Raw genomic sequence first — 225,483 nt, 5'->3', positions numbered from 1 at the left:
CCTCCAGGCAGACCTCCTCGATGGCGCGCTCGGTGTCGGCCGAGGAGGTGTAGGCGCCGACCGTCATGGCGCCCTTCTCCCGCACCGTGCGCCGCAGCAGCTCCAGCGCGGCGGCGGTCGAGTCGACGGCCACCGCGAAGGAGACCGGCCCGAAGCACTCCGACAGGTACGCAGCCTCCGGGTCGTCCTTGGCCGCGTCCAGCTTGACCATCACCGGCGTACGGACGACCGCGTCCGGGAACTCCGGGTTGGCGACCTCGCGCGAGGCCAGCGCGACCTCGCCGAGCCCGGCCGCCGCCTCCAGCCGCGCCTTCACGTCCGGGTTGACCAGCGCGCCCAGCAGCGCGTTGGCCCGGGCGTCGTCGCCCAGCAGTCCCTCGACCTGGCGGGCCAGGTCGGCCACGACCTCGTCGTACGACTTGTGGCCCGCGTCCGTCGCGATGCCGTCGCGCGGGATCAGCAGGTTCTGCGGGGTGGTGCACATCTGGCCGCTGTAGAGGGAGAGCGAGAAGGCCAGGTTGCCCAGCATCCCCTTGTAGTTGTCGGTGGAGTCGAGGACGACCGTGTTGACCCCGGCCTTCTCCGTGTACACCTGCGCCTGGCGGGCGTTGGTCTCCAGCCAGTCGCCGAAGGCGGTGGAGCCGGTGTAGTCGATCACCTTGATCTCGGGGCGGACCGCGAGCGTCTTGGCGATGCCCTCACCGGGGTTCTCGGTGGCCAGCGCCACGAGGTTGGGGTCGAAGCCCGCCTCGGCGAGGACCTCGCGCGCCACGCGCACGGTGAGCGCGAGCGGCAGTACGGCCCGCGGGTGCGGCTTGACCAGCACCGGGTTGCCGGTGGCCAGGGAGGCGAACAGGCCCGGGTAGCCGTTCCAGGTGGGGAAGGTGTTGCAGCCGATGACCAGCGCGATGCCGCGCGGCACGGCGGTGAAGGTCTTGCCCAGCTCCAGCGGGTCCTTCTTGCCCTGCGGCTTGGACCAGTCGGCCTGGCCCGGGACCCGGGTCTGCTCCTCGTACGCATAGGTCACGGCCTCCAGGCCGCGGTCCTGGGCGTGCGGGCCGCCCGCCTGGAACGCCATCATGAAGGCCTGGCCGCTGGTGTGCATGACCGCGTGCGCGAACTCGTGCGTCCGGGCGCCGATCCGGGCCAGGATCTCGATGCAGACGAGCGCGCGCGCCTCGGGCCCCGCGTCGCGCCACGCGCCCATGCCCGCCTTCATGGCCGGCAGCAGCACGTCCGGGTCGACGTGGGGGTACTCGACGCCCAGTTCCGGCCCGAACGGCGACACCTCGCCGCCCGCCCAGCCGTCGGTGCCGGGCTGGCCCAGGTCGAAGCGGGTGCCGCGGACGGCCTCGAAGGCGGCGAGGCCCTCGGCCGCCGCGTTCTCGCCGTAGGCCTTGGGGTGTTCGGGGTGCGGGGACCAGTAGGCACGGCTACGGATGGCCGCCAGCGCCTGGTCGAGGGTGGTCCGGTGCTTCTCGGACAGCTGGGGGACGGTGAGCGCGGCGGCCATCTGGGACCAACTCCTCGTTGAGCCGGGCGGGATCGAACAAGCGGATCGGTTGAGCGGATCGGCAAGCGGATCGGGCAAGGAAGGGCGGGGAAGAGCAGACTGGAGTTAGAGTAACCGAACGATCGGTCGGGACAAGAGGGCCCGGCAGACCTGTGGATAAGTCGGTGCGGGAGGATCGGGTCATGACAGCAATCGAGCGCTCCCGCACTGTGGCGGTCGTCGGTGCCGGCACCATGGGCCAGGGCATCGCACAGGTCGCCCTTCTCGCAGGTCACCGGGTGCTGATCTACGACATCGACGAGGCGGCCGCCCGCGCGGGCCGCACCGCGGTGCGGGACCGGATCGAGCGGATGACCGCCAAGGGGCGGCTGGATCGAGCCGAGGCGGACGCCGCGATCGGCCGGATCGAGTCGGCCCACGCCCTCGCCGACCTCGCCGGGGCCGCCCTGGTGATCGAGGCCGTCGTCGAGGACGCGGGCGTCAAGCGCGCGCTGTTCGCTTCCCTCGAAAAGGTGGTCGCGCCGGACGCGCTGCTGGCGACGAACACCTCCTCCCTCTCCGTCACCGAGATCGCGGCGGGCCTCGCGCACCCCGGCCGATTCCTCGGCCTGCACTTCTTCAACCCGGCCCCGCTGCTCCCGCTGGTGGAGGTGGTCAGCGGCTTCGCGACCGACCCGGCGGCCGCGGAGCGCGCGTACGAGACGGTCCTGGGCTGGGGCAAGACCCCGGTCCGCTGCGCGGACACCCCCGGCTTCATCGTCAACCGGATCGCCCGCCCCTTCTACGCCGAGGCCTTCGCGGTGTACGAGGAGCGCGGCGCCGACCCCGCCACCATCGACGCCGTGCTGCGCGAGAGCGGCGGCTTCAAGATGGGCCCCTTCGAACTGACCGACCTGATCGGCCAGGACGTCAACGAGGCGGTCACCCGCTCCGTCTGGGAGTCCTTCTTCCGCAGCCCGAAGTTCACGCCCTCGCTCGCCCAGCGCCGCCTGGTCCAGTCGGGCCGCCTCGGCCGCAAGTCGGGGCACGGCTGGTTCCCGTACGGCGAGGAGCAGGGACCGCAGGCCGCGAAGCCGCACACCGCCGGGCCCGAGGCGTGCCCCGACACGGTGAGCGTCGTCGGCGACCTCGGTCCCGCGGCCGTGCTGGTCGACCTGATGGAGGAGGCCGGGATCACGGTCACCGTCGCCGCGACCGGGGGCCCGTACATCCAGCTGCCCGGTGAGGGCCAGCTGGTCCTGGCCGACGGCAAGACCTCGGTCGAATTTGCCGACGTCGTCTACTTCGACCTCGCGCTCGACTACCGCGGGGCCACCCGGATCGCGCTCTCCGCCAGCGAGGACACCTCCGAGGAGACCCTCGCCGAGGCCATCGGCCTGTTCCAGAAGCTGGGCAAGGAGGTCTCCGTCATCGGCGACGTCCCGGGCATGATCGTCGCCCGTACCGTCGCGATGCTGATCGACCTCACGGCCGACGCGGTCGCGCGCGGCGTGGCCACGGCCGAGGACATCGACACCGCGATGCGGCTCGGCGTCAACTACCCGCTCGGGCCCTCGCAATGGCACGCGGAGCTGGGCCAGGACTGGGCCTACGACCTCCTGCACCACCTCGACGAGCGCTGCCCCGGCGGCCGCTACGCGCCCTCGCTCGCCCTCTACCGGCTGGGTTACGCGACCGACGCCGAGGGTGTCGGGGCGGAGTCCGCCGACGCGGAGGACGGGGCATGACCACCGCCAGGCGGGACACGTACACCCCGGAGACCCTGCTGACCGTCGCCGTGCAGGTCTTCAACGAGCGCGGTTACGACGGCACCTCGATGGAGCACCTCTCCAAGGCCGCCGGAATCTCCAAGTCCTCGATCTACCACCACGTCGCGGGCAAGGAAGAGCTGCTGCGCCGGGCCGTCAGCCGGGCCCTGGACGGGCTGTTCGCCGTCCTGGAGGAGCCGGGCGCGGTGCGCGGCCGGGCCGTGGAGCGGGTCGAGTACGTCACGCGGCGCACGGTGGAGGTGCTGGTCGCGGAACTCCCGTACGTCACCCTGCTGCTGCGGGTCCGCGGCAACACCCGTACCGAGCGCTGGGCGCTGGAGCGGCGCCGCGAGTTCGACCACCAGGTCGCCGACCTGCTGAAGGCCGCCGCCGCCGACGGCGACCTGCGCTCCGACGTCGACACGCGGCTCGCCACGCGGCTGCTCTTCGGCATGGTGAACTCGCTGGTCGAGTGGTACCGCCCGCACTCCGGCGGCGACCGCGACCAGCTGGCGGACGCGGTCGTCCGGATGGCCTTCGGCGGCCTGCGCACGCTCTCCTGAGCGGTACGGCCTCCGGCCCGGCCCTCACTCCTCCGGGGTGAGGGCCGGGCCGTCGTGGTCCGTGCCCGGGGCCAGCAGATCCGTTTCCTCGAACACCAGCAGGGTGCGGGTCGAGAGCACCTCGGGGATGGACTGGAGCCGGGTCAGGACCAACTCGCGCAGGGTGCGGTTGTCGGGCGTGTGGACCAGCAGGAGCACATCGAAGTCCCCGCTGACCAGCGCGATGTGGACGGCCCCCGGCAGCTCGCGCAGCTGCTCGCGGACGGTCCGCCAGGAATTCTGGACGATCTTGAGCGTGATATAGGCGGAGGCGCCCTGACCTGCGCGTTCGTGGTTCACGCGGGCCGTGAACCCCCGGATGACCCCGTCGTCGATCAGCCGGTTGATCCGCGCGTAGGCGTTCGCGCGCGAGACGTGGACCTGCTCGGCCACCGACCGTATCGAGGCGCGGCCGTCCGATTGGAGCAGTCGCAGGATCGACCGGTCGATCGGGTCCAGGGGGCGTGGCGCCGCCGCGGGCTGCGCGGTGGCGGGCGTGGCGGGCTGCGCCGTCGGGGGCACGGGGCCCCCCGGGGCGGCCGGTGCGCAGCCCGGTCCGGCCATTTGTTCATCCGGCATTGCCCGATGCCTCCCTCTTCTGGACGTCCTGCATCCATCCCAGGGCCCCGGCGCCACTTTGTCCACAGCCTGGAGCTGCCTGTAGCCAAATTGCGCGGCAAACCGAACAATCGGTAGGTGAGGCGCCTCACACCCGGGGTCCTCCCTGCCCGCTTCCCACGAGGAGGTGTACGCCGCCATGACGGTCCAAGAGCTGCCCGGTGCCGGTGCGTCCCACCGTCCCACCCCGCCGCCCGCCTGGAGGCCCCGTACGGATGCCGCCCCGCTGCTCCCGGACCCCGAGCCGTACCGGGTGCTGGGCACCCCGGCGGCGGAGAAGCTCGACCCGGAGCTGATGCGCCGGTGCTACGCCGAGCTGGTGCGCGGACGCCGCTACAACGCCCAGGCCACCGCGCTGACCCGGCAGGGCCGGCTCGCGGTGTACCCGTCCACCGTGGGCCAGGAGGCCTGCGAGATCGCGGCCGCGCTGGTCCTGGAGGAGCGGGACTGGCTCTTCCCCAGCTACCGCGACACCCTCGCGGCCGTGGCCCGCGGGCTGGACCCGGTCCAGGCGCTGACGCTGCTGCGCGGCGACTGGCACACCGGGTATGACCCGCGCGAGCACCGGATAGCCCCGCTGTGCACCCCGCTCGCCACCCAGCTGCCGCACGCGGTCGGCCTGGCGCACGCGGCGCGGCTGCGCGGTGACGACGTCGTGGCGCTGGCCATGGTCGGCGACGGCGGCACCAGCGAGGGCGACTTCCACGAGGCGCTGAACTTCGCGGCCGTCTGGAAGGCCCCGGTCGTCTTCCTCGTCCAGAACAACGGCTTCGCGATCTCCGTCCCGCTCGCCAAGCAGACGGCCGCCCCGACCCTGGCCCACAAGGCCGTCGGGTACGGGATGCCGGGCCGGCTGGTCGACGGCAACGACATCGCCGCCGTTCACGAGGTGCTGTCCGAGGCGGTCCGCAGGGCCCGCGCGGGCGGCGGTCCGACCCTGGTCGAGGCCGTCACGTACCGGATGGAAGCGCACACCAACGCCGACGACGCCACCCGCTACCGGGAGGACTCCGAGGTGGCGGCCTGGAAGGCGCACGACCCGGTGGAGCTGCTGGAGCGCGAGCTGACCGCCCGCGGTCTGCTGGACGCCGAGGGCATCCAGCAGGCCAAGGACGCGGCCGAGGTGATGGCGGCGGCGCTGCGCGAGGGAATGAACGCCGATCCGGTCCTCGACCCGATGGACCTCTTCGCGCACGTCTACGCGGAGCAGACCGACCGGCTGCGGGAGCAGGCCGCGCTGCTGCGCGCCGAACTGGAAGCGGGGGCCGAAGGATGACCACGGTGGCGGCGAAGCCGGTGAGCAAGGCGGCGGCGAAGCCCGCGACCATGGCGCAGGCCCTGAACCGGGCGCTGCGCGACGCGATGGCCGAGGATCCGACCGTGCACGTCATGGGCGAGGACGTCGGCGCGCTGGGCGGGGTCTTCCGGATCACGGACGGCCTCGTGAAGGAGTTCGGCGAGGACCGCTGTACGGACACCCCGCTCGCGGAGGCAGGGATCCTGGGCGCCGCGGTGGGCATGGCGATGTACGGGCTGCGGCCGGTGGTCGAGATGCAGTTCGACGCCTTCGCCTACCCGGCGTTCGAGCAGCTGATCTCGCACGTGTCGCGGATGCGCAACCGCACGCGCGGTGCGATGCCGATGCCGATCACCATCCGGGTGCCCTACGGCGGCGGCATCGGCGGGGTCGAGCACCACAGCGACTCCTCCGAGGCGTACTACCTGGCCACCCCGGGGCTGCACGTGGTGACCCCGGCGACCGTGGAGGACGCGTACGGGCTGATGCGGGCGGCGATCGCCAGCGACGACCCGGTGATCTTCCTGGAGCCCAAGCGGCTGTACTGGTCGAAGGCCGACTGGTCGCCCGAGGCGCCCACGGCGGTCCCCGGCATCGGCAAGGCGCTGGTCCGCCGGGCGGGCACGAGCGCCACCCTGATCACCTACGGGCCCTCGCTGCCGGTCTGCCTGGAGGCGGCCGAGGCGGCCCGCGAGGAGGGCTGGGACCTGGAAGTGCTGGACCTGCGCTCGCTGGTGCCCTTCGACGAGGAGACGGTGGTCGCGGCGGTGCGCCGGACCGGACGCGCGGTGGTGGTCCACGAGGCGAACGGCTTCGGCGGCCCCGGTGCGGAGATCGCGGCGCGGATCATGGAGCGCTGCTTCCACCACCTGGAGGCGCCGGTGCTGCGGGTGACGGGATTCGACATCCCGTATCCGCCGCCGATGCTGGAGAAGCACCACCTGCCCGGCGTGGACCGGATCCTGGACACCGTGGCTCGCCTGCAGTGGGAGAACTGATGGCCCAGGTGATGGAGTTCAAGCTGCCCGACCTCGGTGAGGGACTGACCGAGGCCGAGATCGTGCGCTGGCTGGTCGCCGTGGGCGACGTGGTCGCCGTGGACCAGGTGGTCGTCGAGGTCGAGACGGCCAAGGCGATGGTCGAGGTGCCCTGCCCGTACGGGGGCGTGGTCACCGCCCGGTTCGGTGAGGAGGGCAGCGAACTGCCCGTGGGCGCACCGCTGATCACCGTGGCGGTCGGCACGGGCACCGCGCCGGCCCCTGCCGAGGCGGAGCCGGAAACGGAGTCCGCGTCGGGATCGGGGAACGTGCTGGTCGGATACGGGACGGACCACTCGCGCCCGGCGCGTCGGCGCCGGATCCGCCCGGCGGCGACGCCCGTAACCCGGGCCGCCCCGGCGGCCCCGGTGGCCGTCGCTCCGGTGCCCGTCGCCGTCGCTCCCGTGCCCGTCGGGCCGGTCGCGGTGATCTCGCCCCTGGTGCGCAAGCTGGCCCGGGACAACGGGGTCGACCTGCGCGCCCTGAACGGATCGGGGCCCGAGGGGCTGATCCTGCGCGCGGACGTGGAGGCGGCGCTGCGGGCGCCGGAGCCGGTCGCGGCCCCGGCGGCGGGCGTGACGTCCGTACGTCCCTCCGCGGGCTCCGTCGGCTCTCCCGCGGGGGAGCGGATTCCGCTCAAGGGTCTGCGCGGGGCCGTCGCCGAGAAGCTCTCGCGCAGCCGCCGGGAGATTCCCGACGCCACCTGCTGGGTGGACGCGGACGCCACCGAGCTGATGGCGGCCCGGGCCGCGATGAACGCCGTGGGCGGGCCGAAGATCTCGGTACTGGCCCTGCTGGCCCGGATCTGCACGGCCGCGCTCGCCCGCCATCCGGAGCTGAACTCCCGGGTGGACCTGGAGGCGAACGAGATCGTCCGGCTCACCTCGGTGAACCTGGGCTTCGCGGCCCAGACCGAGCGGGGACTGATGGTCCCGGTGGTCAGGGACGCGCAGGCGATGAACGCGGAGGCGCTGTCCGCCGAGTTCGGGCGGCTGACCGAGCTGGCCCGGGCCGGGAAGCTGGCCCCCTCCGACCTGACCGGCGGCACCTTCACGCTGAACAACTACGGCGTGTTCGGGGTGGACGGCTCCACGCCGATCATCAACCACCCGGAGGCGGCGATGCTCGGCGTGGGCCGGATCATCCCGAAGCCGTGGGTGCACGAGGGCGAGCTGGCGGTGCGCAAGGTCGTACAGCTCTCCCTCACCTTCGACCACCGGGTGTGCGACGGCGGTGCGGCGGGCGGCTTCCTGCGGTACGTCGCCGACTGCGTGGAGTCTCCGGCGGTCCTGCTGCGGGGTCTGTAGCGACACCGCCAACGCCACCGCCGCCGGGGCTCAGCGGGTCAGCAGGAGTTTGCCCACGTGGGCGCTGGACTCCATGACCCGGTGGGCCTCGGCGGCCTCGCGCATCGGATAGGCGGCGTGCACCACCGGGCGCACCCGGGAGTCCCCGATCAGGGGCCAGACGTGCTCGCGGACGGCCGCGACGATGGCCGCCTTCTCGTCCAGCGGGCGGGCCCGCAGCGAGGTCGCACTGATGCTCGCCCGCTTCGAGAGCAGCGCGCCGAGGTTCAGTTCGGCCTTCGCCCCGCCCTGGAGGCCGATGACGGCGAGGCGGCCGCCCCGCGCGAGCGCGTCCACGTTCCGGGCCAGGTACTTCGCCCCGATGATGTCCAGGATCACCTCGGCCCCGGCGCCGCCGGTCGCCTCGCGGACCTCGGTCACGAAGTCCTGCTCGCGGTAGTCGATCAGGATGTCCGCGCCCAGTTCCGCGCAGCGCGCCAGCTTCTCCGGGCCGCCGGCCGTCACCGCGACCCGGGCGCCGATCGCCTTCGCCAGCTGGATCGCCATCGTGCCGATGCCGCTGGAACCGCCGTGCACGAGCAGGGTTTCCCCCGCGCGCAGGGTCTTGCCCGGGCCCATGAAGACGTTCGACCACACCGTGCACACGACCTCGGGCAGCGCGGCGGCCGCCACCAGGTCCACGCCCGCCGGGACGGGCAGCAACTGGCCCGCCGGGACGGCGACGCGCTCCGCGTAGCCGCCGCCCGAGAGCAGCGCGCACACCTCGTCGCCCACCGACCAGCCGGACACCCCCGGCCCGAGCGCGATGATCCGGCCGGAGCATTCGAGGCCGGGATAGCGGGAGGCGCCCGGCGGCGGATCGTAGAAGCCCTGCCGTTGGAGCACATCGGCCCGGTTCACGGCGCCGGCCGTGACCTCGACGAGGACCTCGCCCTCGGCCGCCACCGGATCGGGTACATCGGCCCAGACCAGGGCCTCGGGGCCGCCAGGCTGCGGGATGGTGATCGCATGCATGCGCCGGAGCCTACTCGGCGGGCCAGGGGGTGTCTGGTGGATCTCCGTGGGGAAGGAGCGGCGTCCGGTGCGTGCTCTCGGTGTGCCGGCCGGGAGTCCGCGTACTGGTTGTACGTGGGCTTTCGGCCGGTGCGGCGAGAGCGCGTGCCGGGCGTCGCGACGCCGCGGAGATCCATCAGACACTCCCTAGCATCACCGGAGGCGAAGTGGGCGGTGTCGCACGGACGATGGCGATCACCCGGTCCGTCGGCTGGAGCGGGCTCGCGTGCGGGTCGTCGTAGGCCAGCAGCCGGTGCCCGCGCAGCACGCTGACCACCAGGTCCTCGGTCTCCCGGACCCCCTTGCCGACCTCCGCCTTCTTGACGGGCCGTTCGATCAGGTCGAGGCCGCTGCCCTGCTGGATCAGGTCCTCCATCACGGTGCCCGCGCTCGGGCTGAGCACCGACAGGCCCAGCAGCCGCCCGGCCGCGCTCGCGCTCGTGATGACGGCGTCCGCGCCCGACTGGCGCAGCAGCGGCGCGTTCTCCTCCTCGCGCACCGCGGCCACGATCTTCGCGCCGCGGTTGAGCTGGCGGGCCGTCAGGGTGACCAGGACCGCGGTGTCGTCGCGCTGGGTGGCGATGACCACCTGACGGGCCTTCTGGAGTTCGGCGCGCAGCAGGACGTCCGAGCGGGTCGCGTCCCCGACCACGCCGGTGAAGCCCTCCGCGTTGGCGATGTCGATGACCTTGGCGCTGGGGTCGACGATCACCACCTGCTCCTTGGAGAGGCCGGTGGCCAGCAGCGTCTGCAGGGCCGAGCGGCCCTTGGTGCCGAAGCCGACGACGACCGTGTGCTCGCGCAAGTTCTTCCTCCAGCGGTTCAGCCGCCACTCCTCCCGGGTCCGTTCCGTGAGGACTTCGAGAGTGGTGCCGACCAGGATGATCAGGAACACCACGCGCAGGGGCGTGATCAGCAGGACGTTGACCAGCCGCGCGCCGTCGCTGTACGGGACGATGTCGCCGTAGCCGGTGGTCGAGAGGGTCACGGTGGCGTAGTAGACGCAGTCGAGGAAGTCGACCTTGTCGTTGGCGTTGTCGTGGTAGCCGTCGCGGTCGATGTAGACGATGAGGACCGTCAGGGCCAGCACGAACAGGGCCATCAACAGCCGTCGGGTGACCTGGCGGAGCGGCTTGGTGACCTCGCGCTTGGGGAGCTTGATCCGGCGGGAGACGAGTTTCTCGTCCGCCTGGCGGGCCATCGCGTCCTGGCCGTGAAGTTTCACGTGAAACATCCCCCTGTCGCCCAGGGCAGGTCGAGGACCTCCACGTCCTGTCCGGCCCGTACCCCGCCCGGCGGTACGACGATCAGCGCGTCCGCGGCCGCGATCCCGCGCAGCATCGCCGGACCGTTGTAGTGCAGCGGCACCGCGTGGTCGGTGGTGAGCAGGACCGGGACGAGCCGGGTGTCGTACGGGTGACCGGGCACCTCGTCGCGTACGGGAACGGTGTAGTGGTGGCGGGGCGGGCGCCCGGCGAGGGCGCGCAGCAGCGGTTCGGCGAGGGTGAGCAGGCCGGAGACGGCGGCCAGCGGGTTTCCGGGCAGCCCGACCAGGTGCCGGACGGCCTTCTGGTCGGGGGCGCGGTCGGCGAGCCGGGCCAGCAGCATGGGGTGACCCGGGCGTACGGCGACCCCGTCCACCAGCAGTTCGGCGCCCGCCCGGGCCAGCACGGGGTGGACGTGGTCGACGGGGCCGGAGGCGGTGCCACCGGTGGTGACGACCAGGTCGGCGGTGGAACCGGTGACGGCCCGGTAGAGCGCTTCGGCGCCCTCGGGGTCGTCGCCGAGGCGGCGGGTGTCGATGACCTCGGCGCCGAACTGGCGGAGCCAGGGGCCGAGCATCGGGCTGAGGGCGTCCCGGATCAGCCCGTCGTGCGGGCGGCCTTCGGTGAGCAGTTCGTCGCCCAGCACCAGGATCTCCACGCGGGGGCGGGGCCGGGTGTGGAGCCGGTCGTACCCGGCGGCGGCGGCCAGCCCCAGGACGGCCGGGGTGACCAGGGCTCCGGCGGGCAGCAGCAGGTCGCCGGAGCGGCACTCCTGGGCGCGCGGGCGGATGTCCTGGCCGGTGACCACGGCGCGGTCGGCGTGCAGCCGGCCGGGGTCGGCGTCGGTGTGGGCGTGCTCGCTGCGGATCACGGCGGTGGTGTCGGCGGGGACCCGGGCCCCGGTGGCGATCCGTACGGCCTCACCGCAGGCGAGGGGCTGCGGCCGGTCGGAGCCCGCCAGGACCCCGCCGCCGAGCCGCACCGTCCAGGGGCCGGGGCCGGACACGGCCCAGCCGTCCATGGCGGAGGTGTCGAAGGACGGCAGGTCGGTCAGCGCGTCCAGCGGGGTCACGAGGACCTCGCCGAGGGCGTCGGCGAGCGGGACGTGGTGGGTGTCGACGGGGGCGAGGGCACCGGCCCGGGCCGCGGTCTCCGCGGCCCGGGACCAGGCCGCCGCGCGGTGCCCGCCGCCGCCCTTGCCCTTCGGGGTACGGCTGACCAGGGCGAGCGCCTCGTCGACGTCCCGCTCCAGGCTGCCGCGGGCCACGCCACCGACAGGCTTCTCCGCATCCGGCTCCGGGCTGTCCGCCGCCACGGCGTCCGGCAGCCCGGCGTCCGGCACCGGGGCGGCGGGTGCCGCGGTGGCGTCGGCGGCCGGGCCCGGGCCCGTACCGCCCGGGTCGGCGTGTGCCGGGTCGGCGGCCGGTCCCGCTCCGCATCCGGCGGCCCCGGCCGGGACCGGGGCGGCATGGCGCGAGGTCACGGGGGCGGGGCCGGTGAGCGCGGCCAGTGCTTCGTCCAGGGCGCGTTCGGCGTCGGTGGCGTCGGCGGGGGTCATCCCGAGCCGGTCCCGCCCGCGGGGTCGGCTTCGGCCGCCCACCGCAGGGCCAGCGCGGCGGCCTTGCGGGAGGCCTCGGCGACCGCTTCGGCGGGGTCGGCCCCGGTGGCTTCGGCATGCGCCGCCGCGTAACCGACCAGGAAGGTGGTCAGCGGAGCGGCGGGACGGGCGACGCCGTGGGCGGCGTCACGGGCGAGGTCGAGCAGGGTCTTGGTGTCGACGGCGACGTCGATGCCCAGCTCGTTCTTGACGGCGGTGATCCATTCGTCCAGCACGGACCCATGCTCCCTGATCCGGGCACGCGCGGCCGCGAGATCGTCCCAGGTGTCGCAGTCGAAGGAGGCCAGGGGTGCGGCCGCGCTCACCCGGGCCAGCTCCAGCCCGGCGGTCAGTGCGCGCAGCGGCAGTCCGGTGAGGCCGCCGTGTTCGGCGGCCAGCAGGGCGGTCGCGCGGCGCAGGGACGCGGTCCGGTAGGCGGCGACGAGCGGCTGGTCCCGTCCGTCGGCGTCGCGCAGCAGGGCCCCGTCGACCGGTGTGCCCGCCGTACCGGCCCCGGTGACGGCGGTGCGCAGCGCCCGTACCGTCCCGCGGTCCAGGAACGGCAGGTCCGCGGAGAGGACGAGCACCACCTCGGCGTCGGTGTGCCGCAGTCCGGCGGCCAGCGCGGCCAGCGGGCCGCCGCCTGGCGGTTCCTCGCGGGCCCAGCGCACCGGCCGGGAGGTGGGCCGGCGGCCGCCGACCACGACCGTGTCGGCCGCGTCGGCGCAGGCGTCGAGCACCCGGTCGAGCAGGGCCCGGCCGCCGACGCTCAAGGCGGGCTTGTCGGCGCCGCCGAGCCGTCGCGCGGCGCCACCGGCCAACACGATCGCGTGGTACGTCATGTCCCGAGTATGCGGGGCTCGTGTTGCGCCTGAGGGACCCCGCTCAACCGGCATGTACCGAGGGGTCCCCGAGCGGGAGGAGCGGGCGAACACCGGCGCCCCGCCGCCCCTGGTGGGGTCGGCGGGGCGCGGGTACCGCTGGGGTCCGGGTGGGGCGGGAGCCGCTCCTAGAGGTACGGCCCGGAACGGACGGCCCCGTGGCCGCCGTCCTCGTCGTCCTCGTGTCCGGCGCCGGGGGGCAGCGCGCGGCGCATCTGCTCCAACTGGGCGCGGGCCGCCATCTGCTGGGCGAACAGGGCGGTCTGGATGCCGTGGAAGAGGCCTTCGAGCCAGCCCACCAACTGGGCCTGCGCGATGCGCAGTTCGGCCTCGGAAGGGATGGCTTCCTCGGTGAACGGCAGGGAGAGCCGCTCCAGTTCCTCGACCAGCTCGGGGGCCAGTCCGTCTTCCAGCTCCTTGACCGAAGCCGCGTGGATGTCCTTGAGACGGACGCGGCTGGCCTCGTCGAGAGGAGCGGCGCGGACCTCTTCAAGGAGCTGCTTGATCATGCTGCCGATCCGCATGACCTTGGCGGGTTGTTCGACCATTTCCGTCACCGGGACCTCGCGAGACTCGTCATCGGCGCCGCCGACCGCCATCCCGTCCTGTCCCAGGATCAGGACGTGCGGGGGGCTGTCCTGCGACCGTTCACTCCTCGGCATCTCCATGCCGCCCATTCTCTCGCACACCTTCGTACTCACTCGGTGTGCCCCCGGACAGGCGTGATCCACCCTGTCCGGGGGCACCGGGATCAGCCCGCGGCCCGGCGGGCCAGCGCGCCGCTGGAGCGGGTGACCAGCGCGGCGAGCAGGGCCGCCCCGAGCGGGACCAGGACCAGCAGTTCGGCGAGGGTCTGCCACGGCACCACGATGGGCACCCAGGGCGGTGCCGCGCCCGCGGGCTCGTGTCCGTTCGCGACGACGCTGTCATAGAGGCGCGTCAGGTCGCGCCGCTCGACGAGCCGGAGCCCGGCCGCGGGCAGGATGCCCGCCGCGGAGCCCAGGACCACGCCCATCAGGGCGACCAACCCGCACTGGAAACCGCTGAGCGTGCGCCGCACCCGCGGGGGTGCGCCGACCGCGGCCAGGGTCTTCAGGTCGGCCTCGGAGTCCGCCTGGGCGAGACCGGTGGCGATGCCCGCCGCGCCGATGGTGACCAGGCCCGCGAACAGGGTCAGGGCCATCAACGTGATGTCGGAGGGCGCCTGGTAGCCCGATTCGACGAACACCTCGGCGTCCGCGCCCATCTTGTCGAGGTCGCCTGCGAGCCGCTGCTTCTGGGTGGAGGTCACGGTGCCGTCGACGGTGAAGTACGAACCGAAGGGGGCGGTGGTGAGCCCGGCCGTCTTGACGGCGGCGGGCGGCAGGATGAGCTGGATGCCGTACCCGTCGGCGCTCGCCGGCGCCTCGTGGACGGGGAACACCTTGTCCTGGCCCGGCAGTTCCTTGTGGGCGGCCTGGGCCTTGCCGGCCTTGTCCAGGTCGGTGACCAGCCGGATGGTGACCTTTCCGTCCTTGACGTTGCGCTTGTCGAAGGAGACGGCCTGCCCGGATTTGAGGGCTGAGACCGTGCCCGGGTCGGTGACCGCCAGCGCGGTCAGCAGCTTTTCGTCGGAGACGACCGTCGAGTACCGGGCGTAGTTGTCGCTGCGCGCGCAACGCCAGTCGCCGAGCAGCTTCTTCTGCTCTTCGAGGCTGAAGGAGGCGGGTCCGTGCTCGGCCTCGTTCAGGGGGCAGCGCTGCTCCTTGGGCACGATGAGGTCGGCCCGGCCGCAGTCCTTGGCGGAGGGTCCGTACGGCTCGCATCCGGGCTTGCCGACGACGATCCGGTCCACATCGGCCCGTACGGCCAGCGGGTACTGCCGGGACAGGGCCTCGCGCACGGTGGGCACGTCGCCGTGGGCGCCGGCCTCGTTCACGATGACGGTGCCGGAGCCACCGGGCAGCTTGGCGACGTACTCGTGCGCGGCCTGTACGTCCCGGCTGTGCTGGAACGTCGCCACCGCGACGGTACCGGCCACGGCGGCCAGGACGGCGGCGACGGCGGGGGCCGTGCGCCCGCGGTTGCGCACCGCGTCGCGCAGGGCGAGCCGCGGCGAGAGCGGCAGCCAGCGGCCGACTCGGCCGAACACGCCGACCAGCATCGCGGTCATGGCGACGATGCCCAGTTCGGCGATGGCGCTGCCGCCCGCGACGACCACGAAGCCCATGCCGGAGACCGTGCCGTAGAGGGCGATGGCGACGCCCCCGGCGAGGGCGAGCAGACCGAGGACCGGCAGGATCCGGTTGGACCTGCGGACCCCGCGGCGGCCGGTGAGCGAGGCGAGGACGCTCTGCCGGGAGGCGGTGACGGCCGGGACGATCGCGGCCAGCAGGCCCGTCAGCACGGCCAGCAGGGCGACACCGGCGAGTTCCAGCGGCTTGAGGTTGAACCCGGCGAAGCGGGCGCCGAGCTGTTCCTCCAGCAGGGGCCGCAGGCCCAGGGTGAGGGCCACGCCGATGGCGGTGCCGATCACGGCGGCGACGGCGCCGAGCACCAGGCCGCCCGAGAGCACGATCGCCCGGATGTGCCGCCGGTCGCCGCCGTTGGCGCCGACCAGACCGAGCTGGCGGCGCGAGCGCCGGGCGCCGACCGCGAAGGCGGGACCGGCCAGCAGACAGATCTCCAGCATGGCGAGACCGACGACGGTCGCGGCGATGGCCATCTCGGTGGCCCGGCCCACCCGGGGCTCGAAATCGTCCCGGCGCTCCTGCTTGTACAGCGGCACATCGGAGTCGGCCGGCGGGTTCAGCATGACCGCGCGGGAGAGGACGATCGCCCCCTTGGTGTTCGCCTCCTTGACCATGTTCCACGTGAAACCATCGCCGCCGCCGCCGACCTTCACGAGGTAGGAGAGATTGCCCTTGTTGGCGTGCAGCCCGGCTTCGGTGAGGGCGCGGGAGAGCGGCTCCAGCAGGCTTCCGGGCGGGGCGAGCAGCTCCGTGGCCTTGAGGTGGCTGGGAAGCTCGTACGCGCCGACGATCGTGTAGGAGGTCTTCATGCCGCGCGGGATGACCTGGGAGCCGACGGAGTAACCGGCCTGGTCGAGGAACGCGGTGGTGGCGATGATCTCGCCGGGCTGCCGCGGCAGCTGCCCGTCGACCAGCGTGAACAGCCCCGTGACCAGCGGGCTGGCGGCGTCCACCTCGCGCAGATCGGTGCCGAGGAGTCCGTGCGTGGTCCGGATCTTGGCGAACGCGGTGCTCATCTTGGTGCTCTCGGCACCGGCCGGGAGCGCGGCCTTGGCGTTGTCCTGCCGCTCGTCGTCCTTGGGCGGGGTGAAGTTCTGGTAGCCGCCGACGGGCGCGTAGCTCTCGCCGTCGGGCCGCTGGTAGAGGGGGACGCCGAAGCCCGAGCTGCGCACCTCGGCGTCGGCGGCGCCGAGCTTGCGGTCCAGCGCCTGCCCCGGGGAGAGTTCGGCGCTGCGCAGGGTGAGGTCGGCGGCGCTCACACCGATGATGGGCAGTGCCAGCATGGCGAGGACCAGGGCGCTGCGGCCCTTGGCGCGCCAGGCGTCGCGGCGGGCGATCCGCAGGGCCGCGATCCAGGAGTGGTACCAGGTCCTCACTGGGCGTTCCCCAGCCCCGACAGCAGGGAGTCGGCCTCGCAGCGCAGGGTTTCGTCGGCGATGCTGCCGTCGCGCACGAAGACCACCCGGTCCGCCCAGGCCGCGAAGCGCGGCTCGTGGGTGACCAGGATTCCGGCGGCGCCCGCCTCGCAGCGGGAGCGCAGCAGGCCCAGGACCGATTCGCCGGTCTCCGAGTCCAGGGCGCCGGTCGGCTCGTCGGCCAGGACCAGGCGGCGGTCGCCGACCAGGGCGCGGGCGATGGCCACGCGCTGCTGCTGGCCGCCGGACATCTCGTCGGGGAAGCGGTCGGCGAGGTGGGCGAGCCCTATCTCCTCCAGGGCGGCCAGGGCGGAGACCCGGGCCTTGCGGGCGGAGGTGCCGTCCAGCTCGCGGGGCAGGGCCACGTTCTCGGCGGCGGTGAGCGCCGGTATGAGGTTGTAGTCCTGGAAGACGTAGCCGATGCTGCGGCGGCGCAGGGCGGCCAGCTGCTTGCGGTTCGCCTTGGTGATGTCGGTGCCCTCGACGATGACCCGGCCGCTGCTGGGGGTGTCGAGGCCGCCCGCGAGGGTCAGCAGGGTGGACTTGCCGGAGCCGGAGGGGCCCATGACGGCGACGAGTTCACCGGGGTAGACGCAGAGGTTGATGCCGCGCAGGGCGTGGACCTCGGTGGCGCCGCTGCCGTGCGTACGGACGAGCTGGTCGAGCTGGAGGACGGGCCGCGGCTGCTCCCCGGAGGTTTGGCCGTGGTGCGGGTACGGGTGCGGGTGCTGGTCAGGCATGCGGGATTTCCCCCTGGGGCGGCGTGGCGGTGGCGGTGGCGCGTTCGGGTTCGGGTGCGGCCGTCGGTGGTGCGGGTGGCACGGCTCCCCGCTCGGCCAGGACGGAGAGCCGCACCAGCCGGGATTCGGAGTGGTCGAGCCACCGGGCCTCGGCCTCGGTCTGGAAGATCAGCTGTTCGATGACGAGCAGCCAGGCCACGTCGTCGCGCTCCTGCGACTTCCCGCTCTCGACGGCGGCGAGTGCCTGCGCCTTGAGCCGGGTGTAGTCCTGCATCGCCCGGATCGTGGCGTGGCGCTGGGCCTGGATGACGGCGCGGATGTCCACACCGGGGGCGCCCACGGCCATCGCGAGCTTGATCGACAGCTCGTCGCGCGGCGGACTGGTGCGGTCGACGGGGCGCTCGTACCAGGCGCGCAGTTCCTGGCGGCCGGTGTCGGTGATGACGTAGAGCGTGTGGCCCGCGGGGTCCGCGCCGCTCGGGGTGACCAGGCCGTCACGTTCCAGCCGGGCGAGGGTCGTGTAGACCTGCCCGACGTTCAGCGGCCAGGTGGAGCCGGTACGGGATTCGAACTCGGTGCGCAGCTGAGAGCCGTACCGAGGTCCCCGTTCCAGGAGGGCGAGGAGGCCATGACGGATAGACATACTGAGTATGTATACCGAGTATGTTCATGGATGCAAACCATCTTGAGTCGTACGTCTTGAGGGGGACCTCCCCCCGGGAAAGCCGTCCGGGACCGGCCCCGGATCAGCTCCGGATCAGCCCCGGCGCAGCCGCACGCCCATGTAGCCGAGGCCCAGTCCCATCAGGGCGAATCCGGTGCCCAGCGGCAGTATGTGCGCGGCCAGGTCGGCGGCCCGCTCGTTGGGTTCGGTGCCCATCGCGTGGGCCCGCGGTGCGGGCGGCGGGCTCGGCTCGGCGCGCGGCGGCGCGACCTGTTCGGCGGTGCGCGGCCGCATCGGCAGCGGCCGGGAGGCCAGGACGGTCTCCGGGTTCGGGGGCTCGGAGGCCGGCCGTCCGGGGTGCTCGCGCCCGGCGCCCGCGGCGCTGCCCGCCAGCTCGTCGTCCGACGGCGCGTCGTACCCGGGCGGGACGTAACGGACGGCCGGGGCGGGGGCCGGGGCGGGGGCGGCGTACGCGGGCGGCGCGGCCAGGGCCAGGGCCGGGGGCGCCGAGGAGGCGAGGGTCAGCGCGGCGAAGGCCAGCGCCGTGAGGGCCGGCGCGGTGCGGACCGGAGCGGTCCCGGCGAGGCGGTGGAGGTACCGCATCCCTCGGAGGTACGGCGTCACGCGGAGGTACTGCGTCACGGGGAGCCCCTCCCGTCCCGAGCGTCCGAGCTGTCCCGCTCAGATTTACACGGTGGGACAAAAGCGGCATCCCGGACGCCCCATCAGGGGTGCCCGGGATGCCGGTGTGCCGCGGACGCGCGTTACTGCGGGTCTCCCGTGGAGACGACCAGCGTGAACTCGGCGCCGTCCTTCGGGACGTCGGCGCTCGCGTTGGGCAGCTGCTCCAGCACCGTGTCCTGGCCGTACACCGCCTCGTCGCGGGTCTGGATGGTGAACTTCCACCCCGCGGCCTGGATGCACTCCTTCACCGAGCGGACGTCCTTGTACCGGAAGTCCGGGGCGCTGACCTTGGTCGCGTCCTTGTACGACTTGGTGGCTTCCTTGCACTTCGCCGCGTCGATGGTGCGGGTGGTGTCCGGGCCCTTGTGGCCGGTCTTGGCCGAGGCCGACGCGCTCGCGGAGGACGCCGAGGACGGGCTGTCGCCGCCCTTCTTGTCGTTGCCGGTCATCGAGATGGCCGTGATCAGACCGCCGATGGCGAGCAGCGCCACCACGATCGAACCGACGATCACCGGGGTGTTCCGGCCGTTGCCCGAACCGCCGCTGCCGCCGCTCGCGGAGCCGGTCTGCGCCACCGGGGAGATGGTGAAGGGCGGCGGGGTCTGCGGCGCGTGCGGGGCGTACTGCGCGTGCTGCTGCTGGGGCACCGGCGGCGGCGTGTGCTGCTGCTGGGGCGGGTACGCGTACCCGTGCGGCGGCGGCGTCTGCTGCTGCGGCGCGTACGGCGACGGCTGGTACGGCTGCTGGAGGGACTGCGGCGGCGGGGCCTGGAAGCCGGAGTCCACCGGCGGGAAGACCGCCGAGGACACCCCGGCGCCACTGCTCACGGGCGCGCCCGGAACGATCGAGGGGGCCGCGGTCTGCCCGGCCGACAGCACCCGCAGGACCTCGTCGCGCATGGCGGCGGCCGTGGGGAAGCGCTCGTTCGGGTTCTTCTTCAGCGCGCGGGCGACCAGGGAGTCCATCGCGGGCGTCACGGCGCGGTTGATGGAGGACGGCATGACCGGCTCCTCCTGCACGTGCGCGTACGCGATCGCCAGCGGGGAGTCCGCCTCGAAGGGCAGCCGGCCCGTCAGCAGCTGGAAGAGCATGATGCCGACGGAGTAGAGGTCGGAGCGGGCGTCGACGGCCCGGCCGAGGGCCTGCTCGGGGGAGAGGTACTGGGGGGTGCCCACGACCATGCCGGTCTGGGTCATGGAGGTGACCCCGGACTGCATGGCGCGCGCGATGCCGAAGTCCATGACCTTGACCACGCCGCGCTTGGTCATCATCACGTTGCCCGGCTTGATGTCCCGGTGGACCAGGCCCATCTCGTGGCTGGTCTCCAGGGCGGCCAGCACGTCGGCGGTCACCTTGAGCGCCTTCTCGGCGGGCATCGCCCCGTACTGCGTGATGTCCGACTGGAGGGCGGAGCCGAGCGGCTGCCCCTCGACGTACTCCATGACGATGTACGGCATGAGCATGCCGTCCAGGTCACCCTCGCCGGTATCGAACACCGACACGATGTTGGTGTGCGACAGTTTCGCTACAGCCTGGGCCTCGCGGCGGAAGCGCTCGCGGAAGGACTGCTCGCGGCCCAGCTCGCTGTGGAGCGTCTTGATCGCGACCTGCCGGTCGAGCGCGGAGTCGTACGCGAGGTACACGGACGCCATGCCGCCCTCGCCGAGCAAGTCCCGCAGCTGGTAACGGCCACCGGCCAAGGACCCGCCTGCGTACCGGCCCTCAGTGCCGTCCTGGCTCATGACTGTTGCTTCCCCTCGGGCGGTGTGCGTGCGCGTCTGGCAGAGCGCATATCGCGCCCAGTCTGCCGGAGGGCAAGCCCACGTCAAGCCAGGTGCCCGTTCCGTGACCACACGGGGACAGGCGGTCGGGCCGGTCGGCGAGCCGCGCCGAGGCTGTAGCGTTCATCGGAGCACTCCGAACAAGACCCACCGCTTGTGCGGCCGAGAGAGACGACGGCGAGGACTGATGGCACCCGAACCCGAGGGAAACGGCGCCGGGATGGCTGATGGTCCTGAGCATTGGGGCGCCGGCGGGATCGTGGGTGACGGCCGGTACCGGCTGACCCACCGTCTGGGGCGCGGTGGCATGGCGGAGGTGTTCGCCGCCGAGGACGTACGTCTCGGACGGACCGTCGCCGTGAAACTCCTGCGCGCGGACCTCGCCGAGGACCCGGTGTCCAAGGCCCGCTTCACCCGCGAGGCACAGTCGGTCGCGGGCCTCAACCACCACGCCGTCGTCGCCGTCTACGACTCGGGCGAGGACCGGGTCGGACCCAACGTCGTCCCGTACATCGTGATGGAGCTGGTCGAGGGCCGCACCATCCGCGACCTGCTGATCAGCGCCGAGGCGCCGGGCCCCGACCAGGCGCTGATCATCGTCTCCGGTGTGCTGGAGGCCCTGGCCTACTCGCACCAGCACGGCATCGTGCACCGCGACATCAAGCCCGCCAACGTCATCATCACCAACACCGGCGCGGTGAAGGTGATGGACTTCGGCATCGCGCGCGCCCTGCACGGCGCGCAGTCGACGATGACCCAGACCGGCATGGTCATGGGCACCCCGCAGTACCTCTCCCCGGAGCAGGCCCTCGGCAAGGCCGTCGACCACCGCTCCGACCTGTACGCGACCGGCTGCCTGCTGTACGAACTGCTCGCGCTGCGGCCCCCGTTCACCGGCGAGACCCCGCTGTCGGTGGTCTACCAGCACGTGCAGGACGCGCCCGTGCCGCCGTCGCAGCTGCCCGAGGGACACATGATCCCGCAGGAGCTCGACGGCCTGGTCATGCGGTCGTTGGCCAAGGACCCGGACGACCGGTTCCAGAGCGCCGAAGAGATGCGCGGACTGGTCGGGTACGCCCTCCAGATGCTCCAGGACCAGGGCGCGAACACGGGCACCTGGAACACCGGGCCGGTCACCATGGCGCTGCCGCACGGGCGGGGCGGGGGCGCGACCACGGCCATGCCGATGGGGAACACCGGCGGCCGCCAGCAGTACCCTTCCAACGCCACGACCTCGCAGTTCCATCAGCCGATGGTGCCGCCGCTCAACCCGGACGACGGCTCGGCCTTCCCCGGCGGCGGTGGTGGCTACCACGACGGCGGCCAGGGCCACGGACACGGCCAGGGCGGCTCCGGCGGCGGCCGCTGGAAGATGGTCCTGTTCGCGGTGCTCGCGGTGATCGCGATCGCGGGCGGGGTGGTCTACGCCCTGGACAAGACCGGGAACAAGAGCGACAGCCCCAACACCCAGCAGAGCAGCTCGCAGAGCCCGCCGAGCAGCGAGCAGAGCGCGCCGAGCAGCCCGCAGGACTCGCCCTCGGACTCGACCGAGCCCTCGCGTTCGCGCGAGAGCTGGTCGTCGACCCCGAGCCGCTCGCGGACGCCCAGCTTCACCCCGTCGCCGACGCCGTCGTTCTCGGAGTCCTCCAACCCGCCGTCGGAGACCCCGAGTCCTCCGACGCCGACGAAGTCGACCCCGAAGCCGTCGAACACTCCCTCAACCGGACTTCCCAACAGCGAGGGATAGCGGCGCGGACAGGTACGGGCCCGGCGGAAGCAATTCCGCCGGGCCCGTCGGCGTATCCGGGTGTACCGGTGTGTCTGAAGTCTGAAGAACGGCTGGTCAGAGCGCGTGCTGGTACTGCCGGTCGTGATTTCCGGCCAGCGCGTGGACCGTGACGAACTGCGGTTCGATTCGCATGTAGACGGGGTCGAAGACCGCTCCGTCGATGAAATGCGGAGCCGGACCGAAGAGTTCCAGTTCGGCCGTCGTCGGCTCGACGATCCCGGCCGTTCCGGTGAACTGCACCGACCAGAGCCGGGGGTCCCCGGTATTGAAGTTGTCGGCGCCATAGGCGACCACGCTGCCGTTGCAGGCCTGGTGGTAACCGAAGCCCGCGTGCATTCTCAGCACCACCTTGCCGTCGACCACGATGTGGCGGGCCAGGGCGAGGAAGGGCAGCGCGCGCATGCTGGTGGCGACACGGCCGTACGGCACCCGGCGCAGCAGTTCGATGGCGTGGAGTTCCTCAGGGGACATGCCGTCCACTGTCCGGTACCGACGCGGCGGCGGGGAAGAGGATCCCGCCCCGATGATCGGGGACGTTGGTCCCGAAGTGAACGGGCCGCCCCTACCGCTTCTCGGCCTGCAGGCGGGCCACGTAGGCGGCGGCCTGCGAGCGGCGCTCCATGCCCAGCTTGGAGAGCAGGCTGGAGACGTAGTTCTTGATCGTCTTCTCGGCCAGGTGCAGCCGCTCGCCGATCACGCGGTTCGTCAGGCCCTCGCCGATCAGGTCGAGGATCTTGCGCTCCTGCTCGGTGAGGTTCGAGAGGCGGTCGTCGCCCTTCCCGTTCTTGCCGTCGCGCAGGCGCTCCAGCACCCGCGCCGTGGCGACCGGGTCCAGCAGCGACTTGCCCGCCGCGACGTCGCGGACGGCGTGCAGCAGCTCATTGCCGCGGATGGCCTTCAGGACGTACCCGGAGGCACCCGCCATGATCGCGTCGAACAGCGCCTCATCGTCGGCGAACGAGGTCAGCATCAGGCACTTGATGTCCTCGTTCTGGGAGCGCACCTCGCGGCAGACCTCGACACCGCTGCCATCGGGCAGGCGGACATCGAGCACGGCGACGTCGGGGCGGGTGGCCGGGATGCGTACGAGCGCGTCAGCGGCCGTACCGGCCTCACCGACGATCTCGATGTCCTCTTCGACCGACAACAGCTCATAGACACCTCGGCGTACCACTTCGTGGTCGTCCAAGAGGAATACCTTGATTTTTCCGTCTTCGCGCACAAACTCAGTTTCACACACTCACCCCTTCCCTGCCGCAAGCCGCCGGGATAACGTGCCGTTGTTCCGGCCCCCTGCAAGGCTGTGACCAGTGGTTGTTCCCGGATCCTCGGATTTACTTGGAAATCCAAGCAAAATCCCAGGTCAAACGGGGTTTCGCGGATAAGCGGCGCACTGGGTAACGTGCATTGCGCAGGGCACTCGCCGGGGCACCTGTCACGCCGGAATCCCCACCGCGACGCACCCACCCCGTGCGCGCGCACCGATTTCGGCGAGCCGCACTGGTCCCCGGAGAACCCGGGTGCCGGACCGACGGAGGAGCACACGTGACCGTGGAGAGCACTGCCGCGCGCAAGCCGCGACGCAGCAGCGGCACCAAGCGAGCGGCCGGCGCCGCGAGCGCCGGCAAGAAAGCCGCCGCTGCCGCTGCCGCCGCCCAGAGTGCCGAGCCCCAGCTCGTACAGCTGCTGACGCCCGAGGGGACCCGGGTTTCGGCCGCGGACCATCCTGAGAACGCGGAATTCCTGGCCTTCGTCGAGGACATCACGGGAGACGACCTGCGCGGTCTCTACCGCGACATGGTCCTGACCCGCCGTTTCGACGGCGAGGCCACCGCGCTCCAGCGCCAGGGCGAGCTGGGCCTGTGGGCCTCGCTGCTGGGCCAGGAAGCCGCTCAGATCGGCAGCGCCCGCGCGCTGAACGACGAGGACTACGTCTTTCCCACCTACCGCGAGCACGGCGTGGCCTGGTGCCGCGGGGTCGACCCGACCAACCTGCTGGGCATGTTCCGCGGTGTGAACCACGGCGGCTGGGACCCGAACCTCAACAACTTCCACCTCTACACGATCGTCATCGGCTCGCAGACGCTGCACGCGACCGGTTACGCCATGGGTGTGGCCAAGGACGGCGCCGACTCCGCGGTCATCGCGTACTTCGGCGACGGCGCCTCCAGCCAGGGCGACGTGGCCGAGGCGTTCACCTTCTCGGCCGTCTACAACGCCCCCGTGGTGTTCTTCTGCCAGAACAACCAGTGGGCGATCTCCGAGCCCACCGAGCGCCAGATGCGCGTACCGCTCTACCAGCGCGCCCAGGGCTTCGGCTTCCCGGGCGTACGGGTCGACGGCAACGACGTCCTGGCCTGTCTGGCCGTGACCCGCTGGGCCCTGGACCGCGCGCGCCGCGGCGAGGGTCCGACGCTGGTCGAGGCGTTCACGTACCGCATGGGTGCCCACACCACCTCGGACGACCCGACGAAGTACCGGCGGGACGAGGAGCGCGCGGCCTGGGAGGTCAAGGACCCGATCCTGCGCCTGCGGACCCACCTGCTCGCGAGCGGAGCCGCCGACGAGGCGTTCTTCGAGGAGCTGGAGACCGAGAGCGAAGCCCTCGGCAAGCACGTCCGCGAGGTCGTGCGGGCCATGCCCGACCCGGACACCATGGCGATCTTCGAGAACGTCTATGCCGACGGGCACGCGCTCGTCGACGAGGAGCGCGCCCAGTTCGCCGCCTACCTCGCGTCCTTCGAGGGTGGGGAGTGACCATGCCGGTACAGAAAATGACCATCGCCAAGGCGCTCAACGACTCGCTGCGCAAGGCGCTGGAAACCGACCCCAAGGTCCTCATCATGGGCGAGGACGTCGGCAAGCTGGGCGGTGTCTTCCGGATCACCGACGGTCTGCAGAAGGACTTCGGCGAGGAGCGGGTCATCGACACCCCGCTCGCCGAGTCGGGCATCGTCGGCACCGCGATCGGGCTCGCGCTGCGCGGCTACCGGCCGGTGGTGGAGATCCAGTTCGACGGCTTCGTCTTCCCCGCCTACGACCAGATCGTCACCCAGCTCGCGAAGATGCACGCGCGCTCCCTGGGCACGATCAAGATGCCGGTCGTCATCCGGATCCCGTACGCGGGCGGCATCGGCGCGGTCGAGCACCACTCCGAATCCCCCGAGGCACTGTTCGCGCACGTCGCGGGCCTCAAGGTGGTCTCGCCGTCGAACGCGGCGGACGCCTACTGGATGCTCCAGCAGGCCATCCAGAGCGACGACCCGGTGATCTTCTTCGAGCCGAAGCGCCGTTACTGGGACAAGGGCGAGGTCGACGTCGAGGCGATCCCCGGCGAGCTGCACAAGGCGCGGGTCGCGCGGGAGGGGTCGGACGTGACCCTGGCCGCCTACGGGCCCATGGTCAAGGTGTGTCTGGAGGCGGCCGCGGCTGCCGCCGAGGAGGGCAAGTCGGTCGAGGTCGTCGACCTGCGGTCCATGTCCCCGGTGGACTTCGACGGCATCCAGGCCTCGGTGGAGAAGACCCGCCGGCTGGTCGTCGTGCACGAGGCCCCGGTGTTCCTGGGCGTCGGCTCGGAGATCGCCGCGCGGATCACGGAGCGGTGCTTCTACCACCTGGAGGCGCCGGTGCTGCGCGTCGGCGGCTTCCACGCGCCGTACCCGCCGGCCCGCCTGGAGGACGAGTACCTGCCCGGCCTGGACCGGGTGCTCGACGCCGTCGACCGCTCGCTGGCGTACTGAGGAGATTTTCGTGACGATCAGCGAATTCAAGATGCCCGACGTGGGCGAAGGCCTCACCGAGGCCGAGATCCTCAAGTGGTTCGTGCAGCCCGGGGACACGGTCACGGACGGCCAGGTGGTCTGCGAGGTCGAGACGGCGAAGGCGGCCGTCGAGCTGCCGATCCCCTTCGACGGCGTGGTCCACGAGCTGCGCTTCGCCGAGGGCACGACGGTCGATGTCGGCCAGGTGATCATCTCGGTGCGGACCGGGGCCGATGACGCTGCCGCCGCTCCGGCGGCCGCCGCCGTCGTGGCCGAAGCCGCTCCCGAGGCAGAGGCCGAGGCCGCTCCCGAGGCGCGCCAGCCCGTCCTCGTCGGTTACGGCGTCTCCACCGCCTCCACCAAGCGCCGCCCGCGCAAGGCGGCGCCGGAGGCGGCCGTGACGGCGGCTCCGGCCGCGCCCGTCGTCCCCGCCCCCGCTCCGGCCCCCGCGGCTCCGGTGCTGAACGGGAACGGCAGCAACGCAAGCAATGGGTACGGAGGCCACACGCAGGCGGGCGCCGAGCGCCCGCTCGCCAAGCCGCCCGTGCGCAAGCTCGCCAAGGACCTCGGCATCGACCTGGCGACGGTCGTGCCCACCGGCGACGGTGGCGTCGTGACCCGTGAGGATGTGCACGCGGCGGCCACCGCCGCGCTGGCTCCCCGGCCGGTCGCGGCCGAGGCCGTGCCCGCCGCGGCCGCTCCGGCGGCCGGGGTCCAGGCCCAGGCCGCACCGGCCACCGGGTCCGTGGCGGCTCCGGGCGCGCGGGAGACCCGTATCCCGGTCAAGGGCGTCCGCAAGGTCACGGCCCAGGCCATGGTCAGCTCCGCCTTCACCGCCCCGCACGTCACCGAGTTCATCACGCTCGACGTGACGCGCACGATGAAGCTCGTCCAGGAGCTCAAGGACGACCCGGACATGGCGGGGCTGCGGATCAACCCGCTGCTGCTCATCGCCAAGGCCGTGCTCATCGCGATCCGCCGCAACCCGGACGTCAACGCGTCCTGGGACGAGGCGGCCCAGGAGATCGTGCTCAAGCACTACGTGAACCTGGGCATCGCGGCGGCCACCCCGCGCGGTCTGATCGTGCCGAACGTCAAGGACGCGCACGCCAAGACCCTGGCCGAGCTCTCGCAGGGCCTGTCCGAGCTGGTGGCCACCGCCCGCGAGGGCAAGACCTCCCCCTCGGACATGCAGGGCGGCACCATCACCATCACCAACGTCGGCGTCTTCGGCGTCGACACCGGTACGCCCATCCTGAACCCCGGCGAGTCCGCGATCCTCGCGGTCGGTGCGATCAAGCTCCAGCCCTGGGTCCACAAGGGCAAGGTGAAGGCGCGCCAGGTCACCACCCTGGCGCTGTCGTTCGACCACCGTCTCATCGACGGTGAGCTGGGCTCCCGGTTCCTCGCTGACATCGCGGCGGTCCTGGAGCACCCGAAGCGCCTGGTCACCTGGGCCTGACCGACTGCGGCACCGCGACAGATGGCCGGTCACCCCCAGGGGTGGCCGGCCATCGGTGCTGAGTAACGTGTGCGCATCGGGGGCACCCCACGGCCCCCGGGAACGGGGACAGCACGCCATGGGGCTGGGCGACTTCATTCCGGACTCGGTCGAGGACTGGGTCGAGGACCGCGTCGAGGACGTCGGTGACGCCATCGAATGGACCGGCGACAAGGTCGCCGGGCTCGCGGAGGACGTCGGCCTCGACGACGCGGCGGACTGGATCCGGGACAAGAGCCGCTCCGCCGCCAACCAATTGGGCGCCGGTGTCGCCGAGATGGAACTCGGCCAGACCGAGGACCCCACCAAACTCGTCTACGGCAGCGTCTCCAAGATCCGCGCCCAGGCAGCGCACCTCCACGACTTCAAGGCCGCCTTCGACACGGTGGGCAGCGGGCTCAAGGGGCTCGACGCGGACGGCCTCAAGGGCAAGACGGCCGACGCCTTCCGGGAGTCGGTCGCCAAGGAGCCGCCCCGCTGGTTCAAGGCGGCGGAAGCCTTCGGGAAGGCCGCCGTCGCCATGGGGGGCTTCGCCGAGACGGTGGAGTGGGCGCAGGGGCAGGCCAAGGAGGCGCTCGCGGACTACAACGCGGCGAAGAAGGCCTCGACGGACGCCCGCAGCGCCTACAACAAGCAGGTCGACACCTACAACGACGCGGTCCACGCGAAGAAGGACACCCTGCCGCCCAAGCCGGGCACCTTCACCGATCCGGGCACGGCGATGGCCCACGCGGCGCAGGACAAGCTCGACGGGGCCCGCAAGCAGCGCAACGAGGTGGCGGAGACGGCCCGTACGGCCGTGCGCGCGGCCCGGGACGCGGCCCCGGCGAAGCCCTCGTACGCGAAGCAGTTCGGCGACGGAATGCAGTACGTGGACATCGCCAAGACGCACCTGACCGGTGGTGTCATCAAGGGCACGGCCGGTCTGCTGAACTTCGTCCGCTCGGTCAATCCGATGGACCCCTACAACCTCACGCACCCCGCCGAGTACGCGACCAGCCTGAACTCGACCGTCGCCGGGCTCGTCACCGCCGCCAACGACCCCATGGGCGCGGGCAAGCAGATGCTCGACCAGTTCATGAAGGACCCCTCCGAGGGCATCGGCAAGATGCTCCCGGAACTCATCGGGACCAAGGGCCTGGGGCTGGCCAAGAAGGCCGGTACGGTCGCCAAGCTCGCGGACGACATCCCGACGGGCCCCGGCCGCAAGGCGCTCACCGGCGACGGACCGGACCTGCACAAGACCCCGGACGGGGAGCGGACCACCGGCGGCACCGACCCGGTGGACCTCGCCACCGGGCGGATGTACCTGCCGCAGACCGATGTGGTGCTGCCGGGCACGCTGCCCCTGGTGTTCGGCCGCCGGGCGGAATCCGGCTACACGGCGGGGCGCTGGTTCGGTCCCTCGTGGAGCAGCACGGCCGACCAGCACCTGGAGATCGACGCCGAGGGCGTCGTCCTGGTCACGGACGACGGCCTCGTCATCGCCTACCCGCACCCGGCGCCCGGTGTCCCGGTGCTGCCCGCCACCGGACCGCCCCGGCCCCTGGAACGCACCCCCGACGGCGACTACACGCTCACCGACCCGGCGACCGGTCACGTCCGCCGCTTCACCGGGCCCGTCCTGTCGGCGGACGGGGACGGCCTGGCGCCGATCGCGCAGCTCTCGGACCGCAACGGCAATGTCATCACCTTCGAGTACGACGCCGAGGGCACCCCGGTCGGCATCGCGCACAGCGGTGGCCACCACCTGGACTTCGAGACGGCCGGGGGCCGGATCACCGCCCTGCACCTGACCGGCGGCCCGCGGATCCTGGCGTACGGCTACACCGGCGGACACCTCACCGAGGTCACCAACTCCTCCGGTCTGCCCCTGCGGTTCGGCTACGACGAGCGCGGCCGGATCACCTCCTGGACCGACACCAACGGCAGCCGCTACGACTACGCCTACGACGAGCGGGACCGCTGCGTCGCCGAAGGCGGCAGCGGCGGGCACCTCGCCCTCACCCTCGATTACGACGGGTCCGACCCGGCCACCGGCCTCCGGGTCACCAGCGTCACGACCGCCGCCGGGGACACGCGCCGCTATCTGATCGACGAGCACTGCCGGGTGGTCGCGGACATCGACCCGCTCGGCGCCGTCACCCGCTACGCCTACGACCGGCAGGGACGCCCGGTCTCCCGCACGGACGCCCTCGGCGCGACCTCCCACCAGGAGTACGACGCGGCGGGCCGGATCACCCGCTCGGTCCGCCCCGACGGCCGCGCGGCCGGCACCGAGTACGACCGGCTGGGCCTGCCGGTCCGGGTGGCGAACGCCGACGGCACGGTCGTCCGCCAGAGCTACGACGACCGCGGCAACCGCACCTCGCTCACCACCTCGGCGGGCGCGGTGACCACCTTCGCGTACGACGAGCGGGGCCACCTCACGGCGGTCACCAACCCGCTCGGCGCCGTCACCCGCACCACCTGCGACGCGGCGGGCCTCCCGCTCACCCTCACCGATCCGCTGGGCGCCGTCACCCGCTTCGAGCGGGACGCCTTCGGCCGCCCGGTCAAGGTCACCGACCCGCTCGGCGGGGTCACCGTCATGGAGTGGACCACCGAGGGCAGACCCGCCCGCCGGGTGGACCCGGACGGCGCCGAACGGCGCTGGGTCCACGACGGCGAGGGCAACTGCACGGCCTTCACCGATCCCTCGGGCGGGGTGACCCGCTTCGAGTACACCCACTTCGACCTCCTCGCCGCGCGGACCGGACCCGACGGGGTGCGGTACGCCTACACCTATGACGCGGGGCTGCGGCTGACCGGCGTACGCAATCCCCAGGGCCTGACCTGGGAGTACACCTACGACGCGGCGGGTCGGCTGACCTCGGAGACGGACTTCGACGGCCGGACCCTGAGCTACACCCACGACCCGGCCGGCCGGCTCGCCTCCCGCGTGAACGCGGCGGGCGAGGAGATCGCCTACGAGCGGGACGTGCTCGGCCGGATCGTCCGCAAGACCACCCCGACCGGTACGACGACCTTCGAGTACGACGTCTTCGACCTGCCCGCGGCGGTCACCTCCGCCGACGGCACCACCGTGGTCCGCATCCGAGACCGGCACGGGCGACTGGCCGAGGAACGCGTGGACGGGCGGGCGGTCCGCTACGCGTACGACGAGCTGAGCCGCCCGGTGGCCCGCACCACGCCCAGCGGGGCGGCGGCCCGCTGGACCTATGACGAGGCCGGTCACTGCACAGGGCTGAACGCCTCGGGCCGGACACTGACCTTCGAGCGGGACGCCGCGGGCCGTGAACTGACCCGGCACATCGGGGACAGCGCGGTCCTGCACCACACCTTCGACGCCCTGGGGCGGCTCACCACCCGGCACATCACCGGCTCGGACCAGCGGACCCTGCAACGCCGCGGCTACACCTACCGGGCCGACGGCAACCTGCTGGAGATCGACGACGAGAGCACCGGCCCGCGCCGCTTCACCCTGGACGCCGCCTCCCGGATCACCGGGGTGGACGCCGCCTCCTGGTCGGAGCGCTACGCCTACGACGAGGCGGGCAACCAGACGTCCGCCGACTGGCCCCAGGCCCACCCGGGTGCGGATGCCATCGGCGAGCGCGAGTACACCGGGACCCGGATCACCCGCGCGGGCCGGATCCGCTACGAGCACGACGCCCAGGGGCGGGTGGTCCTGCGGCAGAAGACCCGGCTCTCCCGCAAGCCCGACACCTGGCACTACGTCTGGGACGCGGACGACCGGCTGACCGGGGTGACCACCCCGGACGGAACCCGCTGGCGCTACCGGTACGACGGGCTGGGGCGCCGCATCGCCAAACAGCGGCTCGCCCCGGCGGTTGTTTCACGTGAAACACCCGTCCCGGCCGATGTTTCACGTGAAACGCTCCTTCCAGCCGGTGTTTCACGTGAAACACCCCCGGAGACCGTCGAGTTGCAGGTCGTCGAGGAGACCCTCTTCACCTGGGACGGGACGACCCTGGCCGAGCAGACGACCCGCCTGCGGGACAGCCCGCACGAGGTCACGCTCAGCTGGACGCACGCGGGTCTGCACCCGCTGACCCAGGTCGAGTCCATCCGGCCCGCGGCCGCGTCCGCGTCCGGCGAGCCGTCACAGACGGAGATCGACAGCCGGTTCTTCGCGATCGTCACCGACCTCGTCGGCACCCCGACGGAGATGATCGACGAACGGGGCGCCCTCGCCTGGCGCACCCGCTCCACCGTGTGGGGCGCGACGAGCTGGAACCGCGACGCGACGGCCTGGACACCACTGCGCTTCCCCGGCCAGTACCACGACCCGGAGACCGGCCTCCACCACAACCACTTCCGGACCTACGACCCGGAGACCGCCCGCTATCTGACCTCCGACCCGCTGGGCCTGACACCGTCCTCCAACCCGGTCGCGTACGTCGCCAACCCGCTGCTGTGGGCCGACCCGCTGGGCCTGAGCGGCTGCCCGGCGGCGGGCAAGGAGCAGCTGGCGCTGCCCAAGGCCGAGCGGGAACCCCCGAACATGTACGGGACGCCGATCACCTCACGCCTGGCGCAGCCGGGCGAGGAGTTCAACATGGTGCTGTCCAAGGGCCAGCCGGCCACCAGCCCCGGCGGTTTCGGTACGTTCGAAGGCGTGCCCAACCAGCAGTACGTCCGTGACCAGCTGGCCATCCGCACCGACTGGAAGGACGACGTCTCGATGCTCCAGCGGTACCGGTTCCCGGACACCGGCGACCCCATCCGGATCCAGGAGAGCATCATCGGGCCCCAGACGGACCCGAAGCTGGGTCATCTGCCCGGCGGGGTCAGCCAGCTGGAAATCCTGAACTACGAAGACCGCGCCCGGCTCATCCCAGTCGGCCCTCCCGTGGAGATCCCCAAGTAATGACGCAGGAACCCGACATGGCGATCGGCTGGACCGCCGGTGAGAGCACGGTCCGCTGGAACCACGGCGCCGCCGCCGTCGAGAAGCACCACCCCAAGCCGCCGCAGTCCGTCATGACCTGGACGCACGACGGCGAGACCCTGGTCCTGGTGGTGGAGGCACTGGACACCCGGCCCTTCACGCCGAAGGACAACGCGGTCGTCTACCGGGCCGACGGCTCGGAGCGGCTCCGGCTGAGCCCGCCGGAGGGCCTGCTGTCCGACCCGAACGCGGTGCTCGGGTTCTACACCGCCTACCGGGACTCCGAAGGCCTGCCGCTCCTCGTCATCGCCACGCGCTCGGGGGACTTCCAGGGCCGCCTGGACCTGGAGGCGGGCGTGGTGCGGGACGCCCGGACCTGGCGCTGACACAGCGGCCACAACTCCCTTGGCCGTTCGGTGGCGGAATGTGATCATCGGCGGATGAGCCTTCGCCTCCGCCCCGCCACCGCAGACCCCGCCGACCTCGACCGGGCCGTCGGCTACGCCACGGACGGCCCGGTCGACCCCGTGCCCGCCCTGGACGCCGAGCGGATCCGGGCCGAACTCGCCGCGCACCGGATGCGGCCCGAGTGGACCTGGTTCGCCGAGGACGAGGACGGCCGGATCCTGGCCCGCGCCCTGTGGTGGGGCCGGGACGACAGCGAGCGCCCGCTGGCCCTCGACTGCCTCCAGGTACGGCCCGAGGTGTCCGACCCGGCCGCGCTGGCCGCGGAGCTGCTGGCCGCCGGGCACGAGGCCTTCGGTACCCGGCCGCTCTACAACCTCTCGCTGCCCCGCGACTGGCGGGCCGCCCCCGGCCTGGCGGAAGCGGTCGGCTGGCGCCAGGAGGCCGCCCGGCGGGCGGGCCTGACCAGCACCGTCGAGCGGCTGCGCTACGAGTGGACCCCGGAGGCCAAGCCCGTCGCCCCCACGGGCCGCCTGGTCTTCCGGGAGGGCACCGACGAGGAGTTCCTCGACTTCTTCGCCCGGCTCTCCCAGGGCAGCCTGGACCTGCACACCCAGGGCGAACTCCGGTCGATGGACGCCGAGGCCCTGGCCCGGGCCGATTTCGCCTACTACCTCGACTGCCCGGGCGAGCGGTCCTGGTGGCGCATGGCGCACCTGCCCGACGGCACCCCGGCCGGGATGGCGATCCCCTCCCGGACCCCGTACCACCGCAACGTCGGCTACCTCGGTGTCGTACCGGAGCAGCGCGGCCGGGGACTGATCGACGAGATCCTCGGCGAGATCACCCGCTTCCACGCGGCCGAGGGCGCCGACCGGATCACCGCCACCACGGACACGGTCAACGTGCCGATGGCGGCCGCCTTCGACCGCGCCGGGTACCGGGTGACGGAGATCCGCCTGGTGCTGGAGGAACCGGCCGGGTCCTGAGTAGGGTCTCCCCCTGCGGGGGATCAGTCGTCCCCCGGGAACGGGGCTGTACATGCGACTCAGCGAAGAGATCGCCGCATTCCGCGGGGGAACGGGAAACCCCGCCCGGATGCTGGGCGAATTCCGCCGTGCCACGCTGCTCGTGCCGATCGCCGACGGCGGCCTGATGTCGGGAGAGCAGGGCGGCGTCCGCTGGGTCTACGCCTTCACCGGGGAAGAGGCCCTGGCGGCCTTCGCCCGGGCCCGCGGCGCCGGGGACCAGGAGTGGGAGTACCTCGCGATCCTCGGGGCCCGGCTGGTCGACGCGGTGATCCCCGAGGTGGCGGGTCCGGCCGGGGTGGCCGTGGACGTGGCGGACGAGGAGGGCGCGATGCTCTTCCCGCCGGTGGTGGGCATTGTCCCGGACGCGGTCGCGGTCGATGCCGCCGGTCCGGCCGACGCGGAACCCGCGGGGGCCCCGCATGAGCGGTGACAAGGACCTGGCCGTCGCGCCCGAGGCCGTCAAGAAGATCCAGGACGGTCTGCGGGCGGCCATCGGTGAGCTGCGCGAATCCGGGGCGGACGCGGGCGGAGCCTCGATGGGCGCCGGCTTCAGCTCGCTCTCGATGACCGGGATGGAAGCCGGTCACGCCGGTCTCGCCACCGACTTCGAGGACTTCTGCGAGCACTGGGAGTGGGGGGTGCGCTCCCTCGTCCAGGACGCCAGCACGCTCGCCCAGGCCCTCGGCATCTCGGCGGGCACGCTGTGGGAGGAGGACCAGTACATCCAGGGCGCGTTCAAGGTCGCCGCCAACTCCGCCTACGGGAACCCGCACGCGAACGAGGACGACATCGAGAACAAGGCCTGGGGGGACATCTTCCGGGCGGACGTCTACAAGCCCGACTACAGCGCCGAGTCCTTCGCCAAGAGCGGTGAGGACATCAAGAAGACCTGGTCGGACACGGGCGACAAGCTGATGACCACCGGGAAGATCGGCTCGCTCAAGGACATGGTCGACCAGGCCACCGGCAACGGCTAGTAGGAGGGCGGCCGGAGAGAGCGGCCGGCCGGGCGCCGACGCGATAGCGTGCCGCCGGGGAATGGGGGCCGGGGTGTCGATCGCCGAGTTGCAGGTGTACTCCGTCGAAGAGGCGGACGTGTCCGGTGGTGTGTGCGTCGTGCGCTGCATAGGCGGCGTCGCCCGGGCCGGACAGGTCTACGCGGCGGGGGAGTCGAGGCTGGGCCTGCGCCGGATCGAGCGCTACGGGCGCCCCGTGGGCTTCTTCGACGCCGGACACGTGGCGAAGGTGCACCTGACGGGGGCCGTGGTGGCCCTGCTCACCCGGGGACAGGTGCTCACCTCCGTGCCGCCCGACGGGCACGCGCTCGGCGAGCTGGAGGCCTGGCTGGCCACGGACCCGCCGCTGGAGGACGAGCCCCACCCGCTGGAGCTGCGCACCCTGGCCGTGGGCCGCGCGCAGGCCGACCGGCTGCCGGACGAGGTGCGGCTGCGCTGGGGGCGGGTGGCGCTGGCGGCGACCCGGCGCAAGGCCGCCCGGGCGGGGGAGGACGCGCTGGTGGCCGCCGCCGAGGAGGCGGCCGTACGGGGCTACCTCATCCAGCAGTTCGGCGCCGGGCCCGGCGGTGACCCGGCGGAGCTCTGCCGGGACCTGCTGGCGCTGATCGACATGACGCCCGGGGAGGCGGCCCACGAGGCCCGGTCCTGGCGCGACCTGCCGCGGGCCCGCATCCTGCACCTGCGCCGGATCAAGAACCTGCTGCCGTGGCTGGCGCTGGTCCGCCCCGAGCTGGCGCCGGACGATCCCCTGGGCGCGTCGGTGGACGCGTGGTCGGCGGTACGGCCGCGGCTTCCCTAGGCCGTGTCCCTAGCCCACCCGGGGGCACCTCGTGAGGGTGACGCCATCGGCGCTGGTCACGAGGACGGGTACGCCAGTTTGCGCGGCGTGTCCCAGCGGGGGCCGCGGGGCCCCGGGTTGCGGGAGCTGACGGGGTGTCCGTGAGTGGGTGGCGGCGGTACGTCCCATGCCGTCATCGCGCCTGACAGGAGAGACCGTTGCGCCGCTTCACCCGTTACACCGTTCCCGCCGTCCTCTGCGTGTCCCTGCTGGCCGCGTCCCCCGGCCTCGCGGGGGCGGCCTCCCAGGACGTGCACAAGCCCGTCGCCCCCGGCTCGTCCCGGGCCGCCATCCCGGGGACGGACGCCCTGCAGCAGCAGGTCGCCTCCCTCGGCATCACCGGCGAGATCCTCAAGGCGGTCAGCGACCTGCTCGCCGCCGTCCTCAAGGCCCCCGACGGCAAGATCCCGGAGGCGGACGCGGCCAAGCTGAAGAAGGCGATCGACGACGCCATCGCCAAGCTGCCGAAGCCGCCGGTGGACGTGCCGAAGCCGCCCGTCGACCTTCCCAAGCCCCCGGTGGACCTCCCGAAGCCGCCCGTCGACGTGCCGAAGCTGCCCGTGGACGCGCCCAAGCTCCCGGTCGACGCACCCAAGTTGCCCGTGGACGCGCCGAAGCTTCCGGTCGACGCGCCCAAGCTGCCCGTCGCGCTGCCGGTGGCCGCGACCGCCGCCAAGGCGGCGAAGGACGGCCCGCTGGACCTGGTCGGGTCCGCCGTGGACAGCCTCAAGAAGGCCGTCGACGGTGTGCTGAAGGCCTCCGGACCCTGCGGCTGTTCGACCGACGCGACGAGCAAGTCCACCGACGTCGTGACCTCCCTCATCGCGCTGCTCACGGCGCTCCTGACGGGCGGCGGGCTGCCCGCCCTGCCCGTTCCGGCCCCCGCCCTGCCGGTGCCCGCCCCCGCGCTCCCCGTGCCGGCCCCGGCCCTGCCCGTACCGGCGCCCGCGCTGCCCGTCGAATAGCGGCACACCCACCGCCGCACCCACACGCCCGCGTCGGATCCCCGGTGCCTTCCGCCGCCCCGCGGAACACCGGGGGCCCGGGCGCCCGGCCCGCGGACGGTGCTCCCCCCTGTGCCCCGGTGCCTCCGCGCGGACCCCCTTGACGGCGGCGCCCGCCGGATGGACGCTCCGGGACTCGCATCCGCACCGCATCTGGGGGGACCGGTATGCCGGAGCAGTCCGACCAGCACGGCCAGAACGACCCGCACGGCCAGCACCACGCGCACGACGCACACGACGCGCACGACGACCAGGAGGGGTACGCCCGGCCCCGCACCGCACGGGTCCAGCTCGCGGGAGAACTGCGGGCGCTGCTCGCCGGGGCCGGGGCCACCTGGTCGGTGAGCGAGCACCTCGCCGACGACGAACCCGTACCCCGGCCCTCGCTGGGCCTGCAACCCGGGGCCAACCTGACGCCCGCCGCCGAGGCGGGCCCGGTGGACCTGCGGGCGCTCATCGGCCGCGAGAGCGCGAACCCCGACCTGACCCGGCGCCGCGCCGCCCACGGGCTGCTGCCCGAGACCGAGCCGCCGGTCGTCGGCGCCCGGCCCGCCGCCCTCGACTGGCGCAGCCGCTGGGGCTGGCCCTGGATCACCAAGGTCAAGGACCAGAACCCGTGCGGCTCCTGCTGGGCCTTCGGCGCGACCGGCCTGGTCGAGTCGATGGCGCGGATCGAGCACGGCGTGTGGGCCAAGCGCTCCGAGGGCGATGTCCACGACGGCCTGAAGTTCAGCTGCGGCCAGGGCAGCAACCCCGAGACCGCCCTGGACTGGATCAAGGCCAATGGGGGCATCTGCGACCCGGACTGCTATCCGTACACGACCCCGCCGCCGTCCGTGCCCGCCGACCGCCGTGACGCCTGGCGGGCGGACTACACGCCCAGCTGGGACCGGTCCGGGCGGACCACGCGGATCACCGACTACGTCCGGCTCGGCGACGTGGAGCAGCAGAAGGTCTGGCTGGACACCGTCGGCCCGCTGACGGCCTGCTTCGACGTCTACGACGACTTCTTCGGGCTCGGCGCGGGCGTGTACCGGCGCACCAGCGACCACTTCGCGGGCGGCCACTGCGTGCTGATCGTCGGCTACGACGACGCGGCCGGGTGCTGGATCTTCAAGAACTCCTGGGGCACCGGCTACCACGTGGGCGGCTACGGGCGGATCGCGTACGGCGAGGTGAAGATCGACTACTGGGCCAAGTGCGGGCTGCGCGGCACCAACGCCGACCCCTGGACCAAGCGCCGGCTGCACACCGGCAACATCTTCGAGAGCGGGAACGGCCGCGCGCACCGCAACTTCGAGATGCTCGCGACGACGGGCGGCGGCCGGCTCCAGCACTGGTGGCGCGAGGGCGACGCGCCCTTCCCGTGGGCCCGCGCGGCGGCCTTCGGCAGCGACGTGTCCGGGCTGCCCGCCTTCACGAGCACCACGTACAACCGGAACCTGGAGTCGGTGCACGTCACCAGCGGCGGGCGGCTGCACCACTGGTTCTACGACCAGTCCGGCGGCACCTGGCGCGACGCGGGCCTCTTCGGCCCGTCCGACGCGGCGTCCGGCACCACGCCGGGGTTCATCCAGAGCGACTACGGCAAGCCCGGCAACTTCGAGGTGGTCGTGCGGACCGCCGACGGGCGGCTGAACCACTGGTGGCGGATCAACGGCTCGCCGTGGACCTGGAACGACGGCGGCCGCTTCGGCTCGGGCATCGCCCACTACGGGCCCGCCCTGGTGCAGACCCGCGCCCGCCACCTCGACCTGGTCGCCACCCGGACGGACGGCCGGATGCAGCTGTGGTGGCGCGACGACCCGAACGGCTTCGCCTGGCGCGCGGGCGAGCTGTTCGGCACCGGGATCACCTCGGCGCCCTGCCTGATCGAGGGCCAGTACGGAGCCGCCGACGAGGACACGGCCGGGAACTACGAGCTGTGCGTGGCGGCGGGCGGCCGGATCGAGCACTGGTGGCGGGGGAACGCGGCGGGCGGGGCCTGGAGCCGCAGCGCGGTCTTCGGCCACGACGCGCTCGCGGTCACCGGGATGCTGCAGGGCAGCTTCGGGTTCAATCTGGAGGTCATCGTCCTGCGCACCGACCGGCAGCTCCAGCACTACTGGCGCGACGGCGCGGGATGGCACGAGGGGCCGGTGATCGGTCCCGCGTGAGGTGCGGGTGCCGGTGCCGGTGCGGGTGCGGGTGCCGGTGCCGGTGCCGGTGACGTGAGCGAAGGGGCCCGGTGGAGGTACGGAGGGTGGCGCTCCGCGCCGGTGAGGCGTACACGTTGCGGCTCACCGGGCGGGGGGCGCGTGGGTACGTGTGGACCTGGCGGGTGACGGGGGACGCGGATGCGGTGGAGGTGGCCGAGGGGGCGTCGTCGCCGGCGTCGCCGTCTCCTCCTCCTCCCGGTGCCCCGGTGGAACGGACGTACGTCGTGCGGGGCCGCCTTCCCGGCGGGCGGGCTCGGATCCGCTTCGCGCAGGTGCGGCCGCCGTACCCGGACGAGGCGCCGTACGACGAGTTCGTGCTGGAGGTCGAGGTCGGCGCCTGACGACGCGGCGTGCCGTGTGGTGCCTCCGGCGGGCCCTCAAACGCCGGGCGGGCTGAGTTTGGGCGGGCTGGGTGTGCGCTTGGGCGGGCTGGGTTTGGGCTTGGGTGTCCATATCGCGGACGGGGGGTCGGTTGTACCTGTGTTGTATCTATGCTGTGCGCATGTCATCCGTCACCCTCGCGCCCACGGCCGCCGAACGCGTCTACCAGCACGTCAAGCTCGGCGTGCTCGACCGCCGCTACGAAGGCGGGACCCTGCTCACCGAGGGCGAGCTCGCCGACGCGGTGGGGGTGTCGCGCACGCCCGTGCGCGAGGCGCTGCTGCGGCTGGAGACGGAAGGGCTGATCAAGCTCTACCCGAAGAAGGGCGCGCTGGTCCTGCCCGTCTCCGCCCAGGAGATCGCGGATGTCGTCGAGACCCGGCTGCTGGTCGAGGAGTTCACCGTCCGGCGGGCCGTCCCGGCCGCCCCCGCCCTGCTGGCGCGGCTCGCGGAGCTCATCGAAGAACAGCACCGGCACGCCGCGAGCGGTGACCTCTCCGCGCTGATCGCCGCCGACCGCCTCTTCCACGCCGAGATCGTGCGCAGCGCAGGCAACCAGATCCTGTCCCGGCTCTACGACCAGCTGCGCGACCGGCAGCTGCGGATGGGTGTCGCGCTGCTGCACGCGCACCCCGAACGGATCGCGAAGACCCTCGCCGAGCACACCGAGATCCTCGACGCGCTGCGCGCCGGGGACGCCGAGAGCGCGGCCGCGGCGGTACGCGGCCACGTCGGACGGGTCGCGGCCCTGGTCCGGGGTGACGTGCGATGAGCACCCCCGGTCCCGCCGCCGTCGACCAGCCGCACCTGCCGAAGGACCCGCCGGGCGGGCGGCGGGCCGTTTTCGTGTGGTCGATCGGCGTCGCCGTCTACTTCGTCGCCGTCATCTTCCGCACCAGCCTCGGCGTCGCGGGCCTGGACGCCGCCGACCGCTTCCACGTCAGCGCCTCGGCCCTGTCCACCTTCTCGCTGCTCCAGCTGCTCGTCTACGCGGGCATGCAGATACCCGTCGGCCTGATGGTGGACCGGCTCGGCACGAAGAAGGTGCTCACGCTCGGCGCGGTCCTCTTCACCGCCGGACAGATCGGTTTCGCGCTCTCCCCGTCCTACGGGACGGCCCTCACCGCGCGCGCCCTGCTGGGCTGCGGCGACGCCATGACCTTCATCTCGGTGCTGCGGCTGGGCACCCGCTGGTTCCCCGCCCGGCAGGGGCCGCTGATGGCGCAGCTCGCCGGGCTGGTCGGCATGGCGGGCAACCTCGTCTCCACGCTGGTGCTGGCGCCCGTCCTGCACGGGGTGGGCTGGGTGCAGGCCTTCGCGGGCAGCGCGGTGGCGGGCCTGGTGGTGCTCGTTCCGCTGCTGCTGTTCCTGCGCGACCACCCCGAGGGGCACGCGCCGCCGCCGGTGGTGCGGGGCGAAGGGGGCTACGTACGCCGTCAGATCGCCGAATCCTGGCGCGAACCCGGGACCCGGCTCGGGCTGTGGGTGCACTTCACGACGCAGTTCCCCGCGATGGTGTTCCTGCTGCTGTGGGGCATGCCGTTCCTGGTCGAGGCGCAGGGGCTGTCGCGCGGTGGCGCGGGCGGGCTGCTGACGCTGATCGTGGTCGCGAACATGGGGTTCGGGCTGCTCTACGGGCAGCTGGTCGGGCGGCGGCAGTCCGCGCGGATTCCGCTGGCGCTCGGCACGGTGGGGGTGACGGCGCTGCTGTGGGGCGCGGTGCTCGTGTACCCGGGGGAGCGGGCGCCGATGTGGCTGCTCGTCACGCTGTGTGTGGTGCTGGGGACGTGTGGGCCGGCCTCGATGATCGGGTTCGACTTCGCGAGGCCCGCGAATCCGGCGGCCCGGCAGGGGACGGCGTCCGGGATCACGAACATGGGCGGGTTCATCGCTTCGATGACGACGTTGCTGGCGGTGGGGGTGCTGCTGGATGCGACCGGGGATGACTACCGGGTCGCGTTCTCGTCGGTGTTCGTGCTGGAGGGGGTGGGGGTGTCGCAGATCCTGCGGTTGCGGGGGCGGGCGCTGTTGCGGGAGCGGGAGGTTGCGGCCGCCGCGGCCCTGGCCCCGGCCCCGGCCGCGGGGGCCGTCCAGGGCTCCGCCCCGGCCCCCGCGGAGGTCTGACGGCTGCCCCGTCCCGGGCTGGGTCAGCCCTCAATCGCCGGGCGGCTCGTGTGCCTCCGGCGGCGCCTCAAACGCCGGCGGGGCTGGGTGTGGTGCCGGTGCGTGCGCAGCCCCTGGCCGGGGCGCGTTGCCTCCGGCTGCGCCTCAAACGCCGGCGGGGCTGGGTGTGGTGCCGGTCCGTGGGCAGCCTCCGGGCGAGGCTGGATGTGGTGCCGGTCCGTGGGCAGCCCCGGCCGGGGCTCATGTGCCTCCGGCTGCGCCTCAAACGCCGGCGGGGCTGGTTTTCGCTGCCGGTCCGTGGGCGGCCCCCCGGCCGGGGCTGGACAACGCTGCGGCCAGTGCCAGCGCTACGGCGTCACCGCGAACTGGGACAGGATCGCTTCGGCCAGGTCCGGGTCGCCTTCCACCTTGACCAGGTCGGCCAGGGTGCGCCAGCGGCCGCGGCCCGCGGCCAGGCGGACGTAGGTTTCCCAGTCCATCGCCAGGGTGACCGCCGGGCCCAGGGACGGGGCGCTGTCCATCGTGCCCTGGCCCGCGGCGTCGATGCGGACCGTCCGCATGAACTCCAGCGTTCCGTGCACGTCCAGGACCACGGCGGACCCGGCCGGGGCGCCCGCTCGCTTCGCGACGACCTTCGGGAGTCCCACCAGGAGGAGGTCCCGGGCCACGACGGCGCCGGGGGAGTCCCAGTTTCCCGGGACGCCGAGCGCGGTCCGCAGGTCCTGTTCGTGGATCCACACGTCGAAGGCCCGCAGCCGCAGCGCCAGCTCCAGCGTCGTCTGCTCGCCCAGCGGTCCGCGCACCATCGTGGTGGCGGGATCCCGCTTCTCGTTGCGCAGCTGCCGCATCCGCCGGATGACGGTGTACTCCAGCTCCGAGGTCATCTCGGGGGCGGTGTGGTGGCGCCGGACGTCCACCTGGACCTCCATGTACCGGGTGAACTCGTCCACCACGTGGCGCAGGTCCCGGGGGAGGGTGTGGATGGGGCGGGGGTCGCCGAGCTGCTCGCACTCGATACCGATGATGTGTGACACGACGTCACGGACCGACCAGCCGGGGCACGGGGTCGGGCGGTTCCATTCGGCCTCCGTCAGCGGGAGGACCAGTTCGGATATCGCCTCGATGGAGTGGGTCCACGCATCGGCATAGGGCTGAAGGCTGGGATGGACGGTCAACGGGACCCCTCGCGTGCTGTTCAGTGGCGCGTTGTGGACTGGTTGGACTGGCTGACGGCGGCGTATGCAAAGTTACGCTGCCGGTGAGCACCCCGGCAGTGCTTTCGTGTGACGATCGTAGGCCCCGAGTTGACGGCTTGAATGCCAGAACGGTGGTAGTGTGCGCGCCTCCCTGATCCAAATCGCGGTGAACGAGGGCGAGTCGGTGGTTTCCCGACGTGCCCGTGTGGCGGACCTCGTCCGTGAACAGAGCGGCTCCGACCTGGTGGTGCTGCCGGAGCTGTGGGGCGTGGGCGCCTTCTCCTACGAGCAGTTCGAGACGGAGGCCGAGCCGCTGGACGGGCCCACCTTCGAGGTCATGTCGAAGGCGGCGCGCGACGCCGGGGTCTGGCTGCACGCGGGGTCGGTCGTGGAACGCTCCGGTGACGGCTCCCTCTACAACACCACCCTCGTGCTGTCCCCGGAGGGCGAGCTGGCGGCCACGTACCGCAAGATCCACCGCTTCGGTTTCGACCAGGGCGAGGCCGTGCTGATGTCGGCGGGAGACTCCCTGACCACCGTCACCCTGCCGACGACCGTGCTCGGCATCGCCACCTGCTACGACCTGCGCTTCCCGGAACTCTTCCGCGGCCTGGTCGACGCGGGCGCGCAGACCCTGGTGGTGGCCGCGGGCTGGCCCGCCCGCCGCCGCGCGCACTGGACCCTGCTCAACCGGGCGCGCGCCGTCGAGGACCAGGCGTACGTCCTCGCCTGCTGCACCGCCGGGACGCACGCCGGGGTCGAGCAGGCGGGACACAGCCTGGTGGTGGACCCGTGGGGCGAGGTGATCGCCGAGGCGGGCCCGGGCGAGCAGGTGCTGACCGTGGACCTGGACCCGGCGAAGGTGGCGGAGACCCGGGAGCAGTTCCCGGCGCTCAAGGACCGGATGCTGGGCATCCGGCCCCCGGCCGTCCCGGGCTCCTGGACCATCTCCTAGTCCCTGTGGGCGGGCGGGTGCCGGGGGGCGGCCCCCGGCGCTCACCCGTCCTCCGCCCTCTCCGCCCTCTCCTCGTCCCGCTCCTCCCGCTCCTTCTCGGCCATCCGGATCACGCACACCGCCACCGCCAGCAGCAGCGCCGCGTCCGCCTCCTCCCGGATCACGTCCACGGCGTACGTCTCGCGGATCCGGTACCACTGACGGGAGATCAGCGAGAGCAGCTCGCCCTCGTACTCGACCTTGAACTCGCGGTCCAGGATCCGCCCGCTGACGTCCAGTTCGGTGCCCTCGGACAGGGTCACGCGGTAGTGGTTGCGCAGCAGCGAGAAGCGTTTCTTGCGGATCACGGCGAGCTGCCGCCCGTCCCGCTCCAGGGTCATCGCGTCGCGGAAGCTGAACATCTTCTCCCGCAGGGTGATCAGGATCCGGCCGTCCGGGTCCTTCAGCTCCAGGGTGTCGCGCAGGCGCAGCGCCTTCCCGTCGACCAGGTAGGCGTGGCGGCCGGCCTCGTCCTCGACCCAGTAGTCGTCACCGATGGCCAGCACTTTGTCCCGAACCAGGTATTTCATGCCGTATCGCTGCCCGCGATAGGTTGCCGCCATGCCTCAGCTCCCCGGCCCCGCCCCCGCCCCCGCCACGACCCTGCTCTATGTGACCGACCTGGCGTACCCGGCGCGCGGCCGCCGCTACGGCGACGAGGACATATTCCTCACCTCGCGGCTGCGCGGGGAGTTCGCCCTGGCCCTGTGCCACCCGCTCGACGCGCAGGCCCTGCTGCCCGGCTTCGACGCGGTGATCGTCCGCAACAGCGGGCCCGTGCTGCACCACCAGGAGGCCTACGACGCCTTCCGCGCGCACGCCCTCGCCACCGGGGCCCGGGTCTACAACCCGCTCACGGGCCGCGCCGACATGGCGGGCAAGGGGTACCTCCTGGACCTCACGAAGGCCGGGTACCCGGTCATCCCCACGGTCGACGCCGCCGCCGATCTGCACCTCCTGCCGCAGGTGGCCGAGTACGCCGTCAAACCCGCGCAGGGCGCCGACTCGATCGGCCTGGTCTTCACCGCCGACCCGGCCGCGCACCTGGCCGAGGCCCAGGCCGCCCCGGGCGCGCTCCTGGTCCAGCCGCGGATCGACTTCGCCTACGAGGTGTCCTTCTACTTCGTCGACGACGCCTTCCAGTACGCCCTGTACGCGCCCGACCCGGACCGCCGCTGGGAACTGGTGCCGTACGAGCCCACGCCCGCCGACCTCGGCTTCGCCCGGGCCTTCATCGGCTGGAACACCCTGTCCCACGGCATCCAGCGGGTCGACGCCTGCCGCGCCCCCGGGGGCGAACTGCTCCTGGTCGAGCTGGAGGACCTCAACCCGTACCTGTCCCTGGACCTGGTCCCGGAGCCCGTACGTGACGCCTTTGTGACGGCTCTGACGGGCTCCCTCCGGTCCTTCCTGGGCTGATGGCACCCTTGACGCATGAATCCTGCCGCGTCCGCACCCCGTCGCGCCCGAGTCCGTGCCCCCGAGCTGATCGGCAAGGGCGGCTGGCTCAATACCGGTGACACCTCCTACACCCTCGCCGACCTGCGAGGACGGATCGTCATCCTCGACTTCTGGACCTTCTGCTGCATCAACTGCCTGCACGTCCTCGACGAGCTGCGGGAGCTGGAGGAGAAGCACCGGGACACCGTCGTGATCATTGGCGTGCACTCGCCGAAGTTCGTGCACGAGGCCGAGCACCAGGCCGTCGTCGACGCCGTCGAGCGCTACGAGGTCCACCACCCCGTCCTCGACGATCCCGAGCTGGCGACCTGGAAGCAGTACGCCGTCCGCGCCTGGCCCACGCTCGTCGTGATCGACCCCGAGGGCTACATCGTCGCGCAGCACGCCGGTGAGGGGCACGCGCACGCCATCGCGCGGCTCGTCGAGGAGCTGGAGGCCGAGCACGAGGCCAAGGGGACCCTGCGGCGCGGGGACGGGCCGTACGTGGCACCGGCGCCGGTCGCGACCGACCTGCGGTTCCCCGGCAAGGCGCTCGTCCTGCCCTCCGGGAACGTCCTGGTGTCCGACTCGACCCGGCACCAGCTGGTCGAGCTGGCCGCCGACGGCGAGAGCGTCGTACGGCGGATCGGCGGCGGGGAGCGCGGCTTCGGGCCGGACGCCTTCAGCGAGCCGCAGGGCCTGGCGCTGCTGCCCGACGGGCGGGTCGTGGTCGCGGACACCGTCAACCACGCGCTGCGCGTCTTCGACCCGGCCACCGGGGCCGTGGAGACCGTCGCCGGTACGGGCCGCCAGTGGTGGCAGGGCTCGCCGACGGCCGGGCCCGCGCGCGAGGTGGACCTGTCCTCGCCGTGGGACGTGGCCTGGTGGGGCGGCAAGGTGTGGATCGCCATGGCGGGCGTGCACCAGCTGTGGACCTGGGACCCGGAGACCGACACGGTCGGGGTCGCGGCCGGCACCACCAACGAGGGGCTGGTCGACGGGCCCGTCGCCGAGGCCTGGTTCGCGCAGCCCTCCGGGCTCGCGGCGGCCGGGGACCGGCTGTGGATCGCCGACTCCGAGACCAGTGCGCTGCGCTGGGTGGAGGCGGCCGCCGACGGCGGGTACGTCATCCGGACCGCCGTCGGCAGCGGCCTGTTCGACTTCGGTCACCGGGACGGGGCCGCGGACCAGGCCCTGCTCCAGCACCCGCTCGGCGTGACCGCCCTGCCGGACGGCTCGGTCGCCGTCTGTGACACGTACAACCACGCCCTGCGCCGCTACGATCCCGCCACCGGGGAGGTCAGCACCCTGGCCACCGACCTGCGCGAGCCGAGCGACGCCGTGCTGGTCGGGGACGACATCCTGGTCGTGGAGTCCGCCCGGCACCGGCTGACCCGGCTGCGGCTGCCGGAGGAGGCCGTCCGCGTCGAATCGGTCGCGCACCGCACGCAGCGGGCCGCCACCGAGGTGGCCCCGGGCACGCTCCGGCTGGACGTGGTCTTCCGGGCGCCGAGCGGTCAGAAGCTGGACGAGCGGTACGGGCCCTCCACCCGGCTCCAGGTCTCCTCGACCCCGCCGGAGCTGCTGGCCGAGGGGGCGGGCCAGGGGACGGACCTGTTCCGGGACCTGGTCCTGGCGGACGGGATCACCGAGGGCGTGCTGCACGTCTCGGCGATGGCCGCCTCGTGCGACGACGACCCGGAGAACGAGTACCCGGCCTGCCACATGCACCAGCAGGACTGGGGAGTTCCGGTCCGAGTGCTCCCGGGTGGCGTCGCGCGCCTCCCGCTGGTCCTGGCGGGCCTGGACGCCTGAGGCATTTTCAGCCTCGCCGATTGCCCCCGGGCCGGGGCATTGTCAGCCTCGCCGGCGTTTGAGGCGCCCCCGGAGGGAGCGGAAGCGGCTCCGCCCGTGGGCGCCTGCGGCTCGGTTCGCCCTCCGGGGGCGCCTCAAACGCCGGCGAGGCTAAAACGCTCAGCCCTCCAGGAACGAGACGAGCGCGTTCGCCAGCAGGTACGGGTCATCCGCACCGCACAGTTCGCGCGCGCTGTGCATGGAGAGGATCGCGACACCGATGTCGACGGTCTGGATGCCGTGCCGGGCGGCCGTGATCGGGCCGATCGTCGTGCCGCACGGCATCGAGTTGTTGGAGACGAAGCTCTGCCACGGCACGCCCGCCCGCTCGCACGCCGCCGCGAACACCGCCCGCCCGCTGCCGTCCGTCGCGTACCGCTGGTTGACGTTGACCTTGAGGATCGGGCCGCCGTTGGCGCGCGGGTGGTGCGTCGGGTCGTGCCGCTCACCGTAGTTGGGGTGCACGGCGTGACCGGTGTCCGAGGACAGGCAGATGGTGCCCGCGAAGGCGCGCGCACGGTCCTCGTAGCTGCCGCCGCGCGCGAAGACTGAACGTTCCAGCACATTGCCCAGGAGGGGTCCGTCCGCGCCCGTGTCGGACTGCGAGCCGTTCTCCTCGTGGTCGAAGGCGGCCAGCACCGGGATGTGGTCCAGGTGTTCGGCGGTGGAGACGGCGGCCAGCGCGGCGATGCCCGCGTGCACCGACAGCAGGTTGTCCATCCGCGGCCCGGCGAGGAGTTCGCGGTCCCGGCCCAGGTAGGCGGGCGGCTCGATCGAGTGGACCATCAGGTCCCAGCCCGCCACCGAGCCCTGGGGCAGACCCTCTTCCTCTTCCAGGAAGGCGATGAGGTCGCCCTCGTGCGCCTCGCCCAGGCCCCAGATCGGCTGCATGTGCCGCTGCTTGTCCAGCTTGAGGCCGTCGCTGTTGACGGAGCGGTCCAGGTGCACGGCGAGCTGCGGGACGCGCAGCAGCGCCCGGTCGATGTTGACCAGCCGCTCGGTGCCGTCGCGCAGGGTGAGCCGTCCCGCCAGGCCCAGGTCCCGGTCCAGCCAGGTGTTGAGCAGGGTGCCGCCGTAGACCTCGACGGCGATCTGCCGCCAGCCCTGTGACCCGGTGTCAGGAAGCGGCTTGACGCGGAGGTTGGGGGAGTCGGTGTGCGCGCCGACGATCCGGTACGGGGTGTGCGCGGCCGCGCCCTCGGGGACGTACCAGGCGATGAGCGCGCCGCCGCGCAGGACGAACTTGCCCCCCGCGCTCGAATCCCAGGCGTCCGTTTCCGACAACTGCCTGAAGCCGGCCTTTTCCAGCCGCTCGCCCGCGTTGGCGACAGCGTGGTACGGCGAGGGGCTCGCCGCCAGGTAGGTCATCAGATCGTCGGTGTGGCCGCGGTCGAAGCGGGCGGGAGAGCTCATGTGGTTCACCTTAACGACGGTCGTGTTCGTCCTGGCCGGGCTGTGGCGGATAGCCGACGGGACAGCCGGAGAACGAGGGCGCGGTGGTGTGTGAACTGCGATCCCGGTCGGCTCAGCCCGGCGGACGCTCGAAGCGCCGCTGCAGCTGCCTGCGCTCGCCCCGGCGGATGCGCGGGAGCATCTCCGGGGTCTGCGCGGAGCGCTGCTCGCGCCTCTTGCGTCCGGCGCAGAAGATACAGGCCTCACCGGGCGGAGCGTCGGGATCCATCGGCGCGCCGGGATGTTCGGCGCATCCCGAGGGGTTGCGGGGGCGGGACAGCTCGCGGGCCACGATGAAGGCGCGGTGCAGGTCGTCGGCGACCCGGACGAATTCGTCGGCCGGGGAGGAGACCGTCAAGTGGAAGCGCGTCTCGTCGAGCGTACGGAGGTACCGGCGCAGCTTGTCGAGCGTGTACGGGGGCTCCGGTACGGGGTAGCCGAGCCTGCGCTGTTCGTTCGACGCCGCGGGGGCGGGCGCCCCGCCGCGGCCGCGCAGGCCCATCCGGCGCCGGTCGTTGCAGAGCAGGCAGCGGCCCCAGCCTTCGGGGGCCTCCGGGTCCAGGGCCCCGTTGGGGTGTTCGGGGCAGCCGGTGTAGCTCTTGGAGGGAGCCAGCGCCGCGGCGGTCTGGAAGGCGGTGTAGAGCGCGTCGGCGATGCCGTCGTATTCGGCGGGGTGCGCGCCCTCGTACAGGTCCTGGACACGGTCACCGACGGTGCCGAGCTTGGCCTGCAGCTCCTTGAGGGCGTACGGCCGCCCGGTCGGGACCGAGTACCCCCTGCTGTGCTGCTCCTGTGCGCTCATGCCTACGAGCGTCCCACGAACCGCCGACAACCCGTGCACGCGGTCGGCCGGACCCCCGCTGAGCTGGGGGTCCGGCCGGCGCGCGTACACCGCGTACGTGTGTGGTATCCGCCTTCGGGGCTTTCTCGGGGCTTAGAAGGCGGCCTCGTCGAGGTCCATCAGGGTGTTGTCGACGGCCTCGGCGAGCTGGCGCTGGACCGCGACGCCCGGGAGGACCTGACCGGCGAAGAACTTCGCCGCGGCGATCTTGCCCTGGTAGAACGCGACGTCCTTGGCGGAGGCCGTCGGGAGCTTCTCGGCGGCCACGGCCGCGCCCTTGAGCAGCAGGTATCCGACGATCACGTCGCCGGAGGCCGTCAGCAGGCGGGTGGTGTTCTGGCCGACCTTGTAGATGTTGCGGACGTCCTCGCCGGTGGCGGTGAGGTCGGTGACCATCTGGCCGACGATGGCCTCCAGGTCCACGGCGGCCTTCGCCAGCGCGTCGCGGGCGCCGGACAGCTCTTCGCCGCCGACGGCCTCGGCGAGGAACTTCTTGATCGTCTCGGTCAGGACGTTCAGCGAGGCGCCCTGGTCGCGGACGATCTTGCGGAAGAAGAAGTCCTGGCCCTGGATCGCCGTGGTGCCCTCGTAGAGGGTGTCGATCTTGGCGTCCCGGATGTACTGCTCGATCGGGTATTCCTGCAGGTAGCCGGAGCCGCCGAAGGTCTGCAGGGACTGGGCGAGCTGCTCGTAGGACTTCTCCGAGCCGTAGCCCTTCACGACCGGCAGGAGCAGGTCGTTCAGGCCGATGAGGGAGGAGGCGTCCTCGCCCGCGGCCTGCTTGACCTGGATGTCGTCCTGGACGGAGGCGGTGTACAGGACCAGGGCGCGCATGCCCTCGGCGTACGCCTTCTGCGTCATGAGCGAGCGGCGCACGTCGGGGTGGTGCGTGATGGTGACCTTGGGCGCGGTCTTGTCCATGAAGTTCGCCAGGTCCGGACCCTGCACGCGCTCCTTGGCGTACTCCAGGGCGTTCAGGTAGCCGGTGGAGAGCGTGGCGATGGCCTTCGTGCCGACCATCATCCGGGCGAACTCGATGATCATGAACATCTGGCGGATGCCGTCGTGCTTGTCGCCGATCAGCCAGCCCTTGGCGGGGTGCTGGTCGCCGAAGGTCATCTCGCAGGTGTTCGAGGCCTTGAGGCCCATCTTGTGCTCGACGTTCGTGGCGTAGACGCCGTTGCGCTCGCCCAGCTCGCCGGTCTCCCAGTCGAAGTGGAACTTGGGCACCAGGAAGAGCGAGAGCCCCTTCGTGCCCGGGCCGTGGCCCTCGGGGCGCGCGAGGACGTAGTGGAGGATGTTCTCCTCCATGTCGTGCTCGCCCGAGGTGATGAAGCGCTTCACGCCCTCGATGTGCCAGGAGCCGTCCGCCTGCTCGATGGCCTTGGTGCGGCCGGCGCCGACGTCCGAGCCCGCGTCGGGCTCGGTCAGCACCATGGTGGAGCCCCAGCGCTTCTCGACTGCGATCTGCGCGACCTTCTTCTGCGCCTCGTTGCCCTCCTCGTGGAGGATGCCGGCGAAGGCCGGGCCGGAGGAGTACATCCAGATGGCCGGGTTCGAGCCGAGCAGCAGCTCCGCGTAGCCCCAGATCAGGGAGCGGGGCGAGGTGGTGCCGCCGATCTCCTCGGGCAGGCCCAGGCGCCAGTACTCGGAGTCCATGAAGGCTTCGTAGCTCTTCTTGAAGGACGCCGGGACGGGCGCGGTGTTGGTGGCCGGGTCGAAGACCGGCGGGTTGCGGTCGGCGTCGGTGAAGGACGCGGCCAGCTCGTTCTCGGCGAGGCGGGCCAGCTCGGACAGGACGCTCTTGGCGGTCTCGGTGTCCATCTCCCCGAACGGGCCGGTGCCGTACAGCTTGTCGCGGCCGAGCACCTCGAACAGGTTGAACTCGATGTCGCGCAGATTCGACTTGTAGTGCCCCATGGCTACGGCTCCGTTTTAAGGATCGGGGAGACAGGTTCCTCGTACTTACCAATCAGTAATGTCATGATGCTACCCGCGGGTAATAAGGCGCAACCCTTGCTTGACGACTGTGACCAGCATCAAGCCAGAAACGCTGGAGAGCCGCTCAAGAGGGCCCGGGCGTGCAGCCCACCGCCTTCTGCGCGGCGGGCAGGTACGCCTTCATGAAGGCGGTCAGCGCCTCGCGCCGCTTCTTGACGTCGTCGGTCTTGGCCGGCGTGGACGCCTCGGCGATGAAGACGTGCGGGGCGCCCTGGTAGGTGCACTTCGCGGTCGCCAGGGCCAGGGAGTCCGCCACCCACGCCTCGCCCGCGGGCCCGGCGGTGATCTTCGCGGGGTGCCCGGCCCGGTTGACCTTCTCCTGGATGACCTTGGGCAGGTCCGTCACCTCGGTGGTGACGTCCGTCTTCAGGGAGAGCGCGGGCTTCGCGTCCACCGAGAGCGTGCAGTGCGCGCTGCCCTGCCCGAGGTCCACCGGCTCGGCCCGCAGGGCCTTGCCGGGCGGCAGCAGGGGGGCGAGGACCGCGGAGCCCACGCCGACCCCGCAGGCGGCGTCCGGAACGGCGTAGTCCCTGCCCTGCCCGCCGCACCCCGCCAGGGTGACGAGCAGGGCGGCGGCGGGCAGGGCCGCGAGGGAGCGGGAGCGGGGGCGGTGCCTCATCCGTTGCCCGCCAGTCCGGAGGCGCGCTGGTTGCCGTCGAAGGCGGCGCCGTTGATCTGGTGGGTGAGGGTGTAGCGGTTCTCGCCGGGGTGCGCGTTGGTCGCGGCCCATTCGTCGGCGAGCGCCTGGAGCTGCCGTTCGCGGACCGTGAAGGTCTCGCCGTTCTGGCGGCTGATGTCGGCGTTGATGCGGGCCTGCTCGTCGAGCTGCCACTGGTAGGCGAGCGCGTCGACACCGCGCTGCGCGACGTCGCCGACGACGGGGATGAAGTTCGCCGCCGCGCCGAAGCCGTGGTAGAGCCACTTCGCGTCCCAGCTGGGGTCGTCCTTGTCGGTCTGGATCGCCTGGTACCGGGCCTCCTCCATGAACCCGACCGTGGCCCCGGCCCGCAGCAGCGTCTCCTTCTGGTCCGTGGGCACGCCCGTGTGGATGTCGCTGATCATCTCGCGGTTCATGGCCTCGTTGAGCATGCCGTAGGCGTTCTGGTCGCGGGAGACCTGCTTGCTGACCTCCAGCAGTTCCTTGCGGTCGAGGAGCCGGGGATCGCTCGCGTCGTCGGCGAGGGTGCTGGCGGTGTGGCCGACCACGTCGCTGTGCCGGGACAGGACCTTCGCCATGTCGTCGCGCATCTCGGGCGGGAAGTCGTTCCCCGCCTGCGAGAGGTAGTTCAGCGAGCGGTCCAGCACCTTGCGGTGGTCGGGAGAGAGGTCGACCTGCGCGGAGTTGGGGTCGAGCGGGTTCTGGCCCGTCGCGGCCGCGACCAGGGCGTTGCCGGTCGCCTCGCGCGAGGAGTTGCCGTCGTGGCTGTTCAGCGGGGTGTCGTCGAAGACGGGCCGGTCCTTGAGGACGTACTGCGCGTTGTCCGTCGGCTGCGTCGTGTTGAAGAACTCGGTCGCCGCGTTGGGGCTGTTCGCGAGGCCGGTCATGAAGCCGGTCATCGGGTCGCGGCCGAAGTCCTCGCCGATGAAGTTCATCTTCGGCATCGGCGGGGTGCCGCTGTTCCAGTAGTGGTCCGGCATCTTCATCTTCTTCTCGGTGGCCACGAGCGCGTTCCCGTAGTCGTTCAGGAAGCGGTTGTCCCAGTCGCCGTTGCGCATCAGGTTGCTCATCAGCTGGAAGCCGTAGACCCGCGTGCCGCGCGTCTGGACCATCTGGTCGCCCTGCTTGACCATCTCGTCCTCCCAGGCGCGCATGGCCGGGCTGTCGGACTGGGTGGCTCCGGCCAGCGTGAAGCTGAGGTTCTTCTGGAAATCGCCGAGCTGGTCGTGCCGGGCCCGCTGGAGGGTGCCGCCGTCGGAGGGGTCCGAGAGGTCCGCCCAGAAGTCCAGCAGCCCACGCGGGCCGAGCGTGGTCGCGAACTCCTCCTGGAACAGCCGGTCGTCCTTGTGCGCGGCCAGGTCCTTGTTCAGCTCGTCGAACTCCTCGGGCGTCAGGTCGTCGCCCTTCTTCTTGAGGAGGTTCGCGATCCGCTCCGCGTCCTTGATCGCCGCCGCGGCCACGTCCCGGTTGTAATAGCTGGCGTCGGAGAAGCCGTACGGGTTCTGGCTGACCAGCATGGACAGGGCCTGGGCAGCAGTGGTGTCGCTCTCGGTGGCCCGCTGCAGGATGCCCTGGACCGTGTCGCGCAGCGCGATCTCGTCGGCCACGGTGTGCTCGGGCACGGGGTGGCCCTTGGCGGCGCGGTCCGGGTGGATGTTCATGCTGACCGTGAAGCCGCCGTTGCCGGTGCTCACCACGGTCAGGTTCCGGGCCAGGGCCTGCTCGATCGTGTTGTTCAGTTCGGTCTTGAAGCCGACCAGCTCGCCGTGGGTGTCGCTCAGGATGTTGCGGACGCTGTCGGCCTCGGTCGCCGCGTCACCGAACTCCTTGGCGGTCTTGCCGATGAACTCCCGGGTCACGGTGGCGTTCACACCGGCCCAGTTCGCCTTGGTGGCCTTGCCGCCCATGTCGGTGCGGGCGTCCTCAGCGAGCGCCTTGAGCTTGGTGACCATCGCGGACCAGTCGGCCACGGCGGTGGCGAGTTTGGTGAAGTCCGCGTTCCGGAGTGCTTCGAGGTCCATCAGTGCTGCGCCCTTTCCTCGAAGCCCTTGTCCAGCTGTTCGTACTTGAGCTGCGTCGCGATCCAGTACTCGCCCTCGGCGTGCGCGTTCTGCGTGTAGTCGAGGTGGTTGGAGATGTGCGCGCAGGCCTCCAGCAGGGTGTTGACCTGCGTGTTCCACTTGTCGGCCACGGTCGACAGCGCCCCGCCGAGCGCGAAGCCCTGCTTGAGGGACCCGGCCGCCTCGTAGGTACTGGCCTTCGCGTGGTCCCCGTCGGTGTTCAGCCGCTGGTGCAGCTTGAACGCCGCGTCACCGACGGCGGCCAGGTCCTGCTGGGTGACGACCAGATCCCCTTGGGGCGTGGGCCCACCACCATCTTCGGCGGGCACGTGATTGAGCCGCATGCCCGTCTGCTTGTCGGCTACCGAGGCGCGTACTTCCGCCCATTCCTGGTCGAACGACACCAGATTCCCCCCGCGCGAACGTGACTTCATCGGATCGATCCCGGCCAGGCTAGTACGCGCCACGCCCTGGCCCCCAGGGGCATTCGTCAGCGGGGGGGTGGGCGCACCTCGCACCAGACGGTTTTGCCGGCCGGTCCCTGGAGTACGCCCCAGCGCAGTGAGACGGCCGCCAACAGGGCCAGGCCGCGCCCCGATTCGTCCTCGGCCGTCGCGTGCCGGAGTACGGGCCATGCGCGGGGGTCGGGGTCGGTGACCTCCACCCGGGTCCGGCCGTCGGCTGTGGCTCTGACGTGCAGGGTGACGGGGGTGCCCTCGCCGACGTGCGTGATCACGTTGGTCAGCAGCTCGCTGACGCAGAGCGCGACGTCGGGGCCGTGGTGTTGGACCGCGCGCCGCGCCTGGCCCACTGCCGTGGGGAGGGCGAGCAGCTCGACGGTGAGTGCCGTCACCTGGCGGTCGTCGCGGCGGCGGTGCGGAGGACTGCCGTCAGCTGGGCGGCGGTCTTGACGTTGCAGTTGCCGAGGCTGATCAGGGGCGGGGTGAGGTAGATGCTGGCGAAGGTCGGCAGGTCGAGGCCGAGGGAGGGGAGCGTGATCCCGTGTTCTGCGAGGGCCTCGCGGAGCCGGATCATGCACTCGCGTGCGGCGTCGTCGCTGTCGTGGTCGCTCATGGGGTCTCCTGCGCTGGTGTACGGGGTGTGACGAACTCCTCACAGCGTGGTGTGGGTCGGCGTACCGTGGGAAGGGTTTCCGGTTGCGCTGGACAAGTGGCAAATGGCGGTGGTGGGTTGTGCCTGCTCGCAAGGACCCGGACGCGTCCGCGAACGTGCCCTCCTTCTACGGCGCCGAGCTGCGCTACAAGCGGGAAGCCGCGGGGTTCACGCTGGAGCAGCTGGCGGAGGGCAGCTTCCGCGGGGTCCCGTTCCTGAGCCAGATCGAGCGCGGCGAGCGCCGCATGCCGGTGGATCTGGCCCGTCACGTGGACGGGAAGCTGGGGACGGACGGCTTTTTCGAGCGCCGCTGTGAAGATGCGCGCAAGGCGAAGCAGTCCGGGCACGCGGAGTACTTCGCGGACGTCGCGGAGATGGAGCCGTACGCCGAGACGATCGAGGACTGGGCGCCGATGCTCGTTCCTGGGTTGCTCCAGACGCCCGACTACGCGTGGGCGATCAGCCGGGCCGCGATGCCCCGCACGACCGACGCAGCGATCGAAAAGCTGGTGGTCGCCCGGATGGGACGAGCGAAGCTCTTTGACCGGGAGTGCCCGCCAGACTTCTGGGCGGTACTGGACGAGTCGGTGCTCCGCCGTCCGGTCTTGCCATCGGGTCAGATGGCCGAGCTCCTGGAACACATTGCGATGGTGATCCGCCGGACGCGGTCCATTCTGCAAGTGGTCCCGCAAACGGCCGGCGCGCACTCGCTCATGATGGGGATGGCCAGGGTGATGACGTTTTCGGACGCACCTCCACTGGTCTACGTGGAGAGCCTGCACAGTGGGCAACTGATCGACTTTCCGCCCCTCGTGAAGGAGTACCGCAGGTCATACGATCTGCTGAGGGCCGCCGCTTTGCCGCCGGAGGCGTCCCTGGACCTTCTCGACGCTGCGGCAGAGGACTACCGAAATGGCACGCACCGGACTTGACTTGCGCGCCGCGCGCTGGCGCAAGAGCAGCTTCAGTAACGGCACGGGTGGTGAGTGCGTCGAGGTGGCCGACGGCCTTGTCGGGATCGTCCCTGTCCGGGACTCCAAGGTCGAGGACGGGCCCGTCCTGGTGGTCTCGGCCGGGGCCTGGGCACCGTTCGTACGCGGGCTGAAGGCCCACTGACCGGAACTCGACGCCCCGGCGGCCCCCGGCCTCGGTAGGCTTCGGCCCATGTACGGCTACGACCAGAACGTGAGCGCGGGGCAGCAGTACGCGCCGCAGCAGCCCCCGCCCCAGCAGGGCTACGGGCAGCAGCCGCCGCTGTACCCCGAGCCCTCGCCGCCGACGCTCGCGGACGCGGTGCGGGCCTTCACGACCGGTCAGCTCGCCGCCGAGGACTTCCAGCAGATCTTCGCGACCTCGAAGGTCTACTGCCCGCGCGGGGACACCCCCGGTTTCCTGGCCCTGCACAACACGCAGCAGCCGGTGATCCCGATGTTCACCACGCTCAAGGAACTGCGCCGGTACGCGGGCAAGGAGTCCAAGCACTTCATCATCACCGGCGCCGAGGTGATCGACCTGCTGCCCACCGGCTACGGCTTCGTCCTCGACATGGAGGGCGACCACCGGATGGTCTTCGACGCGAAGGCCGTGGAGCAGATGGTCGACTACGCCATGCGCCGCATGTACGGCTAGGGACGGACGGGGAAGGACGGGCCGGGCCGGTCCCGGCCGGGCCGGGCTGCTGGGGGGACGCGCGCGTGCTCAGGGTCCATTTCACCGCCGAGGATCTGCTGGGCGTCCGGTTCGCCGCCGAGCCGCTGCCGCTCTTCGAGCTGGCGCTGGCCCTGGTGGCCGCGCAGCGGACCGACGCGCCCGAGGTCTTCGGGCGCTGGCGCCAGCGGCTGGGCCGGGAGCTGCCCGGGGCCGCGCTGCCGCTGCTGGAACTGCTGCGCCCGGACGGTGACAACCCGCCCTTCGTGGAGCCGCCGGTGCGGGACTTCGAGGAGGCGCTGGACGCCGTACGCCTGGCCGCGCCGCTGGTCGGGGACGAGGAGCTGACCCGGATCCTCGCCCGCAGCCGCAGCAAGGCGGCCACCGCGCCCTGGCTGCGCGGGCTGCGGGACGGGGACCGGGAGTCCTGGGAGCTGCTGGAGGGCGCGCTGCGGGCGGCCCACCGGGCGGTGATCGTCCCGCAGTGGGCGGCGATCGGCCAGTCCTTCCGGGCGGACGTCGCCTGGCGCGCGCGGCTGCTGGCCACGCACGGGATCAAGGCGGCCCTGGCCAGTACGCACCCGGCCGCCAGCTGGTCGGGCACGGTCTTCGAGGTCGGGCGGCCACCGGACTTCGAGGTCCGGCTGGCGGGGCGCGGGCTGACGCTGATGCCGTCGCCGTTCTGGACGGGCCGGCCGCTGCTGGCGGGCCACCCCGACGGCTCTCACCTGCTGATCTACCCGGCGCTGACGCCCCTGCCACTGGTCCCGCCGGGGCGGGCGGAGGGTTCGCTGGACGCCCTGCTGGGGCGCACGCGGGCGGCCGTACTGACCCTGCTGGTCCAGCAGCGGACCACCAGCGAACTGGCCCGCGACCTCGACATCAGCCTGCCCTCCGTCTCGGAGCACACCCGCACCCTGCGCGCGGCGGGCCTGATCACCACCCGCCGCGACGGCAAGGCGGTCCTCCACTCGGCCACCGGCCTGGGCGTGGACCTGCTGCACAGCGGCGGCTGAACCCACATTTCGGCGGGGACCGAAACCATCGCGCCCGGGCCCGGACGCGGCGGAGTATCGGCGCAGCGGGGGGATCCACGGGGGACCCCCCGCCACAGCCGAGGAGGCAGGAATGACGCGTACGTCGATCCGTGGCAAGGCAGTGGCACTCGTCGCGACGAGCGTGCTGGCGCTGGGTACGGGGGTCCTGGCGGCGGCACCGGCGGAGGCGGCCACCGAGTGCAAGGTGATCAGCGGGGGCAGGCTCTCCTGTGGGAACACGCCGTACGTCGACATGTTCCGGTGGGCGAGCTTCAACGCTCCGTGGGCGAACACGCTCACCAGCAACCCGAGCACCTTCGAATGCTGGACGAAGGGCGATTACCACGACGGGGGCAACAACACCTGGTACGGCGCGTACGGCGACGTGAACTCGAACTTCGGGATGGTTCCGGCCTCCGTGGTCTCAACGTCGTCTTCCTTCGACGCCAACCCGGGCGCGTACGGCATGCGCCACTGCTGAGCCGGTGAGTGCCAACGCCGGTTTCAGGTAATCGTTTTGTGGTTGTGTGTGCCACCTACGCAGACCCATGCGGGGGCGACGGAGTCGTACTGCAGCGTGCCTCCGCCGGCCACACAATCCGGCCCGGTGACGGCAGGTGCAGCAGCCTGTGCAGGGGCCCCCATGGCGCCGAGAACAGCCAGAACCACGGAGGCGATGAAGCCGAGAAGCCGTGTACGCATGGGAACTCCTGTGAGGATCAGCGACACCAACTCGTCATGACACCAGCTTCGCCCCGCACCACGTCGAGCGCACCCCGTTCCAGGGGCGCCTCCCGCGGTGCGGGGCGAAGCTGGTGTCATGGCGAACGCGCCCGAGGGAACCGAGGTAACCGTAGGGCCGCCTGATGGCCTTGGCTGGCGGAAAGTCACGATCGATCACAAGCCCGCGGGCAAGGTGCGGTCCCCCGGAGAGCTCCAGAGATTCCTGCGACATGCCGGGATGGAATTCGGGCAGCCCGTCCATTGGATCGGCGGGGACAGCACCGTCTGGCCGGATCGAGCAGTGCAGCGGAGAACAGTCGGCAGCATCATGTTCATCGGCTTTCTCTTGACCGCATGCTTGCTTTTCAGGGTCGGCTGGGCGGACGGCGGTAACGCCCTGACCTTCGGCGAGCGACTCGCAGGATATACCGTGCTGGCTGCGGCCCTGGTGGCATTGATTGCCGCAGCGGCAACTCTCGATTATTGGCACAAGCGTAAAAGTCGCTATTCGGGGTTGGCCGTTCTGGCCGGAGTTCTGATCGTTTTTCTCGCCAGCTCCTCACTTCTCCTTCTGCGGAGGGGTGAGCGTTTCAACGGCTGGTCCACGATTGGGATATCCTTCCTCGCCGGGTCTGTAGTGGCGGGGATCCACCTCATCAGGTCGCGGGTATGGAAGGGTTTCCCCAATCCCCGGCACATCGTGATCGGGGCGATCATTCCCACCCTTCTCGCCGGAGTCAACCTGGCATATTCACAGATTTATGTTCCCTATGTGACGGCCCCGCTGATCGTGACTGGGGCCGAGTTCAAAGAGGCGAGCATGGACAACGCGCGGGCGGCGATGGAGGTGGCAGTCCATGTGTACGTGAAGAATGACGGCAAAATTCCGGTCTACGTCCTCGGCAGCATCTACTGGATCCACGGCGGGCCCGCGAACAATATTGCCAAGGATGGATTTGCCTACAAATTGATCCACGATGGCGAGTTCGTCACACCGGCGGGTCGCGAGCTGAATCCAGGGGAGGAAATCGCACAGGACGTGGTTGTCGAGATCAAGGATCCCGGCAAGGTCGATTATGAGGTGATCGGGGCTCAGGCCGAGGTGTACGTGATCAGGAAAGACAGAATGACACTGCCTCCTGAGTTCGGGAAAAGCCGCGTGACGGTCGAGGAGTTCAAGAAGGCAGGAAAACGGGCTGCCGCAGTGCCGGATGCGGCATCATATGTAAATGAGTCCGGCATCTCGAACAGTAGTGAGATCCTCAATATAACCCGAGGTCGGCAGCGCATTACAGCGTGGCGGATGCCAGGTAATTGGTCGCGTATAGATGTGGCCGTATCGCCGCCGGGTGACACGATCGTCTTCGATCCTGTACGTCTTGATTTCAGCAAACCGATCCTTGACCGGTACGGCTTCTCGGAGGTGCGTGGCTCCACGGATTGGACCCCCTTCAAGGGGCTCCTGGAGAAGGCCCGCTCCGCGAAGGGTGTCGCGACCCCGGAGCAGACCCCGAGCCAGCCGAGCCCGTGACGCGAGGTGGTCACGGGACCCGGGGGAATGATCCCGGCGCCCCCTCTGTTCTGTCAGGCATGGCGGAAAGTTCGAGTTTCAACTAAACTCGACGCCAGAAGGAGGTCCCGACCATGCCTGCTGTGACTGTGGAGAACCCGCTGACGCTCCCCCGCGTCGCCGAGCCCGACCAGGAGACGACCGCCCGCAAGGTGCTGGCCGTCACGACCGCTCCCGGTGGTTTCGAGGGCGAGGGATTCCCGGTGCGCCGCGCGTTCGCCGGGATCAACTACCAGTACCTCGACCCGTTCATCATGATGGACCAGATGGGCGAGGTGGAGTACGCGCCGGGCGAGCCCAAGGGCACCCCCTGGCACCCCCACCGCGGCTTCGAGACCGTCACCTACCTGATCGACGGAACCTTCGTCCACCAGGACAGCAACGGCGGCGGCGGAGTCATCAACGGCGGCGACACCCAGTGGATGACCGCCGGCTCGGGCCTCCTGCACATCGAGGCCCCGCCGGAGTCCCTCGTCCTGTCCGGCGGGCTGTTCCACGGCCTCCAGCTGTGGGTCAACCTCCCGGCCTCCGACAAGATGATGCCCCCGCGCTACCAGGACATCGGCGGCGGCCAGGTCCAGCTGCTCTCCACCCCCGACGGCGGCGCGCTGCTGCGCGTCATCGCCGGTGAGCTGGATGGTCACCAGGGCCCCGGCATCACCCACACCCCCATCACGATGATCCACGCGACCATCACCCCGGGCGCGCAGGTCACCCTCCCGTGGCGCGCGGACTTCAACGCCCTCGCCTACGTCATGGCCGGGCGCGGCAGCGTCGGCACGGACCGCCGCCCGGTGCACACCGGGCAGACGGTCGTCTTCGGCGAGGGCGGCTCGCTCACGGTCCGGGCGGACGAGGCCCAGGACTCCAACGCCCCCGACCTGGAGGTCGTACTCCTCGGCGGGCAGCCGATCCGGGAGCCGATGGCGCACTACGGGCCGTTCGTGATGAACAGCCAGCACGAGCTGCAGCAGGCCTTCGACGACTTCCAGGCGGGACGGCTGGGGCGCATCCCCACCACCGCGCGGACGGGTCTGGGCCACCGCGGCGCCGGACAGGCGGACGACTGACCTGCCGCCTTCGTCCAGCGCGACCGAAGGGCTCCCCGCGGGGAGCCCTTCGGGCTATGCGGAGGCCTCTGGTCCGGGGAGCGGCGCCTCGGGAAGCGGCGCCTCGGCCGTGTACCGGGTCCGCAGTTCCGACAGCACCCCGAAGGCGGCCGCCGCCAGCGGTACGGCCAGCAGCATGCCCAGGACCCCGGCCACGCTCGCGCCCGCCGTGATCGCCAGCAGCACCACCGCCGGATGCATCTGGACGGTACGGCTCTGGATCATCGGCTGGAGCACATTGCCCTCCAGCACCTGTACGGCGAGCACCACGCCCAGCGTCCACAGCCCGATCACCCAGCCCCGGTCCGCGAAGGCGACCAGGACCGCCACCGCGCCGGAGAAGAACGCGCCGAGGTACGGGACGTACGCGCCGACGAAGACCAGCGCGCCCAGCCCCACCGCGCCCGGCACCCGGAGCACCAGCAGGCCGATGGTGATGCAGACGGCGTCGATCAGGGCGATCACCGTGGTCCCGCGCATGAAGCCCTCGACCGCCTGGAACGCGCGGCGGGCCATCGCCTCCACCGTGTCACCGGCGGAGCGCGGCGCGAGCGAGCGCAGCCCTTCCGCCGCGCGGTGGGAGTCGCGGAGGAAGAAGAAGACCAGCAGCAGGGCCAGGATCGCGGTGGCGAAGACCTCGCCGACCACGCTGATGCCGGTGATCACCCCGGAGGCGGCCGTACCGCCGAAGCGGGCCAGCAGCTCCTTGGCGTTCTTCGCGAGGTCGGTGAGGGAGGTCCCGGCCGCCCCGAAGTGCTCGGAGAGGCCCTCGCCCGCGCGGCGCAGGGCCCCGACGATCTGGTCGCCGGTGTCGACGATCGCGGCGACCACTACGTACGAGGCCCCGCCGACCACCGCGACGATGGCGAGGCAGGTCAGGGCCGCGGCCAGCGACCGGTTCACCTTCATCCGGACCAGGCGGTGGTGCAGCGGGCGCAGCAGGGCGGTGCCGAGGAGGGCCAGCAGGACGGGGGTCACGGCGGTCTGGAAGACGTCGCAGAGCCAGAGGAAGACGGCCACGACGCCGGATACGAGGAGGGTGAGGGTGCACCAAGCGGCTAGCCGCCTGGCGGGCTCGGGGAGGAGGGAGCTGATCACCCTGCCCAGCGTAGGCCGCTGGGGGCCGCCTCCCGGGGCTCCGCCCCGGACCCCGCCCTCCGGGGGCGCCTCAAACGCCGGCGGGGCTGAAATGTGCCCTGCCGGGGCTCAGAGGCCCGGCAGGGAATCCGGTTTCGCCTGTTCGTTCAGTTCGAACCAGATCGACTTGCCCTCGCCGCGCGGGTCCACGCCCCAGGTGTCCGCCAGCATCTCCATCAGCAGCACGCCCCGGCCGCTGGAGGCCATTTCGCCGGGGTGGCGTTTGTGCGGGGGCTCGTCGCTGGAGTCGGCGACCTCGATCCGCAGGCGCCGTTCGCCGAGTTCGCCGATGGCCTCGGCCATGAGCAGCGCGTCGCCGTCCGTGTGCATCAGGACGTTGGTGACCATCTCGGAGACCATCAGCACCGCCGAGTCCAGCTGGTCCTCGTCCGACCAGTCGTGCAGCAGCTCGCGGATCTGCTGACGGGCGCCCGCGATGCGGTGCGGCTCCGCCTGGGCCACGGTCAGCATCGTGCGGCGGACGGGGCGGGGCGTGTGCGTGAGCGGGGTGCCGCAGCCGCAGCCGGGGCCCTCGCGGCACAGCAGCACCACGGCGATGTCGTCCTCGCGGCGGTCGGCGAGCGGGCCGGTGGTGTGGTGCGAGGACGGTCCGTGGACGGCGGAGACCAGCAGGTCGGCGAGCTTCTCCAGGCTCTCGCCCTCGTGCGCCGCCGTGTGCGTGTCGGACTCCAGGATCGCGCGCAGCCGCGCCCAGCCGGTGTCCAGGTCGTGCCCGCCGGTCTCGATCAGGCCGTCCGTGCACAGCATCATCGTCTCGCCGGGCTCCAGGGTGAACCGGGTCGTCGGATAGTCGGTGTCGGCGACGATCCCGAGCGGCAGCCCGCCCGCCGTCGGGCGCATCAGCACCGTGCCGTCGGTCATCCGGACCGCCGGGTCGGGGTGGCCCGCCCGGGCGATCTCCAGCAGGCCCGTCTCCGGGTCGCACTCGACGTACAGGCAGGTCGCGAAGCGCGGGCTGAGGTGGTCCCCCTCCTCGTAGGAATCGGTGATCCCGGCGAGGAAGCGGGAGGCCCGGGAGAGCACGGCGTCCGGGCGGTGCCCCTCGGACGCGTAGGCCCGTACGGCGATCCGCAGCTGGCCCATCAGGCCCGCGGCGCGCACGTCGTGGCCCTGGACGTCCCCGATGACCAGGGCGAACCGGCCCGACGGCAGCGGGATCATGTCGTACCAGTCGCCGCCGACCTGGAGGCCGCCGCCGGTCGGGACGTAGCGGGCGGCGATGGTCATGCCCGGGATCTCCGGGCCGAGCTGCGGCATCATCGACCGCTGGAGGCCGGTGGTGAGTTCCCGCTCGGATTCGGCCACCCCGGCGCGCTGGAGCGCCTGCGCGAGCATCCGCGCCACCGTGGTGAGCACCGAGCGCTCGTCGGGGGAGAAGGACACCGGGTGCTTGAAGGCGGCCATCCAGGCGCCCATGGTGCGCCCGGCGACGATCAGCGGGAGGAAGGCCCAGGAGGTGCGGCCGAAGCGCTGGGCGAGCGGCCAGGTGGCCGGAAAGCGCCGTTTGTAGTCCTCCGGGGTGGGGAGGTAGATCGCCCGGCCGGTACGGACGACCTCCGCGGCCGGATAGTCGGTGTCCATCCGCATGTCCGCGAAGGGGGTCTCGTCCCCGGCGTCGTGCCCGTGGTGCCCGATGATCGACAGCCGGTCCCCGGCCATCCCGAAGACGGCCAGCCCGTCCGGGCTGAACCCGGGCATCGACAGCGAGGCCGCCACCCGCAGCACCTCGGCCGTGGACCGGGCCTCCGCCAGTGCCCGGCCCGCGTCCAGCAGGAACGCCTCGCGGGAGCGCCGCCAGTCGCCGGTGATGGGGGTGTGCACGGCTGTGGTGCCCGGCTGCGGCTCGGCTATCTCCTGGATCGTGCCGATCAGCTCGTAGTCGGTCCGGCCGTCCGCCGAGACGTTCGCCACCGGTTTGGAGCGGCTGCGCACGGTCCGCATGACCCGCCCGTCCACGTCCATGATCCGCAGCCGGGCCTCGGCGAGGGTGCCCTCGGCGACGGCGAGGTTGACGATGCCGTTGATCTCGTTCCAGTCCACCGGGTGGAACCGGGACCGGACGGAGACTTCGGGCAGGGTGACGGGCTCGGCGGGCAGGCCGAGGAGCCGGGCGGCTTCACCGTCGAGGGTGACCGTTCCGGAGGCGTTGTCCCAGCGCCACAGACCGGTGGCGATCGCCGCCAGGACGTCCTCGGTGCGCATTTAGTCATCTTTACAGGTCATGCACGCGGGATGCCCGTTCAAGTGCGCCCACGGGCGCGCCCGGCCGCAGCCCGGCCTGACGGTAACCTTGGCAGGGTTGATTACCACCCTGCTATCGCGAAGAACTGGATGAACGATGCATCGGTACAGGTCCCACAGCTGCGGCGAGCTGCGCAACTCTGACGTCGGCGCCGACGTCCGACTGAGCGGCTGGGTGCACAATCGTCGTGACCTGGGCGGCATCCTCTTCATCGATCTGCGTGACCACTACGGTCTGGTCCAGCTCGTCGTCCGCCCGGGCACCGCAGCGAACGAGGTGCTCTCCAGCATCTCCAAGGAGTCGGTCGTCCGCATCGACGGCAAGGTCGTCTCCCGCGGCGAGGACAACCGCAACCCCGAGCTGGGCACCGGTGACATCGAGATCGAGGTCACCGACGTCGAGCTGCTCGGCGGCGCGGCCCCGCTGCCCTTCACCATCAACACCGACGACGGGGTGAACGAGGAGCGGCGCCTGGAGTACCGCTTCCTCGACCTGCGCCGCGAGCGCATGCACCGCAACATCATGCTGCGCTCCGCCGTCATCGCCTCCATCCGCTCCAAGATGGTGAACCTCGGCTTCAACGAGATGGCGACCCCGATCCTCACCGCGACCTCCCCCGAGGGCGCCCGTGACTTCGTGGTGCCGTCCCGCCTGAACCCGGGCAAGTTCTACGCCCTGCCGCAGGCGCCGCAGCAGTTCAAGCAGCTGCTGATGATCTCCGGCTTCGACCGGTACTTCCAGATCGCGCCGTGCTTCCGCGACGAGGACGCCCGCGCCGACCGTTCGCCGGGCGAGTTCTACCAGCTCGACGTCGAGATGTCGTTCGTGGAGCAGGAAGACGTCTTCCAGCCCATCGAGAAGCTGATGACGGAGATCTTCACCGAGTTCGGCAAGGGCCGCCCGGTCACCTCGCCGTTCCCGCGGATCCCGTTCCGCGAGTCGATGGTCAAGTACGGCAACGACAAGCCCGACCTGCGCACGAAGCTCGAACTCGTCGACATCACCGACGTCTTCGAGGCCTCCGAGTTCAAGGCGTTCGCGGGCAAGCACGTGCGCGCGCTGGCCGTCCCGGACACCGCCGCGCAGTCGCGCAAGTTCTTCGACGGCCTCGGCGAGTACGCGATCTCGCTCGGCGCCAAGGGCCTGGCCTGGGTCCGCGTCGGCGAGGACGGCGGCCTGACCGGCCCGATCGCCAAGTTCCTCACCGAGGAGAACGTCAAGGTCCTCACCGAGCGGCTCGGCCTCGCGGCCGGCCACGCGGTGTTCTTCGGCGCCGGCGAGTTCGACGAGGTCTCCAAGATCATGTCGGGCGTCCGCGTCGAGGCCGCCAAGCGCGCGGGCCAGTTCGAAGAGGACGTCTTCCGCTTCTGCTGGATCGTCGACTTCCCGATGTACGAGAAGGACGAGGAGACCGGCCGGATCGACTTCTCCCACAACCCGTTCTCCATGCCGCAGGGCGGCATGAAGGACCTGGAGGAGAAGGACCCGCTCGACATCCTGGCCTGGCAGTACGACATCGTCTGCAACGGCATCGAGCTGTCCTCCGGCGCCATCCGCAACCACGAGCCCGAGCTGATGCTCAAGGCCTTCGCGATCGCGGGCTACGAGGCCGAGACCGTCGAGCGCGAGTTCGCGGGCATGCTGCGGGCGTTCCGCCTGGGCGCCCCGCCGCACGGTGGCATCGCCCCGGGCGTCGACCGCATCGTGATGCTGCTGGCCGACGAGCCGAACATCCGCGAGACCATCGCCTTCCCGCTGAACGGCAACGCCCAGGACCTGATGATGGGCGCGCCGACGGTGCTGGAGGAGTCCCGCCTGCGCGAGCTGAACATCGCGCTGCGCAAGCCGGTGGAGACGAAGCCGGCGGAGGCCAAGCCGGTCGCCGAGGCCGTCCACCCGGACGCCGCGCGCTAAGCACGAATGCACACGGGGAAGGGCCCGGGATCCGATCGGATCCCGGGCCCTTCCCCGTGCTCGTACGTGTTCTGGTCGCTCAGAAGCCCTGGAGCAGGCCCTTGACCAGTGCGGCCGAGGTCAGCTCCTGCGGAGCGGGCCCCGCGTGGAAGAACCCGGCGTTCTCGGCGTCCAGCTTGCGCAGGAAGTCGAAGGCCTTGGCGTCGTGGTCACCGAAGGCCACGAACTGCCAGTGGATGTCGTGGGCGGCGGCCTCGGCGAGCGCCTGGCGGGCCGGGACGCGGTTGTCGGGGGCGCCGTCCGTCTGGAACACGACCAGGGCCCGGCCCTCGCCGCCGCTCTTCTGGTAGTGCTCGACGACCTCCTCGACGGCCCGGTGGTAGCTGGTCCGCCCCATGTGCCCGAGCGCGGCGTGCCGGGCGTCGACCCAGCCGGCGTGCTCGTCGAGGGTGAGGTCCGCGGCGCCGTCGATGTCGGTCGAGAAGAAGACCGTGTGCACGGTGGCGCTCGGGTCGAGGTGCGCGGCGAGCGCGAGGACGTGGTCGGCCAGGTGCTGGGCGCTGCCGTCCTTGTAGAACGGGCGCATCGAACCGGAGCGGTCGAGGACGAGGTACACGGTGGCGCGGGCGTCCTCCTTGCCCTTGGCGCGCAGCGCCTGGGCGGCGGCCTTGTACGCCCCCCCGAGCGCGGGAGCCCTGCGCCGCACCTCAGCGGCCCCGAGCGGGCCCGCCTCCGGCGAGGGTTCGGTGTCTTCTGCGGCCGCGGCCACCGGCTCCGCTTCCGGTGCGGGGTCCGCCTCCGGCGCGGTTACGGGCTCGGGGTCGGCCGCGGCTGCGACGGGCTCGGGCTCGGCCGGGTCCGCCTCCGGCGCGGCTGCGGGCTCGGGCTCGGCTACCGGCTCGGCCGCCGCGGCCAGGGGCTCGACCTCGGGCTCGGCCTGCGGCTCGGGCTCAGCCGTGGGCTGCGCCTCCGACGCGGGGTCGGCTGCCTCGGCCACCGGCTCCGCTTCCGGTGCGGGGTCCGCCTCCGGCGTGGTTACGGGCTCGGGGTCGGCCGCGGCTGCGACGGGCTCGGGCTCGGCCGGGTCCGCCTCCGGCGCGGGGTCGGCTGCCTCGGCCGCGGCTGCGGCCACCGGCTCTGCCTCCGGTGCGGTTTCGGGCTCCGCCTGCGGCGCGGGTTCGGTGGCCTGCGCGGCCACGGGCTCGGCCGCGGGTTCCGCTTCCGGCGCGGCTGCGGGCTCGGCCTCGGCCGTGGGCTCCGCTTCCGGTGCGGGGTCGGCCTGCGGCTCCGCCGCTGCCTCGGGCTCGGCCGCCTGCGCGGCCACTGCCTCCGGCTCCGCCTCGTGGGCGGGTTCGTCGGCTGCCGGGACGGGCTCGGGCAGGGCCACGGCCTCGGCGGCCACCGGCTCCGCTTCCGGTGCGGCCACGGCGACAGCCTCCGGCGCGGGGTCGGCCTGCGGCTCCGCCGCCGCCTCCGGCTCGGCCGCCTGCGCGGCCACGGGCTCGGCTACGGGCTGCGCCTCCGGCGCGGGGTCCGGCTCGGCCGCCTGCGCGGCGACGGGCTCCGGCTCGGCGGGAGCTTCCGGTTCCGACGGGGCGGCGGCCAGGGGCTCCGGCTCCGCCGCGGCAGCGGCACCGGCATGCCGACGCGCTTCGGGGACCGTCGGGTCCGGGGTGGGGGTGGGGGTCGGGGACGGGGCGGTCATGACCGTGCCGCCGCCGTCGCGCGGGGTGGACTGCGGGGGGACCGTAGGGCTGTCGAAGGACGCCGCCACCAGTTCCGCCGCCGCGTCCAAGGGGGTGCGTTCGGCCCCCTGGGAGGGGACGGCGGCCTGGGGGGCGGCGGCGGTGGTGTCCGCCGAGGCCTCCGGGGCCGGCTCCGGGGAACGGCCGAACACCTTGCGGAACAAGCTCCGAATACCCATGGGCGAGGCCTTTCACATGAGTGCGTGCGTCATTTGTCCGTGCTGTGGGGAAGATCCCTGCCCAGAGTGGACACGTAAGGTTATCGGCCCCTTGGCTGGAACCTCGGCAGGGGCACCCTTCGCGTCGTCCGCCGCCCCCGCACGCCGCCCACCAGGGTGAACTCCCCTTCGCGGGCGCCCGGTTCACCTGCTGTTCATCCACCGGCCGCTGGGTCTGTCCACCCCTTGGTCCACCCCGTGGCCGGCCCCGCGGTCAACTGCCCGGCGTCAGCTTCCCGATGGGCAGCCGCAGCGTCGTCACCGCGCCCCCGTCCGCCGCGTTGGCGAAGTCCAGGACGATCTCCAGCACGGCGGCCTGGCCCAGCACGATGGTCAGCCCCAGTCCGTGGCCGCGGCCCCGGCCCGGGTCGCCGGTGCGGAAGCGTTGCGGTCCGCGCTCGATGAGTTCGGCCGGATAGCCCGGCCCGTGGTCGCGGACGACCACCACCGGACCCTCCACGGTGATCTCGACCGGCGGCCGCCCGTGCTTCTCGGCGTTGACCAGCAGGTTGGCCATGATCCGGTCGAGCCGCCGCCGGTCGGTGAGCACGACGGCGTCGCGCACCACCCGGACCGAGGCCGTGGACCGGGTGCCGGTGACGATCCGCTGGACGGCCCGGCCGAGTTCGACCCGGGCGAGGTCGGCCCGTTCGACGCCCGAGTCCAGCCGGGAGATCTCCAGCAGGTCCTCGGTGAGCAAGTGCAGCGCCTTGAGCCGGTCGTTGATCATTTCCTTGGGCCGCCCCTCGGGCAGCAGGGCGGCCGCCGCGAGCGAGCCGGTCAGCGGGGTGCGCAGCTCGTGCGCGACGTCCGCCGTGAAGCGTTTCTCCGCCTCCAGCCGCCCCTGGAGCGATCCGGCCATCGAGTCCAGCGCGGCGGCCACGTCCCGGACCTCGTCCCCGTCGCTCTCCTTGGCGCCCGTACGCCCCTTCGTCAGGCCCACCCGCGCGTCCAGGTCCCCGGCGCTGATCCGGCGGGCGACGGCGGCCGTGGTCGCCAGCCGCTTGCTGATCCGGCCCGCGAGGAACAGTCCGGCCAGCGCCACGACTCCGGCGGCGAGCGCGCTGGAGGCGAGGATCGCGGTGTCGATGTCGCGCAGCCGGGCGCGGGTGTCGGCGTACGGCTGCCAGACGGCGAGCGCGCTGCGGTCGGCGGGCCCGGCGGCCCACATGACCGGCTTGCCGTCGTGGGTGCCGACCATGCTCCCGGTCTGGCCGCGGGCGACGAGTTCGCGCAGCGGCCGGGGGAGTCCGGGCGGGTCCAGGGCGGAGTTCACCGCGCCGTTCGTGGTGCCGTACTGGTACTGCCCGAGGGCGGCTTCCAGGTCGCGGTCCAGGTCCTTGCGGACCTCGCCGCTGATCTGCCGGGCCACGACGTTGTGCACCAGGACCCCGAGGACGGCGGCCACCGCACAGCACACGGCGGTGGTGGTCAGCGCGATCTTCCAGCGCAGGCTGCTCGTCACCCGGCGCACCCGCCGCCACCCGCCGGCGCTCACGGACCGCTCGGCGGGCAGGGGACGGCGGGGTGCGCGGCGGCGGGGCAGTCGTCGAGGGTGAGGTCGGACAGGTTCATGATCCCGGCCCCGGGATCCCACACGTAGTCGGAGACGGAGATGAACTTCGGGTTGGAGGTGGGCTCGCGGACCGCCAGGTGCCCGGCGGCGACCTCCACGCCCTCCAGGACCCCGCGGCGGGCCAGGATCCGGGCGATCCGCCCGTCGGCCTGGACGGTGTAGACGCGCAGTTCGCTGACCCGCCCGTCGATGTCCAGGGCGGCGATCAGCTCCTCCTTGCCGTTGCCGGTGAGGTCGTGCAGGACGCCCGGCCGGACCGGGCAGTCCGGACCGCCGCCCGGCGCGTCGGTGCACAGCGCGAGCCGCTGCACGGCCCGCGGGTCGACCAGGCGCCCGGTGCCGCCGTCCTGCCGGGTGGCGGCGGTGATGTCGGCCCGTACGACGTCCAGCACGTCCACGCCCCGCATGTCGCCGCCGGGGACCACGGCCAGCCCGGGCACGACCGCGGCCCGCCCGGGCGCCTGCCCGGCGTCGGGCGGGGCCGGGTGGACGTCCTTCCACAGGGTCTGCGGTGCGTGGACGACGCCCAGGTCGCCCTGGCTGCGCAGGCCCTCGGTGTCGGCGCAGCCCGCCGTGGCCGCCAGCAGGGCGGCGAGGACCGGCAGGGCGCAGGCGCGCGGGCTCCGCATGCTCCGATGCTCCCCCGCCCCGCCCGCCCGGGCCCGGGCGCGGACCCATCCGGGTTAACCGACGGCGGTACGGGCCTACGGCGCCGGGGCGGCGATGGCGCGGGCCGCCGCCAGCTCCTGCTGGACCGGGGAGAGTACGGAGGCCTCCGGGACGGCGTCGGGCCACGGGGCGCGCACCCGCGGCGGGGTGCTGGAGGTGCGGACGGCCCCGGCCAGGGCGCGCAGGCCGGTGGTGACCGCCTCGACCTCCTCGGGGCGCGGCGGCTCGGCCCCGTGGTTGACCCGGACCCGGGCGGCGGTGGTGGCGTCCACGATCCGCTCCACGGCGACGACCAGCGGCCACCAGGCGGCGGCCCGGGCCCCGACCGGCGGCGGCTCGGTCAGCGCCCGCTGGAACTCGCTGCGCACCCCCGACAGGTCGCGGTAGATCCGCCGCCGGGCCTGGAGCCGGGTGGTGCGCGCCGCCCGCAGCCCGGCCTCGGTGCCGTCGTGCGGCCCGAAGGCCCGCTCGACGTAGCGCGCGGCGTCGTCCACGGTGTCGGCGAGCCGGTCCCCGATCCGGGTGCGCCAGCTCTCCGGCCACAGCAGGTAGCCCGCGACCAGGGTGATGGCGCAGCCGATCAGGCTGTCCAGCAGGCGCGGCCGGATCAGGTCGAAGCCCTGGTGGTTGAGCAGGTCCGACAGCAGCAGGATCACCGGGGTGATCGCCGCGGTCTGGAAGGCGTACCCCTTGGCGGAGAAGACCGGGATCAGCGCCCCGAGCGCCACCATCACCGGGACGTCCCACCAGCCGCGCGGCACCTCGGAGAGCACGGCGGCGGCGACGACCAGCCCGCCCGCGGTGCCCAGCGCGCGCAGCACGGCCCGGGAGAACACCGAGCCGAAGTCGGGCTTGAGGACGAAGGTGACGGTCAGCGCCACCCAGTACGAACGCTCGATCTCCACCACCGACACCAGCGCCTGGGCCAGCCCGATGCACAGCGCGAGCCGCAGCCCGTACCGCCAGGAGGCCCCGGAGAAGGCCATGTCGCGCACCGCGCGCCGGGCCCGGACGCCCAGCGCGGCGGGCCGCCCGAGCCGGTCGTCCACGTTGTGCAGGGACGGCTCGGCCAGGTGCACGATGTTCGCGGCGTGCCGCAGCGCGGCGTCGATGGCCCGCTCGGACTGGCCGTGCGGCGCGGGCAGTTCCAGGGCGTGGGCCCCCGTACGGCCCTCCTCGACGGCGTCCGCGAGCATCCGCACCGCCGCGGGGATCTCCGGGGGCAGCGGCCGGCCGCGCAGGTGGGCGGCGGGGGCGGCCTCGACCAGCGGGATGACCACATTGAGCTGGGCCATCATCCGCACCAGCGAGCTGCTGCGCCCGTGCACCCGGGCCCGGCGCCCGAGGACCAGGTCGTAGGCCTGGTTGAGGGCCTGGGTGACCTGCTGGCGGCGTTCCTCGTACCCGGGCCCGCCCGCGGCCTCCAGCAGCCGCGCGAGCGAGCGGTAAGTGGCCGCGACGGCGGCCCGCTCCGGGCGCCGCCCGCGCAGCGGCCACCCGAGCAGGGTCAGCGCGAGGACGAACAGCCCGCCCGCGCTGAGCAGCAGCGGCGCGGTCCACCAGGGTTCGGGCATCGGCAGCCCGGCCCCGACCACCGCGTTGAGCAGGAGCAGCAGACCGGAGACGGAGGCGACCGTACCGATCGAGGAGATCATCCCGGAGACCAGCGCGATCAGGGTGAGCACCCCGACGGCGAGCCAGCCGTGGCCGAAGACCAGGGTGCCCAGGGCCACGCCGATCCCGCCGAAGAGCTGCGGGACGGCGATGTTCAGGATCCGCATCCGGTAGGCGTCGGCGGTGTCGCCGATCACCCCGGACAGGGCGCCCATCGAGACGAGCGCCCCGTACTCCGGCTCGCCCAGGGCGAATCCGGCCGCGAGCGGCGCGGCCAGCGCGACACCGGCGCGCGCCGCGGCGGCCCAGGGGACCGGCGCCGTGCTCGGCCGCAGTCCCTTGAGCAGCCATTCGGGCGGGGCGAGCGGATGGGGCCGGGTCCGCCCGGACGGTATCTGTTCGCTGCTCATGCCGCTTCCGTACCGCCCCTCGCGAATCGGTTCTTCTGGGGCTTTCCTGGGACGTTGTGTATGAGTCCGAGCTTATGGGGTCCGGCGCAGCCGACCGGTCACCCAGGCGGCCAGGGCGACGGCGAGTCCGAGGACGAGGACGGCCCAGGTGGTCGTGCGCAGGAAGGCGGTGAGGGCGTCGTAGACCGCCGCGGCGGCGGGCCGGTCGACATCGGGCGGCAGGTCGTCCAGGGTCAGCCCGCGGCAGATCCGCACGGCCAGCCACAGCAGCCCGGCCCCGATCGCGAGCCCCGCGCCGACGGCGATCAGGGCCCGGCGGCGGCGGGCGGCGACGGCCACCGCGGCGACGGCGAGGACCAGGGTGAGGACCGGGAGCCAGATGCCCGCGATCTGGAGCATGCGGAAACCCCTCCGGAGGGCGCCGAGGTTGTCGTACTCCATCACTTTGACCGTGATGTGGGAGACCGGGATGCGGTCGGCGAGGGGCACGCCGTCGCCGACGAGCTCCCCCTTCACCTGTTCGACGATGGGCGCGAGGTCGATGGTCAGGGCGTCGCCGTGACCGGTGGTCAGCGCCTGGAGGAAAGCGGCGTGCGCGGCGCGGTTGGCCGCGTCCCAGGCGGTCCGGTAGGCGGGGGTGCCGGTGAAGGAGCGCAGGGCCTCGCCGAGGAGGCTCTCGACCCCGCCCTGGAAGGGGCCCGCGTCGATCTGCCCGGCGAGCGCGCGGCCGGCCTGGGTGACGACGACGTTGCGCACGGCGGGGTTCCCGGCGAGCGGGGACATGACGGCGGTGTAGCGGTCGGCGTCGCCCAGCTCGCGGTCGGCCCAGTACGCGACGGCGCTCAGGGGCACGAGGAGTGCCACGAGCACGACGAGCACGGCCGAGAGGAAGGTGCGCACGTCACCAGGGAATGCCAGGCGGGGGCGGGGACGCGACCCGGATTGCTGCGCACGGGTGGCCCGGCCGGGGCAACGTCACCCTTGCGGTGGTGGGACGCCCGGCCCGTGCCGCTTGATCCACTTGCCCGGCGCGGGCGGCGGGTGTGCCCTTGAGGGGCAGGGGCGGGACACGCTCCGATCCCAGAGAGGGGAGCCCGGTCATGGCACATGCGGCACCCACCGCCCGCGCGCGGTACGCGGCGGACCTCAAGCACTCCGGCAAGGCCGCCCTGGCCCGCCCGCTGACCCTCGGGCTGGTCTACGGGGTCTACGCGGCCTTCATGAAACGGCAGATGGGCCCGGTAGACGCGGGCAACGTCTTCTACGGGATCCTGTGCGGCGTGCTCTTCGCGGCCTGCCTGTTCGTCCTCGCGCGGGTCGGCCCGTCGCTGCCGCGCGAGGTCCGCGCGGCGGCGTACGGCATCTTCACGGGCATCGCGCTGGGCTACCTGTACAGCCTCACCGGCCAGAGCGTGCTGCTGTCGAGCGGGATCGCCCTCGCGGCGGGCGCGGGCGTCGCGGTGAGTGCGTTCTACCGCTACTACACGCGCGAGTCATAGGCCTTCCGGCCTGCGAACCCTGGACCTTTGCCCGAGGCGGACACCGGCGCCCCTGTCGCAGACTGACAGAGGCGCCGTTTCCCGGGCCTGGTGGTCGAACCTCACCGTCCACTCTCCGTTGCCGAGGGCCCGGGAAGCGGCACTCTCGTTTCAGGCGAAACAGCCGTTTCACGTGAAACAGTCCGTCGTTTCACGTGAAACAACGGGCTCTCACTCGCCCGTCTGCGCCTCCACCGCTTCGGTGGCCTCGGCCGGAGCCGGGACGGGTGTCGGGGACGGCGGCACCGTGAAACGGGCCGCTTCCGCGCGCAGCATGGCGTTCAGGGCCGCGTAGGGGTCGATGGGCATGGCGGAACCTCACAGGGGTGACGAAAGTGTGGGGGTGCGCTGCTGCTCGGCCCGCTCAGCAGCGCAGGACCACACTCCGCACCGTCGGGGACCCGCCCTCCGTCTGCCCGCTCGCGTACGGGAACGCGCGCGCCGCGGGCGGCCGGCTCATCCGGGTGCCCGGTTCGGGGGTGCGGCGCGGCGCGATCCCGCGCGCACAGGACCTCGGCACGGCCCGGACCTCCGGATCCGCGCCCGGATCGGATTCTGCGGGCTCGGCGGCGGCCGCGGGGCGCGGCGCGGGGGCCGGGCCCGCCGCGGCGGCCGCGGAACCGGCGCCGAACGCGCAGAGCAGCACGACGCAGGCCACCGTCAGGGCCCTCGCCAGTGCCGCCCGCACCGTCCGCGCGTACCGCGTCCCGCTCATTCCCGGGATGTGCCCCGACACGCCCGGGCGTGCCCCCGCGGCGCCCCGGAAGCGCCCGATCGGATGACGAACGGACCCCTCACGGACTAGTGCCGCCACGGGCTATTTGCTGCGCCGGGTCCCGGTCAGGTGGGCGTGGACCGTGGTCTCGCCGGTGACCACGCGCAGTTCGGCGTGCTTGCCGGTGTCCGTGGCCCGGGGGGTGCCGACGTGGTCGATCGTGAACACGGCGGTACGTCCGTCCGCGCGCGGGATCTCGATCGTCCGGCCCTTGCGCAGCGTGGCGAGGTGCAGGGTCGCGCTCTCCCCGGAGACGACGGCCGTCCCGGCCGAGCCCGGGGCCGGGCTGTCCACGTCCCAGCCGACCGCGTCGCCCGCCGAGCCCGCGGCCAGCGGGATGTCGACGCCGAGGTCGGGGATGCGCAGCCGCAGCGGGCGGGCCGCGGGCAGCGGGGCGGCGGCGGAGCGGCCCGCCGCCTTGCGGGGGCCGCGGCCCGTGCCGTGCCAGGCATGCTCCCCGCGCCCGTCCTCCAGCTGCTCGACGAGCCTGCGGTGGCCGGACAGGCCCAGTGCCCGGGAGGGGAAGCCCTCCGCGGGGGCCTTGGCGGAGGCGCCGGAGGCATCGGCGCCGCCGGGGTCGCCGTCCGCGCCATCGGTGTTGCGCAACAGCACGAGTCCGGTGCACAGCAGAGCCACCGTCAGTCCGCCGGCAATCCACTTCGGGCGGTGCATGGCAGTCCCTCCTGAGTCCGGCCGGACCGGGGGAGGCCGGTTTCCTGTGAGCAGTGGACCCCCGTCCGACTGTCACTACCGTGTGAACGGCCGGGCCCCGCTCAGGCGGCAGGGGCGTGTCGGGCCGTCAGGAGGGTGTCTTCGCAGCTCGTGGCCGGTGCGGGGCGGCCTCGAACCCACGGCGGCCGTGCAGCCGAACGGGTGAAGGGGCGCACGGGGCACGCGGGACGCGGCCTCAGGTGAGGACGAACGCCACGGCCGCCGCGCCGAGGAGCGCGGCGGCCAAGTGGACGGCCGGGTGGCCGTAGTCGCCGTACCAGAAGTGCCGGACCAGGCCGCCGAGCGCGGCCAGTGCCGTGATGATGCCGACCTGGGCCAGCAGCGTCACGTCGGAGAACTGGACCACGACCAGCAGCAGCACGTTGACCCAGAAGGGTGCCGCACCGGTCCAGCCCTGCCAGCTCCAGTCGCGCGGGAGCAGGCCGAGCGGGCCCGGTCCGTGCCCGGCCCGCCAACGCCGTGTCGCCGTTCGCATGCCGGGGGCCCTCCGCCGTGATGACCGAGGCGATCAGCCGATCAGCTCGTAGGCTGAACAGCTTCCGTCCGCGCGGCGGAAGGAACAAGCAGGCGTTCGGCAAGAACACCGAAGCCGAGGCCGAAAACCGCCCACAGCGTCGCCTGGATGGCGAGCGAGGCCAGCCGGAACTGCCAGATGAGTCCTGCCGGGAAATCGGCGGGAACCTCGTAGATGGACGGCAGGAACGCGTACGCGACACCGACCGCCACCACGAAGGCGGCCGCGGCGATGATGCTCGCGTTCCAGTTGCCCTGCGAGGGCGCCAGCCGCCGGCCCAGGACCGTCGCGGCCACCGCGAGCAGCACACTGAGCGCGATCATCAGCAGATAGAGGGTGGTCCGCTTCACGACGGTGTCGGGATCGCCGACCGCGGGCGGATTGGCCGGGTACTTCAGGAACGGCACCAGGGTGACCGTCAGGAACAGGCCCCCCGCCACCAGCGCCGAGGTGACCCTCGGCGTGAAGCGGCCGATGCGTCCCAGCGCGAAGCAGAAGACGAGCGCGGCGATGCCGCCGAGCGCGACGGAGTAGAGCAGGACGCCGGTGCCGAGCCCCGCGGTGGACTGCAGGGCCCGGCTGACCGGAGCCATCTCGGCGTGGTCGTGACCGGCGTTGGCCGCCTCTTCGAGGGCGATCGCCGAGTCCACCTTGGATTCACCCAGGAGGTACGCGACGAGGAAGGCCGCCACACCGGCGATCAGGCCGGCGAGCATGCCCCGGATCAACAGGGCACGCACGGAAATGGAGTTCATCGGTTGTTCCTCTTGCCGCAGTGGAGATCAGTGGCAGGGGAAGCCGAGGAGGTGGCGGCCGTCGTGCATCCACTCGTGGATGTTGTCGCCCTGGAAGAGCGCGGTGGCGCCCTGCTCGGCGCCGACGAAGTAGAGCAGGACCAGCATCAGGATGCCCACGAACAGGGCCCAGGGGGCCAGTTCCTTGAGCGAGATGGGCGAAACGGCGGCAGGAGCCGACGTGGGCACGGCGGAGTAGGCCATGGCAGAACCTCCAGAGGGAACACGCGTCCCGGTCAGTGGTGCTCTTGACGAAGGTGGCGGGTCTGACTTACCCCCTCGCGGGAGGATTCACAGTGGCGCGACCGTGCCGGATTCTCACCGGTACTTCCGTCATACCGTCGTCATGTCGTCCGAGACCGTACCGCGCTGGTGGCGTGAACACCACGGCGTGTGGCCGCCGTCTCACGCGCCGGGCGTGCGCCCTACCCTCGCTCCATGTCCTCCGCCGCGCCCGTACGCCTGCTCCTGGTCACCCCCGCGCTGGATCCCGCCGCCCGTCAGGGCCGGTTCGGGTCCGCCCCGCCCTGCCCCGGGCACCCCGGTCTGCGCGGCCTGGACACGGGCGCGTGGGCGGGGCGGACGCTGGACGAGGTGGCCGCCGAGGACCCGGGCGCGGTCCGGAGCTGGCTGACGGACCCGCAGTACGCGCCCCCCGGCGGCGAGTCGGTGGCCGCGCTGACGGAGCGCGTGGGAGCGGCCCTGGCCGGTTTCGGCGAGGGCCGCCACCGGCTGCCGGTCGAGCAGGCCGTCGTCCGCGCGGCCGTCGTGCACGCGCTGGAACTGCCGTGCGCGGCCTTCTGGCGGCTCGACGTACGGCCGGAGACCGTCACCGAACTGACCGGCCGGTCCGGCCGCTGGAACCTGCTGCTGGGCCGGCCGGTCGAGGCGACGGCCTAGGCGACGATCCAGTCGCTCGTGGCGATCACCGGCTGTACGCCCTCGCGGTGGACGGTGCCCTCGATGAGGCCGTAGGGCCGGTCTGCGGCGAAGTAGACCTCGTTGTCGTTCTTGAGGCCGAAGGGCTCCAGGTCGACGAGGAAGTGGTGCTTGTTGGGGAGGTTCAGCCGGACCTCGTTGACCCGCGGGCAGTTGTCGAGCACCCGCTCGGCCATCTGGTTCAGGGTCTGCTGGAGCGAGTACGAGTACGTCTCCGCGAAGGCGTCCAGCATGTGCTTGCGGACCTTCTTGTACGACCGGTCCCAGTCGTGCTCCGGGTCGTCGGCGGCCAGTGCCGAGTGCGCCCAGCGCGAGGTGACCTTGGTGGCCAGGATGCGGTCGTACGCCTCCCGCAGGGTCGTGTACTCGTCCTTGATGTAGCCGTGGAACTCGGAGTTGGTCGAGTTCATCACGGTCAGGTCCTTCAGGCCCGAGATGACCTGGAGGCCGGTCGTCTCGCTGTAGGTGACCTGCGCGGTGCGCACTTCCTGGCCCTTGAGGACGAAGGAGTGCTGCTCCTTGCGGGTCGGGACCGGGATCCGCTCCCAGGCGAACTCCTCGATGCGGATCTGCGCCTCGCGGATCGGGGTCTGGGAGGAGACGAAGTGCTTGGCGAGCCGGATGCCGAAGGCCTCCGGGGAGTCGATGCCGTGCTCCTTGCCGAAGGCGTACACCGTGTTCTTGGTGGTGTCGGTCGGCAGGCAGTGGGCGTTGTCGCCGGTCAGGTGGACATCGCGGAAGTCACCGCGGAGCGCGACCGAGACGTTGAGGTCGCGGATCTCGTGCCAGGAACCGTCGCTACCCTTGCGGGTGACCTTGACGATGCGGTTCTCGGCCTTGCCGTACTGGTTGTGGCCCAGGACGTGCTTGCTCATGCTGTCTTCCTTCGGGTACTCGGGAACACGGAGTCCGGTGTTCTGGATCCCGTACGCCCGGCGTCCAGCGCCCGCCCCGGATGCCCCGGACGCGCCGCTCCCCGCCGTTCGGCCCGCGAGGGCCGCCCCGGGACTGACGTGCATCCCGGTCCGTAAGGTGCTTTTTCGCTGCTGAGGGGGATTGCAGCACGTGGGTGGCCGGTTCTTACCCGTACGGATCATCCGAGAACCGGCGCCCCCGCCTTGGGGGACCGCACAGAACGCCGTCCGTGCGAGGCCCCCGTACCGCTCAGGCCATGTGCGCGTCCGCCACCGACAGGGCCTCGTCGAGGACGGCCAGACCCTTCGCCACGTCGTCCGCGCCGATGTTGCAGGGCGGGGCGACGTGCAGCCGGTTGCCCGCGACCAGCGGCCACAGCCCGCCCTTCTTGCAGGCCTCGGCGAAGGCGCCCATGGGGGCGTTCGCGGCGCCCGAGGCGGCGTAGGGAACCAGCGGCTCGTGCGTCTCCCGGTCCCGTACGAGCTCCAGCGCCCAGAAAGTGCCCAGACCGCGGACCTCGCCGACCGAGGGGTGGCGTTCGGCCAGCTCCCGCAGCCCCGGACCCAGCAGCTCGGCGCCGGTGCGGGCGGACTGCTCGACGATGCCCTCCTCCGCCATGGTGGTGATGGTCGCGACCGCCGCGGCGCAGGCCAGGACGTGCCCGGAGTAGGTCAGCCCGCCCGGGTAGGGGCGCCGGGCGAAGGTCTCGGCGATCGCGCCGGAGATGGCCACGCCGCCGAGCGGTACGTAGCCGCTGTTGACGCCCTTGGCGAAGCAGAGCAGGTCGGGGGTGACCTCCCAGTGGTCGGCGGCGAACCACTTGCCGGTGCGGCCGAAGCCGACCATGACCTCGTCCAGGATGAAGACGATCCCGAAGCGGTCGCACAGCTCGCGCACGCCCGCGAGGTAGCCGGCGGGCGGCACGAGCACGCCCGGGGCGCCGCCGACGCTCTCCAGGATCACCGCGGCGATGGACTGCGGGCCCTCGAAGACGATCGTGTCCTCCAGGTGGCGCAGCGCCCGCGCGCACTCCTGCTCCTCGGTCTCCGCGTGGAAGGGCGAGCGGTAGAGGTAGGGCCCCCAGAAGTGCACGACCCCGGCGGTCGCCGAGTCGTTGCCGAACCGGCGGGCGTCACCGGTCAGGTTGATCGCGGCGGAGGTGGCGCCGTGGTACGAGCGGTAGGTGCTCAGCACCTTGGCGCGCCCGGTGTGCACGCGGGCCATCCGGACGGCGTTCTCGACGGCCTCGGCGCCGCCGTTGGTGAAGAAGATCTTGTCCAGGTCACCGGGGGTGCGCTCGGCGATCAGCCGGGCCGCCTCGGAGCGGACGTCCACGGCGAAACCGGGGGCCAGGGTGCACAGCCGGGCGGCCTGCTCCTGGATCGCGGCGACCACCTTGGGGTGCTGGTAGCCGATGTTGGTGTAGACGAGCGAACTGGAGAAGTCGAGGAAGCGGTTGCCCTCGTAGTCCCAGAAGTACGAACCCTCGGCCCCCGCCACGGCGAGCGGGTCGATCAGCTCCTGGGCCGACCACGAGTGGAAGACGTGCTTCCGGTCGGCTTCTTTCACGGCGTCACGTGCGTGGGCGGCTGCTGCGTTCATGAGTCGAGCGTAGTTGTCCACGATGTGGATGGACGGGCGGAGGGCTGATGCCCGTGGACCTGACGGAGGGGTCGGGTGCTCGTTGACCGCCCCGCGCGGGGTGCCTAGCGTCCATCCATATGATTACGGACATTCCGCTTCGGCCGGGACGTGGGCCCGGGCGGGGGTCAGACGATGTGGCGACCGCCGTCCACGGTCAGGACGTCGCCCGTCGTGTAGGCGGCGTTCACCAGGTACAGCGCGGCTTCCGCCACGTCCTGCGGGGTGCCGACCCGGCGCAGCGGGGTGTTGGCCGTGATCCATTCGCGCGAGCTCTCCCAGACCTCCTCGGCCCCGTCGTACCAGGGGGTGTCGATCAGTCCGGGCGCCACCGCGTTCACCCGGATGGCGGGTCCCAGCTGGGAGGCGAGCAGCCGGGTCATGTGATTGACCGCGGCCTTGCTGACGGCGTAGGGGACGGAGCTGCCCAGGGCCCGGGTCGCGGAGACCGAGGAGATGTTCACGATCGAGGCGGCCCCGGATTCCCGCAGGTGGGGAGTGGCGGCGGTGATCATCTGCCAGGTGCCGATCACGTTCACCTCGAAGATCTCGCGCCAGGCGTCGGCGTCCGCGGCGTCGAGGTCGTCGAGCGGGATGAAGCGGGTCCGGCCGGCGTTGTTGACGAGGATGTCGAGGCGCCCGTACGCGTCGACCGCGGCCCGCACGATACGGCGGGCATCGGCCGGGTCGGAGACGTCCCCCCGCACGTAGAGCGCGTCCGGCAGCTCGGCAGCCAGTTCCCTGCCCTCCCGCTCGCTGCGGGCGGAGTTGACCACGACGCGGATGCCCTCGGAGGCCAGGCGGCGGGCGATCGCGGCGCCGATTCCGGAAGACGATCCGGTGATCAGGGCCACGCGGGTCTCGGTCATGTGTCCTCCTGCTCGGGGCGCCGGTGAGGGCGGTCGGTGGGGCAAGCGAGTGGATCTTAACTTACCGCATGTCGGAATTGAACTTCCGCTATGTGGAAGTTGTGAAGGAATTCAAGGAATTCAAGGAACCTGAGGAGAACGACCGATGCACCGGCACGGCCCACCGCACCACCCGGTCCACGCCCCGGCCCACGCCCCGTCACCCCCGTCCACCGACGACACGGACGTCGGCTGGAACGGCCGTCCCGGCCCCGCTCCGCGCCCGGCCTCACAGGGCGGGAGCAGGTGATTGAGGCCCGGGGAGCGGGGTAGGCGGGGGGCGACGGGAGGTGGGCCGGGTGAAGGCGGAGCGGTTCTCGGTCGAGGCGACCCACGTGGCGGGCGCGACCGTCCTCGCGCTGGCCGGTGAACTCGACCACGACACGGCGGGCCCCCTGCGGGCGGCCCTGGAGGCGGCACTCGCCGGGGACGGCGGAGGCCGCCTGCTCGTCGACTGCACCGAGCTGCGCTTCTGCGACTCCACGGGGCTCAACGCCCTGCTGCGGGCCCGGCTGGCCGCCCGGGAGACCGGCGCGCGCCTGGAGCTGGCCGGACTGCGGCAGCCGGTGGCCCGGATGTTCCGTACGACCGGGGCCGACGGGGTGTTCCTCGTCCACGACGACCTCGCCGCGGCCCTCGCGCACGACGGAGGCGGGCACGACGGAGGCGGCGGGACCGGTGGGTGAACCCGAGCAGACGCGGCGGCTGGTGCTGGGCGGACCGGTCCCGGGCGTGGTCACGCGGTGCCGCGACTTCACCCGGCGCGCCCTCACCGAGTGGCGCTGGCTTCCTTCCGACGGATCGCCCGCCGCGGTGGAGGCGGTGGAGGAGGCCGCCGAGGACGTCCTGCTGATGGTGTCCGAGCTGGTCACCAACGCCTGCATGCACGCGGGCGGCCCGGGCGCCCTGGTCCTGCGCCACACCGCGGACGGGCTGCGGATGGAGGTCAGCGACGGGAGCCCCGAGCACCCCCGTCGCCGCTCACCTGGAAATCCGTCCGTCCCCGGCGGACACGGTCTGATCGTCCTCGAACGGCTCTCCCGCGAGTGGGGCTGGGAACGGAACGAGGCGGTGGGCGGCAAGACCGTGTGGGCCGAGGTGGCCTCACCGCTCGCACCGCCCACCGATGGACCGTCCAGCGGGGGAACCGCTTCCTAGGTCTCGGATTCCTCGGTCTCGGATTCCTCCGGCTAGGCCCCGGAGTCCTCCGCGTCGTCCTCCAGCAGACCCGTACGGAGCCTGGCCAGGGTCCGGGTGAGCAGCCGGGACACGTGCATCTGGGACAGGCCCAGCCGGTCGCCGATCTCGGACTGGGTCAGCTCCTCGCCGAAGCGCAGCGCGAGCAGCGCGCGCTCCCGCTCGGGCAGCCCCGACAGCAGCGGCTTGAGGGACTCCAGGCATTCGATGCGGTCGTACGCGTCCTCGTCCTCACCCAGCACCGGCTGGCTGTCGAAGGACTCCCCTTCGGCCTCGCCCTGCACCGGCGCGTCCAGCGAGCGCGCGGAATAGGCCACGGCGGCCTTGCGGCCCTCGGCCAGCTCCTGCGGGCTCACCTCCAGCCGCTCGGCGAGCTCCTCCTCGGTGGGGCAGCGGCCGAGGTCCTGCTCCATGGCGTCCTGGGCCTTGGCGGTGTCCAGCCGCAGCTCCTGGAGCCGGCGCGGGACCTTCACGGCCCAGCTGGTGTCCCGGAAGAACCGCTTGATCTCGCCCGTGATCGTCGGCATGGCGAAGGTGGCGAATTCCGCCCCGCGCCCGGGGTCGTAGCGGTTGATCGCCTTGATCAGTCCCACGGTGCCGACCTGGACGATGTCCTCCACCGGTTCGCTGCGCCCGCGGAACCGGCGGGCGGCGTACTTGACCAGGCTGAGGTTCAGTTCGACGAGGGTGTTGCGGACGTACGAGTACTCGGCGGTGCCCTCTTCCAGGGCCCGCAGCCGGTCGAACAAGGTCACCGAAAGGGTCCTGGCGACGGCGGTGCTCACCTTGAGCGGTTCCTCCGGGATGCCCTCCATGAGCTGGTCGCGGTCATCTGTTCGAAGCATGTGGTGCTCCTCCGACGGATGGTCGCACTGCCTGAACGCGGCACGGCCGTCGTGCGAGCTGACGTGTTCGATATACCCGGTGGCCGATGGGCTTACCCGTACGAGTGACCGGCGGCACCCCGTGGGGCGCCCGAGGGAGCACACTGGAGATCCTTGAGGACCGGGAGCCGGGACATGAGCCGGGATGCCAACACCGACGACGCCCTCGCCGCGGCCGTTTCGGCGCTGACCGCCGAGATCGCCGGGCTGCACGATGACCGGGCCCGGCGGCGGCTGCTCGACCTGGCCACCGGGGTGCTCGTCGACCAGCTCCGGGTGACCCCGGCCGAGGCGGCGGACCACCTGCTGGAGCTGGCCGTCAGCACCGGGCTCAGCGCCGGTGACCTGGCCGCCGACATCCTGAACGCCGCCGCGAAGTCCCTGGTCGCCGAAGCCCCCGCCGACGCGCGGCGGATCCGCCGGGCCACGGCGGCCGTCCTCGCGACCGACACCGCCGGAGAGGCCGCCGTCACCCTGCTGGACGGGGGGCTGCGCCGGATCGGGGTGCGCACCCTCTACCTCTGGCGCCGGACCGGCACCGACTGCCTCGCGCTGGCGGGGCAGGCCGGAGCGGGCCCGCAGGAGGCCCGGCACTGGCAGTGGGTGCCGCCGGACACCCCGCTGCACCGGGTGCTGTGGGAGGGCGCCGCCTGGTGGGGCGTGGACGACTGGCTGCCGGGCGGGACCGGGACGCGGGCGGTGCTGCCGCTGCGCCGCCACGGGCACATCGTCGGGGTGGCGCTGTGCGTGTGGGACACCGCCCAGGCGCCCGACGACCGGGTCCGGCGCACCGCCGAGCTGCTGTGCGAGCCCTGCGGGGCGCTGCTGGGCGAGCCCGATCCGCCGGGGACCCGGGCCGCGGAGGCGGTGCTGCTGGAGCTGGCCACCGGCCCGGCGGTGCTGCTGGGGGCGGACGGCAGGCTGGAGTACGTGAACCCGGCCGCGCGCACGGCCCTGGGCGCGGTGCGCAGCCCGGTGGGCCGGTCCGCCGCCGAGGTGTTCCCGTACGCCTGGAGCGCGCTGGCACCCGCCGCCGACCGGACGGAGCCGAGGCGGCTGGGGCACGTGGGCGGGCTGGACGACGTACGCGTACTGCCGCTGGGCCGGGGGCGGGCCGCGGTGCTGTGGGAGGCGGCGGCCCTGCGCAGCGAGGCCCTGACCCGGGTGCTGGGGCGGCTGGAGCGGGTCGGGTACTTCGAGGAGGACCTGCTGACGGGTGCCACGCGCTGGAGCCAGGAGACGTACACGCTCTTCGGGATGGACCGGGACGCGCCGCCGGTGCCGCTGGCCCGGCTCGGCGCCCGGCTGCACCCCGAGGACGTACCGCTGCTGGAGGGACTGCTGGCCTCCCTGGGGGAGGGCCGTCGCGGGGACCGGGCGCTGGTCCGGGCGATCCGGGCGGACGGGGGCGTCCGGCACGTGCGGATCGCGGCCGAACCGCTGCTGTCGGGGGCGGCGCTGACCGGGCTCACCGGGGTCTACCAGGACGTTTCCGCCCAGCATCACAACGAGCTCGCGCTGTCGGCGGCCCAGGAGGACGCGACGGCGCGGGCCCGGTTCGTCCTCCAGCTCCAGCGGGCGATCGTGCCGGAAGCGCCCTTGACGGCCGAGCCCGCGGGCGGTCTGGACGTCGCGGTCCGCTACCGGCCCGCCTCCCAGGACTATCTGGTCGGCGGCGACTGGTACGACGTCCTGGTCCTGCCGGACGGCCGGGTGCTGGTCGCCGTCGGCGACATCGCGGGGCATGGCATCGACGCGGCGACCAGCATGGTCGTGCTGCGCAACGCCCTGCGCGGGCTCGCGGTGACCGGCGCCGGGCCGGGCCGGCTGATGACCTGGCTCAACGAGGTCACCCTGGGCACCCGGGGCGGCCCCACGGCCACGGCGGTGTGCGCGGTGTACGACCCGGTGGCCGGTTCGCTGCGCTGGGCCGGGGCGGGCCATCCGCCCGTCCTGCTGCTGCGCGAGGGCCGGGCCCGGATCCTGGACGCGCCGCACAACATCCTGCTCGGCGCGGTGGCGGGCGCCGACTACGAGGAGGCGTCGCTGGCCCTGCTGCCGGGGGACACCCTGCTGCTCTACACGGACGGGTTCGTGGAGCGGCGGCACGTGAGCATGGACCGGAGCCTGGCCGCGCTGCGGCGGGCGGCCCAGCGGGTGGGGGCCGGGCCCGTGGAGTCGATGGCCGACGCGCTGCTGTCGGCGGTCACCGGGGACACGGACGACGACACGAGCCTGGTCGTGGTGCGGGTGCCCCGGACGGGTGCGGGCCCGGGTGTGGCCGCCGGGCCTGTGGCCGCCGGGCCGCATCCTGGCGTTAGAGAGCCGTAAAAGCCCCCTTCGGGGGCGTATGGGGCCCGTCAAGGTGAGGTGCGGGGGGTCTCTCCAGGGGTTCCACTCAGAGGTGTCCGAAAGCCGTCCCCGGAACCCTCAGGAGCTCACGATGGCCGATCTGGCCTTCGTCGTCACCACGATCGCGCTCTTCGCGCTGGTGGCTCTCATCGCCAAGGGGGTGGCCAAGCTGTGACCGCCGAAAACGTGGTGGGCCTGCTGGTCGCCGTCGCTCTGCTGGGCTATCTGATCGTCGCCCTCGTGTTCCCGGAGAGGTTCTAGCCCCGATGAGTCCCGTTCTTTCCGGGGTGCTCCAGCTGCTCGCGCTCGTCGCGGCCCTGGCCCTCGCCTACCGCCCGCTGGGCGAGTACATGGCCCGCGTCTACTCCTCCGAGAAGCATTACAAGCCGGAGAAGTGGATATACAAGGCCATCGGCGCCAATCCCTCCGTGGAGATGCGCTGGCCCGCCTACCTGCGGGCGGTGCTCTCCTTCTCCGTCGTGGGCGTCCTGTTCCTCTACGGTCTGCAGCGCCTCCAGGGCGTGCTGCCCGGCTCGCTCGGCTTCGCCTCGATCAAGCCGGACCAGGCCTTCAACACGGCCGTCTCCTTCGTGACGAACACGAACTGGCAGTCGTACTCCGGCGAGCAGGCCATGGGCCACGTCGTGCAGACCGGCGGGCTGGCCGTGCAGAACTTCGTCTCGGCGGCGGTCGGCATGGCCGTCGCGGTGGCGCTCGTCCGGGGCTTCGCCCGCTCCCGCACCGGTGAACTGGGCAACTTCTGGTCCGACCTGGTGCGCGGCACCGTACGGATCCTGCTCCCGCTGTCGGTGATCGGCGCGGTCATCCTGGTCGCCTGCGGTGTCATCCAGAACTTCTCCGGGATCCACGAGGTCGGGCAGTTCCTGGGCGGGACCCAGCAGTGGAACGGCGGCGCGGTCGCCTCGCAGGAGGTCATCAAGGAGCTGGGGACGAACGGCGGCGCCTACTTCAACGCCAACTCGGCCCATCCGTTCGAGAACCCGACGCCCTTCTCCAATCTCTTCGAGATCTTCCTGATCCTGCTGATCCCGTTCGCGATGACCCGCACCTTCGGGCGCATGGTCGGTTCGGTCCGGCAGGGTTACGCGATCCTCGCGACGATGGCCACGATCTGGCTCGGTTTCACCGCGCTGATGATGTGGACCGAATTCGCCCACCACGGCCCGGCGTTGCAGGCCGCGGGCGGTGCGATGGAGGGCAAGGAGACCCGCTTCGGGATCGGCGCCTCGGCGATCTTCTCGGTCGCCACCACGCTCACCTCGACCGGCGCGGTCAACTCCTTCCACTCCTCCTACACCGGCCTCGGCGGCGGCATCCAGCTGCTGGGCATGCAGCTGGGCGAGATCGCGCCCGGCGGTGTCGGCTCCGGCCTCTACGGCATGCTGATCATGGCGATCATCGCGGTGTTCATCGCGGGCCTGATGGTCGGCCGCACCCCCGAATACCTGGGCAAGAAGATCGGCACCCGCGAGATCAAGCTCGCCGCCTGCTACATCCTCATCACCCCGGTGCTGGTCCTCGGCTTCACCGCGGTCGCGATGGCGCTGAGCGGGCCGCGCGCCTCCATGGCCAACGCCGGCGCGCACGGCTTCTCGGAGATCCTCTACGCCTACACCTCGGGCGCGAACAACAACGGTTCGGCCTTCGCGGGCCTGAGCGCCGACACCCCCTGGTTCAACACCACCATCGGCCTCGCCATGCTCCTCGGCCGTTTCCTGCCCATGGTGTTCGTCCTGGCGCTGGCCGGTTCGCTCGCCGAGCAGCGGCCCGTACCGGCCACCGCGGGCACCCTGCGCACCGAAAAGCCGCTGTTCACGGGCCTGCTGGTCGGCACGATCATCATCATCACCGGACTGACGTACTTCCCGGCCCTGGCGCTGGGCCCGCTCGCCGAAGGGCTCGCCTCATGAGCACCGCCACCCCCACCCCCACCCGCGCCCCGCACCAGGACGCCCCCACCGGCCACAAGCCGGACGAAGGGCGGGCCGGCACCGGGCTCTTCGACCCCAAGCAGCTGCTGAAGTCCTTCCCGGACGCGGTCCGCAAGCTCGACCCCCGGGTGATGGTCAAGTCCCCCGTCATGTTCGTCGTCCTGATCGGCTCGGTGGTCACCACCGTGCTCGCGGTCAAGGACCCGACGGACTGGTTCGGCTGGGCCATCACGGTCTGGCTCTGGCTGACCACGATCTTCGCCAACCTCGCCGAGGCCGTCGCCGAGGGCCGGGGCAAGGCCCAGGCCGAGACCCTGCGCAAGGCGAAGACCGACACGGTCGCGCGCCGTCTGACCGGGGGCGTCGAGGAGTCCGTACCCGGCACCGACCTGCGGATCGGCGACCTCGTCGTCTGTGAAGCGGGCGACATCATCCCCGGTGACGGGGATGTCGTGGAGGGCGTCGCCTCGGTCGACGAATCGGCGATCACGGGTGAATCGGCCCCGGTCATCCGGGAGTCGGGCGGTGACCGCAGCGCGGTCACCGGCGGCACGAAGGTGCTCTCCGACCGGGTGGTCATCAAGATCACGACCAAGCCCGGCGAGACCTTCATCGACCGGATGATCAATCTCGTCGAGGGCGCCTCCCGGCAGAAGACCCCCAACGAGATCGCCCTCAACATCCTGCTGGCCTCGCTGACGATCGTCTTCCTGCTGGCGGTGGTCACCCTCCAGCCGTTCGCGATCTACGCGGGCGCCGAGCAGTCGATGATCGTGCTGACGGCGCTGCTGGTCTGCCTGATCCCGACGACGATCGGGGCCCTGCTCTCCGCGATCGGCATCGCGGGCATGGACCGCCTCGTCCAGCGCAACGTCCTCGCGATGTCGGGCCGTGCGGTCGAGGCGGCGGGCGATGTCTCGACCCTGCTGCTCGACAAGACCGGCACCATCACCCTCGGCAACCGCCAGGCCTCCGAGTTCGTGCCCGTCGAAGGGGCCATCGCCGCCGAACTCGCCGACGCCGCGCAGCTGTCGTCGCTGGCCGACGAGACCCCCGAGGGCCGCTCGATCGTGGTCCTCGCGAAGGAGAAGTACGGGCTGCGCGCACGCCACCAGGGCGAACTCGCGCACGCCGAATGGATCCCCTTCACCGCCCAGACCCGGATGTCCGGTGTCGACCTCGACGAGGACGGCGTCCACCGCAAGGTCCGCAAGGGCGCCGCCAATTCGATCCTGGCGTGGGTGGACGAACAGGGCGGTACGGTCGCCTCCGACGCCCGAGAGAAGGTGGACGCGATCTCCGCGGCCGGTGGCACCCCGCTGCTCGTCGCGGCGCAGGACGCCAAGGGTGCGCGGGTGCTGGGGGTCATCCACCTCAAGGACGTGGTCAAGGAGGGCATGCGGGAGCGGTTCGACGAGCTGCGCCGGATGGGCATCAAGACGGTCATGATCACGGGTGACAACCCGCTGACCGCGAAGGCCATCGCCGAGGAGGCGGGCGTCGACGACTTCCTCGCCGAGGCCACCCCCGAGGACAAGATGGCCCTCATCAAGCGGGAGCAGGCGGGCGGCAAGCTGGTCGCGATGACCGGTGACGGCACCAACGACGCCCCCGCGCTCGCCCAGGCCGATGTGGGCGTGGCGATGAACACCGGCACCTCGGCCGCCAAGGAGGCCGGGAACATGGTGGACCTGGACTCCAACCCGACCAAGCTCATCGAGATCGTGGAGATCGGCAAGCAGCTCCTGATCACCCGGGGAGCGCTGACCACGTTTTCCATCGCCAACGACGTGGCGAAGTATTTCGCGATCATCCCGGCGATGTTCGCGGTGGTCTACCCGGGCCTGGACAAGCTCAACATCATGGGCCTGCACTCGCCCGAGTCCGCGATCCTGTCGGCCGTCATCTTCAACGCGCTGATCATCATCGCCCTGGTGCCGCTCGCCCTCAAGGGCGTCCGCTACCGGCCCACCAGCGCCGACAAGATGCTCCGCCGCAACCTCGGGATCTACGGACTGGGCGGCCTCATCGCCCCGTTCATCGGCATCAAGCTCATCGACCTGCTCATCTCCCTCATCCCCGGAATCGGCTGACCACCCATGAACAACTCTGTAGGCAACACAGTGCGGTTGATCGGGGCGGGCCTGCGCGCCCTGCTGGTCCTCACGGTCGTGTGCGGGGCCCTCTACCCGCTGGCCGTCACCGGGATCGCCCAGGCCGCGTTCAGCCGCCAGGCCAACGGTTCCGAGGTCAAGGACGGCACCGGTACCGTCGTCGGCTCCTCCCTCATCGGGCAGAGCTACGGCGACGACCTCCGCTGGTTCCAGCCGCGGCCCTCGGCCGGGCTGGGGCAGAACACCATCAACACCCAGTACAAGCTGCTGGTCTCCGGCGCCTCCAACAAGGCGGCTGACAACCCCGACCTGGTCAAGGCGGTCCGCGAGGCCCAGCAGAAGGTCATCGCGGACAACACGGTCCCCGGCTTCACCCCGCGGCTCGGTCAGGTGCCCGCCGACGCCGTGACCTCCTCGGGCTCGGGCCTGGACCCGGCGATCTCCCCGGCTTACGCGGCCCTCCAGATCCCCCGGATCGCCGCGCGGAACCACCTGCCGGTCGCCCAGGTCGAGAAGCTCGTCGCCGCCCACACCGAGGGTCGGACCCTGGGCTTCATGGGCGAACCCCGCGTCAACGTACTGGAATTGAACATCGCGCTGAAGTCCCTGACGGGCTGACGGCTGACCGGATGGCCGGACGGGTCCGGGCCGCGACGGCGGCCCGGACCCGTCGGCACGGCGGGTGCGCTGGTCAGGAGTTGTACGGGCGGGCGGTGCGGCCCTCGCGCAGCGTGGTGGTCCACCAGGTCAGCCGGTCGAGGAGGGTCTTGGCCGCGCCGGCCGCGCCCTGCGGGTCGTGGGCCTTGCCGCCCTCGGCGAAGTGGTCCCACGCGCCGTGGAAGCTGACCGCGTCGCGGATCGTGACGCAGTGCAGCTCGGCGAAGACCTGGCGCAGGTGCTCGACGGCCCGCAGACCGCCCGAGACACCGCCGTAGGACACGAAGGCGACCGGCTTGGCGTGCCACTGGGTGGTGTGCAGGTCGAGGAAGTGCTTCAGCTGCGCCGGGTAGCTGTGGTTGTACTCCGGCGTGATGACGACGAACGCGTCCGCCGCGGTGACGCGCTCGGACAGTGCCTCCAGCGCGGGAGTGCGCGGGGTGCCCCAGTTCGGGTGCTGGGCGGGAAGTTCCAGCTCGGCCACGTCGATGACGTCGACCTCGAAGCCACCGTGCTCGGCGGCGAGCGCGGTGAACCATTCGGCCACGGTCGGGCCGAAGCGGCCTTCGCGGGTGGAGCCGACGATGACAGCGAGCTTGTTCACAGGTGTGTTATTAGCCATGGCACGGAGGGTACGTGCGACCTGATCTTGGTCCGTTGACCGGGTGTTTCACGTGAAACAAATGAGTGTTTCACGTGAAACACGCCCGGTTTCACGTGAAACACCCTGTTGGGAGGCTCCTGTTGGGGGCGCCCCGCGTGCTCATTCGGTGGCGATCCCGAAGTCGTGCACCAGGGCGGCCAGACCGCCCGGATACCCCTTGCCGCCCGCCACGAAGGACCAGTCACCGCCCGCTCGTCGCCGGAACGAGCCCAGGACCAGGGCGGTTTCCCCGGGGCGGCCGTCGGACACGTCCAGCTGGTCGATCTCCGTGCCGTCGGCGCCGAGCAGCCGGATCCGGGCCGCGAGGAACCCGGACAGGTCCGCGTACGGATGGGTCTCGGGATCCACCGCCGCGACCAGCACCAGCCGGTCGGCGCGGTCGGGGAGCGCGTCGAAGGCCACCTCGATCGCGGCCCGGTCCGGCGGGGTGTGCGGACGGCTGCGCACCGAACCGTCCGGGGTGCGGTGGTTGTTGAAGAAGACGAAGTGCTCATCGCTGAGCACCCGGGTGCCCGCGCAGACGAGGGCGCACACATCGAGCGCGACCGGCCCGGACCAGTACATGCCGAGCACGTTGTACTCGGGGGCGGCCGCCGGGGCCGGGGTGGCTTCGCGCTGGGCGGGGACGGCCGCCGCCGGACGGCCGCCGTCCCCGAGACGGCCGCGCAGCCCGTGCCGGTGCAGCAGGTCCACCAGCTCCGGCCCGGAGACCAGCTCCAGCGGCTTGCCCTGGGCGAAGGCGTGCGATCCCGGACCGAAGCCCGAGGTCGTCACCAGTACGCCCTTGTTGGCCCCCGCGTCCTGGACCGTGCCGTACAGGTCGCGCACGGCGGTCGGCGGGACGGTGTTGCGGTACCGCTTGACCTGGACCACGATCGAGCCGCCGCGGATCGGGGTGGGGTCGGTCGCGTCGACGTCCACCCCGCCGTCGTTGGACCGCTGGGTCATCACGGCCTGCATCCCCATGGCCCGGAACAGCTCGGCGACCAGGCCCTCGAACTCGATGGGATCCATCGAGAACAGATCGGGCTCCTCGTCCCCCGCTCCGCCGCCAGTGCCGCTTCCGTGCGTGACCACGCCCGAGCCGAGGTCCTCCGGCGTGCGGGCCGGACGTACGGCCGTGAGCAGGTCCGGGCGGGCCGACAACTGCCCGCGCAGAGCGCCGGTCAGGCAGTCCACCGGGTTGACCTGGGCCAGGTGGAGGGCGGCGAAGGACGGTCGGGTCGCCATCACCGTGGCCAGGAAGATCTGCGCGGGACGGCCCGTCGCCGGATCGTGGTCGTCGACGTACCCGTTGAGGGCCACCGACTCCAGGGCGCCGAACTCGTCCGCCTCGAACAGGTCCCGCAGCACCAGCAGGACGCACTGCGCGAGCAGATCGCGGTACACCGCGCGGCGCTGGCCCACCGGGAGCGGGGACTCCTTGTCCTGGTCCGTGCTCGGCATGTACCGCACCGACTTCGCGGTGGGCACCACGTCGAACCCCGGCAGCTCCCAGTTCAGGACCAGCTGGCGGGCCCCCGGATCGTAGGCGGCGCTCAGCGCGCGCGGCAGTTCCCCGGGCCAGCCGGAGGACGAGTACAGCGCGGCCGAGAAGTACTCGACGGCCGCGTCGGGGTCACCGGCGCGCAGCGAGGCCGCCAGCTCCGCGATCCCGGTGTTGTGCGCGCGGATCTCCGCGAGCTGCCCGCCCGCCCACCGGTCGTACTGCGCGCGGTACGCGGAGAGCTGCTGCTGCCGCTGCGTCTCGGCGGCCTGGGCCGCGTGCCAGGCCTGGGTGTACCGGGCGTGCGCGTCGGCCTCGGCCTGCGCCCGGCGGCCCGCCCCGATGCCCCAGCCGGTCTGCACGGCGAACTGGTGCGGTTCCGGCATCGGCACCGGACGCTCCAGCTGACCCGGGTTGAACGCCTCGACCCGTTCGGGCCGCCGCAACGCGGCGATCCGGAAGGCGGGTGCGGCACAGCCCTGGCCGAGCAGCCCCTGGAGCGCGGCGACCTGCTGTTCCAGCTGCTCGGTGAGCCGCCGCGCCTCGGCGTCCCGGTACTGGCGGTAGGCCACCTTCTGTTCGCGCAGGCCGCGGGCCATGTCCCGCTCCTGAGCCCGCTGCTGACGTTCTCGCTCCCGCTGCTGCAGGGCCTGCGAGCGTTGCTGCTGGCGCTGGGCCTCGGCCCAGATCCCGACCAGTCCACTGGAACGACGACTCATCCGCCCCGGCCCTCCCCGACCCCGTGCGATACCCACGCAAACCCTAGCGGCTCGAAGGCATGGCTCAGGGCCGGTCACCACAGTCGGTGACCGGCCCTGTGGCCGCGCTCGTTCTCCCGCGGGGCCCGTTCCCCGGCCGCTACTTGGGCATCAGGACGGTGTCGACGATGTAGACGGTCGCGTTGGCGGTCGGGACGTTGCCGCAGACCACGTGGGAGGCGCCGTTGACCTGGTAGGAGGTGCCGGATCCGGCGGTGGTGACCTGGTCCTTCTCCAGGGTGTCGAAGGAGCCGCTCTCCAGCTGCTGCGGCGCCAGCCTCTGGCCCACCACGTGGTAGGTGAGGATCTTCGTCAGCATCGCCTTGTCGGCGAGGACCTTGTCCAGGTCGGCCTTCGGGATCTTGGCGAAGGCCTCATTGGTCGGGGCGAAGACGGTGAGGTCCTTGGCGTTGTTGAGGGTGTCGACCAGGCCGGCCTGCTTGACGGCGGCGACCAGGGTGGACAGCGCCGGATTGTGGGAGGCGGCGGTGGCGACCGGGTCCTTGGCCATGCCGTCGAAGCTGCCCGCGCCGGTGGCGGGGACCCCCGCACAGGCGGGGCCGAAGGGCTTGTCCGTGGACGGCGCACCGTCCACGGCGGGCGCGGTGGGGACCGCGCCCGCCGAGTCGGCGGCCGGACCGGCCGCGCTGTCCTTGCCGGATTCGGAGCAGGCGGCCAGGGCGAAGGGCAGGATGGCCGCGGTGGCGACGGCGAGGGCGGTACGGAGGAAGCGAAGCGTGCTCATGGCGTTCTCCATGGTGGTGGGTGCGGGAAGGGGGTCAGCCGGGGGTGACGAAGACGCTGTGCCAGCCGCTGGCTCCGTCGGGAAGGGTCTGGGTGCGCCGGTCGGTCTGGAGGCGGCCGCCGCCGTCGGTGGCGCGGACGGTGAGGGTGTGGCCGCCCGGGGTGGTCGTCCAGGGGAAGGACCACTGCCGCCAGGTGTCGACGGTGTCCTGGTCGGCGAGGTCGGCGTCCTGCCACGGGCCGTCGTCGATCCGTACCTCCACGCGCCGGATGCCCCGGTGCTGGGCCCAGGCGACCCCGCCGACCATCACGGTCGTGCCCAGCGGCGGCCGGGCGAACGGCTTGGGGGTGTCGATCCGGGCCTGGGTCTTGACCGGTGCGCGCCGGGCCCAGCTCCGCTGGACCCAGTACGGGTCGTAGGCGTCGAAGGTGGTCAGCTCGATGTCCCGGATCCACTTGCAGGCCGACACGTACCCGTACAGCCCGGGGACGAGCATGCGGACCGGGAAGCCGTGCTCGAAGGGGAGCGGTTCCCCGTTCATGCCGACCGCGAGCATCGCGTCGCGGCCGTCCATGACGTCCTCGACCGGGCTGCCCAGGGTCATCCCGTCGACCGAGCGGGCCACCAGCTGATCGGCCGGGCCGCCGCGCGAGGGGGGCCGTACGCCCGCCTCGCGGAGCAGGTCGGCCAGCCGGACGCCCAGCCAGCGGGCATTGCCGACGTACGGTCCGCCGACCTCGTTGGACACGCAGGTCAGCGTGACGTCGCGCTCGATCAGGTCCCGGCCGAGCAACTCCCGGTAGGAGTACGTCCGGGGGCGGCCCACGCCCTTGCCGTGCAGCCGCAGCCGCCAGGTGCCGGCGTCGACCCTGGGCACCACCAGTGCGGTGTCCACCCGGTAGAAGTCGGTGTTCGAGGTGGTGAAGGCGCTGATCCCGGGGATCCGCGGGGCGGCCCGCGCCGGTACGGGCGCGGCGGGCGAAGCGGGCGCGGGCAGCCGTACGGCGGCCCGGGAGGCCACCGCGCCCCGGCCGCGCCGCCCGGCCAGGGTCCGTCCCAGCGCACCCGCCCCGGTGGCGACGAGCGCGGTGGCTCCGGCGGCGAGCAGGAACCCGCGCCGGTCCAGGCGGCCCGCGGCCGGGCCCTCACCGGTCCCGGCCGGTGGCCGCGCGAGCCGCCCGAGCAGGACGTGCAGGACCACGGATCCGGCGGCCGCCCCCACCAGCGAGGGCAGCGCGTCGGCCGCCCCGGCCGCGTCGGGCCGGGTGAGCGCGGCGGCCGCGCCGAGCACGCCGAAGGCGAGGACACCGGCGGCGCCGGTGCGCCGGTGGCGCAGGGCGAACAGGCCGAGGAGGACGGCCAGGAAGCCGAGGGCGGCGACGATGCCGATCTGGAGGACGAGCTTGTCGTCGGTGCCGAAGCGCCGGATCGCGAAATCCTTGACCGGGGCGGGGGTACGGTCGATGGCCGCGCCGCCTACTGCGGTGACGGGGCCCGCCTGGGGCCGCACGAAGGAGGCGACCAGTTCTGCGACCGCCAGCGCCGTGTACCCGGACAGCAGGCCGCTCAGCGCGGCGAGTGCGCCGCGGTTCAGGGCCGGTCGGGTGATGGTCACATCTGGCATTCGGCGCCCCGGGCCCCGCGGATTGGTTCGGTTCGCCGGATGTTCCGGCAATCCTCGGGGGCGTCGGCTCCGAAGAACAGGTGACCGGGGTGCCACCACCCATGCCGAACGGCGCGGAGGACTGCCCATGCGAGCGATCCATCGAAGGGACGAGGGCGACCGTCCTGAACGGTCCGCCCGGCCCGACCCCGCGGAGCTGATGGCCCGGGTCGCGCTCGGCGACCAGGACGCCTTCGCCGCCCTCTACGACGTGATCGCCGGCCCGGTCTTCGGCATCGTCCTCAAGGTCCTGCGGGACCGCGCGCAGTCCGAGGAGGTGACGCAGGAAGTGATGATCGAGATCTGGCGGGGCGCCGCCCGCTACCAGCCCGCCCAGGGGTCCGTCACGACCTGGACGGCCACCCTCGCGCACCGCCGCGCCGTGGACCGGGTGCGCTCGGCGCAGGCCGCCGCGAACCGCGACCACCAGGACGCGCTGGGCGCGCTGACACCGCCCTTCGACGAGGTCAGCGAGCAGGTGGAGACCCGGCTGGAGAGCGAGCAGGTGCGCCGCTGTCTGCGCCGGCTGACCGAACTCCAGCGGGAGACCGTCACCCTCGCCTACTACCGGGGCCTGACCTACCGCGAGGTGGCGCAGACCCTGCGGACCCCCCTTCCGACCATCAAGACCCGTATGCGCGACGGACTGATCCGGCTGCGCGACTGCATGGGGGTGACCACGTGACGACCGAAGACCCGCACGCCCTCACCGGTGCGTACGCGCTGGACGCGCTGGGCCCCGACGAACACCACGCCTTCACCCGGCACCTCGGCCAGTGCACGTCCTGCGCCCAGGAGGTGCGGGAATTCGCCGCGACCGCGGCCCGGCTGGCGTCGGCGGCCGCCGTGCCCCCGCCGCCGGAGCTGAAGGCGCTGGTGCTGGAACGCATCGACAGCGTGCGCCAACTCCCGCCACGGGTACCGGCGCCGGGGCGGTACGCCGTGCTCGCCGCCGGGATCAGGCGCCGCGGCGCGGTCCTCGTGATCGCGGCCAGCCTCGCCGCGGCCGTGTCCTTCGGCGCGATCGCCCTCGGGCAGCACGGGGAGGCCCAGCGGGCGCGGCGGGCCGTGCAGGCCGCGCAGCGCGAGGCCGACCGGGCCGGGGCGCGGAGCGAGGCGCTCACGGCGGTGCTGGCCGCGCCGGACGCACGTACCGCCACGGGCCGGACCGCGAGCGGGGCCAGGGTCACCGTCGTGACCTCGGCCGCCCGGGACCAGGCGGTGGTGCTGGCCGCGCAGTTGCCGCCGCCGCCCGCGGGGACGACGTACCAGCTGTGGTTCTCGGAGCACGGTTCGATGCGCCCGGCCGGGCTGCTGGGCGGCGGGCACGCGCTGCTGCTGGACGGGGCGGTGCGGGACGCCACGGCGATCGGTCTCACGGTCGAGCCGGCGGGCGGCTCCGCGCGTCCCACCACGGCGCCGCTGCTGGTCATGGCCCTCCCGGCGTAGCCCGTGCGGGGCGGAAGCGGAAGGAAGCGGAAGGAAGCGGAAGGGATCGGCGGGCCGGGCACGCGCGGGGAGTCCTGTCCGTTGTCGGGGTGACCATCCATGACATAAGGAGACAGACATGGCCCTGTGGGACCGCATCAAGGATTCCGCCGCGACGATGCAGACGCAGCTGGTGGCGAAGCGGAACGACCTCAAGAGCGGGGCGTTCAGGGACTCCAGCATGGCGATGTGCGCGCTCGTGGCCGCGGCCGACGGCACGATCGACGCGGCCGAACGCCAGCGCGTGGCCCAGCTGATCGGGACCAACGAGGTGCTGCAGAACTTCCCCGCGGACGAACTGCGGCGGCGCTTCGACGAGAACCTCGACAAGCTGACCGCCGACTTCGACTTCGGCAAGGTCGCCGTCATGCAGGAGATAGCCAAGGCGAAGAAGAAGCCCGCGGAGGCCCGCGCGGTCATCCAGATCGGCATCATCATCGGTGGCGCCGACGGTGACTTCGACAAGACCGAGCAGGCCGTCGTCCGCGAGGCCTGCTTCGCCCTGGGCCTGGCACCGCACGAGTTCGACCTCTGACGGACCGTTCGGAGGCCCGTCCGGAGGGTCGGCCAACCCCCCTCTGGGGGAACCCCGGGGGGTTAGCCCCACCCCCGGCCGTCACGCCAGCCGGATGGGACGGCGGGCGGGGCTGAACCACCCTTTGGGCATGACGACTTACACCCGTACGAGCGCCGCACTCGCCCTCTCCGCCGTGACCGCCGCCACCGCCCTGACCGTGGCCTTCGCCCCCTCGGCCGACGCCGCGGCGGGCGGCCGGGCGGACGCCGTCCCCGCGAGCGCCGCGGCGGGTACCGCCGGGGCTCCCGCGCTGGCCTGGCGGCCCTGCGAGCGGCCGGGCGGGCCCGCCGGGCAGGAGTGTGCCGAGCTGCCCGTGCCCCTCGACTACGGCGACCCGGCCGGCCGGCAGCTCTCCCTCGCGGTCTCCCGGATCCGCAGCGACCGGCCCGCCGCCCGGCGCGGCACGCTGATGGTCCTGCCCGGCGGCCCGGGCGGCTCCGGGGTGCAGCGCCTGGCGCAGAAGGGCGAGGCGCTGGGCAAGGCGATGGCCGGCAGCTACGACCTGGTGGGCTTCGACCCGCGCGGCGTGGGCGCCAGTACCACCGCGAACTGCGGACTCGCGCCGGAGGACCGGATGCTGGTCACCCTGCGGTCCTGGCCCGACGCGGACGGCGGTGTCGCGGTCAACGAGGCCCGCTCCCGCCGGGTGGCCGAGGCATGCCAGACCAATGGCGGCGCGGTGCTGCGCAGCTTCACCACCGCCAACGAGGTCCGGGACATGGACCGGCTGCGCCAGGCCCTGGGCGAGCGGAAACTGTCGGCCTGGGGAACCTCGTACGGTACGTACGTCGGCGCCGTCTACGGGCAGAAGTACCCCCAGCACACCGACCGCTGGGTCCTGGACAGCAGCGGCGACCCCGACCCGTCGCGCGTGGCGCGCGGCTGGCTCGCGAACATGTCGCAGGGCGCCGACGACCGGTTCCCCGACTTCGCGGCCTGGGCGGCCGACCCGGCCCGCGCGGCCGAGGGCCTGCGGCTCGCCGAGCGCCCCGACGAGGTGCGCCCGCTGTTCCTCGCCCTCGCGGCCACGCTCGACCACGCGCCCAAGCCCTCGACCACCCAGGGCACGCCGCTGACCGGGAACCTGCTGCGCCAGGCCATGCAGAACGCCCTGTACGGCGACGCGGCCTTCCCGGGCCTCGCCCGGCTCGTGCGGCAGGCCCAGGACCCGGCCGCGACCCCGGTGCTGCCGCCCGAGCTGGCCCAGCCGCTGCGCGACGAGGACGCGGCGATCGCCGTCGCGGTGATCTGCAACGACGTGAAGTGGCCCGCCGACGTGAACGCCTACGCGCGCGGCTCGGCAGCCGACCGGGCCGCGCACCCGCTCACCGCCGGGATGCCCGCGACGGTCACGCCCTGCGCGTTCTGGAAGGACGCGCCGGTGGAGAAGCCCACCCGGATCACCGGTGACGGCCCCTCCAACGTGCTGATGATCCAGAACCTGCGCGACCCGGCCACCCCCTACTTCGGCGCCTTGAAGATGCGCGAGGCCTTCGGCGACCGGGCCCGCCTGGTCACCGTCGACCACGGCGGCCACGGCGTCTACCTGGGCAACGGCAACGCCTGCGGGGACCGGGCGGTCACCGAGTTCCTGACCACCGGCCACCGCCCGTCGCGTGACACGTTCTGCGCCGCGGGGCAGTAGCCGCGGCGGAACCCCGGCGGAACCCCGTCCGCTCCGCTACTCGCTGACGAGGACCGGTATCGACAGCACCACGCTCGCCGGTGCCTGCGCGAACTGCCCGGCAGGCACGGTGAAGTCGATGCCGTCGCCCGCCGCGCGCGGCCCGTCGTGGTGCTGGTCGCCCTGCGCGTCCTCGCCCTCCTCCTGGTACTGGAACTTCGTGGTCCCGAGGAGGTGGCCGGTCGGGTCGTAGTACGCCGCGCCGATCTCCAGGGCCAGGGTGTCGCTGACATCGGAGGTGATGGCGATGTGCCCGGTGACGGACGCCTTGTCGGTGAGCTTGAGGGCGGTCATCTTCACCCGGTCGGTGAAGGGGCCCTCCTCGATGCGGACCTCGCCCGGCTTGGCGGGCTGGGCCAGTACGGCGGCGGGCGCGGGCGCCCCGCGCGGCGCGGGCAGGACCACGGGGGCGGCGGATCCGGCCGCCTCCGCCGCGCTGTCGGCAGTGGCTGCCGCCGGGCCGCCGGAGCAGCCCGAGGCGAGTGCGAGAACGGCGGCCGCGGCGGCCAGCGCCCCGGCGGTGCGGCGGGTGAGGTGTCTCATCGGAAGGCTCCTGACGTGGCCGGGGCCGGGAGGACGTGGTCCTCCCGGCCCCGGCTGCGCATCGGTGGGTCAGTGCTGCTGGGGCGACTTGCCGAACAGCGAGCGGTACAGCTTGCCGTACAGCTCGGTGTTGTTCTGGCTCGCGGCGAAGGCGGCGCCGTTCGGGCCGTACGCGAAGATCGGCACGTCGGCACCGGTGTGGTTGCCGGACAGGTAGGTCAGCCAGAGGCTGGCGTCCGGGCTGCCGTCCTTGACCTCGGCCGGGTCGTTCGGCGTGCGGAAGGTGGCGGGAGCGAAGTTCTTCACGTCACCCGCGCCGGTGCCGTTGATCGGGCCGGTCGAGCGCACCGGGTCCTTGGCACCCGAAGCGGGGCGCGAGGTGGTGCTGTTGTTGGCCGGGTTGCCCGCGTCCGTGTTGGCCGGGGGAGCGACCGCCTCGGCGTTGGTGTAGGTGCCCTTTTCGATGATGTTGAAGCCGGCGCACTCGTGGTCCGCGGTCACGACGACCAGGGTGTGGCCGTCCTTCTTCGCGAAGTCGGTGGCCACCTTGACCGCGTCGTCGAAGGCCTTGATCTCGCCCAGGGTCTGGGCGGCGTCGTTGGCGTGCGACCGCTTGTCGATCTGGGCGCCCTCGACCTGGAGGAGGAAGCCCTTGCGGTTGCGGTCGTAGCCGCCGCGCTCACCGAGCAGCTGGATCGACTTGCGGGTCATGTCGGCGAGCGTCGGCTCCTGCTTCTGCGCGGCGTCCGCGGGCAGACCGGCCTTGGCCTGCTCGACGGTGAGGTTGCCGCGGTTGAAGAGGCCGATGACCTTCTTGCCGTTGGCCTGGGCCAGGTCGGTCTTGGTGGCGACCTTCTGGCTGGCGGCGGTCTGGGCCGGGAGCTTCGGGTCGCCGAAGCTGCCGAGCACCTGGTAGCCCTGGTCCTTGAGGGCCTTCTGGTCGTCCGGCTCGAAGCGGGCGAGGCCGCCGCCGAGGATGACGTCGGCGGTGCCGTTGTGCGCGATCTGCTCGGCGATCGGGGTCACCAGGGTCTTGTCCGCGGGCGCGGCCTCGTACGTACCGTCCTCCTTCTTGGGGAGGCAGGCGGCGTCGGAGTAGACCGGGCCCTGGCAGCCGCGCAGCAGCGCGTGGCTGAACTGGGCGGCCGGGGTGGCGTCGGTGATCTCGGCGGTGGAGACGTTGCCCGTGGCGAAGCCGGCCTTCTTGGCCTGCTCCATCAGCGTGGTGACGCGCTTCTCGTACGAGTCGACGCTCAGCGCGGCGTTGTAGGTCTTGACGCCCGTCGACCACGCGGTGGCCGAGCTGGCGGAGTCGGTGACGAGCGAGGGCTTCGAGGTGCCCTTCTCGACGGCGTACGTGGCGACCGCGCCGGTGTAGGGCAGGGTCTCCATGTTCAGCTTGCCGGACGCGCCGTAGAACCGGTCGCGGGCGGCCGTGACGTGGGTCCGGCCCATTCCGTCACCGAGCAGGTAGATGACGTTGCGGATCTCCCCCTGACCGCCGTGCTGGGGAGCCGAGTTGGCGGTGACCGCGGTGCCGGCGGCCAGGGCGCCGGTCAGGGCCAGTACGGTCAACGTCTTGGCAGGTCTGCGTCGCATGATGCGGGAGGTCCCCCTCGGAAATGAATGGCGCGGGCGCTCCGACGCTAAGAGCGGGACATGAACGGTGCGGTTTCCCCGGGTGACGTGGAGTCGAACAGCGCCGGGCTGAAATCGATCTTGTGTCCGATACCGGACCCGTTGTCAGACCCGTGCGTCACGCTGGGGGCATGGAGATCCGAGTCGATTTCGCCCTGGAACAGCAATTGGACGCCGTCCGGAAGGAGGCGGCCGACGGTGACGTGCGGGCGGCCGTCGACGCGGTGTTCGGGCACATGCACGGCGGGCGGGGACGCGGTCGCCGGGGCGGCAAGGCGCTCGTGGACCTGCTGGCGCAGGCCCGGTCCCGGGCGGCCTCGGCGGGCGAGTGGCAGGTCGTGCGGCTGCTCCAGGACTCCGTGGACTATGCGGAGGGGCGGATCCTCAAACCGGAGTTCGAGGAGCGCTACCGGCTGTACCTGGACGGCGCCGAGCGCAGCTGGCTCCTCCGGGATCTGGTGGGGATGACCCTGTGGGGAGGCGGTCAGTTCCTGACGGGGAAGGGCAAGGAATTCCTGGCCGAGCGGCCCGACGCCACCCCGGCCGAGCTGCTGGACTATCTGCGGAGCCTGGGGGAGGACGGCCGGTTCGTGGAGGCGCCGGCGGACCGGCCCGGGCGCTACCGCATACCCCGCGGGCGGGCGGAATGGGCGCTGCACATCGAGCAGGTGATCCGGCGGGAGCGGATCGAGGTGGCGGACCCGGAGGCCGAGGCGCGCCGGATCGCCGCCTCGCCCGAGGCGCTCGCCCTGCTCGCGGCCGACCGGGACGGGCGGCTCGCGCTGCGCGCCGCCGAACTCCAGCGGCGCGCGGCGCAACTCGCCGCCCTGCGCACGGTCGCCGAGGACCCCGTCGCCCTGGAGGCGGACCTCCAGCGGGCGCTGGAGGGACAGCACTGGATCTTCGGCGGCCGGTTCGTCGGCGAGGCCGTCCAGCGGCGGCTCGTCTCCGGGGACGAGGTGGACATACCGCTGATCCGCGGGGACGGCTCGCTCCACGTGGTGGAGCTGAAGCGGTCGATGGGCCTGCGCGGACCGCTGGTGAAGCGGCACCGTGGCGCCTGGGTGCCCGCCGCCGAGGTGCACGACGCCGTCGGTCAGGCCGTGAACTACCTGGTGGGGCTCGACGAGAACCGGGAGCGGCTGCGCGCCGACTTCGGCATCGAGACGCGCCGGGCGAGCGCGCTGGTCCTGATCGGCCACCCGGGGGCGCAGCCGGAGGTCCCGGAGCGGGAGATCCATGAGGCCCTGCGCACCTTCAACACGCACGTGAACCGGGTCGAGGTGCTCACCTACAAGGAGCTGATCGACAACGCGGAGCGCTCGCTCGGCGCGGCTGCCGTCCCCCGGTCCCGGTGATGGCCAGGGTGGAATGCGCCCGGCGACAGGATCCGGACGCATCGCACCCACCGCACCGGAGGCGCAGATGAACGAGATCGCACCCGCACCCGCATCCATCCCCTTCACGGCCGCCGACGTGCACGGGCTGCGGGAGGCGCTGGAGGAGGTCGTCGCCGACGGGGCGGCCCCGGGCGGAGTGGTGGTCTGCGGCACGGCCGCGGGGGACCGTACGGTCCTGTCGGCCGGGGTGGTCTCCCCGTTCACCAACCCGCGGACCCCCGACGAGCACACCGTCTATGACATCGCGTCCCTCACCAAGGTCACCGCGACCTGGCCGCTCGTCGGCCGCGCCGTGGCGGCGGGGCTGCTGGACCTGGACGCGCCCGTACGGGAGTTCCTGCCGCCGATGGACGAGGGCCTCGGCCACCTGTCCGGGGCCCGGACCACGGTGCGGCAGCTGCTCTCGCACACCTCCGGCCTGCGCGCGGCCACCCGCTTCGACCTGTACGACCTGACCGAGCGCCCGCTGCACGAGCTGATCTGCCGCGAGCCCCTGGAGAACATCCCGGGCACCCACCGCTACATCAACCGGGGGTACGTGCTGCTCGGCCTGGCCCTCGCCCATGTGCACAGAGAGCCGCTGGACCGGCTCGCCGCCGCGTTCTGGGCCGGGCTGGGCATGGACCGTACAGCCTACGGCCCGCTCGCCCAGTCCCCCGAGGTCGCGCCGACCGAGCACCGCGACGGCCACGACCGGCTGTGGGGCGCGGTGCACGACGAGAACGCGGCGGCGATGGGCGATGTCGCCGGGCACGCGGGGGTGTTCGCGCCCGCAGCGGACCTCGCGACCTATGCGGAGCACCTGCTGTCGGCGGGTCCGGGCAGCCCGCTCGGCGACTGGCTGGCCGCGAGCCTGGTCCCCGTCGCGGAGATCGATCCCGGCCTGCACCGGGGGCTGGGGTGGATCGTGGGGGCCGGGGGCGCCGTGGCCCACCACCACGGTTTCACCGGGGCCAGCCTGTTCCTCGCGCCCGCCGCCGGGCGGTACGTGGTCATCACGGCCAACGCCGTCCACGACGGGGCCGCCGCCCGCACCCGGATCGCCCCGCTGCGCGAGCGCGTCCTCAAGACGCTGACGCGGAGCGGCGGGGAGTGAAGATCCGGTCGAGGTGGTGGCGCAGGACCGCGACGGCCGACTCGGGGCCCCGCTGGCCCACCAGGATGCTGGTGCCCAGGGTCGCGGCCATGGCGAGCAGGCTGATCGCCTCGGTGCGCGCGTCGGCGTCCGGATCGGCCTGCCCGGTGTCCTGTGCCGCGCGGATCAGGCCGGTCAGCGCGTCCTCGGCGGCGTCGGGGTTGGCGATGAACGGCTGGGCGGCCAGCGCCTCGTCGGTCACGGACAGGATCGCGTAGGAGCTGTAGAGCAGGTGGAAGGTGCGGCTCTCCGGGTCGGTGGGGAGCGAGGCGAGGATCAGGGCCTCGGCGGCTGCGCGCGGGCCGGGGGCGGGGCCCGCGGCGGCGAGGCGGGCGCCGACGCGCGCCGTGAAGCGGTCGGTGAGGTGCTGGAGTCCGTAGAGGAGGAGCTTCTCCTTGGTCTCGAAGTAGTACTGCACGAGCCGGAGCGACACCCCGGCCTCGGCCGCCACGTCGCGCATGCCGACGGCGTGCAGTCCGCGGCGTCCGGCGACCCGGACGAGCGCTTCGGCGATCTGGGTGCGCCGTTCCTCGTGGTCCACGCGCTTCGGCATGTTGGGGGTGTCTCCGCCTGTAGGTGAGGGGTGGGGGTGAGGGGCCGCGTGGGCCGCGGTCCCTTTTTCATGATACCGCTGTACCAAGATCGTGGTACGGTCGTATCACGAAGGCCGCGAAGGTCACGAAGAACCGATCTCCTGGAGGTGCCACCGTGTCCGACACCACGACCACCCGCGTCCGCCGCGACATCGGCCGCTACGTCAACGACACCCTGCGCGACCGCTACTTCGCCGCCTGCGACGCCGTCTACGCCCTGGGCGCGCCCGCGCGCTCCGAGACCGACGTGGAGACGAGCTTCGGCACCACGCACGTCTACCGGTACGGCCCCACGGACCCCGCCGCCGCGTCCCGTACGCCTGTGGTCCTGATCCACGGCTCCGGCGGCTGTTCCGCGCAGTGGTACCCCAACACCGCCGCGCTCAGCGCCGACCGCCCCGTCTACGCCCTCGACACCCCGGGCGACCCCGGCCGCAGCGTGCAGCGCGAGGTGATGTGGCAGCCCGAGCGCGCCGCCCAGTGGCTCGACGAAGCCCTCGACGCGCTCGGCCTCGACCGGGTGCACCTGGTCGGCTCCTCCTACGGAGGCTGGCTGGTCATCAACATGGCGCACCGCAGGCCCGGGCGGCTCGCCTCCGTCACGGCCCTCGACCCGGGCGGCCTGGAGAAGGTCGGCTTGCGGTTCTTCGTCTGGATCTTCGTCAGCCTCTTCGCCACCTTCGCGCCCAAGGCGCTGCGGCCGCGGCTGGCGTCCTGGCTGGAGCAGCCGGTGCTCGTCGTCCCGGAACTGCGCGCCTGGGTCCAGGCCGGCGTGCGCGCCTTCCGGATCCGCCGGCCCGCCCCGCTGCCGCTGTCGGACGCGGAACTGGGCTCGATCCGGACGCCGTTCTACCTGATCATGGGCAAGCGCAGCCTGCTCGTGCACCCGAAGCGGCAGGTGGAGCGGGTGCCGCGGGTGATCCCGGGCGCGCGGGCCGAGATCGTCGCCGCCACCGGGCACGGGCCGCAGATCGACCACCCCGAGCTGGTCAACGCCCGGATGCTGAGCTTCATGGAGGACATCGACTCCCTGGACCCGGCCGTCGCGTGACGCCGTCGCGTGACGTGACGCGAAAAACCGCACACCCCCTGGGCCGTTGGCCGGCCAGGGGGTGTGCGGACTCCGGGGACCGTCGGGGGTGGCGGGGGGGCCCGGAGGGTTCAGGGGGTGACGGCACCCGACGACGGAACGCGGGCGTCCTGTACACCCGCGCCCGCCGCCGAAGCACCGCCCGCGGCGCCGGGCGAAGCCGTCCGGTCCGCGCGGTCCGCGCCCTTGTCCGTGCCGGGATCCGCCGCCGCGGACCCCGTGTTCCCCGGGCCGCCGCATGCGGTCAGCGCCAGCGCGAGCCCGGCCGTGACGGTGGCGACCAGGGTCGCGGTGCGTCGGCGGGTGGTGCGCATGAGGGAACTCCCCGGTTCTCAAGGGTCGGCACGGGTTAGGGGCCGCCCGTGCGTTCACCACTGTGCCGGGGAGCGCTGGCGTGGTGATCACGCGACGCTGACGTTCCGCTGACGTCCTCGGATCACGCGTCACACGGGGCGCTCACGCCCGTACGGTCTGGCGCGCGGCCACCTCGGCGTACCGGGCCCGGTACGCCGTCCCGTCCACCCCGCGAGCCCCGTCGCCCGCATCGGTGTCCGACAGCTGGAGCAGCGCGCCGAGCGCCCGCTCCGCGCCCTCGTCGAAGCCGGACGATTCGGCCGCCCGCGCGGCCTCGTCCAGGCACCGGATGCCCTCGGTCCGCTCGCCGAGCGCCACCAGCGCCTCCCCGGTCGCGGCGAGCAGCAGCACCCGCGTCGGGGACTCCGCGGCCGGGGCCCGGACGGCCCCCGCGGCCGTGGTGCTCTCCAGGGCCTCGCGCCACTCCCCGGAGCCGAGCTGGTGCCGGGACAGGTGGTAGAGCGCGAGGCGTTCGGTGGCCGGGTCACCGGCCTCACGGGCCAGTTCGGCGGCCCGTACGCACCCCCGCGCCGCCACGTCGAGTTCGCCGAGCGCGGCCCGCGCCAGGGACAGGTTGACCAGCGCGGTGGCCTGAGCGCCGCGGTCGCCCGCCCGGGCGGCCAGCAGGCAGGCGGCTTCGAGGTGCGCCATGGCCTCCTCGGGCCGCCCCTCCTCGGTCAGCACCCAGCCGAGGAGGGCGAGGACCCGGGACTGGCCGTGCGGGTCCTCGTCGGCCCGGGCCGAGTCGAGGGCCGTGCGCAGGAGCGGGGCCCAGCCGTCGAGGACCCGCCACACCATCAGCGGCCACAGGGACAGCACGATCCGCCAGGCCCGGCCGTGCAGCCCGGCGGCGTGCGCCGCCGCCGCGGCGAGGGCCAGGTCCTCGCGCTGCGCCGTGTACCAGGCCATCGCCTCGTCGCGGTCGCGGAACTCCCGTACCTCCTGGGGCCGGCCGAAGTCCGCGGGCGTCGCGAAGCACGGCGTACCGTCCCGCTCCGCGGCCCCGGCCGCCGCGAGGCCGGTGGCGATGTAGAGGTCCAGCAGCCGCGGCAGTGCCTCCGGGCCGGTCTCCATGTCGCGCGCGTAGAGCCGTACGAGATCGTGCAGCACCCACCGCCCCGGCGCGCCGTACGTCAGCAGGTGGGCGGCGGCGAGCTGGTCGAGGGCCGCCTCCGCCTCCGCCGGACCGGTGCCCGCCAGGGCCGCCGCCACATCACGGTCGATGTGCGTGCCGGGGTGGCGGCCGAGGTGGGCGAGCTGGTGCGCGGCGCCCGGCGGGAGGCGGCGCACCGACAGGTGCAGGGCGGCGCGGACGCCCGTGTCCTCGGCGTCGAGCAGGCCCAGCCTGCGCGTGGTGTCCGAGAGTTCCGCCGCCATGGCCGTCAGGCTCAGGTGCGGCTGGTCCGCGAGCCGGGCCGCGGCGACCCGCAGCGCGAGGGGCAGCCCGTCGCACAGCCGGGCCAGCTGCCGGGCGGCCAACGGCTCGGTGTGCACCCGGTCCGTGCCGAGCACCGCGGCGAGCAGCGCCGTACCGTCCTCCGGTCCCAGGACGCCGAGCGGGACCGGGCGGGCCGCGTCCGAGGCGATCAGGCCGCGCAGCCGGTGGCGGCTGGTGACGACGGTGACGCACTCGCTCCCGCCCGGCAGCAGCGGACGCACCTGCTCCGAGGCGCGCACGTTGTCGAGGACGATCAGCAGCCGGCGGCCCGCGGTCAGCGAGCGGAACAGGGCTGCGGCACGGGTCACCGTTTCCGGCAGGCGCAGCGGCTCGACGCCCAGCGCCAGCAGGAACTCCCGCAGCACGTCGAGCGGCGCGGCCTCGCCGGTGTCGCTGAAACCGCGCAGGTCGGCGTGGAGGCGGCCGTCCGGGAACCGGTCCTGGTGCAGGTGCGCCCAATGGACCACGAGGGCGCTCTTGCCGACCCCGGCGGGCCCGGTGACCAGGCATACGGGGGCCTCCGCGGCGGTGGCCCCGGACAGCGCGGCCAGCTCCGCCTCGCGCCCGTGGAAGCCGCGCGGCGGGCGGGGCATCAGGTCGAGGGTGTCGGCGTACCGGGTGCGCGGGGCCGGGATCCGGGGCGGGGCGTACGCCCCCTCGCGCGCGGCGCCGGTGCGCCCGCCGTGGTCCTCGGCGCCGCTCCGCGCGCCGGGGCCGCTCTGCCCGGTCTCGCAGCTCTGGCCGCGCAGGGCCGCCGCGTAGGCGTCGCTCAGCTCGTCCCCGGGATCGACGCCGAGCTCCTCGGCGAGCAGGCGCCGGGTGTGGTGGAACCAGTCCAGCGCCTCCGAACGCCGCCCGGCCCGCCGCAGGGCCGTCACCAGCGCGGCGGCCAGCGATTCGCGCAGCGGGTGGGCGCCGGCCTCGGCGCGCAGCACGGCCGCGGCCTGCGCGTGGGCGCCGAGCCGCCCGTACCCGGCGGCCAGGTGTTCCACCGTGGTGAGCCGCAGCTCCTCCAGCGCGTCCGCGGCCAGCTGCAGCGGCGGGGTGGGGTGCACGCCGGTCAGCGCGGGCCCGCGCCACAGGGCCAGGGCCTCCTGGTACATGACCACGGAATCCCCGACCGAACACTGCCCCTGGGCCCGCGTGACCATCTCCTCGAAGCGGTGCGCGTCCAGCAGCGCCTCCGGCATCCGCAGCACGTAAGCCGCGCCCTGGGTGGCCAACTCCACGCCGAACGAGCCGGCTTCGACGGTGTCCAGCAGGGTGCGCAGCCGGGACACGTGCCCCTGTATCACGCTGCGTGCGCGCGCCGGGGGCTCGCCGTCCCACAGCGAGGCGGTGAGCTGCCGCAGCGGAACGGGATGGTTGGGCCGCAGCAGCAACGCGGCCAGCAGGCTGGTCCGCTTGGCGGGCCCGAGCGGAAGGTCCCCGGCCTCACTCGCGACGGACACCGATCCGAGCAGCCTGAACTCCACCTGCTTGCACCCCCCGGCAGCAAAGAAACGCCAGCATATCGTCACGCTCCGACACTTCCCCGCACCGCGGGCCGACGCCCCGGGCGCCCCTCCCGGATGCGGTGGCCGCTCTCCTCAATTCGCCTGACCCGCCGCCGAGTTGGGATCAGCGGCACCGTACGCTCCGATCATGGACATTCTCATACCGAAGTGGCTGGAGCTGTCGGTCGGAGCGGTCGCGTTCCTCACCGTGTTCGGGTTCCTCGCGGCCGTTCTGCTGCCCCGCGTCAACCGGGTGCTCGCCGAGCGGGCGGACGCGATCGACGGGGGCATGGAGCGTTCCCAGGAGACCGCCGCGGAAGCGTCCCGGATCCTCGGCCAGTACCTCCAGGAGATCGCCGAAGCGCGGCACGATGCCGCGCGGTCGCGCCAGGAAGCCGTGGAACAGGGCACGGTGCTGCTGGCCGGGATCCGGGCCGAAGGGGTGCGGGAACGGGAGGCGATGACCGCCGCCGCCCGTGAACGGATCGCCGCCGAGCGGCTGGCCGCCGAGACGGAACTCCACGGTGACGTCGTCGCGCTGGCCGCCGAACTGGCCGGGCGCATCGTGGGCGAACCGCTGCACGGCCTCGTCGCGACGAGCGCCGCCGTCGCCCGCTTCCGCTCCGGCGCGGGCGACACGGCCGAGCCCGCCCGGGACTGAACCCGGTGATCAGACGGAGAGGGAGATCTCGGTCGACTTGATCAGCGCGACGACGGAGGAACCGGCGGTCAGGCCGAGGGCCTCGACGGCGTCCTTGGTGATCGCGGCGGTCAGCTCGCCGCCCTCGACGGAGACCTTGACGGAGCCCATGGCGCCACCGGTCGCGACGTCGGTGACGGTGCCCGCGATCTGGTTGCGGATGGAGATGCCCTCGACCGGGGCGGTCGCGAGGGAGACCTCGGTGGACTTCACGAGCGCCTTGACGGCGGTGCCCTCGGCGAAACCGAGGTCCTTGACGGCGTCGGTGGTGATCGCGGCGGTGATGTCCTGACCGCCCACCAGGCGGACCTTCACCGTGGACATGGCTTCGCCGGCCGTGACGGAGGTGATGGTGCCGGGGATCTGGTTGCGGATGCTCAGGCTCATGAAGTGACGCCTCACTCTGCTCGGTGGGGGAAAGCGGCCTTTGGACCGCAATATCGATCACGCTAGCCGCGTACGTCCCGCGGCGCGCGGAGCCGGTCTCATCCGCAAGGCGAATGGTCTTCACGGGTTGGCATTTTCGCCCGGCCGGATGTCACCACAATTCGGTCGCATTGCAGATGCCGGGTTTTCCTCCCTAAGGTGTGGCACATGCAGCACTACACCGTGGGTCAGGCCGCGCGCCTGCTGGGCGTCAGTACGGACACCGCCCGGCGCTGGGCCGACGCGGGCAAGGTCCCCACCTATCGCGAGGGCCCCGACGGCTCGGGGCGCCGGCTCATCGACGGCCGCGACCTGGCGGCGTTCGCGGCTGACCTCGCGCACCGGGACCAGGACGAGGACGAGCCGGTCCACAGCTCCGTCCGGAACTCCTTTCCGGGCATCATCACGGCCGTGAAACTCGGCGACGTGGCAGCCCAGGTGGAAATCCAGGCGGGCCCGCACCGGCTGGTTTCCCTGCTGACCCGGGAAGCCGTCGAGGAATTGGGGCTGGAGGTCGGAATGCAGGCCACGGCCCGGGTGAAATCCACCAGCGTCCACATCGACCGCACCTGACCGGCGCCTACGTGAAATGGCTCCGCGGGTACCGGATATCCGGTACCCGGCCCTCCCTCACCCTGGTGCTGCCCGCACTGCTGGCCGTCGCGTTCCTGCTGCTGCCGCTGATCGGCATCCTGGTGCGCACCGAATGGGGGGCGCTCGGCACCCACCTCACGAGCCCGCCGGTGGTCCTGGCCCTCAAGCTGTCGCTGCTCGTCTCCTTCGCGGCGCTCGGCCTGTCCCTGCTGCTCGGCGTGCCGCTGGCGTGGCTGCTGGCCCGGGTGGAGTTTCCCGGGAAGACCTCCGTCCGGGCCCTGGTCCTGCTGCCGATGGTGCTGCCGCCGACCGTCGGCGGTGTCGCCCTGCTGCTCGGCTTCGGGCGGCGCGGGCTGCTCGGGCCGTGGCTGGAGAGCACCTTCGGGATCGTGTTCCCCTTCCACACCTCGGGCGCCGTCCTCGCCGCGACCTTCGTCGCGATGCCGTTCCTCGTCATCAGCCTGGAAGGCACCCTCGCGGGCCTGAGGCCCTCCTACGAGGAGACCGCCTCCTCCCTCGGCGCCTCCCCGGTCCGGGTGTTCTTCACCGTCACCCTGCCGATGGTCGCCCCGGGGCTCGCCGCCGGAGCGGCCCTCGCCTGGGCCCGGGCGCTCGGCGAGTTCGGCGCGACGATCACCTTCGCGGGCAACCTCCCCGGTGCCACCCAGACCCTCCCGCTCCAGGTCTACCTCCTCCTCCAGGACGCCCCGGAAGCCGCGACCTCCGTCTCCCTGCTCCTGCTGGCCATCGCGATGGCCGTCCTGGTCGGCCTGCGCGGCCGCTGGACCGGATCGGTGAGCCGCCCCCGTACCGCCTCCGCGCCGGAACCCGCCGCCGCGGCCTTGGCCACCGCCGAACCACCGGCGCTCCCGCGGCCCACCGATCCCTGGCCGCTGCACGCCACCGTCACCGGCTTCAACGAACTGACCCTGGACGCGGAACCCGGCACCACCATCGCCGTCGTCGGCGAGAACGGCGCGGGCAAGACCACCCTCCTGCGCGCCCTCCTCGGCCTCACCCCCCGCGCCCACGCCGCATTGAAGCTGGGCGACCTCGACGTCACCGCCCTGCCCCCGCACAAACGCCAGGTCGCCTGGGTCCCCCAGGACGGCGCCCTCTTCCCCCACCAAACCGCCCTCGCCAACACCGCCTACGGACTGCGCGCCCGCGGAGTTCCACGCACCGAGGCCCGCGCCGAGGCACAGGCCTGGCTCGACCGGCTCGCCGTCGGCCACCTCGCCCACCGCAAACCCGCCCAGCTCTCCGGCGGCCAGGCCCAGCGCGTCGCCCTGGCCCGCGCCCTGGCCGCCCGCCCCCGCCTGCTCCTCCTCGACGAACCCCTCGCCGCCCTCGACCAGACCACCCGCGCGCGGGTGCGGCACACCCTGCGCACCCATCTCGCCGGCTTCGGCGGGGTCTGCCTGATCGTCACCCACGACCCCGTCGAGGCGGTCTCCCTGGCCGACCGGGTCCTCGTCCTGGCCGACGGCCGCACCCTCCAGGACGCCACCCCCGCCGAAGTCACCCGCCACCCACGCTCCCCGTGGGTGGCCCGCATGCTCGGCCGCAACGCCTGGCCCTGCACCGCGACCCGGGCCGGCCTCACCCTCGCCACCGGCGGCATCCTGGTCGCCGCGGACCCGCTCCCCGAGGGGGCCGAGGCGCTCGCGATCATCGCCCCGGAGTCGGTGTCCCTGCACCGCGAACGGCCCACGGGCAGCCCGCGCAACGTCTGGCGGGGGACCGTACGCGAGATCACCGTCGTCGGCAGCCGACTGCGCGTCCTGATCACCTCGGAGCAGACCCCCGACCTGATCGCCGAGATCACCCCGCAGGCCGCCGCCGACCTCGCCCTCGCGGACGGCGCCGAGATCTGGGCCGGCCTCAAGGCCACCGAGGTCACCCTCGTGGAACTCTGAGCGCCCCGGCACTGGAGCCGCCCGGTCCGCCTGGTCCGTCAGGCGCGGCGGGCGGCCCACACGGTGCGTTCGGTGCGGACCGCGAGGTCGGGGCGGCGCAGGATGCTGCGGGGGCCGCCGGTGTCGAGCAGTGCGTCGAGAGCGGCGCGGTCCTCGGCGGTGAGGGCGTGGGCGGCGTTGGCGCGCAGGCGCTCCAGGCTGCTGAGGGCGTAGCGGCCGACGGCCTCGTTGGCGGAGCCGTCGGTGCCGGAGCCGTCGACGTGCACGGCGATCGTACGGTCGTCCTCGACGGTGAACCCGGCGGCGGTCAGCCGGGGGCCCCAGTCGGCGCCGCGGTGCGGCAGGTGCCCGGCGTGGTGGTGCGCGAGCGCGGCGTGGCAGCGGTCCTCCAGGCCGGGCCGCTCCCGCGGGGCGTCGGCGGGCAGGAAGCGGGGGAACCCGGCCGGCTCGACGACGGCGAACAGGCCGCCGGGCGCGAGCAGGGCGTGGACCGTGCGCAGGGTGCGGTCGGGGTCGGCCAGGTGGTGCAGGGAGGCCGAGGCCCACACCAGCTCGGGCCTGCCGAGGCCGGGCCTGCCGAGGTCGGGCCACTCCGCGTCGAGATCGGGCCACTCCGCGTCGAGGTCGGCGGCCACCGTGCGCACCCGGTCGGCCAGACCGAGCGCCCGGGCCCGTACCCGCAGGCGCTCCAGATGGGCGGCCGAGGCGTCGACGGCGGTCACCTGCGCTCCGGGGAAGCGCGCGAGGAGGGCGAAGGTGCCGGTGCCGGTCCCGCAGCCCAGGTCCACGATGTGGCGCGGGTCCGCCCGGACGGGCAGCCGGGCGGTGATGGCCGCGGTGTGCTCGGCGAGCACCTCCGCGTCCAGGTCGAGGATCTCCGCCTGGTCGTGGACGTGGGGGGTGTGGGAGGCGTGGGAGGTGTGGTTCATGGCGGCCACGCTAGGACGGCCGTGCCGTTTCGGCATCACGCTTCCCGGACTGCGCAAGAGGAAGGGCGGGTCCCCTGCCGTATGCGCAAACCCCGGCCCGATCACCCGGCGTCCCTCCGCTCAGGTGTCGTCGCCGCCCTGGTGGCCGCGGCGGGCGTCGCGGTCGAAGATGCCGAGGATCTCGCAGGGCCCGCCCTCGGCGCCGATGGCGTGCGGCAGCATCGTGGGGAACTCGACCGCCTGGTTCGTCTCCACGCGCACGCGCCGGTTCCCCAGCAGCAGGACCGCCGTGCCGGACAGGACGACGAGCCATTCGCGGCCCGGATGGGCCCGCATCCGCGCGGGGCTGTCCGGGGGCGGGTTCGTCATGCGTTGCCGCACCACGCTCACGTCCGGGTCTGCCTTCATGGACCAGCGCATCAGGCCGTGGGCCGCGTCGATCACCGGGTGGGTGACGATGTCCTCGGCGGCGGTCTCGACGAGCTGGTCCAGCGAGGTGTCCAGGGCCCGGGCGAGGGTGACGAGCTGGTCCAGCGCGAGGCGCCGCCGGCCGTTCTCGATCCGGCTGAGCGTGGACTGGCTGATGTGGGCACGGGCGGCCAGATCGGCCAGGGACCAGCCCTGCGCCACGCGAAGGGCCCGGATCCGTTTGCGTACGAGGCTGTCCAGCTCCTCATTGTCTTGCGTCACGGGCGACACCGTATGCCCTCCGCGCAAGTGCTGCTTGAGGTCGGAAGCCCTTTACCGGGGGCGCCGGGTGGGTGATGCTGACCCGGCGTTGGAACGATGATCGACTTGGCGGGGGCCGGTCGGTGCAGAGGGCAGAGGGGGAGACCGCCGTGGTGCGCGTGGAGCTGCTGGGACCGGTACAGGTGTACGCCGAGGACGCGTCGCCGGTCGAAGTGGGCGGCGTACGGCTGCGGATGCTCCTCGCCCGGCTCGCCCTCGAAGAGGGCCGGACGGTGTCCGTCGACTCCCTCGTCAGCGGGCTGTGGGGAGAGCAACCGCCCGGCGACGCGGCCAACGCGCTCCAGGCGCTGGTGTCCAGGCTGCGCCGGGCGCTGCGCGGGATCGCGACGGTGGAGTCGGCCTCCGGCGGCTACCGGCTGCCGGTGCGGGCCGAGGACGTGGACGTCCACCGCTTCGAGGACCTGACCGCCCGGGGGCGGCGGGAGCTCGCGGCGGGCCGGGCCGGGGAAGCGGCCCCGCTGTTCGCGGCGGCGCTCGGGCTGTGGCGGGGCGCCGCGCTCGCCGATGTCCGCGACGCCCCGTTCGCCGGTCCCGTCGCGACCCGGCTGGAGGACCTGCGGACCGCGGCGGCCGAGGACCGCTGCGAGGCCGAGCTGCGGCTCGGACGGTACGGGGAGGTGCTGGCCGATCTGGAGGCGGCGGGCGCCGAGCGGCCGCTCGGCGAACGGGTCGCCGGGCTGCGGATGCGGGCGCTGGCGGCGGCCGGACGGCAGTCCGACGCCCTCGCGGTGTACGAGGCGATCCGGGAGCGGCTCGGCGAAGAACTCGGCGTCGACCCGTCGGCCGATCTGCGGGAGATCCATCTGGCCCTGCTGCGCGGCGAGTTGGAGACGCCCGCCGAGCGGGCCGAGGCGGCCCCGAGCCGCCTCCCGGCCCGGCTCACCAGCTTCGTCGGCCGTGACGGCGAACTGGACCGGCTCGCCGGACAGCTGGCCCACGGCCGGCTCGTCACCATCGTCGGCCCCGGCGGCGCGGGCAAGACCCGGCTCTCCCTCGAAGCGGCCGCCCGGGACCGGGCCCACGCGCGCGGCCGGGTCTGGTTCGTCCCGCTCGCCGGTGTGAGCGCGCCGGACCAGCTCGCGGACGCCGTCCTCGGCGCGCTCAGCTCCACCGACGGCCGCCTCTACGACTCCGGCCAGGGGCGGCCGGCGACCCCGGTCGAGCGGATGGCCGGGCTCTTCGGCAGCGGCGACGCCCTGCTCCTGCTCGACAACTGCGAGCACCTCGTCGAGGCGGCCGCCGAACTGGCCGCCGAACTCCTCGACCAGCTGCCGGAGTTGCGGATCCTCGCCACCAGCCGGGAGGCCCTCGCCATCACCGGCGAGTCCCTGTGCCACCTCGGCCCCCTCGACGTGCCGACGGGCTCGCCGGAACCCGCCGAGGCGGCGGCCTCGCCCGCGGTCCGCCTCTTCGTCGACCGGGCCGCCGGGGTCCGCCCGGACTTCACGCTCGACGACCCGACCCTCGACGCCGTGGTCGAGGTGTGCCGACGGCTCGACGGGATGCCGCTCGCCCTCGAACTGGCCGCGGCCAAGCTCCGCTCGATGAGCGCCCCGCAGATAGCGCGCCGCCTCGACGACCGCTTCCGGCTGCTCGCCTCGGGCAGCCGCACCGCCCTGCCCCGCCAGCGCTCCCTGCTCGCGCTCGTCGAGTGGAGCTGGGACCTGCTGGACGAACCCGAGCGGATCCTCGCCCGCAGGCTGTCGGTCTTCCCGGGCGGCGCGACCGTCACCGCGCTCGAAGCGGTCTGCGCGGACGACTCGCTCCCGGCCGCCGACATCGCGTACGTGCTGGACGCCCTGGTGGAGAAGTCGCTGGTCGTGGCCGCCGACGAAGGCGCGGGCGAGCCGCGCTACCGGATGTTCGAGACGGTACGGGCGTACGCGGCCCGCCGGTTGGCCGAGGCCGAGGCCGCGCCCGCGTCCGGGTCCGGGTCCGGGGACGCCGTGACCGGGCGGTACGCCGCGTACTTCCTGGCCCTCGCGGAGGAGCACGAACCCCGCCTGCGCACCCGCGACCAGCTGCGGGCGATCGAGGTCTTCGACGCCGAACACGACAACCTCGTCCTCGCGCTGCGCTCGGTCGCCGAAGCCGGGGACGCGGACCTGGCCGCGCGCTTCGCCGGGGCGATGTTCTGGTACTGGGGGATCCGGGGGCTCAGCGCCCGGCTCGACACCTACCTCGCGCAGGCCCCCGGGCCGCGGTCCGCAGGGGCGGCGCGTGGCGGACGTACGCCTGAACACACGCCTGAACCTACGCCTGAACACACGCCCGCCGAGGGCGAGTCGGCGACGGCCCGCGAGTTCCACCCGGCCCTGCTGCTCCTGCGGATGTCCCGGGTCTCCCCGCCCACCGGCGTACGGGCGCCAAGCGACCCCCTGGAATCGCCCGACCCCTGGGTCCGGGCCACCGCCCACCTGGCCCGGGACTTCGCCCTCACCGAACAGGGCGACCTGGACACCGGCGCCGCTTCCCGGATCGAGGCCCTGCGCGGCTTCGAGGAGGTGGGCGACCGCTGGGGGCTGGTGATGAGCCTGCTCCCGATCGGCCGCGACCACTCCCTGCGCGGCGAGTACGCGCAGGCCATCGCCACCTTCGAGCGGACCGTGGCGCTCAGCTCCGAACTCGGCACCGAGGACTACCTCTACCTCAGCAAGGCCAGGCTCGCCCGCGAACGCCGCCGCAGCGGCGACCTGGCGGGCGCCTTCCGCGATCTGCACGCCGCACACCGCCAGGCCCGCGAGCGCGGACAGCTGCGCCTGGAGGCCAACATCCTCGTGGGCCTGGCCAATGTGCACCGCAGGGCCGGTGACCTCGTGCGGTCCGACGCCACGCTCGACCGGCTGGAGGCGCTGGGCGACCGACGCCCCGCCCTGCGGGAACTGGCCCGCGACCTGATCGTCAGCACCCGCATCGAGAACCGCCTCGCCGCAGGGGACGCGGCCTCGGCCCGGGCCCTGCTGCCCGAAGCGGCAGGCGCCCTGCTCGGCCAGGGAGCGGGCGCCGCGCTCGCCTGGGTGGCCGAACTGCTCGGCGGGCTGCGGACGGCGGAGGGCGCCCCGGAGGAGGGCGCTCGCTCGCTCGGGATGAGCCAGGTGATGCGCGGAGCCTTCGACTGGGGCGAGCCCGAGTGGCGCGAGCTGGTCGACCGCATCGTGGCGGAGCTGGGCCGGGAGGGGTTCCAGCAGGCCTTCGACGAGGGGGCCGCGTACTCCCGCGCGGACGCGCTCCGGTGGCTGGAGGCGGAGACCCTGCGGGCGGCGCCGCGGAACTGACGCACACGCCGCGCGAAGACGTACGAAACGGCCGGGCGGGGCCCGCTCCACCCCCGTGGGTGCGGACCCCGCCCGGCCGGGCGCGTGACCGGCGGATCAGCCGGCGTTCTTGCGGTAGGCGCGGACGGCCAGCGGGAAGAAGACCACGATCACTCCGGCCATCCAGGCGAGCGTCCCGGTCAGGGAGTCGGCGACCGGACCGCCGTTGAGCAGCCCGCGGACCGTGTCCGCCACCAGGGAGACGGGGTTGACGTCCGACCAGGCCTGGAGCCAGCCCGCCATGCCCTCCCGGGGGACGAAGACGTTGCTGGCGAAGGTGAGCGGCAGGATGAGGATGGTCATCAGGCCCTGTACGGACGCCGGGTTCTTGATCAGCATGCCGAGGTACACCGAAGCCCAGGCGAAGCTGAGGGCGAAGCCGATGAGCAGGGCGACCGCGGCGAGCGCGGCGAGCGGACCGGTCTCGACCCGGTAGCCCATGACCAGGGCCAGGACGGCCACGGTGCCCAGGCAGACGACGTAGCGGACGATGTCGGCCAGGACCGCGCCGATCAGGGGGCTGGAGCGGGCGATCGGCATGCTGCGGAACCGGTCGAAGATCCCCGTACTGGCGTCCGCGCAGAGCGCAGCGCCGATGCCGACGCTGGCCTGGAAGACGGCCATGACCATCACACCGGGGACGACGAGCCGCAGGTAGCCGTCGGTGTCACCGCCGGACATGGCGTCCCCGAAGAGGTAGATGAACATCAGCAGGCAGATGATCGGGGTGAGGATCACGTCGACCAGCTGGATCGGCGACTTCATGAACTTGGTGACGCCCCGGCCGGCCAGGGCGAGGCTGTGCCGGAGGGTCTGGGCGGGGCCGATCCGGCCGGGGAGCGCGGTGTGGGAGGTGTGGGAGGCGTGGGCGGGGAGGGGCAGGGTGCTCATGGTGGGGACCTTCCGGGAGGTATGGGGGAGGGGGAGGGGAACCGGGCGGCCGGGGCTCAGGCGGCGGCGGGTCGGTCCTCCGCGGCGGTGGGCGCGTGCCCGGTCAGGGCCAGGAAGACCTCGTCCAGGCTGGGCAGCCGCAGGCCCAGTTCGTCGGCGGTGATGCCCGCGCCGTCCAGGCGGCGGGCGACCGCGGCGACCACCATCGGGTCGTCGGCGGGCACGGTGAGCACGCCGGAGTCCTGGGCGGGAACGTGTCCGGTCAGCTCGGTGAGCATCCCGGCGACCAGCGGCACGTCCGCGCCCAGGGTGGGCCGGACCTGGAGGATCTGGCCGCCGACACGGCGCTTGAGTTCACCGGGGCGGCCCTCGGCCACCTTGCGGCCCTTGTCGAAGACGGTGATGGAGTCGGCGAGCTGGTCGGCCTCCTCCAGGTACTGGGTGGTGAGCAGCACCGTGGACCCGTCGGCGATCAACTGCCGTACGACCTGCCAGACTTCCTGCCGGGCGTGCGGGTCCAGCCCGGTCGTGGGCTCGTCCAGGAAGAGCACCTGCGGCCGGCCGACCAGGGAGGCGGCGAGGTCGAGGCGCCGCCGCATGCCGCCGGAGAAGGTGGCGATCGGCTTGCGGGCCGCCTCGGAGAGGGAGAACCGCTCCAGCAGCTCCGCGCCCCGCGCCCTCGCGTCGCGCCGGGACAGGCCGAGCAGCCGCCCGATGAGCACCAGGTTCTCGGCGCCGGACAGGGTCTCGTCCACGGAGGCGTACTGACCGGTCAGCCCGATCAACTGCCGTACCTTGACCGGGTCCTTGACGATGTCGTGGCCGCCGATGGTGGCGTACCCGGCGTCGGGCCGCAGCAGCGTGGCCAGGATGCGGACGGTGGTGGTCTTCCCGGCGCCGTTGGGACCCAGCACGCCGACGACCTTGCCCGCCGGAACCTCCAGGTCCACCCCGTCCAGGGCGGTGAAGTCCCCGTACTTCTTGACCAGTCCTTCGGCCCGGATCGCGTACGCCATGCTCAACCACTCCTCGTCAGGTGCCCGTCGTTCTCGATGGCCCTGACGATGCGGGTCCCGGCTGACAGCGCGCGGACAGCCTGCTGACAGCGTGCGCGGCGGGCTGTCAGCCGGGGATCCCCTCAGCCGGTGAGCTGGTTCAGCCGGTGAGCTGGTTCAGCAGCCGCTGTGTTTCCTTGATGCGCGCCTTGCACAGCACGTGGAAGGTGTCCACGGACCGTCCGGCGGCCGACTGGAACAGGTCGACGGCCAGTTTCAGCCAGCTCGGCTTGCCCTCCGGCTTCCATGCCAGGGGGTTGGCCGTGCCGGTCAGCCGGGCGGCCTGCCGGATGGCCTCGGCCCGCTGGAAGCAGTTCACCACGTGCTCCTTGCCGAACCGCGCTTCCAGCAGCACCCGGCACGCGTCGAAGCAGTCGTACGCCCGCCGCGCGGCCACGGCGGCCTCGCTCCGCGCGTCCGGGGCGTCCTCCGCGCTCCACAGCTCGGCTTGGCGCAGATAGAGCTGCCCCAGCCCGTCGATCAGTTCGATGTCGGTGAAGTCCTCGTAGAGCAGCTGCGTGAGGTCCTGTGACTCGTCCGTCTCCTCGGCCGGCTCCTCGCCCGTATCCTCCTCCGGCTCCTCGTCCGGTCCGCTCTCCCCGTCCTCGGCGGCCGGTTCCGCGGGCGCGTAGCGCCTGCTGTGCAGGTACCTGCCGATGCTCGTCGCGTAGCCGGAGCCGATGAGTTCTTCGAACGCCGCGTCGATGCGCTCCTGGTCGACCGACGCGCCGGACTCCAGGCGGACGCGCTCGCCCAGCACGGCCACCCGCTGTGACTGGAAGCGGTGGCCGAGCGGCTCGACCAGCTGCGCGGCCGCCCGCTCCAGCGCCGCGGCGCGCTCCGCCGGGTCCGGCGATCCGAAGCGGACGTACTGGAGCAGGACGTCCGCCATGTCTATCTGCGCCTGGCGCCGTTCCTGCCCGCTGCGGGTGCTGCGGATCACCGATTCCAGGATCGCGGCCGACTCGGCGTATTCCCACAGGTAGCGGTGGAGCCGCGCCCGGGCCAGCCGGATCTCGGTGCTGTGCGGCCACTTGCCCTCCGCGCGGTCGATGATCGCCCAGGTCGGGCGGTTGTCGACGCGGCGTCCCGTTCTGGCGGATCCGGGCTGCTGCACCGTCAGGAGGCGCCGGTACTCGCGTTCCAGGTCGCAGCGCAGCACGGCCGTGTCGATGGTCCGCCCGTACCGCTTCTCGTGGCCTTCGAGGGTCCGGACCCGCTCCGTGTACACGCGGCGCAGCTCGATCCGGATGGCGGGGTTGTTCCCTTCGTTCGGTTGCACTGCCGCCTGCCACAGGCTGCGGCCGCGCAGGAACCACTCCTCCACGATGCACAGCCGGGCCAGCTGCGCGTGGTGCGTGGTCCGGGCCTCCTCGGTGGCGAGCCATTCCTGGGTCCTGCTGATCGCGCGGCGCAGCTCCCGCTGCGTGGCCGGGTCATCGGGGTCGCCGCTCTCCAACTGCACGCGATGGCGCAGGCACTGCAGCCACACGCGGTAGGCGTGGGTACTCGGGGCACCGTCCACGGCCTGTACGGCGTACCGCTCGGCCCTCCCGGCTTCCGCGACGGCTTCGGGCAGACGCTCGTTCTCCTGCAGCGCCCACGCCTTGAACCCGGCCGTCCGGGCCAGCTCCAGCAGCCCGTCGGCGTCGCCGGACCCGGCCTGCTGCACGAAGGCGTCACCGTACGGCAGGAGCAGGTCCAGCGCGGCGTTCGCGCCGTCCAGCCGGAGAGCGGGGTCGGCCTGGCGCCGGTGGACGCTGCGCAGGAACCTGGCGACGGTCAGCCGGACGGGCGGCTCCCAGACCGGGACCGGTCCGTACGCGCCGGTGAGGGTGTCCATGACCAGACCCACCAAGGCGGTCCGCTCCTCGTCCGTCCGCATCTCGAACGCGTGGTGCTTGGCCGCCTCCAGGAACCGCCGGGTCCACAGGTGCCGCAGTGCCGTGGTGGGCGCGCAGCGCTCCAGGGCCACGGTGCCGAGGCGCACGGACTCCGCCAGTGCCTCCAGCCGCTCCGGCTCGTTGTCGGCGGTCCTCGCCCGGGCCCGGCTGGCGCGCATGCGCAGGCCGAGCTGCGTGGCCTCACCACCGGTCGTGTGCGGCCGGGGCAGCAGGGGCAGCAGCTCGTGGACGAGCGCGACGCCGGCCCTGCCTTCGGCCAGCTGCTCTCCGTCCAGCTGCAGATCCGCGGTGTTGAGCAGCCACGAAATGGTGGACGCGAGCCGGCCCACCCGGCCCCCGGCGATCCGGCGGGCGTCCTCGCTCAGCACGTCGGCGGCGTCGACGCGGATCCGCAGGATGTCGGCGTCGCACCCGTAGCGGCGCCCGCCGAAGTACAGGGCGTTGTCGACGGACCGCAGCATCTGCGGAGGAACACCGGGCGCGCAGCCGCACAGGGCGCGCACGGCCTGCTCGCAGGCGGCGATGAACGCGGCCTCGGCCCGTGCCGTCACCGGCTCGCGCATCCGCACGTTCAGCTGCGACACGGCCCGGTACAGGGCCTCGTAGCCGTCGTACGGGCGACCGCCGACGGTGGCTTCGGCCCCGGGGGCTTCCGCGACGGGATCGGGCGCCGGCTCCTCCTGCGGCCGTTCGCTCGGCTGGACCGGCAGGATCAGCGCCGCCACATCCAGCGTGTTGGCGATGTCCTCCGCCTGGAGGCTCAGCCGGGGCAGCCGGTCGTCCGCGCGGGCCCGGATCCAGCCGACCGCGCACTCCACGGCGAAGACGAGCGCCCGGTGGCTGCCGTCGCCCTCCTCGTCCTCGAAATGGGAGCGGGCGGTCTCGAAGACGGCGAGCGCACCCTCTTGAAGCGCCCCGTCCAGCAGCTCCGGATCATGGGCGGCCGGACCGAGCGCGACGGACTCCTCCGCCTTCAGCCGCCGTCCCGCGTCGACGCCCAGGGCGACCAGCGTCATGTTCCGCAGCGCCTCCCGGGTGGCGCGGCTCAGTTCGTAGTGCGGCGGTTCCGGTGGACCCGCGGGTGGCTGCCGTACGAGGAGCACGCCATCGGCGGAGAGCTGGTGCAGGGACGCCCGGCCGACCCCCGCGGTGACGAGGACGTCCTCGGGCAGCGGGAGGTGCTCGGCCATCGCCCAGACGATGAGCGGGGCGAGGGCGCCGGGAGCGCCCGCATCGTCGAGCAGCCGGCATCCGGCGTCCTCGAACACCTTGGTGATGGTGACGCGGCAGGCGCTGAGGAGATCCACGGCGACCTCGACCGGGTCGGCGTCGTGCGGGCCGGCGTCGGCGTAGTTCCTCACGTACTGGTCGACACCGGACAGCAGGATCCCGGGCCGCTGCACGAGACTGTCGTCGGCCTCGGCGATGACCTGGCGGGCATCGACCCGGACGTGGCGCTCGTCCAGCTCGGCCGAGAGGAGTTCGGCGGCCTCCACCGCGGGGAGCGGGCCGAGCCGGACCGGGGGCATGTCGCGCAGCTGCTGGCCCCCGTCGGCCTGGAGGAGCGTCAGGCTGGAGATCAGCACCGCGGAGCGCCGGAACGCGAAGTTGCCGAGGACCTCGTCGAGGTCCGCTTCGAGATCGAAGGTGTCCTTCCCGAAACGGGTGCAGTTGATGACGGTCACGATGTCGTGCCCGCGCGCGGCGCCCGAGAGGGAGTTCAGCATGCGCTTGATCTTGAGTTCCGCCGAGGCCGTGTCCTCGCCGTACTCCTGGTCCGTGAACAGGTCGACGTCGAGCAGCGTGGCCAGCGCCCGCGACACCGGGAACCGGCTGCCGGACCCGGCCACGTTCAGCTCCAGCAGCCCCCAAGGGCGGTCCGTGCCGAGTGCGCGGCGGACTTCCCCGTCGCCGACCAGCCGCCCGATGAAGGCGGATTTGCCCGTGTGGTCGGGCCCGACGACCGAGAGGACCCTGCCTCCCGAGACCAGGGAACGCGCGCTGTGCAGCTCCGCCTCGCGCCCCACGAACCTGCCCGAGGGACCGGCCGGAAGCGGGGAGAGCCAGGAGGGCAGGGCCGACCGCGGCGGCGCCACGGGTTCGGGCGCCGGACCGGCCGCCTCGATCACCGTGAGGGGGGCCGGTGGTACGACGCCGTGCTCGCGCAGGAGGTCCGTGAAGCCGGGGTCCGCCACGAACCTGTGGGCGGGGCAGGCGTGCAGGCGGCGGTTCTGGTACCCCGGGTCGTCGTGGATGACCACCCCGACCAGGTGGTCGTCGCAGAAGACGGCGGCGCCGGACGCGCCGGCCCACGCCTTGAGTTCCCCCGGGGCGGCCTTCTGGTTCAGCGTGTACAGGTTGTGCACGCCGCCGCCGCCGGACAGCCGGGGCAGGTTTCCGTCCAGGTATTCGGAGTTGCGGGACCCGTCGGGCTTGCGCGTCGAGCGCGGGAAGGCGAGACCCCGGTAGGGCACCGGGTACGTTCCGCCGACGCGGCCCCACCGCACCTCTCCCGGTACGTCCACGGCGGAGTCCAGCTCCAGCAGGGCGACGTCCAGGCCGTCGGGATGGGTCCAGCGGACCTTTGCCGTCCGGTATGCGACGGGGCCGTCGGAGGGAAGGCCGACGTGCGCGGTGATGCGCGGCCACAACAGGCCCGTGCTCTTCTGCCGGGTGACGTGCCGGGCGGTGAGCACCAGGTGGGGCGCGATCAGATAGCCGCTGCCGAACGCGCGCTTGTCCCCGATGCCCTCGGTACGGATGTCGACCAGCCTCAGCGGATCCATCTCTCCATAGTGTGCCAATCCGCCGTCGGATGTGCCAAAGCGCCCTGAGAAACCTCCTATTGAATATCCGTCAGTTCATCGGGAGCGGGCGGGGACCGCCTTCGCGGTCCCCGCCCGGCGGGCGGCGCCTGACCCGACGGGGGTGGTGGTCAGGCGCGGGTCAGGCGCGCGGGTCAGGCGCGGGGCACCTTCAGCGCCGACCACTGCTTCGGGCCGGGGACGCCGTCCGCGTCGGCGCCGGTGTCGCCGAGCTTGTGCTGCCAGTTGCGGAACGACTCGCGGTCGGCGTCGCCCCACTGGGGGCCGGGGCCCTCGGCGTAGGCGGAGCAGCCCTCGGCGACCAGGCGCTCACCCATGCGGGTGACGACGGGGCTGTCCTGCTCCGGGTGGAAGAACTCGGCGCCGGGGAAGGGCTCGTAGCCGCCGTCACCACCGCCATCGTCGGCGCCGGCGGGGGCGCTGTCCCGTGCGGACGAGGGCGCGGTCCCGCCGGAGGGCAGGTCGGACTCCGACGCCTCCTCGGCGAAGTACACCGCCCCGGGGCGTCCCTTCCACTCGGGGTCGGCCAGCACGACGCCCCCGGCGAAGTCGGGGATGCCGTAGCCGTGGACGCGGTTCGACGCGCGGTCGCGCGTCTTGAGGTAGACGCCGTCGCCCTCCGCGCTCCCGTCGTCGTTGGTGTTGCCCTCGATGGTGGTGATCGTGGAGCCGTCGTAGGCGATGCAGATGCCGGTGTGGCTGCCGCCGCCGGGGCCGAAGAACACCTGGCCGCCGATCACCGGGTACTCGGTGAACCGGTCGCGCTCCTCGAACCAGGACACGCCCTCGGCGCAGGACGCGGAGACCGGGAAGAGGGATTCGTTGCCCGATTCCCGGGCGCACCAGGCCACGAACGTGGCGCACCACGCCTCGCCCTGGGACCATTCCAGGCCGGGTACGGCGGGTGAATACCGCTGGATGTTGTTCCAGTCGCCGTCGTCGTTGCCTTCCTGGTATCCGATCTCGCCGCGGGCGGCGCGGATCAGTTCTGCTGCGGTTGCGGTCATGAGGGAGTTCTCCTGCGTGCGTGCACGTGTGCTGAGCCGAGGGGCTGGGGGGCTGGGGGGCTGGGGGCGGTGCGGTCAGCTGGCGAGGATCTGGGACCAGAAGGTGGTTCCGTCACCGCTGCTGACGCGGCCCACGCCCAGGTGCGTGGCGCCCGGCTGGAGCATGTTGTCCCGGTGGGCGGGCTCGTCGATCCAGGCCTGGACGATGCGCTCGGGGGTCGGCCAGTAGTCGTTTCCGCCGACCCGGGCACCGCCCGCGTTCTCCCACATTCCGCCCGCGCCCCGGTAACCGCCCGCGGCCGCCTGGCCGAACCACTGGCCGACCGTGAAGTGGCCCTGCGTGTTGCGCCGGGCCTGCTCGGCGGCGCTGGCCTGGGCGACGCCGTTCAGCGCCGGGTGCAGGGCGAGGGCGCCACGGCCGTTGCGCTGCCGGTATTCGTTGGTGAGCTGGAGGACCCGGCCCTCGGCCCCGCCCTGCTGCGGCTGCTGGGGCTGCTGCGGCTGGGGCTGCTGTTGGCCGCCGCCCGTGGCGCCGCCGCCCAGCCCGCGGGCCGGCGTCAGGCGCCACAGCTGGCCCTGGTTGTTGTCGTCGCGCTGGGAGAGCGTGAGCGCACTGGCTTCCTGCGGGGAAGCCGTCAGGAAGACGTCGCCCTCGTCGCCGCGGGCGCTCTTGATCCGCAGCCAGTCGTTGTCCACGGCCTCCAGGCACCAGCGCTGGTTGGGCTGGCCGTGCTCGTTGAACAGCCAGGCCTGGCCGGTGGAGTAGTTGTAGTCCATGGCCATCCCCTGGCCGGGAGCGTGCGTGCCCTGCGTGACCTGGCTCTCCAGCAGCCAGGTGCCGTTCTCCTTGGCCCAGAAGACCCAGCCCTGCGCCTTGGTGCCGTTGTCGTGGTACGACTGGATGCGGGTCCCGCGGCCGCTGTTGCTGCCCTGGAGGTCAGCGACGATCTTTCCTCCCGGCCCGTCGAGCGGGGTCTGCAGCGTGAATGCCTGGCCGTTCTGGGGAAGCGTGGGCATGTGGATCGTTCCTCTCGTCTGACTGGCTGCCGGTCCGATCGACCGGCCGACTGACGAGAGGAACGCTCACGGACCGCGGTAGACAGGTGGTCAACGCGCGTAGCGGAGCCCCTTTCCGCCCACGCGCTACGGCCGGGGAAGCGCGTCCAGCAGGGCCCGCGTCTCCCCGGCGTCGTCGCCGAGACCCAGCCGCTCGTAGAGGGCCAGCGCGTCCTCCAGGCAGGCGCGCGCCTGCCGCGGCCTGCCGAGACCGGTGTGCACGGTCCCGAGCGTGCGCAGGAGCGCGGCCTCCAGCGCCCTGCTGGTGCGCCGGGCGAGCGGCAGCACCGCCTCGGCGGCCTCGGTGGCGAGCAGCCAGCGGCCCGCCTCGGTGTGGATACGGGCCACGAGGTCGCCCGCCGCCGCCTCGAACACCGTCACCTGGAGGTCCGCGAACTCCTCCCGGGCGCGCACCGCGTGGACCAGGGCCGCCTCCGGATCGCCGCACAGCCGCAGCACCCGGGCCAGGTAGTAGCGGCCGGTCGCGGCCGACACCGGGCCCGACCCGTCCATCAGGAGGGCGGCGCGCTCGGCCGCGGCCCGGCCCTCCTCCACGCGCCCCGTCTGGGCGCAGCAGAACGCGAACTCCCCCAGCGCGCTGCCCTCCGCGCGCTCGGCTCCCACCCGGCGGAAGAGCGCGGCCGCGCTGCCCGCGTACGAGGCGGCCTCGGCGTACCGGCCGCGGACCCGGAGGTTGCTGCCCAGGGCGAGGAGGGCCTTGGCCCGTACGCGGACGACCGGACCGTCGTGGACGCCCTCGCACAGGGCGACCGCCCGGCCGATCTCCCGCTCGGACTCCTCGTACCGGTTGACGTGCCAGAGCATGATGCCCCGCACGTGCCGGGCGAGGGCCTCGGGGCCGTCGTCACCCCGGGCCGCCGCCTCGTCGGCGATGAGTTCGGCCAGGTCGGCGATGATCGCCGTCTGTGCCCGCTCGAAGAGCACCGAGCCCATCTTGTCGGCGAGTTCGGCCGCGCGGTCCAGCGGCAGCGCCGGATCGGCGCAGCTCAGGTGGATGGCCGCGGCGTGCACACCGGCCTGCTCGCGCATCCAGCCCACCGCCTGGGCCGAATCGGCCACGGGGCGGCCCGCGGAGGTGACCCGTGCGTCGAGGAGGCTCTGCTCGACCGGGTCGACGGAGCGGGCGGCGAGGTCGGCGTTGCGCGCCGTGGCCAGACAGAAGTCGACCAGCCGGTCGGCGGCCGCCGTGCGCCGCGCGGCGGGTTCCTCGTCGGCCAGCCGGTCGCGGGCGTAGTCGCGGACCAGGTCGTGGAATCCGTAGCGCTCGAACTGCGGGGAGTGCAGCAGGTTCAGGTCGACGAGGGCTTCGAGCAGCTCGTCGGCCTCGGCCTCGGACCGGCCGAGCAGCGCGGCGGCGCAGGGCAGCGAGATGTCCGGGGCGTCCGGCAGGGCCATCAGCCGGAAGGCGCGGGCGAGTTCGGGGCCGAGCCGGTGGTAGGAGAGGGCGAAGGTCGCCTCCACCGTGCGCTTGCCGTCGTCCAGGGCGGTCAGCCGCCGCTGGTCGCGCAGCTCCCCGGCGAGCGCCGCCAGGGTGAGCGCGGGGTCCGCGGCGAGCCGGGAGGCGACGATCCTGACGGCGAGCGGCAGCAGCCCGCAGGCCACCACGATCTCCTCGGCGAGGCCGGGTTCGGCGGCCACCCGCGAGGCTCCGGTGATCCGGGTGAACAGCTCCAGCGCCTCGTCGGGGGGGAGGGTCTCCAGGCGCATCTGGTGGGCCCCGGAGAGACCGGTGAGGCGGGTGCGGCTGGTGATGAGGACGGCGCACCCGGGGGAGCCCGGCAGCAGGGGTTTCACCTGCTCCGGGCCGACAGCGTTGTCGAGGACGACGAGCACTTTGCGGCCCGCGAGCGCGGAGCGGTACAGGGCGGTACGTTCCCCCAGGTCCAGCGGGATCTCGGCCGGGGCGACCCCCAGCGCGCCCAGGAACCCGGCGAGCGCCGGGCCGGGGTCCAGGGGCGTCCGGTCGGCGCCGCGCAGGTCCGCGAAGAGCTGGCCGTCCGGGAACCGCTCGTGGACCCGGCGGGCCACGTGCACCGCCAGCGTCGTCTTGCCGACGCCGCCCATGCCGTCCAGCGCGGAGACGACCACCGCGCGTCCGACGCCGCCCACGAGACGGTCCACCAGCGTCTCGACGGCGGACTCCCGGCCGGTGAAGTCGGCGAGACCCGCGGGGAGCTGGTGCGGTGGCTGCCAGGCGGGGGCCTGGGCGCGGGCGGCGGAGACGGGCAGCAGGGCGGGGTCCTCGCGCAGGATCCGCAGGTGCAGCGCGGCGGGCCCGTCAGCGCGCCGCGCGCCCACTGCCGGGGCATCGTCCTCCCGAGCGTCCGGCGGGAGAGTCCGGCGGGCCTCCTCGTACACCGCGAGGGCTTCGGCCTTGCGCCCCGCCTGGTACAGGGCCCGCATGAGGACGGCGGTGAGCCGGGGCCGTCCCGGGTGCTCCAGTACGAGCGAGGCGGCCTCCGCCGTCAGGTCCGTACGGTCGCCCAGCTCCACGTCCATCTCCAGCTGGAGCTCCTTCGCGCCGAGCCACTGCTCCCGCACCCGGGACCGCAGCGATTCCGCGTGCGGCCCGGCGAGGCCGGCCAGCGGCTCCCCGTCCCACAGCCGGTGCGCCCGCAGCACCACCTCCCGTACCGCGTCGGCCGGTGCGCCCTGGTCGCGCAGCCGCCCGGCCTCGGCGAGCAGCCGGTCCCAGACCACCACGTCCACTTCGGCGTCCGGCGCCGCGAGCGCGTATCCGTCGCCCACGCGGACCAGCAGCTCGCCCGCACGCTCCGCCCCGGCACACGCCTTGAAGGCGGCCCGCAGCCGGGACACGTGCAGCTGTACGGCCTTGCGCGGCTCGGAGGGCGGAGCGCCGCCCCACACCGCGTCCGCGAGGACCGGGGTGGCGACCGTACGCCCCCCGGCCGTCAGCAGCGCGGCCAGCACGGCCCGCTGCTGGGGCCGCCCCAGCTCGACCTCGTCGTCCCCGTACCAGGCCCGCAACGGCCCGAGCAGGCTGAATCGCAGTGCGAAATCCCCCATGGTCCTTCCCCCAGTCCTCGTGCTCCGCGCCCCGTCCGCCACGCACTCCCGTAGGCCCCTGGATCCCCATCCCGTGGGCCCTGCCGTCCATGGACGGCGCTGCGGCACTGCGCGGCGAAGGCGGCGCTCCCTCCCCGTCCCCGTATTATCTGTCGCGAATTGTGCACGGATGGCGCACGGATGGCGCAGGGGTCGCGGACCGTCGGCGCGCCGATGGCGCACGGGGCTCATGGATGCGGGGGCGGCATGGGTATGGGGCTCGAATTCTGCGTGCTCGGTCCACTGCGCGCCTGGCGGGACGGCCACGAGACCGATCTCGGACGGCCGCAGCAGCGCGCCGTGCTCGCCGCGCTCCTGCTCGCCCCCGGGCAGCTCGTCCCGCTCGGGCAGCTGATCGACGGCCTCTGGGGCGAGGACGACGCCCAGTGGCCGAAGAACCCCGTGGGCCAGCTGAGCACCCACACCCACCGGCTGCGCCGGGCCATGGCCGCGCCCGGGGACCCGGGCGGTGAGGTGCTGGTCGCCGAATCGGGCGGCTACCGGCTGAACGTGGACCGCCGCGCCGTCGACCTCTTCCACTACGACGCCGCGGTGCTGGAGTCGGCCGCGCTGCGCCACGACGATCCGGTACGGGCCCGCGCCCTGCTCCGCGAAGCCCTCGGGCGGTGGCGCGGACCGGCGCTGGACGGGGTGCCGGGCGTACTCGCCGAGCGCACCCGCCACCGGCTCGCGGCGGGACGGCACGCGGTCACGAAGACGCTGCTCGACATCGAACTCACCCTGGGGCGGCACGCGGAACTGCTGCCCGAACTCGGGGCCCTGGCAGCGGAGAACCCGCACGACGAGGAGGTGCAGCGGCTGTACGTGCTGGCCCTGCACCGCGGCGGGCGGACGGACGAGGCGCTCGCGGCCTTCGACGCGCTGAGGGAACGGCTCGACCGCGAACTGGGGCTGGAACCGTCCCCCGCGATGATCGAGCTGCACACCCGCATCCGGGACGGCGATCCCGCGCTGACGGCCGCCCCGGCCCCGGCGCCGCCCCGCCGCCCGGCCCGCCCCGGCCAGCTGCCACCGGACATTCCGGACTGGGTGGGCCGGGGGGCCGAGCTGCGGGAGGCCGAAGGGCTGCTCCGGCAGCCGGACACCTCCCCGGTCCTGGCCCTGTCGGGCCCCCGCGGCAGCGGCACCTCGGCGTTCGCCGTGCACCTGGCCCACGCGGTCCAGGACGCCTACCCGGACGGCCAGCTGTACGTGAGCCCGTACGTGAGCGCGCGCGGCCCGCGGGACGGCGCGGCGGCCGAGCCGCGCGCCGTACTCGCCGCCTTCCTGCGGGCCCTGGGCGAACGCCCGCCCGACACCGCGGACACGGGCGAACTGTCCCGGCGTTACCGCGCCGCCCTCGCGGGGCGGCGCGTGCTGGTCCTGCTGGACGGGGTGGCCCGCCCGGAGCCGCTGCTGCCGGCCACCCCCGGCTGCGCGGCGGTACTGACCGGGGCGGCCCCGGACGCCCTGCCGACGGGCGCCGCGCACATCCGTATCGGCCCCTTGGAGCCGGACGACGCGCACGAGCTGCTCGCCCGGGTCGCGGGCGCGGACCGGGTCCGCGAGGAACCCGGCCCGGTGGCCGAACTGGCCGCGCTCTGCGGCCACCTGCCCCTGCACCTGCGCGCGGCGGCGACCCGCCTCGCGGCGCGCCCGCACTGGTCGGTGGCGGGACTGGTGGCGCGAACGGGACGCGATCAGTAGGCGTCCGACCTGCGGGTTATCTTGATGATCACGCCGTGGTCGGCGGTGGCGGTGGGGGCGGCCTCCGGGCACGACAGGTTGGTGTAGTAGACGCTGAATCCGTTCGAAAACACCGTGAGGCAGGCGTTCGCGTACGAGCCCTTGAACTCGTTGAGGGCATAGCAGACCCGTCCGCCCTGGCCGTAGACGACCAGGTTCCCGTCGGTCTGCATGACCGCCTTCTCGCCGCAGCCGGCGGTGTTGGACGCCCACGTCGCTTTCTGCGTCGCGGGATTGCTGAACCCGCGGTAGAGGACCAGGTTGCCGTCGTCCTGCATGATCAGCCGCGTGTCGATGTTGTCGACGTGCCAGCCCTTGTACAGCGGCTCGTCGTTCCACATCGTGCGGGTCCCCGAGTCGTACGCGGCCTGCGCGCTGCCCGCGCCCACCAGCGTCCCGGTGAACGCCACCACCCCCGCCGCCAGTACCCCGGCCACCCGCCGAGCCACCTTGATCTTCGCCTTCGACACCGCTGCTGCCATCCCCGTGCACCTTTCTCGCGCCTGATCCGGCACCCGCACACCTACGCGGGCGCCCTGCATGGTCACCTTGACGCGAGCCGGTAGACAAACGCTGAACGGGAGAACGGCAGGTCAGGGCATGAGGGGTGTGAGCACCTGGCAGCTCGCTGGTCAACGGATCCGCGAGAGCCGGACATTCCGTCCGACAACGTGAGGAGTGCTGACAGCATGGCGAACCGCTGGTCCGGAGTGACCATCGACTGCATCGACGTGGAACGGGTGGCGGCCTTCTGGAGCGCCCTCCTCGACCGCCCGAAGGGGCCGTCCCAACCCGGCTGGGTCTATCTGGGCCACCCGGACGACGCACAACCCCGGCTCGTCTTCCAGCCCGTTGCCGAGCCGAAGCACGGCAAGGCGCGCGTGCACCTGGATGTCGTGGTCGACGACATCGCCCAGGGCATGGCCCAGGTCATGGATCTCGGCGGCCGGTTCACCGGCGAACGGCACGAGTACGCCGAGGGCGTGGTGGTGGTGATGGAGGACCCGGAAGAGCACGAGTTCTGCCTGTGCCAGTACTACTGACCGGACCACTCCCCCTTTTGAATTTCGCCGTGCGGCCGCTCGGGCCGTCACATTGGCCGGAACCGGATACTCGTCGGTAGGTTTTGCTGTGGTTTTGTGAACGGAGTGTGTCCTGGCGGCCGAAAAAGTTGGCTGGAACTGTTCGGTCCGGCGTTTCAGGGAGCCGCCGGGCGGGGTGGGCTTTCGGCCGTGCGGCTCCTTGGCCGGGCCCGGGATCGTGGGCCGGATGCAGGTCAGGGCGGGTCAGGGGGCTGGATTCCGGCCGTTCCCAAAACTGTTGACAGTGCCGGTCACCCTTGCGATCTTGTGCACACCGCGCCGGTCGAACGACCGGTCGGCGAGGGGGGCGGGGAGAGAAATTGGACGCAGTGGGGGCTGTGGACGGATCGCGTGAGGTCCGCTCGGCGGGGGTGCGCGATGTGACCGTTCTTGTGATCGTCGGTGCCAATCCGACCGTGGCCCGGGAGGCGGCGTCGCTGCCCGGTGAGCTGGTTCACGTGCAGTTGCCCGGTGCGCCCGCCCTCGACCCCGACGCCCGGGTCCTGACCGCCGACTTCCTCGACCTGCCCGCCTTCCTGGCCTTCACCGATGCGGTCCTGCGGCCGCTGGCACCCGCCGCCGTCGTCTCCCTCACCGAATTCGGCCTGGAGCCGGCGGCACTGGCAGCCCGCCGGCTCGGCGTCGCCGGCGTCGACCCGGCCGTCGTACGGGCCACCCGCGACAAGCTGGCGATGCGGCGGATCCTGGAGCGCGAGGCCCCGCACCTGAACCCGGCGTTCGCGGCGGGCGATGACCCGGAGGCCGTGGCACGCCTGTTCGGCGCCCACGGGCGGGCGGTGGCCAAGCCGGTCGACGGGTTCGGAAGCACCTCCATCGCCCTGGTCGAGGACATCGACGACCTCCCCGCGGACCGCCGCACGGCCGCGACCCTCCTCGAACAGTTCGCCGAAGGCCGCGAGTTCAGCGTCGAGGCGCTCTCGGCGGGCGGCCGGCACACCGTCATGGGTATCGCCGAGAAGGGCACGACGGACGGCTTCATCGAGGTCAGCCACATGATGCCGCCGCCGTCCCTGGACGCGCGCCGGCAGCGGCTGGTCGCCCACGCGGTCGGCGAGCTGCTCGACGCCATCGGTCTGACCGACGGACCCAGCCACACCGAGGTCATGGTGGACGGCGACAAGGTCGTCGTCATCGAGACCCACACCCGGCTCGGCGGCGACGGCATCGCCGACCTGGTCCGCCTCACCACGGGAGTCGAATGGCGGCGTGCCGCCCTCGGCTGGGCCGTGGGAGCCGGGGTCCGGCGCGACCCCGCCACGGCGGCCGCTGCCGCCACCGTCTTCCTCACCGCGAAGCCGGGGCGCGTGACGGCCGTCGCGCCGCCGCCCGCCCTCGCCCACGGCCACATCCATGCCTGGGACCTCCCGGTTCTCCCCGGGCACGAGGTCCGCCCGCTGCGGTCCTCCACGGACCGGCTCGGCATGGCCGTCCTGACCGCCGCCGACACCGAGGCCTGCGCGGCCGCCGTCGCGGAGCTGATCGCCGTACCAGCGGTCACCACCGCGCCCTGACCGCGCCCTGACCGTTTCGATCCACGCGCCGGACCCCAGCCGGCCGGCGCCCCTCATCTTTCCTTGACCGCACCACCACACCGCCGCACCACGACACCACCACTCGGGGGATACATGTCTGTCCAGAACGATCCTATTTCCTACGATTTCCACGGCGATGCCCCGTTCTCGATGCCCTTCAAGGACATCAAGCGCGAGGACATCCACATCTACCTCGACCTCGACACCAAGGTCGGCAAGAACACCTGCGGGCAGAAGTGCACGCACTGTTGGTTCGTCAACTACGAGAAGGTCTACGACAAGTCCTTCGCCATGGAGGAGGGCCCCCGCATCCTGGAGGGCCTCCAGTCGCACGGCTACCACGTCTACCCGCGCTACGTGGACAGCTTCGCCTACGACGGCGAGTTCATGAGGATCTACGGACCGGCCAACAACCGTGAGTTCCGGCAGGAGTCCGACCACAAGCCCACCGAGACGATGGAGAAGGGCGACGCCTGGACCAGCGGCCGCCCGCTGCTCGCCGACAACTGGACCGAGCTCCTCGACCTGGCCGTCAAGAACGGCTACGGCACCATCTCCATCACCTACCACGGCGTGATCGACGAGGACCTCAAGGTCACCGACCACAAGACGTACCCCATCAAGGGCGTCTTCTCCGGCGCGGAGACCGAGGAGGTGCTGCGCCGCATCGCCGAGTACAACAAGGGCATCGCCCCCGAGGACGCCCTCCGGGTCAACATCGGCGTCACCATCGGCAGCCACAACCACGGCCGCACCTCCCTGGAGCGCTACGCCCACTACTTCAACAACCTGGGCGTGGCCACCGTACGGTTCAACAACTTCACCGACCACGGCGGCCGCCACCCCGAACTGCGCCTCTCCCGCGAGGAGATCGAGCAGGCCTACCGCGACTTCAAGTGGGTCCACGAGACGGTCCCGCTCGGCTTCCAGCTCGGCGTCAGCGAGGACTTCGGCACCTTCGGCATCAAGGCCATGGGCTTCCCGAGCCACGTCGGCTGGTGCCGGGCCGGCCGTCAGCTGTTCGCCGCCATCCCCGCGCAGGAGGAGGTCCTCTCCGACGGCCCCGAAGGCCGCCGCGAGAAGATCGGCGACGTCGTCGGCTGCGTCAACACCTTCGAGCCGCACCTGGGGATCCTGGTCCGCACGGTCACCACCGGCGAGGCGGGCGACGCCACCACGTACGACGTGGAGTTCGACCACGACGAGATCGAGGCGTTCACCGCCAAGCGGCTCTCCGGCACGTACAAGGACGGCTGCTTCGCCACCGAGCTGTCCGAGGAACTCGGCCTGATCTCCCGGGTCCCCGAGCGGCGCCGGCTGCCGCTCCTCGTCGACTCGCAGAACTGACCCGAGAGAGACCCGAGAGAGACCCGAGAGAGGAAGACCGCCGCGATGCGCCACATCCTCGTCTTCGCCAAGACGCCCCATGCCAAGACCCCGTACGACCAGTGGCTGGCCGGCTCGGGGATCGTCCCGGTCATCGTGACCGCGACCGAGTACGCGGCGGGCTATTCCCATCTCCCGCACGTACACGCCTTCGACGCCTACGACACCAACCAGCTGGTCGAGAAGACGGCCCTGCGCCTGGCCCGCGAGTTCGCGGTCGAGGCGGTCTTCGCCCGAGCCGAGGCCGACGTCGTACGGGCCGCCCAACTGCGGGAGCTGCTCGGCCTGCCGGGCCAGCACACCGCGAGCGCGCTCGCCTTCCGCGACAAGGTGGTCATGAAGGACCACCTCGCGGGCGGACCCGTCGACGTGCCCGCCTACCGGCGCATCGACTCGGCCTACACGGCCCTCGGCTTCGTCACCGAGCACGGCTACCCGGTCGTGATCAAACCGGTGTCCGAGTCGGGTTCGCTGGGCGCGGCGATCATCCGCGACGAGGCGGAGCTGGACGCGTACCTGGCCAGCCCGTGGCGGGGGATCAGCGAGATCGAGGCCTTCGTGCCCGGCCAGATGTACCACGTGGACGGGCTGGTGGCGGGCGGCGAGGTGGTCTTCGTCCACCCCTTCCGCTACGTCAACGACTGCCTGTCCTTCCGGGACAACGACTGGGTGGCCAACCTCCCGCTCACCCCGCAGGACCCGGCGTACGACCGGCTGGTCAAGGCGGTGCGGGCGGTCCTGGCCGAGCTGCCGACCCCTGCGCAGACCGCTTTCCACGCCGAGTTCTGGATCACGCCCGACGACCGGCTGGTCTTCTGCGAGATCGCCAGCCGCACCGGCGGCGGCATGATCAGCGCGATGGTCCGGCACGCGTTCGGGATCGACCTGGACAAGGAGTGGCTGTACGCGGAGTGCGGCCTGCCCTCGACCCTCGGCGCGCCCATCTACCGGCCCGCCGGGGCCCTGAACATCCCGCCGCAGAACGGGGTACTGGAGAAGCTGCCGGAGGCCGGGACCGAGGCCGGGCAACCCGGCTGCGTGCGCGAGGTGATGCTGACCGGGGCGGTCGGCCAGGAGTTCCACGGCGGGGTCAAGTCCGGACTGTTCCTGGCCGGCTACGTGGTCGACGGGGACACGGAGGAGGACGTGGCCGCGAATCTCGAACACGTGGCGGGCTGGTTCGCCGACAACACCGTGTGGCGGCCCGCCGCCGGCTCGGGCGGAATCGTTTCCGGAGGCACCGCATGAGCGCGACGGCACGCCCCGGCCCCGCTTCCGACGGGCTCACCGGCCCGCTCGTCGGGGCCGACTGGCTGGCCGCACGGCGCGGGGAGGGCGTGGTCCTCTTCGACGCCTCCGTCGGCGCCCACCGGGGCGCGGCCGCGCGCATCCCCGGGGCCCGGCCCTTCGACCTCGACGGGGCGCTGTCCGACCACACCGCCGCCGCCCCGCACACCATGCCCGGGGTCCCGCAGCTCGAGGAGGCCCTGCGCGCGCTCGGCGTGAACGACACCGACACGGTCGTGGTCTACGACGCACAGGGCATCTACTCCAGCGCCCGCGCCTGGTGGATGCTGCGCGCCATGGGCTTCGACCGGGTCGCCGTCCTCGACGGCGGCCTGCCCGCCTGGACCGCGGCCGGCCGCCCGGTCGAGCGGGAGCCCGCCCGGTACGACGGCCCGCGCGGCACCTTCACCGCCCGGCCCCGGCCCGGCCTGATCGTGGACGCCGACGCCGTCACCGCGGCCCTCGCCGACCCGGCCGCCGCCGTCCTCGACGCACGCACCCGCGAGCGGTACGCCGGTACCGCGCCCGAACCGCGCCCGGGGCTGCGCGGCGGCCACATGCCGGGTTCCGCCAGCCTGCCCTTCGGGGAGCTCCAGCGGGACGGCGGCGCGATGCGGCCCGCGGACGAGCTGCGACGGGAGTTCGAGGCGGCGGCCGGGGGCCGTGAGCGGCTGTACTTCTCCTGCGGTTCCGGGGTCACCGCCTGCGTCCTCGCGCTCGGGGCCACCCTGGCCGGCTACCGCGACCTCGCCGTGTACGACGGCTCGTGGAGCGAGTGGGGCCTGCCTTCCGACCGCCCGGTGGCCACGGGCGGCGAGGCTCTCGGCGAGGCCACCGGCGAGAGCGGCTCACCGTGACCGGGGGGCGCCGCGGCGGCGGGCTCACCGCGAAGTGGCGGACCTTCACCGGCCTGCCCGCCGGCCTCAAGGCCCTGATCGGCCTGTCCTTCGTCGTCGCCTTCGGCAGCTACATGGTCACCCCGTTCATCGGCGTGCTCATGGTCGAGGCCGTCGGCCTCGACGTCCGGGTGGCCGGGGTGCTGGTGGCCGTGGCCACCTTCATCCAGTTCGGCGGGAGCATCCTGGGCGGCGCGGTCGTGGACCGGCTCGGGCTCAAGCGGACCATGGTGCTCGCGCTCACCCTGCGCACGGCCGGCCTGGTCCTGCTCGGGCTGGCGGTCAAGGCGCCCTGGGTCGCGTACCCGGCCGTCGTCCTCGTCGCGGGCGGTCCGGCGCTGTACCTCCCGGCGAACAAGGCGTACATCGTCACCAGCGTCTCCGACGAACTGCGCCCGCTCTTCCTCGGGGTGAGCAGCGCCGCCCTCAACGCGGGCATGGGGCTGGGGCCGTTGCTCGCCGCACTGCTGATCGACGCCGACCCCGTGCTGCTGCTCATCGGCCTCGCCGGGCTCTTCGCCCTGATCACCGCGGCCCACCAGGCCGCCCTCAAGCCGGTCGCGCCCCGGCCGATCGCGGCCCCGGACCCGGCTCCGGCGGTGGCGGTGGCCGGGGCCGCACCGGTCAGCGGGAACTGGGCGGCGCTGCGCGGTGCGCTGCGCCCGGTCCTCTTCACCGCCCTCGCCTTCTACCTCTACTTCTTCTTCCAGAGTTTCATGGGCCTGTACGCGGCCGGGGTGTCCCACATCCAGGTCCTGGGCTGGGTCATGCTGCTCAACTGCGCCATGGTGGTGCTGCTCCAGCCGGCCCTCGCCGACCGCATCGCGCGCGCCGACTACCGCCTGCTGGTGGTCGGCTCGTTCACCCTGATGGCGCTGGGCATGGGAGCCATGTCCCTCGGCAGCACCCCGGCCCTGCTGGCCGGCACCGCCCTCTTCACCCTCGGCGAGATCTTCCTCTTCCTGCGCTGCGACCTGGAACTCGTCGACCGCGTGCCGGGAAACCCCGCCTTCGCCTTCGGCGTCCAGCGGCTGACCGCCGGCATCGGCGGACTCCTCGCCGGCGTCGTCGGAGGGTTCGTCTTCGCCCACTACGAGGCTGCGGGCGACCTGGGCACGTTCTGGCTGGTGGTGGCGGCGCAGTGTGCGGGCGCGGCGCTGCTCGCCCTGCTGCTGGGCGGCCGCCGACGGCCCGCCGTCCCCGAACCGCCCCTGGCCGAAGCGGCGGTGACCCGGTGAACGATCCCTCCACCTCCACCTCCACCTCTTCCTCGCGGGAGACCCGGCTCGTGCACGCCGGGTCCGATCCGCGCCGGCAGAGCGGCTACGTCAACCCGCCCGTGTACCGCGCCTCCACCGCCCTCTACCAGGACGTCGCCGAGATGGACGCCTCCCAGGCGGACCCGCTCAAGCGCGGCACCCCGGTCTACGGGCGCTTCGGCACCCCCACCGGCCGCGCCTTCGAGGAGGCGCTGACCGAACTGGAGGGCGGCCACGCGGCGGTGGCGACCTGCTCCGGACTCTCGGCGATCACCACGGCGATCCTCGCGTACGTCCGGGCCGGAGACCACATCCTCGTCAGCGACTCGGTCTACCTGCCGACCCGGAAGTTCTGCGACTCGCTCGCCGCGCTGGGCGTGGAGACCGAGTACTACCCTCCGGACGCGGGCGGCGCCGCGATCGAGGCGCTGATCCGCCCGCGGACCCGGCTGCTCTACCTGGAGTCCCCGGGCTCCACCACCTTCGAGGTGCAGGACATCCCGGCGGTCACCGCCGTCTGCCGGGCCCGCGGGGTGGTCACCATCGCGGACAACACCTGGGCCACGCCCGCCTTCTGCCGACCGCTGGCGCTGGGTGCGGGTGTGGACGCGGTGGTGCACTCCGCGACCAAGTACCTGACGGGGCACGCGGACAGCCTCCTCGGCGCGATCGTCTGCACCGAGGAGAGCTACCCGGTCATCCGGGGCGCGGCCATCCGGCTCGGCCAGTGCGCGGGCGCCGACGACGTCTACCTGGGCCTGCGCGGGCTGCGCACCCTGGGTGTACGGCTGGGCCGGCACCAGGAGCAGGGGCTGGAGCTGGCCCGCTGGACCGCGGGCCAGGAGGGCGTGGTGGCCGTCCTGAACCCGGGGCTGCCCGGGGATCCCGGCCACGACCTGTGGCGCCGCGACTTCACCGGCGCGGCGGGGCTCTTCGGGGTGGAACTGGAGCCGGGCTTCGGCAAACCGGCCGTCGACGCGATGCTCGGCCGACTGCGGGTCTTCGGCCTCGGCCACAGCTACGGCGGCTACGAGAGCCTGATCGTGCCGGCCGACCCGGTCTCCCACCGCCTGCCGGGCACGTGGGCGGGACGCGGGCCCCTGGTCCGGGTCCACGTCGGCTTCGAGAGCCTGGACGACCTGAAGAAGGACCTGACGGCGGGCTTCGAAGCCCTGCTGAGCAGCCCCCGAGAGCCCTGACCGTCTCGTATCTCGTGTGCGGGGTGGGCTTCGGGGCCGGGGCCTGGGCCGGGGTTCTCAGGTCTCGTCGGAGTGGGCTCCGGTACCGACGGGGGTTCTGCTGGTGGCCAGCCAGGTGCGGGCGGGGGCGCCGGGTGTCGCGGTGTCCACGGTGAGGTGGAGGCGGGTGTCGCCGTCGAGACCGGGGTAGCTGCGCTGCTCGGCGCCGGCGAAGCAGTCACGGAGGGCTTCCGCGACTGCTCGGGCGGCCTCGGGCGTGTGCGCGATGATGCGGACCTCGGCGGTTCCGAGCGACGGCAGTGTCTGGGTCTCGATGTACTTCACGTGGGCGGGTTCCCTTCGTAGTGGGCGGAGGATTCGGCGGGTGGGCGCGGGGCGCCCGCCCGACGGCCCCGGTCAGGAGGAACGCACGTTCCTCACCGGTCGGCATCCGTGCGGTGGGCTCGACGACTGGTGCCGGCCGACAGACCGGGAGGTCTCGGCAGGGGCTCGCTGAAGTGGTGGGCCGCGATCCGCGCGTCGTGCTGCGCGTTGAGCCGGTGGATCAGGCGCATTCCGATGACGGTCACGAGGATCATCACCGCGATGAGGACGATGGTCTCCACGGAACTCACCTCCAGCCGTTCCCGGGCAGCGGGAGGGTGCCCCGGTCGATCGGATTCCCGAAGGGGGACATGCAGGCCCCGCCTTCGCTCTCCCAGCCGGATTCCTGGCGCTGGGCGTCGCGGATGCCGCGCCCGATGGCGGCTTCGTTGGCCATCAGGACGCTCGCGGTGAGAACGCTGCCGGGGATCGCGGCGGCGGCCATCAGCCGGGCCGCTGCGGCGGGACCGGTCTCGGGAGGGACGACGAGGAGGTCCCAGCGGCCGACGGAGTAGGAGAGCAGGATCAGCTTGTGGGGGTCCTGTTCGGTGAACCAGCCCACGTGCAGCACCTGCCCGCTCACGGGAACCGCGTGCGGGACGACGGGCCAGCGGGTGGGGTTCACGGTGACGCGGGTGATGCGCCCCCAGGGCGCTTCGAGGGCGGCGGCCAGCGCGGGGAGCTCGGTTTCGAGGTCACGCGAACGGGGCCACCAGGCACCGTCCAGCTGGCCCGCGAGAGCGGTCTTCGGCGTGAGGGACAGGCGTGCCGGAACGACGGGAGCGTGCACGGGGGACTCGGCGCGGCCAAGGGTCGTAGTCATGTCACGGACCCGTCCCCGGGCCGTTCGCGAACGGCCCGGTGCAGTGATCGCCGGAAACGACGTCCGCAGCGGAGCGGGTGTGCGAAATACTCCCGGTTGCTCCACCGTACTCCGGTTCGAGCGCCCGCGAGCAGGTTCTGACCAGGGATCTTCCGGCAGCGACGGTTTGGCTGGAGAGTGCCTCACTGCCGGGGCGACGGAGTACGGTCGGCGCCGCCCCGGCAGCCCGGTCCTGAAGCCTCAGCGCCCGAGGTACCGCTCGACGGCCACGGCGACGGCCTCCGGGGACTCCTCCGGTGCGTAGTGCCCCGTGTCCGGGAGCACCTCCAGCTGGGCGTTCGGATACCACTGCATCCAGGTGCTGCGCATGGCCTCGGCTCCCAGGGCCGGGTCGTCCGCACCGGCGAGGAGGAGTACCGGGGCCGGGTTGTCCTTCACCCGCTCGTGGAAGTCGACCCGCGCCCATGAGTCCAGGTAGGCGCGGAAGGCCGGTGCCGAGGAACGCTCCACCGAGCGGCTGACCATGGCGTCGAGCCAGGTGTCGTCGCGCCGCCCGCCGGTGGTGTGGTCGATGATCGCCCTGCGGTTGCCCGGATTCTGCGCGGCGCCGGCGAACAGCTCCCACATCTCCCCTTCGAGGGGGAAGCCGGAGGCGGGAACCGGTGAGATGCCGATGACCGAGCGGATGCGCGACGGTGCGTCCAGCAGCATCAGCTGGGCAGCCTTGCCGCCCATGGAATGGCCGATGACCGAGAAGGACTCCCAGCCCAGGTGGTCGGCCACGGCAAAGGCGTCCTCGGCGACCTCCTCCATGGTGAACGCGCCGTCCGTGCCGATCGCCTCCCCGTACCCCCGGCAGTCGAGGAAGGCGTAGCTGAACGCGTCCCCGTGCAGGTGCTCGCGCATCGGGCCGAAGCTCGACCGGTCGCCGAACCAGTTGTGGAGCAGCAGGGCCCGTTCGGAACCGCTGCCCAGTACCTCGTGCGGAATGACCTGTCCTGTCACAACATCCCCTGCTCGTGAGATGGCCGTGCACGGATGCCGGAGGTCGCCGGCGACCCAGTCTTGCGTTCGCCGCCGGTCCGGGGCAATGCGACACCCCGCGCCGTGAACAGGCGCCCCGCCCGCGATCACCGTCAGTGGGCAGCTGCCGGACGGGACGGATTCCAGAGCCGGTCGGCTTCGCCGCGGGCGATGTGGTCCTCGTAGATCCGCACCTTGTCCCGCATCACGTCCAGGGTGTCCTGCAGTTCGCGGATCTGCGTCTCCACGTGGCTCTCGTGCCGGCGCAGCAGCTCAAGGCGCTCGTGTTCGTTGCCCGGGCCCTGCTGGGCCAGTTCGACGTACTGCCGGATCATCGCCAGGGGCATGCCGGAGGAGCGCAGCTTCGTACAGATGGCCAGCCACTCCAGGTCCTCTTCGTGATAGATCCGGCGGCCGTTGGACAGGCGGCGCACCGGGTTGGCGAACAGGCCCTCCCGCTCGTAGAACCGCAGCGCGTGCACGCTCAGCCCACTGCGCCGTGCCACCTCACCGATGCTCAGGTCCATGAACGCCCCTCCCTCACACAGCTGTTGATCTAGACACGACTCTAGGTTCTAGCGTCGTGGTGTCGGCCCATCGGGCCATCGGCGCATCGGCGCATCGGAACAGGGGAGAACATGAGCGTTTGGTTTGTCACCGGGGCATCGCGGGGGCTCGGCGCGGAGATGACGCGGGAAGCGCTGGACCGGGGGCACAGCGTGATCGCCACGGCGAGGGACGCGTCAGCGGTGCTCCGGGCGTACCCGCACCAGCCGGACGGACTGCTGGCGGTGGACGCGGACGTGACCGAACCGGCGCAGCTGACGGCCGCGGTGGAGGCCGGCCTGGCGAAATTCGGCCGGATCGACATCGTGGCCAACAACGCCGGTTACGGTCTCGTGGGCGCGATCGAGGAGACCTCCGACGAAGCCGCCCGGGCACTGTTCGACGTCAACGTCTTCGGCGTGCTCAACACGTTGCGGGCGACCCTGCCGACGTTGCGCGCCCAGCGCTCCGGGCACGTCCTGAACATCGGCTCGGTGGGCGGCTTCGCCACCGCCCCGGCGGTGGGTCTGTACGGCGCGTCGAAGTTCGCCCTCGAAGGCATCTCCGAGGCACTGCACGGCGAGCTGGCCCCGCTCGGCGTCCGCGTCACGATCGTCGAGCCGGGCGGCTTCCGCACCGACTTCCTCAGCAAGCTGAGCGTGCGCGTCGAACCGGCCTCCATCGCCGACTACGCCGCCGGCGCGGGCCCGGTGCGCGAGGCCCTGGCCGGAAACGACGGCCGCCAGCCGGGCGATCCGGCGAAGGCGGCGAAAGCCATCGTCGACATCACCGAGGTGCCCGACCCGCCCCTGCGCCTGCAACTGGGCGCGGACGCGATCGACCGCGTCGAGGCGAAGCTGGATCTGGTCCGGCGCGAACTCGGCCAATGGCGCCACCTGGCCCTCTCCACCGGAACCGGCGAAGCGGTCTGATCAGTCCTGGCCGAGGGGTGTCAGGTGCCGATGAGACGGAGTGAGATCCACAGGGCGAGGGTCGACAGGGCCAGGGCCGCCGGGGTGGTGAGCAGGCCGAGGAGGGTGAACTCCTTGAAGCCGATGGCATGGTCGTGCTGGTGGGCGATGCGGCGCCACAGGAGGGTGGCGAGGGAGCCGGCGTAGGTGAGGTTGGGGCCGATGTTCACGCCGAGGAGGACCGCGAGGACGGAGCCGGGGCCGGACGGTGCGGCCAGCGGGACGAGGACGAGGACTGCGGGCAGGTTGTTGATCAGGTTCGCGAGGACGGCGGCCACCGCGGCGGTTCCAAGGAGCGCGGGGAGGGAGGTGCCGTCCGGCAGGACCCGGTCGAGCGCGTGGCCGAGGCCGTTGTCGACGACGGCCCGGACGACGATGCCGAGGGCCAGGACGAAGGCGAGGAAGGGCAGCGCGGCGGACCGCAGGATCTTTACCGGGGTGGTGTGCCGGCGGGCGAGGGCGCGTACCGCCATGACACCCGCGCCTGCCGCGGCGGCCCAGGCCGGGTCGATGCCGACGAGGGAGGTCACGGCGAAGCCGATGAGCGTGGCGGCCACCGTCAGCAGGGCGAACAGCGGCATCTCGGGCGGCTTTCCGACATCGCCGTCCGTGCCCGGCGCGGCCAGGTCGGCGGCGAAGAAGCGGCGGAAGACGCCGTACTCCACGGCGATCGCGGTCAGCCACGGGAGCGTCATCAACAGGGCGAAGCGGGTGAAACTCAGCCCGGCCGCGGTGTAGGCCAGCAGGTTCGTCAGGTTCGAGACGGGCAGCAGCAGCGACGCCGTGTTGGACAGGTGGGCGGTGGCATAGACGTGCGGCTTGGGCCGCGCCCCCATCCGTACGGCCGTCGCGAAGACCACCGGGGTCATCAGGACCACCGTGGCGTCCAGGCTCAGGGCCGCCGTGACGAGCGAGGCGAGCACGAAGACGGCGCCGAGCAGCCGCCTCGGCCGACCGGCAGCCCAGCGCGCCATCCAGCCGCCGCAGGCGTGGAAGAGCCCCTCGTCGTCGCAGAGCTTGGCCAGGACGAGAACGGCGGCGAGGAAACCGATCACCGGACCGAGCCGCTCGGCCTCCTCCCGTACGTGCGAGAACGGGATTGCCCCGGTCGCGACCACCACGGCCGCGGCCGGCACCGCGAAGGCCGCCTCGGGCCAGCGGAAGGGACGTACGACGGCGCAGACCAGCACCACGACCAGCGCGGCGACGGACAGGGACTCGACCAGCATGGGTCCGATCCTCCACCCCGAGGCACCGCGACCGGCAATCGGCGCGTGCGACGCCCCGACCTGCCCAGCTCAAGCGCCACGAAGACCCGGCCCGGATGCCAGGGTGGTGTGCGTCAGCTTCCGGTCGGTCGGCGATTGCCTGAGGGCGAGGACGACCAGCAGGGCGAACGCGGCGACCGCGGTGAGCGTGCGCAGGTTGTTGAAGAGTTCCCAGCGCCGCAGGATCTCCGCGTGATCGGCCGGGGCCGAGGTGAGCGCCCATTTCTTGATCCGGCCGTTGATCGGCACATTGCCGAGCCGGGTGATCAGGAAGGAGGTGAGGGTCAGCAGACCTGCCGTACCCGCGATCAGCCGGGCGCGGCCGCGCGTCAGGGCCGCGAGGGCGAGGGAGCTGAGCGTGGAGGCGGCCATGGCCGCCTGCATGGTGATGCCGTTCATCTTCATCAGCTCGGCGTGGAACGACAGCCGCATGTCGAGCGGTACGGCGTTGAAGGCGGGGACGAGGTTGGCCGCGCCGTAGCCGAAGGCGCCCGCGAGGAGACCGGTGGCGAGCAGGGCGAGCCCTTGGAGGAGCCGGATGCGCATGTGTGTCACCCCCGCACGTCGACGAAGCGGTCGCTCGGTTCGCCGTGGACGTGCCCCGGGGGGAGCCGTCGTCCGTATGCGAGCAGGAGGAGATCCTGTGCGGCGCCGGACAGGGGTGTTCCGGTGCCGAAGGACCAGTCGAGGTCGGTGGCGCGGAGTTCGATGCCGCCGAGGTCGGCTCGGAAGAACCTGAGGGTCCTGGCATCGACGCTCTCCAGGAGGATGCGCACGCGGTCCTCGGGAACCCGGCGGCCGAGGCCGAGTGCGGCCGTGATGTCCAGGCCGTGGATCACGTCGTGGGCCAGGGCCGCCTCGATCCCGCCGACCGGCGGCTTCCAGGGGTGGTCCGCGTTGTCGCGGAGGAAGGCGGCGAGTTCACGCGTCGAATGGGCGGCCGCGTCCTTGCGGGCGCATCGATCGGTCATCCGGTGGAGGTTGCCCCGCGCTCCGATCAGTTCCCGCGCCATCGTGGGGAGCGAGTACCGGAACCCCATCGTCATGTGGGCGGCGACCTCCCGTACGCGCCAACCCCCGCACAGCGTGGGCGCGTCCCACTCCTCGGCCGACAAGCCGTCCAGCACGGCGGCCAGTTCCCGGCGTTCGGCCGCGATCGATGCTCTGATCTCCGCCGCTGGTATCCGTTGCGTCGTGTTCCCCATGATCTCAAGGCTCGTGGGAGCCCCGCCATAAGTCCAAGAGTTTGCATGTCTCGCAACTAGAATGATCAGTTATGGACATTCGGCAGCTGCGGTACTTCGTCACCGTCGCGGAGGAAGCCAACTTCACCCGCGCGGCCGCCCGTCTGCACCTGGCGCAGCCGGGTGTGAGCGCCCAGGTCCGTCAGCTCGAAAAGGAACTCGGGCATCCGCTGCTCGACCGCTCGGGCCGGTCGGTGACCCTGACGGAGGTGGGCGAGGCCGTACTGCCGTACGCACGGGCCGCGCTCACCGCCGTCGAAGCGGTACGGCAGACCGCGGAAGAGTTCACCGGGCTGCTGCGCGGCCAGGTCACCCTCGGCCTCGTCTCGGGCGCAGCCGCGGCGGCCCATGAGTTCGACCTGGCCGCCGTCCTGGCAGGTTTCCACGAGGACCACCCCAAGGTCGAGATCGCCCTGACCGAGGACACCTCGGAGCGGATGCTCACCGCACTGATGCGTGGGGAACTCGACATCGCCGTGATCGGACTCGCGGACGAGGAGCCCCCGCCCGGCGTCTCCCTCCAGGTCCTGGTCGACGTACCCCTGGTCGCGGCCGTCGCCCCGGACGACCCCGCCCTCACGCACCCGGACCGTTCGAGCATCCCGTTGGCCGAGCTCCGCGACCGCCCACTGATCGGCCTGCCGCGTGGCACGGGCATCCGCGGAGTCCTCGACCGTGCGTGTGCGCGGGCCGGGTTCCAGCCCCGCGTCGCCTTCGAGGCAGCCGCACCGCTGTTCCTCGCCCAGCTCGCCGCCCGCGGTCTCGGCGTGGCGGTGCTCCCCGCCCTCCCCGCCGGCACGGCGTCGGCCTTCGGGCTGCGGACGCTGGAGATCTCCGAGCCGCGGCTACGCGCCCGGGTAGCTCTGGCCTGGCGGACGAACGGCCCCTCCAGCCCCGCAGCCACCGTCTTCCTGGACCTGCTGCGTACCACCCTCAGCCCAACCTGACGCGCGGCGAGGGCGGTTGTGGCACGCCCTTGGCACACGAGCCCCTGGAGGCCTGGACAACAAACAAGCCCCAGGTCGCTGACCTGGGGCTTTGTCATGGAGCGGATGACGGGAATCGAACCCGCGCTATAAGCTTGGGAAGCTCATGTTCTACCATTAAACTACATCCGCACAGCGGGCCAATTACCTGGTGCCGCATCGTTGCACACTGTACCCCATGATCCCTTGTCGGTGAATTCGGCCCGGTGGGGGTGGGGGGCGTGCGGGGTACCGGGGGCTGTGGGCGCGGGAGTTGGGGCGTACCGTTGGGGTGCGGAGCGGCGACTGGAGTGGGTCTTGTTCATCCCCTAATGTGGCGATTCGTCGCAGCACGGCTCGTTGGGGAAAGGGACTCGATGGAGCACACCGTCGTCCGTTGTGCCGAAGGGCATGTATTCAGCACCGCTTCGTTCCCGATGCAGCAGCTCGGGGCCGGTCGGATCGGTCCGGGGCGGCTCATCCGGTGTCCGCGGTGCGCGCGGCTTCGGCACGCGGTGCCCGTGGGCTCGCCCAAGCGGTAGCGGGAGCGGAAACAGGAGCAGCCGCTGACGCGCGCGGGCGCACTCGATTGGGGGTGGCCCGCGCGCTCTGCGTATCCTCGGGACGTGCTTCTCTCCGACAAAGACATCCGTGCCGAGATCGACAGCGGACGGGTTCGCATCGACCCGTTCGAGGATTCGATGGTGCAGCCCTCCAGCATCGACGTGCGGCTCGACCGGTTCTTCCGGGTGTTCGAGAACCACCGTTACGCGCACATCGACCCCGCCACCGAGCAGCCGGACCTGACCCGGATGGTGGAGCCCGAGGGCGATGAGGCGTTCATTCTCCACCCGGGTGAGTTCGTGCTCGCCTCGACGTACGAGGTCGTCTCGCTTCCCGATGACATCGCGTCCAGACTGGAAGGCAAGTCCAGCCTGGGCCGCCTGGGGCTGGTGACGCATTCGACCGCCGGGTTCATCGACCCCGGGTTCTCCGGCCACGTCACGCTGGAGCTGTCGAACGTCGCCACCCTGCCCATCAAGCTCTGGCCGGGCATGAAGATCGGGCAGCTGTGCATGTTCCGGCTCAGCTCGCCCGCCGAGTTCCCGTACGGGAGCGATCGCTACGGCTCGCGCTACCAGGGGCAGCGCGGACCGACGGCGTCGCGGTCCTTCCAGAACTTCCACCGCACCCAGGTGAGGCACCAGGCATGAGCGAAGTACGCGAGAACCTCGACTACGAGCGGTTCGGGCGCGCCGTCCGCGAGCTGGCGCAGACCATCGCCGACGACGGTTACGAGCCCGACATCATCCTCAGCATCGCGCGCGGCGGCGTCTTCGTGGCGGGCGGGCTGGCGTACGCGCTGGACTGCAAGAACATCCACCTCGTGAATGTGGAGTTCTACACCGGCGTGGGCACGACGCTCGAAATGCCCGTCATGCTGGCCCCCGTCCCCGAGGCGATCGACTTCACCGCCAAGAAGGTGCTGATCACGGACGACGTCGCCGACACCGGCAAGACGCTCAAGCTCGTCCACGACTTCTGCCTCGACCACGTGGCCGAGGTCCGGTCGGCCGTGATCTACGAGAAGTCGCACTCCCTGGTGAAGTGCGAATACGTGTGGAAGAAGACCGACGAGTGGATCAACTTCCCCTGGTCGGTCGAACCGCCCGTGGTGAAGCGTGAGGGCCAGGTCCTCGACGCCTGAGACCCCCCAGGACGCGCAGGACGCGCGGGAGGGCCCGTACGCATCGCGTACGGGCCCTCCCGCGTGGATGGGGCAACGGGCTCTAGATGGTGCCCAGCTTGATGATCGACAGCAGCGCGATCAGCTGGATCGCGGACGCGCCGAGGGCCTTCGGCCACGGCAGGTCGTGCGACTTGCTGACCATCGAGGTGAACAGGGCGCCGGCCGCCACCCAGGTGGCCCAGCCCAGCACCTGGACGAGGACGTTGTCGCCGCCGAGGAACAGCGCGAACAGCAGGCGCGGGGCGTCCGTGACCGACATGACCAGCATCGACAGGCCGATGGTCGGCTGCCACGCGCCGTCGCCGCCCAGCTGGCGGGCCAGGGTGTGCGTGACCGCGCCCAGGATCAGGCCGCAGATGACGAAGGCCACGGCCGAGGTCAGGACGATCGGGACCGCGTTGGCCAGGGTCGCGTTGATGACGTCCTTGCGGGCCTTGTCGAAGCCGAAGACCGCGAGCAGGCCGTACAGGAACGTCACGACCAGCGCCGGACCCCAGACGGGGTAGTCCCGCATCTGGAGGAAGGTCGGGCCGGGCTGCATGACGATGCCCCGGAGCAGGTCCTTCCACTTCAGTCGCGGACCGGTGGGACCGGCCGGGGCCTGGGCCGCGCCCGCGTGGTAGGTCGCGCCCTGGTTGTACGGGTCCTCGCCGACGGCGAAGGCCTGGGTGTACCCGGGGTTGTCCGCGTACGAACCACCGCCCGGGCCGCCGCCCTGACCGCCGTAGCCGTCGTTCCCCTGGCCGCCGTAGCCGTCGTATCCCTGGCCGCCCGCGTACGGCGGAGCGCCCGGGGCGCCCGTGCGGGGGTCGAAGTACTCCGGCTCCCCGTGACCGCCCGGCGAGGGCTGGGGCCACTGCTGCTGCGGCGGCGGGCCTGCCGGGGGATGGGCCTGCCGGCCGTACGGCGGCTGCTGTTGCTGCCCGTACGGCTGTTGCTGCTGCGGGGGTTGTTGCGGAGCACGGTTGTTGTCCCGGCCGCGTCCGATCCTGAATCCTGCCACGTGATCGAACGTACCCGGTCCGGCGACCGGCGGTGTGCGGGCGGCCGGAACCGGGGGCCTTTGCGGCTGACCTGTGACATCCCCTAGGGGAACCCTCGGGGGCCCGCCCCAGGGGCGGTTTACACGGCTGCGGGGCACTCTGCGGTCTCTCGTTACCTTGCCTACCTAATACGCACATATGTCCCCCGTAGCTTCGGTGGTGTCGCAGCCCCGAAGTCCACGAGGAAGAGCCGAGACCATGCGCAGCACCCGCCGAAGCACCCGCCGCAACACCCTCCGCGCCGCCGCCGTCACCGCCGGAGCGGTCGCCGTGCTGGCCCTCCCGGTGGGCGCGGCCTTCGCGGATTCCCCGGCCGCCCCCGACGCGGAGGTCCTGCCCGGCATCGAGCAGCCGGTGACGGACCCGACGCCGGACAAGCCGGTCACGGACCCGACGCCCGACAAGCCGGTCACGCCGACCCCGGTCACGCCGACCCCGGACAAGACCCCGGACAAGACCGAGAAGCCGCGCCCCGACGGCAACCTGCGCGCGTTCGTGACCACGGTCAAGCTCGCCGACGGCTCGGTCGCCAAGGTCTACAAGTTCGGTGACCGCCACTTCGAGGCCGACATCTTCGCCGGGTCCACCAAGCTGGACACCCTGGTCAGCAAGGACGGCAAGCCCGCCTACGGCCAGAACAACGGCATGCACGTCACCCTCCAGCCGAACGGCACCGTGACCTCCTGGATCGAGGGCACGGACCAGAAGAAGGACGACAAGAAGGACGACAAGAAGGACGACAAGAAGCAGGAGGTCCGCAAGGAGACCTCCGTCCGGGTCACGATGGCCGACGGCCGGATCGCGAAGCTGATCGACGGGCCGAAGGGCAAGCGCGTCGAGCTGTTCATGGCGAACGGCACCTTCCTCGGCGCCATCGACCTCAAGAACCCCAGCGAGGTCAACGACGGCTGGACGTACAAGCTCGTCCAGGACGGCCACCGCGTGAAGTTCGTCGTCATCGACGGCAAGAACGGCGGCAGCAGCTGGGTCTACGACTTCAGCGGCAAGCTCATCGAGAAGTACACCGCCGAGAAGAAGACCGAGAAGAAGGCCGACAAGCCGGTCGAGAAGAAGGCCGACCAGCGGGTCGTTCCCAAGGGCGGCGTGAAGGCGGGCGCCGAGGGCGTCACCCAGCAGGCCGACGCGGGCACCCCGGCCCTGCTCGCCGCGGGCGGCGGCATGGCCGCCGTCGGCGCCGCGGGCCTCGGCTTCGCGATGCTCCGCCGCAGCCGCGCGGACCAGAGCTGACCAGAGCTGACCCAAGCCAAGGCCCACGCAGAAGCGGCCGGTACCCCCTCTTCGGGGGTACCGGCCGCCGCCGTACGTGCGTGCGTACGCGTTCGCGCTAGCTCGCCGGCTCGGCTTCCGGCTCCGCGGGCGTCTTTACCGACTCCAGCAGCAGCTGCGCCACGTCGACGACCTGCACCGACTCCTTCGCCTGGCCGTCGTTCTTCTTGCCGTTGACCGAGTCGGTCAGCATGACCAGGCAGAACGGGCAGGCGGTCGAGATGATGTCGGGGTTCAGGGACAGGGCCTCGTCGACGCGCTCGTTGTTGATGCGCTTGCCGATCCGCTCCTCCATCCACATCCGCGCGCCACCGGCGCCGCAGCAGAAGCCCCGCTCCTTGTGGCGGTGCATCTCCTGCTGGCGCAGGCCCGGCACGGCCGACATGATCTCGCGCGGCGGCGTGTAGACCTTGTTGTGCCGGCCCAGGTAGCAGGGGTCGTGGTAGGTGATCAGCCCGTCGACCGGGGTGACCGGCGTGAGGCGGCCCTCGTCGATCAGGTGCTGGAGCAGCTGCGTGTGGTGGATGACCTCGTACTCGCCGCCCAGCTGCGGGTACTCGTTCGCGATGGTGTTGAAACAGTGCGGGCAGGTGGAGACGATCCGCTTGGCCGACTTCGGCTTCTTCGTCTCCGGGTCCTCGTCGTCCTCGCCGAAGGCCATGTTCAGCATCGCGACGTTCTCCGAGGCCAGCTGCTGGAACAGCGGCTCGTTGCCGAGGCGGCGCGGGGAGTCACCCGTGCACTTCTCGTCGCCGCCCATGATCGCGAACTTGACGCCCGCGATGTTCAGCAGCTCCGCGAAGGCCTTCGTGGTCTTCTTCGCCCGGTCCTCCAGCGCGCCGGCGCAGCCGACCCAGTAGAGGTAGTCGAACTCGGAGAGGTCCTCCGCGTCCTTCCCGATGATCGGGACCTCGAAGTCCACCTCCTTCGTCCACTCGACGCGCTGCTTCTTGGCCAGCCCCCAGGGGTTGCCCTTCTTCTCCAGGTTCTTGAGCATCGTCCCGGCCTCGCTCGGGAAGGCGCTCTCGATCATCACCTGGTAGCGGCGCATGTCGACGATGTGGTCGATGTGCTCGATGTCGACCGGGCACTGCTCCACGCACGCGCCGCAGCTGGTGCAGGACCACAGCACGTCCGGGTCGATGACACCGTTCTCCTCGGCGGTGCCGATGAGCGGGCGCTCCGCCTCCGCCAGGGCCGCCGCCGGTACGTTCGCCAGCTGCTCCGGGGTCGCCTTCTCGTTGCCCTCCATGTCCTTGCCGCCGCCCGCGAGGAGGTACGGCGCCTTGGCGTGCGCGTGGTCGCGCAGGGACATGATCAGGAGCTTCGGGGACAGGGGCTTGCCCGTGTTCCACGCCGGGCACTGCGACTGGCAGCGGCCGCACTCGGTGCAGGTGGAGAAGTCGAGGATGCCCTTCCAGGAGAACTGCTCGACCTGGGAGACGCCGAAGACGTCGTCCTCGCCCGGGTCCTCGAAGTCGATGACCTTGCCGCCGCTGGTCATGGGCTGGAGCGCGCCGAGCGCGACCGCGCCGTCGGCGTTCCGCTTGAACCAGATGTTCGGGAAGCCGAGGAAGCGGTGCCAGGCGACACCCATGTTGGTGTTGAGCGAGACGACGATCATCCAGATCAGCGAGGTGCCGATCTTGATCATCGCGGTGAAGTAGATGAGGTTCTGGAGCGCGCCGACCGAGAGGCCCTTGAAGGCCAGCACCAGCGGGTACGAGAGGAAGTACGCCGGCTCGTAGTGGTCGACGTGGTGGATCGCGCCCTCAAGGCCGCGCAGGGTGAGGATCGCGAGGCCGATGGTGAGGATGATGTACTCGACGAAGTAGGCCTGCCAGGCCTTCGAGCCCGTGAAGCGCGACTTGCGGCCCGCCCGCGAGGGCAGGTTGGCCAGGCGGATGGCCATCAGCACCAGGATGCCGACGGTCGTCATCACACCGATGAACTCGATGTACAGCTCGAACGGCAGGAAGTCGCCGATGATCGGCAGCATCCAGTCGGCCTGGAAGAGCTGGCCGTAGGCCTGCGCCAGCGTCGGGGGCAGCGTCAGGAAGCCGATCGCGACGAACCAGTGCGCGAAGCCGACGATGCCCCAGCGGTTCATCCGGCTGTGGAAGAGGAACTCCCTGACCAGGGTGAACGTTCGTGCCTTCGGGTCGTCCGTGCGGCTGCCCGCCGGCACGGGCTGGCCGATTTTCACGAACCGGTAGATCTGCGCCACGGCTCGGGCGAGCAGCGCGACGCCGACCACGGTCAGGACCAGCGACACGATGATCGCGGCGAGTTGCATGGGAAGGCTCCTCGGGCGGGCCAGGGCGGGCACTCGGGCACTTACTAAGCAGTAACTTAGTCAGTCAAGCCTTGAGATTACCCATTTCCCGTGCCGCAATGTAGCCGAGCGCGCGGTGATCTGTGTCGCTCAGGCCACCCTTCGCGGTGCGGGGGCCGCCAAGGGCTTCGATGTCGGCTTCGGTCCGGCCGTACGCAGCAGCGCGCGCGGGGTCTGCGCCAGGATCGCCAGGTCCATCCCGAGCCAGTGGTTCTCCACGTAGTGCCGGTCCAGCAGGTCCATCTCCTCCCAGGGCAGGTCCGAGCGCGCGCTCACCTGCCACAGGCCCGTCATTCCGGGGCGGACGAGCAGCCGGTCGGGGTGCTCCGCGCGGGCCAGCGGCCGCGGCCCGACCAGGGACATCTCGCCCCGCACCACGTTCAGCAGCTGCGGGAGGCCGTCGAGGGCGTACCGGTCCAGGGCGGGGCCGAGCAGCGGGCCGTCCGTGCGGAAGCGCCAGGTGCGGAAGGGGCGGCCGCCGAGCCCGGCGCGGGTCTCCCGTACGAAGACGCCCGCGCGCGGGGCGGCGTACAGCAGCGCGCACACGATGCCCAGCGGTACGGCGAGCACGGCCAGCAGGAGCAGCGCGCCGAGGAGGTCGGCGACCCGCTTGGCCGGCGGGGGGGCTAGCGCGGGGCGCGCGGTCAGGGGGGCGGGGGGCAGCAGCAGCGGCATGCAGGCACCGTGCCGTACGCCTCCCGGCGGGGGGTGGGGGCGCGCGGGCCGGTCGCCCGCCTGGCCCTGCGACCCCGCCCGCCCCGGGGCTCTGCCTCGGACCCCGCGCCTCAAACGCCGGCGGGGCTGAAATGCCCCGATCCAGCCCGCCCGGCGTTTGAGGGCCCGCCGGAGGCGACACCCACTGAGCGTAAGAGCCACCTAAAAGTTGAGCGGGCTCGACTCAGGTCTGTTGACGGGATGGGGCGGATGGGGCATCCTTGAGTCTGTTCCACTCAAGTCAGTGTTTTGCGTTGCTGGAGGAATCAAAATGGCTCGTGCGGTCGGCATCGACCTGGGCACCACCAACTCGGTCGTCAGCGTTCTGGAAGGCGGAGAGCCCACCGTCATCACCAACGCCGAGGGCGCCAGGACCACGCCGTCCGTCGTCGCCTTCGCCAAGAACGGCGAGGTCCTCGTCGGCGAGGTGGCCAAGCGCCAGGCGGTCACCAACGTCGACAGGACCATCCGGTCGGTCAAGCGCCACATGGGCACCGACTGGAAGATCAACCTGGACGGCAAGGACTTCAACCCGCAGCAGATGAGCGCCTTCATCCTGCAGAAGCTGAAGCGTGACGCCGAGGCCTACCTGGGTGAGAAGGTCACGGACGCGGTCATCACCGTCCCGGCCTACTTCAACGACTCCGAGCGTCAGGCGACGAAGGAGGCCGGTGAGATCGCGGGTCTGAACGTCCTGCGCATCGTCAACGAGCCGACCGCCGCCGCCCTGGCCTACGGTCTCGACAAGGACGACCAGACCATTCTCGTCTTCGACCTCGGTGGCGGCACTTTCGACGTGTCGCTCCTTGAGATCGGTGACGGCGTCGTCGAGGTCAAGGCCACCAACGGTGACAACCACCTCGGTGGTGACGACTGGGACCAGCGCGTCGTCGAGTACCTCGTGAAGCAGTTCCAGAACGGCCACGGCGTCGACCTCGCCAAGGACAAGATGGCGCTGCAGCGTCTGCGCGAGGCCGCCGAGAAGGCGAAGATCGAGCTGTCCTCCTCCACGGAGACCTCGATCAACCTGCCCTACATCACGGCGTCCGCCGAGGGCCCGCTGCACCTGGACGAGAAGCTCACGCGCGCCCAGTTCCAGCAGCTGACCGCGGACCTGCTGGAGCGCTGCAAGACGCCGTTCCACAACGTCATCAAGGACGCGGGCATCAACCTGTCCGAGATCGACCACGTCGTTCTCGTCGGCGGTTCGACCCGTATGCCCGCCGTCGCCGAGCTGGTCAAGGAACTGACCGGCGGCCAGGACGCCAACAAGGGCGTCAACCCGGACGAGGTCGTCGCCATCGGCGCGACCCTCCAGGCGGGTGTCCTCAAGGGTGAGGTCAAGGACGTCCTGCTCCTCGACGTGACCCCGCTGTCCCTCGGTATCGAAACCAAGGGCGGCATCATGACCAAGCTCATCGAGCGGAACACGACCATTCCGACCAAGCGGTCGGAGATCTTCACCACGGCCGAGGACAACCAGCCGTCCGTGCAGATCCAGGTCTACCAGGGCGAGCGCGAGATCGCGGCGTACAACAAGAAGCTCGGCATGTTCGAGCTGACCGGCCTGCCGCCGGCCCCGCGTGGCATCCCGCAGATCGAGGTCTCCTTCGACATCGACGCGAACGGCATCATGCACGTCACGGCCAAGGACCTTGGCACGGGCAAGGAGCAGAAGATGACCGTCACCGGCGGCTCCTCGCTCGGCAAGGACGAGGTCGACCGCATGCGCCAGGAGGCGGAGCAGTACGCGGACGAGGACCTGCGCCGCAAGGAAGCGGCCGAGTCCCGCAACCAGGGCGAGCAGCTCGTCTACCAGACGGAGAAGTTCGTCAAGGACAACGAGGACAAGGTCCCGGCCGACGTCAAGGCCGAGGTCGAGGCGTCCATCGCCGAGCTGAAGGAAAAGCTCAAGGGCGAGGACACCGCCGAGATCCGCACCGCGACCGAGAAGCTCGGCGCCGTCAGCCAGAAGCTCGGCCAGGCGATCTACGCCGACGCGCAGGCCGCCCAGGGTGCCGCGGGCGCCGAGGGTGCCGGCGCGGGCCAGGCCAAGGCCGATGACGATGTCGTCGACGCCGAGATCGTCGACGACGAGAAGCCGAAGGGCGGCGCTGCCTGATGTCGGAGGAGACCCCGGGCTTCGACGAGAAGCCCGAAGTCCCCACCGGCGACAAGGCGGATGACGCCGCTGCCGAGCCGAAGGCCGCCGACTCCTCCAAGGAGGAGAAGGCGGCCCCGGCCGGGGACGCAGGAGCAGCCGAGTCGCTCGGCAAGGAAACCGCTCTGCTGGCTCAGCTGGACCAGGCCCGTACCGCGCTCGGCGAGCGCACCGCGGACCTCCAGCGGCTCCAGGCCGAGTACCAGAACTACCGCCGCCGGGTCGAGCGGGACCGGATCGCCGTCAAGGAGATCGCGGTCGCGTCCCTCCTGACCGAACTGCTCCCGACGCTGGACGACATCGGCCGCGCGCGGGAACATGGCGAACTGCTCGGTGGCTTCAAGTCGGTGGCCGAATCGCTGGAGACGGCCGCCGCCAAGATGGGCCTGCAGCAGTTCGGCAAGGAGGGCGAGCCCTTCGACCCGACGATCCACGAGGCCCTGATGCACTCGTACGCGCCGGACGTCACCGAGGACACCTGCGTGGCGATCCTGCAGCCGGGCTACCGGATCGGCGAGCGTACGATCCGTCCCGCGCGCGTCGCGGTGGCCGAGCCCCAGCCGGGCGCGGCCGCTCCGGCCAAGTCCGAGGACGCGGCCGAGCCGGGTACGGACACGGACGGGTCCGACAAGGGCTGAAGGTCTGATGTCAGCACGTCACGAGAGGAGGGCCACCGAGGATGAGCACTAAGGACTTCGTCGAGAAGGACTACTACAAGGTCCTCGGTGTCCCGAAGGACGCGACCGAGGCCGAGATCAAGAAGGCGTACCGGAAGCTCGCCCGCGAGTTCCACCCGGACGCCAACAAGGGTGACTCCTCGGCCGAGGAGCGCTTCAAGGAGATCTCCGAGGCGCACGACATCCTCGGGGACGCCAAGAAGCGCAAGGAGTACGACGAGGCGCGCGCGCTGTTCGGGAACGGTGGCTTCCGCCCCGGTCCCGGCGGCGGTGGCGGCTTCTCCAACTTCGACCTGGGCGACCTCTTCGGAGGCGCCCAGGGCGGGGGCGGAGCGGGCGCCGGCGGCTTCGGCGGCGGTCTGGGCGATGTCTTCGGCGGCCTGTTCAACCGCGGTGGCGCGGGCGCCGGTGCGGGCACCCGCACCCAGCCGCGCCGCGGCCAGGACATCGAGTCCGAGGTCACCCTCTCCTTCACGGAGGCGGTGGACGGGGCCACGGTGCCGCTGCGGATGTCCTCGCAGGCACCCTGCAAGGCGTGTTCGGGCACCGGCGACAAGAACGGCACGCCCCGGGTGTGCCCGACCTGCGTCGGCACCGGGCAGGTCTCGCGCGGCAGCGGCGGCGGTTTCTCGCTGACCGACCCGTGCGCGGACTGCAAGGGCCGCGGCCTGATCGCCGAGACCCCCTGTGACATCTGCAAGGGCAGCGGCCGGGCCCGTTCCTCGCGCACCATGCAGGTCCGGATCCCGGCGGGCGTCTCCGACGGCCAGCGGATCCGGCTGCGCGGCAAGGGCGCTCCGGGCGAACGCGGCGGTCCCGGCGGCGACTTGTACGTCGTCGTGCACGTCGGCAGCCACCCGGTGTTCGGGCGCAGGGACGACAACCTCACGGTCACCGTCCCCGTCACCTTCGCCGAGGCGACGCTGGGCGCCGACATCAAGGTGCCGACCCTGAACGGCCCCGCGGTGACGCTGAAGCTGCCGCCGGGCACCCCCAACGGGCGCACGATGCGCGCCCGTGGCAAGGGCGCGGTCCGCAAGGACGGCACCCGCGGCGACCTGCTGGTGACGGTCGAGGTGGCCGTCCCGACGGAGCTGTCGGACAAGGCCCGTGAGGCGCTGGAGTCGTTCCGCGACGCCACGGCCTCGGAGGATCCGCGCTCCATCCTGTTCGAGTCCGCGAAGGGAGCATGACATGGACGGCCGCCGACGCAATCCTTATCAGCTGACCGACGAGACCCCGGTCTACGTCATCTCGGTGGCCGCCCAGCTCTCGGGTCTGCATCCGCAGACCCTCCGCCAGTACGACCGCCTCGGTCTGGTCTCCCCGGACCGGACGGCCGGCCGCGGCCGCCGCTATTCGGCCCGTGACATCGAGCTGCTCCGCACGGTGCAGGCGCTGTCCCAGGACGAGGGCATCAACCTGGCGGGCATCAAGCGGATCATCGAGCTGGAGAACCAGGTCGCCGCGCTCCAGCAGCGCGTCGCCGAACTGTCCACAGCTGTGGACGGAGCGGCGGCGGTGCTGCGCCAGCGCGAGGCCCAGGTGCACGCTTCGTACCGGCGGGACCTGGTCCCGTACCAGCCGCCGCAGCCGGGCAACGCCCTGGTGGTCTGGCGCCCCAGCCCCAAGCGGCCGCTGGACTGACCCGCGGCGACGCCGTACCGGGTACGCCGTACCGGCCACGAAACCGGCCACGAAGGCCCCGCCCCCCTGCCCGGGGGGCGGGGCCTTCGCGCGTTCACACGACCGCGTTCACACGACCGTGTTCACACGAGGTGGCCGGGGCCGAGGTCCGGGTCCGGGTCGTGTTCGGCGGTCAGTCCGCCGCCGCCCGGCAGGCTGCCCGGTCCGTCGAGGATCCCCGACTGGGCGATCAGGAAGCCGAGCTGCGCGCGGCTCCCGCTGCCCAGGACGGTGGCCAGCTTCGCGATGTGCGCGCGGGCCGTCCGTACGTTCATCCCGAGCCGCCGGGCGATGGCCTCGTCGACGTACCCCTCCACCAGGAGCTGCGCGATGGAGCGCTGGACGCCCGAAATCCCCTCGGGGGTGTGCCGGTACGTCACTTCCTGGCGCAGGGGCACAGCGCGCCGCCAGAGCTGCTCGAAGACCTTGATGAGGTATTCGACGAGACCCGGGTGGCGCAGTTCCAGCGCCACCCGCCGGTCGTCGCTGGCGGGGATGAAGGCCACGGTGCGGTCGAAGATGATGAGGCGCTCTATCAGTTCTTCCAGCGTGCGGATCTCCACCTTGCCCGCGGAGATCCGGTCGACGTAGGCCAGCGTGCCCTGGCTGTGCCGCGCGGTGTGCTGGTAGAGGGTCCGTATGCTGACCCCGCGGTCGATCAGCGGCGCGTCGCGTTCCAGCGCCTGGGTCAGGGCCAGCGAGGGCCGGGCGCCGCCGGGCTGGACCGTCAGCACCTCGGTGTGGCATTCGGCGGTGGCCAGGTTCAGGGCGGCGTTGATCCGCTCGAAGCCCTCCAGCACGGTGATGGCGTGGGTGTTGGCGGGACTCTGGGCGCTGATGGTAAGGAACGGCTCGAAAGCGTCGGTGAGATCTACAGCGCTGCGTCGGCGGTCCTGGATCTCGCGTTCAATCGGATGCAGCCGTTGGGCCAATGCGACGGATGGGGGAACCGGACGCAGCTGGTTCGCGTCGTCCGGATCGGGCTGCAGAAGAGCGAATTCAAGCAGGCAGGGGGCGTTTTCAACTTCTCCCCTTGCGATACGGCCCGTGCTGAGCGCCGCCGCGTAGAGACGCGCTCCCTCGTCACACAGAGACGTGACGGGGTGGGGATGTGTCTCGTTTGTGCCGCTTCTGGGCAAATCTCCACCCCCCAGGGTCCTGAACATGCAAGAACATGATGCATCGTCCCTGTGGCAGTGACGTGCCTGAATGAGCCATCGTCGGACACGCGGGGGAGAGGATTCCATCAAGTGAGGACGAAGCCGACCATGTACAAAAGAATGCTTCGCTCGGCGCTTGCCGTTGTTTTCTCCGCCGTTGCCGTTTTTGGTGCAATAAGCGCCGTCGACACTGACGCGGGGAGCGCTAGGGCCAGCTATGACACAGGCTGGACCAGTGCGCCGGCAGGAACATCGTTCGACACCGGCTGGACCAGTGCGCCGGTTCTGAAGAACGATCTGAAGGACGACACGGGCTGGACCGATGCACCGCAAGGCACCGGAGGCGACACAGGATGGACCTCTCAGCCCGAGGCGGTGGCCTCATGACCCCCGACGACCGCGACTTCCGTCGCGAAATGGCATCCGCGTACCGCTCCGGATGGCAGTTCATCGATCTCGTCACGGCCATCCCCCACACTGGCGATTCGTTGATGGTCACCCTCTTCGGCCAGCCGATCGTCGTCGTGCGCGAGGAGGACGAGGACGTCCGCGCCTACCGCTGCCTGCGCCGCCCGCGCGGTGCGCCGCAGCCCGTCCGCTGCGAGGTGCGCTACGGAATGGTCTTCGTCAATCTGGATCAGCGCGACCACCAGCTCTTCGAACCCGATGCCACCACCGTCACCTCCGCCACCCCCCGCAGTGCCTGAAGCGATTCCCCCGTCGTCGCAGATCGCTCAGGCGCTTCCCCCACACAGCGGCGCCATCGTGAACCTGAACACGATGGCGCCGCTGTGCACCCCGCGTCCAGTGCTTGAACCGGAAACCTTCCGGAATTGGCCCGAATAAATCAGTGGCGCCGCTGACGGCGGCACCGCTCGCCATGGCACCGCACCGAGGGGCACACCCCTGCTCCGCCCCTCAGGCGCGGCCCATCGCGCGGTCGAGCGTGATCACCAGGACGACCCGGTCCGGATTGGGCGACGGGACGCGTCCGTACCGCTCCGCGTAGCGCTCCACCGCCTCGGCGACCGCCGCCCCGTCGTCGAGGACCGTGGCGCGCCCTTCGAGCGTCGCCCAGCGACGCCCCGCCATCTGGCACACCGCCGCCCGCACCCCCTCGGGCCCCGCCGCCAGGACGTTGCGGATCTTCTTGCTGTGCTTGTTGCTGATCACCCGCGCCACCCCGGCCTCCGGGTCGTACGTCACGCCCACGGGCACGACGTGCGGCGTCCCGTCGGGGCGCGGGGTGGTCAGCGTGCACACGTGCCGTTCCCGCCAGAAGGCGAGGTAGTCGGCCGTCGGGTTGAGTACGTCATGGGACATGCGCCGAAGCGTACGAGGCCGCGGCGCACGAGTTCGCGGGGCCCGTTCCGCCCCTGGCTCCCCCTTGAGTGGAATAGACTCAACTTTGTGCACGCTTCCCATGGCAAAGAGGGAACGGAAGAAGGAACGGAGAGGAGCCGTACGTGGACGCCGAGCTGACCAACAAGAGCCGGGCCGCCCTGAACGCCGCCACCAGCAGGGCGGTCCAGGCCGGCCACGCCGACCTGACCCCCGCGCACCTGCTGCTGGCCCTGCTCACGGGCGAGGACAACGAGAACGTCACCGACCTGCTCGCCGCCACCGAGGCCGACCAGGCCGTCGTACGGGCGGGCGCCGAGCGCCTGCTCGCCGCGCTGCCCAGCGTCACCGGATCCACGGTCGCGCCGCCGCAGCCCAGCCGCGACCTGCTCGCCGTACTCGCCGAGGCCGACCGCGAGGCCGGACGGCTCGGCGACGAGTACCTCTCCACCGAACACCTCCTCATCGCCATCGCCGCCAAGGGCGGCCCGGCGGGCGAGGTCCTTTCCGCACAAGGCGCGACCGCCGACCGGCTGCTGACCGCTTTCGAGACCTCAAGAGGAGGGCGGCGGGTGACCTCCCCCGACCCCGAGGGCCAGTACAAGGCCCTGGAGAAGTTCGGCACCGACTTCACGGCCGCGGCCCGCGAGGGCAAGCTCGACCCGGTGATCGGCCGGGATCAGGAGATCCGGCGGGTGGTCCAGGTGCTGTCGCGCCGGACGAAGAACAACCCGGTGCTGATCGGCGAGCCCGGCGTCGGCAAGACGGCCGTGGTCGAGGGTCTGGCCCAGCGGATCGTGAAGGGCGATGTCCCCGAGTCCCTCAAGAACAAGCGGCTCGTCTCCCTGGACCTCGGCGCGATGGTGGCCGGCGCCAAGTACCGCGGCGAATTCGAGGAACGGCTCAAGACCGTCCTCGCGGAGATCAAGTCCAGCGACGGGCAGATCATCACCTTCATCGACGAGCTGCACACCGTCGTCGGCGCGGGCGCCGGCGGGGACTCCGCCATGGACGCGGGCAACATGCTCAAGCCCATGCTGGCCCGCGGCGAGCTGCGGATGGTCGGCGCGACCACGCTGGACGAGTACCGCGAGCGGATCGAGAAGGACCCGGCCCTGGAGCGCCGCTTCCAGCAGGTGCTGGTCGCCGAGCCGAGCGTCGAGGACACCATCGCGATCCTGCGCGGGCTCAAGGGCCGCTACGAAGCCCACCACAAGGTGGTCATCAACGACAGCGCGCTCGTCGCCGCGGCCACCCTGTCCGACCGGTACATCACCTCGCGGTTCCTCCCCGACAAGGCGATCGACCTGGTGGACGAGTCCATGTCCCGGCTCCGCATGGAGATCGACTCCTCCCCGCTGGAGATCGACGAGCTGCAGCGCTCGGTCGACCGCCTCCGGATGGAGGAGCTGGCCCTGAACCACGAGTCCGACCCGGCCTCGATCGAGCGCTTGGACAAGCTCCGCAAGGACCTCGCCGACAAGGAGGAGGACCTGCGCGGCCTGAACGCCCGCTGGGAGAAGGAGAAGCAGTCCCTCAACCGGGTCGGCGAGCTGAAGGAACGCCTCGACGACCTGCGCGGACAGGCCGAGCGCGCCCAGCGCGACGGCGATTTCGACGCGGCCTCGAAGCTGCTGTACGGGGAGATCCCGGCGCTGGAGCGGGAGCTGGCGGAGGCCACCGAGGCCGAGGCGGAGGTCTCCCTCGACACCATGGTGAAGGACGAGGTCGGTCCGGACGACATCGCCGACGTGGTGGGCGCCTGGACCGGCATCCCGGCCGGACGGCTCCTCGAAGGCGAGACGCAGAAGCTGCTGCGCATGGAGGAGGAACTGGGCCGCCGTCTGATCGGGCAGAAGGAGGCGGTGCAGGCCGTCTCGGACGCGGTGCGCCGCACCCGTGCGGGGATCGCGGACCCGGACCGGCCGACGGGCTCGTTCCTCTTCCTGGGCCCCACCGGTGTCGGCAAGACCGAGCTGGCGAAGGCCCTCGCCGACTTCCTCTTCGACGACGAGCGGGCCATGATCCGCATCGACATGTCGGAGTACGGCGAGAAGCACAGCGTGGCCCGGCTCGTCGGCGCCCCGCCCGGATACGTCGGCTACGAGGAGGGCGGCCAGCTCACCGAGGCGGTGCGCAGGCGCCCGTACTCGGTGGTCCTCCTCGACGAGGTGGAGAAGGCCCACCCGGAGGTCTTCGACGTGCTGCTCCAGGTCCTGGACGACGGGCGTCTCACGGACGGGCAGGGCCGGACCGTGGACTTCCGCAACACCATCCTGGTGCTGACCTCGAATCTGGGCAGCCAGCACCTGATGGACCCGCTGACCTCGGCGGAGGTGAAGAAGGCGCAGGTCCTGGAGGTGGTCCGGGCGAGCTTCAAGCCGGAGTTCATCAACCGGCTCGACGACCTCGTGGTGTTCTCGGCCCTCGACCGGGACGAGCTGGCGCACATCGCCGAACTCCAGATCGCCCGCCTCGCGGCCCGTCTCGCGGAGCGGCGGCTGACCCTGGACGTGACCCCCGAGGCGCTGGCCTGGCTCGCCGACAAGGGCAACGACCCGGCGTACGGAGCGCGGCCGCTGCGCCGCCTGATCCAGACCGCGGTCGGCGACCGGCTGGCCCGCGAGATCCTGGCGGGCGAGGTCAAGGACGGCGACACCGTCCGCGTGGACGTGGCGGGCGACGGCCTGCTCGTCGGCAAGGCGCTGTGATCCCTCCTTGACCAGCATCCCGCCTTTAACCAGCTCTTATGCGTGTCCGCCCGGAGCGGATCAGGCGTACGGGGGTGGACACGGGGTGGGCGCGATGGGGGAGGATGAAGGTATCCGCACGAAGGGAAGTACACGGTGAGCATCGACCCGGCCTCGATTCCGAACTTCGGGGGTCAGCCCGAACCGCAGGCCACAGGCTCGGCGGGACCCGTCGTCCCCGACCAGGATCTGGTCAAGCAGCTCCTGGAGCAGATGGAGCTGAAGTACGTCGTCGACGACGAGGGTGACCTCGCGGCGCCGTGGGAGGACTTCCGCACGTACTTCATGTTCCGTGGTGAAGGCGAGCAGCAGGTCTTCTCGGTGCGGACGTTCTACGACCGCCCGCACGCCATCGAGGACAAGCACCAGCTCCTCGAAGCCATCGACGACTGGAACCGCCGCACCCTGTGGCCGAAGGTCTACAGCCACACCCACGACGACGGCTCGGTCCGTCTGATCGGTGAGGCGCAGATGCTGATCGGCACCGGCGTCTCCCTGGAGCACTTCGTGTCCTCCACGGTCAGCTGGGTCCGCGCGTCCATCGAGTTCGACAAGTGGCTCCTGGAGCAGTTCGGCCTGGAGAAGGACGTCGACTCGGCGGACTCCGCGGACAAGAGCGACGACGCCGAGGGCGACGACGACTCGAAGAACTGAGTCCGCAGGCGCCGGCAGTCGCCAGCAGTTCTACAGCGGTACGTGGGGCCCGAGCATCAGGTAGGCCCCGTAACCGCACGAGAGCCCGGCCAGGACCCCGGTCACCACGACCGCGGTCCGCGGCCGGGCTTTCGCCATGGCGGCCGCGGCCGGCAGCAGCAGCGGGAAGGCCGGCAGCAGGAACCTCGGCTTGGACTCGAAGAACCCGGCCCCGCCGAGGGTTATCACCAGCAGCACGGCGCAGTACACGAGCAGCGGCAGCGCCGCCGGGCCCAGCGCCGCCCGGTCCACCACGAGCAGCACCATCAGCCCGAGGGCCACGGCCAGCACCGCCAGGGTCATCGCGGCCTGCGGCGAGCCGTGCCCCGCCAGCACCTTCGCGGCCGAGCGCACCGCACCCGCCCCGAAGTCGAAGCGCGAGCCCCAGGAATCCTGCACGGCGAAGTAGCCGCCCAGCAGGTCGTCCTGGTGCGCGCCCACCGCCAGTACGTACGCCGCCCAGCCCGCCGGGGCCAGCAGCCCGGCCGCCCACACCTCGGGCCGCCGGTGCGCCCCGCGTGCCAGGAGGGCGTACAGCGCGGCCAGTGACACCGCCGCGGCCACCGCGATACCGGTCGGCCGGGTCAGCCCGGCCAGCACCGCGAGGCCCGCCGCCCACAGCCACCGCTCGCGCAGCAGCGCGTACAGCGACCAGGCGGCCAGCGCCGCCAGCAGCGGTTCCGTGTAGCCGATGGTGAACACCACGGCGTGCGGCTGCGCCCCCCACAGCGCCACCAGCAGCACCCCGGCCCGGGCCCCCGCGACCCGCTCGCCGACCCGGTACACCCCGACGGCGGCCGCCGCGGCCGCTCCCCAGGCGACCAGGAGACCCGCCCCGGCGGCCCCCACGGGCAGCAGGAGGGTCGTCAGCCGCATCAGGGAGGGGTAGAGCGGGAAGAAGGCCAGATCGCTCTGTACGGAGCCGCTGTGGGGCCAGGCGAGGCTGCGCCCGTACCCGTGCTCGGTGATCGCGATGTACCAGCCGGAGTCGAAGGACGTGCCGAGGACGGCGAGCGGGTCCTTGCCCAGCCACCAGGAGGCGACCGCGATCACGAGTGCCCCGAAGGCGCGCACCGCGGCGAACACCGCCAGCGCCGTCATCCCGGCCGACAGGGCCGCCGTCCGCGGACGCGGCGCAGCCGTCACCGTGCTGGTGCCCGTGGTCATGTCCCCCCGGCCTTCCGGTCCTGCGTGCGTGCGTCCGTCCGCGGGTGGAAGGCCGTCAGGGGAGACCCTACGAGAGCCGGGAGAGGCGGCCGAGCCGGGTGGCCGCCTCCTGGAGCACGGAGTCCTTCTTGCAGAACGCGAACCGGACCTGGGTGGCGCCCGCGGCCTTGTCGTCGTAGAAGACCTGGTTGGGGATGGCCACGACCCCGCACAGGGCGGGCAGGCGGCGGCAGAAGTCCAGGCCGTCGCGCTCGCCGAAGGCGGCGATGTCGGTGGTGATGAAGTACGTGCCGGCCGGGGCGTAGACCTCGAATCCGGCCGCCTTCAGGCCGGTGGAGAGGATGTCGCGCTTGCGGGCCATGTCGGCGCGGAAGTCGTCGTAGTACCCGTCGGGCAGGTCCAGGGCCTCGGCGATGGCGTACTGGAACGGGCCCGAGGAGACGTACGTCAGGAACTGCTTGGCCGAGCGGACCGCCGTGACCAGCTCCGGCGGCGCCGTCACCCAGCCGACCTTCCAGCCGGTGAAGGAGAAGGTCTTGCCCGCGGAGGAGATCGTCACCGTGCGCTCGCGCATCCCGGGCAGCGAGGCCAGCGGGGTGTGCGCGCCCTCGAAGACCAGGTGCTCGTACACCTCGTCGGTGACGACGAGCAGGTCCCGCTCGACGGCGAGCGCGGCGATCCCGGCCAGCTCGTCCGCGCTCAGCACGGTGCCCGTCGGATTGTGCGGGGTGTTCAGCAGCAGCAGCCGGGTGCGCGGGGTGACGGCGGCGCGCAGCTCGTCGAGGTCGAGGGCGAAGGCTCCGGCGTGCGGGCGCAGGGTGACCGGGACGCGGGTGGCGCCCGCCATCGCGATGCAGGCGGCGTAGGAGTCGTAGAACGGTTCGAGGGCGATGACCTCGTCACCCGGTTCCAGGAGGGCGAGGAGGGCGGCCGCGATGGCCTCCGTGGCGCCCGCGGTGACCAGGACCTCGGTGTCCGGGTCGTAGGACAGGCCGTAGAAGCGCCGCTGGTGGCGGGCGATCGCGGCGCGCAGCTCGGGGACGCCGGGGCCGGGCGGGTACTGGTTGCCGCGGCCGGAGAGCACCGCGCGGGAGGCCGCCTCGGCGATCTCGGCGGGGCCGTCGGTGTCGGGGAACCCCTGCCCGAGGTTGATCGATCCCGTGCTCGTGGCCAGCGCGGACATCTCCGCGAAGATCGTCGTGCCGAAGGAGGCGAGACGGCGGTTCAGGAAGGGGCGGCTGCCGCCCACGGGTGCGCTCATGGGCGTCATCCTTGGCCAAGCTCTGGAGTTGCTCAAGTGTGCTTTGGCCGGAACGGGCCGCGGGAATCCCCTTGTCACGCGGGACGAGGGGATCCCGCACCCCGGGGGACCGGGGCGGCAAAGGAGGGGGGCGGGGATCATGTTCCTGGCCTTTTTCATCGGTATCGCGGTACTGCTGGTGGGGTTCTTCTGGTGGCTGGCGCGGGGCGGGTCGCGGGGGTCGTCGGGCGGGTCCTCCGGTTCCGGTTCCGGCAGCTGGTGGGCGGGTGACGGCGGCTCGTCCTCGGACGGTGGCTCGCACTCGCACTCGCACTCGCACTCGCACTCGTCCTGCTCGTCCTCTCACTCGTCCTCGTGTTCGAGCAGCTCCTGCGGATCGTCCTCGTCGTGCGGGGGCGGCGGGTGCGGGAGCAGCTGACCGGGCGAGGGGTCGCGGACGCGGAGTAGGCGCGTGGAATATGCGCTGGGAAGGTGCCCGGCAGGGGTGGTTTTCGCCGGGCGCATTCCCGCGGAACCCCTGGTTGGGCCGTGTGTGGGACCGCCGCGCGGGGCCGCTGGTTGAACACCTGAACTGTGGAGCCCCCGGGGGGATGTAAACCCCGTCAAGTTGGGTAAAAACGCTGTGAGTGCCGTGCCTTTCATGATTCCCTCGGTTGAGTAGACCAGTCCTCGGACCTCGCTGGACTTCCTGTGGACCCGAGCCGGTGACCCCCCACCCGTTGATTACCGCTGGCGGGTTCCGGCCCATCTCCCCTCGCGCGTTTGCGGAGCCGACTCATGCTCACGACCCTCCAGACCACCTATACCGACACGCGTGCCGCCGACCTCGCCTGGGCCCTGGGTCGGGAGCGGCTGCCCGCCCTGGCCGTACTGAACCTTGAGCTGGAGAGCGCGAAAGTGGAGCTGCGCCTGCTCGGCGCCTCCCACCAGGTGCTGCTGGAGGAGGGCGAGGTGCTCTGCTCGGAGACCGTCGCCTGCATGCCGGGCAGCAGCACACCGCTGCCGCTCGGCGTGGCCAAGCGGGTGGGCGACTGGGAGTACGAGTTCGCCGCGCGCGTCGAGACCCTCTCCGAGGGCTCCTTCGCGGGGCGGGCGCAGGAGCTGCTCGCCCTGGTCGCGGACCACCCGAACGGGCTCGCCGGCACCTTTCCCGGCAGCCCGCACGCCTTCACGGCGCTGCTCGCCCAGCGCTGCGAGGGACAGGTGAGGTGGCGCACCTGGCACGCGTACCCGCAGGAGGGGCAACTGGTCGCGACCCGGACGCGGGTGGGCGTACGGATGTCGGCCGCCGCGCTGTAGGGCGCTGTCCTACGCGTGTCGGAGCGGTCCCGAACCAATCTCCGGGCCGATCTCCGAACCAATCTCCGGGCCGATCTCCGGGCCGATCTCCGGGCCGATCTCCGGGCCGGCATCCGGGCCGGTTCCGCACCGGGCGGCGCCGCAGTCCGGCGTGCGATCGCTTGCGCGGTGCTCCGTGGTTACGCCAACTGGCTGGAACAGTACGCCACTTGCACCCATGTGGGTGACGGGGTGCAGGCAGGCAGTGACGTACGGTTCGCTTCATGATCGACCGTTCCGCCCCCGGCGGAGTGCTCCCGGCAGCGGAGCCGAGGGGCAGGGCCACCGTCCCGGCCGCCCTCCCCGTACGGCCCCGGACCGGCAGGCTCCTCGTCCTGGCCACCGTGTTCGTCTGCGCCGCCTGCGGGCTCGTGTACGAACTGGAATTGCTCGCCCTCGGCTCGTACCTGATCGGTGACTCCGTCACCCAGGCGTCCGTGGTGCTCTCCGTCATGGTCTTCGCCATGGGCGTCGGCTCCCTGCTGGCCAAACGCCTGCGCGAACGCCCCGCCTTCGGCTTCGGCGCCGTCGAGGCGCTGCTCGCCCTGGTCGGGGGACTCTCCGCCATAGCGCTGTACGCGAGCTTCGCCTGGTTCGGCGAGTCCAGACCGGCCCTGGTCGCCTTCTCCCTCGCCATCGGCATCCTCATAGGAGCCGAGATCCCGCTGCTGATGACCCTCATCCAGCGGGTCCGGCGCCAGGACGCGGGCGGCGCCGTCGCCGACCTCTTCGCCGCCGACTACGTCGGCGCGCTCGTCGGCGGGCTCGCCTTCCCCTTCCTGCTCCTGCCGCTGCTCGGCCAGCTCACCGGCGCCATGCTCACCGGAACCGTCAACGCGGTGGCGGGCGGGGCACTTGTCCTGTGGCTCTTCCGCCGCGACCTGAGCCGCCGCGGCCGCTGGCTGCTGGTCGCCGCCAATGTGAGCGTGCTGCTCGTCCTCGCCGCGGCGACCGTGCTGGCCGGGGACTTCGAACGGGTGGCCCGGCGCGCGGTCTACGGGGACGAGGTGCGGGTCGCCGTCCAGACCGGCGTCCAGGAACTCGTCGTCACCGGCCCGCCCACCGGCTCGCCGCGCTCCCTCGACCTGTACCTCGACGGGCGGCTGCGGGTCAGCGGCTACGACGAATACCGCTACCACGAGGCCCTCGTGCACCCCGCGATGGCGGGCCCGCACGCCCGCGTGCTCGTCCTCGGCGGCGGCGACGGGCTCGCCGCCCGCGAGGTCGCGCGCTATCCCGACGTCGAATCCGTCACCGTCGTCGAACTCGACCCCGGCGTGGTCCGGCTCGCCCGCACCGACCCGATGCTCTCGCAGCTCAACGCGCACGTGTACGCCGACCCGCGGATCGGTGTGGTGACCTCGGACGCCTTCCACTGGCTGCGCGGACCCGGCGCGGCCGGCCGCTACGACGTCATCGTGTCCGACCTGCCCGACCCCGGGATCACCCCCAGCACCAAGCTGTACTCCCAGGAGTTCTACGGGCTGGCCGCACGGGCGCTGCGCCCCGGCGGGCGGCTCGCGGTGCACGCGGGCCCGCTGACCTCCCGCCCCCGCACCTACTGGACCGTGGAGGCCACCCTGCGCGCCGCGGGCCTGTGCACCGCGCCGTACAGCGCGGGCGGCAGGCTCACCGGCTTCGCGGCGGGCCCCGACCGCGCGCAGGGCGGCTCGGCCACCCCGCCGCAGGACTGGGGCTTCGTCCTGTCCGCCCGGGAGGGGACCCCCCTGCTGCGGGTCGAGAGCGACGCCCCGGTGCTGCGTTCCCTGTCCACCCGCGCCCTCCAGGACGCGGCCCGCGACACCGAACGCGTCCGCATGCGGGGCCTGCCCCCCTCGACCCTCCCGCACCCGCGCTACTCGTTCTGAGCGTCACGCGTCATGGGCGTCACTCGTTCCGGGTGCCACTCGTTCTGGGCGTCACTCGTTCCTGGTGTCCGTCCGACCGCCCGCGAAAACGACGGCCCCGGGCCCGGAAAGCCCACGGCCGGGCCGGGCCCTCGGTAGGCTCGGCGCCATGGAGCATCAGGTGTTCGTTCCGGTACCGGCAGCCGACCTCCGAGCGGTGCTGCGGGACCCCGCCAGCCTGGCCCGGTGCGTACCCGGCTTCCAGCAGGACGCCGACGACGCCTCCGGGCCGCTGGCCGGGCGGCTCAAGCTGCGGGTCGGCGGCAACACCGTGACCTACCGGTGCGCGCTGTCCGTCACCGAACGGGACGAGGACACCTTCGAGGCCGGCGGCGAGGGCACGGAGGTCCGGGGCCCGGGCTCCGTGAAGGTCTCGCTCTCGCTGCGGCTCGTCCCGGCGGACGGCGGCACCCGGCTGGTCGTCACCGCCGGGGGCAGCGCCGACGGCCGCGCCGCCGGGTTCGCCCCGGAGGCCACCGCCACCGCGGTGCACCGGCTGCTGGACCGGACCGCCGCGAACCTGACGACCGCCGCCACGACCCCGCCCGCGCCGGTCATGGACGCGCCGGTCATGGACGCACTGGCCACGGACGGGCCACGCGACGACGCGGTGGAGTCCCCCGAGGAGGCCGAGGAGGCGGACGAGACCGAAGGGCCGGACGGGCCGGAGGTCATCGAAGTCTCCGCCACGGTGTTCGACACCGAGGTGCCGCCGCCGTCGCTGGACCCCTTCCTCGACCACGACTTCGGCGAGTTCAGCGATCTCGGGGACACCCCGCGGCCGCCCGCCGAAGCCGCCCACGCGCGCCGCACGATGATCGGCCGCAGCGCCGAAGAGGTCGACCACGCGCCCCCGCGCGGCCGTTACGCCCCGGTCCCCGCGCCGGACTCCGGCTCCCAGGCCCTGAACCTGCGCTGGCTGGCCCCCGCCGCGGCCCTCGCCCTCGCCTCGGCGGTCGTCGTCGGACGTGCCCTGCGCCGCCGCCGCTGACACGTAGTGTCAGGGGCATGAGTACGCGACTGAGCGCCGGTGGCGCCGAACTGACCGTCGACCAGAAGAACGGCTGCCGGATCAGCAGTCTGCGCGTCGGCGGACTGGAACTGCTGCGCCAGGGCGATGACTTCGGGTCCTTCCCGATGGTCCCGTGGTGCGGACGGCTCGGCGAGGGCCGCTTCCGGGACGGTGGCGTGCTCCACCAGATGCCGCTGGACCACCCGCCGCACGCCATCCACGGCTTCGGCCGCCACGCCGCCTGGAGCCCCGCCGGAACCGGCACCGACGACCGCACCGCCGAGGCCTCCTTCACCTACGACCTCACCGCGCCGTGGCCGTTCCCGGGCCGGGTCACCCAGACCTTCGGCCTCACCGCGGACGCGCTCACCCTGGCCATGGGCGTGGAGACGTACGACGACTCCTTCCCGGCCCAGGTCGGCTGGCACCCCTGGTTCCGCCGCAACCTCGGCGTGGGGGAGGACGTACGGATCACCTTCGAGCCGGCCTGGCAGGAGGAGCGCGGCGAGGACTACCTCCCGACCGGCCGGCGCATCGAGCCGCTGCCCGGCCCCTGGGACGACTGCTTCGGCATGCCGTACGGCGTCGACGTCACCCTGACCTGGCCCGGCGCCCTGGAACTGCGCCTCACCAGCAGAGCCGAATGGCTGGTCGTCTACGACCAGCCCGAGGACTACGTCTGCGTCGAGCCGCAGTCCGGCCCGCCCAACGGCCTGAACACCGCGCCGCGCCTGGTCACTCCCGTCGACCCGCTGGAGCTTTCCACCACCTGGACCTGGCGCCGCCTCTAGCGCTGTGACCGACTTCCCGGGCGGGCCCTAAGCTCATGGGCATGAGTGACGTACGTGGTGAGCTGCTCCAGCAGATCAAGGACAAGGCCGTGGTGCACGGCAAGGTGACGCTTTCCTCCGGGCGGGAGGCCGACTACTACATCGACCTGCGCCGGATCACCCTGGACGGTGAAGCCGCTCCGCTGGTCGGCCAGGTCATGCTCGACCTCACCGCCGACCTCGACTTCGACTGCGTCGGCGGTCTGACCCTGGGCGCCGACCCGGTCGCGACCTCGATGCTGCACGCCTCCGCCGCGCGCGGGCAGCGCCTGGACGCCTTCGTCGTGCGCAAGGCGCAGAAGGCCCACGGCATGCAGCGCCGGATCGAGGGCACCGAGGTGAAGGGCCGTCGCTGCCTGGTGGTCGAGGACACCTCGACCACCGGTGGTTCCCCGCTGACCGCCGTCGAGGCCGTCCGGGAGGCCGGCGGTGAGGTCGTGGCCGTCGCCACGATCGTCGACCGCGGCGCCGCCGACGCCATCGCCGCCGCCGGACTGTCGTACCTCACGGGCTACCAGCTCGGTGACCTCGGCCTCTCCTGACCGGAACTGGTGACTTAGGTCCCCGGAATTCTCTGGAACGGTCCTGACCTGGGTCTTTCCCGCGGGGTGGGGTGTTTCACGTGAAACACTCCCCCCGGCTGGGGCCGTGCCGGGCCGCCGTCGAGGTGGAGTGTCGTGCGGAGTCTGGAAAGATGGCCCCGACGGCAACGTCGCCCCCAGGTCAGGGCCCGCAATAAGCACACTCCCCGCACATCCAAGGAGCGGACAGATGCCCATCGCAACCCCCGAGGTCTACAACGAGATGCTCGACCGGGCGAAGGCAGGCAAGTTTGCCTACCCGGCGATCAACGTGACCTCGACCCAGACCCTGCACGCTGCGCTGCGCGGCTTCGCGGAGGCCGAGAGCGACGGCATCATCCAGATCTCCACCGGTGGTGCGGAGTTCCTGGGTGGCCAGTACAACAAGGACATGGTGACCGGCGCGGTCGCGCTGGCCGAGTTCGCGCACATCGTGGCCGCGAAGTACGACATCACCGTCGCGCTGCACACGGACCACTGCCCGAAGGACAAGCTGGACGGCTACGTCCGCCCGCTCCTCGACGTGTCCGCCGAGCGCGTGGCCCGTGGCCTGAACCCGCTGTTCCAGTCGCACATGTGGGACGGCTCCGCCGAGACCCTCGCCGACAACCTGGCCATCGGCCAGGAGCTGCTGGCCAAGGCCGCGGCCGCCAAGATCATCCTTGAGGTCGAGATCACCCCGACCGGTGGCGAGGAAGACGGCGTCAGCCACGAGATCAACGACGAGCTGTACACCACCGTCGACGACGCGCTGCGCACCGCCGAGGCCCTGGGCCTGGGCGAGAAGGGCCGCTACCTGCTGGCCGCCTCCTTCGGCAACGTCCACGGCGTCTACAAGCCGGGCAATGTCGTCCTGCGTCCCGAGCTGCTCAAGGACCTGCAGGCCGGTGTCGGCGAGAAGTACGGCAAGTCCTCGCCGTTCGACTTCGTCTTCCACGGCGGCTCCGGCTCCACCGCCGAGGAGATCGCCACCGCGCTGGAGAACGGCGTCGTGAAGATGAACCTCGACACCGACACCCAGTACGCCTTCACCCGCCCGGTCGTGGACCACATGTTCCGCAACTACGACGCGGTCCTGAAGGTCGACGGCGAGGTCGGCACCAAGTCCAAGTACGACCCCCGCACCTGGGGCAAGGCCGCCGAGGCGGGCATGGCCGTCCGCGTCACCGAGGCGTGCGCGAACCTGCGCTCCACCGGCACCAAGCTGAAGTAGCCGTTTCACCGGATACCGTTTCACCGGCGGTCGTTTGACCGGAGACGGTCTCACCGGAAACCAGAGAAGGGCCCTGCTCCACCGCGTGGTCAGCGGTGGATCAGGGCCCTTCTGCGTCATTCCCCCGTGCTATCGGCCTCAGGCCGTCATCCCGAACGGCATCGCCTGCACCTGGCCGGTGCCCACGATCGCGAGGAAGACCTGCTCGTCCTCCTGTGTACCGGTCACCCGGACCGTGGTCGGGCCCGTGCGCTCGGCCTGGATCCACAGCGGTATGCCGAACTCCGCGTACCGCTGGTAGGTGCTGACGACCGAGACCGGCATGACGGCGGGTGCGGGGGTCAGGGCCACCGCGGCCTGGCGGGCGGCCTCCAGCAGGACCATGCCCGGCAGGTGGTCCCCGGGGTGGTCGAAGAGCACCGGGTGCCGGGTGTCGTACCGGAGCTGCCAGGTGACGCCCGTCGTGGCCTGCGCGGTGGCGGCGAGGACCACGTCGAAGGGGGAGAAGCGGCCGACCTGCGCGGGCATGAGGGGTGCCATGGGCAGGGAGGGCATCGGTCTGCGGTCCAACTGCTCGGCGCGCAGCCGCCGGTAGACCGCCGGAGAGGTCACGGTGTACCCGACGTCACCGGTGGCGATCACCGTGCCGTTCAGCAGCATGGTCACTTCGTACCGCAGTGCCTGGAGTTGCGTACCGCGCATGCGGATATCGGAGCAGCGCACTTCGAGGTCGAGGTCGGCCGGGGCGTCCCCGATCACGAGGTTCTCGGGCATCGTCGCGTAGTCGAGGCCCCAGAGCAGGAACTGGTGGCCGAGCGGGACCCCGTAGGCCTCGTGCGCGATGTAGGAGCCGACCTGGCGGATGGTCTCGCAGATCATCATCGGGTCGTAGTGCGTACCGGCGATCGGGCTGAAGAAGCTGTGCCCGCGCGGGAGTTGGGCGCGCACGTGGAAGCGGTCGGGGCCCGGCCGGCACATACCCGTGAGGAAGACCTCGGCGACGGCCGCCCGGTGCACGAGCTCTCGGGGGACCGTGCTGGTCAGGGTCCGTCCCGACCCGTCCGGGCAGACGCAGTCCGGGGAGAGGAAGGGCAGGGTGGCGGGCGCGGTCGTCGGTTCCAGGGTCGTGATCATGATGCCCCTCGAGATCATGGCCGGAAGTCGCTCGGGATTGCCGTCGCCAAGTACGTACTTCCGGGTTTGGTTGACAGTCAGAGGATTACCCGATGATCACGGAGTTTGGGACTCGGAAGTGACATACTCCACACCGTCATGGGTAGCGGAACCAGCCGCATGCAGCAAGGTTTCCGCAGGTCAGTGACTAGGAAGCGAACATTCCGTCACCCTGCGTCGATTTTCAGCCGATGAGGTGGAACCGGACATGCGTCCGGTATCTTTTACTCAGCAGCCTCCGCGTACTTGGGAGTATTTTTTGGGGGTCCCCTGGTACGCCGGTGGCTGCAACTGTTCGGAACGGTCCCGCCGCCGCCCGCGGCGTCCCGCACCCGCACCACCTGCCACCCCAAGCGGCCCCCGCCGATGGGAGACACCGATGCCCGCCCGCCACGCCGTCCGCCCGCTGGACCACCTGCGGCTCGCCGCCGTCAACATCGACGGGGTCCTGCTCAACGACACGTTCAGCCCGGTCATCCACCGGTTCGTCACCAGCCGCGGTGGCGTCTACGACGCGGACGTGGAACGCGCGGTCTTCTCGCAGTCCCGCACCGTCGCCGCCCGGGCGCTCGGCGCCGCGGCCGGCGTCGACTGGACCCCGGAGAAGGTGCTGGAGGTGTACTTCGAGGAGCGCGCCGCGTACCTCGCCGAGCACCCCCTGGAGGTGCTCCCCGGCGCCGAGCAGCTCCTGCACCGGCTGCGCGCCCTGGGCCTGCGGACGGTCTGCTACGGAGGCCTGGACCGGTCCCACTTCGACACCTACCTCGGCCGCTACGCGCACCTCTTCGACGAGCCGGGCTACATCTGCACCAACGATTTCCGGCCGGGCATCCACGAGATCGCCGTCGACACCTTCGGGGTCGATTACGACCAGGCGGTCTTCATCGACGACGTCGCGCGGGTCTCCGAGGCCGCCCGCGCGCTGCGGGTGCCCTTCATCGGCCACCCCAGCCCCTTCAAGTACGGCTTCCAAGCAGGTTTGATGCGTGAGGCGGGCGTACGGCACCTGGTCGGCTCCCTGGAGGAGATCGGCGAGGAGCTGCTGCGTACTCTCGACGGCGAGGCCGCGGCGGGTCTTTCCTGGGCCGCCTGAGCCCTCCGGGACGGACCGGGGGGCGTGCGCGGACCGGGCAGATCAAGCCAGCCGCGCCGGACGAGCCGCACGATCCGGACGACCCGGACGAACAGAAACGTGAAACGTGGAATGGGGACAGCAATGGCAGGAGAGCGGATGCTCGACGGCAAGGTCACGCTGATCACGGGGGCCAGCAGTGGCATCGGAGCCGCCGCGGCCCGGGTGTTCGCCCGGGAGGGGGCCCGGCTCGTGCTGGCCGCACGTCGCGAGGTCCGCCTCAAGGAGCTGACCGACGAGCTGCGGGCGCAGGGCGCGGAGGTCGAGTACGCCGTCACCGACGTGACCCGTGCGGGGGACACGGCCGAGGCGGTGGCCGTGGCGGTGCGCCGCTTCGGCCGGCTGGACTGCGCCTTCAACAACGCGGGCTGGGGCGTCGGGCGTTCGCCGCTGCACGAGATGGGCGACGACCTGTACGACCAGATCATGGACGTGAACGTCCGGGGCACGTGGAACTGCCTGCGGGACGAGATCGCGGCCATGCTGGAGACCGGCGGCGGCACGATCGTGAACAACAGCAGCGTCGGCGGCCTGCTGGCCACCCCGGTGGCCGCACCGTACGTCGCCGCCAAGCACGCGGTGATCGGCCTGACCAAGGCCGCCGCCGCCGAGTACGCCGCCCAGGGGATCCGGGTCAACGCCGTGGCCCCGGGGACCACCCGGACCGAGGTGGTGGAACAGTGGTTCGCCGCCGTTCCAGGCGTCGAGGCCCAGCTGCACGCGGCGACCCCGCAGCCCAGGACGGCGGAGCCCGCGGAGATCGCGGAAGCGGCCGCGTGGCTCCTCAGCTCGCGTGCCTCCTTCGTCACAGGCGTCACGATGCCTGTGGACGGAGGCTTCACCATGGTGTGAAGCTGTACTCAGAGGTACGTACCCGGGGGCATGTAATGCCGATCGATCGGGGGCATGGAGAGGGACAGAACGACTGATGAGGACTGAACGACCCCAGGTGAAGCAGGACCGCGCGGTGCGGACGCGCCAGGCCATCCTGGAGGCTGCCGCCCTGGTCTTCGAGGACCGGGGCTACGACGCGGCGAAGCTGACGGACATCGTCAAGATCGCCAGAGTCACCAAGGGCGCCCTGTACTTCCACTTCGACTCGAAGGAAGACCTGGCGCAGGCGGTCATCGACGCACAGGTCAGTGTCGACCCCGCGTTCACGCCGCAGGAATTCAAGGCACAGCAGTTCGTCGACATCGGCATGATCTTCTCGCACCGCCTCCAGCACGATGTGCTGATGCGCGGCAGCGCACGGCTCACGCTGGAGCAGAACGGCCGGTCCCTGGACCGGGCGGCGCCCTACCAGGGGTGGATCGACCTGCACACCGAGCTGATGACGGAGGCCAAGGCCCGCGGCGAGCTGCTCTCGCACGTGGATCCGGGGCAGCCGTCCCGGCTGATCGTCGGCTCGTTCGCCGGACTCAACGTCATGTCGCAGACCCTCGGCCTCACCCTCGACGAGGAGGTTTCGGCGCTGTACACGAGCGTGATGCCGAGCCTGGTCGTCTCGGCCGTGGCGATCCGGCTCGACACGGCTCCCGGCCGTGGCGGCCGCGCGCTGCACGGTGCGCAGGGGGCGCACCTGTGTGACTGCGACGGGCTGCGGCAGTTCCCCGGCGATGCCGAGGAGCACGTCGCCTGACCTCACCGGCGCGCTTTTCGCCGGCCCTCTCCGCCTCACGGCGGGGAGGGCCGGTTTTTTTGTGCCCCGGCTCATTTTTTGTGCCCCGGCTCACGTGACTCGTGCTGCGCAGAGCGTTCCCTTGAAAAAAACTTCCGGGTATTATTTTTTGAGCAAGGTCCGGTATTCGCGCGGATCCTGACGCGTCGCACCCTGGGGAGGGGATTCATGGACATCGAAGTGCTCGGCGGGCTTCGCGCCCTGGAGAACGGCGTGCCCGTGGTCCCCCAGACCCAGCCCGCCCGTCAGGTGTTCGCCGTACTCGCCGCCTACGCCGACCAGATGGTGCCCACCACCGTGCTGGCCGCCGAGCTGTCGGCGTACGCACCGGACGGCGAACACGCCCGCTCGGTGCTGCTGACCTCGATCCGCCAGATCCGTGAACTCCTCGCGGGAGCCGCCGACTCCGCCGGGCGGCGCACCCCCGAGGCCGTACTGGTCTCGCTGCCCGGCGGATTCTTACTGGACACCGATGGCGGCCGCAGCGACCAGGGCGAATTCGCCCGGGAGACCGGCGCGGGCTACCGGGCCATGGCCCGGGGGGAGTTCGCCGCCGCCGCCCGGCGGCTGCGCGGGGCGCTGGGGCTGTGGCGGGGTCCGGCCTTCGAGGGGATCGAGGCCGGTCCGCGGCTCGCCGCGCGGATCGCGGACCTGGAGGCGACCCGGCTCTCGGCACTGAAGCAGTGGGTGGAGGCCGAGCTGGCGCTGGGCCGGCACCCGGAGCTGCGGACCGAATTGCGGGCCGTGATGGCCGGAAAGTCCCTCGAAACATACCGAACCCTGGCAGATGCACTCGGTTCGGACCTGGGGTCCTGTCCGGCCGACACCACCCGCGCGCTGCGCCGGGTCCTGCTGCCAGGTCCGCCCCCACTCGTCCCCATGGCCGCCTGACCTGCGGCGTTCATCATGCGGCAGGTCTTCTGGGCCGTTTCCTGCGATCCGGTCCTTTTTCGTCGCCCCGCCGGATGAGTCATCATTCCGGCAGGTATGTTTCTAGTGGAAAGTGTCACCTCATGAACCACCGCACCTCCTCCCGCGCCTGCCGGGCCACCGTTCCCGGCCACCCGTCCGCGAGTGACACGGGATGGCTCTGACCCCACCTCCGCTGATCGTGGTGGTCCACGGAGGGCGGGCCTGCGCACAGGCTTTCGTGGCGCGCGACGGCGCCGCGGAAGCCGGTGCGCGCAGCCGCCTCGTCGCGGTCGCGGACCTGGCCGTCGGGGACCCGGGCTCGGGGGGCCCGGGCTCCGGGGGCCCGGGCTCCGGGGGCCCGGGTGAGGAGCAGTGGGAGCTGCTGGCCGAGGCCGACGGCATCCTGTTCGGCGCGCCGCTGCCGCTGCCGGAGGCGCTCGCGCGGGGCGGCTGGCAGGGGAAGCCAGCCGCCGGGTTCGTGCGCCCGGACGGGGACGCGGAGGGGCGGCTGCGGGAACTGGCCGCCATGGCGGAGGCGTTGGGCATGTCCTGGATCGGACCGGCCGGGCCGCCGGGGCGGTTCGTCGGCCCCGGCCCGGATCCGGTGCTGGACGCCGTGCGCCGACTGGGCTCGCGGATGGCCCGGATGGCCCGGCTCGCGGGCGCCGCGCCCGGTGGGGTGAGTTGACACACGGCCGGGACCGGCCGTGTGCGGCGGGCTCCGGCGCAGCACACTCGCTGGATATGGGTGCTGCGTTTGTGGAAGAGCCCGGCGCCGCGGATGCCGTGCGCCGCCTCGTGGCCGAGGGGGTCACGCCGTGGCTGGAGGGAATGCCGGGCGTGCGGCCCGACGGGATGCGGGAGTTCGCGGACCGGCTGGGGGTACGGAACCTGCTGTACGGGGTGCCGAGGCGGCCCGCGGCCGTCGGCGCGGTGTGCGACGTACTGCTTCCGCTGGGCGGGCTGGTGGCGGCGCCGCCACCGGGGGACGGGACCTCGTACGCGGCGGCCCGCGCGCTGGTGGCGGCCGTGGACCGGCCCAACCTGATCGTCGTGCTGTCCGCCTCGGGGGAGGGGCCGGCGGCCGGTGCGCGGCTGCTCGGGGAGGGCATCGGGGTCTGCTTCGGGCAGATGACGGGTCCCAGGACGTACGAGGGGGTCCTGGGTGCCTGGCTGGGCGGTCTGGAGCGGGCCCGGGAGCGCGGCCTCGACCTGGCGGAGCTCCCGGCGTTCGCGTCGCTGTGCGTGCGCGAGCTGGGTCCGCTGGCCGTGCCGACGGCCCGGCTGCTGTACGCGCGCTACGACCGGGCGCTCGGCGGGATGCGGTGGCGGGCCCTGGCGGCGGCGGGCGCCCGCCCGCACCGGCTGATGTGGACGGAGCTGGGCGACCGCGCGGAGGACCTCCCCGGCCTGATCGGCTGGGGCACCTCGGCGGCCCTGACGCTGCGGGCGGTCCAGTGCCTGCCGCCGCTGCGGGGCGACACGCTGAGCCCGCCGTGACCCGGGGGCGGAACCCCGCCCCGCCCGCCGCCCCGGTCCCCGTCCCGCCCGTGCACCCGCTCTGACCAGCGGAAGTCCGGCGGGAAGCTCACTTGACCACGAACACGGCGGAACCTAGGTTCGGATGGCTTGATTCGTACCAGTACGTCGGGGAGCGGGGGAACGGGGCGCATGGAACGAGCGGCGGACACCGCCGGGAACGCCGCCGGGGGCACGGCGGCGGCACTCGCCGTCCTGGAGCTGCTGGCCGCCGGCGCGCCCGCGGCCGCCTTCGACGCGCTCCTGCCCACGGCGGATCCCGGGCTGACCCGGGCCGTGGCCCTGGCCCACGAGATCCGCACCCGCACGGGGCCCGTCGCGGCCGCGGACCCCGTGGCGGCCGACCCCCCGGAGGACGACGGCCCGGCGGGCGGTGACGGGCTGGTCGCCCTCGTCGACACCGCGCACGACCTGACCTCCGCCTACGACCTCGACAGCCTGCTGCGCGTCATCGCGCGCCGGGCCCGGCGGCTGCTCGGCCTCGACGTGGTCTGCGTCACCTTCACCCGGCCCGACGGGACCTCCTACCCGCACCTGTCCGACGGCACCGCCGCCGGGTACGAGGCCGGGCTCGGGATCGGCTCCGCCGAAGGGCTGGGGGCGCTCGTCCGCGAGCGCCGCGCCCCCGTGTGGAGCGCGGACTACCCGCACGACACCACCCTCGCGCACGCCTCCGGCGTGGACACCGCGGTCCGCGCCGAGGGCGTGCGCGCCGTCCTGGCCGTCCCGCTGCGCCACCGCGAGGGCATCCTCGGCGTGCTCTACGGCGCGGACCGCCGCGTGCGGTCCTTCACCCCGGCCGAGGTGGGGATGCTGCTGTCGCTGGCCGACCTGGCCGCCGTCGCCATCGAGAAGGCACGGCTGCTGGAGCGGGCCCGCGACGAGGCGAGCGAGCTGGAACGGTTCGGCACCGTCACCGACACCACCCTCACCCGGGTCCGCTACCTGTGGGACTGCCACGCCCGCCTCGCGCGCCTGGTGCTGGACGGGGCCGGGCTGGCCACCCTCGCCCGGACCACCGCGGACGCGCTGGACGGCGTACTCCAGGTCCGCGATCCCGGCGGCCGCCCGCTGACCCAGGGGCCGGGGCCGGTCGGCCTGGACGAGGCCGCCGTCACCCGCGGCGCCCTGCACGCGCACACCGCCCGCCGCCCGGTCCGCCTCCCGCGCGAGGCCCCGGCCGCCGCGGGCGCGGACGATGACCTGAACGCCGACACGGGCGCCGACGCGGGCGAGGTGTGGGTCGCGCCCGTCACCGCCGGGGCCGAGGACCTCGGCGTGCTGGTGCTGCACGCGGCCGAGCCCCTCACCGAGGAGGACGTACGGCTGCTGGAGCTGGCGGCGCTGTCAGTGGCCTCCCTCATGCTGATCCAGCGCGGTACGGCGGCCGCGGAGGGCCCCGTCCACGACGAGCTGCTCCAGGAGCTGCTGGACCGCCCGCACCACTCCTCCGACCTGCACCTGCGCGAGCGCACCCGGCGCCTGGGCATCGACCTCGACGTGCCGCACGTGGTGGTCGTGGTCCGGCCGGAGGGCGGGGAGCTGGGCCGCGCCGTCGCGTGGGCGAGTTCGTACGCCTACCGGGTCGGCGGCCTCAAGGGCGTCCGCCGCGGCTGCATCGTGCTGCTGCTGCCCGGCGACGACGCCTCCGCCGCGGCCCGGCAGGTCTCGATGGAGGTCACCCCGCTGCTCGGCCACCCGGTCTCCACCGGCGCGGCGGGCCCGGCCAGGGGCCCCTCCGCGGTCGCCGGCGTGTACGAGGAGGCCGCGCGCTGCCTCGACGCGCTGACCGCGCTCGACGGCGCCGGAGGCACCGCCTCCCTGCGCGAACTCGGCTTCCTGGGACTGCTCCTGTCGGCGGACCACGACGTGGACGCCTTCATCGCGCAGGCCCTCGGCCCGGTCCTGGAGTACGACGCGGCCCGCTTCACCGAGCTGGCCCGCACCCTGGAGGCGTACTTCGAATCGGGCGCCAGCCCCACGCACGCCGCCGAGGCGCTGCACGTCCACGCCAACACGGTGTCGCGCCGGCTGGAGCGGATCGCGGAACTCCTGGGCGAGGGCTGGCAGAAGCCCGCCCAGGCCCTGGAGATCCAGATGGCACTGCGGCTGCGCCGCACCCGCGAGGTCCTCGTCCGCACCCGCCCCCCGACATAGCGGGAGGCGGGAGCCGGCATCCGGGAGCCGTCAGCGCAGGCGCAGCGCCCCCGGCGCCTGGCCCTCCATGATCTCGATCAGCCAGTCGAAGACCGTCGGGCCCTCCCCGCGCCGCGCCGCCGCCAGCTCCCCGGCCACCCGCTCGCGGTTGGCGGGGTGGCAGCGGGTCAGGCGCAGCTCCAGCTGGCGGGCGGTCTCGGCGTGCCCGAGCCGCTCCCGGGAGCGCGCGTGGTCGTACCACTCGAAGCGGAAGTCATCGTCGTCGGGCGTTCCGAACCCGCCGCGCAGACAATCGTTCAAAGCGTCGAGATTGCCCCCGAAGTACCCCTCGGGCCCGTTCACGGCCTCGCCGATCTCCCGCCAGAAGTCCTCCAGCGTCCCGATCCGCCGCCCGTCGAGCACGTACACCGCCGTGCCCAGGGCCGCCGCGGCCGCCTCCGCGAACGCGTCCGGGACGTCCAGCATGATGTTGTGCCCGCAGTCGTCGACCGGTACGACGCACACCCCGGCCGCCTCCAGCTCCGCGGCCCCGGCGAGCGCGCCGTCCTCGGCCGGATACAGGAAGGCGCGCGGGATCCGCAGCCCCACCAGCAGCTCCCGCATCGTGGGTTTGGTCCCCGCCGCGAGGTGAACGGCGCTGCGGTACAGGGCGGTCCGCCCCGCCAGCCGCATCGTCGCCCACCAGTGCTCCCCGGCCCGCTCCCGCACCTCGGCCCAGCCGCCCGCGAGGAACTCCTCCTCGCTGTAGCGCGAGATCCCGCTGCTCCCGGCCGGAACCGGAGCGCCGGGCACCGGCCGCGGTGCCGGGTCGAGGTTGGCGTCGACGAGCACGAGCCGGGACACCAGCCCCGGATGCCGGTGGGCCAGCACGATCGCCACGGCTCCGCCCATGCTGTGGGCGATCACCTCGGCCCCGGCGACCTCCGCCGCGATGAGCGCGTCGGCCACGGCGTCGGCGTGCGCCTCCAGCGTGTACGGGAACTCCTCGGGCCGGTCGCTGTGCCCGTGCCCCAGCAGGTCCAGCAGCAGGGAGCGCCGCCCGGCGAGCCGGGGGTGCGTCGCGGCGGCCGCGAAATACGCGGGCGAGGTGGCACCCAGCCCGTGCAGGTAGACCCGCGCCGGTTCCTCACCGGCCAGCTCGACCCACCGGATCCGGTCGCCCTCCCCGGTCACCACAGCACTGTGCACGACGAACCCCCGTCAATTTCCGAACGCATCACAGACCGATCCGAACGCATCACAGACCGACCAGCCCATTACGCGCCGACCCTAGACAAGATCGCGCCCGACCGGCATCCCGGTTTCCGACAGGCAGCGCGCGGCGTGCGCCACCGAGGCCATCGTCACGTGCCGGTGCCAGCCCGGCAGCGAGCGCCCCGCGAAGTCCCGCAGCCCGACCTCCTGCACGCTGCGCGCCGAGGTCACCGACACCCGCCGCGCCTGCTTCGTCATCCGCAGCAGCACCGCCGGGGTCACCGGCACCGGCCGGGCCAGGTCCGTCACCCACAGCTGCGAGGGCATGCTGCGCGCGTCGGTCCACTCGCCGAGCAGGGTCAGGTGGCGGCGCCGCGCGGGCGAGGGGTCCGGCATCATCACGCGCACCGCGGCCACCAGCGAGGTGCGCCGCTGCCCCGGGTACATCGGGTCGGCCCACTCGACCGGCGTGCGCAGCGCCCGTACGTTCTGCAGCACGTCCCGGGCCGCCAGGGTGCCCGCGCCGTGCCCGGGCAGCGCCGGGTCGGTCACCAGCAGCCGGGCCGCCGGGCTGATCCGGGCCAGCACCGGCAGCTTCGCGTCGGCGAAACGGTTCATCGTGGACCGGGTGCCGATGTTCTGGATGTCCAGCAGCACGGGCCGCGGCGGCACCGCGACCTGGCGCACCGCGTCCAGGACCCCGGTCACCGCGCACTCCTCGTACGTCTCCCCGGACCGCTCACCGCCCTCGAAACCGGTGCCCTCGGCGCTCGCGCCCGTCCCCTCCTCCGGCAGGTACAGCCGCCAGCCGACGGGCGTGACCACATCGGCCGAGGTGAACCAGATCCCGAAGGCCTGCTGGCCGCGGAACATCTGCCCGCGGTGCGGGTCGTACTGGCGGCCCACCCCCACCGAGTGCTCCCCGCCCTTGGGGATCGCCATCGGCTGGGCCACCCAGGCCGTCAGCGGCGAGGACTGCTCCAGGTACTGCGACAGCGCCGTGCGGATCGGCTGCCAGTCCCAGGTGGAACCGGCGATGAAGTGGTGCAGGCTCTGCTCGGCGGCGGGCCCGCCGATCTGCTGCGCGATGTTGCGGATCGACTTGCGGCCGGGCGTCGCCAGCAGGCCCCGCACGTACTGCAGGCCCTTCTCCCGCTGGTCCCGGCGCCGCAGCGATCCGAAGACCGCCCCGCACAGGTCCTCCGCCGCCTCGTGGGCGCGGTTCCCCGCATCGCCGTGCCCGGCGCCCGTACGGCTGCGCGGGCGTGTCGGTACCTGGCTCCTGATCATGGTGCTGGTGGTCACTGTCTTCCCCCGTAAGTCGACTGCCGACCTTCGCCTCCCACCGTCGTGTGCACCCCCCGCGCGGGGGGAGGTGTGCCGGGCACACACATCACGTCCGGTGTGGTGGGCCCCCCACCACGGGCCCGCGAGTACCGCAGACTGGGGGCATGTCGATTCACGAGAACCTGCTCGGCGGCCCTGCCCCGACCCACCTGCCCGACGACCCCGAGCCGCGCGAGGCCCTCGCCGCGGGCACCGACCCGGCCGAGGTGGCCGCGAAGTACCCGACCTCCTCGCTCGCCTGGGCGCGCCTGGCCGACGACGCGTTCGAGGCCGGCCGCCCCGTGGAGTCGTACGCCTACGCCCGCACCGGCTACCACCGCGGCCTGGACTCGCTGCGCCGGGCCGGCTGGAAGGGCCACGGCCCGGTGCCGTGGGAGCACGAGCCGAACCGCGGCTTCCTGCGCGCCCTGCACGCCCTCGCGCGCGCCGCGCAGGCCATCGGCGAGGAAGCGGAGTACGAGCGCTGCTCGACCTTCCTGCGCGACTCCTCGGCGACCGCGGCCGACACCCTGAACTGACCGGCCCGAACCGAGGCTCCCGTCGCCCGTGGGCCCGCCGGGGAGGGTGTGAACGTGGTCACCTTCCACTGGCGGGCCCCGTGGGCCCCCGGCTTATGATGCGAACAGGGGACCGGAGCTCCACTCACCCAGCAGGAAGGGGCGGACCGCTACCCGGAAGTTCATGTCGAGGAGACAGCGATGTCGGAATCCCTTGATGCCTCCGGAGCGAGCGGTTCGGACACCCCGAACCTCGACTTCGCCGGCACGACCCCCTACGAGGACTACGTCCAGGCGGACGTCCTCACCCACCTCCAGCACCTGCGCTCCGACGATCCGGGCGAGATGGTCTTCCTGGTCACCACCCAGGTCATGGAGCTGTGGTTCACGGTCATCGTCCACGAGTGGGAGACCGCGGCCCGCGCCCTGCGCGAGGACGACATCCCCGTCGCGATGGACGCGCTGAAACGATCCCTCCGCGAGCTGGAGGCCCTCAATGCTTCCTGGCGCCCCCTCGCCCAGCTGACCCCGGGCCAGTTCAACGCGTACCGCGGCGCCCTCGGCGAGGGCTCCGGATTCCAGTCCGCGATGTACCGCCGCATGGAGTTCCTCCTCGGCGAGAAGTCCGCGTCGATGCTGGTCCCGCACCGCGGCGCGCCGCGCGTCCACGCCGAGCTGGAGAAGGCCCTGGCCGAGCCCAGCCTCTACGACGAGGTGCTGCGCCTGCTCTCCCGCCGCGGCCTGCGGATCCCCGCCTCGGTCCTGTCCCGCGACCTGACCCAGCGCTACGAGCCCTCCCCGGTCGTCGAGGCCGTCTGGACCGAGCTGTACGCCGCCCCGGACACCCACGGCGACCTGCACCGCCTCGGCGAGGTCCTCACCGACGTCGCCGAACTGGTCTGGCGCTGGCGCAACGACCACCTGGTCGCGACCCGCCGCGCGATGGGCGCGAAGACGGGCACGGGCGGCTCGGCCGGCGTGACCTGGCTGGAGAAGCGCGCCACGAAGAACGTCTTCCCGGAACTCTGGACGGCCCGCAGCCATGTCTGAGACGCACGCAGCACATCCAGCCCCTGACCCGGCACATCCGGCGGGAGCGAATTCAGCCCCTCCGGCGTTTGAGGAGCGGGGTTCGGGGCGGAGCCCCGAGACGCCCGGCGCAGCCGACCTCCGGGCCCGCGCCGCCGACCTGGACACCGCCGACGACCTGGCAAAGCTCCGCACCCGCTTCACCCTCCCCGAGGACCTCGTCTACCTGGACGGCAACAGCCTCGGCGCCCTCCCGACAGGCGTAGCGGAACGCATGGCCGAGGTAGTGACCCAGGAGTGGGGCGAAAACCTCATCCGCTCCTGGTCGGACGGCACCTGGTGGACCGCCCCCGAGCGGATCGGCGACCGCATCGCCCCCCTCATCGGCGCGGCCCCCGGCCAGACCGTCGTGGGCGACTCCACCAGCGTCAACCTCTTCAAGGCCCTGGTAGGCGCCGCCCGCCTCGCGGGCGAGGGCCGCACCGACCTGCTGGTCGACGCGGCCACCTTCCCGACCGACGGCTACATAGCGGCCTCCGCAGCCCGCATGACCGGCCTGAACGTCGTCCCCGTCGACCCCGACCGCGCCGCCGAGGCCTTCGGCCCGTCCACCGCGGTCGTCCTCCTCAACCACGTCGACTACCGCACCGGCCGCCTGCACGACCTCCCCGGTCTCACGGCGGCGGCCCGCGCGGCGGGCGCGATCACGGTCTGGGACCTGTGCCACAGCGCGGGCGCCCTGCCGGTGGGTCTCGACGAGCACGCCGTCGACCTCGCCGTGGGATGCACGTACAAGTACCTGAACGGCGGCCCGGGTTCCCCCGCGTACCTGTACATCGCGGCCCGCCACCAGCAGGACTTCGACTCGCCGCTGCCCGGCTGGAACGGTCACGCGGACCCCTTCGCGATGACCCCCGGCTTCGCGCCCGCCGAGGGCGCGCTCCGCGGCCGGGTCGGCACCCCGGACATCCTGTCCATGCTCGCCCTCGAAGCGGCCCTGGACGTCTGGGAGGGCGTGACGGTCGAGGCCGTCCGCGCCAAGTCCCTCGCCCTGACCGACTTCTTCCTCGAATGCGTGGCGGCGTACGTGCCCCAGGGCGTGCTGGAGCCGGTCACTCCGGCCGCGCACGCGGAGCGCGGCAGCCAGGTGTCGCTGCGCACCGAGAACGCCTCGGCCGTCATGGCCGAACTGATCGCGCGCGGCGTCGTGGGGGACTTCCGGGCCCCCGACGTGCTGCGCTTCGGCTTCACCCCGCTGTACGTCGGTTTCGCCGACGCGGAGCGGGCCGCCCGGACATTGAGTCACGTACTGGGTCACATATACGAGTGATGTCGCGGCGAAACGTCACGGCAGGGGGGCGGGCGGGGCTACGGCTCCGCCCGCCCCCGCGTATGCGCCCCCGTACGCCCGGGGTGGCACGGAACGGCCGGTTCCAGCCTGATACGGTCCCGCTCTGCCCGGAACACATGTACCCGCCGGCTCTGCTGTCCCCGCTGTCCCACGCGTTACCGGAGGTTGAGCTGATGACGGACCCCGCAGTGGAACGTGACGCTGCCGAGGCCGCGTCGGCCTTCTCCCATCCGCCGGTCGAGCCCGACATCACCGCCGCCTACGGTGACCACCCCGACCAGATCATCGACTTCTACGCCCCCCGCGCCCCGGGCCCCGGCCCCGCACCGCTGGTCGTCGTCCTGCACGGCGGCGCCTGGCGCGCCCCGTACGACCGCCACCACATCACCCCCTTCGCGGACTTCCTGGCCCGCCAGGGTTTCGCGGTGGCCAACGTCGAATACCGCCGAGGCAGTTCGGTCCCGCACCAGCACGCGGAGGCCCCGATCGCGGGCCGATGGCCGGAAACCTTCGACGACATCTCATCCGCGATGGACGCCCTCCCCACCCTGACGGCGACCGCCCTCCCCGGCATCGACCCGCGCCGCATGGTGATCACCGGCCACTCGGCGGGCGGCCACCTCGCCCTGTGGGCCGCCGCCCGCCACGTCCTGCCCGCCGACGCCCCCTGGCGCCTCCCCGCCCCGCCGCAACTGCGCGGCGTGGTGGCCCTGGCCCCCATCGCGCACTTCACCGAAGCGGAATCCCGCAACGTCTGCGGCGGCGCGACATCCCAACTCCTGGGCGGCCCACAGCGCTTTGTGACCCGCCTCCCGTACGCCGACCCGGCCTCCCTCCTCCCGACCGGCATCGCCACGGCCGTAGTCCAGGGCCGCGACGACATCGTCGTGCCGCACGAGGTCGCGGAGGCCTACGTGGCCGCCGCCGCCCACGCGGGCGAAATGGTCGGCCTCACCATCCTGGACGGCGTGGGCCACTTCCCCCTGATCGACCCCTCCGCCGACGCCTGCGCGGTGGTCTCAGAGGAGATCGCCCAACTGGCCTGGTAGCAAAGGGCGCCCTGCGCCCTACAGAACCGGCTCACCGACCGCGTCCAGCGCCAGCCCCCACGGATAAGGCCGCTTCTCCCCGGACTCGTTCGGCTCGAACCCTCCCGCCCCGAACAACACCCGCACCCCCGCCGTACGCAGCGTCTCCAGCGACAGCGGAAACTGCGGATGCCGTACGTACGCCGAGTTCACGCACGGCATCACCGTCATCGGAATCCCCTTGCCGATGCCCTCCGCGACGAACCCGACGAGCCACGACCCGGTGATCCCCAGCGCCCAGCAGTTGACGGTGTTCATCGTCGCCGGAGCCACGAGCACCGCGTCCGCCACCGGCCACACATCCGCCTGCCCGGGCTGCTTGTACCGCGAACGCACAGGATGCCCGGTCAGCGCGGCGAGCCCCGGAAGACTCTCCTCCAGCCACTCGGCGGCCGCAGGCGTCAACCCAAGACACACGTCCCACCCACGCCGCTGCGCCTCCTCGATGACCCCGGCGATCTCAAAAACGGGCGGCGCGGCCGAACAGAGCAGATACAGCGTCCTCGTCGTCATGAGCCCGAGCCTAGGCAATCGTCGTGGATCTGCGTGGAGTCGGGCCGATCGGTAATCCGATCTGCTGTGCACGAGTAGCGTCTTCGATGACGAGTCTTGGACGGAGACGAGCATGCCTCTACCTGACGATGACCACATCGGTTCCCGGATCCGGGAGCAGCGGCGGCTCGCCCGCCTGACGCAGCGCGAGTTGGCCGACCGGATCCCGTACAGCCTCAGTCTCCTGAACCAAGTCGAGTGCGGCGCGCGCCCCGCGACTCCCGGTTTCGTGGCGGCGGTGGCGGCCGCGCTACGGGTGGACACATCCAAACTGACAGGCCCCCCAGCGGCGACCGCTCTCCCTCCCGACCGGCTGCTCGCATTGGTCGCCCCGATCAGGGAAGCGCTCGACCGGTTCGACCTCGGACCGAACCACGACCTCACCGCGCTCCGTGCGACGCCGCGGCTGATTGCCGAGGCGGACGCCGTGTGCCAGCAGGTACGTGCCACCCACCTCCGGGCTGCGGCGAAGACGTTGCCGCCGCTGATCGTCGAGTTGACGCACACGGTGTGGTCGGCTCCGTCGACCCCCGCATGGGGAGCCCTCGCTTCCGCGTATCGGACTGCGCACGATGTGGCGTTGAAGCTGGACCACCCGGATCTCGCCCGCGTGGCCCTGGACCGCATGGGCTGGGCCGCTGACCGGGCCTCGGACCCGTGCATCGAGGCAGTGCAGCGGTACAAGCGAGCGACCCTGTGGCGCTGTGCGACGAGCGCTCCGCTCATCACCTCCGGACAGGCGTTGCTCGCGAGGGAAACGAGCCGCGAGGCCCTTGCCGTGAACGGGCAACTACACCTCGGGCTTGCAACCGTGGCTGCGAAGAACAACGACCCCACCGCGGTGGAGACTCACCTCGCTGCGGCACGAGAGATGGCCGCCCGTGTCGGGGGCGAGGCGGGCGATGTGCACTGGCTCAGCTTCGGGCAGGTCAACGTCAAGCTCCACGAACTGGGCACGTCAATCACGATGGGCAACTTCGATGAGGCCCTCGGCCGGGCCCGGACGCTCAAGCTGCCGGCCTCGACGCTGACGTCGCGGCGTGCCCGCTACCTCGTGGACCGGGCGCTTGTGGAGATGGAGGCGGGCTCGGCGGCGACATCGCTCAAGTTCCTGGCCGAGGCGCGAAGGGTGGCACCAGAGCAGACCCGGCACCTGCCAGGGACTCGGGCCACGATCCGGGGGTTGGTGCACATGTCGCGGCGGGCGCCGGACAGTTTGGGCGGGATGGCGCGTTGGGTCGGTCTGTAGCACTCACAGATCTGTGAGTAATCAGTGCTTGCCGTTCCGACACGGTGGGGTCATCACCCGCTGACGACGGTAGGGAGCACCGGCATGGACGTCAGGGAGACCGTCCCGAGCACAGCTTTCGTCTACGAGGAACACCCCCTCTTGCACCAGCGGGTCCGTGACCCCAAAACGGACCGAGAGGGTGAGCTGATGGCCGTGGTGTGCGAGCCCCTGGGGCAGGTCGCCGGGCGCCGGCATTACACCCGCACCGCATACGTCCGGGCGGCCAACGGCCTGGAGTTCACCGTGGCGCCGGACACCCTGGTGCGGCTGTGAGCGCGGCCACGGTCCGGATCTGCGCGGTCTGTGACCGCCCCATCCAGTCAGGCGGGTGGGAGTTCATCAGGCACTCGGCGTCCGGGGCCCGGCCGTCGGACTGGGTGCACGACGTCCGGGACCCGGCGTGCAATCAGGTCCGGCGGGCCGCGCGGTGAGCCGGGAGTCGCGGCTCGCTCAGGAAGTGGCGTACGTGCTCGCCCACGCGGAGCAGCCGCCGGACAGCGCGGTCACCGCGCAGTGGCTGGCGTACCTGACCGACGGCGGCAGCCTCGCCGCCCACGGGGTCCGGTGCTTCCACTTCCAAGCGGAGGGCCGCCGGACCATGGAGGCCGCGGCCGCCCTGGCCGCATGGCACATCGCGACCCGCCTCCCGCCCGGCTGGCCGAAGGCCGTCGCCCTCGCCGAAGCGATCCGCGACCTGCTCGCCGAAGAAGACCGGCACCAGGCCCGCCGCCGCGCACGGCGGGAACAGGCCCGTTGAGCCCGGTGGGTGGGGTGCCAGTGCTCCGCCGGGCCCGGATCGAGAAGTGACCGGAGGCGTCCCGGGCATCCGAGTGTCCTTCCGGGCCGTACCGGTCCCTCAAGGGCGCTCCTTCGTCGCGTCGCTTCGCGATGGCCTACGGCCACCCTTGACCGACCGGCACGTCCCGGAAAGCCACGGGCTGTCCGGTCCGCCGGGGGCGGGGCCGGGCGGCAGGACCGCTGTCGCCGCCCGCCGTCCCTCCCGCACCCGCCGTGTTCGCTCGACAGACCGCGACCGATCGCTACGCGCTTCTCCCTGCCCGGCGACTGCGGCCCGAGGGTGGCCGGGGCCCGCAGACGACCGGATCCGGTCGCCCTGCGGCCTCTGACCCGGGCCTACTTCGGACGGACGGGTCTGGAGGCGGGTCTGGTGCTCCCGATATTCCGGGCAGGGATCTTCTCCCGTCCATACGCTCTGATGCGATGAACAGACGTGTGCAGTACACGGAGCAGGTCGCGCGGTTCGTTGACGACTACATGCCGGCGTCGGACCGGGAGACGTTCCTGCGGATCGTCGACAGGATCACGGATGAGCCCGAGGGCGAAGGTACGCACCTCGTCTACACGAACGACCCTGTGACGCGTGGGGCGTGGGAAGACCACGTGATGGTCCACTACGTCGTGACACGTTCCTTCGTGGTCGTCATAGAGACCGACGTCTACGACGCGTCGCGCGGCTTCAACGAGTACTAGTCCCTCGGTGCGGTCCTGTCCCCTGACCCGGATCCACTTCGGATCAGCGGTCGCAGAGCCGGGAGAAGCGGCAATCGGCGGGTGGGCGGCTTCTGTCCAGCCCCAGCCCCAGCCCCAGCCCCAACCCCATGTGACCTGTGGTCGCCGGGCCGGGAGGAGCGCGTAGCGATCGTGGGCGCCCCCTGCCCGGCCGCACTGCTGGAGACCCCGGTCGTCGGGAACCGCTCCCCCTGGGCGTCTTTTGTCGGGGTCGTCCGCCAGGCATTGCATGCCTGCCGGTCCGGCGCGGCCGGTCAAGGGTGGAGCGCAGCGACATCGCGTAGCGACGCGACGAAGGAGCGCCCTTGAGGGGCCGGGTCGGACCGGGAACACCCTCGACTGGTGGATGGCCCCGACTGCCGAGGTTCGCTGATTCCGGTCCACGGTGATCCCGCCCACCCACAGCGGACGGACGGCGGCCAGCGGACCGGACACCCGATGTCCGAGGGCCGCCGCCTGGTCGTGCCGGGCCGCTCAGCCGGCCCGTGGGGTGCGGGGATCCGGCTCCACGCCCCGCGGAGCCGTGCCCCGGCAGGTCCGACGCCGGGCGCGCGGGCGACGTACAAAAAGCAGGCCCGCGTCAAGGCCCAGGCCCCCGCCCCCGGATGGGGTGATCGCGCACCGACACGCCGTACGGGTCCCCCACTTGGCCGCAGTGCGGCGGCAGGGTTCCGGCGAGTGCGCACTCTTCTGCGGAACCTCGGCCTGACCGCCGCCTCCCTCGCCCTCCTCGGGGCGACCACCCCCGCCCCGCCGCCCACCGAGGTGATGCACGGCCTGGGCTTCGACGCCTGCGCCGCGCCTCCCTTGAAGGCCATGCGCGCGTGGTACGGCACGTCCCCCTACCGGACCGTTGGCATCTACGTCAGCGGCAGCCAACGGCATTGCGCGCAGCCGGAACTGACGGCCGAGTGGGTCCGTCAGGTACGGGCGATGGGCTGGCGGCTGGTTCCCGCGCACGTCGGCATGCAGGCCCCCTGCAACGACTACCCGCACAAGACCGAGCGCTTCGCGCCCGCCCGCGCCGCCGACCAGGGGCGGGACCAGGCGCGGGAGGCGGTACGGGCGCTCACCGCGCTCGGCATCGGGAAGGACAGCCCCGTCTACCTCGACATCGAGTCGTACGCCGTCAAGGACGCGCCCGCGGAATGCGGCCGGGCCGTCGTCGACGCGGTGGTCGGGTGGACGCGGGAACTCAAGGCCTCCGGCTACCGCGCCGGGTTCTACTCCAGCCTCGGCTCCGGCGTCCGCGACCTCGCCGAAGCGGCCCGCGCGGGCCGTTCCCCGCTCCCGGAGGCCCTCTGGTACGCGCGCTGGGACCAGCAGGAGACGACGGCGGACCAGGGCCCGCTGACCGCCGGCCTGTGGCCGAAGGACGCGCGCATCCACCAGTTCGCGGGCAACGTGAAGGAGACCTGGGGCGGCGAGACCCTCACCATCGACCGCAACCGCCTGGACGGCCCGGTGGCGCGGTAGCCGTGCGCGTGGCGTGCTCCGTCACCCGAACGGGTGGTCCGTGCGACGCGCCCGCCCGCCCGGCGCGGGTCGCCATAGGCTCGCGCCATGCCGGGAACCACGCGCATCACCGTCACGTTGCCGACCGAGCAGGCGGAGGCCGTGGATCGTCAGATCCGCAACGCGCTCCTCGGCCAGGATCTGGACCGGTACGAGAAGGAGCACGGGGCCTTCACCGAGGCTGAAATGGCCGCCGCCGAAGCGGAGCTACGGAGGGGCCCATGACCCGCCACGCCCGAGGGGCGGACCGCGCGTGGCGGTCCGCCCCTCGGGCGTCGTACCGGGGTGGCGGCCCATGGGGCCGCCGGGGTCCGGCTACAGGAACGAGTTGATCTCGATCGTCTCGGTGCGGCCGGGGCCGACGCCGATCGCGGAGATCGGGGCGCCCGACATCTCCTCCAGCGCCTTGACGTACGCCTTGGCGTTCTTCGGCAGCTCGTCGAAGGTCTTCGCCTTGGTGATGTCCTCGGACCAGCCCGGGAAGGTTTCGTAGATCGGCTTCGCGTGGTGGAAGTCGGTCTGCGAGTAGGGCAGCTCCTCGACGCGCTTGCCGTCGATCTCGTACGCCACGCAGACCGGGATCTCTTCCCAGCCGGTGAGGACGTCGAGCTTGGTGAGGAAGAAGTCCGTCAGGCCGTTCACGCGGGTCGCGTAGCGGGCGATCGGGGCGTCGAACCAGCCGCAGCGGCGGTCACGGCCGGTGGTGACGCCGCGCTCGCCGCCGATGCGGCGCAGCGCCTCGCCGTCCGCGTCGAACAGCTCGGTCGGGAACGGGCCCGCGCCGACGCGGGTCGTGTACGCCTTCAGGATGCCGATGACGCGCGAGATCTTCGTCGGGCCGACACCCGCACCCGTGCAGGCGCCGCCCGCGGTCGGGTTCGAGGAGGTGACGAAGGGGTACGTGCCGTGGTCGACGTCGAGCAGCGTGCCCTGGCCGCCCTCGAACAGCACGACCTTGTCCTCGTCGAGCGCGTTGTTGATGATGAGGGTGGTGTCGGCGACGTAGGGCTTGATCAGCTCCGCGTAGCCGAGCATCTCGTCGACGATCTGGGCTGCGTCGATCGCGCGGCGGTTGTACAGCTTCGCGAGCAGCTGGTTCTTGCCTTCGAGCGCCGCTTCGACCTTCTGGGTGAGGATCGACTCGTCGTAGAGGTCCTGGACGCGGATGCCGATGCGGTTGATCTTGTCCGCGTACGTCGGGCCGATGCCACGGCCGGTCGTGCCGATCTTCCGCTTGCCGAGGAAGCGCTCGCCGACCTTGTCGAGGGTGACGTTGTACGGCGTGATGAGGTGCGCGTTGCCGCTCAGGAGCAGCTTGGAGGTGTCGATGCCGCGCTCGTTCAGGCCGCGCAGCTCGGAGAGCAGGACGGCCGGGTCGACGACGACACCGTTGCCGATGACCGGGGTGCATCCGGGGGAGAGGATGCCGGAAGGGAGAAGGTGCAGTGCGTACTTCTGGTCGCCCACGACGACCGTGTGGCCGGCGTTGTTGCCACCCTGGTAGCGCACTACATAGTCAACGGATCCACCGAGCAGGTCGGTGGCCTTTCCCTTGCCCTCGTCACCCCACTGAGCTCCGAGCAGCACAAGAGCGGGCACAGGCGTACACCTCTTCCGGATGGGGCATGTCCAAGGTCAGGGGGCGTACGACGATGTACACCGCAGGCTGAGCCGTCGGACCGGTACCCCGGAATAGACGAAGGCCCTGGCGCAATAGCGCAAGGGCCTCTTGCACAAAGATGCTACCCGAGGAAGGACCGAGGTGTCGGCTCCAGAGCCCACCATGAGCCATGCGGGCGCGCCGGTAGGCGGCCTGCTCGTGCTCGTCGACCCGGTCGCCCGCCGCCTCGACGGCGAGTCCGTGCGGATCGCGAAGGATGTCTTGTCGGCGGGGGCGGCGGCGAAGATCTGCCTCCCCGAGAGCCTTGAGGAGTTTGCGCGGGCCCTTGCCCGCCGGGGTCATCGGCAGCCGGTGATCGTGGGTGACGACCAGGCGCTCGTGCGCGCCGTGGGGCTGCTGCACCGGCGCCGCGAGCTGGCCGACGCGGCGCTCGCGCTGGTGCCCGTGGGGGCCGCCGGATCGCTGTCGCTGGCGCGCTCGCTGGGCGTGCCGGTGGGGGCGGTGGCCGGGGCGCGGGCGGTGCTCGACGGGGTCGTGCGCAGCCGTGACCTGCTGGTTGACGACAGCGACGGGGTGGTGCTGGGGGGTCTGCGGATCGCCGGGGCGCCGGGGCCGCCGGGTGGTTTCCCGGGGGGCGCGCGGGGTGCGGGTGGCGCGGGTGGTCGTTTTGGAGCGGCTGATTCCGGTTCCGGATCGGGATCCGGGACGGGCGCCGTGGCCGGGCTCGCGGTGGCGCGGGCCGCCGCGCCGGGGGCGCCCGGGGCGGGCGGTGCGCTGTCCGTGTGGAGCGCGTGCCGGTCGCTGGTGCGGACCCTGGTGCGGCCGCCCGTGGGCCGCGGCGCGGCTCCCGTGCAGCGGCTGCGGCTGCGGGTGGAGGCGGACGGAGTGCTGGTCAGCGATGTGGACCAGGCGGTGGCGGACGTGGCCGTGGCCGCCCGCGACGGATTGGTCGAAGTCGTTGTCCGGATGGTGGACGCCGGACCCGCGGTGATCGGGCGGGGGCTGTCCGTGACGGTTTCGGGGGCGGATTTCCGCTACCGCGCCGACCACGCCGACACCGGTCCGGTGCGCCGCCGGACGTGGACCCTGCGGCCGGGGGCGTGGGGGCTGACGCTGCCCCGGTGAGGACTGGAGCTGCCCGGTGAGGGAGGTGGGTGTGGGCGCGGGTGTGGGTTCCGGTTCGGGTGTGGGTTCCGGTTCGGGCGTGGGCGTTGGTTCGTGCGCGGGCTCGGGGCCCGATGAGGAGGCGCTGCGGGAGGCCGTGGGCGGGTGGCGGCGGGACGGGGTGCTGCTGTGCCTGCTGCCGGTGTTCTGGTGGCCCGCGGTGGCCGGGTGCGCGCTGGTGCGGCCGCGGGCTGCGGGGGCGCTGCTGCTGGTGGTGCTGCTGAGCCCGGTGGTGCTCGGGGTGCGTGAGCTGTACGCCGCCCGGCGGGCCGGGAGCGCACTGCTGACCCCGGTCCCCTGGCGGCCGTGCCACGTCACCGTGCGCCGGAGCCCGCTGCGGCCCCTGGTGCTGCTGCTCGGGGAGGGTCAGGGGGTGGTGACGCTGGGACCGCTCGGGCGCCGCGTCGTGCCGGGGCGGCCCTGGCCGCCGGGGTCGGCGCCGGACGCGGTGCTGTGGCTCGCGGGGGAGCCGGGGGCGGGGGAGCGCTGCTTCGTGTGGGCGCCGGGGGCGCGGCGGCTGGGGCGCGGGCGGGTCCGGGGGCTTCGGGGGCTTCGGGGGGTCCGGGGGTAGGCCTGGCCTTATGGCAGGTCGAGCGTGGCGCGGTGGACGCGCCAGCGGTCCATCATGGCCAGCATCTCGCCCTGGAGGAACTCGAAGAAGGCCGCCGTCTCGGCGATGCGGGTCCCGGCGGGGGTGTCCGGGCCCAGGCCGGCCGCGCCCTCGCGCAGGGTCTTCTCCCAGAGGGTCAGCACCTGGTCGCGGCGGGTGAAGGTCTCGTACCAGAGCTCGTTGTGCAGGACGTAGCGGTCGCGGCGGGAGCCCGGCTCGCGCTCCCGGCTGACCATGTTGACCTGGGTGAGGTAGCCGACGGCGCCCGACACCGCGGCCGGGCTGATCTGCAGGGCCAGGCTCAGCTCGGCCGAGGTCATCGCACCGCCGTCGCTGGCCAGCAGTGCGGCGAAGACCCGCGAGGCCATGCGCTGCATGCCGGCCTCGGTCAGCTGCGAGGCGAAGCGCTCCACGAAGCGGGAGACCGCTTCCGCGTCGCGCGCCTCGGCCGCGGCCGTCCCGGTTGCCGTCCCGGTTGCCGTCTCGGTCGCCGTCTCGGTTTCCGTCTTCATGTCCGCCACCCTCCCGACTTTACGCGATTTCCAATCTTCACAAAGTTGTGAAAGTAGCGTACCTTCAGAACATGACGAAGGCCATCAGTGTCGCCGGACTCCACAAGTCGTTCGGCCGCACCCACGCACTGGACGGGCTCGACCTCTCGGTCGCGACCGGGGAGGTCCACGGCTTCCTCGGCCCCAACGGCTCCGGGAAGTCCACGACCATCCGGGTCCTGCTGGGTCTGCTGCGCGCGGACTCCGGCACCGCCGAACTCCTCGGCGGCGACCCCTGGGCGGACGCGGTCTCCCTGCACCGCCGCGTCGCCTATGTGCCCGGTGACGTCACGCTGTGGCGCAACCTCTCGGGCGGCGAGGTCATAGACCTGTACGGGCGGTTGCGCGGCGGCCTCGACGAGGGCCGCCGGGCCGACCTGATCGAGCGGTTCGAACTCGACCCGACGAAGAAGGGGCGCACGTACTCCAAGGGCAACCGGCAGAAGGTCGCGCTCGTCGCCGCCTTCGCCGCCGACGTGGACCTCCTGATCCTCGACGAGCCCACCTCCGGCCTCGATCCGCTGATGGAGGAGGTCTTCCAGAGCTGCGTCGCCGACGCCCGCGCCGCCGGACGGACCGTCCTGCTCAGCTCGCACATCCTCAGCGAGGTCGAGACCCTCTGCGACCGGGTCAGCATCATCCGCAAGGGGCGCACGGTGGAGAGCGGCAGCCTCGCCGAGCTGCGCCACCTCACGCGCACCTCGATCACCGCCGAACTCGCCGCCGCCCCCAACGGACTCGCGCACCTGCCCGGGGTGCACGACGTGGAGGTGCGGGGGCTGAGGATCCGTCTGCAGGCCGACACCGACAAGCTGGACGCCGTCCTGCGCGCCCTCGCCGCGTCGGGGGTCCGCTCGCTGACCTCGACCCCGCCGACGCTGGAGGAGCTGTTCCTCCGCCACTACGCGGACGCGGACGCGGACGCGAACGCGAACGCGGACGGGGGTGCGCGATGAGGAACCCGCTCGCCGGAACGGGAGGCCTGCTGCGCCTCGCGCTGCGCCGCGACCGCGTGATGATGCCGGTGTGGATCGCGGTCGTCTCGCTGCTGGTCCTCAGCATGCCCGCCTCGCTGGAGGCGACGTACGGGACGGCGGCCGAGCGGGCCCGGCTGCTCGTCACCATGAATGCCAACGGCTCGCTGCGCGCCCTGTACGGGCCGGTCTTCGGCGATTCGGTCGGCGCCCTGACCGCCTGGAAGGGCGGGGTCTTCGCCGGGCTGTGCGCCGCCGTCATGAGCCTGGTCATCGTGGTCCGGCACACCCGCGAGGAGGAGGAGAGCGGCCGTCAGGAGATGCTCTCCGCCGCCATGGTGGGGCGCGCGGCCCCGCTGACCGCCGCGCTGCTGGCCGCCCTCGTCGCCAACGCGCTCGTCGTGGTCCTGGTGACGGCCGGGCTGGCGGGCCGGGGCGCGGGCGGGGCGCTGGCGCTGGGGGCCGGGCTCGGCGCGACCGGGCTGCTCTTCGCCGTGACCGCTGCGATCGCCGCGCAGCTCACCGAGAGCGCGCGGCTCGCCAGGGGGCTCACGGGTACGGTGCTGGGCGCGGCGTTCGTGCTGCGCGCCGCCGGGGACGCGGGCCGGGCCGCCGGGGGATCGGCGCTGACCTGGGCATCGCCGCTGGGCTGGCTGGAGAACGTACGGCCCTTCGCCCGCGAACGCTGGTGGGTGTTCGGCCTGTTCGCCGGGGCCTGCGCGGTGCTGCTGGTCCTCGTCTACGTCCTGGCCGGGCGCCGGGACCTGGGCATGAGCTTCCTCGCGGCCCGGCCGGGACCGGCGCGCGGGCGGCTCGGCGTGGCCTCGGCGCTCGCGTGGCGGCTCCAGCGGGGCAGCGTGCTGGGGTGGAGCGCCGGGTTCCTCGTGGCCGGTGCGGCCTTCGGCGCGATGACGGACGGCGTGGCCCAACTGGTCGGCGACAACGCGAAGACCCGCGAGATCATCGAGCGGATGGGCGGGCAGAGCGGGATGACCGACGCCTTCCTCGCGGCGATGGCCGGGATGCTGGGCATGGTGGCCGCGCTGTACATCGTCGCGTCGGTGCTGCGGCTCGGCGGCGAGGAGAACGCGCAGCGCGCAGAACCGCTCCTCGCGGGCGCCGTCGGGCGGATCCGCTGGGCGGGCGGGCACCTGGCGATCGCCTTCGGCGGGTCGGCGCTGATCCTGGCCCTGGGCGGGCTCGGGCTGGGCCTCGGGCACGGTCAGGACGTGGGCGCGGCGGTCGGGGCCTGCCTCGCGCAGCTCCCGGCGGTGTGGGTGATCGGGGCGCTGGCCGTGCTGCTGCACGGCGCGCTCCCGCGGTTCGCGGTGGCCGCCTGGGCGGTGGCCGGGGCGGCGCTGGCCCTGGGCTGGGTCGGCCCGGCGCTGAACCTCCCGCAGGCCGCCCTGGACCTCTCGCCCTTCGCGCACCTGCCCCGACTGCCCGGGCCCGAAGCCGTCGAGTGGATACCGGTGCTCGCCCTGACCGGGCTGGCGGCCCTGCTGACGGTGGCGGGCCTGGCCGCACTGCGCCGCCGCGACATGACCGCCTGACGGTGGCGGCGCGCGGTACGGGTGGGCGCGTGCGGGTGGGGCGTGCGGGTGGGGGCCCGGGGGGTCAGCGTGCGCTGCCGAGGTTCCGGTCGGCGTCGGCGCCGTCCAGCATCAGGGTGGTCTCCTCGATGCGGCGGAACCGTCCGTCGGGGGCGAACTCGGCGAAGACGTAGACCTCCATGCGGACGGTGGAGCCGTCCTTCTTGGTGGCGCGGACGGTGTGGCGGTCGGCGTACAGGGTCCCGTCGGTCAGTTCCTCGTGGACCTCGACGCTGCCCCCGGCCAGCACCGTGCGCAGATGGGCGATGTGCGCGACGAACCCGTCGCGGTCGGCCCACGTGCCGTCCGTGCGCTGGCGGTAGTCGGGAGCGAAGTGCCGGTCGACGGCCGTGTGGAGATCGACTTCCGGGGTGAACAGGAGGTCGGCGAGCGCCGCGGCGATGTCCGTGTGGGCGCGGGCGGGGGCGGGGGCGTGGGTGCTGGTGCTGGTGTCGGTGCTGGTCATGCGTGGCCTCCGTCGATGAGGGTCCCCAGCGGGGATGCGTGCGGCGCGCACGCTTATGGAGGGGAGCATACCCGGGCTGCGTGCGCGACGCACGCTATTCTTTGAGGTGTGGAAAACGAGACGGGTCACGAGGTCGCCGACGCCCTGGGCGACCTGCTCAAGCGCACCCTCCGGGCCGGCCTCTACCAAGCGCTGACCGAGAACCTCGGCGAAGCCGTCGACGAGGTCACCTACCCGGTGCTCAGCGGCCTCGCCAGAACGGGCCCGCGCAGCGCCGCCGACCTGGCCGCCGAAGTCGGCCTGGACCGTTCCGGCGTCAGCAGGCGGGCGTCCCGGCTCGAAGCCGCCGGGCTGGTGCGGCGCGAACCGGACCCCGCCGACCGTAGGGCCGTACTCCTGGCCCTCACCGAAGAGGGCGCGCGCACGGTGGAGACCATGCGCCGGCGCCTCGCCGACCGGATCGAGGCCTCGCTGAGTTCCTGGCCCCAGGACGAAGCGCGCTCCTTCGCCCGCCACCTGCGCCGCTTCGTCGACGAGGGCCCCTTCACGCCGTAGCGGTCTGCTCTGGACACCACTTTGGGGTTGACGAGGTGGTGCGGCTGGACCGCTTCGGTCGGTTCAATTTTTGGCAGCGGATCGATACTCTCTCTGCTCAGCCCGCAGGGGGGACGCAGGGGGACGCATGGTGGGACTTCTGGTGGCCCCAGAGCAGTTGGGCGTCCTGACCGTGGTCGTGGCGGGGGCGGCTCTGGTGGTCCGGTTGACGTCACTGCCGCTGTTGTTGCGTGTTCAGGAACGGTTGCGCCAGCGAGCGTCGGCGGCCCGTACCGGGGCCGAGCTGCCGCCGGGGGTCCCTGCGGCGCTCATCGGGGAACTGGCGGTGGGGCTCATTGGCGCCGTCGCCCTGGTGTTGCTGATTTCCTCTCAGCCTGGCTCCAGCTACGGCCTCATGACGGGGCTCATGCAGGCCCTGGCCGCCGCTCAGTACTACGCCAACGATTCAGCGCTCGCCTGGTTCGTCGCTGCCTCGATCGCGACGCCGGTCGTCTGGCTGCTGCTGTGGCTCTGGACGCAGCGCAACCTGCTGACCGCCGTGTCGCCTGCGGGGGCTTGGGCCACGCCCTCGGACCGCCTTCGGCTGGCCGGCCTGTTCGCCCTTCGTGCCGTGCTCGGCCTGTTCGCACCCGCCGGTCTGCTCCTGGCCGCCCTGGTGTTCCAGGTCGTCGCCGTTGTGACGAGCAGCAGGGCCCGGTCCGGTGGCGGCTCCGCCGCCGGACCGCTGGCGCCCGCGCCGCAGCCCGCACAGCCGGCCCGGTACGTGCCGACGCAGGCCGATCGGGGGTTCAGCGCCGGTGCCGCGCCGCAGGTCGCGTACCAGGAACTGCGGCCGCACGAGCCGCGGACGATCGGCGGGTACCACCTGCTCGGGCGCATCGGGGCCGGCGGGATGGGGACGGTGTACCTCGCCCGGCGGGAGGGGGCGGCGACGCAGGTGGCGCTGAAGACCATCAACCCGGAGCTGCTGGACGATGACGACCTGTTGCGCCGTTTCGAGCGCGAGGCGGAGGTGCTGGCCATGGTGTCCGGTGCCTACACCGCCCGGGTGCTCGACTCCGGGGTGGACGCCGGACGCCCTTACCTGGTCATGGAGTTGCTGGACGGGCGGCCCCTCGACGTCCATCTGCGGGAGCAGGGGCCGATCCGTTCCCCCGAGGCGCTGCGGGCCCTGGCGCTGGCGCTGGCTGTCGCGCTGTCCGGGGTGCATCGGCTAGGCCTGGTCCACCGGGACCTCAAGCCCGCCAACATCATGTTGACCACCGCCGGGCCGCGCCTGCTCGATTTCGGCATCGCATCGATCGTGGACGGCACCAGGCTCACCCGCACCGGCGGCGGACCGGGAACCCTGACGTACATGGCGCCGGAGCAGTTCGGCGAGGGGCGCGTCGGCCCGACCGCCGACGTCTGGGCATGGGCGTGCAGCGTGGTGTGCGCGGCCCACGGCAGCAGCCCGTTCGCGGCGACCAGCACGGGAGCCGTGATCCGTCGGATCCTCGACACCGGACCCGAACCGGCCGCGTTGGCGGCGGTACGGTCACTTGACCCAGCTCTCGCGGCAGCCGTCGCCCGTGCGCTGACCGTCGACCCGACGCGCCGCCCGACGGACGGTATGGCGTTGATCGAGCTACTGACGGCCCACCAGAGCCCCCACCACGCCGCCACGGACGCGGCGCCGGCCCTGCGCGACCAGATCACCCAGGGCTGGCGCACGCTGGCGCTCTGACGCGCCGCCGTTCGTCCCTGCCGCGCCCCGCGTGGTCAGTTTCCGGAGAGCTGCTGCCGGACGCACTGCGTGTACTGCCGGAAGCTGTCGGGCTGGTAGCACTCCTGGGTGTGGTCGGCGTACCAGGCCAGGAGGACGGCGGCCAGTACGGACACCACGATCGCGAGGAGCGACATGACCAGGCCGGCGAGGGACATGCCCAGGCCGACGCCGGTCCGGCGGGCCCTCGCCAGGCCGACGGCGCCCAGGACCAGGCCCGCGACGCCGAGCGGGCCGCCGATGAAGACGACCGAGGTCAGCAGGCCGGTGACGCCCAGTACGAGGGCGGCCTCGGCCCGTCCGTTCCTGCCGGCCGCCTTCGATCCGGCCGCGTACGACCCGGCCGCCTCCGGCCCGACCGCCTCCGTCCCGGCCGTCGTGTGACCTGGCAGTGTTCCCGTCCCCTGCGTGTTCATCCGGTTCCTCTCCTCAACTGGGCAGGACACGATGGTGCTTTCGGCGGCCCCGGAGCACATCGCGGGAACGGGGGAAGAAGTGCTCGCTCGATCGGGGGAGGACACCGCCGGACGGGCTGGTCATACTGGCCGATCATGGTCAAAGGAATCCGGTCGCTGCTGAGCGGCTCCACGTACGCGGGTGCGCTGTTCGCCTATTGCGGCGCGCTGGCGAGCATCCCGCTGCTGCCCCTCGCGATGGTGCCGGGGCTGGTGTGGGGAGCCGCTCCCTACGGGGCGAAGGCCGCGCTGACCCTGCTGGTCTGGGCCGCGCTGCTCGGCGCGGTCGGGCTGGCCCGCACCACCCGGCGGGTACTGGTCGCGTGTGCGCGGCGGTTGCTGAGGGTCCCGCTGCCGGATCCGGTGGCCGCGGGGACGTCCCCGAATCCGCCCGGCGCCGACCGCTGGCGCACCCCGCTCTGGCTGCTGCTGCACGTGGCCCTGGGGTGGGCCGGGGCGCTGGTGAGCGGGGTGCTGATCGTCGCGGGCCTGGTGCTGCCGGGGAACTGGCTGGGCGCCGAGGCGGGGGTGAGCCTGTTCGGCTGGTCGGCGCGGGTCGAGGGCGGCTGGGGGAGCTGGGTGGTGGCGTTCGGCTGCCTGCTGCTGGCGGCGTCCGCGTGCGGGGTGGTGACGAGCACGCTGCGCCGGCTCGCGCCGAGGCTCCTGGGCCCGTCGTCGGCCGAACGGCGCGCGCTGGCGGCCGAACGGGAACGGCGGCTGGCCGAACGCAACCGTCTGGCACACGAGTTGCACGACTCGATCGGACACACCCTCACCGCGACCACGATCCAGGCGGCGGTGGCGGGCGAGGTGCTCGCCGCCGACCCGGTGGCGGCGCGGGCCGCCCTGCGCAGCATCGAGGAGTCGGCCCGGGCCGCGCTGGAGGACCTGGACTACGTCCTGGGCGTGCTGCGCGAGGAGAAGGCGGCGACCGCGCCGACCCGGACCCTGGCCGACCTGCCCGAACTGCTGGAACGGCTGCGGCACGCGGGCGCCGTGGTGGAGACGGAGCTGTCGGGCGAACTGGCCCGGGTCCAGGGGACGCTGTCCCGGGCGGCGTACCGGATCCTGCAGGAGGGGCTGACGAACGCGCTGCGGCACGGGGCGGGCGGCCCGGTCGGGGTCAGGGTGGCGGCCACGCCGGACGGCCTGGAGCTGAGCGTCGTCAACCGGACCGGGGCGCCGTCGCCCACGGGTTCGGGGCCGGGCGTCTTCCCGACGTCCGGGCACGGCTTGCCCGGGCTGGCCGAACGCGTGCGGCTGCTGCACGGTGAGATCGAGGTGGGCCAGGACGGGCCGGAGCGCTGGCGGTTGGCGGTCCGGCTGCCGGTACGGGTGTCGGCATGACCGGCTCCGACACGGGCGAAGCCGCCGACGTAAACCCCGACGTAAACCCCGGCATCAACTCGAACGTCACCCCCGGTGCCACCCCTGGCGTCACGCTCCTGATCGCGGACGACGACGAGGTGACCCGCGGCGGGCTGCGCCTGCTGCTCGGGGCGCGGCCCGGGATCACGGTGGTCGGCGAGGCCGCCGACGGCGTCGAGGCGGTCGAGCGGGCGCTGCTGCTGCGGCCGGACGTGGTCCTGATGGACGTACGGATGCCGCGTCGCAACGGGATCGACGCGACCCGGCACCTCCTCGCCGAGTCGGCCGAACCGCCGAAGGTCGTGGTGATCACCACCTTCGAGAACGACGGCTACGTCACCGCCGCGCTCAGCGCCGGGGCCAGCGGCTTCGTGCTCAAGCGGCGCCCGGTCCAGGAGATCGCGGAGGCGGTACGGGTGGTGGCGGCGGGCGAGGCGATCCTCTTCCCGGCGGCCCTGCGCCGGATGGTCGGCGCCCGCCCGCTCGGTTCCGCCGAGGCGCTGCCGAAGGCGGCGCTGACGGGGCGGGAGGAGGAGGTGCTGCGGGCGATGGCCACCGGGCGGTCCAACCCGGAGATCGCCACGGCGCTCACGGTGACCCTGGAGACGGTGAAGACGCACGTCGGGAACGTGCTGGCCAAGCTCGGCGCGCAGAACCGGACCCACGCGGTGGTGATCGCGTACGAGTCCGGCCTGGTGGTCCCGGGCTTCGCCACCTGACGCCTGACGCCTGACGCCTGACGCGTGACGGGCGTGGTGGGCGCGGCGGGCGCGGCGGGTCAGCCGATCGGGAAGGTGGCGCCCGGCGCGGCGTACTCGACGGGGCCGGGGTAGCGGGCCGCGGCGCGGCTCACGGCCTGCCGCGGGGTGAGGGAGCGGCCCACATGGGTGACGATCAAGCGGCCGGCGCGGGCCGCGACAGCCGTGTCGCCGGTGTCCTCGGGGGTGTGGTGGACCTGATCGCCCTCGGCGGGGCGCTCCGCGCTCTCGGCCTCGCACAGCAGGACGTCGCACCCCTCGGCGAGGCTCGTGAGGGCGGCGCACGGCGCCGTGTCCCCGGAGTAGACCAGCGATCCGCCCGCGGCCTCGACGCGCAGGGCGAAGGCCGGGATGCCGTGTGCCACCGCCCGGCTGGTCAGCGTGAGCGCGCCCACGCGCGCCCGGTGCCCGTCGTGCAGTTCGTGCACGTCGAAGGCCGACTCGACCGGGCTGCGGGTCGCGGAGTTGGTCAGGTAGTGGGCCAGCCGGTCCGCGATGCCCCGCGGCCCGTACAGGGGGATCGGCTTCGCGAGCCGTATGTCCGCGAAGAGCAGACCGTAGTAGGCGGTCAGCAGGTCCGCGCTGTGATCGGCGTGCAGGTGCGAGATCCAGATCGCGTCCACCTCGTCCAGCCGGACGTGCCGTTGCAACTGCGCCAGCGTTCCGGTGCCCGCGTCCACCCACAGCCGGGTACCGCCGCCGGACACCAGATAGCCGGAGCACGGATTGTCGACGCTCGGATACGGGGTCGCGCAGCCCAGAACGGTCAGACGGAGCGGGTCATCGATCATCCGCGGAGTCTAGAACGCCCGCATCCACCCGCTCAGGGGCACACGGGCTCAGGCGCACTCGACGAGCAGCTCCCGCAGGCCCCGGATCACATAGCCGTCCCGCCACCGGGGCTCGCGCACGAGGCGCAGGGGCGGAACCGCGGGATCGAGCAACGCGCCGAAGGAGGCCGTGAGTTCCAGCCGGGCGAGCGGTGCGCCCAGGCAGTAGTGGATCCCGGCCCCGAAGGACAGGTGCGGATTGTCCGTCCGTACGAGGTCCAGCTCGTCGGGGTGCGCGAAGCGGGCCGGGTCGCGATTGGCGGAGCCGAAGAGCAGCGCGACCTCGGAGCCGCGCGGGATGACCGTGTCCCCGACCCGGATGTCGTCGAGCACCCAGCGCTCGAACAGCTGGAGCGGGGTGTCGTACCGCATGAGTTCATCCACAGCTGTGGACAACTTTTCGGGGCCGCCGGTCCGGAGCCGTTCGAGCGCGGCCGGATGGCGCAGCAGCGCCCACCAGCCGTTGGTGGTGGTGTTGACGGTGGCCTCGTGGCCCGCGTTGAGCAGCAGGACACACGTGGAGATCATCTCCTGTTCGCTGAGCCTGCCGCCCCCCTCGTCGTCGTGCGCGGCGATCAGCGCCGAGATCAGGTCCGGGCCGGGGGAGGCGCGGCGCTCGGCGATCAGGCCGCGCAGGTACGCGCTGAACTCCAGGCTCGCCCGGACCGCCCGCGCCGCACTCTCGGGGCCGGGCCGCAGTTCGTACATCCCGCAGATGTCCGCCGACCACGGCCGCAGCGGCCCCCGGTCCGCCTCCGGGATCCCGAGCAGCTCGGCGATCACCGCCACCGGCAGCGGTTCGGCGACGGCGGTGAGCAGGTCCCCGCCGCCCTCCGCGACGAACCGGGCGGTCAGCTCCCGGGCGAGGCGCTCCACGGCGGGCGCGAGCCGCTCCACGGTGCGCGGGGTGAACGCCTTCGCGACGAGCCGCCGCACCCGCGCGTGCGCGGGGTCCTCCAGGTCCAGCAGGCCGTTGCCGTTGAGGACGTGGAACGGCTCGTGCTCCGCTGGTGGAGCCTCGCGCCCGAACTCCTCGTGGCTGAACCGGTGCAGGTACGTCCGCCCCAGCCGCCGGTCCCGCAGCAGCGCGCTCACATCCGCGTGGTGCGGGATCAGCCACTGCCCGGTGGCCTCGCACCACACCGCCCGGCCTCGCTCACGCAACTCCCGGTAGGCGGGGTACGGATCGGCGACGAAGGCGGCGTCCCACGGATCGAAGTCCATCCCCTCACCTTAGGCAGCGCCACCGCCCTACGAGGGGGAGACCAGGCGGGTCTCATACGCGTAGACAGCGGCCTGGGTGCGGTCCCGCAGACCCAACTTGACCAGGATCCGGCTGACATGGGTCTTGATCGTGGACTCCGCGACCACCAGGCGGTCGGCTATCTCCGCATTGGACAGCCCCTGGGCGATCAGGATCAGCACCTCCGTCTCCCGCTCCGTCAGCTCCTCCACCATTCCCGGATCCGCCACCCGGGGCGTCTGCGCGAGCTTCGCGAACTCCACGATCAGCCGCTTGGTCACCGACGGCGCCAGCAGCGCCTCGCCGGACGACACCACCCGCACCCCGTCGGCCAGTTGCCGGGCGGACGCGTCCTTGAGCAGGAACCCCGAGGCTCCGGCCCGCAGCGCCTGGTACACGTATTCATCGAGGTCGAAGGTCGTCAGCACCAGCACCTTCGCGTCCGCGTCCGCCGCCACGATCTGCCGCGTCGCCTCCAGGCCGTTCATCACCGGCATCCGGATGTCCATCAGCACCACGTCCGGCCGCAGCTCGGCCACCCGCTCCACGGCCTCACGGCCGTCGACCGCCTCCCCGACCACCTCGATGCCCGGCATCGCGCCCAGCAGGACGGAGAAGCCCTCCCGAACCATCATCTGATCGTCCACGATCAGCACCCGGATGCTCATGCCGCGTCCTCGGCGGGCCGGTTGCGCACCGGTATGAACACGGCCACCTCATACCCGCCGTCCGCTGTGCTCCCCGCCGTCATCTCCCCCTCCAGCATGGCCACCCGCTCCCGCATCCCGGTGATCCCGTGCCCCGCGCCCGGCGACGGCCGGACGTGCCCGGTCCCCGCGCCATTGACGATCCGCACGCCGACCCCGCCCAGGACATACGACACCTCGACCTCGGCCGCCGCACCCGGCGCGTGCCGCAGGGTGTTGCTCAGCGCCTCCTGGACGATCCGGTACGCCGACAGCTCCACCCCCTGGGGCAGCTCGCGCACCGAGCCCGTCACCGTCTTCTCCACCGTCATCCCGGCCTCCCGCACATTGCCCAGCAGCCCGTCCAGCGAGGCCAGCGTCGGCTGCGGGGCGTCCGGCGCCTCATAGTCCGCGGACCGCACCACCCCCAGCACCCGCCGCAGCTCCGTGAGCGCCGCCACCGCGTTCTCCCGGATGGTGACGAAGGCCGCCTCCAGCTCCGGCGGCGGATTCTCCACCCGGTAGGGCGCGGCCTCCGCCTGGATCGCCACCACCGACATGTGGTGCGCCACCACGTCGTGCAGCTCGCGGGCGATCGTCGTCCGCTCCTCCAGCAGCGTCCGCCGGTCCCGCTCGACCGCCGTGACCTCCTGCTGCGCCGAGACCTCCTGGGCGGCCGTCGTCCGGATGTGGCGGACGCTGACCGCCAGCAGGATCAATGCCGACAGGAAAACCATGGGCATGGTGCCGACCGAATGACCACGGCCCAGGAGCACGCTCAGGGCGACCCCGGCCCCTGTGTTGACCGCCCACATCCAGCCCGCCACCCGGGGTCCGGTCCGGATCGCCACGATGGTCAGCACGGCCAGGTGCGCGAAGAAGGAACCCGGCGACCACGGCCAGAGCGTCCCGCCCCCATTGAGCGAGGCCAGGACCGCAATGACCGCCAGCTCGGCCCAGAACGCCCCGACCGGCCGCACCAGCGTCATCACCACCGGAGTGGCGGCCATCAGCCCGAACACCAGGATCCGCAGCGGAGACTCGAAGCCGTCGCCGCGCCCCCCGTTGAACACGACGAACAGCGCGACCACGATCACCACCGCATGCGGGGCGAAGGCGGCCTCCCGCCGGATCCGCTGGGGAAGCCGGCGTATCAGTGGACTGTCCACGCGCAACGGCATGAGCGGTCGGTAGGCGAGGGCATCCGTGAACAGGTCCCGGCGCAGGCTCTGCAAAAAGCCCGACGCCAGCCGGATCTCAGGGGTCCGGGGGGCTGCCCCGGTGGTCGTCTCGGTCACATACAAACCGTAGGCTGCCGACCCCCTGGTCCGCGTCGCCGCTGATGGGGACTTATCAAGCTCCCCCTCAAGTACTACCCCGGTGACGTCAGTACCCCGTCGGACGGACCAGACCCGTCTCGTACGCGAAGACGGCGGCCTGGGTCCGGTCCCGCAGGCCCAGCTTCACCAGGATCCGGCTCACATGGGTCTTCACGGTCTGCTCGGCCACGATCAGGTGCGCGGCGATCTCCCCGTTGGACAGCCCCTGGGCGATCAGCGACAGCACCTCCGTCTCCCGCTCGGTCAGCTCCGCGATCCGCTCCTTCGAGGGGGCTCGCGGGGCCCCCATCCGGGAGAACTCCGTGATCAGCCGCTTCGTGATGTTCGGCGAGAGCAGTGCCTCCCCGGCCGCGACCACCCGCACCGCCTCGGCCAGCTGGTCGGCGGACGCGTCCTTGAGCATGAACCCGGAGGCCCCCGCCCGCAGCGCCTCATACACGTATTCGTCGAGGTCGAAGGTGGTCAGCACCAGCACCTTGACGGTGGATCCCGGCGCGGACGTGATGGCCGCGGTGGCCTCGATCCCGCCCATGCCAGGCATCCGGATGTCCATCAGGATCACGTCCGGACCGAGTTCGGCGACCTTGTCGATGGCCTCGGCGCCATCGACCGCCTGGCCGACGACCTCGATGTCCGGCTGCGCGTTGAGCAGCACGGTGAAGCCCTGCCGCACCATCATCTGATCGTCGGCGATCATGACCCGGATCGGGGTGCTCATCGGTCTCGGTCCCTACTCTCCTCGGCGAGGGCGTCGGCCGGCGGATCCAGCGGGAGCACCACGCTCACCTCATACCCGCCGCCGGGCCGTGGTCCGGCGGCCAGGTCACCGCCCAGCATGCCCGCCCGCTCCCGCATGCCCAGCAGCCCGTGCCCCGCGCCCGGCGAGGGCGAGGCCGACCGGGTCGGGGCGGAGTTGGCGACGCACAGGTGCAGACTATGCGGCCCGTACACCAGGCCCACCTCCACCCGGGAACCGGGCGCATGGCGCAGGCAGTTGCTCAGGGCTTCCTGCACCACCCGGTACGCGGTCAGTTCGAGCCCCGGCGACAGCGGCCGCCGTATGCCCGCGACCTCCGTGGTGACCTCCATCCCGGCGGCCCGCACATTGGCGACGAGCGCGTCGAGTTCGGCCAGTGTCGGCTGCGGGTGGTGCGGATTCGCCGGATCGTCCGGATGCTCCGAGCGCAGCACGCCCAGCACCCGGCGCAGTTCGGTCAGGGCCTCCAGCGCATTGCCCCGGATGCCCGCCAGGTTCTCCTTCAGCTCCTCGGACGGATTCTCCGCGAGGTGCACGGCGACCTGGGCCTGGATGGAGATGACCGACATGTGGTGGGCGACGACGTCGTGCAGCTCGCGGGCGATCCGGCTGCGCTCCTCCAGCAGCGTGCGCTGCGCCCGCTCCGCCTCAGTGAGGGTCTCCTGCTCCACCAGCCGCCCCCGGGCCAGCCGCACCGCGCGCAGCGAGTACCCCAGCACTCCGGTGACCCCGAGGACCAGCACGGCCTCGGTGAGGGTGGACTGGCCCGGCGGCGGGCGGAAACCCAGCTCGCCGACCAGGCTGAGGACGAGGGTGGTGGTGACGACGCCCACGGTCACGCGGGGCGGCACGCGCAGGGCGACCAGCAGCACCACCGGGGCGAAGGCGAACACCCCGATGGGGATCCACGGCCAGGGCTGTCCCAGCATGACGGTCGGGTGGATCTCGACGGCGATGGCCACCGCCGCGCCCAGCGCCAGCCACCAGCCCAGCATCGGCCAGCACATCGCCACCACGATGGAGACGCTGGTCAGCACGCCCAGCAGGATGGCGAGGGTGCGGTCCACCTGGTAGTGCCCATTGACCTGGGCGGTGACCACCGAGCCGAACAGGGCCGCCACATAGCCGATCAGCAGATGCGGCAGCCAGGCCAGCCAGCGCGGCCGGGACAGCTTCGGCAGCGGATCCCAGCGGGCGGTGAGCAGGTCCTCCCGCAGGGTCCGCAGCATGGCGCGGACCTTCGGGGGGCGGCTGCCCGCGGTGTCGGTCGGCTCTTTCACGAGGCTCACCCTAGGCATGGGTGGGGGTCTTCGCGGGAGTGGCTCCGGTGCCGCCGGTGCGCACGATGCGCGAGGTGCCGGTCGGGCGCTTCTTGCGGCCGCCCTGTTCGAACGTGCGGAACGCGGCCCAGCAGATCAGCAGGGCGGCCCCGAACACCGGCAGCCACATCAGCCGGGCCCCCATCCAGGACAGCGAGTCCGGGACGGTGTGCAGACCCGGCAGGTCCACCCCGCTGAGCAGGCCCAGGGCGGTGACGGACATCATCGCGCTCTGGTGCCACAGGAAGATCGTCATCGCGGACAGGTTGACCAGGGCCACCGAGGCCCAGGCGCCCGGCTTGCGCATGACCCGCGCCAGCGGCTCCCGAAGCAGCAGCGCCAGCGCGCACTGGGCCAGACCGAAGGTGACCGCGGCCAGCGTCGGCGGGTTCAGGTTCGACACCGCGGCCCCCGGAACACCCACCATCGACGCCGGGTACCCACCCCAGATGACCAGGGCGGCCGTGGCCGCGACCCCGCCGGCCAGCATCAGCACGGCCGGGGTGCGCCGGGCGAACGCGCCCCGCGCCCAGGCGGCCCCCAGGGTGTACGGCACGAGCCACCCGGCCAGCACGTTCACCCAGCCGATCCAGGCGGGCCCGTCCAGGGCGAACCGCCACACGTCCACCACCGCGACGACGGCCAGCGGCCACAACGGGCTCAGCCGGGCCACCAGCGGAGTCAGCGCCGTCAGTCCGGCGAACACCAGCAGGAACCACATCGGGGACAGCACCAGCTTCACCAGCCCCCGCACCGTGCCGTATTCGACCCCGGCGGCCAGCATCGCGCCCGCCACGACCGTCCACACCACGAGGACCGCGGCGACCGGCCGGAACAGCCGCGCGAGCCGCCGCCCGATCCACTCCCCGTACGACACCCCGGTCGCCCGGGCCGTCGCATAACTCAGGGCCCCCACATGGCCGCCGACCAGGAAGAAGACGGCCAGCGTCTGGAGCACCCACGACATCGGCGCGAGCCACGGCATGGCGGACAGCGGACTGCTGGCGCTGAGCCCGCCCTTTGCGGTGTTCAGCGAGGTGACCAGCCAGTGCCCCAGGACCACCCCGAGGATGGCGAAGGCACGCAGCGCGTCCACGGTCCGGTCCCGGTCGGCGGGGGTGGCGCGGTCGATGCGGCGGGCCAGTCCGGCCCAGCGGTCACGAAGCTCATGCATGGGAGGCCTCCGTGGGGGCGGTCGTGCCCAGAACGATCCGGGCGAGGCTGTCGAGGGAGGTCGTGCCGGGCCGGAGGTAGTCGCTGTGCCCACCCGTCCCGGCGGCGAAGGCCCGGGCGCCGAACGCCGGGTCCACGGGATCCGCGCCGAAGCCGATCCCGCCGATGCGCACATGCGGCACGTTCGCGATCCAGTCGTCGCTGCCGCGCCCCGCCCACACCCGGGCGCTGGTGGGCAGTTCGGCGGCCGTGTCGGCGCCGGTGCCCGGGCTGCCGAACAGCGCCATGTCGGTGACCCGTGGTCCCGTTTCGGTCCGGGCGCAGACGACCGAACCGTAGGAGTGGCAGAGCAGCGACAGGTGCGCGCCGTCCCCGCTCAGGCGCCGCAACCGCTCCAGGAACGGGGCGAGTTCGCGCGCGCCGGCATCGGCGCGGTCCGCCGTCAGGACGGTGGTGCTGACCGTGCCGGGGGTGTCGTACCCGAGCCAGGCGACCACGGCGGAGCGCGGATGCTCGGCCTGGAGGCGCTGCTGCAGGGCGAGAGCCCCGGCACGGAACCTCTGGTAGGTGTCGAGGGTGGTGTCGGACCCGGGGACGAGGACCGCGATCCGGTCCGCCGTCGCCAGATCGCCCAGCACCTCGACGGCCCGCCCGGTCCCCCGCCCGTCGAAGGACAGGAACCGGGCCGTCCCGCCCGCCGTCATGGCCCGCAGCTTCGCGGCCCGCTCCACACGCCCGGCGTCCGCCGCCATGCGGGCCGCCTCGCCGAGGTTGGCGAGGTTGGCGGCGTACCGCTCGGGGGCGCTCGCGCTCTCGGAGAAGTGAACGGCGGCCGGGGCGGGGACATCCGGGGAGGCGGCGGCGGACACGGGGAAGACGATCGCCGTGGCGATCAGCCCGGCGAGCAGCGTGCGGCGCAGTCGTGCGGGGCGGCTGTTCGCGCTGGGCGGCATGTCGGTCGTCCTTCGGTCCAGAGGGGCGTTCTCTCTGGTACCGAAGTTATGGATCAAGGCCCGTCGTCAGCGTCCCGCCAGGGAGGGGGGTTTCCGCGTAGCTCTCAGGTATGACATGGGTGACACGGTGGGTGGGCTACTCCGCGACCAGCGGTTCCACGTACCCGGCGCGCCAGCGCGGCGCCGGGTCCTGGCCCGGGCTGGTCCAGTACTCCCGCGCCTCGACGATCTCCCCGGCCCGTACCGTCCACAGGGACACGGCACGGTACACGACGTGCTCCTGCGGGATTTCGACCTCGGTGACGACGAAGTCCCCGTCGGCGAGGATCCGCAGCACCTCCACGGACCGCTCGTCCCCGTCCGCGTCCGTGACGCCGTCGCTGTTCACGGCGATGAAATTGGCGCGCCCGACGATCCGCTCCCCGCTGACCGGCCACTCGATGACCGCGTCGTGCGCGATCAGCTCGCCGACCCCGTCCCAGTCGCGTGCCTCGATCCGCTCCCACAGTTCTGCAACTACGTTCAACGGCTCCATGTGCGGCAGTGTGCGACGCCTGTGAACTGGGCAACAAGCATTACTTGCAGGCTTATTGACTTCGACATAATCCCGGCCGGGTCCCGTCAGATGATCGGTGGTGTGCCCGGTCTCCCAGTCCGCGTAGGTGCCGTAAACCCGGACAGGTTGCCGAGGCGCGCCCCCCAGCCCCATACAGACCGCCGATATCCCCTCCCACCTGCGCACTTCTAGCCTGACCGCATGACCCCTCATGTCCCGCACGCCGCTCCCCACGCCGTGTCCGCCGACCCGGGCGCCGGTGCGGCCGTCAAGGCCGCCGACCGCGCCCACGTCTTCCACTCCTGGTCCGCCCAGGCCCTGATCGACCCGCTCGCCGTCGCAGGGGCCGAGGGGTCGTACTTCTGGGACTACGAGGGCAAGCACTACCTCGACTTCGCCTCCCAGCTGGTGAACACCAACATCGGCCACCAGCACCCGAAGGTGGTCGCCGCGATCCAGGAGCAGGCCGCCCGGCTGTGCACCCTGGCCCCCGGTTTCGCCGTGGACGTCCGCTCCGAGGCGGCCCGGCTGATCGCCGAGCGCACCCCCGGTGACCTGGACAAGATCTTCTTCACCAACGGCGGCGCCGAGGCCGTCGAGAACGCCGTCCGGATGGCCCGGCTGCACACCGGCCGCCAGAAGGTCATGTCGGCGTACCGCTCGTACCACGGCGCCACCGCCGCCGCGATCAACCTGACCGGCGACCCGCGCCGCTGGCCCTCCGACACCGCCTCGGCCGGTGTCGTGCACTTCTGGGGCCCCTACCTCTACCGCTCGGCCTTCCACGCGGAGACCGAGGAGCAGGAGTGCGAGCGCGCGCTGCGCCACCTCGCCGACACCATCGCCTTCGAGGGCCCGCAGTCCATCGCGGCGGTCATCCTCGAATCGGTGCCGGGCACGGCCGGGATCATGACCCCGCCGCCGGGGTACCTCGCCGGGGTCCGTGCCCTCTGCGACCGCTACGGGATCGTCTTCATCCTGGACGAGGTCATGTCCGGCTTCGGCCGCACCGGCAGGTGGTTCGCCGCCGATCACTGGGACGTCACCCCCGACCTGCTCTGCTTCGCCAAGGGCGTCAACAGCGGCTACGTACCGCTCGGAGGCGTGGCCATCTCCGGCGCGATCGCCGAGACCTTCGCCACGCGCCCCTACCCGGGCGGACTGACGTATTCCGGCCACCCGCTCGCCTGCGCCGCCGCCGTCGCCACCATCATCACCATGGCGGAGGAGGGGGTCGTCGAGCACGCCGCGCACCTGGGCGAGAACGTGATCGGCCCGGCGCTCGCCGAGATCGCCGAGCGCCACCCCTCGGTCGGCGAGGTCCGCGGTCTGGGCACCTTCTGGGCGCTGGAGCTCGTACGGGACAAGGAGACGCGCGAGCCGCTCGTCCCCTACAACGCGGCGGGCGCCGACAACGCGCCGATGGCCGAGTTCGCCGCGGCCTGCAAGGCGTCCGGTCTGTGGCCTTTTGTCAACATGAACCGCACCCATGTCGTCCCGCCGTGCACCATTTCGGAGGCCGAGGCGAAGGAGGGTCTGGCCCTGCTCGACGAGGCCCTCACGGTCGCGGACCGGCACGCCGTATCCGCGTGACGACCACCTCGTATCCGGATAGCGGTCACCCGGTATCCGCATAACGACCGCAGAGTGATCACACAGTGCCCGGCCGCGGCGCCGCCGCCTGGCCTAAGGTGTCCGGAGTTCTATGAAGGAGACGGACCCCTATGCCAGGCAGCGGCGCTGTCACCCGCAACACACTTCGCCAGCAGATCGCGGACGCGCTGCGTGACGAGGTGCTCGCGGGACGCCTGCCGCCGGGCACCGAGTTCACCGTCAAGCAGATCGCCGAGCAGTACGGGGTTTCGGCCACGCCCGTGCGCGAAGCGCTGGTGGACCTCTCCGCGCAGGGGCTGCTGGACTCCGTACAGCACCGCGGGTTCCGGGTGCGGATCTTCTCCGTGGACGATTTCCGCGGCATGGTCGAGGCCCGCACGCTGATAGTGGACGGGATATTCCGCCGTCTCGTCGAGCGCGGTACGGCGCCCGGCTCGGGGGAGATGCTGGTGTCGGTGCGGCGGCGGGCGGAGGAGGCCCGGCGGGCCGCGCTGAGCGGCTCCCTGGAGGTGCTCATCGGCTACGACCTCCGCTTCTGGAGGGAGCTGAGCGCTCTGGTGGGCAACGTCTACATCTCGGAGTTCCTGCACCGCATCCGCGTGCAGTGCTGGGTCTTCGCCGTGCCCTACCTGCAACGGGAGCCGGAACTGCACGCGACGCTGTGGAGCGGCCACAACGAACTCGTCGAGGCGGTGACCCTGGCCGACGCGAACGAGGTGCGCCGCCTGGTGCACGCCTACAACCAGCACGGCCTGGACTGGGCCTCCGAGCTGACGGCGGCGGGCGCGTGAGCGCGCCCAGCGAACGCCTCGATGAGCGTACGGGCGCCACCTGGCCGCCGCCGGTCCGCCTCAGCGTGATCCTGCGGACCGGCGGCGCCCCGGCGGCCCGCACCGCCCCGCTCCTGGCCCGGCTGCGCGCGGACCTCGACGCCCGGGCCGCGTCCTGGCCCGGCGGCGGCGCCTGGGAACTGCTGGTCGTGACCCCGGAGGAAGCCCTTCCGCAAGCCCCGGCCGACCCGCAAGCCCCCGACGCCCAGGACGCCCCCCAGCCCCACGCCGACCCCCGCGTCCGGACCGCCCCCACCCTGCGCGCGGCGGTCCGTGCCTCCACCGGGCGCCGGATCCTGTTCACGGACACCGCCCACGCGGCCACCGGCCTGCACGGCCTCGACCGCCTCCAGGGCGACCTGGACGACCTGGACCACGCGCCGGGCACCACCGCGATGGTCTCCGGCCGCCACCGCGGCCCCCTGGTCCGCGCCCTCGGCATCCCCGGCCCGCCCGGCTTCCGCGCCGACACCCTCGCCTTCGCCCTCTTCGACGGCGGCCGGGCCCGCGCCGCCTTCGCCGCCTCGGCCCTCGACGGCCCGGCCGTCGACGCCGAGGTGCTGCGCTGGTGCCGGGCACAGGGCTGGGCGACCGTCGAGCGGCCGGTGGAGCGGACCGAGCGGGAGCACCGGCCGGTCAGGGAACCACGGCGCGGTGACCGGATGCTCGGTCTCCGCTTCCGCGAGCTGTTCCGGCTGAACGCGGGCGGCCTCGCCGTCGCCGCCTTCTTCGTCGCCCTCTCGTTCCTGCTCTTCCACCGCCTCTGGCTCGACCTCGACGGCGCCTACCTGCGGGACGCCCTCCAGGACCAGAACCAGTGGGAGTGGTTCGTCGGCGTCACCACCGACAACATCACCCACCTGCGCAATCCGCTGTTCACCACCGCCCAGGGCATGCCCGACGGCGTGAACCTGATGGCCAACGCGACGATGCTCGGCCTCACCGTCCCGCTGATCCCGGTCACCCTCGCCTTCGGCGCGACCGTCACCTTCGTGCTGGTCCTCACCCTCGGCATGGCCGCCTCCGGCTGGACCTGGTACTGGCTGATCCGCCGCCGGCTGGTGCGCTCCCGCTGGGCCGCCGCCTCGGGCGGCGCGGTCGCCGCCTTCGCGCCGCCGATGATCTCGCACGCCAACGGCCACCCGAACTTCGTCGTCCTGTTCATGATCCCGCTGATCATCGACCGGGCGCTGCGCCTGTGCGACGGCTCCGACGGGGGCCGCGCGGTGGTGCGCGACGGGGTGCTGCTCGGCCTGTTCGCGACGTACCAGATCTTCATCGGCGAGGAGCCGCTGCTGATCACCGCGCTCGGCCTGGTCGTCTTCGCCCTCGCCTGCCTGGTGGTCGACCGCGAGCGGGTCCGCGAGGCCTGGCGCCCGCTGGGTCTCGGTGTGGCCATCGCGCTGGCCGTCTGCCTGCCGCTGGTGATCTACCCGCTGTACTGGCAGTTCTCCGGTCCGCAGAGCTACCACTCGGTGCTGCACGGGGACAACGCGGGGAACAGCCCGCGCGCCCTGATCGAGTTCGCGGGCCGCTCGCTCTTCGGCGACCCGGAGACCGCGGGCAGGCTGTCCCTGAACACCACCGAGCAGAACGCCTTCTACGGCTGGCCGCTGCTCGCCTTCGGCGCGATCGTCTGCGTCTGGATGTGGCGCAGCCGCCTCGTGCGGGCGCTCGCGGTCACCGGTGTCGTGGCGGCCGTCCTGTCGCTGGGCCCGCTGATCCCGGTCCCGCGCACGGACCTGACGCTGCCCGGCCCGTGGCGCTGGATCATCAAGCTGCCGCTCTTCGAGTCGGTCATCGAGGGGCGCGTGGCGATGGTGTGCGCCCCGGTCCTCGGCATCCTGCTCGCCCTCGCGCTGGACCGGATCACGGCGGCGCCCGCGCGCGAGCACCGCCGCCTCGGCCTGCTCGCGGTGGCCGCCGTCCTCCTCCCGGTGCTGCCGCTGCCGCTCGCGGTCCGGGACCGGGCCCCGGTGCCGGTCTTCATCACCTCCGGCGCCTGGAAGGACTACGTCAAGGACGGCGAATCGCTCGTCGCCGTGCCGCTGCCCGACCCGGGCCTGGCCGACGCGCTGCGCTGGCAGGTCAAGGCCGACTTCGGCTTCAAGCTGGCCGGGGGCTACTACAACGGACCGTGGGGCCCCGACCGGATCGGCATCTACGGCGCGCCCCCGCGCCACCTGTCGAACCTGCTGCGGGACGTCCGCTACGGCGCCGAGCCGCCCGCGGTCGGCCCGGAATGGCAGGCGCAGGCCCGCCGGGACCTGTCGTACTGGAAGGCGGGCGCGGTCGTCGTCCCGGAGCAGGACCGCTCCGCGGAACTGGTCCGCACCCTGACGGATCTGCTGGGGACCCCGCCCCGGAAGGTGCGCGACGTCTGGGTCTGGCGGGTGGGCCGGAACTAACCCGGAGACCCACAGGAGACCCGTTCCGGGAGCAGACCTTTACCGACCCCTTCGCGGAGGGTGTCCGGCGCACTACGCTGGGCCGATCGGCGGACAACGACCGGACGGAGCCCGCGTGGCCTGTGACCTGTGGCTGGTCCCCCTTGTCGACGTGCTGTGCCACAGCCCCGACAATCCCTTCGCGGAAGAGATCGCCTCGTACGACAAGGCGCTGGGCGAGGCCGGACTGCCGTCCGTGCCCGTCTTCGCCTACATGCCCGGGCTGTCGGGGGACGTGGCCCCGGTGGCCGGGTTCGACTACGACGCCCTGCACTTCCTGCGCCGCGCCTACCTGCTGCAGCTCTGCGGGCTGCCGGTGACCCCGGTGGACGAGCTGGGCGGCGACTACGAGCAGCTGCTGGAGATGTTCGAGTCCACGGCCCAGCAGTCCCACCTGGTGTGGCACTACGACCACGCCGGGGCGTACGTACCGGTGGACTTCGCGGTGCCGCTGGCCAACGAGGAGCTGCTGGCCGGGGGCGGGCCGCTGGGCTCCGCGCAGGGCCTGCTGCGGGAGCTGGCGTTCGTGGGGCCCGCGATCGGCATCGACCCGGGGAACCCGCCGGCGCCGCCCGCGCCGCCGGGACGGCCGACCTCGCTGGAGGAGCCGGCGGGGCCGATCCCGTACGACGACAGTCCCTTCGCCCGCGAGCGGCACGTGTGGCTGGGGCTGCACGCCGCGGCGACGCGGAGCCTGGGCCAGGGCTCGATGATCATCTTCAGCTGAGCCGCCGGTCGGCGCCTTCCGGGCGGGGCCGGACGCCCCGCCCGGGTTCACCTCGGCTGCTCCGGGGGCCGCTGGCGCGGCATGTTCGGGCGGGTCCCCGGGGGGAGCGGGAAGCGGGCCGGCGGTACGCCCGCTTCGGCGCGGCTGCCGGGGACGCCCAGGGACTGCATGACCAGGGGCGCCGGACCCGAGCGGAACTCCACCATCCAGTCCGCGGTCTCGGAGCGGACCAGATCCGTGACGTCCTCCTGGAAGCGCCGCAGTACGGACAGACAGCGGTCCGCGGCCTCGCTGGCGGTGCCCTCGGTCGGGCCGAGCACCTCGCGCACGTTCTCCGACGCCCAGTCGAACTGGAGCGTCTGGAGTCTTCGCTGGACCGCCTGCGCCGTCGCCACGTCCCGCATCCACCCGGACGTCAGCCCGAAGAACCGGTCGCAGGCCAGGCAGGCCGCGGCCAGCAGCAGCGAGAGGTACCCGTACGCCGCCAGCCCCGGCGTGGACCCGGTCAGCTCCAGCAGCGGCATCGCGGCCCCGGCGAGCGCGCCGACGGCGGCCCCGGCCCGCAGGATCCGGGCCCCGCGCCGCTTCCGGGCGCGGTCGGACAGGTACCACCCGGCGGTGCGCAGCGCATCGGCCTCGACCCGCCGGTACAGCTCGTCGAGCCGTTCGGCGGGCTCGCCCCAGTCCCCGAGGGGGAAGGGCCGGCCGGTCAGATCGCCCGCGGCGGCCATCGGTCCGCCGTCTTCCTCCCGGGGATCCCGGGGTGGCCCCTCGGGCTGCATCTCCGGCTGGCTCACCCGGCACTCCCTCTGCCTGCGCTGACGTGTGGTGGTGCGCGTGTGCGCAATGGTGCGCATGCCCTTCCTACCTCCGAACGGCGGGTGGTGGGCGACGAATCCCGGGATTTCCGCCCGCAAGGGGGCCTTGATCAGGTACGTGCACGCCTCACGCTCACTCGAAAGAGTTGGTCTTCACGGCGTAGGGCGCGCCGCCCGGGGAGCACGTAGGCTCGGTTTCACCCGTAGCAGTCCGACGTATGGAGTGAGTGACCAGTGATCCCCGGCGGTGGCCAGCCCAACATGCAGCAGCTGCTCCAGCAGGCCCAGAAGATGCAGCAGGACCTCGCCGCGGCCCAGGAAGAGCTGGCCCGTACCGAGGTCGACGGCCAGGCGGGCGGGGGTCTGGTCAAGGCCACGGTGACCGGTTCAGGTGAGCTGCGTGCGCTGGTGATCGACCCGAAGGCCGTGGACCCGGAGGACACCGAGACCCTCGCCGACCTGGTGGTCGCGGCGGTCCAGGCGGCCAACGAGAACGCGCAGGCGCTCCAGCAGCAGAAGCTGGGCCCGCTGGCCCAGGGCCTGGGCGGCGGCAGCGGCATCCCCGGTCTCCCGTTCTAGTACCGAACCGCGGAAGACCCGGTAACGAACTCCAGAAGATCCAGAGAGAGAAGGCAGTCCGTTGTACGAAGGCGTGGTCCAGGACCTGATCGACGAACTGGGCAGGCTGCCCGGCGTCGGGCCCAAGAGCGCGCAGCGGATCGCCTTCCACATCCTGCAGGCCGAGCCCACCGACGTCCGCCGCCTCGCGCACGCGCTGCTGGAGGTCAAGGACAAGGTCCGGTTCTGCGCGGTGTGCGGGAACGTGGCGCAGGAGGAGCGGTGCAACATCTGCCGCGACCCGCGCCGGGACCTGACCGTGATCTGTGTGGTCGAGGAGTCGAAGGACGTCGTCGCGATCGAGCGGACGCGTGAGTTCCGGGGCCGGTACCACGTCCTGGGCGGCGCGATCAGCCCGATCGAGGGCGTCGGACCGGACGACCTGAGCATCCGCGAGCTGCTGGCGCGCCTCGCGGACGGGGCGGTGACCGAGCTGATCCTCGCCACCGACCCGAACCTGGAGGGCGAGGCGACGGCGACGTACCTCGCCCGGATGATCAAGCCCATGGGCCTCAAGGTCACCCGCCTGGCCAGCGGGCTCCCCGTCGGGGGAGACTTGGAGTACGCGGACGAGGTCACGCTCGGGCGGGCCTTTGAAGGAAGGCGACTTCTCGATGTCTGACGCAACGCTGCACGCCCTGGGCCAGGATCCGGACGACTTCGCCGTCCAGATCTCCGACCAGATCGAGTCCTTCATCGTCGCGGTCACCGAGGTGGCCAAGGGCGAGGACCCGGACAGCGCCGTGCCGTTCCTCCTGCTGGAGGTCTCCCAGCTGCTGCTGGCGGGCGGCCGGCTGGGGGCGTACCAGGACGTCGTGCCCGACGAGCGCTACGAGCCGGACATCGGGCCCGAGCCGGGCGTGGACGAGCTGCGCGAGCGGTTCGCGCTGATGCTGGACCCGGTCGACGTGTACTCCGAGGTCTTCGACCCCTACGAGCCGCGCAAGGCGCCGGTCGCGCACCGGATCTCCGACGACCTGGCCGACGTGGTCGCGGACCTGCGGCACGGGCTGGCGCACTACCGGGCGGGCCGCACCACCGAGGCGCTGTGGTGGTGGCAGTTCTCGTACTTCTCCAACTGGGGATCGACGGCCTCGGCCACCCTGCGGGCCCTGCAGTCGCTCGTCGCGCACGTCCGCCTCGACCAGCCCCTGCAGGAGCTGGACGGTCTGGACACGGACGAGGACCTGGCCGAGGACGACCTCGCGGAGCAGGCCGGGCTGGTGATGGCACAGGAGATCGCGGGTCCGCTGGGGCTGCGCAAGAAGTAGCGCCGGACGCGTGGAGGACGTAGCGCCGGAATCATGGGATCCGGCGGAATCACGGGCTCCGTCCGGGAACGTATTCTTTGATCTTTTCGTCTCATGATGTGGTACGAGGCGGTCGGATCGCGGCCGCTCGTTAGACTGCACCCGCAAACAGACGGACTTGATCGAGGAGCGCACGTGGGCCTAGTCGTGCAGAAGTACGGAGGCTCCTCCGTAGCGGATGCCGAGGGCATCAAGCGGGTCGCCAAGCGGATCGTCGACGCCAAGAAGGACGGCCACCAGGTCGTCGTCGTGGTGTCGGCGATGGGCGACACGACGGACGAGCTGATCGATCTCGCCGAGCAGGTGTCTCCGATGCCTGCCGGGCGTGAATTCGACATGCTGCTGACCGCGGGAGAGCGGATCTCCATGGCCCTGCTGGCCATGGCGATCAAAAACCTGGGCCACGAGGCCCAGTCGTTCACCGGCAGCCAGGCAGGCGTGATCACCGACTCGGTCCACAACAAAGCGCGCATCATCGATGTCACGCCGGGCCGGATCCGTACCGCGCTGGACGAGGGCAACATCGCCATCGTCGCCGGTTTCCAGGGTGTCTCCGCGGACAGCAAGGACATCACCACCCTCGGCCGCGGCGGGTCGGACACGACCGCCGTCGCCCTGGCCGCGGCGCTCGACGCCGAGGTCTGCGAGATCTACACCGACGTCGACGGCGTCTTCACCGCGGACCCCCGCGTCGTGAAGAAGGCCCAGAAGATCGACTGGATCTCCTCCGAGGACATGCTGGAGCTGGCCGCGTCCGGCTCCAAGGTGCTGCTGCACCGCTGCGTGGAGTACGCGCGCCGATACAACATCCCGATCCACGTCCGTTCGTCCTTCTCCGGACTGCGCGGCACCTGGGTCAGCAACGAGAATCCGCAAGGGGACGAGCCGGTGGAGCACGCCATCATCTCCGGAGTCGCTCACGACGTCTCCGAAGCCAAGATCACGGTCGTCGGTGTGCCGGACAAGCCGGGCGAGGCCGCGGCCATCTTCCGCGCCATCGCGGACGCCGAGATCAACATCGACATGATCGTGCAGAACGTGTCCGCCGCCTCCACCGGTCTGACGGACATCTCGTTCACCCTCCCCAAGGCCGAGGGCCACAAGGCCATCGACGCCCTGGAGAAGGCGAAGGGCACGATCGGCTTCGACTCGCTGCGCTACGACGACCAGATCGGCAAGATCTCCCTGGTCGGCGCGGGCATGAAGACGAACCCGGGCGTCACCGCCTCGTTCTTCCAGGCCCTGTCCGACGCGGGCGTCAACATCGAGCTGATCTCGACCTCCGAGATCCGCATCTCGGTGGTCACCCGCCAGGACGACGTCAACGAAGCCGTCCGCGCCGTGCACTCGGCCTTCGGCCTCGACTCCGACAGCGACGAGGCCGTCGTCTACGGAGGCACCGGACGATGACCGCCGACCGGTCGTCCGCCCCGGCGCTGGCCGTGGTCGGGGCGACCGGAGCGGTCGCTTCGGTACTGCTCCGGATGCTGTCCCAGCGGGCGGACGTCTGGGGCGGTATCCGCCTGATCTCCTCACCGCGCTCGGCCGGGCGACGGCTGACCGTGCGCGGCGAGGAGACCGAGGTGCTCGCCCTCACGGAGGACGCCTTCGACGGCCTCGGCGCGGGCGATGTGGTGATCTTCCTGACCCCCGCCGAGGTGTCGGCCCGCTGGGCGCCCGTGGTCACCGCACGCGGCGCCGTCGTGGTCGACCACTCCGCGGCCTTCCGGGACGACCCCGAGGTGCCGCTGGTGGTGCCCGAGATCAACGCGCACGCCGTACGGACCCGCCCGCGCGGGATCGTCGCCGGGCCGGACTCCGTCACCGCCGCGATGATCGCGGCCGTGGGCGCGCTGCACGCCGAATACGCGCTGACCGGGCTGGTCGTGTCCTCGTACCAGGCCGCGAGCGCCGAGGGCCGGGCCGGAGCCGAGACGCTGCGCCGCCAGACCGCCCTGGTCGCCGGGACGGAACTGGGCGAGCACACCGGCGACGTACGCCGTGCCGTGGGCGAGGACACCGGGCCCTTCGCGGCCCCCCTCGTCCTCAACGTGGTGCCCTGGTCCGGTGAGCTGCGCGCGGACGGCTGGTCCTCGCACGAGCTGGCGGTACGGGCGGAG

Annotated in this window: 207 protein-coding genes, 1 tRNA gene and 1 pseudogene (2 of these 209 only partly in view); 114 read left to right on the top strand and 95 right to left on the bottom strand. The window is 72.4% G+C overall.

Annotated elements, in window-relative coordinates:
• Positions 1-1,513: the 5' portion of a phenylacetic acid degradation protein PaaN gene (gene paaN, locus OHS33_RS17975; RefSeq protein ID WP_330331443.1), read on the bottom strand. 170 nt of this gene lie to the left of the window's left edge; the window shows 1,513 of its 1,683 coding nt (coding positions 1-1,513); its start codon is at positions 1,511-1,513; its stop codon lies beyond the left edge, outside the window.
• 182 nt (positions 1,514-1,695) lie between these two features.
• Between paaN and OHS33_RS17970 the strand changes: the two genes are divergently transcribed.
• Both OHS33_RS17970 and OHS33_RS17965 read left to right on the top strand, forming a co-directional pair.
• Positions 1,696-3,240: a 3-hydroxyacyl-CoA dehydrogenase gene (locus OHS33_RS17970; protein WP_330331442.1), complete on the top strand. Its 1,545-nt coding sequence runs from the start codon at positions 1,696-1,698 to the stop codon at positions 3,238-3,240.
• A complete protein-coding gene (locus tag OHS33_RS17965; RefSeq protein ID WP_330331441.1) occupies positions 3,237-3,824 on the top strand; it encodes a TetR/AcrR family transcriptional regulator in 588 nt (195 codons plus the stop codon). The genes OHS33_RS17970 and OHS33_RS17965 overlap by 4 nt, the downstream gene beginning before the upstream one ends.
• 24 nt (positions 3,825-3,848) lie before the next feature.
• Here the strand turns inward: OHS33_RS17965 and OHS33_RS17960 are convergent, their stop codons facing one another.
• On the bottom strand, positions 3,849-4,442 hold the full coding sequence (locus tag OHS33_RS17960) for an Lrp/AsnC family transcriptional regulator (RefSeq protein ID WP_330331440.1): 594 nt from the start codon (positions 4,440-4,442) through the stop codon (positions 3,849-3,851).
• A 178-nt stretch (positions 4,443-4,620) separates the two neighbouring features.
• On the opposite strand from OHS33_RS17960, the gene pdhA (OHS33_RS17955) reads away from it, so the two are divergent.
• From pdhA (OHS33_RS17955) to OHS33_RS17945, 3 genes are read left to right on the top strand one after another with little or no spacing between them, the layout of a single operon-like run.
• Positions 4,621-5,757: a pyruvate dehydrogenase (acetyl-transferring) E1 component subunit alpha gene (gene pdhA, locus OHS33_RS17955; RefSeq protein ID WP_330331439.1), complete on the top strand. Its 1,137-nt coding sequence runs from the start codon at positions 4,621-4,623 to the stop codon at positions 5,755-5,757.
• Entirely contained in the window at positions 5,754-6,776 is a 1,023-nt protein-coding gene (locus tag OHS33_RS17950) for an alpha-ketoacid dehydrogenase subunit beta (protein WP_330331438.1), read from the top strand. Before pdhA (OHS33_RS17955) ends, OHS33_RS17950 begins: the two co-directional genes overlap by 4 nt.
• Entirely contained in the window at positions 6,776-8,122 is a 1,347-nt protein-coding gene (locus OHS33_RS17945) for a dihydrolipoamide acetyltransferase family protein (protein ID WP_330331437.1), read from the top strand. Before OHS33_RS17950 ends, OHS33_RS17945 begins: the two co-directional genes overlap by 1 nt.
• 30 nt (positions 8,123-8,152) lie before the next feature.
• Here the strand turns inward: OHS33_RS17945 and OHS33_RS17940 are convergent, their stop codons facing one another.
• The 10 genes from OHS33_RS17940 to OHS33_RS17895 form a co-directional block, all read right to left on the bottom strand.
• A complete protein-coding gene (locus OHS33_RS17940; RefSeq protein ID WP_330331436.1) occupies positions 8,153-9,136 on the bottom strand; it encodes an NAD(P)H-quinone oxidoreductase in 984 nt (327 codons plus the stop codon).
• A gap of 175 nt (positions 9,137-9,311) precedes the next feature.
• Positions 9,312-10,409 (bottom strand): potassium channel family protein, encoded by a 1,098-nt coding sequence (locus OHS33_RS17935; RefSeq protein WP_330331435.1) that lies wholly within the window; start codon positions 10,407-10,409, stop codon positions 9,312-9,314.
• Positions 10,397-11,998, bottom strand: coding sequence for a molybdopterin molybdotransferase MoeA (locus tag OHS33_RS17930; protein WP_330331434.1), 1,602 nt, complete (start codon positions 11,996-11,998; stop codon positions 10,397-10,399). Before OHS33_RS17930 ends, OHS33_RS17935 begins: the two co-directional genes overlap by 13 nt.
• Positions 11,995-12,879, bottom strand: coding sequence for an NTP transferase domain-containing protein (locus OHS33_RS17925; RefSeq protein WP_330331433.1), 885 nt, complete (start codon positions 12,877-12,879; stop codon positions 11,995-11,997). Before OHS33_RS17925 ends, OHS33_RS17930 begins: the two co-directional genes overlap by 4 nt.
• Positions 12,880-13,046: 167 nt before the next feature.
• Complete coding sequence (locus OHS33_RS17920; protein ID WP_330331432.1) at positions 13,047-13,586, bottom strand: bacterial proteasome activator family protein; 540 nt, start codon at positions 13,584-13,586, stop codon at positions 13,047-13,049.
• An 83-nt stretch (positions 13,587-13,669) separates the two neighbouring features.
• Complete coding sequence (locus OHS33_RS17915; protein WP_330331431.1) at positions 13,670-16,525, bottom strand: ABC transporter permease; 2,856 nt, start codon at positions 16,523-16,525, stop codon at positions 13,670-13,672.
• Positions 16,522-17,304, bottom strand: coding sequence for an ABC transporter ATP-binding protein (locus OHS33_RS17910; protein WP_330331430.1), 783 nt, complete (start codon positions 17,302-17,304; stop codon positions 16,522-16,524). Before OHS33_RS17910 ends, OHS33_RS17915 begins: the two co-directional genes overlap by 4 nt.
• Positions 17,297-17,947 carry a PadR family transcriptional regulator gene (locus OHS33_RS17905; protein WP_330331429.1) on the bottom strand — a complete coding sequence of 217 codons (651 nt, stop codon included), beginning with the start codon at positions 17,945-17,947 and terminating at the stop codon, positions 17,297-17,299. Before OHS33_RS17905 ends, OHS33_RS17910 begins: the two co-directional genes overlap by 8 nt.
• 114 nt (positions 17,948-18,061) lie before the next feature.
• Positions 18,062-18,610: a hypothetical protein gene (locus tag OHS33_RS17900; RefSeq protein WP_330331428.1), complete on the bottom strand. Its 549-nt coding sequence runs from the start codon at positions 18,608-18,610 to the stop codon at positions 18,062-18,064.
• A 122-nt stretch (positions 18,611-18,732) separates the two neighbouring features.
• On the bottom strand, positions 18,733-20,394 hold the full coding sequence (locus OHS33_RS17895; RefSeq protein ID WP_330331427.1) for a protein kinase domain-containing protein: 1,662 nt from the start codon (positions 20,392-20,394) through the stop codon (positions 18,733-18,735).
• Between the two features lie 226 nt (positions 20,395-20,620).
• Here OHS33_RS17895 and OHS33_RS17890 point away from each other — a divergent pair, with 226 nt between their 5' ends.
• Entirely contained in the window at positions 20,621-22,180 is a 1,560-nt protein-coding gene (locus tag OHS33_RS17890) for a protein kinase domain-containing protein (RefSeq protein WP_330331426.1), read from the top strand.
• 96 nt (positions 22,181-22,276) lie between these two features.
• Here OHS33_RS17890 and OHS33_RS17885 read toward each other — a convergent pair whose 3' ends face one another.
• Both OHS33_RS17885 and OHS33_RS17880 read right to left on the bottom strand, forming a co-directional pair.
• The gene (locus OHS33_RS17885) at positions 22,277-22,693 is read right to left on the bottom strand and encodes a pyridoxamine 5'-phosphate oxidase family protein (protein ID WP_330331425.1); all 417 of its coding nucleotides are present in this window, start codon (positions 22,691-22,693) and stop codon (positions 22,277-22,279) included.
• 91 nt (positions 22,694-22,784) lie between these two features.
• Positions 22,785-23,444 carry a response regulator transcription factor gene (locus tag OHS33_RS17880; RefSeq protein ID WP_330331424.1) on the bottom strand — a complete coding sequence of 220 codons (660 nt, stop codon included), beginning with the start codon at positions 23,442-23,444 and terminating at the stop codon, positions 22,785-22,787.
• Positions 23,445-23,767: 323 nt separating this feature from the next.
• Here OHS33_RS17880 and pdhA (OHS33_RS17875) point away from each other — a divergent pair, with 323 nt between their 5' ends.
• The 14 genes from pdhA (OHS33_RS17875) (at position 23,768) to OHS33_RS17810 (ending at position 41,396) form a co-directional block, all read left to right on the top strand.
• On the top strand, positions 23,768-24,979 hold the full coding sequence (gene pdhA, locus OHS33_RS17875; RefSeq protein ID WP_330331423.1) for a pyruvate dehydrogenase (acetyl-transferring) E1 component subunit alpha: 1,212 nt from the start codon (positions 23,768-23,770) through the stop codon (positions 24,977-24,979).
• A gap of 2 nt (positions 24,980-24,981) precedes the next feature.
• Positions 24,982-25,962 (top strand): alpha-ketoacid dehydrogenase subunit beta, encoded by a 981-nt coding sequence (locus tag OHS33_RS17870; protein WP_330331422.1) that lies wholly within the window; start codon positions 24,982-24,984, stop codon positions 25,960-25,962.
• Between the two features lie 31 nt (positions 25,963-25,993).
• The gene (locus OHS33_RS17865) at positions 25,994-27,445 is read left to right on the top strand and encodes a dihydrolipoamide acetyltransferase family protein (RefSeq protein WP_330335087.1); all 1,452 of its coding nucleotides are present in this window, start codon (positions 25,994-25,996) and stop codon (positions 27,443-27,445) included.
• 118 nt (positions 27,446-27,563) lie between these two features.
• On the top strand, positions 27,564-32,378 hold the full coding sequence (locus OHS33_RS17860) for a putative T7SS-secreted protein (protein ID WP_330331421.1): 4,815 nt from the start codon (positions 27,564-27,566) through the stop codon (positions 32,376-32,378).
• Positions 32,378-32,785 carry a hypothetical protein gene (locus tag OHS33_RS17855; protein WP_330331420.1) on the top strand — a complete coding sequence of 136 codons (408 nt, stop codon included), beginning with the start codon at positions 32,378-32,380 and terminating at the stop codon, positions 32,783-32,785. Before OHS33_RS17860 ends, OHS33_RS17855 begins: the two co-directional genes overlap by 1 nt.
• 54 nt (positions 32,786-32,839) lie before the next feature.
• Positions 32,840-33,793 carry a GNAT family N-acetyltransferase gene (locus OHS33_RS17850; RefSeq protein WP_330331419.1) on the top strand — a complete coding sequence of 318 codons (954 nt, stop codon included), beginning with the start codon at positions 32,840-32,842 and terminating at the stop codon, positions 33,791-33,793.
• A 52-nt stretch (positions 33,794-33,845) separates the two neighbouring features.
• Entirely contained in the window at positions 33,846-34,265 is a 420-nt protein-coding gene (locus OHS33_RS17845) for an SseB family protein (RefSeq protein WP_330331418.1), read from the top strand.
• Positions 34,255-34,812 (top strand): hypothetical protein, encoded by a 558-nt coding sequence (locus OHS33_RS17840; RefSeq protein WP_330331417.1) that lies wholly within the window; start codon positions 34,255-34,257, stop codon positions 34,810-34,812. The genes OHS33_RS17845 and OHS33_RS17840 overlap by 11 nt, the downstream gene beginning before the upstream one ends.
• Before the next feature lie 73 nt (positions 34,813-34,885).
• Complete coding sequence (locus tag OHS33_RS17835) at positions 34,886-35,650, top strand: hypothetical protein (protein ID WP_330331416.1); 765 nt, start codon at positions 34,886-34,888, stop codon at positions 35,648-35,650.
• A 197-nt stretch (positions 35,651-35,847) separates the two neighbouring features.
• The gene (locus OHS33_RS17830; RefSeq protein ID WP_330331415.1) at positions 35,848-36,654 is read left to right on the top strand and encodes a hypothetical protein; all 807 of its coding nucleotides are present in this window, start codon (positions 35,848-35,850) and stop codon (positions 36,652-36,654) included.
• Positions 36,655-36,860: 206 nt separating this feature from the next.
• Positions 36,861-38,849, top strand: coding sequence for a C1 family peptidase (locus tag OHS33_RS17825; RefSeq protein ID WP_330331414.1), 1,989 nt, complete (start codon positions 36,861-36,863; stop codon positions 38,847-38,849).
• A 71-nt stretch (positions 38,850-38,920) separates the two neighbouring features.
• Positions 38,921-39,232, top strand: a complete 312-nt coding sequence (locus OHS33_RS17820; protein WP_330331413.1) for a protease inhibitor I42 family protein — start codon at positions 38,921-38,923, stop codon at positions 39,230-39,232.
• A 161-nt stretch (positions 39,233-39,393) separates the two neighbouring features.
• Entirely contained in the window at positions 39,394-40,044 is a 651-nt protein-coding gene (locus OHS33_RS17815; protein ID WP_330331412.1) for a GntR family transcriptional regulator, read from the top strand.
• Positions 40,041-41,396 (top strand): MFS transporter, encoded by a 1,356-nt coding sequence (locus tag OHS33_RS17810; RefSeq protein ID WP_330331411.1) that lies wholly within the window; start codon positions 40,041-40,043, stop codon positions 41,394-41,396. Before OHS33_RS17815 ends, OHS33_RS17810 begins: the two co-directional genes overlap by 4 nt.
• 347 nt (positions 41,397-41,743) lie before the next feature.
• Here the strand turns inward: OHS33_RS17810 and OHS33_RS17805 are convergent, their stop codons facing one another.
• Positions 41,744-42,571 (bottom strand): maleylpyruvate isomerase family mycothiol-dependent enzyme, encoded by an 828-nt coding sequence (locus OHS33_RS17805; protein ID WP_330331410.1) that lies wholly within the window; start codon positions 42,569-42,571, stop codon positions 41,744-41,746.
• A 160-nt stretch (positions 42,572-42,731) separates the two neighbouring features.
• On the opposite strand from OHS33_RS17805, the gene OHS33_RS17800 reads away from it, so the two are divergent.
• On the top strand, positions 42,732-43,547 hold the full coding sequence (locus tag OHS33_RS17800; protein WP_330331409.1) for a carbon-nitrogen family hydrolase: 816 nt from the start codon (positions 42,732-42,734) through the stop codon (positions 43,545-43,547).
• A gap of 41 nt (positions 43,548-43,588) precedes the next feature.
• On the opposite strand, the gene OHS33_RS17795 is transcribed toward OHS33_RS17800, so the two are convergent.
• A complete protein-coding gene (locus tag OHS33_RS17795) occupies positions 43,589-44,116 on the bottom strand; it encodes an LURP-one-related/scramblase family protein (protein WP_330335086.1) in 528 nt (175 codons plus the stop codon).
• Positions 44,117-44,147: 31 nt separating this feature from the next.
• Between OHS33_RS17795 and OHS33_RS17790 the strand changes: the two genes are divergently transcribed.
• On the top strand, positions 44,148-45,005 hold the full coding sequence (locus OHS33_RS17790) for a hypothetical protein (protein ID WP_330331408.1): 858 nt from the start codon (positions 44,148-44,150) through the stop codon (positions 45,003-45,005).
• A gap of 15 nt (positions 45,006-45,020) precedes the next feature.
• On the top strand, positions 45,021-46,841 hold the full coding sequence (locus OHS33_RS17785; RefSeq protein ID WP_330331407.1) for an NHL domain-containing thioredoxin family protein: 1,821 nt from the start codon (positions 45,021-45,023) through the stop codon (positions 46,839-46,841).
• A 159-nt stretch (positions 46,842-47,000) separates the two neighbouring features.
• Here OHS33_RS17785 and OHS33_RS17780 read toward each other — a convergent pair whose 3' ends face one another.
• The 8 genes from OHS33_RS17780 to OHS33_RS17745 form a co-directional block, all read right to left on the bottom strand.
• Complete coding sequence (locus OHS33_RS17780) at positions 47,001-48,293, bottom strand: M18 family aminopeptidase (RefSeq protein ID WP_330331406.1); 1,293 nt, start codon at positions 48,291-48,293, stop codon at positions 47,001-47,003.
• 112 nt (positions 48,294-48,405) lie between these two features.
• Positions 48,406-49,134, bottom strand: coding sequence for a hypothetical protein (locus tag OHS33_RS17775; RefSeq protein ID WP_330331405.1), 729 nt, complete (start codon positions 49,132-49,134; stop codon positions 48,406-48,408).
• Positions 49,135-49,266: 132 nt separating this feature from the next.
• Positions 49,267-51,093: an acyl-CoA dehydrogenase gene (locus tag OHS33_RS17770; RefSeq protein ID WP_330331404.1), complete on the bottom strand. Its 1,827-nt coding sequence runs from the start codon at positions 51,091-51,093 to the stop codon at positions 49,267-49,269.
• A 145-nt stretch (positions 51,094-51,238) separates the two neighbouring features.
• Positions 51,239-51,793 (bottom strand): hypothetical protein, encoded by a 555-nt coding sequence (locus OHS33_RS17765; RefSeq protein WP_330331403.1) that lies wholly within the window; start codon positions 51,791-51,793, stop codon positions 51,239-51,241.
• Positions 51,790-53,853, bottom strand: a complete 2,064-nt coding sequence (locus OHS33_RS17760; protein ID WP_330331402.1) for a hypothetical protein — start codon at positions 53,851-53,853, stop codon at positions 51,790-51,792. The genes OHS33_RS17765 and OHS33_RS17760 overlap by 4 nt, the downstream gene beginning before the upstream one ends.
• Positions 53,853-54,296 (bottom strand): hypothetical protein, encoded by a 444-nt coding sequence (locus tag OHS33_RS17755; protein ID WP_330331401.1) that lies wholly within the window; start codon positions 54,294-54,296, stop codon positions 53,853-53,855. Before OHS33_RS17755 ends, OHS33_RS17760 begins: the two co-directional genes overlap by 1 nt.
• An 86-nt stretch (positions 54,297-54,382) precedes the next feature.
• On the bottom strand, positions 54,383-54,745 hold the full coding sequence (locus tag OHS33_RS17750; protein WP_330331400.1) for an ATP-binding protein: 363 nt from the start codon (positions 54,743-54,745) through the stop codon (positions 54,383-54,385).
• Complete coding sequence (locus tag OHS33_RS17745; protein WP_330331399.1) at positions 54,742-54,966, bottom strand: hypothetical protein; 225 nt, start codon at positions 54,964-54,966, stop codon at positions 54,742-54,744. The genes OHS33_RS17750 and OHS33_RS17745 overlap by 4 nt, the downstream gene beginning before the upstream one ends.
• A gap of 119 nt (positions 54,967-55,085) precedes the next feature.
• Between OHS33_RS17745 and OHS33_RS17740 the strand changes: the two genes are divergently transcribed.
• The 7 genes from OHS33_RS17740 to OHS33_RS17710 all read left to right on the top strand — a co-directional run bounded on the left by OHS33_RS17740 (position 55,086) and on the right by OHS33_RS17710 (position 61,052).
• Positions 55,086-55,937, top strand: a complete 852-nt coding sequence (locus OHS33_RS17740) for a helix-turn-helix domain-containing protein (RefSeq protein WP_330331398.1) — start codon at positions 55,086-55,088, stop codon at positions 55,935-55,937.
• Positions 55,918-56,121: a DUF397 domain-containing protein gene (locus OHS33_RS17735; protein ID WP_330331397.1), complete on the top strand. Its 204-nt coding sequence runs from the start codon at positions 55,918-55,920 to the stop codon at positions 56,119-56,121. Before OHS33_RS17740 ends, OHS33_RS17735 begins: the two co-directional genes overlap by 20 nt.
• A 48-nt stretch (positions 56,122-56,169) precedes the next feature.
• Positions 56,170-56,634 carry an SseB family protein gene (locus tag OHS33_RS17730; protein WP_330331396.1) on the top strand — a complete coding sequence of 155 codons (465 nt, stop codon included), beginning with the start codon at positions 56,170-56,172 and terminating at the stop codon, positions 56,632-56,634.
• Between the two features lie 65 nt (positions 56,635-56,699).
• On the top strand, positions 56,700-57,668 hold the full coding sequence (locus OHS33_RS17725) for an ArsR/SmtB family transcription factor (RefSeq protein WP_330331395.1): 969 nt from the start codon (positions 56,700-56,702) through the stop codon (positions 57,666-57,668).
• Positions 57,669-57,780: 112 nt separating this feature from the next.
• Positions 57,781-58,170, top strand: a complete 390-nt coding sequence (locus OHS33_RS17720) for a hypothetical protein (RefSeq protein WP_330331394.1) — start codon at positions 57,781-57,783, stop codon at positions 58,168-58,170.
• Positions 58,171-58,509: 339 nt separating this feature from the next.
• Positions 58,510-59,943, top strand: a complete 1,434-nt coding sequence (locus tag OHS33_RS17715) for a hypothetical protein (RefSeq protein ID WP_330331393.1) — start codon at positions 58,510-58,512, stop codon at positions 59,941-59,943.
• Positions 59,944-60,056: 113 nt separating this feature from the next.
• A complete protein-coding gene (locus tag OHS33_RS17710) occupies positions 60,057-61,052 on the top strand; it encodes a pirin family protein (protein ID WP_330331392.1) in 996 nt (331 codons plus the stop codon).
• A 54-nt stretch (positions 61,053-61,106) separates the two neighbouring features.
• On the opposite strand, the gene OHS33_RS17705 is transcribed toward OHS33_RS17710, so the two are convergent.
• Together OHS33_RS17705 and OHS33_RS17700 are read right to left on the bottom strand one after the other, a co-directional pair.
• The gene (locus tag OHS33_RS17705; RefSeq protein WP_330335085.1) at positions 61,107-62,186 is read right to left on the bottom strand and encodes an AI-2E family transporter; all 1,080 of its coding nucleotides are present in this window, start codon (positions 62,184-62,186) and stop codon (positions 61,107-61,109) included.
• 111 nt (positions 62,187-62,297) lie between these two features.
• On the bottom strand, positions 62,298-64,451 hold the full coding sequence (locus tag OHS33_RS17700; RefSeq protein ID WP_330331391.1) for a SpoIIE family protein phosphatase: 2,154 nt from the start codon (positions 64,449-64,451) through the stop codon (positions 62,298-62,300).
• 136 nt (positions 64,452-64,587) lie between these two features.
• Here OHS33_RS17700 and aspS point away from each other — a divergent pair, with 136 nt between their 5' ends.
• A complete protein-coding gene (gene aspS / locus OHS33_RS17695) occupies positions 64,588-66,405 on the top strand; it encodes an aspartate--tRNA ligase (RefSeq protein ID WP_330331390.1) in 1,818 nt (605 codons plus the stop codon).
• A 79-nt stretch (positions 66,406-66,484) separates the two neighbouring features.
• Here the strand turns inward: aspS and OHS33_RS17690 are convergent, their stop codons facing one another.
• From OHS33_RS17690 to OHS33_RS17670, 5 genes are all read right to left on the bottom strand, one after another.
• The gene (locus tag OHS33_RS17690) at positions 66,485-68,329 is read right to left on the bottom strand and encodes a VWA domain-containing protein (protein ID WP_330331389.1); all 1,845 of its coding nucleotides are present in this window, start codon (positions 68,327-68,329) and stop codon (positions 66,485-66,487) included.
• Positions 68,330-68,582: 253 nt separating this feature from the next.
• The gene (locus OHS33_RS17685) at positions 68,583-69,842 is read right to left on the bottom strand and encodes a HAMP domain-containing sensor histidine kinase (RefSeq protein WP_443065454.1); all 1,260 of its coding nucleotides are present in this window, start codon (positions 69,840-69,842) and stop codon (positions 68,583-68,585) included.
• A gap of 20 nt (positions 69,843-69,862) precedes the next feature.
• Positions 69,863-70,573 (bottom strand): hypothetical protein, encoded by a 711-nt coding sequence (locus OHS33_RS17680; RefSeq protein WP_330331387.1) that lies wholly within the window; start codon positions 70,571-70,573, stop codon positions 69,863-69,865.
• A 75-nt stretch (positions 70,574-70,648) separates the two neighbouring features.
• On the bottom strand, positions 70,649-72,637 hold the full coding sequence (locus OHS33_RS17675) for an FUSC family protein (RefSeq protein WP_330331386.1): 1,989 nt from the start codon (positions 72,635-72,637) through the stop codon (positions 70,649-70,651).
• Between the two features lie 72 nt (positions 72,638-72,709).
• Positions 72,710-73,537 (bottom strand): hypothetical protein, encoded by an 828-nt coding sequence (locus OHS33_RS17670; RefSeq protein ID WP_330331385.1) that lies wholly within the window; start codon positions 73,535-73,537, stop codon positions 72,710-72,712.
• Positions 73,538-73,737: 200 nt separating this feature from the next.
• Between OHS33_RS17670 and OHS33_RS17665 the strand changes: the two genes are divergently transcribed.
• Positions 73,738-74,136 carry a hypothetical protein gene (locus OHS33_RS17665; protein WP_330331384.1) on the top strand — a complete coding sequence of 133 codons (399 nt, stop codon included), beginning with the start codon at positions 73,738-73,740 and terminating at the stop codon, positions 74,134-74,136.
• Between the two features lie 210 nt (positions 74,137-74,346).
• On the opposite strand, the gene OHS33_RS17660 is transcribed toward OHS33_RS17665, so the two are convergent.
• The 6 genes from OHS33_RS17660 to OHS33_RS17635 all read right to left on the bottom strand — a co-directional run bounded on the left by OHS33_RS17660 (position 74,347) and on the right by OHS33_RS17635 (position 77,194).
• Positions 74,347-74,484 carry a hypothetical protein gene (locus OHS33_RS17660; RefSeq protein ID WP_330331383.1) on the bottom strand — a complete coding sequence of 46 codons (138 nt, stop codon included), beginning with the start codon at positions 74,482-74,484 and terminating at the stop codon, positions 74,347-74,349.
• A gap of 55 nt (positions 74,485-74,539) precedes the next feature.
• Complete coding sequence (locus OHS33_RS17655) at positions 74,540-74,890, bottom strand: hypothetical protein (RefSeq protein ID WP_330331382.1); 351 nt, start codon at positions 74,888-74,890, stop codon at positions 74,540-74,542.
• Positions 74,891-74,992: 102 nt separating this feature from the next.
• Positions 74,993-75,622 carry a class F sortase gene (locus OHS33_RS17650; RefSeq protein WP_330331381.1) on the bottom strand — a complete coding sequence of 210 codons (630 nt, stop codon included), beginning with the start codon at positions 75,620-75,622 and terminating at the stop codon, positions 74,993-74,995.
• 235 nt (positions 75,623-75,857) lie between these two features.
• Positions 75,858-76,157, bottom strand: coding sequence for a hypothetical protein (locus tag OHS33_RS17645; RefSeq protein WP_330331380.1), 300 nt, complete (start codon positions 76,155-76,157; stop codon positions 75,858-75,860).
• Positions 76,158-76,198: 41 nt separating this feature from the next.
• Positions 76,199-76,951 carry a CbtA family protein gene (locus OHS33_RS17640; protein WP_330331379.1) on the bottom strand — a complete coding sequence of 251 codons (753 nt, stop codon included), beginning with the start codon at positions 76,949-76,951 and terminating at the stop codon, positions 76,199-76,201.
• Positions 76,952-76,978: 27 nt separating this feature from the next.
• Complete coding sequence (locus OHS33_RS17635) at positions 76,979-77,194, bottom strand: CbtB domain-containing protein (protein ID WP_330331378.1); 216 nt, start codon at positions 77,192-77,194, stop codon at positions 76,979-76,981.
• A 234-nt stretch (positions 77,195-77,428) separates the two neighbouring features.
• On the opposite strand from OHS33_RS17635, the gene OHS33_RS17630 reads away from it, so the two are divergent.
• Positions 77,429-77,890, top strand: coding sequence for a histidine phosphatase family protein (locus OHS33_RS17630; protein ID WP_330331377.1), 462 nt, complete (start codon positions 77,429-77,431; stop codon positions 77,888-77,890).
• On the opposite strand, the gene pucL is transcribed toward OHS33_RS17630, so the two are convergent.
• The 3 genes from pucL to OHS33_RS17615 all read right to left on the bottom strand — a co-directional run bounded on the left by pucL (position 77,887) and on the right by OHS33_RS17615 (position 81,354).
• Positions 77,887-78,804: a factor-independent urate hydroxylase gene (gene pucL / locus OHS33_RS17625; protein ID WP_330331376.1), complete on the bottom strand. Its 918-nt coding sequence runs from the start codon at positions 78,802-78,804 to the stop codon at positions 77,887-77,889. The genes OHS33_RS17630 and pucL overlap by 4 nt on opposite strands.
• A gap of 289 nt (positions 78,805-79,093) precedes the next feature.
• Entirely contained in the window at positions 79,094-80,446 is a 1,353-nt protein-coding gene (locus tag OHS33_RS17620; RefSeq protein ID WP_330331375.1) for an aspartate aminotransferase family protein, read from the bottom strand.
• A 167-nt stretch (positions 80,447-80,613) separates the two neighbouring features.
• Complete coding sequence (locus OHS33_RS17615; protein ID WP_330331374.1) at positions 80,614-81,354, bottom strand: SDR family NAD(P)-dependent oxidoreductase; 741 nt, start codon at positions 81,352-81,354, stop codon at positions 80,614-80,616.
• Between the two features lie 338 nt (positions 81,355-81,692).
• Between OHS33_RS17615 and OHS33_RS17610 the strand changes: the two genes are divergently transcribed.
• Positions 81,693-82,079, top strand: coding sequence for an STAS domain-containing protein (locus OHS33_RS17610; protein WP_330331373.1), 387 nt, complete (start codon positions 81,693-81,695; stop codon positions 82,077-82,079).
• Positions 82,072-82,551: an ATP-binding protein gene (locus OHS33_RS17605; protein WP_330331372.1), complete on the top strand. Its 480-nt coding sequence runs from the start codon at positions 82,072-82,074 to the stop codon at positions 82,549-82,551. Before OHS33_RS17610 ends, OHS33_RS17605 begins: the two co-directional genes overlap by 8 nt.
• Before the next feature lie 32 nt (positions 82,552-82,583).
• Here OHS33_RS17605 and OHS33_RS17600 read toward each other — a convergent pair whose 3' ends face one another.
• The gene (locus OHS33_RS17600) at positions 82,584-83,435 is read right to left on the bottom strand and encodes a SigB/SigF/SigG family RNA polymerase sigma factor (protein WP_330331371.1); all 852 of its coding nucleotides are present in this window, start codon (positions 83,433-83,435) and stop codon (positions 82,584-82,586) included.
• 174 nt (positions 83,436-83,609) lie between these two features.
• Here OHS33_RS17600 and OHS33_RS17595 point away from each other — a divergent pair, with 174 nt between their 5' ends.
• The 6 genes from OHS33_RS17595 (at position 83,610) to kdpC (ending at position 90,510) form a co-directional block, all read left to right on the top strand.
• The gene (locus OHS33_RS17595) at positions 83,610-85,805 is read left to right on the top strand and encodes a SpoIIE family protein phosphatase (RefSeq protein WP_330331370.1); all 2,196 of its coding nucleotides are present in this window, start codon (positions 83,610-83,612) and stop codon (positions 85,803-85,805) included.
• Between the two features lie 73 nt (positions 85,806-85,878).
• Positions 85,879-86,001, top strand: a complete 123-nt coding sequence (locus OHS33_RS17590) for a hypothetical protein (RefSeq protein ID WP_330331369.1) — start codon at positions 85,879-85,881, stop codon at positions 85,999-86,001.
• Positions 85,998-86,087, top strand: a complete 90-nt coding sequence (gene kdpF, locus OHS33_RS17585; RefSeq protein ID WP_330331368.1) for a K(+)-transporting ATPase subunit F — start codon at positions 85,998-86,000, stop codon at positions 86,085-86,087. The genes OHS33_RS17590 and kdpF overlap by 4 nt, the downstream gene beginning before the upstream one ends.
• Before the next feature lie 5 nt (positions 86,088-86,092).
• Positions 86,093-87,757, top strand: coding sequence for a potassium-transporting ATPase subunit KdpA (gene kdpA / locus OHS33_RS17580; protein WP_330331367.1), 1,665 nt, complete (start codon positions 86,093-86,095; stop codon positions 87,755-87,757).
• Positions 87,754-89,871, top strand: a complete 2,118-nt coding sequence (kdpB, locus tag OHS33_RS17575; protein ID WP_330331366.1) for a potassium-transporting ATPase subunit KdpB — start codon at positions 87,754-87,756, stop codon at positions 89,869-89,871. Before kdpA ends, kdpB begins: the two co-directional genes overlap by 4 nt.
• A 6-nt stretch (positions 89,872-89,877) precedes the next feature.
• Positions 89,878-90,510, top strand: a complete 633-nt coding sequence (gene kdpC, locus OHS33_RS17570) for a potassium-transporting ATPase subunit KdpC (RefSeq protein WP_330331365.1) — start codon at positions 89,878-89,880, stop codon at positions 90,508-90,510.
• 73 nt (positions 90,511-90,583) lie between these two features.
• Here kdpC and OHS33_RS17565 read toward each other — a convergent pair whose 3' ends face one another.
• The 4 genes from OHS33_RS17565 to OHS33_RS17550 form a co-directional block, all read right to left on the bottom strand.
• Positions 90,584-91,171, bottom strand: coding sequence for an NADPH-dependent FMN reductase (locus OHS33_RS17565; RefSeq protein ID WP_330331364.1), 588 nt, complete (start codon positions 91,169-91,171; stop codon positions 90,584-90,586).
• Between the two features lie 141 nt (positions 91,172-91,312).
• Entirely contained in the window at positions 91,313-93,418 is a 2,106-nt protein-coding gene (locus OHS33_RS17560; RefSeq protein WP_330331363.1) for a restriction endonuclease, read from the bottom strand.
• 139 nt (positions 93,419-93,557) lie between these two features.
• Positions 93,558-94,202, bottom strand: a complete 645-nt coding sequence (locus OHS33_RS17555) for a fasciclin domain-containing protein (RefSeq protein ID WP_330331362.1) — start codon at positions 94,200-94,202, stop codon at positions 93,558-93,560.
• A 34-nt stretch (positions 94,203-94,236) separates the two neighbouring features.
• On the bottom strand, positions 94,237-95,826 hold the full coding sequence (locus OHS33_RS17550) for a molybdopterin-dependent oxidoreductase (RefSeq protein ID WP_330331361.1): 1,590 nt from the start codon (positions 95,824-95,826) through the stop codon (positions 94,237-94,239).
• A gap of 127 nt (positions 95,827-95,953) precedes the next feature.
• Between OHS33_RS17550 and sigK the strand changes: the two genes are divergently transcribed.
• From sigK to OHS33_RS17530, 4 genes are all read left to right on the top strand, one after another.
• Positions 95,954-96,550, top strand: a complete 597-nt coding sequence (gene sigK / locus OHS33_RS17545) for an ECF RNA polymerase sigma factor SigK (protein WP_330331360.1) — start codon at positions 95,954-95,956, stop codon at positions 96,548-96,550.
• Positions 96,547-97,314 carry an anti-sigma factor gene (locus OHS33_RS17540; RefSeq protein WP_330331359.1) on the top strand — a complete coding sequence of 256 codons (768 nt, stop codon included), beginning with the start codon at positions 96,547-96,549 and terminating at the stop codon, positions 97,312-97,314. Before sigK ends, OHS33_RS17540 begins: the two co-directional genes overlap by 4 nt.
• Positions 97,315-97,432: 118 nt before the next feature.
• Positions 97,433-97,888: a tellurite resistance TerB family protein gene (locus OHS33_RS17535; protein ID WP_330331358.1), complete on the top strand. Its 456-nt coding sequence runs from the start codon at positions 97,433-97,435 to the stop codon at positions 97,886-97,888.
• Positions 97,889-98,018: 130 nt separating this feature from the next.
• Complete coding sequence (locus OHS33_RS17530; protein ID WP_330331357.1) at positions 98,019-99,575, top strand: alpha/beta hydrolase; 1,557 nt, start codon at positions 98,019-98,021, stop codon at positions 99,573-99,575.
• 36 nt (positions 99,576-99,611) lie between these two features.
• On the opposite strand, the gene OHS33_RS17525 is transcribed toward OHS33_RS17530, so the two are convergent.
• Together OHS33_RS17525 and OHS33_RS17520 are read right to left on the bottom strand one after the other, a co-directional pair.
• Positions 99,612-100,157, bottom strand: coding sequence for a hypothetical protein (locus OHS33_RS17525; protein WP_330331356.1), 546 nt, complete (start codon positions 100,155-100,157; stop codon positions 99,612-99,614).
• 69 nt (positions 100,158-100,226) lie between these two features.
• Entirely contained in the window at positions 100,227-101,756 is a 1,530-nt protein-coding gene (locus tag OHS33_RS17520; RefSeq protein ID WP_330331355.1) for an alkaline phosphatase, read from the bottom strand.
• Positions 101,757-101,926: 170 nt separating this feature from the next.
• Here OHS33_RS17520 and OHS33_RS17515 point away from each other — a divergent pair, with 170 nt between their 5' ends.
• Together OHS33_RS17515 and OHS33_RS17510 are read left to right on the top strand one after the other, a co-directional pair.
• Entirely contained in the window at positions 101,927-103,153 is a 1,227-nt protein-coding gene (locus OHS33_RS17515) for a Shedu anti-phage system protein SduA domain-containing protein (protein WP_330331354.1), read from the top strand.
• Positions 103,154-103,220: 67 nt separating this feature from the next.
• Positions 103,221-104,291, top strand: coding sequence for a serine hydrolase domain-containing protein (locus OHS33_RS17510; RefSeq protein WP_330331353.1), 1,071 nt, complete (start codon positions 103,221-103,223; stop codon positions 104,289-104,291).
• On the opposite strand, the gene OHS33_RS17505 is transcribed toward OHS33_RS17510, so the two are convergent.
• Positions 104,260-104,883 (bottom strand): TetR/AcrR family transcriptional regulator, encoded by a 624-nt coding sequence (locus tag OHS33_RS17505; protein ID WP_330331352.1) that lies wholly within the window; start codon positions 104,881-104,883, stop codon positions 104,260-104,262. The genes OHS33_RS17510 and OHS33_RS17505 overlap by 32 nt on opposite strands.
• Positions 104,884-105,038: 155 nt before the next feature.
• Here OHS33_RS17505 and OHS33_RS17500 point away from each other — a divergent pair, with 155 nt between their 5' ends.
• On the top strand, positions 105,039-105,974 hold the full coding sequence (locus OHS33_RS17500; RefSeq protein WP_330331351.1) for an alpha/beta fold hydrolase: 936 nt from the start codon (positions 105,039-105,041) through the stop codon (positions 105,972-105,974).
• Between the two features lie 110 nt (positions 105,975-106,084).
• On the opposite strand, the gene OHS33_RS17495 is transcribed toward OHS33_RS17500, so the two are convergent.
• Both OHS33_RS17495 and OHS33_RS17490 read right to left on the bottom strand, forming a co-directional pair.
• The gene (locus OHS33_RS17495; RefSeq protein WP_330331350.1) at positions 106,085-106,327 is read right to left on the bottom strand and encodes a hypothetical protein; all 243 of its coding nucleotides are present in this window, start codon (positions 106,325-106,327) and stop codon (positions 106,085-106,087) included.
• A gap of 142 nt (positions 106,328-106,469) precedes the next feature.
• Positions 106,470-109,280, bottom strand: a complete 2,811-nt coding sequence (locus OHS33_RS17490) for an AfsR/SARP family transcriptional regulator (protein ID WP_330331349.1) — start codon at positions 109,278-109,280, stop codon at positions 106,470-106,472.
• Between the two features lie 169 nt (positions 109,281-109,449).
• Between OHS33_RS17490 and OHS33_RS17485 the strand changes: the two genes are divergently transcribed.
• Positions 109,450-109,962, top strand: coding sequence for a F0F1 ATP synthase subunit B family protein (locus OHS33_RS17485; RefSeq protein WP_330331348.1), 513 nt, complete (start codon positions 109,450-109,452; stop codon positions 109,960-109,962).
• A 9-nt stretch (positions 109,963-109,971) separates the two neighbouring features.
• Here the strand turns inward: OHS33_RS17485 and OHS33_RS17480 are convergent, their stop codons facing one another.
• The gene (locus OHS33_RS17480; protein WP_330331347.1) at positions 109,972-110,388 is read right to left on the bottom strand and encodes a TOBE domain-containing protein; all 417 of its coding nucleotides are present in this window, start codon (positions 110,386-110,388) and stop codon (positions 109,972-109,974) included.
• Positions 110,389-110,595: 207 nt separating this feature from the next.
• Here OHS33_RS17480 and OHS33_RS17475 point away from each other — a divergent pair, with 207 nt between their 5' ends.
• On the top strand, positions 110,596-111,000 hold the full coding sequence (locus tag OHS33_RS17475; RefSeq protein WP_330331346.1) for a TOBE domain-containing protein: 405 nt from the start codon (positions 110,596-110,598) through the stop codon (positions 110,998-111,000).
• 11 nt (positions 111,001-111,011) lie between these two features.
• Positions 111,012-112,940 carry an ABC transporter permease gene (locus OHS33_RS17470; protein ID WP_330331345.1) on the top strand — a complete coding sequence of 643 codons (1,929 nt, stop codon included), beginning with the start codon at positions 111,012-111,014 and terminating at the stop codon, positions 112,938-112,940.
• Between the two features lie 38 nt (positions 112,941-112,978).
• On the opposite strand, the gene OHS33_RS17465 is transcribed toward OHS33_RS17470, so the two are convergent.
• Together OHS33_RS17465 and OHS33_RS17460 are read right to left on the bottom strand one after the other, a co-directional pair.
• Positions 112,979-113,869 (bottom strand): class I SAM-dependent methyltransferase, encoded by an 891-nt coding sequence (locus tag OHS33_RS17465; RefSeq protein WP_330331344.1) that lies wholly within the window; start codon positions 113,867-113,869, stop codon positions 112,979-112,981.
• A 120-nt stretch (positions 113,870-113,989) separates the two neighbouring features.
• Entirely contained in the window at positions 113,990-114,559 is a 570-nt protein-coding gene (locus OHS33_RS17460) for an XRE family transcriptional regulator (RefSeq protein WP_330331343.1), read from the bottom strand.
• 122 nt (positions 114,560-114,681) lie between these two features.
• On the opposite strand from OHS33_RS17460, the gene OHS33_RS17455 reads away from it, so the two are divergent.
• Positions 114,682-117,894 carry a BTAD domain-containing putative transcriptional regulator gene (locus OHS33_RS17455; RefSeq protein WP_330331342.1) on the top strand — a complete coding sequence of 1,071 codons (3,213 nt, stop codon included), beginning with the start codon at positions 114,682-114,684 and terminating at the stop codon, positions 117,892-117,894.
• Positions 117,895-117,990: 96 nt separating this feature from the next.
• Here the strand turns inward: OHS33_RS17455 and OHS33_RS17450 are convergent, their stop codons facing one another.
• From OHS33_RS17450 to OHS33_RS17425, 6 genes are all read right to left on the bottom strand, one after another.
• Entirely contained in the window at positions 117,991-118,824 is an 834-nt protein-coding gene (locus OHS33_RS17450; RefSeq protein ID WP_330331341.1) for an ABC transporter permease, read from the bottom strand.
• A gap of 56 nt (positions 118,825-118,880) precedes the next feature.
• Positions 118,881-119,840 (bottom strand): ATP-binding cassette domain-containing protein, encoded by a 960-nt coding sequence (locus tag OHS33_RS17445; protein ID WP_330331340.1) that lies wholly within the window; start codon positions 119,838-119,840, stop codon positions 118,881-118,883.
• Positions 119,841-119,979: 139 nt separating this feature from the next.
• Positions 119,980-124,569, bottom strand: a complete 4,590-nt coding sequence (locus OHS33_RS17440) for a trypsin-like serine protease (protein WP_330331339.1) — start codon at positions 124,567-124,569, stop codon at positions 119,980-119,982.
• Between the two features lie 173 nt (positions 124,570-124,742).
• Entirely contained in the window at positions 124,743-125,615 is an 873-nt protein-coding gene (locus tag OHS33_RS17435; protein WP_330331338.1) for a peptidoglycan-binding protein, read from the bottom strand.
• Between the two features lie 75 nt (positions 125,616-125,690).
• Positions 125,691-126,632, bottom strand: coding sequence for a CAP domain-containing protein (locus tag OHS33_RS17430; protein WP_330331337.1), 942 nt, complete (start codon positions 126,630-126,632; stop codon positions 125,691-125,693).
• A 126-nt stretch (positions 126,633-126,758) separates the two neighbouring features.
• A complete protein-coding gene (locus tag OHS33_RS17425) occupies positions 126,759-129,719 on the bottom strand; it encodes an AfsR/SARP family transcriptional regulator (protein ID WP_330331336.1) in 2,961 nt (986 codons plus the stop codon).
• Positions 129,720-129,965: 246 nt separating this feature from the next.
• On the opposite strand from OHS33_RS17425, the gene OHS33_RS17420 reads away from it, so the two are divergent.
• On the top strand, positions 129,966-131,465 hold the full coding sequence (locus OHS33_RS17420) for an AfsR/SARP family transcriptional regulator (RefSeq protein ID WP_330331335.1): 1,500 nt from the start codon (positions 129,966-129,968) through the stop codon (positions 131,463-131,465).
• On the opposite strand, the gene OHS33_RS17415 is transcribed toward OHS33_RS17420, so the two are convergent.
• Entirely contained in the window at positions 131,459-131,986 is a 528-nt protein-coding gene (locus OHS33_RS17415; RefSeq protein ID WP_330331334.1) for a hypothetical protein, read from the bottom strand. The genes OHS33_RS17420 and OHS33_RS17415 overlap by 7 nt on opposite strands.
• Before the next feature lie 207 nt (positions 131,987-132,193).
• Between OHS33_RS17415 and OHS33_RS17410 the strand changes: the two genes are divergently transcribed.
• From OHS33_RS17410 to metC, 7 genes are all read left to right on the top strand, one after another.
• Entirely contained in the window at positions 132,194-132,547 is a 354-nt protein-coding gene (locus OHS33_RS17410; protein ID WP_330331333.1) for a VOC family protein, read from the top strand.
• Positions 132,548-132,966: 419 nt separating this feature from the next.
• Positions 132,967-134,118 (top strand): ATP-grasp domain-containing protein, encoded by a 1,152-nt coding sequence (locus tag OHS33_RS17405; RefSeq protein ID WP_330331332.1) that lies wholly within the window; start codon positions 132,967-132,969, stop codon positions 134,116-134,118.
• Positions 134,119-134,232: 114 nt separating this feature from the next.
• The gene (locus tag OHS33_RS17400) at positions 134,233-135,486 is read left to right on the top strand and encodes a radical SAM protein (RefSeq protein WP_330331331.1); all 1,254 of its coding nucleotides are present in this window, start codon (positions 134,233-134,235) and stop codon (positions 135,484-135,486) included.
• Positions 135,487-135,531: 45 nt separating this feature from the next.
• The gene (locus OHS33_RS17395) at positions 135,532-136,773 is read left to right on the top strand and encodes an ATP-grasp domain-containing protein (protein WP_330331330.1); all 1,242 of its coding nucleotides are present in this window, start codon (positions 135,532-135,534) and stop codon (positions 136,771-136,773) included.
• Positions 136,770-137,669, top strand: coding sequence for a sulfurtransferase (locus OHS33_RS17390; RefSeq protein WP_330331329.1), 900 nt, complete (start codon positions 136,770-136,772; stop codon positions 137,667-137,669). The genes OHS33_RS17395 and OHS33_RS17390 overlap by 4 nt, the downstream gene beginning before the upstream one ends.
• The gene (locus tag OHS33_RS17385; RefSeq protein WP_330331328.1) at positions 137,666-138,946 is read left to right on the top strand and encodes an MFS transporter; all 1,281 of its coding nucleotides are present in this window, start codon (positions 137,666-137,668) and stop codon (positions 138,944-138,946) included. Before OHS33_RS17390 ends, OHS33_RS17385 begins: the two co-directional genes overlap by 4 nt.
• The gene (metC, locus tag OHS33_RS17380; RefSeq protein ID WP_330331327.1) at positions 138,943-140,166 is read left to right on the top strand and encodes a cystathionine beta-lyase; all 1,224 of its coding nucleotides are present in this window, start codon (positions 138,943-138,945) and stop codon (positions 140,164-140,166) included. The genes OHS33_RS17385 and metC overlap by 4 nt, the downstream gene beginning before the upstream one ends.
• A gap of 57 nt (positions 140,167-140,223) precedes the next feature.
• Here metC and OHS33_RS17375 read toward each other — a convergent pair whose 3' ends face one another.
• The 5 genes from OHS33_RS17375 to OHS33_RS17355 all read right to left on the bottom strand — a co-directional run bounded on the left by OHS33_RS17375 (position 140,224) and on the right by OHS33_RS17355 (position 142,902).
• The gene (locus OHS33_RS17375) at positions 140,224-140,490 is read right to left on the bottom strand and encodes a hypothetical protein (protein WP_330331326.1); all 267 of its coding nucleotides are present in this window, start codon (positions 140,488-140,490) and stop codon (positions 140,224-140,226) included.
• Positions 140,491-140,582: 92 nt separating this feature from the next.
• Positions 140,583-140,771: a hypothetical protein gene (locus OHS33_RS17370; RefSeq protein WP_330331325.1), complete on the bottom strand. Its 189-nt coding sequence runs from the start codon at positions 140,769-140,771 to the stop codon at positions 140,583-140,585.
• A 5-nt stretch (positions 140,772-140,776) separates the two neighbouring features.
• Complete coding sequence (locus tag OHS33_RS17365; RefSeq protein WP_330331324.1) at positions 140,777-141,352, bottom strand: DUF5994 family protein; 576 nt, start codon at positions 141,350-141,352, stop codon at positions 140,777-140,779.
• Positions 141,353-141,592: 240 nt separating this feature from the next.
• Positions 141,593-142,357, bottom strand: coding sequence for an alpha/beta fold hydrolase (locus tag OHS33_RS17360; protein WP_330331323.1), 765 nt, complete (start codon positions 142,355-142,357; stop codon positions 141,593-141,595).
• A gap of 131 nt (positions 142,358-142,488) precedes the next feature.
• Positions 142,489-142,902 carry a MerR family transcriptional regulator gene (locus tag OHS33_RS17355; protein ID WP_330331322.1) on the bottom strand — a complete coding sequence of 138 codons (414 nt, stop codon included), beginning with the start codon at positions 142,900-142,902 and terminating at the stop codon, positions 142,489-142,491.
• 111 nt (positions 142,903-143,013) lie between these two features.
• Between OHS33_RS17355 and OHS33_RS17350 the strand changes: the two genes are divergently transcribed.
• Complete coding sequence (locus OHS33_RS17350) at positions 143,014-143,853, top strand: oxidoreductase (protein WP_330331321.1); 840 nt, start codon at positions 143,014-143,016, stop codon at positions 143,851-143,853.
• 20 nt (positions 143,854-143,873) lie between these two features.
• Here OHS33_RS17350 and OHS33_RS17345 read toward each other — a convergent pair whose 3' ends face one another.
• From OHS33_RS17345 to OHS33_RS17335, 3 genes are all read right to left on the bottom strand, one after another.
• Positions 143,874-145,121 (bottom strand): SLC13 family permease, encoded by a 1,248-nt coding sequence (locus OHS33_RS17345; RefSeq protein WP_330331320.1) that lies wholly within the window; start codon positions 145,119-145,121, stop codon positions 143,874-143,876.
• Positions 145,122-145,190: 69 nt separating this feature from the next.
• The gene (locus tag OHS33_RS17340) at positions 145,191-145,706 is read right to left on the bottom strand and encodes a DUF1772 domain-containing protein (protein WP_330331319.1); all 516 of its coding nucleotides are present in this window, start codon (positions 145,704-145,706) and stop codon (positions 145,191-145,193) included.
• Between the two features lie 5 nt (positions 145,707-145,711).
• Complete coding sequence (locus OHS33_RS17335; RefSeq protein WP_330331318.1) at positions 145,712-146,365, bottom strand: maleylpyruvate isomerase family mycothiol-dependent enzyme; 654 nt, start codon at positions 146,363-146,365, stop codon at positions 145,712-145,714.
• 71 nt (positions 146,366-146,436) lie between these two features.
• Between OHS33_RS17335 and OHS33_RS17330 the strand changes: the two genes are divergently transcribed.
• Complete coding sequence (locus OHS33_RS17330) at positions 146,437-147,351, top strand: LysR family transcriptional regulator (RefSeq protein ID WP_330331317.1); 915 nt, start codon at positions 146,437-146,439, stop codon at positions 147,349-147,351.
• A 97-nt stretch (positions 147,352-147,448) separates the two neighbouring features.
• On the opposite strand, the gene OHS33_RS17325 is transcribed toward OHS33_RS17330, so the two are convergent.
• Positions 147,449-147,522: transfer RNA gene (locus OHS33_RS17325), tRNA-Gly, on the bottom strand.
• Between the two features lie 179 nt (positions 147,523-147,701).
• Between OHS33_RS17325 and OHS33_RS17320 the strand changes: the two genes are divergently transcribed.
• The 3 genes from OHS33_RS17320 to OHS33_RS17310 all read left to right on the top strand — a co-directional run bounded on the left by OHS33_RS17320 (position 147,702) and on the right by OHS33_RS17310 (position 149,077).
• Positions 147,702-147,911: a hypothetical protein gene (locus tag OHS33_RS17320; RefSeq protein ID WP_330331316.1), complete on the top strand. Its 210-nt coding sequence runs from the start codon at positions 147,702-147,704 to the stop codon at positions 147,909-147,911.
• A gap of 84 nt (positions 147,912-147,995) precedes the next feature.
• Positions 147,996-148,583: a dCTP deaminase gene (dcd, locus tag OHS33_RS17315; RefSeq protein WP_330331315.1), complete on the top strand. Its 588-nt coding sequence runs from the start codon at positions 147,996-147,998 to the stop codon at positions 148,581-148,583.
• Positions 148,580-149,077, top strand: a complete 498-nt coding sequence (locus tag OHS33_RS17310) for a phosphoribosyltransferase (RefSeq protein WP_330331314.1) — start codon at positions 148,580-148,582, stop codon at positions 149,075-149,077. Before dcd ends, OHS33_RS17310 begins: the two co-directional genes overlap by 4 nt.
• 82 nt (positions 149,078-149,159) lie before the next feature.
• Here the strand turns inward: OHS33_RS17310 and OHS33_RS17305 are convergent, their stop codons facing one another.
• The gene (locus OHS33_RS17305; RefSeq protein WP_330331313.1) at positions 149,160-150,122 is read right to left on the bottom strand and encodes a Yip1 family protein; all 963 of its coding nucleotides are present in this window, start codon (positions 150,120-150,122) and stop codon (positions 149,160-149,162) included.
• Between the two features lie 238 nt (positions 150,123-150,360).
• Between OHS33_RS17305 and OHS33_RS17300 the strand changes: the two genes are divergently transcribed.
• Positions 150,361-151,410: a hypothetical protein gene (locus OHS33_RS17300; protein WP_330331312.1), complete on the top strand. Its 1,050-nt coding sequence runs from the start codon at positions 150,361-150,363 to the stop codon at positions 151,408-151,410.
• 97 nt (positions 151,411-151,507) lie between these two features.
• Here OHS33_RS17300 and OHS33_RS17295 read toward each other — a convergent pair whose 3' ends face one another.
• Positions 151,508-153,745, bottom strand: a complete 2,238-nt coding sequence (locus OHS33_RS17295) for a (Fe-S)-binding protein (protein ID WP_330331311.1) — start codon at positions 153,743-153,745, stop codon at positions 151,508-151,510.
• Positions 153,746-153,874: 129 nt separating this feature from the next.
• On the bottom strand, positions 153,875-154,459 hold the full coding sequence (locus OHS33_RS17290; RefSeq protein ID WP_330331310.1) for a sugar transferase: 585 nt from the start codon (positions 154,457-154,459) through the stop codon (positions 153,875-153,877).
• Between the two features lie 310 nt (positions 154,460-154,769).
• Between OHS33_RS17290 and dnaK the strand changes: the two genes are divergently transcribed.
• The 4 genes from dnaK to OHS33_RS17270 are packed head-to-tail and all read left to right on the top strand — an operon-like array spanning position 154,770 to position 158,983.
• On the top strand, positions 154,770-156,620 hold the full coding sequence (gene dnaK / locus OHS33_RS17285) for a molecular chaperone DnaK (RefSeq protein ID WP_330331309.1): 1,851 nt from the start codon (positions 154,770-154,772) through the stop codon (positions 156,618-156,620).
• The gene (gene grpE / locus OHS33_RS17280) at positions 156,620-157,297 is read left to right on the top strand and encodes a nucleotide exchange factor GrpE (RefSeq protein ID WP_330331308.1); all 678 of its coding nucleotides are present in this window, start codon (positions 156,620-156,622) and stop codon (positions 157,295-157,297) included. Before dnaK ends, grpE begins: the two co-directional genes overlap by 1 nt.
• Positions 157,298-157,338: 41 nt before the next feature.
• A complete protein-coding gene (gene dnaJ / locus OHS33_RS17275; protein WP_330331307.1) occupies positions 157,339-158,529 on the top strand; it encodes a molecular chaperone DnaJ in 1,191 nt (396 codons plus the stop codon).
• A 1-nt stretch (position 158,530) separates the two neighbouring features.
• Positions 158,531-158,983 carry a heat shock protein transcriptional repressor HspR gene (locus OHS33_RS17270; RefSeq protein ID WP_330331306.1) on the top strand — a complete coding sequence of 151 codons (453 nt, stop codon included), beginning with the start codon at positions 158,531-158,533 and terminating at the stop codon, positions 158,981-158,983.
• 122 nt (positions 158,984-159,105) lie between these two features.
• On the opposite strand, the gene OHS33_RS17265 is transcribed toward OHS33_RS17270, so the two are convergent.
• Positions 159,106-160,188 (bottom strand): helix-turn-helix transcriptional regulator, encoded by a 1,083-nt coding sequence (locus OHS33_RS17265; RefSeq protein WP_330331305.1) that lies wholly within the window; start codon positions 160,186-160,188, stop codon positions 159,106-159,108.
• 84 nt (positions 160,189-160,272) lie between these two features.
• On the opposite strand from OHS33_RS17265, the gene OHS33_RS17260 reads away from it, so the two are divergent.
• Both OHS33_RS17260 and OHS33_RS17255 read left to right on the top strand, forming a co-directional pair.
• Positions 160,273-160,569, top strand: a complete 297-nt coding sequence (locus OHS33_RS17260; RefSeq protein ID WP_330331304.1) for a hypothetical protein — start codon at positions 160,273-160,275, stop codon at positions 160,567-160,569.
• Positions 160,566-160,889 (top strand): (2Fe-2S)-binding protein, encoded by a 324-nt coding sequence (locus OHS33_RS17255; RefSeq protein ID WP_330331303.1) that lies wholly within the window; start codon positions 160,566-160,568, stop codon positions 160,887-160,889. The genes OHS33_RS17260 and OHS33_RS17255 overlap by 4 nt, the downstream gene beginning before the upstream one ends.
• 211 nt (positions 160,890-161,100) lie before the next feature.
• On the opposite strand, the gene OHS33_RS17250 is transcribed toward OHS33_RS17255, so the two are convergent.
• On the bottom strand, positions 161,101-161,505 hold the full coding sequence (locus OHS33_RS17250; protein WP_330331302.1) for a pyridoxamine 5'-phosphate oxidase family protein: 405 nt from the start codon (positions 161,503-161,505) through the stop codon (positions 161,101-161,103).
• A 143-nt stretch (positions 161,506-161,648) separates the two neighbouring features.
• Between OHS33_RS17250 and clpB the strand changes: the two genes are divergently transcribed.
• Positions 161,649-164,234, top strand: a complete 2,586-nt coding sequence (gene clpB / locus OHS33_RS17245; protein ID WP_330331301.1) for an ATP-dependent chaperone ClpB — start codon at positions 161,649-161,651, stop codon at positions 164,232-164,234.
• A 135-nt stretch (positions 164,235-164,369) separates the two neighbouring features.
• Positions 164,370-164,927: a YbjN domain-containing protein gene (locus OHS33_RS17240; protein ID WP_330331300.1), complete on the top strand. Its 558-nt coding sequence runs from the start codon at positions 164,370-164,372 to the stop codon at positions 164,925-164,927.
• Positions 164,928-164,957: 30 nt separating this feature from the next.
• Here OHS33_RS17240 and OHS33_RS17235 read toward each other — a convergent pair whose 3' ends face one another.
• Positions 164,958-166,133, bottom strand: coding sequence for a hypothetical protein (locus OHS33_RS17235; RefSeq protein ID WP_330331299.1), 1,176 nt, complete (start codon positions 166,131-166,133; stop codon positions 164,958-164,960).
• Between the two features lie 67 nt (positions 166,134-166,200).
• A complete protein-coding gene (locus tag OHS33_RS17230) occupies positions 166,201-167,403 on the bottom strand; it encodes a pyridoxal phosphate-dependent aminotransferase (protein ID WP_330331298.1) in 1,203 nt (400 codons plus the stop codon).
• A gap of 768 nt (positions 167,404-168,171) precedes the next feature.
• On the opposite strand from OHS33_RS17230, the gene OHS33_RS17225 reads away from it, so the two are divergent.
• The 6 genes from OHS33_RS17225 to fbaA all read left to right on the top strand — a co-directional run bounded on the left by OHS33_RS17225 (position 168,172) and on the right by fbaA (position 174,275).
• The gene (locus OHS33_RS17225) at positions 168,172-168,693 is read left to right on the top strand and encodes a DUF2617 family protein (protein WP_330331297.1); all 522 of its coding nucleotides are present in this window, start codon (positions 168,172-168,174) and stop codon (positions 168,691-168,693) included.
• A 263-nt stretch (positions 168,694-168,956) separates the two neighbouring features.
• Positions 168,957-170,600 (top strand): polyamine aminopropyltransferase, encoded by a 1,644-nt coding sequence (locus tag OHS33_RS17220; protein WP_330331296.1) that lies wholly within the window; start codon positions 168,957-168,959, stop codon positions 170,598-170,600.
• Between the two features lie 148 nt (positions 170,601-170,748).
• A complete protein-coding gene (locus OHS33_RS17215) occupies positions 170,749-171,630 on the top strand; it encodes an SRPBCC family protein (protein WP_330331295.1) in 882 nt (293 codons plus the stop codon).
• Positions 171,631-171,647: 17 nt separating this feature from the next.
• Positions 171,648-172,442 (top strand): aldose epimerase family protein, encoded by a 795-nt coding sequence (locus OHS33_RS17210; RefSeq protein ID WP_330331294.1) that lies wholly within the window; start codon positions 171,648-171,650, stop codon positions 172,440-172,442.
• 41 nt (positions 172,443-172,483) lie between these two features.
• Positions 172,484-173,023 (top strand): orotate phosphoribosyltransferase, encoded by a 540-nt coding sequence (gene pyrE / locus OHS33_RS17205; protein WP_330331293.1) that lies wholly within the window; start codon positions 172,484-172,486, stop codon positions 173,021-173,023.
• Between the two features lie 229 nt (positions 173,024-173,252).
• Complete coding sequence (gene fbaA / locus OHS33_RS17200) at positions 173,253-174,275, top strand: class II fructose-bisphosphate aldolase (protein WP_330331292.1); 1,023 nt, start codon at positions 173,253-173,255, stop codon at positions 174,273-174,275.
• A gap of 138 nt (positions 174,276-174,413) precedes the next feature.
• Here fbaA and OHS33_RS17195 read toward each other — a convergent pair whose 3' ends face one another.
• Complete coding sequence (locus tag OHS33_RS17195) at positions 174,414-175,409, bottom strand: ScbA/BarX family gamma-butyrolactone biosynthesis protein (protein WP_330331291.1); 996 nt, start codon at positions 175,407-175,409, stop codon at positions 174,414-174,416.
• 418 nt (positions 175,410-175,827) lie between these two features.
• Here OHS33_RS17195 and OHS33_RS17190 point away from each other — a divergent pair, with 418 nt between their 5' ends.
• From OHS33_RS17190 to OHS33_RS17160, 7 genes are all read left to right on the top strand, one after another.
• On the top strand, positions 175,828-176,541 hold the full coding sequence (locus OHS33_RS17190) for an HAD family hydrolase (protein ID WP_330331290.1): 714 nt from the start codon (positions 175,828-175,830) through the stop codon (positions 176,539-176,541).
• A gap of 123 nt (positions 176,542-176,664) precedes the next feature.
• A complete protein-coding gene (locus OHS33_RS17185; RefSeq protein ID WP_330331289.1) occupies positions 176,665-177,432 on the top strand; it encodes a glucose 1-dehydrogenase in 768 nt (255 codons plus the stop codon).
• Between the two features lie 76 nt (positions 177,433-177,508).
• Positions 177,509-178,222, top strand: coding sequence for a ScbR family autoregulator-binding transcription factor (locus tag OHS33_RS17180; protein WP_330331288.1), 714 nt, complete (start codon positions 177,509-177,511; stop codon positions 178,220-178,222).
• Between the two features lie 207 nt (positions 178,223-178,429).
• The gene (locus tag OHS33_RS17175; RefSeq protein ID WP_330331287.1) at positions 178,430-179,152 is read left to right on the top strand and encodes an AfsR/SARP family transcriptional regulator; all 723 of its coding nucleotides are present in this window, start codon (positions 178,430-178,432) and stop codon (positions 179,150-179,152) included.
• 193 nt (positions 179,153-179,345) lie between these two features.
• Complete coding sequence (locus OHS33_RS17170) at positions 179,346-179,861, top strand: hypothetical protein (protein ID WP_330331286.1); 516 nt, start codon at positions 179,346-179,348, stop codon at positions 179,859-179,861.
• Positions 179,862-179,917: 56 nt separating this feature from the next.
• Positions 179,918-180,673, top strand: a complete 756-nt coding sequence (locus OHS33_RS17165) for a hypothetical protein (RefSeq protein ID WP_330331285.1) — start codon at positions 179,918-179,920, stop codon at positions 180,671-180,673.
• 171 nt (positions 180,674-180,844) lie between these two features.
• Positions 180,845-182,869 (top strand): helix-turn-helix domain-containing protein, encoded by a 2,025-nt coding sequence (locus OHS33_RS17160; RefSeq protein ID WP_330331284.1) that lies wholly within the window; start codon positions 180,845-180,847, stop codon positions 182,867-182,869.
• 30 nt (positions 182,870-182,899) lie between these two features.
• On the opposite strand, the gene OHS33_RS17155 is transcribed toward OHS33_RS17160, so the two are convergent.
• From OHS33_RS17155 to OHS33_RS17145, 3 genes and pseudogenes are all read right to left on the bottom strand, one after another.
• On the bottom strand, positions 182,900-183,271 hold the full coding sequence (locus tag OHS33_RS17155; protein ID WP_330335084.1) for a barstar family protein: 372 nt from the start codon (positions 183,269-183,271) through the stop codon (positions 182,900-182,902).
• 15 nt (positions 183,272-183,286) lie between these two features.
• Positions 183,287-184,057 (bottom strand): annotated as a pseudogene (locus tag OHS33_RS17150) (alpha/beta fold hydrolase); the annotation flags it as partial.
• An 81-nt stretch (positions 184,058-184,138) separates the two neighbouring features.
• Positions 184,139-185,353, bottom strand: a complete 1,215-nt coding sequence (locus tag OHS33_RS17145; RefSeq protein WP_443065453.1) for an IS701 family transposase — start codon at positions 185,351-185,353, stop codon at positions 184,139-184,141.
• Between the two features lie 161 nt (positions 185,354-185,514).
• On the opposite strand from OHS33_RS17145, the gene OHS33_RS17140 reads away from it, so the two are divergent.
• The 4 genes from OHS33_RS17140 to OHS33_RS17125 all read left to right on the top strand — a co-directional run bounded on the left by OHS33_RS17140 (position 185,515) and on the right by OHS33_RS17125 (position 189,336).
• Complete coding sequence (locus OHS33_RS17140; RefSeq protein ID WP_330331282.1) at positions 185,515-185,928, top strand: DUF3151 domain-containing protein; 414 nt, start codon at positions 185,515-185,517, stop codon at positions 185,926-185,928.
• A gap of 180 nt (positions 185,929-186,108) precedes the next feature.
• Positions 186,109-186,957: a tryptophan 2,3-dioxygenase family protein gene (locus OHS33_RS17135; RefSeq protein WP_330331281.1), complete on the top strand. Its 849-nt coding sequence runs from the start codon at positions 186,109-186,111 to the stop codon at positions 186,955-186,957.
• A complete protein-coding gene (gene kynU / locus OHS33_RS17130; RefSeq protein ID WP_330331280.1) occupies positions 186,950-188,266 on the top strand; it encodes a kynureninase in 1,317 nt (438 codons plus the stop codon). The genes OHS33_RS17135 and kynU overlap by 8 nt, the downstream gene beginning before the upstream one ends.
• 194 nt (positions 188,267-188,460) lie before the next feature.
• Positions 188,461-189,336 carry an alpha/beta hydrolase gene (locus tag OHS33_RS17125; protein WP_330331279.1) on the top strand — a complete coding sequence of 292 codons (876 nt, stop codon included), beginning with the start codon at positions 188,461-188,463 and terminating at the stop codon, positions 189,334-189,336.
• Positions 189,337-189,354: 18 nt separating this feature from the next.
• Here OHS33_RS17125 and OHS33_RS17120 read toward each other — a convergent pair whose 3' ends face one another.
• Complete coding sequence (locus OHS33_RS17120) at positions 189,355-189,888, bottom strand: flavoprotein (protein WP_330331278.1); 534 nt, start codon at positions 189,886-189,888, stop codon at positions 189,355-189,357.
• A 112-nt stretch (positions 189,889-190,000) separates the two neighbouring features.
• Here OHS33_RS17120 and OHS33_RS17115 point away from each other — a divergent pair, with 112 nt between their 5' ends.
• The 6 genes from OHS33_RS17115 to OHS33_RS17090 all read left to right on the top strand — a co-directional run bounded on the left by OHS33_RS17115 (position 190,001) and on the right by OHS33_RS17090 (position 194,488).
• The gene (locus OHS33_RS17115) at positions 190,001-191,176 is read left to right on the top strand and encodes a helix-turn-helix domain-containing protein (protein ID WP_330331277.1); all 1,176 of its coding nucleotides are present in this window, start codon (positions 190,001-190,003) and stop codon (positions 191,174-191,176) included.
• An 84-nt stretch (positions 191,177-191,260) separates the two neighbouring features.
• Entirely contained in the window at positions 191,261-191,491 is a 231-nt protein-coding gene (locus OHS33_RS17110; RefSeq protein WP_330331276.1) for a hypothetical protein, read from the top strand.
• Positions 191,492-191,618: 127 nt separating this feature from the next.
• Complete coding sequence (locus tag OHS33_RS17105) at positions 191,619-191,975, top strand: hypothetical protein (RefSeq protein ID WP_330331275.1); 357 nt, start codon at positions 191,619-191,621, stop codon at positions 191,973-191,975.
• Between the two features lie 464 nt (positions 191,976-192,439).
• Positions 192,440-192,709: a hypothetical protein gene (locus OHS33_RS17100; protein WP_330331274.1), complete on the top strand. Its 270-nt coding sequence runs from the start codon at positions 192,440-192,442 to the stop codon at positions 192,707-192,709.
• 717 nt (positions 192,710-193,426) lie between these two features.
• Entirely contained in the window at positions 193,427-194,224 is a 798-nt protein-coding gene (locus OHS33_RS17095) for a DUF1906 domain-containing protein (protein WP_330331273.1), read from the top strand.
• Between the two features lie 87 nt (positions 194,225-194,311).
• Positions 194,312-194,488, top strand: a complete 177-nt coding sequence (locus OHS33_RS17090) for a hypothetical protein (RefSeq protein WP_330331272.1) — start codon at positions 194,312-194,314, stop codon at positions 194,486-194,488.
• Between the two features lie 90 nt (positions 194,489-194,578).
• On the opposite strand, the gene OHS33_RS17085 is transcribed toward OHS33_RS17090, so the two are convergent.
• Positions 194,579-195,862: an adenylosuccinate synthase gene (locus tag OHS33_RS17085; protein WP_330331271.1), complete on the bottom strand. Its 1,284-nt coding sequence runs from the start codon at positions 195,860-195,862 to the stop codon at positions 194,579-194,581.
• A 184-nt stretch (positions 195,863-196,046) separates the two neighbouring features.
• On the opposite strand from OHS33_RS17085, the gene OHS33_RS17080 reads away from it, so the two are divergent.
• Entirely contained in the window at positions 196,047-197,009 is a 963-nt protein-coding gene (locus tag OHS33_RS17080) for a diacylglycerol kinase (RefSeq protein WP_443065452.1), read from the top strand.
• Between the two features lie 79 nt (positions 197,010-197,088).
• Complete coding sequence (locus OHS33_RS17075; RefSeq protein ID WP_330331269.1) at positions 197,089-197,619, top strand: hypothetical protein; 531 nt, start codon at positions 197,089-197,091, stop codon at positions 197,617-197,619.
• Positions 197,620-197,627: 8 nt separating this feature from the next.
• Here the strand turns inward: OHS33_RS17075 and OHS33_RS17070 are convergent, their stop codons facing one another.
• Positions 197,628-198,170 carry a GbsR/MarR family transcriptional regulator gene (locus OHS33_RS17070; protein WP_330331268.1) on the bottom strand — a complete coding sequence of 181 codons (543 nt, stop codon included), beginning with the start codon at positions 198,168-198,170 and terminating at the stop codon, positions 197,628-197,630.
• A 71-nt stretch (positions 198,171-198,241) separates the two neighbouring features.
• Here OHS33_RS17070 and OHS33_RS17065 point away from each other — a divergent pair, with 71 nt between their 5' ends.
• Positions 198,242-199,165: an ABC transporter ATP-binding protein gene (locus OHS33_RS17065; RefSeq protein ID WP_330331267.1), complete on the top strand. Its 924-nt coding sequence runs from the start codon at positions 198,242-198,244 to the stop codon at positions 199,163-199,165.
• A complete protein-coding gene (locus OHS33_RS17060; protein WP_330331266.1) occupies positions 199,162-200,736 on the top strand; it encodes an ABC transporter permease in 1,575 nt (524 codons plus the stop codon). Before OHS33_RS17065 ends, OHS33_RS17060 begins: the two co-directional genes overlap by 4 nt.
• A 64-nt stretch (positions 200,737-200,800) precedes the next feature.
• Here OHS33_RS17060 and OHS33_RS17055 read toward each other — a convergent pair whose 3' ends face one another.
• Positions 200,801-201,241: a nuclear transport factor 2 family protein gene (locus OHS33_RS17055; protein WP_330331265.1), complete on the bottom strand. Its 441-nt coding sequence runs from the start codon at positions 201,239-201,241 to the stop codon at positions 200,801-200,803.
• 108 nt (positions 201,242-201,349) lie between these two features.
• On the opposite strand from OHS33_RS17055, the gene OHS33_RS17050 reads away from it, so the two are divergent.
• The gene (locus OHS33_RS17050; protein ID WP_330331264.1) at positions 201,350-201,796 is read left to right on the top strand and encodes a MarR family winged helix-turn-helix transcriptional regulator; all 447 of its coding nucleotides are present in this window, start codon (positions 201,350-201,352) and stop codon (positions 201,794-201,796) included.
• Between the two features lie 127 nt (positions 201,797-201,923).
• Positions 201,924-203,522 (top strand): serine/threonine-protein kinase, encoded by a 1,599-nt coding sequence (locus OHS33_RS17045; protein WP_330331263.1) that lies wholly within the window; start codon positions 201,924-201,926, stop codon positions 203,520-203,522.
• A 35-nt stretch (positions 203,523-203,557) separates the two neighbouring features.
• On the opposite strand, the gene OHS33_RS17040 is transcribed toward OHS33_RS17045, so the two are convergent.
• Entirely contained in the window at positions 203,558-203,977 is a 420-nt protein-coding gene (locus OHS33_RS17040) for a DUF4190 domain-containing protein (protein WP_330331262.1), read from the bottom strand.
• Positions 203,978-204,112: 135 nt separating this feature from the next.
• Between OHS33_RS17040 and OHS33_RS17035 the strand changes: the two genes are divergently transcribed.
• On the top strand, positions 204,113-205,363 hold the full coding sequence (locus tag OHS33_RS17035; protein ID WP_330331261.1) for a sensor histidine kinase: 1,251 nt from the start codon (positions 204,113-204,115) through the stop codon (positions 205,361-205,363).
• A complete protein-coding gene (locus tag OHS33_RS17030; RefSeq protein ID WP_330331260.1) occupies positions 205,360-206,103 on the top strand; it encodes a response regulator transcription factor in 744 nt (247 codons plus the stop codon). The genes OHS33_RS17035 and OHS33_RS17030 overlap by 4 nt, the downstream gene beginning before the upstream one ends.
• A 59-nt stretch (positions 206,104-206,162) precedes the next feature.
• Here OHS33_RS17030 and OHS33_RS17025 read toward each other — a convergent pair whose 3' ends face one another.
• From OHS33_RS17025 to OHS33_RS16985, 9 genes are all read right to left on the bottom strand, one after another.
• Positions 206,163-206,933 carry an MBL fold metallo-hydrolase gene (locus OHS33_RS17025; RefSeq protein ID WP_330331259.1) on the bottom strand — a complete coding sequence of 257 codons (771 nt, stop codon included), beginning with the start codon at positions 206,931-206,933 and terminating at the stop codon, positions 206,163-206,165.
• Positions 206,934-206,981: 48 nt separating this feature from the next.
• Positions 206,982-208,196: a cytochrome P450 gene (locus tag OHS33_RS17020; protein WP_330331258.1), complete on the bottom strand. Its 1,215-nt coding sequence runs from the start codon at positions 208,194-208,196 to the stop codon at positions 206,982-206,984.
• A gap of 27 nt (positions 208,197-208,223) precedes the next feature.
• On the bottom strand, positions 208,224-208,883 hold the full coding sequence (locus OHS33_RS17015; protein WP_330331257.1) for a response regulator transcription factor: 660 nt from the start codon (positions 208,881-208,883) through the stop codon (positions 208,224-208,226).
• Positions 208,880-210,199 (bottom strand): sensor histidine kinase, encoded by a 1,320-nt coding sequence (locus OHS33_RS17010; RefSeq protein WP_330331256.1) that lies wholly within the window; start codon positions 210,197-210,199, stop codon positions 208,880-208,882. The genes OHS33_RS17015 and OHS33_RS17010 overlap by 4 nt, the downstream gene beginning before the upstream one ends.
• 88 nt (positions 210,200-210,287) lie before the next feature.
• Positions 210,288-210,959 carry a response regulator transcription factor gene (locus tag OHS33_RS17005; RefSeq protein WP_330331255.1) on the bottom strand — a complete coding sequence of 224 codons (672 nt, stop codon included), beginning with the start codon at positions 210,957-210,959 and terminating at the stop codon, positions 210,288-210,290.
• Positions 210,956-212,278, bottom strand: a complete 1,323-nt coding sequence (locus OHS33_RS17000) for a sensor histidine kinase (protein ID WP_330331254.1) — start codon at positions 212,276-212,278, stop codon at positions 210,956-210,958. Before OHS33_RS17000 ends, OHS33_RS17005 begins: the two co-directional genes overlap by 4 nt.
• Positions 212,279-212,288: 10 nt before the next feature.
• Positions 212,289-213,491 (bottom strand): acyltransferase family protein, encoded by a 1,203-nt coding sequence (locus tag OHS33_RS16995; protein ID WP_330331253.1) that lies wholly within the window; start codon positions 213,489-213,491, stop codon positions 212,289-212,291.
• The gene (locus tag OHS33_RS16990; protein WP_330331252.1) at positions 213,484-214,443 is read right to left on the bottom strand and encodes an alpha/beta hydrolase; all 960 of its coding nucleotides are present in this window, start codon (positions 214,441-214,443) and stop codon (positions 213,484-213,486) included. The genes OHS33_RS16995 and OHS33_RS16990 overlap by 8 nt, the downstream gene beginning before the upstream one ends.
• Positions 214,444-214,579: 136 nt before the next feature.
• The gene (locus OHS33_RS16985; RefSeq protein WP_330331251.1) at positions 214,580-214,978 is read right to left on the bottom strand and encodes a nuclear transport factor 2 family protein; all 399 of its coding nucleotides are present in this window, start codon (positions 214,976-214,978) and stop codon (positions 214,580-214,582) included.
• Between the two features lie 222 nt (positions 214,979-215,200).
• Between OHS33_RS16985 and OHS33_RS16980 the strand changes: the two genes are divergently transcribed.
• The 4 genes from OHS33_RS16980 to OHS33_RS16965 all read left to right on the top strand — a co-directional run bounded on the left by OHS33_RS16980 (position 215,201) and on the right by OHS33_RS16965 (position 220,617).
• The gene (locus OHS33_RS16980; protein WP_330331250.1) at positions 215,201-216,592 is read left to right on the top strand and encodes an aspartate aminotransferase family protein; all 1,392 of its coding nucleotides are present in this window, start codon (positions 215,201-215,203) and stop codon (positions 216,590-216,592) included.
• A 131-nt stretch (positions 216,593-216,723) separates the two neighbouring features.
• Positions 216,724-217,404, top strand: a complete 681-nt coding sequence (locus OHS33_RS16975) for a GntR family transcriptional regulator (RefSeq protein ID WP_330331249.1) — start codon at positions 216,724-216,726, stop codon at positions 217,402-217,404.
• A complete protein-coding gene (locus tag OHS33_RS16970) occupies positions 217,401-219,851 on the top strand; it encodes a glycosyltransferase family 2 protein (protein ID WP_330331248.1) in 2,451 nt (816 codons plus the stop codon). Before OHS33_RS16975 ends, OHS33_RS16970 begins: the two co-directional genes overlap by 4 nt.
• A gap of 115 nt (positions 219,852-219,966) precedes the next feature.
• Positions 219,967-220,617, top strand: coding sequence for a hypothetical protein (locus OHS33_RS16965; protein ID WP_330331247.1), 651 nt, complete (start codon positions 219,967-219,969; stop codon positions 220,615-220,617).
• 47 nt (positions 220,618-220,664) lie between these two features.
• Here the strand turns inward: OHS33_RS16965 and OHS33_RS16960 are convergent, their stop codons facing one another.
• On the bottom strand, positions 220,665-221,414 hold the full coding sequence (locus OHS33_RS16960; protein ID WP_330331246.1) for an SLATT domain-containing protein: 750 nt from the start codon (positions 221,412-221,414) through the stop codon (positions 220,665-220,667).
• Between the two features lie 255 nt (positions 221,415-221,669).
• On the opposite strand from OHS33_RS16960, the gene OHS33_RS16955 reads away from it, so the two are divergent.
• The 5 genes from OHS33_RS16955 to OHS33_RS16935 form a co-directional block, all read left to right on the top strand.
• Complete coding sequence (locus tag OHS33_RS16955; protein WP_330331245.1) at positions 221,670-222,014, top strand: YbaB/EbfC family nucleoid-associated protein; 345 nt, start codon at positions 221,670-221,672, stop codon at positions 222,012-222,014.
• A gap of 61 nt (positions 222,015-222,075) precedes the next feature.
• Positions 222,076-222,675, top strand: coding sequence for a recombination mediator RecR (recR, locus tag OHS33_RS16950; protein WP_330331244.1), 600 nt, complete (start codon positions 222,076-222,078; stop codon positions 222,673-222,675).
• A complete protein-coding gene (locus OHS33_RS16945) occupies positions 222,668-223,324 on the top strand; it encodes a DUF5063 domain-containing protein (RefSeq protein WP_330331243.1) in 657 nt (218 codons plus the stop codon). The genes recR and OHS33_RS16945 overlap by 8 nt, the downstream gene beginning before the upstream one ends.
• 174 nt (positions 223,325-223,498) lie before the next feature.
• The gene (locus OHS33_RS16940; RefSeq protein WP_330331242.1) at positions 223,499-224,773 is read left to right on the top strand and encodes an aspartate kinase; all 1,275 of its coding nucleotides are present in this window, start codon (positions 223,499-223,501) and stop codon (positions 224,771-224,773) included.
• Positions 224,770-225,483, top strand: partial view of an aspartate-semialdehyde dehydrogenase gene (locus tag OHS33_RS16935; protein ID WP_330331241.1) — the 5' portion only. 360 nt of this gene lie beyond the right edge of the window; only the first 714 of its 1,074 coding nucleotides appear in the window; the start codon lies at positions 224,770-224,772; its stop codon lies off the right edge, out of view. Before OHS33_RS16940 ends, OHS33_RS16935 begins: the two co-directional genes overlap by 4 nt.

Origin of the sequence: Streptomyces sp. NBC_00536, assembly GCF_036346295.1 — a bacterium.
Lineage (GTDB): Bacteria > Actinomycetota > Actinomycetes > Streptomycetales > Streptomycetaceae > Streptomyces.
Note: the sequence above shows the minus strand (reverse complement) of the source record. Positions and strands in the feature narration are given on the sequence as shown.

Bases quoted from the DNA above. Each gene is read 5' to 3' on its own strand.
- OHS33_RS17970 (WP_330331442.1), top strand. From the start codon at position 1,696: ATGACAGCAATCGAGCGCTCCCGCACTGTGGCGGTCGTCGGTGCCGGC.
- OHS33_RS17965 (WP_330331441.1), top strand. From the start codon at position 3,237: ATGACCACCGCCAGGCGGGACACGTACACCCCGGAGACCCTGCTGACC.
- OHS33_RS17960 (WP_330331440.1), bottom strand. From the start codon at position 4,442: ATGCCGGATGAACAAATGGCCGGACCGGGCTGCGCACCGGCCGCCCCG.
- pdhA (WP_330331439.1), top strand. From the start codon at position 4,621: ATGACGGTCCAAGAGCTGCCCGGTGCCGGTGCGTCCCACCGTCCCACC.
- OHS33_RS17950 (WP_330331438.1), top strand. From the start codon at position 5,754: ATGACCACGGTGGCGGCGAAGCCGGTGAGCAAGGCGGCGGCGAAGCCC.
- OHS33_RS17945 (WP_330331437.1), top strand. From the start codon at position 6,776: ATGGCCCAGGTGATGGAGTTCAAGCTGCCCGACCTCGGTGAGGGACTG.
- OHS33_RS17940 (WP_330331436.1), bottom strand. From the start codon at position 9,136: ATGCATGCGATCACCATCCCGCAGCCTGGCGGCCCCGAGGCCCTGGTC.
- OHS33_RS17935 (WP_330331435.1), bottom strand. From the start codon at position 10,409: ATGTTTCACGTGAAACTTCACGGCCAGGACGCGATGGCCCGCCAGGCG.
- OHS33_RS17930 (WP_330331434.1), bottom strand. From the start codon at position 11,998: ATGACCCCCGCCGACGCCACCGACGCCGAACGCGCCCTGGACGAAGCA.
- OHS33_RS17925 (WP_330331433.1), bottom strand. From the start codon at position 12,879: ATGACGTACCACGCGATCGTGTTGGCCGGTGGCGCCGCGCGACGGCTC.
- OHS33_RS17920 (WP_330331432.1), bottom strand. From the start codon at position 13,586: ATGGAGATGCCGAGGAGTGAACGGTCGCAGGACAGCCCCCCGCACGTC.
- OHS33_RS17910 (WP_330331430.1), bottom strand. From the start codon at position 17,304: ATGCCTGACCAGCACCCGCACCCGTACCCGCACCACGGCCAAACCTCC.
- OHS33_RS17905 (WP_330331429.1), bottom strand. From the start codon at position 17,947: ATGTCTATCCGTCATGGCCTCCTCGCCCTCCTGGAACGGGGACCTCGG.
- OHS33_RS17895 (WP_330331427.1), bottom strand. From the start codon at position 20,394: ATGAGCCAGGACGGCACTGAGGGCCGGTACGCAGGCGGGTCCTTGGCC.
- OHS33_RS17890 (WP_330331426.1), top strand. From the start codon at position 20,621: ATGGCACCCGAACCCGAGGGAAACGGCGCCGGGATGGCTGATGGTCCT.
- OHS33_RS17885 (WP_330331425.1), bottom strand. From the start codon at position 22,693: ATGTCCCCTGAGGAACTCCACGCCATCGAACTGCTGCGCCGGGTGCCG.
- OHS33_RS17870 (WP_330331422.1), top strand. From the start codon at position 24,982: ATGCCGGTACAGAAAATGACCATCGCCAAGGCGCTCAACGACTCGCTG.
- OHS33_RS17865 (WP_330335087.1), top strand. From the start codon at position 25,994: ATGCCCGACGTGGGCGAAGGCCTCACCGAGGCCGAGATCCTCAAGTGG.
- OHS33_RS17860 (WP_330331421.1), top strand. From the start codon at position 27,564: ATGGGGCTGGGCGACTTCATTCCGGACTCGGTCGAGGACTGGGTCGAG.
- OHS33_RS17855 (WP_330331420.1), top strand. From the start codon at position 32,378: ATGACGCAGGAACCCGACATGGCGATCGGCTGGACCGCCGGTGAGAGC.
- OHS33_RS17850 (WP_330331419.1), top strand. From the start codon at position 32,840: ATGAGCCTTCGCCTCCGCCCCGCCACCGCAGACCCCGCCGACCTCGAC.
- OHS33_RS17845 (WP_330331418.1), top strand. From the start codon at position 33,846: ATGCGACTCAGCGAAGAGATCGCCGCATTCCGCGGGGGAACGGGAAAC.
- OHS33_RS17840 (WP_330331417.1), top strand. From the start codon at position 34,255: ATGAGCGGTGACAAGGACCTGGCCGTCGCGCCCGAGGCCGTCAAGAAG.
- OHS33_RS17825 (WP_330331414.1), top strand. From the start codon at position 36,861: ATGCCGGAGCAGTCCGACCAGCACGGCCAGAACGACCCGCACGGCCAG.
- OHS33_RS17815 (WP_330331412.1), top strand. From the start codon at position 39,394: ATGTCATCCGTCACCCTCGCGCCCACGGCCGCCGAACGCGTCTACCAG.
- OHS33_RS17810 (WP_330331411.1), top strand. From the start codon at position 40,041: ATGAGCACCCCCGGTCCCGCCGCCGTCGACCAGCCGCACCTGCCGAAG.
- OHS33_RS17795 (WP_330335086.1), bottom strand. From the start codon at position 44,116: ATGAAATACCTGGTTCGGGACAAAGTGCTGGCCATCGGTGACGACTAC.
- OHS33_RS17790 (WP_330331408.1), top strand. From the start codon at position 44,148: ATGCCTCAGCTCCCCGGCCCCGCCCCCGCCCCCGCCACGACCCTGCTC.
- OHS33_RS17785 (WP_330331407.1), top strand. From the start codon at position 45,021: ATGAATCCTGCCGCGTCCGCACCCCGTCGCGCCCGAGTCCGTGCCCCC.
- OHS33_RS17780 (WP_330331406.1), bottom strand. From the start codon at position 48,293: ATGAGCTCTCCCGCCCGCTTCGACCGCGGCCACACCGACGATCTGATG.
- OHS33_RS17775 (WP_330331405.1), bottom strand. From the start codon at position 49,134: ATGAGCGCACAGGAGCAGCACAGCAGGGGGTACTCGGTCCCGACCGGG.
- OHS33_RS17770 (WP_330331404.1), bottom strand. From the start codon at position 51,093: ATGGGGCACTACAAGTCGAATCTGCGCGACATCGAGTTCAACCTGTTC.
- OHS33_RS17765 (WP_330331403.1), bottom strand. From the start codon at position 51,793: ATGAGGCACCGCCCCCGCTCCCGCTCCCTCGCGGCCCTGCCCGCCGCC.
- OHS33_RS17760 (WP_330331402.1), bottom strand. From the start codon at position 53,853: ATGGACCTCGAAGCACTCCGGAACGCGGACTTCACCAAACTCGCCACC.
- OHS33_RS17745 (WP_330331399.1), bottom strand. From the start codon at position 54,966: ATGAGCGACCACGACAGCGACGACGCCGCACGCGAGTGCATGATCCGG.
- OHS33_RS17735 (WP_330331397.1), top strand. From the start codon at position 55,918: ATGGCACGCACCGGACTTGACTTGCGCGCCGCGCGCTGGCGCAAGAGC.
- OHS33_RS17730 (WP_330331396.1), top strand. From the start codon at position 56,170: ATGTACGGCTACGACCAGAACGTGAGCGCGGGGCAGCAGTACGCGCCG.
- OHS33_RS17720 (WP_330331394.1), top strand. From the start codon at position 57,781: ATGACGCGTACGTCGATCCGTGGCAAGGCAGTGGCACTCGTCGCGACG.
- OHS33_RS17715 (WP_330331393.1), top strand. From the start codon at position 58,510: ATGGCGAACGCGCCCGAGGGAACCGAGGTAACCGTAGGGCCGCCTGAT.
- OHS33_RS17710 (WP_330331392.1), top strand. From the start codon at position 60,057: ATGCCTGCTGTGACTGTGGAGAACCCGCTGACGCTCCCCCGCGTCGCC.
- OHS33_RS17700 (WP_330331391.1), bottom strand. From the start codon at position 64,451: ATGCGCACCGAGGACGTCCTGGCGGCGATCGCCACCGGTCTGTGGCGC.
- aspS (WP_330331390.1), top strand. From the start codon at position 64,588: ATGCATCGGTACAGGTCCCACAGCTGCGGCGAGCTGCGCAACTCTGAC.
- OHS33_RS17690 (WP_330331389.1), bottom strand. From the start codon at position 68,329: ATGGGTATTCGGAGCTTGTTCCGCAAGGTGTTCGGCCGTTCCCCGGAG.
- OHS33_RS17680 (WP_330331387.1), bottom strand. From the start codon at position 70,573: ATGCGGAGCCCGCGCGCCTGCGCCCTGCCGGTCCTCGCCGCCCTGCTG.
- OHS33_RS17675 (WP_330331386.1), bottom strand. From the start codon at position 72,637: ATGAGCAGCGAACAGATACCGTCCGGGCGGACCCGGCCCCATCCGCTC.
- OHS33_RS17665 (WP_330331384.1), top strand. From the start codon at position 73,738: ATGGCACATGCGGCACCCACCGCCCGCGCGCGGTACGCGGCGGACCTC.
- OHS33_RS17660 (WP_330331383.1), bottom strand. From the start codon at position 74,484: ATGCCCATCGACCCCTACGCGGCCCTGAACGCCATGCTGCGCGCGGAA.
- OHS33_RS17655 (WP_330331382.1), bottom strand. From the start codon at position 74,890: ATGAGCGGGACGCGGTACGCGCGGACGGTGCGGGCGGCACTGGCGAGG.
- OHS33_RS17650 (WP_330331381.1), bottom strand. From the start codon at position 75,622: ATGCACCGCCCGAAGTGGATTGCCGGCGGACTGACGGTGGCTCTGCTG.
- OHS33_RS17645 (WP_330331380.1), bottom strand. From the start codon at position 76,157: ATGCGAACGGCGACACGGCGTTGGCGGGCCGGGCACGGACCGGGCCCG.
- OHS33_RS17640 (WP_330331379.1), bottom strand. From the start codon at position 76,951: ATGAACTCCATTTCCGTGCGTGCCCTGTTGATCCGGGGCATGCTCGCC.
- OHS33_RS17635 (WP_330331378.1), bottom strand. From the start codon at position 77,194: ATGGCCTACTCCGCCGTGCCCACGTCGGCTCCTGCCGCCGTTTCGCCC.
- OHS33_RS17630 (WP_330331377.1), top strand. From the start codon at position 77,429: ATGTCCTCCGCCGCGCCCGTACGCCTGCTCCTGGTCACCCCCGCGCTG.
- pucL (WP_330331376.1), bottom strand. From the start codon at position 78,804: ATGAGCAAGCACGTCCTGGGCCACAACCAGTACGGCAAGGCCGAGAAC.
- OHS33_RS17620 (WP_330331375.1), bottom strand. From the start codon at position 80,446: ATGAACGCAGCAGCCGCCCACGCACGTGACGCCGTGAAAGAAGCCGAC.
- OHS33_RS17615 (WP_330331374.1), bottom strand. From the start codon at position 81,354: ATGACCGAGACCCGCGTGGCCCTGATCACCGGATCGTCTTCCGGAATC.
- OHS33_RS17600 (WP_330331371.1), bottom strand. From the start codon at position 83,435: ATGCTTCGAACAGATGACCGCGACCAGCTCATGGAGGGCATCCCGGAG.
- OHS33_RS17595 (WP_330331370.1), top strand. From the start codon at position 83,610: ATGAGCCGGGATGCCAACACCGACGACGCCCTCGCCGCGGCCGTTTCG.
- kdpA (WP_330331367.1), top strand. From the start codon at position 86,093: ATGAGTCCCGTTCTTTCCGGGGTGCTCCAGCTGCTCGCGCTCGTCGCG.
- kdpB (WP_330331366.1), top strand. From the start codon at position 87,754: ATGAGCACCGCCACCCCCACCCCCACCCGCGCCCCGCACCAGGACGCC.
- kdpC (WP_330331365.1), top strand. From the start codon at position 89,878: ATGAACAACTCTGTAGGCAACACAGTGCGGTTGATCGGGGCGGGCCTG.
- OHS33_RS17565 (WP_330331364.1), bottom strand. From the start codon at position 91,171: ATGGCTAATAACACACCTGTGAACAAGCTCGCTGTCATCGTCGGCTCC.
- OHS33_RS17560 (WP_330331363.1), bottom strand. From the start codon at position 93,418: ATGAGTCGTCGTTCCAGTGGACTGGTCGGGATCTGGGCCGAGGCCCAG.
- OHS33_RS17555 (WP_330331362.1), bottom strand. From the start codon at position 94,202: ATGAGCACGCTTCGCTTCCTCCGTACCGCCCTCGCCGTCGCCACCGCG.
- OHS33_RS17550 (WP_330331361.1), bottom strand. From the start codon at position 95,826: ATGCCAGATGTGACCATCACCCGACCGGCCCTGAACCGCGGCGCACTC.
- sigK (WP_330331360.1), top strand. From the start codon at position 95,954: ATGCGAGCGATCCATCGAAGGGACGAGGGCGACCGTCCTGAACGGTCC.
- OHS33_RS17535 (WP_330331358.1), top strand. From the start codon at position 97,433: ATGGCCCTGTGGGACCGCATCAAGGATTCCGCCGCGACGATGCAGACG.
- OHS33_RS17530 (WP_330331357.1), top strand. From the start codon at position 98,019: ATGACGACTTACACCCGTACGAGCGCCGCACTCGCCCTCTCCGCCGTG.
- OHS33_RS17525 (WP_330331356.1), bottom strand. From the start codon at position 100,157: ATGAGACACCTCACCCGCCGCACCGCCGGGGCGCTGGCCGCCGCGGCC.
- OHS33_RS17520 (WP_330331355.1), bottom strand. From the start codon at position 101,756: ATGCGACGCAGACCTGCCAAGACGTTGACCGTACTGGCCCTGACCGGC.
- OHS33_RS17515 (WP_330331354.1), top strand. From the start codon at position 101,927: ATGGAGATCCGAGTCGATTTCGCCCTGGAACAGCAATTGGACGCCGTC.
- OHS33_RS17510 (WP_330331353.1), top strand. From the start codon at position 103,221: ATGAACGAGATCGCACCCGCACCCGCATCCATCCCCTTCACGGCCGCC.
- OHS33_RS17505 (WP_330331352.1), bottom strand. From the start codon at position 104,883: ATGCCGAAGCGCGTGGACCACGAGGAACGGCGCACCCAGATCGCCGAA.
- OHS33_RS17495 (WP_330331350.1), bottom strand. From the start codon at position 106,327: ATGCGCACCACCCGCCGACGCACCGCGACCCTGGTCGCCACCGTCACG.
- OHS33_RS17485 (WP_330331348.1), top strand. From the start codon at position 109,450: ATGGACATTCTCATACCGAAGTGGCTGGAGCTGTCGGTCGGAGCGGTC.
- OHS33_RS17480 (WP_330331347.1), bottom strand. From the start codon at position 110,388: ATGAGCCTGAGCATCCGCAACCAGATCCCCGGCACCATCACCTCCGTC.
- OHS33_RS17475 (WP_330331346.1), top strand. From the start codon at position 110,596: ATGCAGCACTACACCGTGGGTCAGGCCGCGCGCCTGCTGGGCGTCAGT.
- OHS33_RS17465 (WP_330331344.1), bottom strand. From the start codon at position 113,869: ATGAACCACACCTCCCACGCCTCCCACACCCCCCACGTCCACGACCAG.
- OHS33_RS17450 (WP_330331341.1), bottom strand. From the start codon at position 118,824: ATGAGCACCCTGCCCCTCCCCGCCCACGCCTCCCACACCTCCCACACC.
- OHS33_RS17445 (WP_330331340.1), bottom strand. From the start codon at position 119,840: ATGGCGTACGCGATCCGGGCCGAAGGACTGGTCAAGAAGTACGGGGAC.
- OHS33_RS17440 (WP_330331339.1), bottom strand. From the start codon at position 124,569: ATGGATCCGCTGAGGCTGGTCGACATCCGTACCGAGGGCATCGGGGAC.
- OHS33_RS17435 (WP_330331338.1), bottom strand. From the start codon at position 125,615: ATGACCGCAACCGCAGCAGAACTGATCCGCGCCGCCCGCGGCGAGATC.
- OHS33_RS17430 (WP_330331337.1), bottom strand. From the start codon at position 126,632: ATGCCCACGCTTCCCCAGAACGGCCAGGCATTCACGCTGCAGACCCCG.
- OHS33_RS17425 (WP_330331336.1), bottom strand. From the start codon at position 129,719: ATGGGGGATTTCGCACTGCGATTCAGCCTGCTCGGGCCGTTGCGGGCC.
- OHS33_RS17420 (WP_330331335.1), top strand. From the start codon at position 129,966: ATGGGTATGGGGCTCGAATTCTGCGTGCTCGGTCCACTGCGCGCCTGG.
- OHS33_RS17415 (WP_330331334.1), bottom strand. From the start codon at position 131,986: ATGGCAGCAGCGGTGTCGAAGGCGAAGATCAAGGTGGCTCGGCGGGTG.
- OHS33_RS17410 (WP_330331333.1), top strand. From the start codon at position 132,194: ATGGCGAACCGCTGGTCCGGAGTGACCATCGACTGCATCGACGTGGAA.
- OHS33_RS17400 (WP_330331331.1), top strand. From the start codon at position 134,233: ATGTCTGTCCAGAACGATCCTATTTCCTACGATTTCCACGGCGATGCC.
- OHS33_RS17395 (WP_330331330.1), top strand. From the start codon at position 135,532: ATGCGCCACATCCTCGTCTTCGCCAAGACGCCCCATGCCAAGACCCCG.
- OHS33_RS17390 (WP_330331329.1), top strand. From the start codon at position 136,770: ATGAGCGCGACGGCACGCCCCGGCCCCGCTTCCGACGGGCTCACCGGC.
- OHS33_RS17365 (WP_330331324.1), bottom strand. From the start codon at position 141,352: ATGACTACGACCCTTGGCCGCGCCGAGTCCCCCGTGCACGCTCCCGTC.
- OHS33_RS17355 (WP_330331322.1), bottom strand. From the start codon at position 142,902: ATGGACCTGAGCATCGGTGAGGTGGCACGGCGCAGTGGGCTGAGCGTG.
- OHS33_RS17350 (WP_330331321.1), top strand. From the start codon at position 143,014: ATGAGCGTTTGGTTTGTCACCGGGGCATCGCGGGGGCTCGGCGCGGAG.
- OHS33_RS17345 (WP_330331320.1), bottom strand. From the start codon at position 145,121: ATGCTGGTCGAGTCCCTGTCCGTCGCCGCGCTGGTCGTGGTGCTGGTC.
- OHS33_RS17340 (WP_330331319.1), bottom strand. From the start codon at position 145,706: ATGCGCATCCGGCTCCTCCAAGGGCTCGCCCTGCTCGCCACCGGTCTC.
- OHS33_RS17335 (WP_330331318.1), bottom strand. From the start codon at position 146,365: ATGGGGAACACGACGCAACGGATACCAGCGGCGGAGATCAGAGCATCG.
- OHS33_RS17330 (WP_330331317.1), top strand. From the start codon at position 146,437: ATGGACATTCGGCAGCTGCGGTACTTCGTCACCGTCGCGGAGGAAGCC.
- OHS33_RS17320 (WP_330331316.1), top strand. From the start codon at position 147,702: ATGTGGCGATTCGTCGCAGCACGGCTCGTTGGGGAAAGGGACTCGATG.
- OHS33_RS17310 (WP_330331314.1), top strand. From the start codon at position 148,580: ATGAGCGAAGTACGCGAGAACCTCGACTACGAGCGGTTCGGGCGCGCC.
- OHS33_RS17300 (WP_330331312.1), top strand. From the start codon at position 150,361: ATGCGCAGCACCCGCCGAAGCACCCGCCGCAACACCCTCCGCGCCGCC.
- OHS33_RS17295 (WP_330331311.1), bottom strand. From the start codon at position 153,745: ATGCAACTCGCCGCGATCATCGTGTCGCTGGTCCTGACCGTGGTCGGC.
- OHS33_RS17290 (WP_330331310.1), bottom strand. From the start codon at position 154,459: ATGCCGCTGCTGCTGCCCCCCGCCCCCCTGACCGCGCGCCCCGCGCTA.
- dnaK (WP_330331309.1), top strand. From the start codon at position 154,770: ATGGCTCGTGCGGTCGGCATCGACCTGGGCACCACCAACTCGGTCGTC.
- grpE (WP_330331308.1), top strand. From the start codon at position 156,620: ATGTCGGAGGAGACCCCGGGCTTCGACGAGAAGCCCGAAGTCCCCACC.
- dnaJ (WP_330331307.1), top strand. From the start codon at position 157,339: ATGAGCACTAAGGACTTCGTCGAGAAGGACTACTACAAGGTCCTCGGT.
- OHS33_RS17270 (WP_330331306.1), top strand. From the start codon at position 158,531: ATGGACGGCCGCCGACGCAATCCTTATCAGCTGACCGACGAGACCCCG.
- OHS33_RS17265 (WP_330331305.1), bottom strand. From the start codon at position 160,188: ATGTTCAGGACCCTGGGGGGTGGAGATTTGCCCAGAAGCGGCACAAAC.
- OHS33_RS17255 (WP_330331303.1), top strand. From the start codon at position 160,566: ATGACCCCCGACGACCGCGACTTCCGTCGCGAAATGGCATCCGCGTAC.
- OHS33_RS17250 (WP_330331302.1), bottom strand. From the start codon at position 161,505: ATGTCCCATGACGTACTCAACCCGACGGCCGACTACCTCGCCTTCTGG.
- OHS33_RS17235 (WP_330331299.1), bottom strand. From the start codon at position 166,133: ATGACCACGGGCACCAGCACGGTGACGGCTGCGCCGCGTCCGCGGACG.
- OHS33_RS17230 (WP_330331298.1), bottom strand. From the start codon at position 167,403: ATGACGCCCATGAGCGCACCCGTGGGCGGCAGCCGCCCCTTCCTGAAC.
- OHS33_RS17225 (WP_330331297.1), top strand. From the start codon at position 168,172: ATGCTCACGACCCTCCAGACCACCTATACCGACACGCGTGCCGCCGAC.
- OHS33_RS17220 (WP_330331296.1), top strand. From the start codon at position 168,957: ATGATCGACCGTTCCGCCCCCGGCGGAGTGCTCCCGGCAGCGGAGCCG.
- OHS33_RS17215 (WP_330331295.1), top strand. From the start codon at position 170,749: ATGGAGCATCAGGTGTTCGTTCCGGTACCGGCAGCCGACCTCCGAGCG.
- OHS33_RS17210 (WP_330331294.1), top strand. From the start codon at position 171,648: ATGAGTACGCGACTGAGCGCCGGTGGCGCCGAACTGACCGTCGACCAG.
- pyrE (WP_330331293.1), top strand. From the start codon at position 172,484: ATGAGTGACGTACGTGGTGAGCTGCTCCAGCAGATCAAGGACAAGGCC.
- fbaA (WP_330331292.1), top strand. From the start codon at position 173,253: ATGCCCATCGCAACCCCCGAGGTCTACAACGAGATGCTCGACCGGGCG.
- OHS33_RS17195 (WP_330331291.1), bottom strand. From the start codon at position 175,409: ATGATCACGACCCTGGAACCGACGACCGCGCCCGCCACCCTGCCCTTC.
- OHS33_RS17190 (WP_330331290.1), top strand. From the start codon at position 175,828: ATGCCCGCCCGCCACGCCGTCCGCCCGCTGGACCACCTGCGGCTCGCC.
- OHS33_RS17185 (WP_330331289.1), top strand. From the start codon at position 176,665: ATGGCAGGAGAGCGGATGCTCGACGGCAAGGTCACGCTGATCACGGGG.
- OHS33_RS17180 (WP_330331288.1), top strand. From the start codon at position 177,509: ATGAGGACTGAACGACCCCAGGTGAAGCAGGACCGCGCGGTGCGGACG.
- OHS33_RS17175 (WP_330331287.1), top strand. From the start codon at position 178,430: ATGGACATCGAAGTGCTCGGCGGGCTTCGCGCCCTGGAGAACGGCGTG.
- OHS33_RS17170 (WP_330331286.1), top strand. From the start codon at position 179,346: ATGGCTCTGACCCCACCTCCGCTGATCGTGGTGGTCCACGGAGGGCGG.
- OHS33_RS17165 (WP_330331285.1), top strand. From the start codon at position 179,918: ATGGGTGCTGCGTTTGTGGAAGAGCCCGGCGCCGCGGATGCCGTGCGC.
- OHS33_RS17160 (WP_330331284.1), top strand. From the start codon at position 180,845: ATGGAACGAGCGGCGGACACCGCCGGGAACGCCGCCGGGGGCACGGCG.
- OHS33_RS17145 (WP_443065453.1), bottom strand. From the start codon at position 185,353: ATGATCAGGAGCCAGGTACCGACACGCCCGCGCAGCCGTACGGGCGCC.
- OHS33_RS17140 (WP_330331282.1), top strand. From the start codon at position 185,515: ATGTCGATTCACGAGAACCTGCTCGGCGGCCCTGCCCCGACCCACCTG.
- OHS33_RS17135 (WP_330331281.1), top strand. From the start codon at position 186,109: ATGTCGGAATCCCTTGATGCCTCCGGAGCGAGCGGTTCGGACACCCCG.
- kynU (WP_330331280.1), top strand. From the start codon at position 186,950: ATGTCTGAGACGCACGCAGCACATCCAGCCCCTGACCCGGCACATCCG.
- OHS33_RS17125 (WP_330331279.1), top strand. From the start codon at position 188,461: ATGACGGACCCCGCAGTGGAACGTGACGCTGCCGAGGCCGCGTCGGCC.
- OHS33_RS17120 (WP_330331278.1), bottom strand. From the start codon at position 189,888: ATGACGACGAGGACGCTGTATCTGCTCTGTTCGGCCGCGCCGCCCGTT.
- OHS33_RS17115 (WP_330331277.1), top strand. From the start codon at position 190,001: ATGCCTCTACCTGACGATGACCACATCGGTTCCCGGATCCGGGAGCAG.
- OHS33_RS17110 (WP_330331276.1), top strand. From the start codon at position 191,261: ATGGACGTCAGGGAGACCGTCCCGAGCACAGCTTTCGTCTACGAGGAA.
- OHS33_RS17100 (WP_330331274.1), top strand. From the start codon at position 192,440: ATGAACAGACGTGTGCAGTACACGGAGCAGGTCGCGCGGTTCGTTGAC.
- OHS33_RS17090 (WP_330331272.1), top strand. From the start codon at position 194,312: ATGCCGGGAACCACGCGCATCACCGTCACGTTGCCGACCGAGCAGGCG.
- OHS33_RS17080 (WP_443065452.1), top strand. From the start codon at position 196,047: ATGAGCCATGCGGGCGCGCCGGTAGGCGGCCTGCTCGTGCTCGTCGAC.
- OHS33_RS17070 (WP_330331268.1), bottom strand. From the start codon at position 198,170: ATGAAGACGGAAACCGAGACGGCGACCGAGACGGCAACCGGGACGGCA.
- OHS33_RS17065 (WP_330331267.1), top strand. From the start codon at position 198,242: ATGACGAAGGCCATCAGTGTCGCCGGACTCCACAAGTCGTTCGGCCGC.
- OHS33_RS17060 (WP_330331266.1), top strand. From the start codon at position 199,162: ATGAGGAACCCGCTCGCCGGAACGGGAGGCCTGCTGCGCCTCGCGCTG.
- OHS33_RS17055 (WP_330331265.1), bottom strand. From the start codon at position 201,241: ATGACCAGCACCGACACCAGCACCAGCACCCACGCCCCCGCCCCCGCC.
- OHS33_RS17045 (WP_330331263.1), top strand. From the start codon at position 201,924: ATGGTGGGACTTCTGGTGGCCCCAGAGCAGTTGGGCGTCCTGACCGTG.
- OHS33_RS17040 (WP_330331262.1), bottom strand. From the start codon at position 203,977: ATGAACACGCAGGGGACGGGAACACTGCCAGGTCACACGACGGCCGGG.
- OHS33_RS17035 (WP_330331261.1), top strand. From the start codon at position 204,113: ATGGTCAAAGGAATCCGGTCGCTGCTGAGCGGCTCCACGTACGCGGGT.
- OHS33_RS17030 (WP_330331260.1), top strand. From the start codon at position 205,360: ATGACCGGCTCCGACACGGGCGAAGCCGCCGACGTAAACCCCGACGTA.
- OHS33_RS17025 (WP_330331259.1), bottom strand. From the start codon at position 206,933: ATGATCGATGACCCGCTCCGTCTGACCGTTCTGGGCTGCGCGACCCCG.
- OHS33_RS17020 (WP_330331258.1), bottom strand. From the start codon at position 208,196: ATGGACTTCGATCCGTGGGACGCCGCCTTCGTCGCCGATCCGTACCCC.
- OHS33_RS17015 (WP_330331257.1), bottom strand. From the start codon at position 208,883: ATGAGCATCCGGGTGCTGATCGTGGACGATCAGATGATGGTTCGGGAG.
- OHS33_RS17005 (WP_330331255.1), bottom strand. From the start codon at position 210,959: ATGAGCACCCCGATCCGGGTCATGATCGCCGACGATCAGATGATGGTG.
- OHS33_RS16995 (WP_330331253.1), bottom strand. From the start codon at position 213,491: ATGCATGAGCTTCGTGACCGCTGGGCCGGACTGGCCCGCCGCATCGAC.
- OHS33_RS16990 (WP_330331252.1), bottom strand. From the start codon at position 214,443: ATGCCGCCCAGCGCGAACAGCCGCCCCGCACGACTGCGCCGCACGCTG.
- OHS33_RS16985 (WP_330331251.1), bottom strand. From the start codon at position 214,978: ATGGAGCCGTTGAACGTAGTTGCAGAACTGTGGGAGCGGATCGAGGCA.
- OHS33_RS16980 (WP_330331250.1), top strand. From the start codon at position 215,201: ATGACCCCTCATGTCCCGCACGCCGCTCCCCACGCCGTGTCCGCCGAC.
- OHS33_RS16975 (WP_330331249.1), top strand. From the start codon at position 216,724: ATGCCAGGCAGCGGCGCTGTCACCCGCAACACACTTCGCCAGCAGATC.
- OHS33_RS16945 (WP_330331243.1), top strand. From the start codon at position 222,668: ATGTCTGACGCAACGCTGCACGCCCTGGGCCAGGATCCGGACGACTTC.